This window comes from Butyrivibrio hungatei DSM 14810 (genome assembly GCF_900143205.1).
Classification (GTDB): domain Bacteria; phylum Bacillota; class Clostridia; order Lachnospirales; family Lachnospiraceae; genus Butyrivibrio; species Butyrivibrio hungatei.
In genome coordinates this window covers 320,004-541,152 of record NZ_FRDH01000004.1, presented here as the reverse complement: position 1 = coordinate 541,152, position 221,149 = coordinate 320,004, and the positions used below count along the sequence as shown (strand labels likewise).

Here is a 221,149-nt window from a genome sequence, read left to right as displayed (position 1 = left end):
TTATGCGGTATTAACAGTCGTTTCCAGCTGTTATCCCCCAGTATGAGGCAGGTTGCCCACGCGTTACTCACCCGTCCGCCACTAAGATTTAACAAGAATCCGCCGAAGCCTCATCAGCGTTAAATCTCCGTTCGACTTGCATGTGTTAGGCACGCCGCCAGCGTTCATCCTGAGCCAGGATCGAACTCTCACGTTTAAAAGTTTGATCTGACAAAGAACTAAAGCTTGGCTTTTCGTTCTGTCCGTTATTTACTAAATCTTTGTTCTGAATAATTCTCTTGGAATTTTTCAGGGTTGCATTACTGTTTATTTGTCAATGTACAATGAGCTTCAAAACCGCTCTGTTACTGCATTTGCTGTGTTTCTTGTCTGCATCAGCAACGAATATAACTATATCACTGCATATATTTAATGTCAACAACATTTTTCAAATTTTTTTGGTAAATTTTTATAACGTACTTTTTTGAGTTTTATTATATAAAAAAGCCCGCTATAAAAGCGGGCTTTAAATCCTATTAAACGCCAGTGTTCATGCGTTATTTAAGGTTAATCTTCTGTTCTTTTCCATCCTGTGTAACAATAAGGCCTAAATTTTGTATATTTGAGGTATCTTTTTCATTTATCTGTGTCAAAACTACAAGACTTTCATGTGCTTTTGACTCTATACTGCCAATATAAGAAGCAAGGTCATTAGGCAGGAATGTAACTGATGAATACCCTAGATTCTTGCCATTTAACTTGATCTGGAACAGCAGCTTTAGATTGATCATATTTACTTCCTTAGTTGAAGATGAAGCATTATACAGATCAAATCTAAGTACTAAGAGCTTTTTACCCTTGTCAGCGTTAACAACATAGCTCTTGGAACTCTCCGGGTAGGTGCTTGAAATAGAATATCCCTGATATGAAAGGAATATATCCGGCATGATCTCCTGAGAGTCTTCTGAAGATAATGTGATTGCAGATGGATCATAGCCTGCAGATTCTGAACCAGAACCAGATGAAGCTGGTTCTTCATTATCACTTCCAGTGCTCGCATCCTCTGATGAAGTTTCTGCAACCATCTCCTCACCATCATCAATATCATCTGTACTATCAAATGCATCAGGTTCTTCTGTATCTGAAGCTACAGGAGGCGTATATGTCTGCTGCTGATTCTTCTCTTCTTCAGCTTTTTTCTTTTCTTCTCTTTCCTTCTTCCTGGCTTCTCTGTCTCTTTGATCCTGTTCTTCCTTGGCATCAACGTAGGTGATCTTTGCCTGTCCATTATTGGAATACTTCATAAGCAGACCAACAGCATATTCAACAGTCTGATTATACTGTTCCTCTGTAAGGTCAGGAAATTTCTCACCACAGCCAGTGAGCGCTAATACTGTGCTTAATGCAATTATGATTCCAGGTAATCTCTTGCCCCTCATAAATACCTCTTTTATTTTGTCTCTAATTCGAAATAGAATTCTACTCCATTATCGTAGTTTTTAACTCCGTATGCTTGGTGCATGCCTTCCATGATAGCCTTGACAATAGAAAGACCTACGCCACTTCCACCATATTCTCTGGTTCTGGCTTTATCAACTTTATAAAACTTCTCCCAGATATGATCTAAGCTTTCTTCTGGAATAGGCTTACCTGTATTAAATACAGATACTCTCACATGATTGTCTTCCTGAATAAGCTTGATCTCTATGATCTTGTCACCATCTATATGATTAAGAGCATTGCTATAGAAGTTCTGGAGGACTTCTTCAATCTTGAATTCGTCTCCCCATACAAATATCGGCTCATAATCTTCAAATTTTATAGTTACATCCTTTTGTTTTGCCAAAAGTTCCGCTGATTTGATGTAGTTGCGGATCATATCCACAATATCAAAGCGGTCCATGTTAGTACTGTCATTGCCAAATTCAAGCTGGTTCAATGTCAGGAGCTTTTTTACCATGATATTCATCTTGGACGCTTCATCCATGATGACTTCGCAGTAGAAGTTACGGCTCTCCTCGTCGTCATTGATACCTTCCTTGAGGCCTTCTGCATATCCCTGAATGAGAGCTATAGGAGTCTTGAGTTCGTGAGATACATTTGAAAGGAACTCTTTTCTCATCTCATCGATCTCTTCCTTACGCGCGATATCATGCTTCAGGGCTATATTAGCTTTTTTGAGCTCCTTGATGGTACTTTCAAGGGTTTCAGACAGTTCATTCATATTCTGACCAAGTACATCGATCTCGTTAGAATAGGACTCGAGATTCTCATACTTAGCTTCAAAATTAAGTTTTTTCATCTGATCAGAGATAAGATAAAGTCTCTTGATCGGTTCAGTAACCTTTTTGGAAATATACAAGATAAATATAGAACCAACTACAATGGCTATAATACCTACGTAAGCCATGAATGTGTTAGATATGATAACGTTATCCTTGATACTCTCCATTGTCGATCTTACAAGTACCAGGTTACCGCTACCTACAACACCCCACATATCAAGATATTTTCTGCCAGTAGCTCTATCTATATCCATCTGAAGAGTATAGCCGTCACCATAATCGAGGATCTCTCTTGTCTCGAACTCACCAGTAGTATTGGATGATGATGTGAGCATATTCTCCCAAAGGAGCTTGGCCAGAAACTCTACATTACTGGTAGATGACTTAACAGTCTTGGAGTCTGCATCCAAAACAATCATCTCAATATTGTAGCGCTCACAGATATGGCTGATTTCCTGATCAAAATTCTCAGACGCAATATCACCATCAGTTATAGCCTGTGCAATACTCCTATAAGCCTGTATGATAGCCTCTCTCTTGTTCTGCACATAGAACTTTTCCATGAAAAAGAGATTTATCAAAAGGATAAGTCCAAATGTAAGGAACATGATAGATATGAATGTAGCACTTATCTCAAATCTTATGGAATGTGTCTTTTTTATATTTGTAGAATTATCATCAAGCTTCTTCAAATTTGTATCCCATGCCCCAGATTGTCTTGATCATGTCGCCTTTTGAACCAAGCTTACCACGAAGCTTCTTAACGTGAGTATCAATGGTTCTGGCATCACCAAAATAATCATAGTTCCATACGTTATTAAGAATTTTCTCTCTAGAAAGAGCTACACCCTTATTCTCAAAGAAGAATGAAAGGAGCTCAAACTCTTTGTAACTAAGTTCAATTTCCTTGCCATCAACCTGTACGCTGTGAGCAACCTTATTTACAACTATTCCGCCAGCTTCCATAACCTGATTATTTACATTCTGGTTAGTTCTGCGAAGAATAGCTGATACTCTTGCTGCAAGGATCTTTGGACTGAAAGGCTTTGAGATATACTCATCTACACCAAGTTCAAATCCAAGAAGCTCATCTCTCTCCTCACTCTTGGCTGTAAGCATAATGATCGGCACCTTAGAGTTATCCCTTATCTCTCGGCAAACTTCCCAGCCATCTCTCTTGGGCATCATTACATCCAAGATAACAAGTGAAATATCTTTATCATTATAAAATATATCAAGTGCCTGCTGACCATCTTCAGCTTCAAGTACTATATATCCATCTTTTGTCAAAAAATCTTTGACGAGTTTTCGCATTCTGCTCTCATCATCAACTACTAATATCTTAAGGTCTTCCATATAGTAATTCCTCCTATCTACTCATCGCCAATATCCTCATGATACCCCTCTGAGCTTTCGATGCCAAGTTTTTTTTCTGCTTCGCGAACAGCTTTTTCTCTCTCCTTAAGCTCTTCATCCCAGGTAGAATAACGGTTTGTCACGTTTCGCTTGTAATTAATTATGTTGTCATTCTCACTAGTAGCAGCGATGATAAACATCAGAATTACTAATATTACAAGAACTACATCTAATACAATAGGAAATATCCTTTTAAATTCCAGCTTTTCCTTTTCTTTTTCAGGTTTGATCCTCTGCTTTACTGTCAGATTTTCAAATGCTGAATGTCTGGTAAAAGAGACTTCTACAGGAATAGGGATAAGTTCCTCCTCAGAAAAGCCGCTCTCTAACAGTTTCTCTCTAAGATCGATCAGATATCTCCATCCGATTGGTGTCTTAAATATCTTATTTTCAATAGCCTTCTGATAAACAGCAAGCATATCCTTAGGGCGACTGACTTTTACACGGGACTCTAAGAGTTTTATCTTGGAAAGGTCCATATTGGCCTTGTTTGCATCTGTCTCAGATAAAAACTCATACCCACCAACAATATTGCTTTTTTCATTATTATCAATTGACGCCATATTCTGCTCCGTAAGATGCTATGAATACACTGACGCTTCTTGCTTTTAGTGTTCTGTTTCTCCAGGTAAGAGGAGTAGGCCTGTTGTAAAAATACTTGCCTGACTCATCACCTGTATCTACGCATAAAGCCCAATACGCATTTTCTGGAGGGTTTGGAAGCATGATCTGGATATCCTCCCAAAATACGTTTATTGCCAGATATACTATATCATCATGATTCTTTTTCTTGGAAAATCCTGCGTAGCGAACGCATATAACTTTTGAATCCTTAGTTATATTACCATTATCAGGGTTCTCTGTGTGAACTGAAATAAAAGGATAGCCGCACTGAGCAGGCAAAAGATCTGACCTGATGGCAGGATGCTTTCTTCTAAACTGTATCATGTTTCTATAGAAGTCAAAATAGCCTTTGTTCTTGTCTAGAAGATCCCAATTAAGCCAGGAAATCTCGTTATCCTGACAATATGCATTGTTATTGCCAAACTGTGTATTACCAAACTCATCACCAGCATAGACCATAGGTGTACCACGGCTACACATTAAAACAGTAATGGCATTTCTCATCATTCTAAATCTAAGGTCCAATACTGCTGGATCATTGGTTTCGCCTTCACATCCGCAGTTCCAGCTTCTGTTATCATTGGCACCATCTGTGTTGTTCCAGCCATTATCCTCATTATGCTTAACGTTATAGGCATACATATCATAGAGAGTAAAGCCATCGTGGCAGGTAATAAAGTTGACTGATGACTCATATCCAAGGTAAGAGCCGCTGTAAAGATCCATAGAGCCAGTTATTCTCTTAACTGCTTCTGGCGCAGCCCAAACATCGCCCTTTAGATAAGATCTGATATCATCTCTGTATTTACCATTCCACTCAGCCCATCTCTTCCAGGCTGGGAAGTTGCCAACCTGATACATTCCGCCTGCATCCCAGGCTTCAGCAATTAGCTTTGTATTTCCAAGGATAGGATCATACGCAAGTCTTTGGATGAGAGGAGGTCTTTCCATAGGTGATCCATCCTGATCTCGTCCCAAGATACTTGCAAGATCAAATCTAAATCCATCTACTCTATACTCTTCTACCCAGTATCTTAGGCACTCAACAATAAGTTCCTGAACTATAGGATGGTTGCAGTTCATAGTATTGCCACAGCCACTAAAGTTGTAGTACTGGCCATTAGGAGTTAAAAGATAGTAGATATTATTGTCAAATCCCTTAAATGAGATAAATGGTCCGTTTTCATTGCCCTCCGCTGTATGATTGAATACAACATCAAGGATAACCTCAATTCCGTTATCCTTAAGAGCTTTTATCATTCGTTTTAATTCTACGCCCTCAGTATTATGCTCCTTATGAGAGGCATAGCTTGTATTTGGAGCAAAAAAGCTGATGGTGTTATATCCCCAGTAATCTAAAAGAGTCTTGCCATTGACTTCTCTTTTATCTCTTGTTTCATCAAACTCAAAGATTGGCATAAGCTCAACGGCTGTGATGCCAAGTCTCTTTAAATAATCAACTTTTTCCATGATCCCTTCAAAGGTTCCTCTGAACTTAACGCCAGAAGACGGATCCATTGTAAAGCCTCTTACATGAAGCTCATAGATTACAAGATCACTCATAGGAAGTGTAGAGCTTGACGTATCATTCCACTCGAAATTATCTCTTACTACTCTTGCCCTGTAGGTTCCTGCGCCATTTGGACTCTGTCCCCAGATTCTCTGACCAGAAACTGCCTTAGCATATGGATCAAGGAGTTCGTGCTTTTTATCAAACAAAAGACCTTTTTCAGGATCCCATGGACCATCAACCCTGTAGCAATATTCAAGATTCTCAATATCAAGTCCAAATACGATCATAGAATAGACATTACCTATCCTATAACTTTCCGGGAAAGGAATCTCTGCAAAAGGCTTACTTTCCCCTCTGTTATAAAGAACCAAAGTAATAGATGTAGCGCCATTAGAATAAGCCGTAAAATTAACACCATCAGTGAGCATAGTTGCTCCATTCATGTTATAAAGGCCTGGTCTTATCCTAAATCCGTTGCACTCGTCTAAGGCCAGCATCTGTCTGCCAAGATCTTGTTTTCTAAGCTCTTTGACCTGACGCTCGCCCATCTCAACCATCTTTTTATTTGATCTATGTCTTCTATACTCATTCATAGATTAATTTTATCACATAATTGATTAATTTTCTGTGAAAAAGCCGGCTGTATCCTGTAATAATCCTAAAAAATAAAGAAACGTCCTTGTCTATAAAGACAAGAACGTTTCAATAATTTGTTCATGTATTAAACAGGATAAGCTCCGTTCTTTGTATCTGCTGCAGAAACATCAACTTTTTCCTGCTGTGCAAGACGATACTTGAAGAAGTCTGTAGCAACCTGTGGGAACAATGCATAAGAAAGAGTATCCTCATCCTGCTGCTTCCACTGTGAAACTTCCTTTTCGAACTTATCAAGACCTGGCTGTAACTTGTCAGCTGGTCTGCATGTGATAACTTCTCTATCACCGATGATCTTCTTCTGAACTTCTGGGTTGAAAGGCTTGATTGTCTTACCATACTCACCAGCAAGGAGGTCCTTAGTCTGGTCAGTAGCAACCTTGTATCTCTCGCCCATAAGAACGTTCATAACGGCCTGAGTACCAACGATCTGTGATGAAGGTGTAACAAGAGGTGGCTCACCGAAGTCCTTACGAACCTGTGGGATCTCCTCAAGAACTGTATCATACTTGTCGCTAGCATTCTGCTCCTTGAGCTGGCTAACCATGTTAGAAAGCATTCCGCCAGGAACCTGATACATAAGAGTCTTGATATTAACACCAAGAACCTTAGGATCCATAAGTCCGTTAGCAAGGCACTCTTCTCTATATGGTCTGAAATGATCTGCGATCTTAGCAAGAAGCTTCTGATCAAGACCAGTCTCGAAAGGCTGTCCCTTGAAGGCTTCTACCATAACCTCAGTTGCAGGCTGTGATGTACCAAGAGCAAATGGAGAAATTGCGCAGTCGATAATATCAACACCAGCCTCAGCTGCCTTCATGTATGTCATGCTGGCTACACCTGAAGTATAATGTGTGTGAAGATCGATAGGAAGGCTTGTAGCACTCTTAAGAGCCTTAACAAGCTTCTCTGCCTCGTAAGGAAGAAGAAGTCCAGCCATATCCTTGATACAGATTGAATCTGCACCCATTGACTCGATATCTTTAGCGATGTTCATCCAGTACTCTTCTGTATAAGCATCACCAAGTGTATATGCAAGAGCGATCTGAGCGTGTCCGCCCTCTTTCTTACATGCCTTAACTGAAGCCTCAAGGTTTCTAAGGTCGTTAAGACAGTCGAAAATTCTGATGATATCAATACCATTTGCGATTGACTTCTGAACAAAATACTCAACTACATCATCTGGATAGTGCTTGTATCCAAGGATGTTCTGTCCACGAAGGAGCATCTGAAGCTTTGTTTTCTTGAAGCCTGCACGGAGCTTACGAAGTCTCTCCCATGGATCCTCTTTAAGGAATCTCATGCAAGCATCAAATGTAGCACCGCCCCAGCACTCTACTGCGTTATATCCAACCTGATCCATTGTATCAATAATAGGCAACATAACCTCAGTAGGCATTCTTGTTGCGATAAGTGACTGATGAGCATCACGCAGAACAGTCTCATTGATACGAACTGGTTTTCTCTCTAATTCTGCCATATCTATTATTATCCTTTCTATTCTTAATTAAACTCCAAATACTGCCATGAATGTACCAGCAACTACGGCTGTACCAATAACTCCGGCAACATTAGGTCCCATAGCATGCATCAAAAGGAAGTTTGAAGGATCATACTCTGCACCAACCTTCTGAGATACTCTGGCTGCCATAGGAACGGCTGATACACCAGCTGAACCAATGAGCGGATTGATCTTGCCCTTAGTAACGAAGCAAAGGAGCTTACCAAGAAGACATCCAGAAGCTGTACCAAAAGCGAAAGCAATAAGACCAAGTACAACGATGATAAGAGTTGTCTTGTTGAGGAATGCCTCAGCACTTGTTGTAGCACCAACTGATGTACCAAGAAGGATAACTACGATATACATAAGTGCGTTAGAAGCTGTTTCCTGTAGCTGTCTAACAACGCCTGACTCTCTAAAGAGGTTACCAAGCATAAGCATACCGATAAGAGGAGCAGTTGTAGGAAGGATCATACTTACTACGATAGTAACGATAACTGGGAAAAGAATCTTCTCAACCTTAGAAACTTCTCTAAGCTGCTGCATTCTAATCTTTCTCTCTTTATCAGTTGTAAGAAGCTTCATAATAGGAGGCTGAATCATAGGAACCAGAGCCATGTATGAGTACGCAGCTACTGCGATAGGTCCCAAGATAGAAGTCTGATGAAGCTTACTAGCAAGGAAAATAGATGTAGGGCCATCTGCACCACCGATGATTGATACTGCTGCAGCCTGCTGATCATTAAAGCCAAAGAAAATGGCCATGAAATAAGCAGAGAAAATACCGAACTGAGCACCAGCACCCATCAGGAAGCTTATTGGGTTAGCAATAAGTGGTCCAAAGTCTGTCATAGCGCCAACTCCCAAGAAAATAAGTGAAGGGAGGATAGCATATTCATCCAGAATGTAGAAATAATGTAAAAGTCCACCTGCTGCTCCATTAACTGGTTCAGCCATAATATCTGGATAGATGTTTACAAGAAGCATACCAAAAGAAATTGGTACCAAAAGCAAAGGCTCAAATCCCTTGGCAATAGCAAGATACAAGAACACCAAAGCTACAACTACCATGATGTAGTTACCAGGTGTCATTGATGTAAATGCTGTTTGATCCCAGAGATTAGATAATGTCTGAATTATGTAATCCATTTTTTATCCTCATTTCTGTTTTTATAAAACAATATTATCTCTGACTACTATCAGTTAAGAGTAGCAAGAACTGTTCCAGCCTCAACTGAATCACCAGCAGCTACATCAACGCTTGCTACTGTTCCGTCAGCAGGAGCAACCATAGGGATCTCCATCTTCATTGACTCGATAGTTACTACTGTGTCGCCCTTCTTAACAGCCTGTCCAACGTTTGCGTTGATCTTAAGTACCTTACCAGCGGCACCAGCCTCAACCTTGATTGAACCTGCACCAGCGCTAGCCTTCTTAACAGGTGCTGTTGGAGCCTTAGCTACAGGTGCTGCAGCTGCTACAGGAGCGCCTGAACCTGCACCTTCTTCTACTGTTACATCATATACGTTTCCATTAACGGTTATTGTATAGTTCTTCATTGTTATACTCCTTTTATCTCTTCCAATTTTTGCTTACTTTTCTAATTGATCTAACCTGGAATCCATCAGTGCTAGCGCTGCCTTCATATGCTGCAATAGCTGCTGCAATAACTGCTACAAGCTCTGCATCACCAGAGAGGTCTTCCTGCTCTGCAATCTGATTGATTGTGTTGTCCATAGCCTTCTTAGTGATCTCTTTATCACTTTCTTTCTTTTTCTTCTTTCCACCAAAGAAGATTGGGAAAAGAGAAATAATAAGAGAAATGACAATAAGGATTGCGAATGCCATACCCATACCAAGAAGAGTATTAAGTCCGGCGTTCTCAAGTTTCTCACCAGTAGTCTTGTTGACCGTAACACCAATATCAGTTGGCTCAAACTCGTTATTCAGATAAATCTTCATGAGAGCTGAGTGCTTGGTACCCTGAATAGTAGCATCCACTACAAGCTTTCCATCTTTATCAAATGAATAACTTACTTCACTAATGCTTAAGTTATCTGCTAAGCTCTTAGAATCGCCGTAGCCAAGCTCATCAAGTGCCTTATACCAGCTTGTATATCCGCTCTTATAAACTAGATATTTAGACTCGTCAACACCTCTAAGATAATATGCCTGCTGAGCTTCATCTTTATCAATCTCCATAGCGAGTGAAACATAAAGCTCATCCTCAAAATTATCAGGTGTAATGCCTTCTGAATACCAGTTTTCAAAGTAGCCATCTTCTACTGCATTAGCATAATTCTCAATAGCAGTCTGATTGAAGAATCCTACTGGATATTTGCTGTTACTTGACGCATCTGACTGTGCCTCTGCTCCACAAGCACTAAGACTTAAAAGACAGCTAAGCATTACTCCCAAAACTAAAAATTTACGTTTCATTTTGAGTGCTCCCTTCTTTAAACTGTGCCGTGTTTTTTAGCAGGACGTTCATCCCTCTTTGTAAAAAGCATCTCGAAAGCGCCAATTACATATTTTCTAGTATCTGCAGGCTCGATGATCTCATCAACATATCCTCTAGCTGCAGCGCTCTTAACATTGTTCTGAAGCTGAGCATACTCTACTGCAGTCTTAGAAACTGTCTCTGCATCCTTGCCATCGCAGATGATCTTAGCTGCAAGGTTAGCATCCATTGTACCGATCTGAGCATCTGGCCAGCTGATAGTAACATCAGCACCAATTGCCTTAGAGTTCATAACGACGTATGCACTACCAAATGCCTTCTCAGTGATAAGGTTAACCTTAGGTACTGTAGCATTTGCAAGAGCAAATACAAGTCTTCCGGCTGCCTTAGCAACATGCTTCTCATCACACTTTGATGAACCAAAGCCTGTTGAATTTGTAAGTGTAAGAACTGGAAGATCAAAAGCATCGCAGAAGTTTACAAAATCTGCAGCCTTCTCACAAGCGTGAGCTGTAAGTCTGCCATCAAACTTCTCTGCCTCTTTTCCATTCTCATCAAAGATAGCTGTACGGTTTCCAACAAGGCCAACAGTTGCGCCGTTGAGCTTGATGAATCCTGTAACCATCTCTTTTGCGTAATCTCTCTTTGTCTCAAAGAAAAGACCATTATCAGAAATCTGAGCTGCAACGAGTGCTGGATCAGCTGCAGCGCCGTCAAGATTCTCACATGCTCTGTTAAGATCATCTGAGCATTCCTGATATGAATCTGAATCCTCATTATTAGAAGGAAGTATAGATACAAGTTCTCTGATCTGTGCATAGATTGAAGCCTCATCTGCTACAACATCTACGCTTCCAGTCTCAGAGCTCTGCCACTTCGCTGCTGAAGTGTCACATTTCTCCTTGTAATTACCCTCAAGAACGTTAGGTGAATTAACAAAAAGCTTAGCCTTCTGCTCTTCCATGAAAGTGAAGTCTGTGATTGAAGGAATAAGTGCAAGTCCACCACCACATGTACCAAAAATAGCTGTGATCTGTGGAACTACTCCAGAAGCCTCCACCTGCTTAAGATAAATCTCGCCAAATGCATTAAGTGCATCTGTAGCCTCCTGAAGACGAAGTCCAGCTGAATCGATAAGACCGATTACAGGTGAGCCAGTCTTGATTGCCAGTTCATACAGGCGGACAATCTTCTTAGCATGCATCTCGCCAATAGATCCGCCAAGTACTGACGCATCCTGACTATAAACATATACAAGATTGCCATTGATAACACCATATCCAGTAACAACGCCGTCTGATGGTGTTTCTTCCTGTTTCAGATTGAAATCTGTGTTTCTGGCTGTCACAAGGCCGCCGATTTCAACGAAACTGTTTTCGTCGAGCAAAGCATTAATTCTTTGACTCGCTTGTGAAGAACTACTCATTTCTTTACCTCCGATATATATAGTGTAAGTTTTGATGATACTACATAAAACCGCAACTTAAGTCAGAATATAGTATAGCATAAAAGAAGCTAAAAAAAAGGAAAAATACATAAAAAATATAGTATTTTCCCTAAATTTTAAGATTATATATCAAGTTTTACATTTATTTCCTGCTCTGCCTGCGCTTTAAACTCTTCAACCTGCACAGTTCCTATAGCTGGAAGATCTTCAAGTGATCTGACTCCAAAGCTTCGAAGGAACTCTTCTGTTGTTCCAAATAAAAGAGGTCTTCCCGGAGCATCAAGCCTTCCAAGTTCCTGGACCAGACCAAATTCCACAAGTCTGTTAACAGCGTGATCACTGTTTACTCCACGGATCTTTTCAACTTCAAGCCTTGTAATAGGCTGTTTGTAAGCAATTATAGAAAGAGTTTCCATTAGTGAATCGGTAAGTACTGCCTTTTTAGGAGCCTTGGCTATCTTCACAAGATACTCATACATTTCCTTTTTAGTACAGAGCTGAACTGCACTTTCAAGCTCTATAAGTCCGATACCGCTATCTTCTTTTGAATATTTTTCTTTAAGATATTCTATATACTTTTTAACTTCCTTTGACTCTGTCTCCATAGCCTTTGCAAGGGCACTTATCTCAACAGAATCTCCCATAGTAAAAAGAATTGCCTCTACTATGCCTGCGCCTTCTTCTCTTGTCATTATTTAACTTGCCTTTCTGGACGTAATAATAATGTCACCAAATGTAGTTTCCTGTTTGATCTCAATGTCGCCAAGTTTCATCTCTTCAAGGATAACCAAAAAGGTAACTATGATTTCAGTTTTACTGTGCTGCTTTTCAAGGAGCTGTCTGAAGCTAAACTTGGAATGCTCGCGGATATAAGCCTTAATATACAAGGTCTTGGCATCCATATCGATCTCTTCCTTCTCGATATTACCGAATTTGCTTCGGATAGGGTCGACCTTATCTTCCTGTCTTTTAAGAAGTTCCTGGAATATCTCATTAAGCTTGGTAAGCGTTGCATCTCCGAGCATTTCGGAAAAATCTATCGGTACTTCATAGTCCTTAACTTCCTTGGGAATGTTCTTTTCCCTGAACCACTGCATGTCCGCATCCATCTGCCTGTCCTTAAGTTCATAGGCCATGTACTTGTACATCTTATATTCAAGGAGCTTCTCAACAAGTTCTGCTCTAGGGTCCTCTTCCTCGCCGTCCTCATTGACTTCCTTAGGAAGGAGCATCTTGCACTTAATATCAATAAGAGTTGCTGCCATTACAAGGAATTCACTGGTAACTTCCATATCTTCCTTTTGCATGGCATTGATATACTCCATGTACTGCTCAGTAATGGTAACAATAGGAATATCATAAATATCTATCTGGTTTTTATCGATCAGATGCATCAAAAGGTCAAGTGGCCCCTCAAACACCTGAAGTTTTATCTCTAATGACATATCATGCCTTTCTGATCCTGATAACGCAGACTTCGCCAGGATTATAGAATCTCACGTGGATCGTGTGAGTTCCAAGGCCTCTGCTGAGGATCATGGTATTTCCTTCTTTTTCAAACTTTCCACCATCAAACCTTGGAAAAAGAGCTATGGCAGGCGAAATAACACCACCTATCAAAGGAAGTCTCACAATGCCGCCATGAACGTGACCTGAAACAGTAAGGTTGGCGCCCCACTCCGTATATTCATTAAAATACTGCGGATTATGAGCAATCAAAACATTAAATTTTTCTTTACTGCTATCACCAACCAGTCTGTTGATGTAGCCTTTATCCATTGATTTTTTTGTGATCTTTTTGAAATATTCAAGCCCAAGATCAAGGCCTGTTATCCTAATGTTGTCGTCTATTACAACAGAATCATTTTCAAGAAATACAATTCCTTTTTGAGTCAGCTTATTCCTATATCTGTCGTAGAAATTGCCGTACTCTTTGGTGAAAACCTTCATCTTGTGCTCGTGATTGCCGTTACCATAGTAGATCTTGTACTTGGAGGATAAGGAAGATAATAGTTCAAAGCCGGGTCTGTACTGAATCTCTCCCTTAATCTTTTCTGCAGTAAACATATCTCCAGAAACGAGGATAGCATCAGGCGAAACTTCATCTACAGCCTCATAAAGCTTCACATTATCCTTACCAAATTCATATCCATGAAGGTCTGATAAAAGAACAAAAGTATAGTCCCTTTCCACTTTATCAGATGGTACCTCATAGTTTCTCACAACAAAAGTATGCGTGTCATGATAGATCACAGCAACTACAAAGGCAAATATTAAGATCAGAATAATACAAATATATATCCACATAATCTCAACTCATTTTTGACGTAACAAATCTAATTTTAACATATCCCCTTGTCAAAATGAACTTCACTTTTCTAAAGCCTTTTAAGCGCTCTTTTTCTGAGAAAAGAGCTTGATTCCATAAATAGTGGCAACTGTCAAAACTATTCCAAGTGGAAGGCAGATAAGCCAGTTTCTAACAAAGCCGGTAATGATATAAACAACAAATGATAAAGCAGCTGCTGTCATCGCATATGGAAGCTGAGTTGATACATGGTCGATATGTTCACACTGCGCTCCTGCACTAGCCATGATAGTTGTATCAGAAATTGGTGAGCAGTGATCACCGCAAACAGCACCAGCCATACATGCAGAGATTGAAATGATCATAAGTTCATTATCAATGTTGCCACCAAATACGTTTACTACGATAGGAATAAGGATACCAAAGGTTCCCCATGAGGTTCCTGTTGCAAAAGCAAGGAATGTTCCAACCACAAATACAAGTGCTGGCAAGAAGCTCATAAGTCCGTCATGATGAGCGATGTTATCAACGATACCAGCTACGTAGGTTGCAGCGCCAAGTGAATCTGTCATAGACTTAAGTGTCCAGGCAAATGTAAGTACAAGTACTGCAGGAACCATGCTCTTAAAGCCTTCTGGTATTGCGTTCATACAGTCGCTAAAGCTAAGGACTCTTGTCAAAAGGAAAAATATAATAGTAATGATAAGTGCTACTACAGAGCCATAAGCAAGTCCTACAGAAGCATCTGAGTTAGAGAATGCATCAACAAAGCTCTCACCCTCAAAGAATCCGCCAGTATAGATCATGCCGATAACACAGCAGATAATAAGGCATACGATTGGAAGAACAAGATGAATAACTCTACCTCTGAGAGATGTTGGAGGAGTTGGCTGATCCTCTGCACCTGTGATACTTGGGTGAAGTTCATGTTTTGCCTTCTTTGAGCTTGACTTGATACTCTGCTCAGCATTTCTCATTGGCCCAAAGTCATATTTTGTCAATGTAAGTGTGATCATCATTGCAAAAGTTAAAAAGGCATAGAAATTATATGGAATAGCTTTTACAAAAAGGGAAAGACCATTTGCACCATCAACGAAGCCTGTTACTGCAGCTGCCCATGAAGAAATAGGAGCAATAATGCAGACAGGAGCTGCTGTTGCATCAATAAGATAAGCAAGCTTTTCTCTTGATATCTTGTGCTTATCTGTAACAGGTCTCATAACTGAGCCAACTGTAAGACAGTTAAAATAGTCATCTATAAAAATGAGGACACCTAAAAGGATTGTGGCAAACTGTGCACCAGTCTTGGTCTTAACATGATCAACTGCCCATCTTCCAAAAGCAGCAGATCCGCCAGCACGATTCATAAGCATTACCATACTTCCCAAAACTACAAGAAAGATAAGTATTCCCACATTCCATGAATCTGAAAGCTGAGCGATCATACCATCAACAAATACGTGCTCCATAGTTCCAGAAAAGCTAAATCCACTATATATAAGTCCACCAACAACAATACCTATAAATAATGAAGAATATACTTCCTTAGTGATAAGCGCCAATGCAATTGCAATGATTGGCGGTAATAATGACCAAATTGTTCCCACAAACATTCCTTTTATCCTCCCGGAAATTTATCTAGTTAATATATTAAATCGTTGCACTGTTATATTATCAATCGAAAATGCATAAGTCTAGACTTGAGCAGAAAAAAAGTTCTTGGATCACTCCAAGAACTTTTTAAAAAATTGATTTAGTTATATTTGCGCTTTCTTGCTGCTTCAGACTTCTTCTTGCGTCTTACGCTAGGCTTCTCGTAGTGCTCTCTCTTACGGATTTCCTGCTGGATACCAGCCTTTGCGCAACTTCTCTTAAAACGACGCAGTGCGCTATCCAAAGTCTCGTTTTCTTTTACTACTACTGTTGACATCTCTACTCTTACCCTCCCTTCAGTCCCTTCAAGTACATGACTGATTGGGTTATTTATTATGTTTTGAGCCTATATGCTCACATAACATTTACAATTGTAACATAAAATTTTAGTGTGTCAAGCATTATTTTATCTGATCTGCAAGAACTTTTGTAGCTTCAGCTAATGCATCCTGAATACCAGCTGGGTTCTTACCGCCTGCCTGTGCCATGTTAGGACGACCACCGCCGCCTCCACCTACCTTAGGTGCGATAGCTTTGACAAGGTTACCAGCGTGGGCACCCTTTGCAAGTGCTCCATCTGTTGCCATAACGATAAGGTTAACCTTACCATCTGCTTCAGAAATAAGAACTACAACACCTTCACCGATCTTAGCTTTCATCTGATCACCAAGATCACGAAGGCCATTCATATCTACGCCCTTAACAGATGTAGCAAGTACCTTAACACCGTTAACTTCCTGAACCTGATCCATTACATCGCCAAGAGCTGCCTGAGCCTCTTTGCTCTTAAGGGATTCGTTCTCGCTCTTAAGTGCCTTGAGTTCATCCTGAAGCTTCTTGATGTGATCAGCTATGTCTGCTGGTGTTGTCTTAAGTGCCTTAGCAGCATCATTAAGCTTTCCTTCAACGTTCTTGAAGTACTCTCTTGCATTGCTGCCTGTAAGAGCTTCGATACGACGAACACCTGCAGCAACACCGCTCTCAGATACGATCTTGAAAAGTCCGATGTGGCTTGTATTTGCAACATGAGTACCACCGCAAAGCTCGATTGAGTAGTCACCCATATTTACAACTCTTACAGTATCGCCATACTTCTCACCAAAGAGAGCCATAGCGCCTGTCTTCTTAGCATCTTCGATAGACATTTCCTTTGTAACAACTGGAAGTGCCTCTAAGATCTTGGCGTTAACAATATCTTCAACCTTCTGAAGTTCCTCAGCTGTCATAGCCTGATGATGTGAGAAGTCGAATCTTGTCTTGTCAGGATCCTGGTATGAACCAGCCTGCTCAACGTGATCTCCAAGAACTTCCTGAAGTGCCTTCTGAAGAAGGTGAGTTGCTGAGTGGTTACGACAAGTCTTGGCTCTGTTCTCAGCATCAACCTTAAGTGATACTGCATCAGAAGCCTTGAAGCTTCCCTTTACAACCTTACCAACATGAGCTGTTCTACCACCTGCTACATGAATAGTCTCAAGAACTTCAAACTCAGATCCGTTCTGTCCAAGAATCTTACCAATATCTCCAACCTGGCCACCCATTGTGCCATAGAAAGTAGTCTTATCTGTAATGATAGTACCCTGCTGACCTTCTGAAAGCTCATCTGTAAGAGCATCAGCACCTGCCATAGCAACTACCTTACCATCACATTCAAGTGCATCGTAGCCAAGGAACTCAGACTGAACTGACTCATCAAGGCCATCGAATACGCCTGCTCCAGTTGTGAGATTAGCAGAGAAGTTCTGATTGTCTCTAGCTTTCTGCTTCTGCTCTTCCATAGCTACCTTGAAGCCTTCCTCATCAACAGTAAGTCCCTCTTCTTCAGCAAGCTCTACAGTAAGCTCAACTGGGAATCCATATGTATCATAAAGGAAGAATGCATCCTTACCTTCGATCACTTTCTTGCCAGCTGCTGAAGTCTTATCAAGGATCTTCTTGAACTCCTTCATACCATTCTCAAGAGTTGACTCGAAACGGTTGATCTCTCTTTCAAGCTCTGTAAGAACAAACTTGCGGTTCTTTGCAAGATTCTCATAACTCTCAGCATACTCATCAATATAGATTGTTGCTACGCCAAGGATCTGCTCCTTGTTAAGGCCAAGAGTTCTGGCATGTCTAACAGCGCGGCGGATAAGTCTTCTAAGAATATAGCCTGCTCCTGTGTTAGAAGGAAGAAGCTTGGCCTCATCACCGATCAGCATAACTGAAGTACGTGTGTGGTCAGCAAGAATTCTCATTGATCTTGTAGTCTTCTCATCTGAGTCATACTTGATGCCGCTTTCTTTCTCAATGTATGCGATAACAGGTGCATGAAGATCGATCTTATAAACATCATCTACACCGTTAAGGAATGCAAGGATACGCTCAAGTCCCCAACCTGTATCTACGTTCTTCTGAGAAAGTGGTGTAAGAGAACCATCGTGATGCTTCTCATACTGCATGAATACGTCGTTACCAATTTCAGTGTACTTACCACAGTGACATCCAGGTCCGCAGTTTGGTCCGCAATCTGGAATATCTTTTACATAGAACATCTCACTGTCAGGACCACATGGACCATATTCAAGTCCCCACCAGTTATCCTCTGCTGGAAGGTAGAAGATATTCTCTGGCTTGAAGCCTGACTCGATACGATATTTAGCACCCTCTTCATCTCTTGGTGCATTCTCATCACCAGCAAATACAGTTGCTGCAAGGTGATCTGCATCAAATCCAAAAAGCTGTGTAAGAAGTTCGAAACTCCACTGGCAACGCTCTTTTTTGAAGTAATCGCCAAGTGACCAGCTTCCCATCATCTCAAAGAATGTTCCGTGGCTCTTATCACCTACAGAATCAATATCATTTGTACGAACGCATCCCTGAACGTTGCAAAGACGTGTTCCCTTTGGATGCTTCTTACCAAGAAGGTAAGGCATAAGTGGCTGCATACCTGCAACGTTGAACATAACACCTGTTGATCCATCAGATACAAGTGAAACAGCGCCGCAGTCAACGTGTCCGCGATCTATATAGAACTGCTTCCAAGCCTTACGCAGCTCGCTAGCTGTAAATTGTTTCATAATAAATCCTCCAAATAATCTATATCACTTAGAAAGTAAACTTGTCAGCGAAGTAAGCATCGAGTTCATCGATAGCGATTCTCTCCTGCTCCATGCTGTCTCTAAATCTAACTGTTACCTTGCCGTCTGTTTCTGAATCAAAGTCATATGTGATGCAGAAAGGAGTTCCGATCTCATCCTGACGACGATATCTCTTACCAATATTACCACGATCATCAAATTCACAGTTGTATTTCTTTGAAAGCTGAGCGTAGATCTTCTCTGCGCCTTCGTTGAGTTTCTTTGAAAGTGGAAGGATGCCGATCTTAACAGGTGCAAGTGCTGGATGGAAATGAAGTACTGTACGCATATCAGGATTCTCTTCTGTTCCAATGTTCTCCTCGTCATAAGCCTCGCAAAGGAATGCAAGAGTTACACGGTCAGCACCAAGTGATGGCTCAACAACGTAAGGAATGTACTTTTCCTTAGTCTCATCATCAAAGTAATCCATAGCCTGTCCAGATGTCTCCTGGTGTCTTGTAAGATCGTAATCTGTTCTTGAAGCAATGCCCCAAAGTTCTCCCCAATCTGTGAATGGGAATGCATATTCAATATCTGTTGTATGATCACTGTAGAATGAAAGCTCTTCTGGATCATGGTCACGAAGTCTTAAGTTCTCTTTCTTGATACCAAGTGAAAGAAGCCACTCATAGCATGTCTTTCTCCAGTACTCGAACCACTCAGTCTGTGTTCCAGGCTTGCAGAAGAACTCAAGTTCCATCTGCTCGAACTCTCTTGTACGGAATGTGAAGTTACCAGGTGTAATCTCGTTACGGAAACTCTTACCAATCTGGCAGATACCAAATGGAACCTTCTTACGAGATGTACGCTGAACGTTCTTGAAGTTTACGAAGATACCCTGAGCTGTCTCTGGGCGAAGGTAAACTGTATCCTTAGCATCCTCTGTTACGCCCTGGAATGTCTTGAACATCAGGTTGAACTCTCTGATGCTTGTGAAATCGTGCTTGCCGCATGATGGGCATGGAACGTTGTGCTCTTTGATGAAGTTCTCCATCTCCTCGTGAGACCATCCATCAACTGATGTCTCAAGAGTGATTCCGTTCTCAGCTGCAAAATCTTCAATGATCTTGTCAGCTCTGAATCTCTCATGGCACTCCTTACAATCCATAAGAGGATCTGAGAAGCCTCCTAAATGTCCTGACGCGATCCATGTCTGAGGGTTCATAAGAATAGCACAGTCAACACCAACGTTGTATGGATTCTCCTGTACAAACTTCTGCCACCAAGCCTTTTTAACATTATTCTTGAATTCAACACCCAAATTACCGTAGTCCCAAGTATTGGCAAGTCCACCATAGATTTCTGAACCAGGATATACAAATCCTCTCGCCTTAGCCAGAGCTACAATTTTTTCCATAGATTTTGCGTTCGCTTCCATAATCCTCCGTCCCACCTGCTGTCTATCCACAGATGAATTTCAAATATTTTTTTATTTTGAAAGAAGCAGCTGAATCACTTCAGAAGTAGCATCTGATGTGATCGCTTCCTTTTTTCCATTGAGTTTGACACCATTTGTATAATAATCAATCTTGTATGGTGTGATAAATACTGATCTGTCTTCAGTAATAATGATAGATCTTGAGAGATAATCTGAAAGTCCCTCTGATGATAAAACCTGTCCCTCAGGATTCATAAGCTCTGTAGAAATCTCATATCCTCTATCTATAGCATCCTGAACAGTTCCAAAATAAAGAGCTGTATCATTAAAACTTGCGTAGTCATTGGTACTGTTGAATTTAAGTACCATCTTTACAGTTTTTTCATCTTTTAACATTTCTACTGATTCTACAGCGATCCTCTCGCTAAGGCATTCAGAATTGTAAGCTGAAACCTCAGATGATGCTAATTCAGAAAGTTCATCGAGATTATAAAGACTCTGATCAAACTCTTCTATAATAGTGTTAGTAACAGCGCCATTTTTGTCTATTTCAACTGATGTGGCTAAAGACTTTTCCTTGCCACAACCGGCAAGCATGAAAGCCATCACTATCAAAGCGCCTAAAAAATAATACTTTTTTAAATAAATACTTTGCATAACATCCACCCTTTAAACAAACAAAGTAATTATATCCAAATCGTTTTTCTTTTTCAATACTATTAAAAAGCCTCTAGCATTTCGAGACTTTTTAATGGTCTATCGATAAATCTGTTCCTGTAAATATCAGCTACTTTGCAAAGCTGATCAAGTACCTCTTTAGTAACATTAAAGGAATATAGCTTTTCAAGGGGTGTTCTCACAATAAAATCAATGGCATACCTGGTTGAATCCATAAGTTCCATATTCTCAGGCACTCCAGGATATTCCCCTTCTATCTGAAGAGCTTTGATCTCATAGATACACTTAACAAGCTTGTTTGGTATGTTCTCATTTAAAAGAGCTTTAAGCGAGATATATAAAAGATTAAGAAGTTCCTTATCTTCTACATTTTCTCTTGTATAATATGAAGCAAGCTCAAGGAAAAAGGTGCCATAGCAGGCACCTTCCAGATCTTGTCTAAATCCTTCAAAATAATTTTCTATGTCCGCTTCTACTATCGTGTATGAGTTCTTACCAGCAAACAGCTTGAAGGTTCCAAAGCAAAAAGGTTCTACTGAGCCTGAAAGCTTGGCTGCAGGTTTCCTTGCGCCTCTTGCAAATGCTGTGATCTTCCCTCTGTCTGCTGTAAATATAGTAGCCACCCAGTCATAGTCCCCTGTACAGGAATGCTTGATAACCATGCCTCGAACAGTAACAAAATCTTCCATAAATGACCCTTATTTCTTAAAACTGTTTACATCATATCCAAAACTCTTAAGCTGAGCCTTGTCATCTCTCCAGTCTTTTCTGACCTTTACCCACAGCTGAAGATTAACCTGGCATCCAAGAAGCTCCTCTATATCAGTTCTTGCTGCAGAACCAATCTTTTTGAGCATCGCACCGCCCTTTCCGATAACAATGCCCTTATGGGAATCCTTCTCACAGATTATAGTTGCGTTGATATCCATGATGCCGTCTGGATCATACGAGCCATCCTTTGGTGGATGATAGTGACGCTTTTTCTTTTCACGCATTCTCATGGTCTCTATAGTAACAGCAATTCCATGAGGCACCTCATCCTGAAGGAGTCTAAGAGCCTTCTCTCTGATGATCTCAGCTGTGATCTGTCTTTCAGGCTGATCAGTAATTGTATCTTCATCATAGAATGGTGGTCCAAAAGGAAGGAATTCCTTAATGGCATCCATGACGCTTTCAATGTTTTTGCCCTTAAGGGCTGCCACATGAACGATCTTGTCAAAATCCATTTCCTTTTTGTAGGCATCTTCAAACTTTGAAAGATCATCCTCTGACACAGTATCAATCTTGTTGATAACAAGAATTACCGGCTTCTTACACTTTTTTAAGTCTTCTATTATAGACTTCTCGATTTCGCCAATATATGTACTAGGTTCCACCAGCAAAAGAACTACATCCACCTCGTCAATGGTGCTCTTTGCCGCTTTGCTCATGTAATCCCCAAGCTTATTCTTGGTATCGTTGATACCAGGAGTATCAAGGAATATCATCTGGCACTCATCATCAGTATAAACTGTCATGATCCTGTTTCTAGTGGTCTGAGGTTTGTTAGAAGTAATTGCGATCTTCTGACCTATCAGATGATTCATAAGCGTAGACTTACCTACGTTTGGGCGACCTAAAAAAGTTACAAAACCAGTTTTAAAATTATTTTCCATTCTTACCTTTTCTCTTTTAGCTTTGAACTAACTGCTCAACTGCTCCGAATAATTCTTTACTCTCCTCAATCTTGTCTGCTGTTCCAATTACGCAAACGCAGTTATCTTCCATAAATGCATCTACATAATCAGCAAGACCTCTGATAGTCTCCTTAGTTGTTCCAAGAAGCTGATCTCTGTTCTTTTGGATGTTCTCCATCTTGGCCCTGCAAAGATAAGCAGTAAGACCGTAAGAGCCCTTTCCAGAAGGAGTCTTGGGTGTATCAAGATCTGAAATAGCACCGATAATATACTGAAGGATGACCCTGTCATCTGCATCAAAATTCCTAAGATAATCAGATGCCTTCTCAAATACATCAATACTGTTCTTAAGATTAGGATCTCTATATGTAACAAAGGCAGCATCACCATTCTTGGCGTAGCTACTCATGCATCCATATGCGCCGCCAAGGACTCTTATATTCCTCCAAAGGTAATCATAGCCCATCATTACCTTTAAAACTCTAAGAGCTCCGGTATACTTAAGTCCCTTATTTGCATAGTTACCAGCTCTGCAGACATACTGAACCTGTCCCGCAGTCACAAAAGCCTCGTTTTTCTTAACAGGAGTCATTTTGAACTGGCCCTTGTCATAGCTATCTGTGAAAAGAGCTTTAGCAAAGAGCTCACTTTCCTTAGGAACTCCCTGATACTCTTTTTCTGTACCAGTAATATCCACAAGGAGATTCTCTGGTCTAAAGATACTCTTGCAAAGTCTCTTTAAGTTGTCAACGATAACAGCTGCACCCTCATCAGTTCCAATGATGCTGATCATGTGCTCAAGCTGTCTAAAGTATCCGATTCCGCTTACACTGTCTGAAACAGAAGCTGCTGGTGACACATAAGACATTGCTCTGAGTGCTGCTGTCTGATGTCCTGCTGATGCAAGGTCTGACTGGAGTCTTGCATACTGCTCATCAAATATCTCTTTTATTCTCTTAACATCATCAAAGTTACTTGATGTTATGATCTCTTTTACCAGTCTGAACGCATCGCTTAAGTTTTCATGAAGAACCTTCACGCTGATCTCAAATGTAGTCTCAAACTTGGTAACATCTGCAGAATCTGTGTAAGTGCTGATAGAACCGCTAATGCCACCTGTCTTGATATTGATCTCATTATAAAGATCTCTGTAGGAATAATGCTCTGTATCCAACATTCCAAGAAGCTTTTTGAGAGTTGCCATGTATGGAAGCTCAGAAGCATCTATGTTCTTGATATCGAAAACAAAAGTAAGATAAGCAATTCCATTGGTAAAGATATCGTGGAAAAGGATTTTTACTCCATTTTCATTTCTCTCTTCATAAATGAATTTCTCAGCTTCCTTCTTTAAGTCTTCAAGCTTTAAAAGCGGAATCTTTCTAAGGTTCTCAGGATCATCAGGTTCCTCCTGGTATTCCCTAAGTTCCTTTGTTTCTTTTACGATCTTTTCAATTTCTTCTTTTGAAAGAGAATCTCTGTAAGCCTTTAATTTTTTTCTTAATTCTTCGTCCTTTTTCTCTGTAAGTCCCTGTTCAGGCTCCAGTAAAAGAACTGTTCTATGCGTATTATCAAGAAGATACTCAGTAATGATATTCTCAAAATATCCGGTATCAACTTCTTTTTTGAGCTCAGCAAAAGTATCATTGGCCTCGATATGGATCCATGGAAGCATATCGTCATAGAGCCAGCTGTCCAAAACCTGAAGACCGTACAAAAGTCCCTTAGGGAATCTTCCGAAATCAGCCTCTCTATATTTAAACTCGTCATAGCTAAGGCCTGCCAAAAGAGACTTTCTGTCGATTCCGTTCTTTACCTGATCTTCTAATACTTCTCTGATAGTCTTAACAAATTCATCCTTCTGAGAAGCATCTGCATTCTTGGCAACAATAGAAAAAATAGGCTGCTTGATGCCATTGTCATACTCACTATATACGTCCTGTCCGATTCCCTTATCGATAAGAGCCTTCTTGACAGGTGCTCCCGGAGCAGAACAAAGTGCATAGTTAAGCGTTCCAAGGGCGATATATATCTTTTTCTCAAGAGTTGATCCTACGCTGCAGTTATATGAAAGATATGTATTTTTTTCAAGACTGTCTGTAGAAAGTACAGGATAAGCCTTGTGGATCTCTTTTGGCTCAGAGAACTTCTCCTGGCTCTTAATCTCAGAGTCAACTTCAAGGTGATCGAACTTTGAAAGATACTCTCTGTCAATGTAATCAAGCTTCTCGGCCATATCCATATCACCATAGAGATAAATATAGCTGTTTGAAGGATGATAATACTTTCTGTGGAAATCAAGATAATCCTCATATGTAAGCTCAGGAATGACGTCAGGATCTCCACCAGACTCAATTCCATAAGTGATATCAGGATAAAGAGAATTCTGGATCTCTCTGGATAAAACATCATCTGCTGTAGAAAACGCACCCTTCATCTCGTTATAAACAACACCATTGATGGTAAGATCTGAAGATTCGTCTTCCATCTCATAGTGCCAACCTTCCTGCTTGAAAATCTTGTCAGTCTTGTAGATATTTGGATAAAATACTGCATCAAGATAAACGTGCATCAGATTCTGAAAATCAGTATCGTTACAGCTTGCAACAGGATATACCGTCTTGTCAGGGTATGTAATTGCATTTAAAAAGGTATTAAGGCTTCCCTTAACAAGCTCTACAAAAGGATCCTTAAGAGGGAAATCCTTGGAACCACAAAGAACAGTGTGCTCAATTATATGAGCTACACCAGTTGAATCCTTAGGTGGTGTCCTAAATCCGATATAAAACACTTTATTGTCATCATCGTTTGATAAAAGAGCTAATCTAGCTCCGGTTTTCTTATGTCTAACTATATAGCTGTCTGAATTAAGATCCTCGATTCTTCTTTTCTCCAAGATCTCATATGCGGCCAAATCCTCTAATCTCATTTAAAAAGTTTACCTTTCATTTTTTATATATCAAAATCGTCACCTGGCTCAAATGGAACATCAAAGTCATCCTTAGGTTCGACTTTCTTTTCAATTTCTTTTTCTTTGCGCTTGTCTTTTCTATCAAGAGAGATAGTGCCTTCAAACTTAGGCATTCTAGCAGTCATAGCGCCATCTCTTGGCACCATATCCACAAGCGTATCCTGAGGAACCACCATTCCTTCAGGCACATATCTAGGTTCTTCCACAGCTGCAACCTCCGGAGCACTCTCAGGTGCAGGTGTAGTTTCAGATTCTTTTATTTCTTCTTTCATAACAGGTTTACGTACTTCTTCTATCTCTTCATCCTCTGCAACTTTGGACTCGTAGACTCCATCGTCCTCAGAATGTGTTGTGATAAGACAAGCAAGGCAGGAAAGCATAAATCCAAAATAGATAGTAACAACTATCTGAGAGTTCATTCTCGTGGCACCCATAAATGGGATCGTCACATAGATAAGTAGCATTGAAAAAAGCCATGGAGATACAGCATCTATCTTTTTGCTCTTTAAAAATCCTATGCCGATTCCAGACATAGCTATAACAGTAACAAGATAAATGATCTTGTAGTTGGTATAAATGAGGAAAAAGCTAAAGGTATTAAGGTTATGAAAATAATAAGTTGCCCATTTTACCAATGTTGCAGAGGCATTCATCACTCCAGCTTCCTGAACTATCATTCCGCCAAATGTAAGCGCAGCGCCAAGTATCAGCACTAAAAACTTAAGCAGATCTCTTTTAAAGTCCCTTCCAGCAAGAAAAAGGATTGCAAAAAGAAATGGCATGACTGCAATAAGAGTTCCCGCATCCACATAGCACATGTATCCCACAAGAACACCTACCAGGATAAAGCTTATTGTTCCAAAAACGCTGTCAAGTTTTCCTTTATAGGTTCCTCTAAGAACCAGTGAAACTATGAAAAGCTCAAAGCCAAACATAGCAAGGAAAAGATTAACTGTGCTAAGTTCTGGAACATATACCTGATCAAGGAAAATAGGCATAAAGCCTGCAAAGAGCTCAAATACGATAGACGCAGCAAAGCCAAGAAATTTGTATACAGCAAGTCCTGCAAATATCATGAATAAAACAAAGAGCACTGCGTCAAATACAAGAGCTACAAATACATCATTTCCAGTAAATAGTAATATGAACTTAAGTATTGCTGAATAAACAATAGATAATAGATCAAACTCTGGCGTGATGTTCTCTGAACCAATGGCTGCGTTTTCATACAAAGACATCTTTCCCCCGACTTCAAAAACGCCAGTTGAAAGTACATATACTCTGTAAGCAAAGGCAGCAATAACAGTCAAAGAACCAGAAATTCCATAGATAACTCTGGCAGTCTTAGTCCTGGCCATAGCATCAGTCCCTACAACATCACAAATCTTCCATAACAGGAAGGTTACGATGCTCATGACAGTAATTCCAAGAACTGTCAAAAGAACTGTATATAAAAGCTTGTCCTTAGACGGAAAAAGCCCTAAAAAGAAGCTAGAACTTGCTACCATTACCACATCAAAAATAATAAATAATACCCAGATGCAATACGCTGGCCATTTTCGTTTTAGTTTCATTTTCAGGACTCCCCTCGTCTCTTATTATTATGTTTAGATTAGTTCTCGTCTGGCTCTTCCCAGTTGTGATACACAGCCTGTACGTCATCATCCTCATCAAGAAGATCAAGGATTCTCTGGATGTACTTAACTGTATCTGGATCAGTTACAGAAACATAATTCTGAGGAATCATTGTAACCTCAGCAGAAACTGTTTCAACGTTTTCCTTTGTAAGAGCCTCAACTACAGGCTGGAAATTCTCTGGAGCTGTGAGGATCTCATAGCTGTCATCCTCTTCGTTAAAATCATCAGCACCTGCATCAAGAACGAGCATCATAAGGTCATCAGATGAAACCTTGCACTCTTCCTTGTCGATGATGATCTGTCCCTTCTTGTCGAACATATATGATACGCATCCAGGAGTACCAACGTTACCATTTCCCTTTGTGAATGCGCTCTTTACATTTGAAGCTGTTCTGTTCTGATTATCTGTAAGTGCCTCTACGATGATAGCTGTTCCACCAGGGCCATATCCTTCGTATGTGATGTTCTTGTAGTCTACAGCGCCATCAGCACCTGAAGCCTTCTTGATACCACGCTCGATAGTATCGTTAGGCATGTTATTTGCCTTAGCCTTAGCAATTACCTGTGCAAGCTTGAAGTTGTTTGCTGGGTCTGGACCACCTTCCTTAACTGCAACGGCGATTTCTCTACCGATAATTGTAAAAATCTTGCCCTTTGCTGCATCATTTTTTTCTTTCTTGTGTTTGATGTTTGCAAACTTTGAATGTCCTGACATAAAAACTTCCTTTCACTTTACTTTAAATCTATTTTGCTATTTCTAATTCTTTTTCCTCAGTAGTCACAGTATCTTCAGGGAGTTTTGATACCAAAACACTCTGTATCATATGATTCTGCACAGAAAGAATTTTGAAACTATAGCCATGTTCATCTACGGCGAAATCCTCGTCGTCTTCAGGTATCCTATCAAGCTTGGAGATAAGATATCCATTAAGTGTCTCAAACTCTGAGTCATCAAAAGAAATATCGAATTTCTTTTCAAGTACCTCTAATGGTGTCATTCCTGAGGCCGTGTACTCATCCTGATTCCTTGTAGGCTTGATGTAATCCTCATCCTCATCATATTCATCAAGAATGTTGCCTACGATCTCTTCCAGGATATCTTCCATAGAAACAAGTCCTGCTGTCTGACCATACTCATCAATGATAATGACCATCTGAGTCTTGGTAAGCTGCATGCTATGGAACAGAGAATCTATCTTTCTGGTCTCTGGGACAAACTTAGGCTGACGAAGTAATCCCTTTATCTTACGTATAGGTAGATTCTCATCAGTCTCTTCAGATAACTTCTTCATAGCATCTCTGATATGCATGATTCCAATAATATGATCAATGTCATCCAGATAAACAGGGAAACGGCTGTTATTGGTTTCCATCATGAAATTAACAGCCTCTTTTAGAGTCATGTTGGCATCAATAGCCACCATAGTATTTCTGTTTGTCATGATGTCCTGAGCTTCCTTGTCAGAAAACTCGAAAATATTTGTGATCATGTCCGCTTCAGATTCCTGAATAACGCCATGCTCCTGACCTTCTGTAACAGCCTTTTTGATCTCCTCTTCAGTAACATCTGAAAAAGAATCCTTGTCTCTTACACCTGAAATGTAAAGAAACAACTTGGCCAGCCCATCTATAAGAACTGCTTCTATACTGCTGAACTTACCATTTAATAGCTTAATGGTCTTTTGAGCCTGAGCTTTATTTTCATCAGAATCTTTTTTGTCCTGATCTATTTCCTTTTTGTAATTGATAGCCTTGCAAAACGCATGAACAATTATATCGATCAAAAGAATCGCAAGAACAATGAGCAAAATAATGACAGAAGGCAAGCCTTCGTCCATAGTCGTTCCTCCTATTGAAACACAAAATGTACCCAAAATATCAAATTAAACTATACCACATTATATTAGACTCCGACAAGAGCGTCTATTTCAGCCTTTACCTTGCTGTCATAAATTCCATCCTTGGCCTTTTCTGAGTCTGACAGTTTCTCATATGGTACCAGCATATTGTGCTTCCTAAGAGTATTGTCCCTCTTTTCAGCATATGTCCAATGGTTGATGTAGTGGAATCTGCTCCATCTAATGTGCTCGATCCTAAGTGCATCCTCATCATCTTCATCCATTATGCCGTCTTCTTTAAGTCTTTTCTCGATCCAGTAGTGATCTGCTCTTGCGATACTGGAACTCTTTTTAAATCCATCAAGCTCCTTCCACTCAGCTTCAATTTCTGCTTCGTAGTCATCAGGAGCTTCTCTTTCTGAATATCTAAGACTGTAATCATAATTAAAGAGCTTACCAAGTCTATAAAGCTTCTCACTCTTAACATTATCCTCAGTAAGGATATCCTTCATATCGCCAAAGATAAGGATCTTCTCTGAGTCATAGATATCTTCATAGCTGATCTCATCTGTTGAATAACAATGGATCTCAGCCTCCGGATTAACATAGAGAACCTTCTGAATAAGCTCAATCTGTTTGTCAGTATCTGTATAGATGACTCTGTTCATCTTGGCCAGAACATCCATGTCTTTGTCCCAATATTCGTCATGGATAACAATTCGGTCACCATTCTCTGTAGGAAGATTCTTTAGGAAGTTAGCCTTTGAACCTTCGCATCCCCAGATATGATATTCGAAGTTCTGCTCTGTACTGTAGATGTTGTTGAGATAGCCATATTTAAATACAGCCTCTCCCACATCGCCATAGCCTATGATAGCTATAAAATAAGTATCCTTGCCATGCTCATAGAGATTGTTCTTTTTCCAGTAATCTCTCGCCATCATGTCATTTACATTGAAGAAATGAAGGTCAGCCTCTGAAGTGTCAGCTGCTTTTAATAGTGTAGAATCAAGACTATTCATCATCATATAAACATACTGGTCCTTGAGTCTTGACTCATTTCTACTATAGAAACTGATGCTCTCTGTATCGTCGGATAACATAACAATGTGATTCTTAACCTTCTGTGGCCTGTCAGTTTCTCTGACAACATAGCCATGTTTCAAAGTCTTGGCAAGATTTTCTCCAAGCTCATTGTCAGAGTAGACTACTGTCGCATCCTTAGAGAATCTGGCAAAGAAATACTCAAGCTTGACGAAAGCATATCTGATAACACTTAAGATAATTCCTGCAGTGACGATAACTGATGTGATCTCACCAAAAAGAATATACGGATTAACTATATCAGAAATCGGATTTACAAAATATATAGCAATAGCAGCATAAACTACTTCCCAAAAAGTAAACTCTCCTGTTATTGCATAACCATAGCAAGCAACTGCATAAGGTATAAGTGCTGCCACATATGTAAGCCATGGACATTTTTCCAGGATCTTTTTTATCATCTTCATATTTTTTCCCCTTTATAAAAGCCTATATATCAGATTATCACAAAAAACCATCAGTCTTCAAGGTATCGCCTCAATGTTCTCGACACTTTGGGTTTTTTCATATAAAATTTGTTTATTGAGTTTTGTTTGGGAGAGATTTGTATGATTTCGTTAATTTCACTGGCTGTAAATGCAATTGCCAATCTTATCATAACTATAGCAAAAGCAGTCTTTTCAATGCTTACCTGGTTTTTTAAGGCATTTTTCCATGTATTCAAGCTGTTTTTTTGCTTTCTCCCACTGACAAGCGTAACTTTCGCACTACTTTTGTGTGTAAATGTCTACATTCTTTTTTCTGCAAATGGAGGGCTCCTTGCTCTTGGAACAGGGGATATGACCCTTCCTACTGCAAGTGAGCATACTCTTGATATCCCGGTAGATGGCCTAGTCCATGAAACAAATAGTGCCATGTCCAAAAGTAACTATGTAATAATTAACATGTCACAAGAGCTTCGGAAATGGTGGATGAGTTCTGTTTACTCATATAAAGGTTCTTTAGTCTTTATCTTTCTTGTGATACTGACAATCCTCATGATTGTTCCTGTTGTTACTGTATTTCTTGCAATCGCTGTTTTTGCTTCATTTAATAAGCTCTTGTTCTATGCCGTTGTGGCAGATGCCGTTATCTACGTGCTTAGAGCTCTCCTCGGCACAGGTTTTGTAACTCAGGGGCTTAATAGGTACTATCGACTCTTTCCAGAAGCTGGCAAAAGACATTATGAAAAGAGCTATACAAAATTACTCAAGCAGCAAAGCGAAGAACTTAAAGAAGAGCTTCGCTCAAAGAAGGCCAAAAAAAATGACTTCTACGGCGATGAAGAATTTGAAGATGAATATGGCGAAGACTTTGATGAAGAGTATGACGAGGATTACGGCGAAGAATACGGCGAAGCCTACGATGAAGAATACGACGATGAATACGACGATGAATACGACGATGACTATGAAAACGAGTATGACGAAGAAGAAGATGAAGAATACTACGAGGACGATTACGAAGACCTTGAAAAAAATACTCATGACACAAGGTCATCATCCTTTGATTTCTTTGCCGGTTGTAATTCAAGAGAAAGCGTAGACAAAAAATATAAGACTTTAGTTAAGCTCTATCATCCGGATAACATGGACGGTGATACCGCTGCTCTTTCAGAAATAAATGTTCAGTATACAAATGCAAAAAAGCGTTTCCCATTATAAGGAAACGCTTTTATTTAATAGAAATTTCCTATCAAGAACAAAGCAAAATATCAAAATATCCTAGGCACTCTCTTACTGATATCGCAGGTAAGCTCATAGTTAAATCTTCCGCTCATGTTTCCTAAAAGCTCTGCGCTTATCTCTTCTCCTGAAGTCTTATCTTTACCCATGAGAACAACTTCATCTCCCTCACAAGCTCCAGGAATATCTGTCACATCGACCATGAACTGATCCATACAAACTCTTCCGAGGATATTAGCTCTTTTGCCACGGATAAGAACATAGCCCTTATTAGAAAGGCTTCTGGGATAGCCATCGCCGTAGCCTACAGGAATAGTTGCGATCTTAGTAAGCTTATCAGTTACAAAGGTTCCGCCATAACTAACCGGAGTTCCTGCAGGAACATCCTTGATCATTACGATATGGCTTATAATCTCCATTGTAGGCTTCAGGTCAACAATATCCTTTGGAACATCCTCTGATGGCCACATACCGTACATTGTAACACCTGCCCTTACCATATCCATTGAAGACTCCGGAACTGCAATTATGCTGGCGCTATTAGCACAGTGCCTGAATGGAATCTTGATATTGTTTTCGCTTTCAAGCCTGTCTACAAACTTACTAAATAAAGCTTCCTTTTCTTTTACATTAGAAAGATCTTTTTCATCAGCTCTTGCAAAGTGAGTAAATACGCCCTCAATCTGAAGATTGTCATACTTAAGAGCATCTCTTACAAACTCAGCACCTGCGTCATCAGGTGTAATACCTATTCTGGACATTCCAGTATCCACAGCAATATGAACAGGTGCCTTAGAGCTGAGCTCTCCTCTTGCAATAAGCTTGCCTGCACAGTCATTTAGCTCGTTTAACATATCTTTTCTAAATACTGTTGGTCTGATGCCCTCTATGAGCATCCTCTCATAGGCATATGGAAATGTGTAGCCAAGTATAAGTATTGGCTTTTTAACTGCATTATCTCTAAGTTCAAATGCCTCTTCCGCAGTAGCAACTGCGTAGCCCCAGATATAATCTACTTCTTCAAGTTCCTGCGCGATCCTGATTGCTCCGTGACCATAAGCATCTGTCTTGACTACAGCCATGATCTTGGTGTGATCAGGAATGTTCTTTTTCATAGACATAAGATTATATTTGATGGCCTCTATGTCTACCTTTGCATAAACTCTTGAATATTCTTCTAACATCATTTACCTCAAAATTTCTTCAAGCTCGGTTGCTATATCAGAAGCAACCATAGCGTATTTGCCATGTTTCCTGGCAGCACTGTCACCAGAAAGTCCATGAATATATGCACCAATGCAAGCTGTTTCAAAGCCTGTATCCATGCTGCAGCACACTGCCCCAAGGAGCCCTGCCAGAACGTCACCAGAACCAGCTGTTGCCATTCCATCATTGCCGCTCACATTAATATATATCTTTTTCTCATTGCTGTCACTTACAACGCTCCTTGCGTCCTTGCAGATAACAGTACAATGAAGCTCGTCTGCCAGAGTCTTAGGATATTCCAGTATGGCATCCTTGCATTCTTTTGTTGTCTTTTTGAAAAGACGTGCAAACTCCGCAAGATGAGGTGTCAGAATAAGCTTTCTTCCTGATACAGCATAGTTTGAAACCTTTATCCTAAGGTCGTCTCTTTGGGCTATGAGATTAAGAGCATCTGCATCAAGTACCAGATGCTTATCGCATGCATCTAAAGTGATATTAACAAGTTCAAATGCCACGTCATCAGTGCCAATGCCTGGTCCCAAAACTACAGCGTCAGCCCACTTAAAATCAATCATGAGCTTATCTTTTATCTCAGAGAGCTCATCATAGGTATCAATCAGCGCCTCTGGAATAGTTGTCTTAATGATATTGGCATTGCTACTTCTCGTAAACACCTTGACCATTCCGGCACCCGCCTTGATGCAGCCAAGAGTTGCAAGGCTACATGCTCCGCTTATAACATCAGATCCAGCGATTATAAGGACTTTGCCATTTGTTCCCTTATTGGAATCCTTTCTCCTTGCCGGAAGGAGCATTTCCGGAGTTTCATCATAGAAAAACGCCCTTGGAGGTCTTCCGCAAAAGCTCTCCTGTGTGATACCAGCATCCTCTACTACAAGCTCGCCAACATATTCACAGCCTGGATAAAGTATCTGTCCAAGCTTAATCTGATTGAAGGTAACTGTAACATCAGCTCTTACTGCTGTGCCCAGTATTTCTCCATTATCAGCATTTATTCCTGAAGGCATGTCTACAGATACAACAAGAAGATCATCTTTCTTTTCTTCCTTGCATCTTGAGATGTAATCTATCGCATCTAAAAAGCTTCCGGTTACAATGCGGGATAAACCAATACCAAATAATGCATCTACTATGATATCCCATTCAAAAATGCTTTTGTTGTCTCTTATATTGGAAAAAGTGGCAGTATCTATACCGTATTTTTCACAGATCTTGAGCTGAGAAAGTAAAAGATCGCTACACTTTGTAAGGTCGCCGATCACGCAAAGACTCACAAGATAGCCTCTTTGCTTTAATAATCTGGCAATAGCTGCTCCATCGCCGCCGTTATTCCCAACGCCAGCCATTACTAGAGCTCTGTACTTTCTCTTGCAATCCCTTGCCTTTATCCTTTCATCAATTACATCAGCTACCTTTAATGAAGCTCTTTCCATAAGGACCTGACTGGGAATTCCAAACACATCAGAGGTATTCCTGTCATAGATCTTCATTTCTCTGCTACTTACCGCATATTTCATACTGTCCCCCTTACCTGGTTAAGGTTCCTATGAAAAAAGAGTTGCAAAGCAACTCTTTTTAATTCTTATGATCTCATTCCACGTAATCTGATTCATTTCCTGCAAGTGGTCTACGAATAGGGTGTCTTCTATCAGGATCATATTTCATGTCAAAGATTTCGATAACTTCAGGTCCAAAGATCTGATGCATATAGGAATAGAGATTATAATTCTCCATCTCGGCTTCCTGAAGTTTAATAACGTTCTTTTTTAGCTCGACTCTGACCTGAGAGACCCACTCATCCATAGTCTTTATGTAATCAGTATTGTCATGAAGTGTCTCATAACAAACCTTCATGGTCTCCACCATAAGCTGATAATCTAGATCATAGATTTCTTTTGAAAGATCTAAAAGCTCATCCTCATGGGATGCGAGCTTATCATTGCACTCATTAATGAGCCTTGTTCTATCCTGAATTTCCTTCTCAATAGAAGCAGAGCCCCCAGATTTATTGGCCTGGTCCCTAAGAGGCATTATCTCACCAAGAAGCTTTTTCTTGATCTTCTTGATGTTCTTGGTCTCCGTCCTGATCTTGCCATCGCGCTCAACAAGTGCATTAAGCTCATCAGCCAGCTGCTCAATCTCTGGTGTCATCTCAGTCTGAGTAAAAAGCTGGTGCCACTTATTGTCCAATGTCAAAATAGGAATGCTCTTACCCTCCAGGGCTCTGGAGTAGACTTCATCATTCTTTGCCATTATTATCTCTCACCGTTTAATCGTTATTTTCGTACCTGTTTATATTATACGATAGTTTCATCAAACTGTCAGATAAATGTACATTTTCTACCTGAATATTGTTAGGAACATCCAGATCAACATGAGCAAAGTTCCATATTGCCTTAATGCCGCATTCTACAAGCTTGTGGGCCATAGGAACTGCCTGCTCCTTAGGAATAGTAAGAACTGCAATCTCAATCTTGTTCTTTTTAACAAAATCTTCCATCTCCTCAATAGGACGAACCTCTACATCTCTGATCATTGTGCCGTAGAGTTCTGGATTACAGTCGAACGCACCCTTAAATACAAATCCTCTTCTAGTAAAATTGGTATATCCTGCAATTGCCTTACCAAGATGACCAGTACCAATAATAACAAGACTATGCTGCTTGTCTATACCAAGGATCTTACTAATCTCATCGTACAGATAATTAACATTGTAGCCATAACCCTGCTGACCAAAACCACCAAAGTTATTAAAATCCTGTCTTATCTGAGAAGCAGTTACCTTCATGATGTCGCTAAGTTCCTGAGAAGAGATCCTTTCAACTCCTTTTTCCTTGAGATCTCCCAAGTATCTAAAATATCTAGGAAGTCTGCCAATGACTGCCTGAGAAATTTCTTTATCTGCCATACCCCGCTCCTTGAAAAGTTATATATTTAAAAAAATGTTTGTTAATTATTCAACAATACAATTATAATCACAGCTATAGGGCATGTCAATTGAAGCAGCGCTTGATTTTATCAATTTTTAAGCATTATTTTTTGGATAAAAGAAATGTCTATTTCTTGCTCTGGTTCAAACTCGTCTGATGAAATATATCTGTATATATTCATAAGCAGTGCCCTTGCCTCTGGATGTTCCAGCAAATTATGTAATCCCATAGAGGAAGCAAGCACCTTGCCCTTTAAGCATTTTGCTTCAAACAGCATACTCATAGGCCTTAAATACATATATGAATCCATCTCAGTTATGATGGAAGTGATATATTCCGGCATAATAAATGCTCTTTGGCTTGCCATAGGCCACCACTGCCACTGACTATAATTATTTGTCGGGAAGTCCTTAAATATCGGATGTTCCTTGTTTATCAGCTGACCCATGCTGCCTTCCTGCTCCTTGAACATGTCAGCGCACCAAAAATCCGGTGAAAACTGGCACTTAATGGATGAGGGAATGGCATCTGCGGTAGAATCCGGTGAAAGGTACACTATTCCGCCATTTTCAAGGACTTCTATTGCCTTGTCATCAAAAGCTCTGGTCTCATAAACATTTTCAGGGCTCTGAATGTCTTTTAGGAACTCTTTTTGATAAACCCAGATAGGATAAGTGTTTTCAATATCTGTGTTCTCTAAATATGCGATGATCAAAAGCTCCCTGGCTTTTTTATCTGATAATGATCCGGATAAAGGAAAATCGATCTTTCCAATCTCAGTAAGCTCTCCCACTTTGCAGCATGCATTTTCGCTTATCTTATATTCTTCGAGCACCTTATCATCAGCAGCATCCACAAGTTTTACCTTAAAGGTACCTTCAAGTGCCTTCTTGCCATAGTTTGCGACCTTTAATAGAGCTGTAACACTCTCATCATCTGTGTAGGTGTACTTTGGCAAAAGAACTAGCGGCAATGCCTCTCTATAGAATACCCTGAACTTCTCAGCCTTGGCAAAGTCATACTTTTTGGTTTCAAGATGAGAATTCATCATGCCAACAAGGGCTGTGCCCTGCCCTGGGAAGTCCTGAAGTCCAAGAAGTGATAAGCCTGACATATCTGGAGTTCTAAGAACAGACTCAACTTCTTCCCTATAGCAAAGTCTTGAAAGCTCGCCCGTAGCCTCTACATATTTGTCCCAATCCCTAAGGATTCCAACCTTATCAGCATGTTCCTTTACAAGCTTTAGATTTACAGGATCTGTAACCCCTTTAAAATCTTCAAGCTCATTAAAATCAGGTAAAACCTCGTACTGACCCACTTCAAAACCAAATATTGGCTTTTTATACTCATTTCTGATCTGGGCTGTCACCTTACTAAAATCATGAGAAGCTGATGGATACTCGTTATTTAAAAAGCCTATCATTCCGGGAGATGTGGCTCTTAACATATCCTTGTAATAGCCCATGGATGTATAGAAATCACTATCTTTGTTATAGCCCTTTTCTCCGTAAAAAACATTTGACCCCCAGGCAAAAAGTCTGGTATCATCAATGTCCTTTGCCATTTTTACCAGCTCGATCATAACCCTCGTGCCAGCTATATCAGAGCCAAGTTCATTTCCAAGAGTAAGCATCACAAAGGATGGATGATTTGCGTATTCTTTAATGATCTCTTTTAGCTCTTTTTCATAATATTCCCTGCTGTATTTCTCAACAAAAGCGTCATTAGGATTCCAATGTGAAAGTTCAGGCTGAACCATGATACCAAGCTTATCTGCAGCCACAAAAGCAGCTTCCACAGGGCAATGGGAGTGGAATCTTACGCAGTTGATGCCATAGGATTTATACTTTTCCATAACTTTAAGCCAGCTCTCTACATCCATTGGAGCATGGCCAGTTTCTGGAAACTCAGCGCAGTTAGCCTCTCCTCTTAAAAAGAATCTCCTGCCATTTATAGTAAGGCGACCTTCATTGTCGTAGCTAAAGTCACGTATTCCGAAGGTCTCTGTACTTTCATCAAGCTCTGTTCCATTGTTATCAAACAGGTTCCATTTGCAGCTATAGAGATTTCCTTCGTACTCATCCCACCTTCTTACATCTTTCTTAAGTGCCACTGTAGTCTTTACGGTAAAAGAGCCTTTTTCTGCAAGATCAAGCTCTATATGTACCTCATCTGCAAAGGCCTCAGAGTTAAGAGTGATTGTTCCATTAAAGGCTCTATCACTATTAACAACTGCCTCTATCTCTGCACTTCCAGCCTTAGGATAAATGCTAAGTCTTTCAACAAAAACACATTCCTTTGAAAAAAGGCTCATCTGACCTAAAAGGCCATTCCAGTTAGTCTGAGTTTCATCAGTAGCCGTAGATGAGTAGATTATTCCTGCTCTTGGCATGTTCTCATAGTCGTTATCACAAATAAACTCTATAGTAGAGTCTTTCTTCAAAAGCCCGGTAACTTCAAATAAATAATGAGTAGAAAGGCTTCCTCTAAGAGCCTTAACCTCCCTGTCATCAACCTTTAAGAAAAGGTTTCTGGAGCGCTCAACCTTAATAAACAAGCGCTTACTTAGTTCTTTTTCAAAGCCAGATAAAACATCACTTAGCTCACGCTTATAATAAGCCTTTCCATAATATGAAAACTTACGAGTAAGTCTGGTAGCTATCGGTCCTTCAGCCTTCTTCTGACCTTTACCCTGCTCAGTTATCAGAATATCATCCACTAAGCCGATCTTATTTTCATCAAGAGATCCTGGAAGCTTTGCTACAAACTCTTTTTCATAATCTGAATCTAAATAAATCTTGTATTCACCTGAAATATCAACCTTCATGTAGTTACCCCGCCAAAATATGCAATAAAATAAGCCTGGACGGTAAAAATACCATCCAGACTTAATTATACGATATTACGGACAATCAAGAATATCTCTATTATTGCCCAAAACTGTTACTATCTTGCTCTTTATCAGATCTTGAAATAGCTGATAACGTCTGTCATCTCTCCTGCAAGGTCCTGAAGTTTAGCTGCAGACTCAGTAATAAGTGAGAATGTAGCATTAAGCTCCTGCATAGAAGCATTTGTTTCCTCAGTTGAAGCAGCGTTCTCTTCTGAAATAGCTGAAAGATCAGCGATGATCTCAACAAGCTCATCCTTTGCAGTATTGAGCTTTTCAACGTGCTGTGAAATGTTACCTGTGCTGTTTGTAACATTATTTACGTTTTCTGCCATGCTCTGCATATTAGATTTGGTATCATCAAGATGTTCTGACTGCATTTCAAAGCTGCTGTTAAGTCTCTCAAGGACTTCTACAGATGCCGCAGAATCAGTCACAAGCCTTTCAACGATTTTCTTGATCTCTTCTGCAGAATTACTACTCTGAACAGCAAGCTTACCGATCTCAGATGCAACTACTGCAAAACCTTTTCCTGCTTCACCAGCTCTTGCTGCCTCAATAGAAGCATTAAGTGAAAGGAGGTTTGTCTGAGATGCAATCTCTGTAATTGCTTCAGAGAACTCTGAAATCTGTCTTGCTGACTCATTTGTTGACTGAATAGTATTGCCTATATCACTTACAGAATCTTTTACTTCGTTGCTCTGATCAATAAGCTTAATAAGTGATCCCATAGCTGCTTCACAGGTTGTTCTCATCTCGCCTGCATATTCATTGAGCTGCTCTACGTTCTGAGCTACTTCATCAATATCTTTTCCAATGGTCTGAGTGTTACCTGCAGCTGTCTCAATGCTCTCTGCCTGAGTTACAGCTCCCTTAGCAATATCATCTACAGCCTGACTAACCTGAGTTGATGCATTTGAAGCCTGATTAGCTGATGTTGAAAGCTCTGAACCTGAAGTCTTGAGCTCATTTGACATCTCTGTTGTCTGTCTGATGACATCGCCAAGCTTCTGACTAAGAGTCCTTGCTCCATCTGCAAGAAGTCCTATCTCATCATTTCTCTTAAGAGAAGTCTCATCTATATTAAGGGCAAGCTCGCCCTTTGAAAGATTTCCAAGCTCATTAGCGATCTCTTTCATCTTGACAGAAACCTTGTTAGTGCAAAGGATACCTACAAGTGAAAGAAGAATTGCAAGAACGATTGAAATAATGGACATCTGTGCAATGATGTCATTAATAGATAAATCAACACTCCTACTCTCTCTTGCTGCAAATACCATACCGATCACTGTTCCGTCATCATTCTTAAGTGGTGCATAGTAGCAATAATAGCTTGTTGAAGTGCCTGCTGGAACAGTTTTTAAATAATAATCCTGTTTATTCTTTACAACAGTGTCATATACCTTATCAGAAAGGCTCACTCCTGTTGCCTTACTTCCAGAAGAAGTTTTAAGAGTTGTGATCACCCTCTCTTTTCCATAAATAACAGAATACTCAACACCAGTCTTGCTCTTCATGTCATCCATGATAGTTTCATAGTCTAAAGTTACGTCCTGCTCCCCCTTATAGACAACTCCGTCTACATAGCTCCAATCGCCGTCCCATACCTGGTTCATCTCGCTTTCAAGCTGATTGACCGCAACCTTAAGCTCTTCCTGAAGCATGTCATCGTAAACATCCTTGGTCCTGATACCACTTATCACAGTCAGCACGATCGAGATGCCTATTACAGCTGCAACTGCCGCAATAACCAGCTTGACAACAACTTTCCCATTCCTTACTTTTTCATCCATGATAAAAATTCCGCCTCCTCATAGCGTAAAATTTATAAATTAATTCTTATTTTTATATCGGATAAATAAAATAATAAATTATAGTTATTTCCAAAATAATTTTTTCTCTGCACAGGTTTACACTAAAATAAAAATCATTTATCATAACTAGGTTCAATGATTCATGATTATAGAAAAGAGGTTTGAATATGTCTTATAAAGATTATATGGTCCGTGCAACTGCTGGAAATGCTCAGATAAGAGCCTTTGCAGCAACAACTAGAGACCTTTCAGAATATGCAAGAAAAGCCCACAACTTATCTCCTATTGCGGCAGCTGCACTTGGAAGACTCATGACAGGAACAGTTATGATGGGAACAATGATGGACAATGACGATGACCTTATCACAGTCAAAATGGACGGTGATGGTCCTTTAAAGGGAGTTCTCGCAACAGCAGACAGACACGGCAATGTTAAGGGATATGCTGTTAATCCTTACGTCATCATGGAGCCAAATGCCCAGGGACACCTTAATGTAGGCGGTGGCATCGGCGAAGGTACTCTTACTGTTATCCGTGATATGGGCATGAAAGAACCATATGTTGGTCAGGTTCCTTTATACTCAGGCGAAGTTGCCGAGGATCTTACATACTACTTTACCAAATCCGAGCAGACTCCTTCATCAGTAGGTCTTGGAGTTTTAGTTGAAAGAGAATCTCTCTCAGTTATAGCTGCCGGCGGATTTATCATTCAGCTTCTTCCTTTTGCTGACGAACAGACAATCACTCACCTTGAGTTCAATCTTCAGAAGTTCTCTTCTGTTACAGATATCTTAAAGGCTGGTAAGACTCCAGAAGAGCTTTTGAGCATCGTTTTAGACGGCTTTGATATTGAATTCACCGAAAAGACTGATCTTAATTTCTACTGCAACTGTGATAAGGACCGCGTAGAAAGAGCTCTTATGCTGATTGGCAAAAAAGACATTCAGGAAATGATAGATGATGGAAAAGAGATCGAAGTTTGCTGTCACTTCTGTAATAAAGCATATACTTTTTCAATTGATGAACTTAAAGCCATCAAAGAAAAGGCTAAATAATTATTTGGAAAAAGCGTTTTGTAGTTTATGATATATTATAACTCTCTTCTTGTTGTATTTATCTGCGAGATGTCCGCCAACCAGATTGGCAGGTAAAAACATTATTCCTGAAACAATTATGAATGTCGCCGTTTCTGCGGCATTTAAACCAAGCTTTTTATTTAGGATAAGCGTCATCATGGGCCAGATCATGGCTCCAAGATTTGTAACTATCCTCCCAAGAAAGAGAATATAATTCTCCTTCTTTAATCCTTTATATTGAGTAAAAATTTTCATTATTTATTTCCTTGTAGCAAAGTCAAAAATTCTTTTAGCAAAATGAATGATAAAAATGCATACCAGCATAAACAGGTTGGCATAAAAGATACCTACAATGTAGTAGTTTCTCTCAAGGAAATATCCAAGATGAAAACCAAGGCCTCCAAGAACAGCCGTTAGCGCAAGGCTTGTTAATAGATATGGAAGATTCAGGAATACTCTCTTGATGTTTTCAATAAAATCCTTGAAGGAAGCGTCAAAATATACAAATCTACCGATCATAAGGCCGAAATAATACATCATTACAGGACCATACTGACTGCCATCACCTATTGTATTTAAGAAGATCAGAAGAATGATCACATAGAACATGCCAAGCATCCTCATTGTAGCCTTCTCTTCACCTGTAAGAAGCTTTAAAGGGATGATGATAGCATCAAGAATAGAGTTGATGACGCAGGACAAACAGATAAGGAGAAGCAGCATAAAATCCTTACCATCAGCCCATGCCTGGATGAAAGTCGCCTCAGCCTCTGTCAGACCACCTATAACGCCTTTTTCATAAAGCGCATATACGTGATTAATGATGACATAAGCGCAGGAAAAAGACATTACCGAAGTTCCGGAAATGATCATCTCAAAGAGCTTATGAATTCTAACATCAAAATCTTCTCTTAGATACTCATCTCTATGTTTCTCATTGTATCTCTGAGCTATAGCTACTGAAATGCCATAGATTATAAGTACGCACAGTCCAATGGCTACAAATGTCATAAGCAAGAAAATAAGTTTTTTTACTAGTGTAAAATCAGGATTAAAATAAGCCTCAATGTTCATGTCTGATATTCCTTTTTACCTTCTAATAATTTTTCACTTAGTAATATCTGTATAGCATTCCGGTCTTCTGTCTCTAAAAAGTCCCCAGGAAGAACGGTTTCTTCTGATCTCATCGAAGTCGTACTCAGCATAGATTATCTCTTCTTGATCACGACTCGCTCTTGCAACAAGATCTCCTGTTTCATCAGTAAGGAAGCTGTTACCATAGAAAGTAAGACTGGATCTTTGTCCGCCATTTTCCTCACTTGGCTCAACATCTTCTCTTCCAATTCTGTTAGCTGCAGCAACTGGAATAATATTAGCAGCAGAATGTCCCTGCATTGTGCGCATCCAGTGTCCTGAAGAATCAACTTCAAGGATTGGCTCGGAGCCAATAGCTGTAGGATAAAGAATGATATCTGCGCCCTTAAGAGCAAGGCACCTTGCGGTCTCTGGGAACCACTGATCCCAGCAGATGCCTACACCAACTCTGCCATATTCTGTATCAAAGACCTTAAATCCAGTGTTGCCAGGTGTAAAATAAAACTTCTCCTGATAGTAGTGATCATCCGGAATATGTGTTTTTCTATAGGTTCCAAGGTTTGAGCCATCTGCGTCTATCATAGCTACAGAGTTATAGAAGGTGTTTCCATCCTTCTCATATACACTTATTGGCATTACAACCTTAAGCTCTTTACACACCTTCTGAAAGTGAAGTACTGCAGGATTTTCAGAAATTGGAAGCGCCAAATCATAGTAATCGTAGCGTCTCTCCTGACAGAAATACTTTCTCTCAAAGAGCTCTGATAAAAGAATGATCTTGGCTCCATTTGAAGCTGCCTTTCTAACAAGCTCTTCTGCCTTATTTATGCTGTTTTGAACCTGCTTGCTATCATTTGCAGCTACTTTGCCGCAAGCATACTGAATGCAGGCTACTTTAATTTTATTTGCCATATATTTTCCTCTTACAAATTATCCTGGAATCTGCTGTGTAATGCAGTGGATATTGCCCCCACCTAAAAGAATAGCTCTGGCAGGAATTCCAACAACCTCTCTATCCTTACACAGTTCCTTAAGTATTTCAATAGCTCTTTTATCACTATCTGAATTTTCTCCACCAAACTGGGGAACTAGCACAGCACCATTTACATAGTAAAAGTTAACATAGCTAGCTGCAAGGCGCTCGCCAGCTTCTCTCATATCTTCTCCCTCTTCAAACTCATAGTTTGAAAGATCCTTATCAGTTACGAGAACTGGATGATCAGGAATAGGAAGTTTATGTACCTTTATTTTTCTGCCTTTTGCATCAGTTTCATTTTCAAGATAATCAAGACATGCCTTAGATAGTTCATACTGAGGATCCTTCTCATCATCTGTCCAGGCAAGAACCGCCTCTGCAGGCGCTGTAAATGCGCAGACGTTATCCACATGTTCATTGGTCTCATCGTTATATATTCCACGAGGAAGCCACAAAACTTTTTTCACACAAAGATAATCTTTAAGCTTCTGTTCAATCTGTTCTTTGGTCATTGAAGGGTTTCTACCTGCACTTAAAAGGCAACTCTCAGTAACCATTGCTGTTCCTTCGCCGTCAACGTGAATTGAGCCGCCCTCTAATACAAATGGCGCCGCATCATACATATCTGTATCCAGAGCCTTGCAAAATCTCTCTGCGACCTTATCATCCTTATCCCAGGATGCATAAAGCCCATCCACTTCGCCGCCCCAGGCATTAAAACTCCAGTTGATACCGCGAAGACTACGCTTTATATCACATACAAAGGTTGGTCCCACATCCCTTGCCCAGGAATCATCTGATTCTATAGGAAGAACAACGCATCTGTCATCTAAAAGGTCTTCCAAAAGAACATCATCTTCGCTTACGTCCTTTGGCAAATCTGATTCTTTAAAAAGACGCTGGAACTCTTTTTCGTAGCCACCATTTTCCTTGAGTTCTTCGCAGTAATTCTTGGTCACATCGTAAAGGACCTTAACAGCATCTTCGTAGTGCCCCTCATCTGCAAGCAAAAAGAGTCTTTCTCTTTTTACGATTTCCAAAAAGATCTTAGAAAAGCTCTTTAGCGCGTCAGTTCTATCTTTTCCCCAGCTTCCCGGCCTTGTTGGATAGATCATCAATGTACCAAAATGCTTTGAAAATTCAGCAGGCATCATAAAACCGTCTTTTGACGGTGTAGTAGTAATTTTATTCATGTCTATGTCCTTGTCTTATTCTTAATATAGGTTAAAGTCTACACTTAAAATCCTGATATCCAAAAGTCTTTAGTACTTCTATGCTTCCATCCTCATGCATGATATCTATATCAGGAAGTGCCATACCATTGAAGGTATTGTTTTTGACCATACTGTAAATAGCCATATCTTCAAATACAAGCCTGTCGCCAATCTCTTTTTTATCATCAAAGCTAAAATCACCTATAACATCGCCTGCAAGGCAGGTTCTTGACGATAATCTGTAGGTATAAGTCTTTTCACCAGCTTCCCCAGAGTCTCTAAGAGGTGGTCTATAGGGCATCTCAAGTACATCTGGCATATGGCAGGCTGCAGATGTATCTAGTATGAGAACAGGATACTTCTCAGTTTCAACTATATCCATTACTGTAGTTACAAGATATCCAGCATCAAGAGCAATAGCTTCGCCTGGCTCAAGATAAACATCTATTCCATAGGTATCTCTTATTCTCTTAACAAGCTCTATGAGTCCCTCTACGTCATAGCCTTCTCTTGTAATATGATGCCCACCGCCAAGGTTGATCCATTTGATCTGTTTAAAGAACTTTGCAAAGTCCTTTTCAACTCTTTCCAAAGTCTCTTTTAACGGTTCAAATCCCTGTTCGCATAATGTATGGAAATGGATACCCTCTACGCCATCAGGAAGGACATCAGGCATATCTACTCTTCTGATACCCAGCCTTGACCCCGGTGCACAAGGGTCATATATCTCATGTCCATCCTGGGTACTATATTCAGGATTTATCCTAAGTCCAACAGATAATCTACCTTCTTCAACTTTCTTTTCCCACACTTTTCTATGATGCTCAAGCTGATTTAAAGAATTAAAGACAATGTGATCTACAATGCCCACAACCTCCTCGAACTCTTCATCCTTAAAGGCTGGCTCAAATACGTGATTTTCAAGCTTCTTGCCATTTGCGTCACATGGCATAAGTTCCTCATAAGCAAGCCTTGCCTCATATAATCCAGAAGCTGTTGCTCCTGTAAGATATTTAGCCACAAGTGGATATGTCTTATATGCAGAAAAAGCCTTCTGCGCAAGAAGTATCCTGGCTCCAGACTCATCCTGTACTTTCTTAAGTACCTCAAGATTTTCCCTTAACTTCTTTTCATCAATTACATATGCAGGTGTATTTATATTTTCTATCTTCATATTTTCCTCAAAAAAAAATAGTAGATGACCCGAAGATCATCTACTATAGTATAGCATAAATCATTTAGCTAGCTTTAAAACTAATGTATAACATACGCTTGTAAGAATACATTCAACAAGTATCAGGCAAATAGTAACTATGTTGGCATTTGTAACAGTTCCAAGCCATACCACAAGTACCATAAGTCCCATGGTAAAGAGCATATTTGTAAACATGTAGGAACAAACTGCTGCTCCCTGCTTGATGACCTCTATCTCATTCTCCCAATCAAGCCTCATGAACTTGATACCACATACACATCCGAATGTAGTGGAAAAAGCACATAGAACAAGTCCCAGTACCAAATAAAGAACTGCATTTATCAAAGGTACCTTAGCAGAAATGCAAAAGCAAAGAATTCCAAAGACTACAGCAGGAACTGTAAGGTACATGTTAAAAAGCATCTTGCCCTGATAGATAGTCTTCTTTTCAAGTGGAAGGCTCTGCACTATCCAGTAGTTCTTGCCTTCAAGAGATGGAGAACTAGCTACTGATGAGAGCATTCCCACTAGGAAATAAACAAACAAAGGAATCGCTGGGTGCAGGATGTCAGTAGGTATTGGAGCTCCTTTGGTGACAACATATACCACCTTGTCAAAGCCAACGATCAAAACTGCTATACCAGCAATCAGAGCCATTACAACGCCAACTCCTACGTTAACGCAGTAATTAGTTGAGCCCATGAATCTCCTAAACTCTTTATAAGCAAGAGTGTTCAGAACACTCTTTTTCTTTTGACCAGAGAGCTTGTAATCTTTCCTAGCCACATGACTCTTAAGGGCTGAATTGATCTTCCTGTAATTCTTACCAACTATGGCAAATACAGCCATCAGCAAAAGGACTGATACTGCCACAAATAATACTGCATATAAAAGGCCGGCTATCTTACACTCTCCAACAAGTGTAATCGCCTTTGAGAAAAGAGCTGCTGGAAAATAATATGCATCGACCTTTTTATTGAACTCATCAAAGGCTACTGCAATATCCACTCCAGAGTTATTCTTGGCAACTGCTTCGATTATGTATGAAAGTGAAAAGCAAAACATAACGAAGATAAGCGTAAGAACTGTTTGGATAGTATTCTTTTTCTCAAATCCAGAGCTGACCTTGGCTATAAGAAATCCAATAAATGAAGCAATAAGCATCGGAATGATCGGAATAAACAAAGCAAGGCAGATCCACAAAGGATATATCCAAAATGCAGCCTTTGAAAAGATACCATAGCAGACCATCATTGTAAGTGATACAACTGCGTACCAAGGAAGGCTCTTAACATACATGTAAAAGAATCTGCACATAGCAATGTCTTTTACCTTAAAAGGAAGAGCCATGAGCATATCGTACTCTTTAAAGTTAAAAAGATATCCATTGGTCTTAAAAAATGTAAATACAAAGGCAATAGATGAAACTGTTACAGCACATATTGTAGGAACAATGCTGATATATCCTGTGACGCCAAGGCCAATGCAGCCTAAGCTTGAGTAAATTATGAGCATAGCAAAAAGTATTAGCATTCCAAAAAATCCAGCTACGCTTCTGCCCTTCTTTTTCTTGTCAGTACTGTATTTACTGATATTGGATAGGCTGGTAGAAAGAAGAAGAGTCTTAAGTAATATAATGTTCTTACTTTTCATCCTCCACCTCCAGGAATACTGATTCCAAAGACTGGCCCTGTGTCAGTTCTTCCATTGTACCTTTTTCAATTATCTCGCCATTTTTGATGATAGCGATCTTGTTGCAAAGCTTTTCTGCAACATCAAGTACATGTGTTGAGAAAAAGACTGCTGCTCCATTTTCACACATATCATGCATGATCTGCTTGAGAGTAAATGAAGCTTTTGGGTCAAGGCCTACAAAAGGCTCATCCAGGACCATAAGCTTTGGCTCATGGATAAGCGCTGAGATAATAGCAACCTTCTGCTTCATTCCGTGTGAATATGAGCTAATGAGGTCTCCTAAGGAATCAGTTATCTCAAACATGTCAGCATACTTCTTTATGAGAGTCTGTCTCTTTTCCTCATCGATCTCAAAAACATCTGCAATAAAGTTCAAATACTGTATTCCCGTGAGATTCTCGTATAGATCTGGATTATCAGGAATATATGCTGTTAATTTCTTACATTCAAGTGGCTCATCTTTTACTGAATGACCATCAATAAAGATCTCTCCCTCATCAAAATCAAGAACTCCAACAACAGCTCTGATAGTTGTGGACTTACCTGCTCCATTATGTCCAATAAAGCCGTAAATATCTCCACTTTCTACAGTAAGGTTTATATCGTTTGCAGCTTTCTTAGAAGCTCCATACGATTTTGAATAATGCTTAATATCAAGTACTACATTCTGTCCCATAACATTATTTCCTCCTAGATTCCCCTATTATACGATCGAGTAGGCTGACTCCTACTCGATTTCGCACACGAACATTCCGCACTTAGTGCTCCATGTTCTTACGACCGGCAAATGAATTTGTATGCAAGCATCCATTCGCTTGCCGGTCTTGTGCAGCAAAAAAAGCCTTAGCTTGTAGGCTAAGGCTTAAATTATTAGTCAACTAATACTGGGTTTTCATCAACTACCCATGGAAGTCCGAACTCATTGAGCATCTCCATGTATGGATCTGGATCAAACTCATCTGTTGTGAATACACCTGGTTTCTTCCACTGTCCTGAAAGAACAAGTGCTGTACCGATCATAGCTGGAACACCTGTTGTGTAGCTGATAGCCTGGCTACCAAGCTCCTTGTAGCATTCCTGATGGTCGCAAACATTGTAGATGTAAAGAGTCTTCTCTTTGCCATCCTTCTTGCCACGGAAGATACAACCGATATTAGTCTTACCAACTGTTCTAGGTCCAAGGCTTGCTGGATCTGGTAAAAGAGCCTTAAGGAACTGAATAGGAACAATGTCATGACCTTCAAACTTGATAGGAGTTGTTGAAAGCATTCCAACATCCTCAAGACATCTCATGTGATCAAGATAGCTCTGACCAAATGTCATGAAGAATCTTATTCTCTTGATCTCTGGGAAATTACGTCCAAGAGCCTCGATCTCCTCGTGGTGAAGAAGGTACATATCCTTCTGACCTACCTGAGGGAAGTCATACTCTCTCTTGATCTCCATAGGCTTTGTCTCAACCCACTTTCCATTCTCCCAGTAGCTTCCATTTGCGCTTACTTCACGAAGGTTAATCTCTGGGTTAAAGTTTGTAGCAAATGCATATCCGTGGTCACCGCCGTTGCAGTCAAGGATATCTACAGACTCGATCTCATCGAAATAGTGCTTCTTTGCGTAAGCAACAAATACACTTGTAACACCTGGATCAAAACCTGTTCCAAGAAGACCTGTGATACCTGCCTCCTTGAACTTGTCCATGTATGCCCACTGATAGCTGTAATCAAAGTATGCTGTGAAGCCCTTCTCTTTACATCTCTTCTCGTAAGCTGCGCGCCATACAGGCTCATCTGTATCCTCTGGCTCGTAGTTTGCTGTATCGATATAATCAACCTTGCATTCAAGACAAGCATCCATGATAGCAAGATCTTGATATGGAAGAGCTACGTTAAGTACAGCATCTGGCTGGTACTCCTTGATAACTCTTACCACATCCTTAACATCATCAGCATTAACTGTTGCTGTTGTTATCTTAACTGGTGTGCCCTGTTTCTCAAGCTTATCCTTAAGGGCATCGCACTTAGAAACTGTTCTGCTTGCAAGACACATCTCTGTGAAAATCTTGCTGTTCTGTGCGCACTTCTGAATTGCAACCTGCGCAACACCGCCGCATCCAATAACTAATAATCTACTCATTTCAATCTCCTTTTATCTATATTCTTACTAGATAACACGGATTGTTACGTGCTTCGCACTTTCACAATCCTCAAAAGCATTCGTAAATCATGGGGCCCCTACCCCATTTTTTTACTCATGCTTTTTCAGGTCATGAATTGATACATCAATACGCAAGCAAGCTTGCATTGATGTATCAATTATGACCATGTTATCTAGACATATCCTCCTCCTCTTGAAGAAGATCCTCAACATACTTAGGTAGCATGAAAGCTCCCTTGTGAAGGTGAGTTGTATAATACCAGGTCTTAATACCTCTTTCATCCCATCTGTCAGGATTGAAATCCTTAAGTGGATGATATTTCTTACTTGCAAATCCAAAGAGCCAGTAACCTGCCGGGCATGTAGGAATATGTGCCTGATAAACTCTGTTTACAGGGAATACTCTGTATGCCTTTCTGTGCATTGCTCTGCAGCTCTCTTCATCCTCATCATAGAATGGACTGCCATGCTGATAGACCATGATTCCATCATCGTGAAGAGCCTTGTAGCAGCTACCATAGAACTCCTTTGTGAAAAGACCTGCTTCATGTCCTAAAGGTTCTGTAGCATCGTTGATGATAAGGTCGTACATATCTTCACACTTACGAAGGTACTTAAGTCCATCCTGATAATAGATATGAACTCTGTCATCCTCAAGTCCAACAGCATTGTCTGGGAAGAACTGCTTACATACATCCACAAACATATTGTCAGGCTCTACTACGTCGATGACCTTGATCTCGTCATAATGGCACAGCTCTCTGGCTACGCCGCCGTCTCCACCACCAAGTACCAAAACTCTCTGTACTTTAGGATGTACTGCCATAGGAACATGAACGATCATCTCGTCATATGTGAATTCATCTTTTTCTGAAAAGATAATATTTCCGTCTGAAGTTAAAAACTTTCCAAATTCAGGTGAATCGAAAACGTCTATTCTCTGAAATTCACTGCTTCCAGAAAATAACTGCTTGCTGATCCTAATACTGATCTTAACATTGCCAGTGTGCATATCACTGAACCAATAATCCATCTCAGCCATATTATCCTCCTCATTTTAGCACGAATAGTGCTGAAATATCTTCACTTTCAGGTCCCTGCATTGAGCAGCCTTTGACCATTGCTGTCTTGATGTAGTTAAGAATTTCCTCTGAAATAACTTCCCCAGGAGAAAGGATAGGAATTCCTGGTGGGTAACACATAACTGACTCAGCACTGATCCTTCCAACGCACTGATCAATTGGTAATTGCTCTTTTTCAGCATAGAAAGCTTCCTGAGGAGTAGCTTTCACAATAGGAGTGATATATTCTGCTGAAAAGAACTTCTGCTCTGGCTTGGAGTAAAGTCTCCTGATGTCTGCAAGGGCTCCAGCAAGACGCTCGATATCCTGAAGTCTGTCACCGATTGAAATATAAGCCATTACATTTGAGAGATCTCCAAATTCCATCTGAATGTCATATTCATCGCGGAGAAGGTCATATACTTCGATACCTGTAAGACCGATGCTCCTTGTATTAACTACGAGTTTAGTCTCATCGAAATCAAAGATGCTTCCGCCGTTTTTAAGCTCATTACCATAAGCGTAATAGCCGCCGATATCATTGATCTCTTCTCTGGCGTACTGTGCCATCTTGGTAACTTTCTCGAAGCTGTTATATCCGTTAAGTGCAAGGTTACGTCTGGAAATATCAAGGCTTCCAAGTAAGAGGTAACTAGCACTTGTAGTCTGAGTAAGGTTAACAATCCTGCTGATGTAACCGATATTAGCATCTGGTCCACACAGAAGGATTGAACTCTGAGTAAGACTTCCACCTGACTTGTGCATACTGATGGCTGCCATATCTGCTCCAGCTGCCATAGCATTAAGTGGAAGATGTGGGCCAAAGTAAAGGTGAGTACCGTGTGCTTCATCAACAAGAGCCTTCATGCCATGTTCATGAGCAAGCTCCACGATAGCCTTAAGATCTGAGCAAATACCGTAATATGAAGGGTTATTGATGAGAATAGCCTTAGCATCTGGGTTTTCTTCTACAGCTTTACGAACATCTGCTATCTCCATCCCAAGAGGAATCCCAAGCTTGGTATCAACCTTTGGATCAATATAAACAGGAACTGCACCGCAAAGAATTAGGGCATTGATAGCACTCTTATGGACGTTTCTAGGCATAATGATCTTTTCACCCATTTTCACATGAGAAAGAACCATTGCCTGTACAGCACTGGTGGTACCATTAACCATCATAAAAGCATGAGCTGCTCCAAAAGCATCAGCCATAAGCTCCTCTGCCTCTTTGATAACAGAAACAGGGTGACATAAGTTATCAAGTGGTTTCATAGAATTGACATCTATTCCCACGCATCTATCACCAAGAAAGCTCACAAGTTCAGCATTTCCGCGTCCTCTCTTGTGTCCAGGAACATCAAATGGTACTACTCGCTGCTTTCTAAATTTCTCTAAAGCCTCATAAATTGGCGCTCTTTTTTGTCTCTCAAGATCCAATTATTCATACCCTCCAAAATTACACTAAACATACGAAAAGGAGTAGCACGCCAATTGACGTGCAACCCCTTATAATATCTAATTTACACAGTAAGGTTATAATACTATAAAACTAAATAATATTAAAGAAGTTTTTTAGTTAATCTTCTTCAATTTCCGGCTCTTCCATTTCAAATTTATCTGGTGCCATTGCATCCTCTGAAGGCTCCTCAGAATCTCCCTCTTCTGGCTCTGGTTCCTGCTCAGGCTCTGGCTCTGGCTCCGGCTCAGGTTCTGCCTCAGGCTCTACTTCTGGTTCTGCCACAGGTGCTACTTCTTCTGGCTCTGCATTTCCACCTTCGCCGTCAAAAGATGCTGCGTCAGGATTTACTTCTTCATCAGAAGCTGTTTCATCATCTTCTGCCTCTTCATCAAGACTGGAGCTTTCAGTAGCTGCGTCTTCTACGTCTTCCTCAGAGATTGCCAAAACTGCTGCCTCGTCCTCTTCTACAATCTTATTCTCAGCTTCCCATTTTGCTATCTCTTCAGCTATTATCTCATGAACATCTACTGTTTCTACTTCGATAGATGTTTGATCCATATTTATGCTTCCATCAGGACCTACAGTAAATACAGCCTCTCCAGACATATTTTTTGCCACATATCCAGCAATATAATTCTCAGTGTAAACGATCACCTCCGGATACTTCTGAATCCTTCTTGCGCCCTGTACAGCTGGTTTTTCACCAGTTCCCTCTTCAGGTTCACCCTCTGTTTCATCATTAGCAGATTCAGTCTCTGCCTCTGGTTCAATTTCTTCAACTATTTCTTCTTCGCGCTCTAGGATCTCAATACTTGCTACCCTGCTGCCTACCACCGGCTCAAATGTCCATATAGCGGTAAAAGAGCTATTACCATCAGCATCGATCACTTCGTCATAAAGGCTCCAACTACGGACATCACCATCTGTATCAATAAATGGTATTGAGATAGATCCTGCTTCCTCAGTAAAGTCGCTATCAAGATAGATCCTGTTATCATCAGAATAGTAGTCAACTGATACTTCTTCATTTCCCCTATCTTCATCTGATACAAGATCATATCTGTCACTTCTCATTACCTGCATGTGCCTATAGTATCTGCCATAAATATCAAAAGTAAGGGTATTTTCAAATAAGGCAAGTATAGAATCATCTATCATAAGATTTCCATCTGCATCGCAAATTGGAAGATCCTCTTCTCCAAGATAAAAGCCCTTCAAATGGCCAGATTCTGTATCTCCAGTTATGACTTCATCAAGACCTTCATTTACGTTTGTGATCTCTTCTGTACCTTCATAATCTGCGTAGTAGGCATCATTTTTGAAAAAGACTGACCTGCTGCCCCTACCATTTACTATTATCTCTCTTGGAGTCATATCATAGTCAGCGTCAACATCAAGTCTCTCAACACCGCCTAGCATAAGTCCAAGAATACTGTATAAAGAGTTATCTCCGCCAATAACTTCTCCGTTTTCATCAGATAAATAGAGCTTTTCTTCCTCCATGTTTGCTACAAAGTCATAGGCACTTGTAAGACCATCAATTCGTCTACTTAGCTCATTTGCCCTATCAGAATCAGCAGATTCTCTCTCTGCTGACAGATTAGATATAGAGCTTCTGATCATCACAAGGAGAGTCTCTCTATCAATAGAAAAACCAGTAAAATCATAACCAAACTTATCCATTTCAGAAGAGCTAACTGGAAGGCTCGCCATGGATACTGTTTCATTGGCACTAACCCTCATGTAGCTTACTAGTGAAAAAAGAATGATCACAAATAATGAAGTTATCCTCAAAAATCTCTTTTTCATAGGCTTTACCCCGTTACTGGTTTGGTGTTGTTACTCCAATAAATTCAAGTGGGTCAATTTCCTCATCTGGTTGATAGAATCTCTTATTTGGTCTTACTACCTGGTCTATCTTGTTTGCTGCCTTAAGGGCGTTTATAGACTCATAAACTGTCTCGTCATAGAAGAGGAACCTTGTTGATGCATTAAGACTATCGCCGTCTTCCTTGCGTCCTACGATTTCACCTGCCATGGTCCTATATGGGATCAGGTCTACGTCAACATCATTTATGGTCTCTGTCATCATGAGAATGTGTCCCATGACCTTAGAATCATTCGATACACTTACTGATTCGCCATCGCTACAGCCGCCGCACATACCGCCTACATAATAGCCCTTAATGGAACTATTGACTGCTGTGCCGCCTGTTACATTGAGACTTCCATTTACGAAGCCTATAAGTCCGCCGCCATATCCATTAAAGCCAGTAGACTCTATTCTGATTCCTGTAGCTTCTGAGATATTTCCTTCACCAAAAGAAACATCGCAGTTATCAAAGGTCACATCACTTCCAGCGTAGCCCACAAGACCGCCTGAATAGCTAAATTCATTTAACTCAGACTCCCAGGTTGCTATAAGCTTTATATCCTGTGTTACATTATTTCCAAATACGTATTCATCGCCAATGGTAGATGCCTCTCCCTCTACGATCTCCCATCCTGTAAATACATAATCTTCCTTCTCAGGTTCTTTTGGCTCAGTAGCCTTTGTAGGAACTACTGATGAAACATGCTCAGCATAGTACCTTACTTCGTTCCTAATGTATGTAAAGAATACACTTTCAGGATGCGATGCGTCTTTTACCGTATCCTTCCATGTACCGCCATCAAGGTCGTATTCCACTATATAGTCACCTGCAAGCATTGCCTCGCAGTTATCTGTATAGAGCTTTACAAAGTACGAAGGCTTAGTAGGATCATTTGGCTCATATACATCTGATGAGAAAAAGAGATTTGGCTGCTTTGCTATGTTATTTCTAGTAGAAGCCGTTCCATCTTCGTTATTTACACTACTATCTGAGAAACCATATCCAGTTGTAAATCTTGTTCTAGACTCGTTCTCCTTTGGAGGCTTGGTCACACCGATATTTGGTCCCGATCCATTCAAAGAACCAGTGATCGTAATGTTGTACTTAGTAGAATCAGTATCCTGTGGAAGGTAAATGTTGCTTGTATAGGTGGTTGCACTTCCATCACTACTAGCTACGTTACCAAGTACATATGGGCTATCCTTCATGTTAAGAGTAGCTCCTGGCGAGAAGTAGATACCGCCGCCATTAGAAGAAGTGCCGCTAGTTGCTGTATTTCCGCTAATAGATGGAGAACCTGTAAGATTTAAAGTCGCTCCATTACCAATATAGATACCACCGCCATTTGAATCATAGGATCCAGTTGTGGTGTTACCTGTAACTGTTCCGCCACTCATATTGAGAGTTCCGGTATTGATCTGAATTCCGCCGCCGCCAAAGTATGAGCGGTTACCAATAATGTTTCCGCCAGAGATTGTGGCATTTCCGCTATAGCCTGTACCAAAGATTATGGCACCACCGCCTCTATCTGTAGCGTCCACGGATGTGGCAAGGTTATAGGAAATTGTCGTAGAATCTCCGCCTGAAACTGAAAGGTTAGCTGTCTGAGCAACAGATATTCCACCGCCCCAGGCTCCCTTATTATTTGATATAGTTCCGCCAATGATTCTTACATTGCCGCTTCCTCTAGCTCTAACAGCTCCGCCACCACAGTAGGAAGCTTCGTTAAACTTAAGAGCTCCGTCGTACATGTAGAAGGAAGCACTGCCAGTTACCAGAACAGCTCCGCCGCCGTTTGATGTAGAAAGAGCTTCTGTAGTCCTGTTACCTGCAATTGTTCCGTTATACATGTTGAAGGTACCGTTTTCTACATAGACGCATCCACCTTCGCTATTTCCTGTGATGATACCGCCTTCTACTGTATAGCTTGATCCATCTATTGGATTTGTTACGCTATAGGAGTGATTTTGATCATTTAAATTACAATCTGTAAGATATAGATTTCCTCCATCTGAAATAACTATCATTCTGGAACTTCCGCCATCCCAGGATATCTTGTGATTATTAAGACAAAGCCTTACTGTTCCTGTAATATGCCATGTTCCTGATATGGTAACGTTATTTACAAGGAAGTAATTGCCACCTTCTGTTGGAAGTGAGTCGGTACTTGCCCATCTCTTAAAAGATACATCCTCTGTAGAATGAACTCCGTGGAGGCAATGTACATGAGTAGGTGCTGCAAGGCTACCTTCACTACCATCTACAACTACTTCATAGTCGTCACTATCAGATATAAAGAATGCTGCTGGATCAACTCCCTTATTTTCACCATCTGTATATCCATAATTGGTAGTAAATACTCCAGCTGTTTCCATACTGATTCCAATTACTGTTCCAGAAGAAAGAGGATTTACTATGGCAAGCTTCTTGCCATTTTTAAGGTAAACATTACTCTTAGAACCGCCACTTGTATTGCCGGTTATCTTAACTATACCTTCTATCTCGCAGGTTCCGCCCTGAACATTTACGCCGCTTCCTCTGTTGGCTGTGATAGTACCGCCAAGGAGAGTTGCTGTTCCGCCCTGAAGATAGATACCTGCTCCTGAACTTGAATTAATGCTTCCGTTATAGATCTTGATAGTACCGGATGTCATCTTGATGGCATCACCAGTTGTTCCTGTAATAACACCGCCATCCATGATAAAAGAGCCACCGGTTATGCTGATACATCCAGCTTTGCCGCCAGTTATCTTGCCCTTGCCATTGCCACTAGCGTTACAGTCATCAAGTTCAAATGTAGCTCCGCCTCCTACGACTATAGGAGGGCTAGCTGCATCATTATGAACTGTAAGTGTGTAGCCATTTAGACAAAGAATTGTACCTCCAGAAACATTAAACTGCGCTGTAAATGTGGTATTTGCAGTAAGGTAGTACTTACCTGCAGCAAGTCCAGTAGGATCAAACTTACCCTCTGCATCAGGAACTATTGGTGTATAGCCTGTGTGGTCATGTCCTGTCCACTGAGCATAAAGAGTTGTATCTGTAGTGATAGTCTTGGTATCGCCATCTAGCCAGTCATCTCCAGTTCCGTCTGCCTTGGTATTCCACTTAGTAAATACATGGCCTGTATATACATAGGCATTTGGAGTAAGGGTAACTGAAGTTCCTGGAACTGCAGGGACGCTCACTATCATTGGCTTCATGGTTCCTGATACAGTTCCACGAGCCAGGTGCAGGTAATCCTCGTTTTTACTATAGGTTATCTTCTTACTTGTAGTTGCGTTATTGATTACAAAGATAGAAAAAGACGTAGCTTCAATAGTAGCCACAATATCATTTCCGTTAACTGATATTCCGCCTACGTTTTCAATGGCTTCATCAACTACTTCAGCCTTTTCATCAATTGAAGCTACTTTTTCAAGAGTAGTTCCGGCACTCTCATCAATGTGGTACACATCGATATAAAGATTATCACCGTTATCAGATGCCTCTTTTGCCTTGTCCTTCATGGTAATAGTAAGGCCTACAGCAACAAGGGGCTCGACTTCATTTCCTGATACATCCTTAAATCCAATATCAAGGTATTCAAGGTTATCATGTGGCATATCTATGCTGTTAACTGCTGCTCTCTGAGCAGATGTCAGATCGCTGCTTCCTACGCTCCTTGCATAGAAACCAACTCTCCTATCAAAGGCTCCTCTAGGAATATCTACAGTTACCTCATAAGCTGTTCCAGCTATGGATTTACTAACTGTCCAGTCACTAGATGGATACTCTATGCCTGTAGCCATATTTGGATTTTCATCAAGGAAGTTCGTTCCATCAAACCAGACAGTCCTGCTACCTTCTTCACCGTTATTAAGGTGAACCTCCATGACTTCAAGCTGGTCGAAGAACTCAAGGTCTTCACTGGCAAAAGACACAACTAAAGAAGACTCTGATGTGAGTAAGAAAATAAGTGATAAAGTAATAGAAATCAGAGATTTGAAGAAAATATGCTTTTTTATAGGCTTTTTATTATTCATATGCATTCCCCCTCATATGAATTGCCATCGGCATATTAGGGAATAACTATTTCTTTTTCTGTTACAGTTCTAATCCATCCAGTTGGAGCCTGATCATCTTCTCCTTCTAATATTTCCGTTCCTGTAATAACAATGTTGCAATTTTCTATCGTAACTTCATTTGTAGTAATACCGGCCAGTGCTCCTATTGATGAAACAAGATTGTCTGCCTCACCATCCGCTCCTACTTTTTGAAGTCCTGTTATCTGTGGATCTATTAAAGTTATATTTTTAATATCATCACCATAAAATATCCTAAATAATCCCGCACAATATCTGTAATATACTTCAGTTCCATTCACTGTTTTCTGATAATCTGTAACATTAAGAAATGTTCTCGGAACTGCCATTGTCTTTCCAGAATTAAGTGTCTTTACTGCACTTTTTTCTGGCATTGACTCATCTATTTTTAAATTTCTTATTTCAAAATACTTACCATCATCATTTTGTAAAACATCATAGCTTGTTATATATTTATTTAATATTGGAGTGAAATATGCAGGCTCACCTGACTCTAGTTTATATGAGTCAAACCAAAGACAAACTTTATCTGTTACTAGCTCTTCTCCATCAACTGCCTCTTTAAAATCAATATCCCTTGCCTGAAAAGCACTCACTGATATAACTGATGAATCATTCTCAATAGCTTTTTCAAAACCACTTGATTCATCAAGATTCTGAAGATGTCTGCCATATGATATAAATGCCTTATATTCTGTTCCATCTACCCCGCTTGCCACATTATCGCCTTCTGTGTATAACCCATTATCATAAGCAAATAAACTGTTATCTGATGCAGATGCTGTAGATGTTAATAAAGGTGATGTAAGAATATTCCCGTCAGTTGAAATATCACTTTGTTTTTCAAAACTAGCGACTGTAGCTTTTACAATTATGTTCTCCCCAGGAATGAGATAAACGTCATTATCACCTGATGTAGAATCTACACCACTATCGTCTACTCTTTTTGCTTTTCTTCCATATGGAGACCACTGAATAGAGTGTAATATTTCATCAGCTGTAGGAAATTTACCCTCTTTTGAAAACTGTCCAGCAAAGCTCTGGGTTCTTCCCGTCACCTCGCTGATACCAAATCCATCAATTACTAACGGAATATTCGTATAAGCCAATGTATCAAGATATGGCGACCACTCAGAAAAAACCATTGTATTCCCACTGGTTTCTCCCTCAATTTCAACGGTTATCATAACCCATCGATTTTTTAATTTATTAAAATAATTAGGACCTTCTGTAGGAAAAACTATCTCTATATTCGCTATCAGTTTATCGCTATTATAAAGTCGTTTTTCTCCATTTACGTATCTTCCAATCCTTACATTTATCTGATTTCTTATGTCATTTTCTATATATGCTTCTGCTTTATCTTCAATCTCGTAATATCCAACATAACCTTTGTAAGTATTTTTCCTATCAGTTGCATTTCTAATAGAGTTCATATGCCCATTATAGAGTTCCTCAATAGAATATTTACTTGTATCGCTTAAATATGTTACAGAATATACTCTACAGTTAACTGGATCATATTCTATTACTATCCCGTTTTGATAAAACTCTGATGCAAATATCTGACCATAATCTGTTATGCGCTCAATTGTATCATCAGAACATCCAAACAAAGCTAGTCCTTCCTGCATACCGATAGCGTAATATTGAACCTCTATTGTCATACTCTCACTATTATTCGTCTCGGTATTTATAGTAACTGTTCTATTACCTATAACTGCACTAGTAGATGCTGCCTTTAATTCATCCTCACTTATTTCTTCAAAAGCATATATTTCCTGAAGCCTATTTTGAAAAGCAAGAGCCAAACTTTCAGCCGCTTTATCAGCTGCAGCCTGCCTGTTATTTGTCAAAAAGTTATAGATAGCAAGCGCACCAACACCGGCCAAAATACCAATCAAAGCAATAGTGATCAATAATTCAGCTAGCGTAAAACCTTTATTATTTTTAAGTTGCATGCCACCTATCTTTTTATACATTTGCATCCCCTTAGTTATCAGCCCTTATAACCTCAAGTGGAACTACAATAAAATAATTTTCTGTTAATTTCTTTCCATCATCATCCTGAATCCATATATGTACTGAAAATGCATCCCTAACATAGTCAATACTCATTCCAGCATAAATTGAATGCTTATCACTAGTTTTTTTATATGCTCCGCTACCAGCTATATCATAATAATTTTTGTTATATAAAACTGAACTCTCAGATATCCTTCCAACCTTTTTTGATAAATTCCCTAGTTTTACTTTTTCGACTACATTTCCGTTTTCATCTGTAATAACGAAAAATGATCCCGGCCCAAAATTATGAGCTTCGCTTGAAAAAAGAAACTCTCCATTTGCTCCAGACCTAACACTTCCCAAACTATCGAGAGTTATAGTTGCATAGCTTAATTCTGCTTCCACATAAGTTGATAAAATAGCACATAAAGAAATCGCGCTTGATGATTGCTGCCCTCTATAATACTGTGACAAAGCAAGCGAAATAGTCACTGTAAGTATTGAAGTAGCAAACACCATTATTCCAGTAGCAAGTAATAGCTCAGCAAAAGAGAATCCTTTTTTATCTTTTAGTAAATCTCGTATCTTCTTCATCTCTATTCTCCAAATGCGTCACTCATCAGCAAAAACCGGAACGTAATAGTAATAATAGTCATCTCCATCTGTATATTTATAGACAGTCACACTAGTAGTTGTATTAAGTCCTGCTGCAATAGCGTCACTTGCAGTAAAAGAAATATTTTCTCCTTGAAATTTGATAGTAGCAGAAGTTTGGGCTATGCTTCCTGAAAGGTCTTCGTGACTAAAAAAATCAGTATTTGATTTTATCAGCACTTTACTTGATGCAATAATAGCACCTGCAAGTATCATCATTCCAAAAGATGCTATCACAAGAGAAATCAGGGTTTCTGCAAGACTTTCTCCCCTATTTTGTTTTATCTTGTTTACTATTCTTTCTTTTACTTGCATAAGCTATCCTTTATTCTCCTATCGCTGAATAGGACCAGGTGTAATCCTTTTTACTTGATAATATGCTACTGGTAGAAACAGTTACTACAAACAACATTGAAACTGTAGTATTACCATGCATGTCGCTTATTACTACTTTAATGTTATTATCGACATTTTCAGTATTCATCATTACTACGACCTTAACCTTAAGTGGGTCAGCGTCATTCTCAGTAATATCAGATGTCATGTACCATTCCAAAGTATTAGCTGATCTTCCATTTACAGAATTTTTAATAAAAGTTTTAAATTCATTCTGAGTAGCTACACTTAGTTTACCCATTTCACTTTCCGTTCCATCAGCCTGAGCATATTTAACTATATACTTGTAACTATCCCTCCCTGCACTTGTAGGAGCATAAGAATAGCTGCATCCGTCAAAAAGTCTTTTAACATATGATGCAGCTGAAGATACGGCCAGCTTAGCCTGCCTATTATCATTTTGTCTTGCGGCTGCTTTTGCACTATTTAAGGCAGCACCAACAATGCTAATGCTAAGAACAGTAGCCACTAGAAAAACAGCTATAGCAAAAATAATGGTCGCGCCATCTTTTTCAGCAATCCTATTTTTCATGTCATTCTCCTGTATCATCTGCTGCCTGTGATGACTGTGCTGAATCTTCGGGTAGTTCCGAATCTTCAACTGCGTCATACATAGTCTCATAGAAGGTAGCAACACAACTGATACCAACATATCCATCTATAACAGATTCTTCTGAAGAAGATACAGAAATATCACCTATTAAACACCTTATTTCACTAGCTTCTAATTCAGAAATAATTTTCTTTGCAACATCATATGATCTTGCAGTAAAACTAAGTGAAAAATGCCTTCTTATCTGATTTCCTGATCTTGTAATCTGATTAAAGTTTATTAGATAATCGTCAGCATTCGTTTCTAATACATCATGCAAATAGTCTATTTCAATGTTACTAGCGTTATAACTTGGCATGTATGTAAAGCTTCTGCCTGCTTGTTCGGAAGCCTCCATTTCATTTCTCATATTTACTATCTGGGCAGCCCTTGACTCAGCAATAAGAAGTTCATCCTGAAGAGACTGTTTAGCAAGCTCAGCCTGATGAATTTCACTTGTAACAGGTTCAAATACCATAAGATAATACAGTGCTCCTAACATGATGATAACCATCACAAGAAGTAATACTTTTTCTCTAACTGTAAACTCTCTTCCAAAAGTTTTCACTGTTCTTCACTCCTTGCACTTAGGCTCTTCATATAGATAACAACATGCGACTGTTTAATACTTTCACCTGACTCCAATGTAGTAACCTGCAAAGCACTAATATTCATGCTTTCAATATCAGGATTGTCAGAAAGTTTTTTACTTAGTTCCATCATTCGGTACTGACTATCCGTATAAACATCCATCAAAACGACATTATTCTGAATACTAAAGCTCTCAACATGAACTTCTGAATCAGAAATATCTTCTATAAGCTCAAAAATTTCAGTTCTTGGAATCCTGTCCTTTTCTTCACTATCCATGTCATACCAAGTATAATGATAAAAAACATCGTTAATATCATTAGATTCGCTAATAATCTTCAGGTCATTTTCTAATGACAATTGCATCTGTGCAACTTCACCCTTGAGTCTATCTGCCTTGGCATACATATCTACTACACAAAACTTTGCAAAGGCTCCAGCCAAAATCACAATCAAAATAACACCAGGAAAAAGCATCTTCCAGCTGGTTTCTTTTTTCTCTTCTAGCTCCACAAAGTTTATGTAGGTCTTTAGTGGTGCATCCATTTTCTTTTTAGCATTTACTTTTCCCATTTGTTCTCCTTGTAATTATCAGTTATCTAGCAGAACTCCTGTAGACGCAGCCATTACATTAAACATGCCATCTTTGTTAAACTGTGGGAAGGCTTCATTCATAGTGATAACATGCATTGATATTCTTTCTTTTAATAGTTCAACCAGTGGCTCTATCATTCCACCATTTCCATAAATAACGACTTCGTTAAGTCTTGAACTCATATCTGACATTTCATAATAATTAAATCCTTTTATTATTTCAGCTGAAATATCTCTATATGCGTTCATTGCCGCTTCTGATCTATCGCAATTTTCATATTTTGTATTGAGATAAGTCTTTGCGAGTTCAAAGTCAATATTCATATCATCGGCAATTGCACCCCTCACATGATTAATGCCTATATCAATAAGCTGTGCAAGCTTATATTTTCCGTCCTTAAATATCTGCAATCTAGTGGCACTATTGCCAATATCAAGGAAGCATCTCTCAATCTTTTGTTCTTCAGGAGTAGGGAATTCTTTTAACAATCTCTCTAGTACACATACTTCTGGTAATGCCTTTACCAGCTTTAGTCCTGCTTTCTGAACTATTTCTGAGACATTATCAAAATACTCAACAGGAACAGCAACAGCCAAAAGGTCAAGCGTCTGTTCATCACCTTCTGTATTCTTTTCAACCATAGGTGGTCTATACGCATAGTCATAAAGATAATCCTTTAATTCGCCTCTTATATAATCCCTGAACTCGAATGGAAGATTATATTTTACTTGCTCATCAGCCATTTTAGGAATCTTCACATTTCTTATAAAAACCTGATCTGCACCTATAACAAAAGAGGCTGTCTTAGCTCTAAAACCGTTAGCTTTAATTGTGTCCCTAATAAAAGTTGCATACAGATTCTTGGATATTATTTCGCCTCTACTTACAATATTTTCGGGGATATCAACAGAAACGCTTTTGAAATCTTTCCCCTTAATCATTGCAAGTGTAAGTCTTCCATGTGCAGTATAGATTCCTATATTTCCTGTTCTCTTGCTCATCAGTCATTACTCCCTATATGAATAAGCTAAAGTACCAATCAGTAACTATCTCTGAAAAGATAAGCATCAAGTATCCAGCTAGTGCAATTGATGGTGCAAAAGGAAATTCTTTAGCTTTTTCAGGAAAAAGTACTTTCCTGACTGCTACAAAGATAATTCCTATGATGCATGATAAAAGAACAACCTCATAGCTTCCTGCATATCCAAGATATAGGGCAAGTAAAGCATAAAGCTTTATATCTCCTCCACCCATTGCCTGCTTTTTTAAAACCCTTTCCATAATGACAACTATTAAGATAATGATCATCATGGTCAAAATAGCTGCCAAAATACGATGCCCTATCCACTTTATCCAATCTTCTTCACATATAAATGGTGTAGTTAATAAAAATGCCAAAACTCCAACAATAAGACATCCGTTTGGAACTTCCTGTATTTCAAGATCAACAAGCGCTATAACAAAAAGGGCTCCTGTCAAAACTATATTTCTAATAAACACCAAAAAAGAACCAAATAGAAGCTCATTGTTTCCACTAAAAGCTTTAGCAATTTCAGGAGCCATAACCGCCATGTACATAAAAAGTGAAAGAAATCCAAAAATGAGTTCTGTAAGCGGATATCTTATGGAGATTTTCTTTTTACAATATCTACATCTTCCACCTGTCTGTAGATAGCTTATTAGCGGTATTAGGTCTTTTGCTCCGAGATCATGTCCGCAATTAATGCAATGACTCCTTCCCTTTACCCAGTTTTCTTTTTTTACAATTCTCATAGCTGTACAATTTAGGAAGGATCCCAAAACAAGCCCAAAAATGAAAGTAATAAGCCCAAAATATGCAATCATAATCATCACATGTAGCTGTACATTGAGAACATTGCCATATAGATTGAAATAACAATGAATCCCGCTATACCAGCAAGGAAAACTAAAATTGTAGGTTCAAGTTTAGATATTGCTTTGGCAACTGCCTGTTCTAATTCGTTGTCATAATACTTAGCAACTGTATCAAGAGTTGTCTTCATTTCTCCTGTTTCTTCTCCAACCCCTACCATATCCGTCAAGATATCTGGATAGCAGGCAGCTTCTCTCATTGATTCAACAATCGTCTTTCCTTCTTCTATCCTGGTTACCATATTAGCTGTTCTTTCTGCAATAAATTCATTAGGCATGACTCTTGCAGTAATAGTTACTGCCTTAGTGACTGGAAGACCCGACTGGATCATTGTAGCCATTGTATTTGCAAAAAGGCTTGCACTATTTAAAACAACTATATTTCCAAGAACAGGTAGTTTTAGCTGAAGCTTTGCGATTAACATTGCTCCTTTTTCTGTTTTTTTATAAAACATAAATCCAATTACTAAAACTACAGATATGACAATGAAATATAGAAATGTCTTGCTAACAAAATCTGACATCATGATAAGAAGCTTAGTCATAAATGGGAGTTCTCCACCCATATCTTCAAACATCGCTGTAAAAGTCGGAACAACCTTTACCATAAGAACAATTACCACAACAATAGCTATAACAAATACAAATATAGGATAGCTCAGAGCACCTTTTACTTTTGAACTCATTTTTGTCTGTTTATCAAAGTGTTTGTATGTGGATTCAAAACTATCGGCAAGATTTCCAGATTCTTCACCTGCGCGAATAGTTTCACAGAATGTAGGTGGCAAAAATGCACTTCCATGATCATTAAATGCTGCTGAAAGCGATCTTCCAGCCTCTACATCCTCGCCTACTACTCTCAATAATTTTTTTAGCATCTTGTCAGGGGTCTTATCTGTTACTAGTTTCACAGCTCTTGCTATAGGAATTCCCGCCGAGAGAATAGTAGCAAACTGACTACACATAAGAGTAAACGCCTTCGGATTTAGCTTATTTCCACCAATATCGGCAGTCATGAGCTTTCCAAGAAAAGTATCTGATTCACCCTTAATCTGCTTAACAGACAATATTACATTATACTGATTGCGTATTCTGGCTGTGGCTTCAAGCTCGTCAATAGCTTCTATCATGCCACTTACTTCTTCACCAGCATTTCCAATAGCAGTATATTTGTAACTGTTCATAGTGCCCCCTTGTTACATCATATTTCTCGAAACAAATTCTTTATTTACTGCATAATGAAGTGCGTTATCTCTAGTAATAAGTCCTTTCCTTACAAGCATACACAACGCCTGGTCCATAGTCTGTCCACCAATCTCAGCACTTGTTGCTACTGCATTTGCTATCTGCGGTGTATTACCTGTTCTAATGAGATTTCTGATAGCATCTGTGACTATCATGTATTCAGCAGCAAGCGCTCTTCCTCCGCCTTTTTTTTGAATAAGCTGCTGAGTAAGTACTGCTTGTAGTACCATTGAAAGCTGAAGCCTTATCTGTTGTTGTGCGGCTTCTGGGAATACCTGAACCATACGATCAATGGAATCCGCTGCGCTTCCAGTATGAAGTGTTCCAAAAACAAGATGTCCTGTTTCAGCTGCAGTAATAGCAGTTTCTATAGTATCTCGATCTCTCATCTCACCAATAAGTATTACGTTTGGATCCTCACGGAGTGAAGCTCTTAGTCCCATAGCAAAACTTTGGGTATCTTTTCCCACCTCTCTTTGGTTAATAGCACAAAGATCCGGCTTATACATATACTCTACAGGATCTTCTAAGGTTACTATATGTCTCTTGTAATTGTGATTTATGTTGTCCATGATAGCTGCAAGAGTAGTAGATTTACCTGATCCTGTTTCACCTGTTACAAGAACTATTCCTTTATGGAGTTTTGGAAGATCCATAACCGCTGGTGGAAGTCCAAGTGTAGACAGATCTGGGATATTTTCTGATAGTATTCTAAGAGCCAATGATGGAACGCCCTGCTGTTTGAACAGATGAATACGACATCTGTTGCCTCCAAAAGAATCAGCTGCGTCAAGCTCACCTGTTGTCATCAATATATTGTAAGCCTCATCTGTCTTTGCTAGCTCTTTTGCCATATTAAAGCAGTCTTCTTTAGTTGCTGCCACCTCTTCCATGTTTTCAAGGTCCCCGCTTTTTCTATATTTTGCAGGAAGCCCACAAATAATATGTATATCAGATGCTCCATCTTCTTTTGCTTTTACAACCAGCTGTTCTATTGTCATCATAGGCATTTACCTCAATCACTCTCATTGGTGATGCGCATTACTTCATATACAGTAGTTATCCCTTCAAACACAAGCTTTGTAGCAGCTTCTTTCAAAGATACAAAGTTATTTTCAGGTTTTTTAAGTTCTGCTTCTATTTCACTTCTTCCAGCTTTTTTGTATATAAGATCTCTAATCACAGGTGTAATCATCATAATCTCAAATACAGCAATTCTTCCAGAATACCCAGTATTAAAACAATGCTGACAACCTTTTCCTACTTTAAACTTTTTTCCTGGTTGTATTTTTATTCCAAGTCTCTCTTCATCTTCATGAGTTGGAGTATAATCTTCCGCACAATATGGGCATATTCTCCTCACCAAACGCTGGGATATAACACCTCTAAGAGTTGCTGATACCAGATAAGGCTCTACTCCTATATCAACAAGTCGGTCTATTGCTCCAACCGCATCATTAGTATGAATTGTACTCATAACAAATCGTCCCGTAAGAGCTGCTCTCATGCATATTTCAGCAGTCTCACCATCTCGAATCTCACCAACAGATACAATATCTGGGTCCTGTCTGAGAATAGCTCTAAGACCATTTGCAAATGTCATATTTGTCTTGGGATTTATCTGAACCTGATTAAGACCATCAAGGTTATACTCTATAGGGTCTTCCAAAGTTACCAAATTCACATCCCTTGTATTTAGCTCATTCAACATGGCATACATTGTTGTGGTCTTACCTGATCCCGTAGGACCAACAAGAAGCATTACTCCATTTCTGTAGTGAATGAGTTTTTCATATTTTTCCATATCGTCAGGCCTTAAACCTAACATTTCTTTATCAATATTTGTATTAGATTTATCAAGAAGACGACAAACAATCTTCTCGCCCCAAGCAATTGGCAGTGTAGATACACGCATATCTATACTTTTATTTGAAACACTAACTGTGAATCGTCCATCTTGAGGTATTCTTTTTTCTGCTACATCCATACCCGACATTGTCTTAACGCGGGCAATTACAGCTGCGGTAACATCATTTGGAACTTTGAGGATGTCTCTCATAATTCCATCAATACGCATTCTAACATCCATATCATTCTCTCTAGGTTCAAAATGAATATCAGATGCTCTTTCTGTCACAGCTCTTTCTATAATGGAATTAACAAGTCTGATCGTTGGTGCACTATCAGTATCCCCAGTAAATGAACTACTGGAAATAATAAAATCATAATTGCCAACTCCGCCAATATCTTCTTTTTCTGTATTGTTACCGCTTTCTCTCTTATAATCTTCAATAGCTTGTCTTGCACCTTCGTTACCGTAGAGCGTATTAATTGCTCTTTCTACTGCAACATGCGTGGCAATAAGAGGTACAATTTTCAGGTTTGTTACTTTTCTAACTTCATCAAGGGCATAATAATTAAGCGGGTCATCCATTGCAACATACAAAGTATCTCCCCGCTTCTGAACAGGAACTAAATGATTTTTTTTGGCTGTATTTTTTTGAACAATATCCGCCAAATCAGATGCAAGTGTCATTTTGGCAAGATCAACATAGTCAACTTCAAGCTGTACAGCCAATGTTTTGGCCATATTTTCAGGACTAACTATGTTGTTGTTAACTAAAACTTCACCCAGCTTTTCCTTTGTCTGCTTCTGGGTATCAAGAGCAAACTGAAGCTCGCTTTCAGTAATAAGACCTCTTTCTATAAGAAGGTCACCAATACGCTTTTTTGGCATTTGTTTTCCCCCTTGATTCTTTCGACTAAAGATCAGTCATAGGGCGATACCCATTTAGAGGAGATGTTTCCTTCCGCATCGACTGTTACCAAGATATATTTCCCCGAATGCTCCTTACTATTTCCATAAGGAGTAACTGTTCTTTTGGCTACACTTGGATCTATAAACTTTTTATTTTGGGAATCAAAAACCAACTTGAATGCCTTAAGATCCTGCAGGTATAAAACTTTTGCCTGTTTTTCTGCCGCAACAACCATACTGTTATCCATGGCATTTAATTCTTCATTTGCGTCTCTACTTATTATGGGAGCCAAAATAACAATCAAAAGCGCAATTAGTATTATCAACAAGATAATAAAAATGCCCGATATTCCTTTCTTCCAATAAGTTTTGTTCATAATTTAATCCTCCAAAAATTAATATCTATCATTAATCTTGGGTGATTATTATAGATCCAGCAGGCACTTTCGTGCCTGCTGAATTAACATATTCTGTTAAGGCTTATTCGGCTGCTAATTCAACTTTGCCATCTGCCTTAATGGTTACTTTGATAGCTTTATCTGCATAAGGTGTAGTTGCATTATAAGTAAAGCCTTCTCCAATTGCTGTAGGAGCAGTTCCACCATCTGCAGCTGTTCCCTTTAATGCCTTTGAAGTAGATGATTCTAACATACCTGTCTGTACGTTATAATACTTCGCTGGTTGATCAGTGGTGTAATTATTTCCGAGATAATCAGCAACTCCAGCAGCATATGCTGCTCTTAAGTTTGCAAGATCTGTAGCCTCTCTTGCCTTCTCCAATCTACTTGTGAAAATAGGAATAGATACTGCAACAAGGACAGCAATAATTGCTACAACAATCAGCAGCTCAGCTAAAGTGAAGCCGTCTTTTCTATTCAATCTGTTCATCATCTTTTTCATAAACTTGATCTCCTTTTCTTTGACTTTTTTAGTTGCTACTCCCCTTTTCCCATTTTCTCTCCACTTTTCTCCCTTGCTATGAACAAAACCCCTACTTACAAATCATTTCTAATTTGTAATTTATGATTCGTAATCATATTATAAACCATAAATTGTATATAATAATTAGCAAAAACAGTAAATTTTCTAAAAATTAAATAAACGATTCTTCCAAAACTCCCCAAAGGTATTGAATAATCGCAAAAATCATGGTGCTAAATATAAATGGTGTCCAATCTAAATTTGCAGCAATAATCATGACAATCACCCATAAAATCGGAATCATAGATACAAATAAATAAGCCATGATATCTTTTACGACAATTTCCTTATATTTCTTTCTAATTACCAGCAAAACAAAGATAATTACAATCATAGCCCAAAATATATCTGCCTGAACCTTTTCAATATCAAATACTTCTTCTAATAATTCGCCTACTTTTATGAATCTATTCAAAATCCCTACGCCATGTTTTTTTCCTGTATACCAAATGAGTACTGTACTGGCGCCTTCAAGCTTCATAAAAAACTCATTTATGATAAATTTGGGAATACCTTCAACTGCATAACCCAAGAACCACATTAATGTCATCTTAAACGCTTCTAGAAGCTTATCAAAATCATTCCGTTTATTAAAAGCTAACATCATGATAATAGGAAATCCTATGGACATAGAAGGAAGATCACACAGAGCAAAATAAGCAGAGCAAAGTCCTGTAATAAACATGCAGGCATGGAAATAATCAAGTTCTTTTCCATTAATACAGCCATAAAGAATAAAGATGCATGGAATGAGCATCAAAAGGAAATTGATGGAAATCGCAATAGATAATGCTTCTAATTGATAATTGAAATAAACAATAGAAAAAAGAAAAGGTAAAAAGGCCCAGAATTTATCTGTTGCCTTATATATATAAATACAGATAAGTATCACTAAAATGAATACTAAAGAAGTTAATAACCACCTGATATCTGCTACAGAATAAAGGACCAATAATGGTCGTAGGAATATTCTATATCCATGCCAAGCATGGGAATGTTCATATATCTTTTGTGAATAATCATAAAAAGTCACATAGAGTCCCCTTACGCCTCTATTAGCACCAGATTCTTCATTGTAACAATAATTGTATGCATCAAGAGCATTTGTTAAAGGATTATAAGTACGCTGATTGTAGGCAACTGCAATATAGTCAGCATCACAAAAATTTTCAAGGAAAGCTCCTTTTAAATACAATGAAGGATAATCTTCCTGATAGTAAAGCTCCTGCGCAGATTTCATTACATTTTCAGTTAGCAACTCATTAGGAATGAGCATGGAAAAAACAAGTAAGACATAGCCTACCAGTATAAAGCCAAAAGAAATTGCAACATACTTTTTCATATTAAGCCCTCTTTCATTTATGAATCATAATGCTCCTGCAGGTATAATTCACAAACAGCCTGATACCTAAGATAAGGCATCAGGCTGTATACTAATTCAATATATAATTGTAAAAACTGCTAGTTATCAGCCACTATGACCGCCATGACCGCCTGATGGCTCCGGTTCTGCTTCATCTTCAAATGAATTGGTACCAAAACCAGTATTGACTTCGCGATTTTCTCCTGTTCCAGTCAAATATGGATTAGTCCTAACTGCCCCTGTTTCTAAGTTAATTTCAACAGCAACCTTTGTATATAACTTTCCGGATTTTGCAGATATTGATGGCGTTCTTGACGAATTTTCAACCAAAATATTTTTTTCTCCGTCATATACATATACTCTAACTCCACTGCCTTCGTAGCATAAGCTATTAGCTGCATATACCACCAAATCAAAAGTCAAAAGTTTCTTTGCGCTAGCAAGAAATGATTCCTCAAAATTATCTTCATCGATTTTAGCAGTATCCATCCAATCTGCAATTGCTGCCGCCTTAGCACTTCTTACATTAGCTTCTGTGGTAGCTATCCTTGCTTTTTCAAGTTTTCCTGTAAATATAGGAATTGATACTGCTACAAGTACTGCTATAATGGCTACGACAATAAGTAGTTCAGCTAAAGTAAAGCCTTTATTTTTCCTTATTTTCAATTTTCCTTTCATAGTTACCTCCTTACTAAATAACCACCCTATATATCAATTTCTTTTTCTACACTCTATACTTTCTTATCTTGATTTTAAAAAAAGAAAAGCGTAAATACAAACAAATAAATCGAAAAAATCATAAAAAAACAAGTAAAAATAATAAATCGTAGATAAAAATGCAGCCTAATACTCCCAAACGTACTAGGCTGCTATTATTACATATTATTTACTACCACCACCACTATGTGTAGGAACTGGAACTATAGGATAGGAACCTGAGCCACTTCCTGAATTGCCACCAGAACCACTTCCTGAACCGCTTCCACTACCAGAACCACTTCCTGAGCCCGTGTTACTTCCTGCACTAGTATTTGTAGCTGTATCAAATGAATTAATTTCAAATTTATCGTCAAGAACTTCTTTCTTCTCAGTTCCAGTGATATATGGATTTGTTTTTACTACACTTGTACCTGTATCAATCTGCACAGCAATTTGTGTGTACAAGTTGTTTGACTTCTTTACGCCTTGAGTTTTACCAGCTGAGCTATTATCAATCAAGGTATTTTTCTCTGCATCGTAAATATATACTACTGAAGAGCCCTTATCATAATACTTGATTGAATTATCAGCGTAAACAACCATACTTAAATTAAAGAAGTTCTTTACACTTGCAAGGAAACTCTCATCAAAGTTTTCTTCATCAATCTGTGCAACATCCATCCAATCAGCTAAAGCTGCCGCTTTTGCACTACGGATGTTTGCTTCAGTTGTTGCTATTCTTGCCTGCTCAAGCTTTCCTGTAAAAATAGGAATTGATACGGCTACAAGAACTGCAATAATGGCTACCACAATAAGTAGTTCAGCTAACGTGAACCCCTTTTTTCTTAAATACTTCACATATCTTTCTTTTACAGTTTTCATAATAAACCCCTTTCCTGGCAAAGCGATATATTCTCTTACCATCTCATAAAAAAATAAATCCAACTTATAGAATATCTCTGTATAGATATTCTATTGTTGGTATCATTGTAAATAATAGAAATCATGCTTTCAAACAAAAAAAGTCGAAAATTTGATAAAAAAAGCGAATGGTAATATAAAGCAAAACTTAAAATTATAAAGTTAATATTTTTGATACTAGAAGTTATAATTAAAAGCCACCAATGATTTTAGAGACTTATATAGCGAAATCACTTCGTGATTTCCCTATCAACCGTTGTCGTCAAGCTCAAAATGGCAATAAATGCGTGCTAACGCACTCTAAGTAATAGAAAAACCACGGATTACCAAGTAAACTTGGATCCGTGGTTTTATCTATTACTACCGCTTCGCGGCATTTATTGTCATTTTGAGTTTGACTCGTTATCGCTTACATCATTCCCATTCCAGGATTTCCAGCTGGCATTGGAGGAACTGGCTCTTTTACTGTTGCTACAGCAGCTTCTGTTGTAAGGAAGCTTGATGCAACAGATGTAGCGTTCTGAAGAGCTGATCTTGTAACCTTGGCTGGATCGATGATTCCATCCTTAACCATGTCTACATACTCTTCTGAGTAAGCATTGAAACCGATACCCTGCTTAGACTCTTTAACCTTGTTAACGATAACTGATCCGTCAAGACCTGCATTGTTTGCAATGTTCCATAAAGGAGCCTCAAGTGCCTTAAGAACTACCTTAGCACCTGTCTTCTCATCACCTTCAAGAGAATCAGCAAGCTTAGCAACTTCCTTAGATGCGTGGATATATGCGCTACCACCACCAAAGATGATACCTTCCTCAACTGCAGCTCTTGTAGCGTTGAGAGCGTCTTCCATTCTGTACTTAGCTTCCTTCATCTCTGTCTCTGTAGCGGCACCAACTCTGATTACTGCAACACCGCCAGCGAGCTTAGCAAGTCTCTCCTGGAGCTTCTCTTTATCAAAATCTGATGTTGTCTCTTCGATCTGCTTCTTGATCTGAGATACTCTAGCCTCGATCTCTTTCTTAGCGCCAAGTCCATCAACGATTGTTGTCTTTTCTTTCTCAACTTTGATGCTCTTAGCTCTTCCAAGATCATCCATTGTTGTATCCTTGAGTTCAAGACCAAGATCAGAAGAAATAACCTTACCACCTGTAAGGATTGCGATATCCTCAAGCATAGCCTTTCTGCGGTCACCATAACCAGGAGCCTTAACAGCTACTACATTGAATGTTCCACGGAGCTTGTTAACGATAAGAGTTGTAAGAGCCTCACCATCAACATCCTCAGCGATGATAAGAAGCTTAGAACCCGTCTTAACGATCTGCTCAAGAAGTGGAAGGATATCCTGAATGTTTGAAATCTTCTTGTCTGTGATAAGGATATATGGATCTTCAAGGTTAGCTTCCATCTTGTCCATATCTGTAGCCATGTATGCTGAAATGTATCCTCTATCGAACTGCATACCTTCTACAAGGTCAAGCTCTGTCTGCATTGTCTTGGACTCTTCGATTGTGATAACACCATCGTTAGAAACCTTCTCCATAGCATCAGCGATCATCTGACCAACTTCATCATCTCCTGATGAAACTGCTGCTACTCTCATGATCTGCTCTTTGCCCTTAACCTTTGTAGCCATCTTGCCGATTGATGCAACTGCTGCATCAGTAGCCTTCTTCATACCTTTTCTAAGTACGATTGGATTAGCACCTGCAGCGAGGTTCTTAACGCCTTCGTTGATCATAGCCTGTGCAAGAACTGTAGCTGTTGTTGTACCATCACCAGCAACATCGTTTGTCTTTGTAGCAACTTCTTTTACAAGCTGAGCGCCCATGTTCTCATAAGCATCCTCAAGCTCGATCTCTTTTGCAATAGTAACACCGTCGTTTGTGATTGTTGGAGCACCATAGCTCTTATCAAGAACTACGTTTCTACCCTTAGGTCCGATTGTTACTCTAACTGTATCTGCAAGTTTATTAACACCCTCTACCATAGCTGTGCGGGCATCAGCACCATACTTAATTGTCTTTGCCATTTTAATCGCCTCCGATAAAAATTTTAATGATTTTATGCAATCTCAAATATCATCACTTTATAATTGCAAGAATGTCGTTCTGCTTAACGATGATATATGTTGTATCCTCAAGCTTAACTTCTGTTCCAGCATATTTTGAATAGATAACATTATCACCCTTCTTAACCTGCATCTTAACTTCTTTACCATCAACAACTCCGCCAGGTCCTACTGCGATAACCTCTGCCTGCTGTGGCTTCTCCTTTTCTGCGCCTGGAAGAACGATACCTGATTTTGTAGTCTCTTCTGCCTCAAGCTGCTTAAGAACAACTCTGTCTGATAATGGTTCTAACTTCATTGTAATTGCCTCCTTATATAATCATTTGATGATGTACTTTTTTTATTTGTTAGCACTCATTTATGTTGAGTGCTAACCACTAGAACATATATTAGTTTTTTCTAGTATGATATGCAAGTTGTATATTTTTGTTTATTCTTATAAAATCATCGTTTTTCTACTTTTTTCTTTTATATACTCGTTTTTTCTATCTTTTAATAATAATATAGTTATATTTCCTACTATTTAAGCCATTTATCAAAATCATCCATCCCCCTTTTTCAGAAAAATTATTATTTTATAGATTTTTTATCTTCAAAAAATTGCAAAATCCAGGCTTTTTTGCCATAATATAAGAACCAAAAAATGTGAAGTTTTCCCCGTGACATGGAGGTCTATCGGGCTAATATCAAGGAGGTGAATGTTATGAGTGCCAATATCTTTAGCAGCCTTTCCGGATCATATAATTACGTCAATGATATGAGTAGTCTCATTGGTGATTATTCCACTATTAAGAGCGGAGCATATGGTTCACTGGTTAAGGCATATGTCAAAAAAGTTGGTAATCAGAATGCACTTAATGCTTATCGTGAGACCGGTTCTACAACCACTGCTGTTGAATCAGTAACTACCAAAAAAGCCACAGCTACAACCAAGAAATCAAACTTTGTAGACGGTCTTGGAAGAGCAGGTGTCGATAATACTACAAAAACTGATAATACTAAAAAGACTGATACATCAACTGTAACGGCTGACAAATACGCCAAGTACAAATCATCCTGGCTTGATGATCAGTTAAAGCAGTATGACAAAGATGCTAACAAGACAACAGCTGCTGATACTTCAGTTGCTCTTGATACTACAATTTAATGAGCAAAATTTAAGAGGATGCCATCAAGCATCCTCTTTTTTTAATATCGGAATTTCCTTTCCGTGAAGGTCTATATTATTTTCTTTTAAAGCAATAGCCCAGTATTTTTCAGGAATATCCGGCCATTTCACATAACCTCTTTCCTGCTCGCATAGTCTCATGGCTCTTAGTAGAACGGTCTGATTAAGATCCACTCCAGTTCTTATGGTATGCATAGTAACTGCTGCCCAGGCAGGGGCATAAGCACAAAGATCAGAAGCCTTAAACTCCCTTATGATCTCTTTTCTATTATATTCAAGCTGAACATACTCTTCTTCCCAAACCTTGCCATCTCCATGGATTATGCCAAACTGCGTCTTGCCACCATATCCCCAGGGAATACCGATTGATCCGGGATTCACAGCTTTTTTACCCCTGTATGTATATGAACCCTGAATGTGGTTGTGTCCATGAAGGAGCATACCAGTCTTAAGATGCGTAAGTACCTTCTTGGTATTTCTCTTTTCATTAAAGAGAAGCTCGGTAGTATTAGTTGGTGAACCATGGCAATATTCAAATCCGGGAAGGCCCTTTTTTTGAAATATTCCATAGTTTGGAAGCGATTCAAAAAAGTTAAAGTCTTTATCCGTAAGATTCTCATAGGTATAAAGAAGTGATCCGCTGGCGGAACCCTTTTTCCATCTTCCTTCACCTGTTTTTTTGTAGTTTAAAAGATATTCCTCCCTGTTTCCACGGATTATATAGGTGTTAAAGTACTGCTTGAGTACATATATCAGTTCCATGGTCTTTTGAGGATTGGGACAATCTGTTACATAATCACCCAATAAGACAAAATTAGTGATACCCTTTCCTACAGCATAATCTATTGATGCCTGTAGTGCTGAGTGATTTCCGTGAATATCACTAAATACTGCCACATCCATCATATTAAGTTACTCCCCTACAGCGGTATTAATGCTAATTTCAGCAAATTGTCTGGTAAAGAGTTCGTGATAATAGCCTTTAGCTTCCATGAGCTGTTTGTGTGTACCTCTTTCTATTATCTTACCATCCTGTACAACTAATATAATATCCGCATCTACGATAGTTGACAATCTATGAGCTATAACAAAAGATGTTCTGCCCTTAGTCACTGTAACTATAGCATCCTGAATAGCCTTTTCAGTCACAGTATCAATAGAAGCTGTAGCTTCATCAAGTACAAGGATCTTTGGATCGGCAAGAATTGCTCTTGCAAAGGAAAGAAGCTGCTTTTCACCAGTTGATAGCATATCTCCATCTTCTCCGACATCACTATCAAGGCCTTTTTCCATTCTCTTTACGATTCCGTCTGCTGATACCAGCTTAAGTGCTTTCCAGATCTCCTCTTCTGTGGCGTCAGGCTTTCCATATTTCAGGTTATCTCTGACTGTACCTGAGAAAAGATGTGGTGTCTGAAGGACGTATCCGATATTGCTGTGAAGCCATAGCTGAGATCTATCTGCAGCATCTCTGCCATCTATCAGGATCTTACCTGCAGTTGGCTTAAAGAATCTGCACACGAGATTTACAAGTGTGGACTTGCCGGCACCTGTCTCACCTACGATGGCTACGTTTGTGCCCTGAGGAACATCAAGGTTAAAGTGCTCAAGGACGTACTCATCGCCGTCTGGATACATAAAGGACACGTCTTCAAATTTGATATCACCGTGAAGTGGTTCCCAGTTCTCCTTTTTGGGATTAAAGGTATCACCGTATTTCTCAATAACTTCAGGCGTATCTGCAACGTCAGATTCTGTCTGAAGAAGTCTAAAGAATCTCTCTACATTGACCTGAACAGATATAAGCTCTGATATAGTCACGATAACGTTCTGAACAGGCTCCAAAAGTCCAAGGGCATAGGACAAGAACACTGAAAGAGTTCCTATCTCAATGATGCCTTCCTGCTTCATATTACCGCCTCGCCACAGCACTACTGCAAGGGCAATTGATGACATAAAGGTAATTGCAGAAGTAAAAAATGCCGAGTAGTGAGTTGCATGTACAGAGGTCTTGTACATCTTCGTTGTGTCTTTTTCAAAATCACCTTGTATCTTATCTTCTACCACCAAAGTCTTGATGGCCTTGGCACCTGTGATACCTTCATTGAAGTTACTTGTTATCTTGGAATTTATCTCTCTTATCTTTCTGTTTAAGACAACAAGCTTTTTCTGGAAGTAAGTTGTAAGAACCGCCGCAATAGGCACAAGCACTATAACAAATAGCGCAAGCTTAACGTTTAAGATGAGCATCATCAAAAGAACAAACACGATATATGAGCCGTTCCAAATAATATCCATCATTCTCCAGGACACCATTACGCCTATCTTACCTGTATCACTCATGACTCTGGCATGGATGTAACCTACATTATTCTGATTAAAATAAGCAAATGAAAGCTCCTGCAAATGGTTGAAGGATGCATTTCGAAGGTCTCTGTCCATTGACATCTCGACCTGACCGCACATATAACAAGCTGCGTAGTTATCAATAACCTGCAAAAGAAGTATCACAAGATAAAGGATCACAAAAACATTAAGTCCATCAAGTGTCCCTTTGCCAACAAAGTTATTTAAAGCATACCTGTTAAAGATCGGATATATTGAGTCAACTAATGAGCTTAATATTCCTAGGATCACCATCACTACTATCTTGGGTAAATACGGCTTTATGAAGGGATACAGTTTTGGTATCCCAAATAGTTTTAGTTTTATATTTTTCTCTGTATTCATGTTCCCTGCATCTGAATATCAAATATTCTCTTATAGATTCCATTGTTATTAAGTAACTCTTCATGGCTTCCTATCTCAGAAACCTTGCCATGATCAAGGACCAGGATATTATCAGCCTGCATAAGGGTCGTGATCCTGTGAGATATAAGAATCACAGTACTAGTTCCCTTATTTTCTGAAAGAGCCTTTCTGATCCTGGCATCTGTCTGGGTATCTACTGCTGAGAGTGAATCATCAAATACCATGATAGGAGGATCTGATACCAGCATCTGAGCAATGGCTGTTCTCTGCTTTTGTCCACCAGATAGTGTCACGCCTCTTTCTCCTACGTAAGTCTCATATCCCTGGCCAAAGCTTTCTATGGTCTCATCAAGAGCTGCAATCTTTGCTGCTTCACGTATCTCTTTTTCATTTTTCTCTTTCTGTGTAATACCAATGTTCTCAGAAAGAGTTCTTGAAAAGAGAAACGGCTCCTGAAGAACAAATCCAATATTTTCGCGAAGATGCGACCTTTTGATATCAATTATGTCTGTATCTCCAATAAGGATCCTACCGCCATCTTTTGGAAGGTCATAGAGCCTGTCCATCAGATACATGAGTGTAGATTTGCCTGATCCTGTTCCACCAAGGATTCCAAAGGTGGTGCCTGCTTTTATCTTGAAGCTTACGTTATCAAGAACATCCTCTGAACCGTTGCCATAGACAAAAGATACATTTTCAAAAGTAATGTCCTGATCCATAGGAGGTTTTTTGGCATTCTCTACGTCTTTTTCTTCTTCAGAATTCATAATGTATCTAAGCCTGTCAATAGATACACCCGCCTTACTCATCTCTGAAATGATCCTTCCAAGGGCTCTAACAGGCCATGTAAGCATAGAATTATAGAAAACAAAGGCAACGTACTCACCAACTGTGATACTACCATTTACGCAGTAAACTGCACCAAGAACAGTAATGAGCATAACCTGAAAGCCTGATATAAAATCATTGGATGCCCAGAAAGCAGCCAGTGTCTTCATAAGAGAAATCCAAAGATTCGTATACTCATAGTTTTGCTTTTCAAATTTTTCTCTCTCGTAGGCTTCTCTGCCAAAGGCTCTTACTACACGAACTCCAGTTAAGTTCTCCTGAGCCGTGGCGGAAAGTCTTCCCTCTTCATTATCAGCCTTCTCAAAGCCGGTACTGATCCTGTTGTGGAAAAAGCATGAATATAGCACGATTATTGGAATAAACACAGCTGAAGCTATTGTAAGCTCGCCATTTATCCTGATCATAAAATGCATTGCCACTGCGATCCTGATCATGATCCTAAATAGCGAAAGAAGCTGCTCTGAAATAAACATCTTGATGGTATCTACATCGGAAGTACACCTCTGAATAATATCACCCGTGTGGTTTTCACCATGCCAGGAAAATGGCAGATGCATGATATGCTCAAAGAGCTTATCCCTCATTCTTTTTATAAGTTTTTCAGCTGCAATTGAATTGATAACCCTGAACAGGTATCTGAATATGGCAGTTAAAACAGCTATAACAGCTACTAATTCTGCCACCAGATAAAGATGAGTGCCAAGATATTCCTTGCCCCCCAGCCTATCCATCAAAAACAAAATGTAATCAGGAACGCTGCCGCTATTTGTAGCGGCAGCTCCTGAAATACAATTATCAATGGTATACTGGACAATCTTGGGACCAATAAGCTCCAAAAATGTCACACAAAATGATACTAATATGGCTAGGACAAAAAATATTGCACTTCCCTTTAGAAAATATAAAACGATACTACTTTTATTTTTAAACCTAGTCTTTTTCATAACTACCCTTATGGTCAATCGGCCACTAGAAGGTTATGAAAAGGCATTACTTAACAACTTCTTTGATTGACTGTGCAAGACCAGCGATTCCCTGGATGTTTGAAGGAACGATAATCTTAGTAGCCTGTCCGTTAGACGCCTTCTCGAATGCTTCAAGGCTCTTAAGTGTAAGAACTGACTCGTCAGCTCCTGCCTCTTTGAGCATTTTGATACCTTCTGCATTAGCCTGCTGAATATTCTTGATAGCTTCAGCCTGACCTTCTGCCTCTCTTATTCTCTTTTCTCTTTCAGCTTCAGCTCTAAGTATTGTAGCCTGCTTGTCAGCTTCAGCCTGTAAGATCTTACTCTGCTTCTCACCTTCTGCAACAGTGATCTGTGACTGCTTCTCGCCTTCTGCAAAAAGGATCTTTTCTCTTTTTTCTCTTTCAGCCTTCATCTGCTTCTCCATAGCATCACGGATCTGCTCTGGAGGATTGATGTTCTTTAATTCTACTCTTGTGATCTTGATACCCCAAGGGTCTGTTGCAATGTCAAGTGCATCCTGCATCTGAGCATTGATCTGATCTCTTGATGTAAGAGTCTCATCAAGTGTAAGTGAACCAATAACATTACGAAGTGTTGTAGCTGTAAGATTCTCGATAGCTCCGATAGGATTTCTAACCCCATATGCATAAGCCATAGGATCAGAAATTCTAAAGAATACTATAGAGTCAATCTGCATAGTAACGTTATCCTGTGTGATAACAGGCTGAGGTGGGAAGTCGCAGTACTGCTCCTTAAGATCCACCTGTCTGGCTACTCTATCGATAAATGGAACTTTGAAATGAAGACCTACATCCCAAGTCTCCTTATAAGCTCCAAGTCTCTCTACTACATATGAATGTGCCTGTGGCACGATCTTAATATTAAACGCAAGTAATATCAATGCTAAAAATATTAAAACTAAAATTGCATAAGCTCCCATGATCATTCAGCCTCCCTTTCAACAACTAATTTTGCTCCATGTACCTCTTTAACAACAACTTCTTCTCCTTCTTTGATGATCTCATCAGATGCGGAAGTTGCAAGCCATGTTGAGCCGTCAAGCTCTACCTTTCCTGTACCATGGATGTTGTCAATATCTGTTTTTACAATAGTCTTCCTGCCAACAAGAGCATCTACATTAGTCTTTTTGATCTTGTTGTTAAGATGTGCTGCAGCCCAAGGTCTCACCACCAGCATTGCACAGACGGATACGATAAGGAATATCGCAAACTGAACAATGAATGGAACATCAAGGAAACTTATGAGCATAGCTACTATCGCGCCAACTGCAAACCATATTGTCAGTAGTCCCATGGTTGCAAGCTCAATTGCTGCTAAAACAATAGTAACAAAGAGCCAGAAAAACACATAACTGATTTCCATTTTCCCCTCCTTATAATAAGCGATATGATGCGCATTTTCCCACGTCATCATTAAGAGATATTATACAACAAGTCCAGATTTCTAGGAAGTATATACAACTAAGAAAAACAATAATTATTTAATACTATTTTCATAAAATACTAAACCATATACTGTATTTTTTTAAACTTAATATGATATTATAGAATAGTACAGATATAAATGTATAATCGCTAAAAAAGCATTGTCGGAGGCTTCTTTTATGGCAGATAAAACTTATGAACAATTCAAAGCGCTGGTGAATCTGTGCGATATGCCTTGTTGCGTTATGTCAGTCAAGAAAAATCCCGATGGAAGTTGTGGTGAGATCCACATGTTTGCCACCAATGAACAATTTAGCATGACCGGCGAAGATGTTGAAGGTAAGGAATACACTTACAAACTACCAAGAGATCCAAAAATGGAAAAGATCTGGTTCGATGCAGCCTGGAAGGGAAAAAGCTATCACGGCTACATTGATACGACAAGGTTATATGGTTTTTGGACAGATAACTACATTATTCCATTAATGCATGATGAAGATTCAGATACTGGCTACTGTCAGCTTCTATATACTCTTACAAAAGAGATGGATGCTGGTAAGTACTCTACTATTTCTCCTGAGGTAGCAAGCTTTGTTATCAGGACATGTTTGAACCTCAGAAAAGAGGAAGATTTCTATTCCAGCATGGATCTTGTAACAAGAGATCTTAGGAAATTTACAGGCTCATATTCGTCCTGTATTATGACCATTTCACCTGATATTTACAAATACGAGATCATCAGTGAGAGTGTCCAGAATAATGAAAAAAGCCTTCGCGATATATTCGCAATGATCCCATATGAAATAATAGATTGTTGGGAAGGACTGGTTGCTGAAACCGACTGCGTCATTATCACAAATGAAGAAGACATGAAATACTACGAAGAGAAAGCTCCTAAATGGGTCGTAACTCTTAGAGATAATGATGTTCACAGCCTATGCCTTGTTCCATTTATCCATCAAAACACGATCATAGGCTATTTATACATCACAAACTTCGATACTGATGAAACCGCAAAGTTAAAAGATACTATCGAGCTCGTCTCCTTCTTCTTATCCACAGAGGCAGCTCACCACCTTTTTGTAGACAGACTAAAAGACTTAAGCTCTATGGATACCAGAACCGGTGTACTTAACAGAAACGCAATGAACAACAAAGTCGATGAGCTTGCCGCTCAGTTGAGATATGAACCTGCACCATTTAGCGTAGCATTCTGCTATCTTAATACTTTAAAAACCATCAACGTAAACCAGGGACATGACGCAGGTAATAACCTGTTAAAAGACGCTGGCAAACTCCTAAAAGAAGTCTTTAAGGGCGATTTTATCTACAGATCATCCGGTGATGAGTTTGCTATCATCTCAATGAACTGTGATGCAAAAGAATTCAAAAACAAGATCGAGCTACTGAAATCTAAGGCCAATGACCCTAACTGGATATACTTCACTGTAGGTTATTACAGTGACGCATCTGAAGGCGAATTACATAGCGCTATGCATTTTGCAAATGAGTATGAACACGAATTCAATGAAGAATTTTACAATTCTTATCCTGATATGGTGAAGTGATTATGGCAAAGATTACTTATGAGTCAATGAAAATAATAGCAAATACCGCTAGCATCCCCTGTACTGTAATGTCAGTCGAAAAAAAGCCTGACGGAAGCTGTGGAGAAGTTAAGTTTTTTGCTATAAATGACATATTCAAAAAAAATTATTACGATCTTTTTGCTGAAAACGAATCTGGTGAAAAGCCTTCTTTTGATGACTTTGAAAAGCACATCGAAGGCCAGCCCTACACTGTTCATCTTCCAAAAGAGCCAAACTTTGAAAATGAGTGTTTTAAGGCAGCCTGGAACAAAGAGTACATAAACACTTATGTAGATACAACTAAAATGTATGGCTTTTGGACTCAGGATATTCTCCTTCCTGTATGCGGAGAATCTGATGATCCTAACATAGCTTATTGCCAGTTCCTGTACACCCTTAGTAAGGATATGGACAGTGGCAAATACGCTGCTGTTTCACCTGATATCGCAAGCTTTGTAATAAAGACCTGTCTCGAACTTAGAAATGAAAAAGAATTCAGATCAAGTCTTTTAACAGTAACAAAAGATATTCGTGAGTACACAAATGCCACAGCCGCAGCAGTCATGACAATTGACCAGGATATTAAGGAATATAAGATATTAAGTGATGATGCCATCGGAGATGCAACAGCTCCAGAAAAGGCATTCTCTACTATCTCATATGATATTGTAGCTAGTTGGAAGAATTTGTTAAAAGAGACTAACTCCATCATAATCAAAGATGAAAACGATATGGGTGAGATGGAAAAGAAAAACCCTGCCTGGGTTGCTACTCTTCATCAGTACAAGGTTACAAGTGTGTGCCTTGTTCCATTTATCCACCAGCAGGAAATAATCGGCTATCTTTTTATAACTAATTTTGATACCAAGAACATAATAAGGATAAAAGAAACAATAGAACTTGTTTCTTTCTTCCTTTCATCAGAAATAGCAAATTACTTATTCCTCCAGAGACTGGAATATTTGAGTAACGTCGACATGTTAACAGGCGTATATAACCGTAACTGCATGAACGTCAACGTCGATGAACTTGCTCTTAAGTTAGAGTTTGAACCAAGGCCATTTAGCGTTGCTTTCTGTGATCTTAATGGACTTAAGACTATAAATGATAATGGCGGCCACGATAAAGGTGATAGACTTCTTGTAAATGCTGCTGAGGTTCTAAAAGAAGTCTTTAAAGGTGACAAGATATACAGAGCTGGCGGCGATGAATTTACTATCATCTCCTTTAGCTCAGAAGATGAATTCAAGGAAAAGATAAAGCTCCTTAGAGAAAAGGCTTCTGATCCAGACTGGCTTCATTTCGCCATAGGTTATTATCATGATGCTAGTAATGGAAATCTAAGACTTGCCATGAGATATGCTGACGAAGAAATGTACAAGGATAAAGATAAGTTCTATCAGGAACATCCCGAAAAAAGAAGATAAAAAAGCGAGCGCCTAAGCGCTCGCTTTTGTTATATAACAGTAATATGGTCGTTCGACTCTCGCTAACGCTCGATCGAACGACCATGCTCACTAGACTCGAAAAAACCTCGTCAAGTGATCAAGGTCAAAATTTACCAGCCTTTGCAGCCTCCTCGATTGAAACGGCTGTTGAAACTGTCATACCAACCATAGGGTTGTTACCAGCTCCGATAAGTCCCATCATTTCTACGTGAGCAGGAACTGATGAAGAACCAGCGAACTGTGCATCTGAGTGCATACGTCCCATTGTATCTGTCATACCGTATGAAGCAGGACCAGCTGCCATGTTATCTGGGTGAAGTGTACGACCTGTACCACCACCTGAAGCAACTGAGAAGTACTTCTTACCAGCTTCAATACGCTCTTTCTTGTATGTACCTGCTACTGGGTGCTGGAATCTTGTAGGGTTAGTTGAGTTACCTGTGATAGATACGTCAACGTTCTCCTTCCACATGATTGCTACACCTTCCTGTACATCGTTAGCGCCGTAGCAGTTAACCTTTGCACGAGGTGAATTAGCATCCTTTGAGTAGCACTTTCTGAATACTTCCTTAACCTCACCTGTGTAGTAGTCATACTGAGTCTCTACATAAGTGAAACCGTTGATACGTGAAATGATCTGAGCAGCATCCTTACCAAGACCGTTAAGGATAACTCTAAGAGGTTTCTGACGAACCTTGTTTGCCTTCTCAGCGATACCGATAGCACCCTCAGCTGCAGCGAATGACTCGTGACCAGCAAGGAATGCGAAGCACTCTGTATCCTCTTCAAGAAGCATCTTTCCAAGGTTACCATGTCCGATACCAACCTTACGACGGTCAGCAACAGAACCTGGGATACAGAAAGCCTGAAGTCCGATACCGATTGCAGCAGCTGCGTCTGCAGCCTTTCTGCAACCCTTCTTGATTGCGATAGCAGCACCTACTGTGTAAGCCCACTTTGCGTTCTCAAAGCAGATTGGCTGGATGCCTTCGATAAGCTTGTAAACATCGATGCCAGCTGCCATTGTAATATCTCTACACTCTTCGATAGAAGAAATTCCATACTCCTTAAGGCAAGCCAGGATCTGGGGCTCTCTTCTTTCATATGATTCAAATAAAGCCATTGTATTTTTTCCTCCTTACCTATTACTCGTGTCTTGGGTCGATGCATCTAACTGCATCAGCAACACGTCCATACTGTCCCTTAGCCTTCTCAAGAGCTGTGTTCGCATCATCACCAGCCTTGATGAAGTCCATCATCTTACCAAAGTTAACATACTTGTATCCGATGATCTCATCATTCTCATCAAGAGCGATGTCTGTGATGTAACCATCTGTAAGCTCAAGGTAACGAGGTCCCTTCTCAAGTGTTCCGTATGTTGTACCAACCATTGAACGGTTACCCTTACCAAGATCCTCAAGACCTGCACCAATCTGAAGTCCATCCTCAGAGAATGCAGACTGTGTTCTACCATAAACGATCTGAAGGAAAAGCTCTCTCATAGCTGTGTTGATAGCGTCACAAACAAGGTCTGTGTTAAGAGCTTCGAGAACTGTAAGTCCTGGAAGAATTTCTGAAGCCATAGCTGCAGAATGTGTCATACCTGAACATCCGATAGTCTCTACAAGTGCCTCCTGAATGATACCATCCTTAACATTTAAGGAAAGTTTGCAGCAGCCCTGCTGAGGAGCACACCAGCCAATACCGTGTGTATATCCTGAAATATCCTTTATTTCTTTTGACTGAACCCATTTAGCTTCTTCTGGAATGGGAGCAGCGCCATGATGTACCCCCTGTGTTACAGGGCACATGTTTTTTACCTCTGTTGAGTAAATCATGTAAAAATCTCCTTTCGTATTTTAAAGTAATTTTCATTACTTACTACCTGATTTTCCTCGGCACTCACAGAGCACCATTTTTATTTTTGCACATCTTCCGCCATATTTCAATGGGGAATGACATATTTTTAACAGAACTTTTAGATTATCAGTCTTCTATCTTCTTAACAATGTGATCTTTGTCCTTGAAAATATGATGTGCAGGGATGCATCCTCTTACAGATGAAAGAGGATATACATTACACCATCTGCCGATCACTGTTCCTGGATTAAGAACTGAATTGCAGCCTACTTCTACGTTGTCGCCAAGCATTGCCCCCATCTTCTTAAGTCCTGTCTCAACCTGATCGTCAGCTCCATTTTTGACAACAACGAGCTTCTTGTCACTCTTTACATTTGAAGTGATAGAGCCAGCTCCCATGTGAGCCTTGAATCCAAGGATCGAATCTCCAACATAGTTGTAGTGAGGAACCTGAACCTTATTGAAAAGGATAACGTTCTTGAGCTCTGTAGAGTTACCTACTACTGCGCCCTTGCCAACAATGGCTGATCCCCTGATAAACGCACACTGTCTAACCTCTGCTTCTTCATCAATGATACATGGACCGCCGATATAGGCTGAATCAAAGACCTTTGCACTCTTTGCTACCCATACATTCTCACCGCGTTTTTCGTACTTGTCAGCTGGAAGGCTGTTACCAAGCTCGATGATGTAATCCTTGATGCCCGCAAGAAGTTCCCATGGATACTCCTTGGTCTTCATGTAGTCAGCAGCAATAGTCTCATTTAGATCATACATATTGCTAATCTTAAACTCTTCCATTTCTAAAACCTCCATTTATACAAAGCTATTTAGCTTTCTTTTACTTTCTTTTTTGATCCCTTCTTGGCAGTGTTTTTGGTCACTTCCTTATAATTGGATGAAACGTAATCAAATCTTGATCTTAAAAGACCTCTGTAGTCATTTTGTTTTACCAGATTGGTCCTCTTACTTACAAAGTCATCAAGCTTGGTCATATACTCATTTTCTGAGATCTCACCCTCTGCAACTCCTGTAAGTCCCTTCTCCCAGCTTGCTGTAAGAGCAGGGTTAAGCATAGGCTTCATAGAGCACGCTACAGTTTCGTAGACCATTTCTCCCATCTGAGTTGGGGTGATGATCTGAGTCTTTTTATTTAGATTAAGATATCCAATATTAACAAGCTTAGTAAGGATACCAGCTCTTGTGGCACTTGTTCCAATTCCGGAACCCTTTATCTGTGCTCGCAGTTCTTCATCCTCGATGAACTGTCCCGCATTTTCCATGGTCAAAATGATGGTTCCAGAGTTATATCTCTTTGGAGGAGAAGTCTCTCCTTCTTTGATTCCAAAGCTGTCAACCTTCAAAACATCATTTTTCTTGATCTTCTGAAGATATTCAAAGAGCTCTTCATCTGTAACTGTCTCTTCTGCGTCGTTATCTCCTTTGCCTTCAGCCTCTTCGTCTTTGGCCTTATTATCGTTCTTATTTTTGGCAAAAGAATAATCCATTACGTGGAGGTATCCCTTAGAAGCAAGGATCTTGAAGTTTGCAAAGAAATGCTCTTTTTTGCCTTCGTCTTCCTTGTTATTCATCGATATCTCAAGAGCTACCTTCTGATAATTGGCTGCCGGGTAAAAGACTGCCAAAAAACGCCTTACGATTATCTCATATACCTTAGCTGAAGTCGGGCTAAGGGAGGACAAAGCTGATAGGCCCTGACCTGTAGGAATGATCGCATAGTGGTCAGTAATAGCCTTATCATTTACATATCTGGTCTTTTCTATTCCCTTATAAGACTCATGCTGCAGTATTGCCTTAGCAAATACAGCGCATGGCTCGTAGGATGTAAGGCCTTTGATATTCTGGCTTATAACTTTAGCTATTGCTGATGACATTACTCTGGCATCAGTTCTAGGATAAGTTGTAAGCTTCTTTTCATAGAGCTCCTGAGCTACAGCCAGTGTCTCATCAGGGTTTATCTTAAAGAATCTTGAACAGTCATTTTGAAGCTCTGCGAGGTTATAAAGAAGCGGTGCATTCTTAACTTCTTTTTTCTTTTCACACTTCTCAACAACAGCATCTAAAGCTGTCTCCAGAACAATACTCTTGTCATCTGAATCATCAGATTTTTTAAGCTGTGCTCCATTCATACCTACAAGGGATGAAATAAGCCTGTTAGCACTTTCCTCAGTCTTGAAGCCTTTTTCACTATAAAGCTCTGGAGAGCCATCATAGTGAGAATCAGGTGTTACTCTCCACTCAGCATCCTTGACCTTGCCTCCAAGATCAATGCCAGCCATTACTCTATAGAAAGGTGTCTTTTCAAAGTTCCTGATCTCTCGCTCTCTATCTACTACTATTCCAAGAACGCAGGTCATAACTCGACCTACTGAAATAACACATTTATCGACGTTGAGATAATTCTTGATTGAATACGCATACTTAAGAGTAAGGGCTCTTGAGAAGTTGATACCCATAAGGTAATCCTCTTTAGCTCTTAGGAAAGCTGCGGCGCCAAGGTTATCATACTCGCTGTCATCCTTAGCTTCTCTGATGCCTCTTAGTATCTCATCCTCAGTCTGTGAATCTATCCACACACGCTTTCTCTTTTTGCCGGTAACACCAGCCTGCATATCAACAAGACGATAGATATACTCACCCTCACGTCCTGAGTCAGTACAAATATAGATCGTATCTACGTCTTCTCTTGTAAGTAATCCTTTTACTATCTTGAATTGTTTTGAGACATTTCCGATAACTTCATACTTGAAGTTTTGCGGAATAAATGGAAGGGTGTCAAGTGCCCACCTTTTATATTTTTCGTCATAGACCTCAGGATAACTCATGGTTACCAGATGTCCGACACACCACGTGACAATCGCTGTATCTGACTCCAGGTAACCATCTTTCCTGGTAAAATCGATTTTAAGTGCGCTGGCAAAAGCCTGAGCGACACTTGGTTTTTCTGCTATATATACGCTTTTAGACATTCGTTAATTCATCTATCCCGATCAGTCTGATCTTGCCATCTGACTTCGCAGCTGCATCTACGAGCCACTGATCAAAACCAGTCGTTGAAAAGAGATAGTAATAATCTCCCTCTAGTTTTGCTTTACTAGCGCAGGAAATTAGTTTTTCAAAATCGGCATGAGTTATCTGCTGTTGCCAGGAGCAAATTGCAAGAGCTGTATCCCCGGTATCGCTCTGCATGATAAGGTCGATCGTTCCGTCCTTACCGATCCATTCCCCATCGTCGCCTATTTCGAAGGGAAAAAGACCTTTTTCTTCCAGTTTAAAGATATATTCTCTGCAAACAGATTTAAAATACTCATTGGCGTATTTTTGAATTCCTGCAGATATAAATATATCATAAAATTTCTCTGCCGGCATTAAGGTTAAACTACTTTCATTATGGAAAATAAATCTAAAGTAGAAATCCAGCAGTGGATCAGCAATCTTGTACACTCCCTTAATAACATTTTCTCTTCCGGCGTTACCAAAAGAATACGCTTTATAGGCAAGATCATGATGAATAAGCGTTTTTAAATAAACTGATATCTTGGCTCTGGAAAATCCGGTAGCATGATAAAGATCATTTAGCTTATTAACACCTCTGGCCATCTGAGAAAGTATCGTATGATAAACCGCTGTTTCTCTTAGATTATACTCAGTAAGTCTATAGGGTTCCCCATGCAAAAAAGAAGCTTCATCAAGGATGTTTTTGCAGACATTTTCTTTAAAGGAATACTTGTCATCAAAGTATCTCCAAAGGCCTGTCTGACCACCCAGAATAGAATAAGTAAGAACTGCATCTCTATAGGACATATTAGGAAAATGTGCCCTAAGATCAGAAAATGGAAGGGGCTTTATCTTTCTAAATCCTGCTATCTTGGCAGAAAGATTTCCAAGGCTCGAAACCATGCTGTTTTCTACCCAATTGATATCCTGGCTCAATAAGATGACTAATATCTGCTTACTTCTGCCATTTTTGTCCACAAAAGAAGTAAGTTCTTCCATAAAGTTCCTGGAAGCTCTGACAGCGTACTCAAACGAGTCGATAACAAGGATAGTTGGAACCTTCACAGATGCTCCGATGCAGTTTTCAAGAATCTCAGTATAGGTTGGATATTCTGAAACCTCTATACTCTTCGCCTTAAGCTCATTGCCCCACAAAAAGAGCTGTTCCCTCTCTGATACGGAACGCGCACTAAAATAGAAGCTTCTTCTATTTTCCATAAATCTTAAAAGAAGCTCCTTATAAGCGGTATTCCTGTGGCCATAGACCACAAGAATATTTGTTAGACCGCTTTCATAATATCTGTTTAAAAATGCAAGATCTTCTAATCTTTTTTCTTCCATAAGTTCTTTTCCTAGGAACTGCTCCCGAAAAAATTACTTCTTGTTGATATATCCGCTAGCCTTGAGAAGTTCTGCACATTCTACTGCGCCGCCTGCTGCACCACGAAGAGTATTGTGTGAAAGACCTACAAACTTCCAATCATAGATTGTGTCTTCACGAAGTCTTCCGATGCTGACACCCATACCGTTCTCATAATTAACATCAAGAGTGATCTGAGGTCTGTTATCCTCCTGCATGTACTGAATAAACTGCTTAGGAGCGCTAGGAAGCTGGAGCTTCTGTGGAAGTCCTGCAAAGTTCTCAAGCTTTTCAATGAGCTGTTCCTTTGTAGGATTCTTCTTAAACTTAACAAATGCAGCAGCTGTATGACCATAAAGAACAGGAATTCTGATGCACTGGCATGTGATCTTAACATCATCAGCTGGAACGATCACGCCATTTTCAATCTTACCCCAGATTCTAAGTGGCTCTTTTTCTGACTTCTCTTCTTCACCTGAAATGAAAGGAATAACGTTTCCAACCATCTCCGGCCACTCTTCGAAGTTCTTGCCAGCACCTGAAATAGCCTGATATGTTGTAGCAACTACTTCGTATGGCTCAAACTCTTTCCAGGCTGTAAGAGCTGGTGTATAGCTCTGGATTGAGCAGTTAGGCTTAACAGCAATGAAGCCCTTCTGAGTACCAAGCCTCTTTTTCTGGAACTCGATAACATCCATGTGCTCAGGGTTGATCTCAGGAATGATCATAGGAACATCTGGTGTCCATCTGTGAGCACTGTTATTTGAAACTACTGGAGTTTCTGTCTTAGCGTACTCTTCTTCGATTGCCTTGATCTCGTCCTTAGACATATTTACAGCTGAAAGAACAAAGTCAACGTCCTCAGAAACGCCCTTAACATCAGTAACATCTTTGATAACAATATTCTTTACAGATTCAGGAATAGGGCCATCCATCTTCCATCTCTTACCAACAGCCTCTTCATAAGTCTGTCCTGCACTTCTAGGGCTAGCTGCGATAGTTGTAACTTCAAACCATGGATGATCCTTGATAATATCAATAAATCTCTGTCCAACCATTCCAGTTCCACCAAGAACCGCTACCTTCAACTTGTCACTCATAATAAAATACTCCTCCTTTAGATGGTGAATTATCATTTTCGAAGTATATAATGCCAAAACCTCCGATATTTTTCGTGTGGAAGGTCATAATAAACCGAAAGACATTAACACGAAAAATAAATCGGTTTTGTTCATTATATACTTCGAAAATGCTTATGTACGATGTTAAAAAATGATTATGATATAGAAAAAGATGCTAGAAAGTCGTTATTTAGTTTAATAACTTTTTCTATAGATGTGCTACTAGGCGCGCCGATAGTTAATCTCTTTTCAACGCAGGTCTTTAAACTGATCGCATCATATATATCTTCTTCAAAAAGATCTGAAAATGTCTTGAGCTGTTCAAGACCAAGGTCATCTATCGCGCAGTTTTTGTCGATGCAGGCAAGGACCAATCTGCCGATGACTGAATGAGCATCTCTAAATGGAAGACCTTTTTTAACAAGATAGTCTGCTGCGTCCGTTGCATTAGTAAAGCCCATCATAGCACTCTTTTCCATGTTATCTTTGTTGAACTTAAGAGTTCTTAACATATCAGTGAAAAGAGTAAGGCAGTTATCCACAGTATCTATGGCATCAAAGGCTGCCTCCTTGTCCTCCTGCATATCCTTGTTGTAAGCCAGAGGAATGCCCTTCATAGTTGTAAGCAGTGACATAAGGTCACCATAAACACGTCCTGTTTTGCCCCTTACAAGTTCCGCAATATCAGGATTCTTTTTCTGAGGCATAATGCTTGAACCTGTAGAATAAGCATCGTCTATAGTCACGAACCTGTATTCATTGGAATTCCAGATGATGATTTCTTCGCTAAACCTTGATAAGTGCATCATGATAGTAGAAAGAGCTGATAAATACTCGATGAGATAATCTCTATCTGATACGGAATCCATACTGTTAAGTGTTGGTCCGTAAAAATCAAGTAACTCTGCTGTATATTCTCTATCAAGCGGATAGGTTGTACCCGCCAGAGCTCCTGCTCCTAAAGGGCAATAGTTCATGCGGTTTCTGATATCCTTCATCCTTAAAAGATCTCTTTTGAACATCTCAAAATATGCTCCAACATGATGAGCCAATGTAACCGGCTGAGCCTTCTGAAGGTGTGTGAAGCCTGGCATATAGGTATCAATATTAGATTCCATGATACCGTTTAATACCTCTAATGCCTTTTTTAAAAGATCTGCTGTATGCTCGATCTCATTTCTGGCATAAAGTCTCATATCAAGAGCAACCTGATCATTTCTGCTGCGTCCTGTATGAACTTTCTTGCCGGCATCACCGATCCTGTCTATTAAATTAGCTTCAAGGAAACTGTGGATATCTTCGTATTTGGTAGTGATCTCAAGCTTTCCAGCCTTAACATCCTCCAGGATACTGTCCAGGCCTTTTACTATCTGATCCTTTTCATCTTCAGAGATAATGCCCTGTTTAGCAAGCATTGTAGCGTGGGCTTTGCTGCCTTTGACATCGACTTCCAAAAATCTCTTATCAAAAATAATTGATGCATTAAAATCCCAAGCAAGTTCATTTATACTTCCTGTAAATCTTCCGCCCCAAAGCTGTGCCATTTCTTCATCTCCGTACTGTAATTGTATAATAGATAATGATTAAATATTCACTTTGACAAATTAAAGTCTTAAAAAATTATAACCCAGATTTAACATATATTAAACCCCAAAATATCAGTTAATATTTAACAAATATTTTGGAGCTAAAGATTTATATTTGTATATAAAAGACAAATGTCCGCCAAAGGCGGACATTTTATGAATAATGCTTTTTTATATTATGCAATTTCGACGTTTCTGGTGGCAATAACATCAACACCTGTTCCGGCAACGTTTTGTACCAGAATATCTCCGATATGCGCTGGTGCAGCTACAACTGCTGCGTCGATATCCTTCATGACTTCAAAGATCTTATCCTTAGGGATATCGCTGGCCGTTTTTACTGATACTCTCTCTTTGTCTCCTCCTGTTATCCTGATAGTACTAGTAACTATCCTTGTAGGATTAACTACTTCTTTTCTTGCGTAGATATCGCCCTTCTGGCATGTGTTTCCTGTAACTTCAGTTACTTCGCCGTTCTCCATTGTTACTGTGAGCTGGCATCCCATAGGACATCCTATACAGGTTAATTCTCTTTTTTCCATAGCTTACCACCTCACTCTTTCTCTATCTTTACTGTAATCTTTTTAAGGTCTTTATGCTCTTCAAGCTGGCTCTTCCTTAAGATTATCTGCTCCATCTCGCCAGGAGCCATGATCCTCTTTTGATTATGGAATACTCTCTCATCATCAAAGTACACACTTACAAAAGAGTTCTTGTAAACATCACCAACTCTAAATCTAACTGTCAAAAGATCATCCATTCTGTTAAGGTCGATAGTGCTTGGAACTGTGTATCTGGCACCTTCTGTTGCAACTATTTCTATGGAAGGGCCACTTGCTCCTTCCTTGCAACCGCTGTTTATGTACTTAACAGCATTATGACCAGCTCTTTTTGCTTCCTCGGAAACATAGTCTACAAGGTCATGGACATGGAGTACATTTCCACATGCAAATACGCCAGGAATATTGGTTTCAAGAGATTCATTTACTATAGGTCCCGATGTTACAGGACTCATCTTAACTCCCGCTGATCTTGAAAGCTCATTTTCAGGAATAAGTCCGCAGGAAAGTAAAAGAGTGTCGCAGGTATATCTTTCCTCTGTTCCCGGGATAGGCTTTCTATCCGGACCAACTTCAGCTATAGTAACGGCTGTCACATGCTCTTTTCCCTCTATATCAACTACTGTATGGGAAAGCTTAAGCGGAATACCATAGTCATCAAGGCACTGAACGATATTTCTCTTAAGTCCTCCTGAATATGGCATAAGCTCTGCCACAACCTTTACTTTGGCGCCTTCAAGAGTCATTCTGCGTGCCATGATAAGACCGATATCACCTGATCCAAGGATAACTACTTCCCTTCCAGGCATGTAGCCTTCGATATTTACAAGTCTCTGAGCAGTACCAGCTGAAAAGATACCAGCAGGTCTATAGCCAGGGATATTCAAAGCTCCTCTTGGCCTTTCTCTGCAGCCCATAGCAAGGATCACTGCTTTGGCAGGAATCTGAAACATTCCATCTTCTCTGTTCATGGCTGTAACAGTCTTGTCAGCAGCAATGTCCATAACCATGGTATTAAGCTTGTACTCTATACCAAGATCAAGAACCTGCTTGATAAATCTATATGCATACTCAGGACCTGTAAGTTCTTCCTTGAAAGTATGAAGACCAAAACCATTGTGGATACATTGATTTAATATGCCACCAAGTTCGTGATCTCTTTCAAGGATCAAAATACTGTCATTTCCAGCCTCTTTAGCAGCTACTGCAGCTGCAAGTCCAGCGGGACCACCGCCTACTATTACGATATCGTATGTCTTCATGCTTCGCTTTCCTCCCCTTTTGTTCTCTCGATCACTATATTGGACTTTCCGCCGCTCTTTGTGATCTTTTCGTAAGGAAGATCAAGCTCCCTATGAAGTATCTCCATTGTCCTTGGGCTGCAAAATCCTGCCTGACATCTGCCCATTCCAGCTCTTGTTCTGCGTTTCACCCCATCAAGAGTTCTGGCGCCTAGTGGTCTGTGGATAGCATCTAATATCTCTCCTTCAGTTACCATCTCGCATCTGCAGATGATATTTCCATATGCAGGATTTTCTTTAATAAGAGCATTCATCTCTTCAATGGAAAGGTCTTTAGTGGACTTTATGCCTTTTCTGGTACTGATCCAGTTTTGTTTTTCTTTTAAGCCCATTTTTTCTTTCAGCATATTGCCAACCATCTTGCCAATGGCAGGTGAAGCAGAAAGACCTGGTGATTCAATTCCTGCTACATCGATAAAGCAAGGTGCATCTTTTACTTCTTCTATAACGAACTCGTGTCTCTCAAGATGGGCACGTAGTCCTGCAAAAGAAGTAATGACACTTCTCATAGGAAGATTTTTTACATTCTCAGAAGCCTTGGAAATAACTGCTTCAAGACCTTCCTGCGTTGTATTGTTTCCTTCTTTTTTCTCTATATCGATAGCTGTTGGTCCCACAAGAAGGTTTCCGTGAACAGTAGGTGTGACCAAAACTCCTTTTCCATACTTGGTAGGCTGTGGGAATATCGTGTGAGAAACGTAAGTACCAGCCTCTTTATCAAGAAGACAGTAATCACCTCTCCTTTCAATGATATGCATCTTGTCTGCACTTACCATGTTGTGGATCTTGTCAGCATAGACACCTGCTGCATTTACAATGTATCTAGCCTTGTACTCACCATTACAAGTTCTTACATGCCAGATTCCATCGCTATCTTTTTTAATATCCTCAACTTCTGTGTTGAATCTGAACTCTACGCCGTTTACATTGGCATTTTCTGCCATTGCAATATTTAGCTCAAATGGACAGATAATCCCACCAGTTGGAGCTAAAAGAGCTCCTTCCACATTTTCAGAAAGATTTGGCTCAAGCTCTAACGCTTCCTCTTTTGTCAAAAGCTTAAGGCCCTTAACACCGTTTTTTACGCCTCTTTCATACAAAACCTTAAGTCCATCAAGCTCTTCCTTGTGAATACAAACGACCATTGAGCCATTTCTCTTAAAAGGAATATCAAGATCTTTGGAAAGCTTGTCCATCATCTCATTTCCTTCTACATTGAGTCTGGCCATGAGTGAGCCTTCATCAGCATCAAAGCCAGCATGCACAATGGCTGAATTAGCCTTGGATGTTCCCTCACATACATCACTGCACTTTTCAAGGACGCAAACATTTATATCGTATCTGGAAAGTTCCCTAGCAACAGCACAGCCAGATACCCCCGCTCCTATAACTATTACGTCTAACATATCTATCCCCTACCTTTTTATCAGATTTCTTTAGCCCAGCCTCTAGTGGAAGCAACCGCCTGCTTCCAACCGCGAAGCTCTTTTTCTCTTTTATCTGGATCCATAGCGCTCTTAAACTCTTTGTCTACTGACCAATTGCTTAATACATCCTCTTTATTCTTCCAATAGCCAACCGCAAGTCCAGCAAGATACGCAGCTCCCATAGCTGTTGTTTCAACACAGGATGGTCTAATAACATCAGTATCGATGATATCTGACTGGAACTGCATCAGGAAATTGTTCTTGGAAGCTCCCCCATCTACTCTGAGGCTTGTAAGTTTTCTTCCTGTATCAAGCTCCATAGCCTTTAATACATCCGCTGTCTGGAATGCCAGAGACTCAAGCGTTGCTCTTATGATGTGATATTTATTAACACCTCTTGTAAGGCCTACGATGGCACCTCTTGCATATGGATCCCAATATGGAGCGCCAAGGCCAGTGAATGCAGGCACAACATAGCAACCATTGGTATCCTTTACCTGAGTCGCGAAATATTCTGAATCCGGAGAGGAATCAATAACTCTAAGTTCATCTCTAAGCCACTGTATTGCAGCTCCTGCCACATATACTGAGCCTTCGATTGCGTAGGTTACCTTTCCATCAATTCCCCATGCGATTGTTGTCAAAAGATCATTTTTAGAATAGATAGGCTTATCACCAGTATTCATCAGCATGAAACAACCTGTTCCATAGGTGTTCTTGGCGTCGCCTTCAGAAAAGCATGTCTGTCCAAACAAAGCAGACTGCTGATCTCCTGCAGCACCTGCTATCTTTACAGGTCCCCCAAAAAATTCAGGATCAGTCTCGCCATATACACAGCTTGATGGCTTAACTTCTGGAAGCATGCTCATTGGAATATCTAAAAGATCACAGAGCTCTTTATCCCATTCAAGAGTATTGATATTAAAGAGAAGTGTTCTTGAAGCATTAGAGTAATCTGTCACATGAACCTTTCCCTTTGTGAGTTTATAAATAAGCCAGGAATCCACAGTTCCAAAGCAAAGCTCGCCTCTCTCGGCTCTGGCTCTTGCTCCATCCACATTATCAAGTATCCATCTGATCTTGGTTCCTGAAAAATATGGATCAAACTTAAGTCCTGTCTTGCACTGGAATTTCTCTACAATTCCAGGAACTTCTTCTTTCATCTTTTCTGCAAAATCTGCAGTTCTGCGGCACTGCCATACAATAGCATGAGAAATAGGCTGTCCAGTCTTTTTATCCCATACGATAACAGTCTCACGTTGATTAGTAATACCAATAGCCGCTATATCCTCGAAGCTTGCATCGATCTTGTTCATGGCCTCGCGGGCTACAGACAGCTGTGTCTGCCAGATTTCGCTAGCATCGTGCTCAACCCAACCAGGCTGAGGAAAAAACTGTGTAAATTCCTTCTGGGCGCAAGAACAGATCTCCCCTTTTTGATCAAAGAGAATACATCTGTTGCTTGTTGTGCCTGAATCCAATGCCATTATGTACTTTGCCATTTTATAACTCCCTTACCATAACTAGTTTCTTTTAAGAAAAAAGAGCAAAGAAAAGAATCTTCTTTGCTCTTTAATAATATAGCTTTTTTGTGCATATTACAATAGTTTCACAAATATTTCGTTTGATTTTTGTGCATTATGCACAGCTTTCGTAGGTGCTTTTTGTTGGAAACTGATATAGAAATTTCAGTTTTCCTCTGATTGATATTTGTCTATGACTTCATATATCTTTTCATTAGGATCATCAACCATCTGAACATTATCCCCAAGCTCAAGAACTTTGGTCTGAGTATCAGTTCTCATCTCCCAGACAGGGAGCCCATCTCCATTTGGATCTCCGGTCTTTGCAAAGTTAGTCCAGTACCCCACCATCATTTCTGAGAGCTTATAGTCGTCATCATCATAGAGTCCAGGATGCCTGTAAAGATTACCATAAGCATATGGAAGTTCGCCTGCGTGGTAGTTGGTAAGGCTCTTATTTCTCTTAGTGAAATAATATTCATAGCTTGGTATTCCAAGACTTACTTCATATCTATTCCACACATGATGAGAATAGCTAAACCATAGCGCACTGTATACCGTATTAAGAGCTCCCTTAGCTTCACCAAGAGCATCAATTACTATATGGTCATCTCTTGGAGGCTGGTTCCATGGCACAACCTCTGCCATTTCCTTTGCATAATCTCCAATTTCCTCTGCTATGAGCTCTTCATAGTTATCCTGTGTTGCTTTGATATTTAACATAAACACATCTGCCTCTTTTGCATTGAAACCATGTAAAAGAGCTTTCTCATGATTATTACCCTTCTCATAAGTAAGGTAAGGCATCTCTGTTATAGCATAGCCATCAATAGTCATGGCTGTGTTCTTGGAAGATGTACTAAGAATCTTGTCAGCGCTTATGCTTCTAAGCTCAGCTGAAGATGTTACACCAAGCTCTTTTCTAAGGATATCTCCCTGTTCTATAGCCTCTTCATAGGTTCTAAAGGTATGGAAAGGCTTTTTGGCTACTACAGAGCTTGACTCAGCAATAGCATATCTAAATAAACCTTCAGTTAATGGTGATACACAAAGAGCGTTAACGCTTGATGAGCCTGCAGACTCTCCAGCTATAGTGATCTTATTTTTGTCACCGCCAAAGGCTTCGATGTTGTCGTAAACCCACTTAAGAGCTGCAATCTGATCTAGAAGTCCGTAGTTACCAGTTGTTCCATTTTCTGATTCATCTTTTAAGTCATCAGCTGCGTAATAACCAAAAGGTCCAAGGCGATATGCAAAGTTAACAAATACCACGTCCTCTTTTGCAAAGGTCTCGCCTCTGTATTCTGTATAGTAAGACTGGCCTGTATTTAATGAACCTCCGTGGATATAGAATACTACCGGCTTAAGTTCATCGCTTTTCTCAGGTGCGTAAACATTAAGATACAGACAGTCTTCACTCATAGGTTCTACATACTCATCACCTATCGTGATCCTATAATCATGAAATCCAATTATATGTGAAAGTGAATCATAAAGGACTGCGTTTCTTGGCTGCATCGCCATTGGTCCAAAGCTGTCACAGGCTAAAACTCCATCCCATGGCTTTTTTGCTACAGGCTCTCTAAACCTAAGCTCTCCAACAGGAGCTTCGGCATAAGGGATTCCAGCAAACACTCTTACTGAATGATCTTCATTGTAAACTCCTGTAATGTCTCCAGATGCTACATGAACAACTTCTGTCACATCAGGATTCTTATTATCAACAGCCGGAACCCTCTTTTCCTCAGGTCCTGTAAATAAATAGTTGATCATTAGATAAGAAATAAAAATAACCCACATTAAGGCCATTCGCTTTTTGTCATATTTGCCCTTTTTCATAAAATATGCTCTGCAAACAAACATAAGCACTATTCCAATAAGAGCAAGGCACCAGCCAATGATCATATTCTTAGATAATTCCAAAAGTGCCAAATATAGCAGTGATACTATTATTACACTAATCGTAAATCCCATATGCATATCCTCATTTCAAAACGCTTCAAAAAAAATCTGCGGATCGTTATAGCAAAAAGTGTATACCTATCCGCAGAAGAAATCAATGTATAAAATTAAATTGTGCTAAATATTTTTGAATACCTTATTTATTAAAGCTTACGTAACTTACTGTCCGTCAGGCTTCACTCCACTTTCCACCATCATATTAATGGCTTCCATAGCAACTTCATAAAGGGCCGCCATATCTCTCGCACCTTCGTCATCCTTGCTTGCAAGCTTTCTATACTGAGTTGTAAAGTACTGCTTTGCCTGATCAATAGTTACTTTGGTAATAACATGTCCATTGGTAAAAATAGTACCGCTGTCCACATTATATTTGCCAGAAGTATACTTAGACTTCTGTGCTTCCCCAACTCCCATAGATTTAGCAAGTGAATGTATAAGGTCCTCTCTACCTACTGTCATAGCGCCCTCCTAAAAAAATCTACCATCTCTAACTTCAATTATACCCCTATATCGCACCATAAATCCACGTCTTTTTCCCCTTAAGTTTTTCTTCCCCCGAAACATTCTTATTAAGCCTCCCCTTCCCCACCTTTTGGGGGCGCCACCCTGAGGCATATTATTTATGAGTCTCTGAAAATTTTATTTGTTCATGAGGGCCTGATCTAGCACTTAAAATTCTGTTTTTGAAACACTGTCTGAGTCTTTGATGCCATTTTTGCTGTAAAGTTTTGTTTTGCCCTCATCAAGAAAACGATACTTTTCTATATGCTCATGCAGTTTTTGTTTAATACGCATGCTCTTGCTACAGACTTGCAGGGCGGAATTTATAATAAGTGGTCATTAGAGCTTCGCTCTTATAACAGAAAAAGAGACGACTCTCCAAGCTAGCTTGAGAGATTGTCTCTTTGTTCTGTTAACAAAGCCCGCAAAAAGCGGGCGTGACCACTTATTATAAATTCTTACCGCCCTGCTTCAAACAACGCAAACCGCATGCGTGTCAAAAACTGCTTATGAGCATAAGAAAATGGCGTTTTCTTGACAATCGTTCAAACCCAAAACTTTACAGCCAAAAATGTGCTTCAAAGACGACGCCACATTCACTTAGCGAAGAATGAGCTTAGTGAATGACGCACAGAGTGTTTTGTTTCAAAGAATTTTAAGTGCTAGATCAGGCCCCATGAACATGGAAATTCGAAGGACGAATAAAAATATGCCTCAGGGTGGCGCCCCCAAAAGGTGTGGAAGGGGGACTCTGACATCGAAAGTCCCGGGGAAAGACAAACTAACGGGTTTCGACGGCTTCGTAGGCGGTATAGTAGGTTTCGATGCGGTCGAAACGGTAGTATGCGTCACCTTTGATTGTTGCTACTGAGCCTGGAGTGATGCATACTTCGTCTCTGTTGCTGGGGATGAGCCAGATGCAATCAACTAGTTCGTCTCCGTCAAAGAAAAGGACGTAGGCGTCAACTTTAACTTTGAGGGAGGTTGGGTTTTCGGCTGCAAGGATGACGGAATTACCATCAATTTTGGTGTAGACGTAGACGTCTTGGGTTACGTCCTTTTCGTAAGGGGTTCGCTTGCTGATAGTGAACTCATACATTGAAGGTAAGGTACCGCCTAGTTCTGATTTGTCAAAGCGCCCCTCTATAACGAATTTGGCTCCGTCAGGTACTACTTCTGATGTACGTTCAGATGTGGCGATCTCGTTTCCATCTTTGTCCCTGGCAGTGAACATACACTCATATCTACATAGATTTCCTGTCTTATTTTGAAGGACCAGCACTGGATTGCAGTTGTGATCATCTTCTCTAAAGTACTGAGCCACGATAAGAGTTCCAACTGGAAGGCCACCGTAAGATGGCATGTCATCGTCAGAAGCTCCTATCTCTGTACTTTTTGCAGTAGTTTCATATTCTTTTTCTATGTCTTCAAAGCTCTCGAATATCGATTCAGGGTATTTACTGTTATCAAGAGAAGACTCGCTACTATCAGCTTCTGTAGTTACAATCTCGTTATAACCTGCTTCTTCCTGTACTACTCCGTCACTTACATAGTAGATTCCATCGTCAGATGTAGCTGCAGTTGCAGCCACCTGCTCATCTATAGTCTTATAGTCTTTTACCATAAAAGACATATCAAAGCCGAAATTTGAATAGTTGTCATAAAGGATCTGCTTGAAAGTTCCATAACCTTCTCCCTTATCATAGGGAAGGTGAAGGCCAAAAGTATTTAGATACATTATTATTGGAACTAAAATGCCCACAAGGGACATCAAAAGAGCTCTGACTGTATTTATAGTCTTTTCCTTTGAAAGACAATAAATACTCAGGCAAAAAGAAATGATAGATGGAAAAATACCAATAAGTATGAATGAAGATAAAAGTCCACAGATAGATAGCACAATTGCCACTACAAGCATCTGCATAGAATTCCCCTCGTTTTCTGTGCATAATTTACAAAAACAATTCACTCTAAAATGTCAATACTTGTATCAATATTTTTTTATACTACAATATATTGTAGTTAAAGAATTATCTGTATTTAGTATTGAGGAGGGTGTGTATATGAACAGTGTTGCAAATTTGGAGGCTTCAGATCTACGAATCATCCGCAGCATTCTTCGTTCCATGGCTAATGAGCATTGGTCTGTTCAGGAAGCTCTTGATGAATATGATATTCCAGAGTTCCTTCGTGAAGACTACGAAGCGCAGATCGAAGCCTGTTTTGTAGATTAAGTATTAAAGCATTTCAAGCTTGAATACTACTGGCATATCACTTCTAAAGTCAGTCTTCATATGAAGGCCATCTTCCTTTCTTTCGAAAGCAACTGATGAGCCGTCAGCCAGTACACTAATATTCTTGATAATTCCTGAGAAGCCGTTTGAACTAGCGGCTTCTTTTTCAATTCCAAGAGATCTTACAACATATTCTCCACTCTCAGAGCATTTAAGCGCTGTCACATAGATATTACCCTTAGCCACAGTGAATCTAAAGTCTTCTGGTGTATACTCGATCTTTTTCTTGTCAGTAAACTGTCCGCCTGCTGCCTTTGTAGGTCCCTCTTCAGCAAATCTAAATGGCTTACTGTCATAGATAGCTTCGCCGTTCTTTGAAAGCCACTCACCAATTCCAAGAAGAGTCTTCTTGTCTTCTTCAGAAATTGTTCCATCAGACTTAGGTCCAACGTTAAGAAGCATGTTACCATTCTTGGCTACAGCGTCACAAAGATTGCAGATGATCTCCTCTGGTCCCTTATAATCATTGTCTTCAATATAGCACCAAGATTTTCTACCGATTGCAGTATCTGTCTGCCATACAAATGGCTGAGCAGTTGCAAGCTGACCTCTCTCAACATCAGGTACAGCAACGCCAAATGGGAATGCATCGTGCTTGTAGTTAATAACACCAACCTTGCCGATCTTCTCCATCTCGTTGTAGTAATAAGCTGCCATCTCTCTAAGATATGGCTTAAGACAAGCTTCCTGGATCCACCAGTCAAAATAAAGAACCTCAGGATGGTACTGATCAATGATCTCCTTTGTTCTATCAAGCCAGTCCTGCATAAACTCAGCAGTAGGTGTTGGCTCAGCATATAGATTGTAGTGATCTTCCGGCTCCTTCATTGCTGGATAGTAAAGGCTGTCCTTAGTAATGCTGTCATTGATATCACTCTCAAACTCGCGGCCCTTACTCATAAAGAACCAGTGCTCGATCCTGTGTGAAGAAGCACCAAAGTGCATGCCTCTCTTCTCAGCGCTCTTTTTGAGTTCTCCAAGGTAATCTACCTTTGGTCCCATCTCGTAAGCATTCCACTTAGAAAGCTTACTCTTATACATCTGGAATCCGTCATGGTGCTCTGCTACAGGCACTACATACTTGGCTCCAGCCTTAACAAAAAGATCTATCCACTCATCAGCATTGAATTTCTCCGCCTTGAACATAGGGATGAAATCCTTGTATCCAAAATCCTTGTGTGGACCATAAGTCTTGATATGATGCTCGTACTCTTTAGAATCCTTTATATACATATTTCTGGAATACCACTCATTTCCAAATGCTGGAACGCTGTAGATTCCAAAATGGATAAAGATTCCAAATCTTGATGATGAGTACCACTGTGGTACAGTGTACTTTGATAATGACTCCCAATCTGCTGTGTAACTCATAGTTTTCTTAAATTCCTTCTCTTTTTTGATTTATTTTTGTTATTGCTAAGAAGGTCCATTCCTACATCGTAAACCTTCCCATCAACCGCATCTGCCAGCCATTTCGCCATGGATATTCCGTCCTGGGTAAAGGCTGTAAAGTGAAGTTCTCTGACGCTGGTATGTACAGTGCCGCCCATGGTTATAAGCGGTATCTTCCAGTTATTTATAAATATGCCAAAAGCAGGAGTTATCTCTTTTAACTCATGCACCATATCTATCAACTGATTATAGTAATCCTCCTGAACATCCTGATCAGTTTCATACTTCTTGTTGATAATATCATTATAATAGGCACTTAATAAATAGTCCCTGTCTGAACTGGAATATAAATACCTGATTTTGTCTCCATATTTCCTAAAAAGTTCTTTGTACCAATCCAAAGTAATATTATCTGAGTGAATAGATTTCCAAATGCTGTCCTTTGAACGCCATATATTCTTGGCTGTTTTTCTCCAGTTTTTGTACAGAAGCTGTCCACTATCTGAAAATACTGTTATGCTTCTTGTATTTGGATAATAATCATCTATTATCTCACCAGCAAGAGCAGGAACAGCAAAGGCTCCTGCTGAGTTACCTGCTATAAGAAGCTTGTCAGGAGCAGGGATCAGCTCTTTTGCCACCTTCATACTCTCAAGGAAATTCACATAACCATGAAAGTGAAGGATGTCATCCCTGCCATCTTCAGTTTTGTAAGGATAATCGTTGTTGCCAACATGGAAATCTCCAGTGGCATAAGTGATGACCACAAAGCTCCAGTCCTTGAACGGATTCTTGTCCGAAGCAATATCAGTTATACCGATATTGATGTTCATGAGCTGGGTAAAGGGTCTTAGATTATTCCAATAGTAATTTGGAAGACCTGCTGCCACCTTGCCGCCTGTAACAGGCCTTGCAGCAGTATACTCATTCCAGGCAACACCGCCGCCTGAAAAGAAAATGCAAAGCTTTTTGGGATCAGCTTTTTTGACATAGATATAATACTCAGAACCGTCTCCGGATAAGCCCTTATCAAGAGATACCCTGTACCACTTCATGTTCTCAGGGTTTTCCGGAAGCTCATCTGCCAGCTTATTCTTGTCCTCCATTACTTTTCCAATGGAGTTTTCCACGAAATCTCCGACTTTGGAAGCAAATACGATTCCTCGTTTTAAGTTTTTTCTGTTTAATCTGTTTTTAAGACTCATAGTAACCGTCACATATTGAACATTTTTTCTGAGGCAACCTTAAGATCTCTAAACCTGAAGATCAAAACCCCAACAAATATAATAAGATAAACTACAATACTGATAGCTGCCGGCCATGGCTGAACGATCTTGCCATTTCTGATAAAGATGATCTGTAAAAGAGCCATGACAAGATCAAAGATGATATACAAAATATACTCATCAAGCCTAAGCTTCATGACCTTTGCAATTATTATAGTTGCAAAGGCAAGGCCTATAAGCGTAAGAGGAACCATCCAGGAAAGAGACCATCCTAAAAAGCCCGTCTTAACATCAATATAGATGTCAACGATTATAGCCACGATAACTTCCCATGTTATGACCTTAAGAAGGTTATTTCTAAGATACATTGTTGTAAGAAGCGTGATCCAGCCTGCTAATAAACCTAGCATGATAAGACCTATCGGTGCATATTCTCTTCTGGTCATGATGTTGATAGCAGCAAATATGATCTCCAAGGATGCAAAAATAAATGTACACATCTTGATAAAGGTGATATTACTGATCTTTTTCTTTTTCAGGGTAGGAAAAGATGCTCCTGCCTCGCCCTGTACATCCTTTAGCTGTCCCTGGCACAGTGGGCAACAGCTCTTTTTACCTCTTATATTAACTTTACATTTAGGACAAATCTGCATATTACTTATTCAATCTCCTCATCATAATCATTTGATCCAAGTTCAACCTCAATTCCCACTTCTGAAAGACATCTAAAGAAATTGAGCATTACTCTGTGAGTCTTGTATGGTGAAACTTCGCCAAAGGTCATCTTGTCTTTAAATGAGCAGACACAAACCTGCTGGGAAGCAGCTGTCATAAAGGCACTGAATCTGTCTATATATTCCTCTACCTCTTTTGGCATGCTGATCCTTCCAAGATTAGACATAGAAGTTGTAACGCCCTTCTTGGCCGCTCTGTCAAACCTTCCGATAGTGAAATCCTTGATAGGAAGTGGAACCATCTTGATAGCAAGGTTATGCTCAAGAGCTGAATATGAATTCATTGTCTTTTCAATGTTCTCTGAAGAGAGTTTCTCTTTAAAGTCTTTATCTACAGGATCTATGATACTCTTTAGATTTCCATCATAATCTGCAGGGTCATAATCGATATTTATTACGCCAAAAAAGTTTCTGGCTGTGCCGCTTTCATAGAACTGGCGCAGATTAACAGGTACACTAACCACAACATGTTTTTTTCTTTGGGTCCTGTTCATGGTCTGGATAACAGCCTTAATATATAGGGCAACACAAAGTACTCCTACCGTTGTGTCATACTCATGGGCAAGTCCAAGGAACTTGCTGCTTGAAACTGTACCCTCTAAAAGATGTGGTAAAAGGTTATCATCAAGCTCTCCTGTCAACTGATAAGCCTTAACAGATGACATTTCTTTTAACTGCTTTAACCCCTTTTCCTTACTGTAATTATCTGTAAAGGCGTCAACATTCTTTTCCTCGATAGAAAACTCATCTATTGGCTTTATATCTTCATTCAGGTTATGCACCTTCTGAAGATACCTGATCACAAGGCTCTTAAAAAACATGAATGCTCCGGTTCCATCAGCAAGAACATGGAACATCTCCAGATTGATCCTCTTTTCAAAATAGTTGACTCTGTACAAAAGGTTCTTGTGACCTGGAATGTACAAAGGAAGGCATGCTGGCGAATGTTCCTTCTCAACAACAGGCCTAAGATCACTATCCTCTAAGTAATACCAGAAGATTCCCCTGTGAAGAACACAGTTAAAGAAAGGAAATTCCTCTATTGTCTCATCTACAGCTGCCTGCAAAATATCCCCATCTACTTCCTCATTAAGCTCGCAGGTAAGTCTGAAGACTCTAGTGTTAGCTCCCTTTGCAGTAGATGGCACTATCTTGGCCGCATTATCCAGCTTATACCAATTCTTATTGTTACTCATACTATCTAATAAAACCTTATCCTTTATAAATGTTCAACTCTTTCAGTTACTACGTCCATAGACGTCTTACTGATCCTATAGATTACATCCTCAAGAGATATAAACTTCTTGCCCCTTATGAACTTGAGGTACTTAGGTGTAAATCTCATCTTGATGCCTCTTGGCTCAATTCCCAGATTGACCTTTTCCTGAATGGTATTACAAGTATCCCCTGGATCATGGGCAAGGCTCTTATTCAGGATACAGAGCAGTGTTCCGGCAGTTCTTACAAGTCCCTCTGTATTTGGATCAAAGCTCACATCAATTGACTGTAAAGCCCCAACAGACCACTTCTTTATATTGTGATATATACCATATTCACAGTCAAGCTCTACAAGCTTTTCATTCGTAGCATCATAGAGCCAAACTTCATTTCCCTTGACGAACATATCACTTACTATGAAAAGACCTCCATCAAACGGGAATTTGATTCCGGCATCTGAGCAGCCTGTCAGCATGACATTGGCATTTATTTCAGCCACATACTCTTCGTCACAAACCTGCTTATCTTCAATTCTTTCGCTCTCTTGGTGCTCAATTTTATAAGAATCTGAAGAAGGAGTCTGAACATTGAACCTATCTGTACCGCATTCTTCAAATGGTCCTGAAACAGGGTGTATTCCCCTCTTTCTGCCAAAGTAATCCACATCCAGCATGATATTGCTACCATCCGGATTTTCAAATCTCTGCTCAGGCTCAAATGCAGATCCTAAAAAGTCAGAATTAACAGGCATTGTGAAATTCCTTGGAAGGAACTCATAAAGATTTGTATGAAGAGTATAATTGCCTTCATTCTCATCAATATAAAGACTTATCTTGTGATCCTTATCAACATGAGAAGCTATCTCATGATCACAAGGTCTTGCACCGTTAAAATACGCATTTCCTCCAAGATATACAGGAAGGTGATCATAATACTGATCCCTATATGCCCTGCTCTTAGTTGTATTTTTGTTAAACTTTCCGAAGTACTCTGCTGGTCCCGGGAAGTTATTATATGGCAATGTACCGCAGATAAAATTGTTTTTATCTATAGTATCTATGCTCTTTCCTACACAGTACTCCATAAGGTCCTGCCTAACAGTTTTTTGTACAAAGACATTATTATAGAACCTTGCGTCCCCATGGAGTATAGTCATAAATCCAGCGATCATAGTAGAATGCGGAACATGATATGGCGTGTATCTGTCAGAAGCAAGCCTCATAGTTCCATTATCTGTTCCCTGTCCCACATAGGTAAAAGATCCGGCAATAAGATTATGTACAAATGCTATTCCCTGAGTACTGAGCCTTGCCGCAATATCAGATAAAAGAAGGTTATGATCAACAAGTGTTGGTCCGTGGGATACTTCGATAAAAATATCCTCTCCAAGTGAAAGATCAGAATCTATTATTGTTCCTACCGGAGGAACATTGTCATGAAGAAAATTCTGACTTACTCTTGTGCCCTGAGCCTCCCAATCAAGCCATATACCTCGCGTGCAGTGATCTATATGGTTTCTCTTTATCTGAGTATCTATAGCAGCATGAAGCTTGATACCAGCTATCTCAGCGCCTTCTATGTCATGCTTGTTATTGATCCTATGAATATGGTTATCTTCTATGACAGCAAAGGCTCCACCTAAATGTCCCACAATACCTGCCTGTCCGCAGTCGTGAATATCGCAGCGTCTGATGATATGTGATCCCACAGTTTCTTTATCCCAGCCGTCATTAACAGCCTGACATACGCATTCTCTCTGAGTCTGAGTGCCATCCTTCAGAAAATGTGTTGTCCACTTATTGTTGTTGCCACTCTGATAGTACTTACCAAGACTTATGCCACAGCACTTAGACTCGTATATCTCACAATCTTCGATTATCCAGCCTTTAGCCCAGCCCGGTCCTACCATGCCTTCCTGTCTGGCAGTAGGAGGCGCCCAGTTAGTGGCAGCGTTTCTAATGGTAAATCCACTTAACGTTATATTGTTTATTCCCATATCTGTAGGGAAAAAGCACGCTCTTCTGACACTAAGCTCTACATTTTCAGTATTTGGATCCTTTGAGCCGAAATTGGCATAGATTATGGTGCAGTTATCTTCCTGAGCCGTGAACCAGACATATTCCGTCATCTCAGGTTCCCAGGACCTCTTATCCCTGACTGGATGCATGCAAAGAGAAAGATCAAACACTTCATGCATTGATCTTCCGTTTAGATATAAATCTCCTGTGTGATGTGGATTTGCTTCTTCCTGATACCAGTCTCCTGATATTTCTGTGGTATATGGATTATATGAACCAAAGAAGCTATTTGGAATTCGAACACGCCAAACATTTTCAAAGGCTTCCCAGTCCCTTATCTCTTCTGAACCGGTAATAACAGCCTCTCCTTTGATGGTGCTCTTATAGACTATTCTATTGTCATCAAGCCCTGAGAACCTTGGCCTGACCCATTCTCTGTATACGCCAGGTGCTACGAGGACTACATCTCCCGCCTTAGCTATATCCGCTGCTTCAGAAATAGTTTTAAAAGGATGAGCAATGGAACCATCTCCACTTCTAAGTACATTTCCAGCAACATATATCTGCATACGCCCCTCCAATCTGCAAGTAACAACTACTGCAACATGCAAAAAACCTCTGTATACTATATAATTATATCATGTTTAAAGCATTAGAGATTGGAGATTACCATGGCACGAATGAAATTTATCTACGCTATAGCAATACTTTCCGCCTTTATTTTGGCAGGTATTTTGATCAACTTTATTTCCTCTTTGTTCTGATCAATATGCACCTGTTTTCTTTTGTTTGTACAGATCAGAATCTGCTCTCGCGATAAAGGCCTGAAGAGAAATAGGTGCCTGATAATCGTACTGAGCAATACCAACACTAACTGAAATGTCATAGGCAGTACCGAAGGTTTCTGACAGCCTCTGTACGTTATGCTTGATCTGATCAGCAAGCCAGGTTGCTTCTGCTCTATATGACATCTCTGCGATTATCACGAACTCATCTCCGCCATATCTGGATAAAAAAAATCTGCTACGTGGACCCTGGCAGGTCTCCTTGATCGCATTTGCAACTCTAACAAGCGCTCTGTCGCCTTCTAAATGTCCAAAGGTATCATTTATATTCTTGAGCTTATCAATATCAACCATTAAAAGAAATAGTGAAAGTCCAGGCTCTTCTGATCTCATCTTCTGAGCAAGATACTTATACATCTGATTCTTGTTATTGATCTGAGTAAGTGGATCAAGGGAGATCAGATTGTCTGTTGATGTGATATATACATAGAGTACTGCTGCTACTGCTCCGTAGCATAAAAGAGGTACTCTCCAGTATCTTGCCTGCAGTGCACCAAGCAAGATAGGGGTAATAGGAAATACTCCTATCATGAAATAGATACTCCTGTCGGTATATCTGTCGCGGTTAAAGGCTCTTACAAAAGCCTTTATTGAAGCAGCGATCATATAGCCAAAAGGAACCACGATAAGTATGAGATAGAGCTTGCCACCAACAAGCTTGTTGTTCTCATCAACATAAAATACAAGTCCAGTCTTGTAAGCAGTAAGACAAAGCGCTCCAGATATCCATACAGGAATGCTAAGAAGCACTCTGTTGACAAACTTCTCAACAAAAGTGTCCTGCTGAAGAGTTTCAGACAAAACAAACCATATATACGACGCCACACTTAGCAGCATATATGTAAATATGTTGGATAAATATAGAAGCGGTCTATTACTGGTGATCACTCCGCCATCAACGAGAGCCCAGAAAATCTCCGCAATAAAATAGAGCATCAAAACAAAAATGACGTCTCCAAGATATACTTGAGAAAGTTGTTTATTTACACCTTTTGCAATCTTATATAGTAATATTGTCAGCAAGAAAATGCAGGCAATATGAGCTTCTACATAATAAAAAACATACCCCAAAGTTTTAAAACCTCCCACCACCGGCATAGTATAAATTCTAACATAAAACGTTTAAGTTGTAATAAAAAAGCGGCAGTTTTTATACATTCTTAAGAATTTAAAAAGTGAAGTCCCAAGGACTTCACTTTTATACTCCATCTGCAATTGCTTTCAAAGCATCAAATTCTGATTCATATACACCCCCCATTGCCTCAAGATCTTCCCATGTATACCAGGCACCGCTAAGCTGCACTCCCCTGATTGAAATATCCGTCGCAATAACCATAAACGGTTTATGATTAACAACAATATATGCCGTTCGATTCAGGCCAAATGGAGTGACAAAAACGTGGCCAGTCTCTATTAAATGATTTATTTGATCTAAAGATAGATCTTTAGATAATGGCATTGTTCTCAAAATTCAACTCTCCATAAAATATTGCTATCCAATAAAAAAACACACCAGCAAGTATAAAATTATTATACTCTCTGGCGTGTTGCGTGTAAATTCGTTTATATTTATTTAAGATTTGGTATAATCTCTTTCTCCGAAGATACCTGTACCAACCCTTACAAATGTAGCGCCTTCCTCGATTGCCACCTGATAATCCCCTGTCATTCCCATGGAAAGAGTATCCATATTGACGCCAGGTATGTTCTCTGCGTTGATCTTATTCATAAGCTCTCTAAGTCCCTTAAAATATACCCTGTTACTCTCAGGATCTTCTGTATAAGGGGCGATAGTCATAAGTCCTCTGATACGAATATGCTCTCTATCGCTGATCTCACGGACAAAACCAAGTGCCTCATCTGGAGATAAGCCAAATTTGGTATCTTCATGAGCCATATTTACTTCGATCAGTATGTCTGCCACAAGATCATGCTTGGCAAACTGCTTCTCTATCTCGTCTGCAAGCTTCACATTATCAACTGAATGGATCATGCATACCTTTCCAGGAAGGTATTTAACCTTATTAGCCTGAAGATGGCCTATCATGTGCCAATTAAGTGGCTCAGTTATTTCTTCTGTCTTGTCTCTGATCTCCTGAACTTTGTTTTCTCCAAAGGTCTTTATACCATATGCCATAGCCTCTCTGATATCTGAAACAGGCTTCGTCTTACTAACTGCAATAAGTGTTACTTCGCTTCTATCTCTTCCTGCTCTTTCACAGGCCTTTCTAATGTTTTCTTCAACAAAATCTAGATTTTCTCGAATCATCTGCGCTCCCTAGCTGTCAAAAAGCTCTTTCTTTTTCTTTATTTTTTGTTTGGCTTATTATATCATATTTATTGAAAGAAAGTATCGGTATGAGGGGTTAGTATCATGAATGTCAATGACATTTCCAATGGCTCAATAGTCAAAATATATGCAGCCATAAATGGCCACAGCATTGTTATCATGACTGAGGCTATCTTTGGCGTCTCTGCAGGACTCATCGTTAAACCAATGGAATACTTTGGTAAATACATGCAGTTTTTGGAGCCTTCACAGGTTCAGATCCGCAATAAGAGAGACGGCCGTGTTTACAAGTTCATGTCCACTACTATTACCCCTGTAAAAACAAGATATGGTAACTTTCATCTCATAAGATGTTCATCCAAGCTAGAGCCGGAGAACTCCAGAAGAGCCGAAAGATTCTACATTGAAAAGCTAGGTCTTATGTCTGTAAACGGCAACAATTTGGACCTCAAGAACTGTATCGTTCATGACCTTTCCATGAGAGGCATTTCTCTTATCATTGACAAAAACACTACTCTTAAGCCTGGTGACAAACTGGCTGTAATGTTCAGATATGGTGCTTCTTTACACAACTACGAGATCAATACTGTTGTAGTCAGAAACTTTTTCCTTGATCAGAAAAAAGCTGTCGGATGCAGTATTTCCAATGTAAGCGTTGATCTTATTGGTCTTTTATCACAAAAGAAGCATGAAAAATACACTAAGCTTGATGAAGTACCTGCAACCGATCTCAACCCTGATATTTCAAAGCAGCAGCAGATCATGGAGGTTGAAGAGGACCTTGCCAAGAAGATGATCCCAGAAAAGAAATCATCTCTCAACATTTCTTCTCAAGGTACCAATCCACTAGATCCCGCAAATCTAGAGCACATCACAGACAAGACTCTTCGTCAAAAGAAACGTGAAGAGCGCATGGAGAAGCAGGCAAAAGAAATTGAAAATCTATTAGATCTTAGAGACGTATAAAAAGGGTTGTCGTAAAATACGACAACCCTTACTTTTTAATTTCTTTTATCAGAATCTGATCTGCTTTTCTACCATATGAACAAATTCAACGTTGTTTCTAGTCTTAGAGAAGAGGTTGATGCACTGATCAACTGCATCGTCTGCCTTCATACCATTGAAGCCCTTTCTCAAGCCGTTGATAGCTGAGAGCTCCTCTGGTGTAAGAAGAAGGTCTTCTCTTCTGGTGCTGGACTTTGGAATATTGATAGCAGGGAAGATTCTCTTTTCCTGAAGTTTTCTATCAAGAACCATTTCCATGTTACCTGTTCCCTTGAATTCCTCGTAGATAACGTCATCCATCTTGGAGCCTGTCTCAATAAGAGCAGTTGCAAGAACTGTAAGGCTTCCGCCCTCTCTCATATTTCTGGCAGCACCAAAAAATTTCTTTGGCATATGTAAAGCTGCCGGATCAAGACCACCTGAAAGAGTTCTTCCTGAAGGAGGAACTACTATGTTGTAAGCTCTTGTAAGTCTTGTGATGGAGTCAAGAAGGATAACAACATCCTGTCCGTGTTCAACAAGTCTCTTAGCTCTCTCCATAACCATTTCAGCTACTCTCTTATGATGCTCAGGAAGCTCATCGAATGTAGAGTAGATAACTTCTGCATTTGGTCCTTCTACTTCTTCTTTGATATCTGTTACTTCCTCTGGTCTTTCATCGATCAGGAGAATGATAAGATGCATATCTGAACTATACTTAAGGATTGACTTGGCAACCTCTTTAAGAAGTGTTGTCTTACCTGCCTTAGGAGGAGATACGATCATACCTCTTTGTCCCTTACCAATTGGGCTGATAAGATCCATGATCCTCATGGCTACTGATGAGCCAGGTTGCTCAAGCTTGATCCTTGAGTTAGGAAAGATAGGTGTCATCTTTTCAAAATCCCATCTGCCGCTTGCAACTTCTGGCTTATAACCATTTACTGTATCAAGTCTTGAAAGAGCTGCAAACTTATCTGTCTCTTTTTTGGCTCTGCATCTACCTCTTAAGATATCACCAGTCTTTAAATTAAACTTTCTGATGATACTAGGCGCGACATATACGTCATTCTCACCAGGAAGGTAGTTTTCACATCTGATAAAGCCGTATCCATCCTGCATAACCTCAAGGATACCATCAGCGCTATCGCCATCAGCCTCATCAAATTCTTCTTCTCTAGGCTCAGACTTCTCAACCTTTTCAGTTCTAGGTCTCTCTGCCTTGTCAGCATCTTCATCTCTTTTGATAGTCTTAACTACCAGATTCTTGTGACGAACAGGAGCTTTCTTTTCTTCTGATGCAGAAGCTTCAGTCTTTTTATCTGGCTCTTTTGCAGTGCTTGCAGCTTCCTTTTCATCCATCTCACACATAAGGTCAATTATCTCTGACTTCTTAAGTGTTGTTGCTCCTTTTATTCCCCTTCTCTTTGCAATCTCACGAAGGTCACTTAATTTTAAGGTCTCATACTTTTCTCTCAAATCAATCTCCAATCTACGGAAAAGCCCGTTAACAAAATCATTTTATCTACAATATTCACGCCATAATTTTTTCTGGGAAATATAAATGACTGCACCAAAAGATGCATTTAAATAAAACACTAGAAAAATATTAACTCTTTTTTATAGTAGTAAAATACAACATATAAATAAAAAAATCAACTATTTCATTTACTTTTTTTGATAAAGCAAAAAAATAAGAGGCTACAGAAAACTGTAACCTCTCTACTGTTCTGGGTTTTCAATCAATTAAAATTTCCATACAGAATTTTTGCCAGCTCTGAGTTTTTATCAAGAACTAATGTCTTCTCACCCACAAGAGATTTCTTTAGAGCATCAAGGCCTCTTATGTAACTGTAAAACTCTGCTTTATCTTCTGTGTCATATGCCTTTGACAATGTCTCCATGTATGCTGACTCACCTTCAGCTTCAAGAACTGCTGCATTCTTCTCAGCTTCAGCCTTGATGATTGCAACCTGTTTGTCTGTTTCATTGTGGATCTTCTGAGCTTCAGCATCACCCTGAGCGGTATAGGAAGCTGCGATATTATTTCTCTCTGAGATCATTCTCTCATATACAGCCTGCTTGTTGTCATCTGGAAGATCAAGAGCCTTGATCTGAGCCTGAACTACAGAGATTCCGTAGCCTTCCATATCTGAATTTGCTTCCTGGGTAATTAGCTGTGTAAGCTGCTCGCCCCTTGCCTCTATGACTTCGTCCTGAGACATGGATGAGATAGCATTCTTGGTAGCATTGTAAACAGATGCTTCAATTCTCTCTTCTGCTCTAGCCTCAATAGCATTAAGAGTCTGAACGTACTTAAGAGGATCTTCTACCTTCCAGATTACATATGTATCTGTGATCATGGACTTTTTGTCCTTGGTGATAACATCTGATGCTGGAATATCATAAAGTATCACCTTTGCTGTGATCGACTGTGTGCTGTCAATGAAAGGTGTCTTAAAATGAAGACCTGGCTCCTTGGCAATTGCAACGATCTTTCCAAATCTTCTGACTGTAACATACTCATTCTGATGAACGATGTATGTTGATGATCCAAGTATAATTGCAAAAACTATGAATAATCCGATTATTAGATAACTAACAAATCCGCCTTTTTTCTTTTCCATATTAACTCCTTAACCATTAAAGCTATCAAGTGGTAACATCTGCTGAGTAGTTCCATCAGTAATAATAACCTTGAGTTCTGGAAGAAGGTCTTCCATTGTCTCATAAAAGAGTCTCTTCTTGGTTATATATGGCTGAAGTTTGTACTGCTCATACATTTCATTAAATCTAGCTACCTGACCTTCAGCTTCTGCGATTCTGGCCTGCTTGGCTGCTTCCGCATCCTGAACAATCTTATCAGCAGCAGCTTCTGCCTTAGGAAGTTCCTCGTTCTGATATTTCTTGGCGTTATTTACTGCTGTTTCTTTGCCCTGCTTGGCTGTCTCAACTGACTTAAATGCCTGAACGATTTCTTCTGTTGGTGGCTCAGCATCCTGAACGGAAATGTTAACTACCATAAGTCCGATATTCTTGTCTGCAAGTTCCTTCTGAAGTGTCTCTTTGACCTCAGACTGAATCTGTCCCTTAGCTGTAGTAAGAACATCATCTACAGCATATTTGACTACTGTATTTCTGATGCAGGCAAGTGCCATGTTCTTCATGATGGTTTCTGGGTTCTCACTGTTGTAATATGATGCAACAGGATCACTTACTTTGTATTCAAGGTAAAAGTCTATATCAACAAAGTTGAAATCAGAAGTGATCATCACTCCCTCATCATCTACTGTTATATTCTGACCATCCTTGATAACATAGCCGATTCCAATACCATGAGTAGTCATATCAACAAGATGAACCTGCTGAATGAATGGAACTTTAAAATAAAGACCTGCGGTGTCTACTCTTACAACCTTACCAAACATAGTAAGGATAGCCTGTTCCTGCTCTTTTACAGAGTAGAAGCTTCCGCTAAAAAGGCTTATAGCAAAAATGATAGCGATTACTATTAGCACACTTTTAAAACTAAACTTCTTTTTTACTTCGTTAGCATAAAACTGCTTGTTTTTCTTATTCCCTAACATATAACCTCTTTTCTTTCATAAGAATATATTGTTACATAAAAACACTTTTTTAATTATACACAATCGCCCTATGGATAGTAAATATCCATAGGGCGATTGAAGTTATTATTCTCAGTTATCAAATTACTGGAAGTTTGTAATAAGAACAATGATTCTTGCTACGAAGAGTACAAATACTCCCCACATGATAGGACTAACATCCTTTGCCTTCTTTGTAGCAACCTTAAGAAGTACCCAAGCAAGTACTGCAAACATGATACCTGTAGCGATTGAATATGCAAGAGGCATCATAACTACTGCAAGGTAAGCACCAACTGCATCTGCAATATCTCCATCAAACTTAACCTTAGAGATACTCATAAGCATAAGCATACCAACATAGATAAGAGCTGGAGCTGTAGCAAATGAAGGAATTGCAAGGAAGATTGGGCTAAGCACGATTGAAACAAGGAACATGCAACCTGTTGTGAAAGCTGTAAGTCCTGTTCTACCACCTGCTGCAACACCTGCACTTGACTCTACGAAACTTGTTACTGTTGATGTACCAAGAAGCGCACCTACTGTTGTACCAACAGCATCTGCAATAAATACCTGACCAACTCTTGGAAGATTTCCATCTTTATCAAGAAGTCCAGCCTTATCAGCTACGCCTACAACAGTTCCAACTGTATCAAAGAGATCTACATACAGGAAGCTGAATGTGATAGCAATGAACTGAATAAGGTGTGAGAATGCCCATCCAAAGTTAAGCTTGAATGCTGTCTCAGTAATTCCACCTAGCTGAAGTCCATTTGAGAAATCTGGGAAAAGATTTGCTGCAGTGTATGCACCACATGCCTGAAGAATCATACCAATGATCCAGATGCTGATGATACCGATAAGAACACCACCAGTTACATTGTAGTGAACAAGAACAGCGATGATGATAAGTCCGATAAGTGCAAGGTCCATATCAAGATCTGAGAAACTGCCAAGTCCTACGATCGTAGCATCATTTGCTACGATAATGTGAGCATTCTGCATACCGATGAATGCAATGAAAAGACCGATACCAGCTGAGATACCATACTTAAGGTTCTGTGGAATGCTGTTAATGATCTGCTCACGGAACTTGAAGAATGAAAGAATAATGAAAATGATACCCTCTACAAATACTGCTGTAAGAGCGATTGTAAATGGATTTGCCTCATTTGCAAGCTCGCCAAGGCATACTGTGTATGCAAAGTAAGCGTTAAGTCCAAGGCCTGCTGAAAGACCGATAGGATAGTTTGCAAGAAAAGCCATTACGAAAGTTGCAATTGCTGATGCAAGGGCTGTAGCAACAAATACACCGCTTGCGTTCATTACTGTTCCCAGGATATTAGGGTTAACGGCAAGAATATAAGCCATTGTAAGGAATGTAGTAAGTCCCGCCAATACCTCCTGTTTAACAGTAGTCCCGTGTTCTTTGAGTTTGAAACACTTCTCCAACATCTTTTTTTCCTCTCCTTTGAAAAAAAACATTTATATTGTTATTAACACTAAAGACTTATCTGTTGAGGATACGTCCCACAGTGTACACAACCTCATATATATTGTCATAAAACTCAAACAACACATGTGCCATAACGGATATATAAATATTCTTGGTAGCAATGTACGCGATAGTCACCGGAAGAGCCATGATGACCCACTCTAAGATCCCCAAAGGGCCATGTGCTCTTGTGAGCGCGCATAATACCAGGCTGATAAGCGTAAATATAACTGTCTGTGACTTACTATCAAAAGAAATAAGAGCCTTTCTGAAGAAAAACTCTTCAGCTACAGGCTTCATAACTATCATCATAAGTGCATAAAAAAATGTAGGGATAAGATCGTTGTGAACAATAATACTAACTGTGCCCTCTTCCAGATAAAAGGAAAAGTTCATAGATAAATATTCTCTTAGCTGACTTGCAAGGAAAAGACCTGCCCAAGTAAGTATGACCGGAATCCAGAACTTAACTGGTCTCCCAAAATTCTTATATAATTTTCTGAATGAGAATTGTTTGTAAATGAAATAGAAATATATCAGTAGTCCTAAATAAAACCCAAAGAATAAGTGAAAGGCCTGTTTAGGCAGTATAAATGTCGCTATAACAAAAGCCAATTCCCAAATTAATGGTAAATATAAACGTTTCAAAGCACTCTCCTTTGTTTATTAAAGAAATACTTCATTTATTATAAATATATGCGTTATATAGGTCAATCCTCTTTTACATATTAAATGTATCATGCTAAAATGTTTTGTCAGACAAAGAAAAATGGAGTTAAATTATGATCTTATCAGTACATAATCTATGTAAATCATTCGATGGAAAAAACATTTTAAAGAATGCCTCTTTCCATATTGAAAATAACGAAAAAGCTGCAATAGTCGGTATCAACGGTGCAGGAAAGACTACACTTATCAAGATGATAATAGGTGAGCTATCTCCTGATGACGGAGAAGTTACCTTCTCAAAGGGCATCACCTGGGGGTATCTTGCTCAGAATCAGAATATCGATACTACAAACTCTATCATGGACGAGCTTACAGAGGTTAAAAGAGACATCATAGAGCTTGAAAAGAGTATCCGTGAAGCTGAAGAAACCATGAAACATGTATCAGGCGATGAGCTCACAGATCTCATGAACAGATATACCCAGATGAACGAGAAATTCCAGAGAGAATCCGGATATGCGTGGAAAAGTGAAGTTCTTGGAGTAGCTAAGGGTCTTGGCTTTACAGAAGAGGAATTTGACAAAAAGATAAGTAACCTCTCAGGTGGCCAGAAAACCAGAGTTTGTCTTGGTAAGCTTCTGCTACAAAAGCCTGACCTTATCATCCTTGATGAGCCTACAAACCACCTTGATATGAACTCTATCAGATGGCTTGAGAACTATCTTCTAAACTACAAAGGATCTGTTCTTATCGTATCTCACGACAGATACTTTCTTGATAAGATAGCTGGCAAGATCATTGAAGTTGAAAATAAAAATGTCAGTTCTTTTACCGGCAATTACAGTACCTATGCAGTAAAAAAAGAACAGGTACGCGCCACACAGTGGCACGCTTACATGAAACAGCAGCAGGAAATCAAGCATCAGGAAGAAGTTATTGCAAAGCTTAAGAGTTTCAACAGAGAAAAGTCCATTAAGCGTGCTGAGAGCCGCGAAAAGATGCTTGATAAGATAGAGGTTCTTGATAAGCCTATCACTATCGATGACAGGATGAAGATATCCTTAAAGCCAATCTGTGAAAGCGCAAATGATGTCCTTAGTGTAGAGGGCATCAGCAAATCCTTTGGTAATGAAAAACTCTTTTCTGATATAAGCTTCGAGATCAAAAAAGGTGAACATGTAGCCATCATAGGTGACAACGGAACCGGCAAGACTACAATGCTCAAGATGATAAATGGTGTAGAGTCCCTTGATGGAGGCAAGATTGAACTTGGCGTTAAGGTTCACATCGGCTACTACGATCAGGAGCATCATGTTCTCCATGATGAAAAAACTCTTTTTGAAGAAATTTCGGATGCCTATCCAACTCTTAACAACACAGAGATCAGAAATACTCTTGCTGCTTTCCTGTTTACAGGAGACGATGTGTTTAAGAGGATTGGTGATCTTTCAGGTGGAGAAAAAGGCAGAGTCAGCCTTGCCAAGCTCATGCTTTCAGATGCAAACTTCCTGATCCTCGATGAGCCTACAAACCACCTTGATATCACAAGTAAAGAGATCCTGGAAACAGCAATCTCCGGTTATGAGGGAACTGTCCTTTATGTAAGCCATGACAGATACTTTATAAACAAGACAGCCACAAGGATCCTGGATCTCACCCACGGAACTGTTGTAAACTATATCGGTAACTACGATTACTATATGGAGCACGCTGATGAGCAGAATAACAGGCTGTTTGGAGAAAGCGCAGATCTAAGCGGATCCTCTCTTGCATCTGGCAGCTTTAAGTATGAATCATCTAATATTGCAGCTACTCCTACCCCAGTAGCTGCTACTACAAATGCAGGTGCTGCTGACTGGAAAGCTCAAAAAGAAGAACAGGCAAAAAGACGTAAGCAGGAAGCTGCTCTTAAGAAATGTGAAGAAGAAATTGCAAAGCTTGAAGCTAGAGACTCAGAGATAAATGAACTTCTGGCAGATCCTTCAATCGGAACTGATCTGGCTAAGCTTCGTAAACTTTCAGATGAACAGGCAGAAATACAAGACAGATTATCAACTCTCTATGATGAGTGGGAAGCATTATCAATGTAAAAAAGAGTAGCCAATTGGCTACTCTTTTAATTTACTTATTAAACTCCTCGGCTATTGCATCCAGGAACTCTTCACTTCCAAGCTTGACCGGATCTGGCAGCGTTGTGATAAGAGCAAGATCTCCAGTCATACGTCCTGACTCGATAACTGATAATGTTGCCTTTTCCATCTTGTCAGCCCATGTACAAAGCTCTTTTATTCCATCAAGCTCTCCTCTCTTTCTAAGGGCTCCAGTCCAGGCAAAGATCGTAGCTACCGGATTGGTTGATGTTGGTTCTCCCTTAAGGTACTTGTAATAATGCCTCTGAACAGTACCATGAGCAGCTTCATACTCGTAAACGCCTGTTGGTGAAACAAGTACTGAAGTCATCATAGCAAGTGAACCAAAGGCTGATGATACCATATCACTCATAACATCACCATCATAGTTCTTGCAGGCCCAGATAAATCCGCCCTTTGACTTCATTACTCTTGCAACTGCGTCATCTATAAGTGTATAGAAGTATGTGATACCAGTCTTTTCAAATTCTTCTTTGAACTCTGTCTCAAATACTTCGTCAAAGATCTCTCTAAATCTTCTATCGTATGTCTTGCTGATAGTATCCTTTGTTCCAAGCCAAAGTTCTTTTTTCTCAGAAAGAGCATATTTGAAGCAGGCTCTTGCAAAGCTCTTTATTGATGAATCCTTGTTATGGATACCCTGAATGATACCAGGCTCATCAAATTCATGAATAGTCTCTCTAACTTCAGTTCCATCAGCTCCTGTAAATACTAGCTCTGCCTTACCAGGGCCTGGAACTCTGATCTCAACGTTCTTATAAACATCGCCATAAGCGTGACGTGCAAGTGTAATAGGGCTTGTCCATGTGCGAACATTTGGCTCTATTCCCTTTACCATGATAGGAGTACGAAAAACAGTTCCATCAAGAATAGCTCTGATAGTACCATTTGGACTCTTCCACATCTTCTTGAGTCCGTATTCCTTAACTCTCTCATTGTTAGGAGTTATGGTTGCGCACTTAACAGCAACTCCATATTTTAAAGTAGCATTGGCACTGTCTACAGTTACCTGATCATCAGTCTCATCTCTATGCTTGAGACCAAGATCATAATACTCACTCTTAAGGTCGATATATGGCAGGATAAGCTTATCTTTGATCATCTGCCATAAAACTCTGGTCATCTCATCGCCATCCATCTCGACGATAGGGGTTGTCATGTTGATCTTACTCATACTCCAAGGCTCCTTTGTAAATAATGATTAGTCGAACATTTCCAAGAGTCCCTTATCCACCATATTCTCATAGGCATTGATCATATGCTGATTAGCAAGTTCTTCTGCCTTATCCGGATTCTTTTCCTTGATTGCTTCCATGATGAATTTGTGCTCTACGTTGGAAACTGCTCCTCTACTGCTAGAAAGAGTCTTTTGTCTAACTCTCCAAACGTACTGATGATAATCCTTGAGAAGATGCTCAAGCATCTTGGAATTACATGATTCGTATAATATGTTGTGGAATCTGTTATCAAGCTCAGCCATCTGCTCCATATGTCCTCTGGCAGCATGGAACTCAGCAAGATAAATATTCTCTTCCATCTCCTCAAGTTGTTCCTCTGTAATGTTGTCGCAAGCCCATCTTGCGCAGAGACCTTCAAGCTTAGATCTGATCATATAGATATCTTCGATATCCTTGACCTTGATTCCAGTGACATAAGCTCCTCTGTTAGGAATTATCTGAATAAGGCCTTCAAGCTCAAGCTGTCTGAAAGCCTCTCTTACAGGAGTTCTGCTGACTCCAAGTTCCTGACCGATAGCTACTTCTTTGAGTTCTTCATGGTCCTTGTATTTGCCGTTTAATATGTCTTCTCTGATCCTGTGGAATACACGCCCTCTCAGAGAATACTTGTCTGTAACTTCCTGTTTTAAATCCTGATTTTCCATGTCTCTCCTTCAGTCTTTAAGAAACTGCTACAATCTCTCCCTCTTTGACAACAATTCCAAGCTCTTTGCTGACACTTTTTATCTCACTTACAAGCTCTTTATCAGTCATTACTGTGACTCTTCCATTAGCATACTCGTTATCAACCCACTCTTTTATCTTGGCTACAAGTGGTGATGACTTAGAAAGAGCATGCTCATCCTTGAGCCTGTAATGGATATTGATCCAATGAGCTATACCTGCAAGTCCAGATGTATTAGATACTGCACTTACTGGTGGTCTTCTAAGGAATTTGTCTGTATCAAAAATGTTATAAATCTCTTCATTTTTCAAAAGACCATCTGCATGAATTCCGGCTCTTGTAACATTGAAATTCTTGCCTACAAATGGTGTGTTAGCTGGTACTGTAAAGCCAATCTCTTTTTCGTAGTACTCTGCAAGATCTGTGATGACTGTAGTATCCATACCATCCAAAGTACCTTTTAATTGGGCATATTCAAATACCATAGCTTCAAGTGGCGTGTTACCTGTTCTCTCTCCGATACCAAACAATGAAGTATTAACGGAAGAACATCCATAAAGCCACGCTGTTGTCGAATTTGTAACAGCCTTATAAAAATCATTATGACCGTGCCATTCTATGAGTTCGCTTGGTACACCTGCGTTTGTGTTGATCGCATAGATGATACCCTGAACACTTCGTGGAATAACTGCACCTGAGAAGTTTACTCCATATCCCATAGTATCGCAAGCACGAATTTTGACCGGAATGCCATATTCATCCTTGAGCTTCATAAGTTCTACGCAAAATGGAACTACAAAGCCATAAATATCTGCTCTTGTAATATCTTCAAGATGACATCTTGGGCTGATTCCTTCCTCAAGGCAGGAACGTACAATACTAAGATAATGCTCAAGTGCCTGTTTTCTGGTCATCTTAAGTTTCAAGAAAATGTGATAATCAGAGCAGGATACCAGGATTCCTGTTTCCTTCATTCCAATCTCTTTTACCAGCTTGAAATCCTCTTCACTTGCGCGGATCCAACTGGTAACCTCAGGGAACTCATATCCCCTCTCCATGCATTTATAAACTGCATCTCTGTCGCTCTTACTATAAAGAAAGAACTCACTTTGCCTGATCATGCCATTTGGACCACCAAGCTTATGAAGCATATCAAAAATATCTACTATCTGTTTGGTAGTATATGGTGCTCTGGACTGCTGTCCATCTCTGAAAGTGGTATCTGTTATCCAGATATCCTTTGGCATGTTATGTGGAACGATTCTGTCGTTAAAAGGAATCTTAGGAACTTCCTCATAGGGAAACATATTTCTGAATACGTTAGGTTTTTTGACATCATCAAGAATATACATGTGCTCTTCGATCTGGAGCAGATTATTCTTGTTGTTCATGGTTACAGGTCGATTCTGAAATGCCGATACTTCGCTCATAATTATTTCCTCACCTATGATAACAATGACTTTGCGTATAATTGTATACAATCATACCAACAAAGTCAAGGAATAAAATTTAATAAGCTAATTGATTAAAGCGATAAAGAGTCAAGGACAAAAAAGAGTGAGTTTTATATGACTCACTCTTAAAAACTGCTTTTCCTTGTAAAATACTTCTTTATTTCTTCTATTGGCTCTGGTTTGGCATAATGATAACCCTGAACATACTCAAATCCATGATCAACACTATACTGATTCTGACATTCATCTTCTACACCTTCAACCAGCGTAACAAAGCCGTTCTTTTTGAAAACTTCTATCATATAAGTAACGATATCGTCCATCTTGTCATCATCTAGTGCCTTATACAAAAGAGTCTTATCAAACTTTATAGTCTTAAACGGACAGTTCATAACCCTTTCTAAAGATGAATAACCCGTTCCAAAATCGTCCAGATAGAACTGGATTCCCTGATTTGTAAGCTCCTGCATATTTCTGGTGGCAATATCGTAATCCTCAAACATTGCTGATTCAGTAACTTCCAGCCTTATATTTGATGGATCAAAATCGTACTGGCCGATGATCTCCATAAGGTCGTCAAACATGTTAGACTGAGACAGCTCTTTTGATGAAACATTTATAGAAATAGCATCAAAATCGTAGTAATCCTCAATTATGCTGATCTCCTTGCAGACCTTTGTAAGCATGATGCAGGTCAGAACATGTATAGCACCCATCTGCTCCGCGATAGATATAAAGCTGTCTGGATAAATTAGCCTATCTCCAATTTTAAGTCTCATAAGAGCCTCGGCAGCTCTAAAAGTTCCTGTTCCTACGCTGTAGATTGGCTGAGCATAGACAACAACTCTCTCATCATCCATATCCTGTCTTGCTTTGATATCCTTTAATACCTTAGATATCTCATAATGCTCTGCAAAATCATCATAGTCCTGAGGCTTAGTCACATAGAAATGACTGCTGTTCTGCTCTTCAAATCTGCGTCCTACAAATCCAAAGAACTGTCTGACCTTTAATACATTGTCTAATTCAGGTATTACCTTGCCTGAAACCAGAGAATAATTAAATGGAATATCCATATTGATCTTGGCTGCTTCAAATACGCCGCGAAGCCTGTCTATGTACTCAAGAGCAGTTTCGTCATCAACATCCTCGATGACATTTATATACTTCTCATCATCTATCTTGTAGATCCTTATCTTGTCACTGATGGCTTCGATATTTCTAAATATTGCCGTTCCTTTGTATATCATTCCATTATCAATATTGATGATGTTCTCAATATCAGGCATCTTCAGATATGCACATGCAACGTAGATATTCTTTTTTCCAAGATATTTATCCAAATGCACATCCAAAGCATACTTACTCTGACAGCCTGTGATCTCATCATATGGAATACAGTGGAACAGGAAAAATCCAATAGCCATCACCGGCACGTAAGTTGTTGATGAAAAGATAAAATGGCTGGTTCCTACTGTAATAAACTGAGTTATGAGGATTACCATGTCTAAAGGTACAAAAATACATACTGAATGCCAGATCAGTCTGCTGATATCCTTTTTGTTGTTGACTGTGGCAATAAAGCAGGCCACAGCACAGACCATACCAGCTGCAATGTAGTACCTTACAAAGTGAGTAATATCAATTCCATTTAATTCAAAGGAATACAGGCCACTTGCTGCCATCTCAAAAATAATACCAAGCACATAAATTATAGAAAGAACTATATAAAGAGTAATGAATTCTTTCCTCTGGCTGCGCCTCACAATAGACATCATATTCACATAAGCAAATATACAAAACAAAATACCATTATATGTGATCAAAAATGCAATAAGCAAAAACGCAAAAACATACTTATTATAGAAATCCTCCGGATTATTAGCTACCATCACGATGGTCATCTGAAGCATCGATGCAATTATAGCTAATATGGTACCGCCCAAAATATACCTATATCCGTAAGTCTTTTTGGGCTCCGTATAAAACATCACAAAAAGCAGGAGCTCCGCCATCAGGAGTCCTGCTACTTCACCTATATAGTTATATTGTAAAAATCCCTCGATCATATTTTTATATTAACACAAAAGGGTCAAGACCATACACAAAAATTTGTAAAACCCCTCCGTTTTACCGGAGGGGTTCCAATTATTCTTCGGCGTTTGCTGCCGCAACTTTTTCAGCTCTTTCTGTAACTTCTTTGTTCTGGACATCAGATGGTGCCTGCTCGTATCTTATAAATTCATACTCGTATTCACCGCTACCACCTGTCATGGAACGAAGCTGTGTGTTGTAACCGTAAAGCTCCATCATAGGAATTTCTGCTTCGATGACCTGCTTTCCTGTAAGGGAAGGATTCATTCCAAGAACTCGTCCTCTTCTCTTATTAAGATCACCCATTACATCACCAGTGTAGCTGTCCGGAACTGTGACTTTAAGTGAAGCTATAGGTTCAAGAAGTACTGGTGTTGCTTCCATGAAGCCCTTTTTGAAGGCATTGGACGCCGCAACCTTGAAGGCCATTTCTGAAGAATCAACTGGATGATATGATCCATCATAAAGAACTGCCTTAACACCAACTACAGGATAAGCTGCAAGAGGGCCTCTTAGAACTGACTCTGCAATACCCTTTTCTACAGCCGGGAAGAAGTTCTTTGGAACTGCTCCTCCTACTACTTCCTGATCAAATACGTAAGGAGTTGTAGGATCACCTGATGGTTCGAAACGCATCTTAACGTGTCCATACTGGCCATGTCCACCTGTCTGCTTCTTGTACTTGTATTCTACATCAGAGTTCTTTCTGATAGTCTCTCTGAATGCTACCTTTGGCTTAGTAAGATCGATTGCAACCTTGTATACGTTCTGAAGCTTACTCTGAACAATTTCAAGATGCATATCGCCCATACCATAAAGAAGTGTTTGACGGTTCTCAGAATCATTGACAACTCTTATGGTCTGATCCTCAGCAGCTATCTTGGCAAGTGACTGAGCGATCTTGTCGATATCACTCTTATTCTGTGCATGATATCTCATTGCTGTGTATGGCTGTGAGATATCCATCTTAGCGTACTGGATAGGTGTAGCCTTTGTTGAAAGAGTGTCACCTGTAGCAACATCAAGCTTCTGAAGAGCACCAAGGTCTCCGGCATGAAGCTCAGGAACTTCAGTTGTCTTGTTGCCCTGAAGAACATAAAGTTTACCGATCTTAACCTCCATGTCTTTTCCTGCAACAAACATCATATCATCTGGTTTTAAGACACCTGAACGAACCTTGATAAGTGAATACTTACCAATGAATGGATCGATCATTGTCTTAAATACGAAGGCTGTCTTTGGCTTTGAGAAATCAAAGTCAGCTTCGAAGATCTCATTAGTATTAGTATTGATACCAGCCATTTTACGATTTTCAGGGCTAGGCATATACTTAACGATATCATCAAGAAGTGTGTAAATACCCTGGCAAAGAGTACTTGAACCCATCTCGATAGGTACGATGGTTCCGTCACAAACATTACCACGTACAGCAGCTCTGATCTCAGCTTCTGAGAATGTATCACCATTAAAGTATCTGTCCATAAACTCTTCTGATGTCTCAGCAACTGATTCTAATAGAGTATCACGGAAAAGTTTAAGGTTTGCCTGGTTGTAATCAGGAACCTCACATTCCACAACCTCTTTTCCTTCCCACTTAAAGCCCTTTTCCTGGATAACATTTACATATCCAACAAACTTCTCATTCTCACGGATAGGCAAATTGAAAGGAGCCATCTTCTTTCCATACTTGTCGGTCATATCCTGTACAACCTGTCTGTATGAAACAGTATCAATATCCATATCAGAAACAAATACCATGCGAGGGATCTTATACTTTTCGCAAAGTTCCCATGCCTTCTCTGTTCCTACCTCGATACCAGCCTTACCTGAAACAACGATAATAGCTGCATCTGCAACACTTATTGCTTCTTCTACTTCACCAACAAAATCAAAGAATCCAGGAGTATCCAGAATATTGATCTTGTGACCATCCCACTCGAGAGGGATTGAAGAGGTGCTGATAGAAAACTGGCGCTTCTGCTCTTCTTTATCGAAGTCACTTATAGTGTTACCATCTTCTACCTTCCCCATTCTTGATGTAAGTCCGGCAAGATAAGCCATCGCCTCTGCTAATGTTGTCTTACCAGCGCCACCATGTCCAAGCAGTACCACGTTTCTAATCTTGTCAGTTGTGTAAACGTTCATATCTTGTCCTCCAGTCGCTTTAATTTGGGTAAAATGTATGAGATATGATACAGGTCCCCAAAAAACTTATAAGTACATTTTACTAAAATACGTGCATCAAAACAAGTATTGTAGTTTATTTTGCACAAACAATTGTGAATTCTTTGTTTCCTGCCTTAATATTGATTTTCGTACATTAAAGTGTTATAGTGAATATCTAGAACATAAGCTTTTTAGGGGGTTCTTCAAAAATGTCTTTTAAAAGATTTGGATTTATAGGCCTTGGACTGATCGGCGGCTCCATTGCAAGAGCTATAAAAGATACTCAGCCCGATTCCTATATCCTTGCATATACACCACATAAAGAGACTGTAGACACAGCTCATGAAGCAGGTATTGTAGATAAGCCTCTTTATGAAATTGGAAGTGACTTTAACAGCTGCGACATCATCTTTTTGTGCGCTCCTGTTGAGATCAACAATGAAAATCTCGAGAAGCTAAGGCCATTTTTAAGCGCAGATACTCTTATAACCGACATTGGCAGTGTAAAGAACGGTATCCATGAGAAGGTAAAAAAGCTGGGACTTGAAAAACAGTTCATCGGCGGACATCCAATGGCTGGAACAGAACGTATCGGCTTTAACAATTCAAAGGCCAGTCTCTTGGAAAATGCTTACTACATTCTCACAAAGACTGATGATACTGATGAAACCAAGCTTTTAGAATACAGAGACCTGGTCAAGAGTATTGGTGCGATTCCTATCATTGTTCCATTTTTGCAGCACGACTATATAACTGCAGCCATAAGCCACGTTCCTCACGTGATCTCAGCTTCACTTGTAAATCTGGTTCACGACAACGACTCAGAGGATCAGCTTATGAAAACTATTGCAGCAGGCGGTTTTAAAGACATTACCAGAATTTCCTCTTCTTCGCCTGTTATGTGGCAGCAGATCTGCACCACAAACTCTTTTAACATTTCAGAACTGCTTAGCAAATACATAGATTCGCTCTATGATATCAAACTTGCCATAGATGAACACGATGAAGAAAAGCTCCTTGAATTCTTTGGAAATGCCAGAAACTACCGTGAGTCCTTTGCAGAGACTTCAAGTGGTCCTATTCCTCAACAGTTCACAATTCATGTGGATATTGCGGACAAGCCTGGAAATCTCGCCAAGGTAGCAACTCTTTTATCAGATCATTCTATAAACATCAAGAACATTGGAATCGTACACAATCGTGAATATGAGCGAGGTACACTTCGCATAGAATTTCACAACAGTCAGGGCAAGACAGATGCTCATAAAGTACTGACAGACAACGGGTACACTATTCAAAACAGCTAATACCGGAGGATATCATGATCTCATTATTAAAAGCTCCTCACCCACTAAAGGGTAATGTTTATGTTCCAGGAGATAAGTCAATATCTCACAGAAGCATAATGTTTGGCGCTCTTGCCAAAGGCACAACAGAAATAACAGGCTTTCTTGAAAGTGCAGACTGTCTGTCCACAATTGACTGTTTTAGAAGGCTTGGTGTCCACATTGACCATACCATAAGGCCTACAAATGGCGTTCCCAAGATCACTGTTCACGGAAATGGTCTTCATGGCCTTACTGCTCCATCAAGAACTCTTTTTACCGGAAACAGCGGAACCACCACCAGGCTCATGTCAGGTATCCTGGCTGCACAGCCCTTTGACTGCAATATCACAGGTGATTCATCAATTGAGAAAAGACCTATGAAAAGAATCATCGAGCCCCTCACCCAGATGGGAGCTGATATCAGTTCCATCATGGGAAATGACTGTGCTCCTCTTCACATAAACGGTGGCAAGAAGCTCCACGGCATAACCTACAGAAGTAAAGTAGCTTCAGCTCAGGTTAAATCCTGTATTCTCCTTGCAGGTCTCTACGCCGAGGGAGATACAGTTGTATACGAACCAGCGCTTTCCAGAAATCACTCAGAGATCATGCTCTCTGCTTTTGGCGCAGATATTCACAACGAAATCGCAAGAGATGGCAGTGCAGCTGCTATCCTGCACCCTGGCACAGAGCTTAGAGGCATGAACATAAATGTCCCAGGCGACATCTCTTCTGCCGCCTTCTTCATTGCCGCTGCCCTTGTAGTTCCTGGATCAGAGCTTGTTATAAAGAACGTTGGAATAAATGAGACAAGAGCCGGCATCATCACTATCTTCAAACAGATGGGCGCCGATATTACTCTTGAGAACATCAAAAAAGACGGCGAGCCTACAGCAGACATCGTTGTAAAATACAGTGAGCTTCACGGAAATCAAAATGGAATCTTTGAGATTGGAGGCAAGGATATCCCTACTCTCATAGATGAGATTCCAGTAATTGCCGTAGTTGCCGCTACCGGTGACTTTGAGACCATTATCAAGGATGCTGGAGAGTTAAAAGTAAAAGAGTCTAACAGAATTGACTCAGTTGTAGAAAACTTAAAGGCTATGGGCTGCGATATCGAAGCAACTGACGACGGAATGGTGATCCACGGTGGCAAGCCTCTCCAGGGAGCTGATATAAACTCATATAATGATCATCGTCTTGCCATGAGTTTTGCTATTGCTTCACTTGCCGCAAATGGAACCACAAGGATCCTTGATGAAAGCTGCGTAAATATCTCATATCCTACTTTTTTTAACGACCTGCAAAGCCTTTTCTAAGCATTTTTTATATTGATAAATTTATTATTAAATTCCTTTTTTCGGCGACATTATTAATATTTTTTTGATAAAATATATTTGTCATTGAAAATACAAAAAGCAGAAAGAAGGGATGTATTAAATGGCTGATAGATCAGATTTAATTAACCAGCTTGCTGCATCTATGGGAGCAGGCGATTTTGCACAGACCAAATATGAGGAGTCTCGTTATGATCCGGAGACTGGTACCCTTTATTGCAAAGGAATGGCTATTTCAGGAAGTGTAGCCGAAAAGGCCATCAAGCATTTTGAAGTACTTGAAAAGAAATGCGATCTCGATGATCCTAATTCAAGACAGATGGCCATGATCTACAGATGCGCCTCTGAATCCATCAAGATGATGCAAAATCCAAGAGTTATGGAGGCTATCCGAAAGGAAGCTGAAAATAATACATTGTTTAACGATTAAAAATATGGACATGACCAACGGCCATGTCCTTTTATTTTGCTTAGTTTTATCCAATTTTTTCCCAGGTTATACCCTTTTGTTTGGTAAAAGCTCTGGTCTCATCCATGATCATCGGCTTTCCAAAGTAAAATCCCTGTGCTCTTTCGCATCCAGATCTTTTAAGGAACTCGTAGTGTTCCTCTGTTTCAACGCCCTCGCATAGAGGAGATACTCCAAGGGCCACCGCACCTTTAAAGATAAAGTTCATGAGCTGACCGGTTCTTGGGCTATTGTCATAGTTTCTAAGGAACACCAGATCAAGCTTTAATACATCAAACTCATAGTCTGCTATGGTATTAAGTGATGAATAGCCACTTCCAAAATCATCTATCCAGATATGATATCCCTTATCTCTTATTCTCTTACACTCATTCTTAACAAGTCCTGAATTATCGTTGAATGCACTCTCTGTGATCTCTATATCCAGCATATTTCTAGGCATTTCACATGGAATACGAGCTTGTTCAAGAGCTTCAAAAACATCGCATATCTCAAAATCAAGTCTAGAAACATTGATAGAAACAGGAACAATGCACTCTCCAGCTTCTTTAAGCTTCTTGTAATCCTCGCAGACCTTCTTCATAACAAAGGTATCTACAAGATGTATCAAATGAAACTGCTCTAAAGTTTCAATGAAATCTCCAGGATTTAACATTCCAATGTTTGGATCCATCCACCTTACAAGCGCTTCATATCCGCAGATCTCACCAGACTTAACTCTTATGACCGGCTGATAAAAGACCTTTATATATTCCTTCTGTATCGCTTCTTCGATGTGATCAACTACATACTGCTGCTTTCTTAATTTTTCTCTTAAAATGTCGTCGTATACACAGTAATAAAGGTCATGTCTTCCCTTTATGCTGTTGCAGGCAAGTCTAGCATGGTCACAGGCAAGCCCAACTTCCGCCCTGACATCATCAAGGAAATATATTCCCGCCTTGATCCTTACCTTCTTGTTAACATCCTCAGCAAGAAGCATCTTTTTAAATACTAATTCAACCTTTGAAAGTATCTCATCTCTGCTTCCTGTAGCGCAAACCATAAAGTGGTCATCTGAAAATCTGGCAACAGTAGCTCCGGTAAAGGTATCCTTAATTTTTTTTGCAAGATCGCATAACAGTTCATCGCCCATCTTAAATCCTAGGCGCTCATTATAAAGTTTGAAATTTGGAATATCAAAATAGATAAAGGATACGTCTTTTCTCCTTCCCTCTGGTGAAGTCAGCATATTCTGAACAATATGGTAAAAGAAGGACATGGTAAATAGACCGGTGAGCTTATCAGTCTCCTTATTTCTAGACAAAAGCTCAGCCTCAGCAAAAGAATTTCTACTATTGTTAAAGAATTCGTTCTGATCAACGTCTACTATAAAAACGAAAAAGTAGCTCTTTCCATTGATAGAATGAAGAAGGTGTCCAAAGTCTTCAATGAATCTAACGTCTCCTGTTTTTGTCTTGATTCTGTATCTTACGTAGTCATGTCTCTTTTCACCAAAGATAGTCTGAGCCTTGATAAGAGTCTCTATCTTCTGTAGGTCTTCATCCAGGACCATTCCTGTAAAAGAGCCGCCGGTATACTCGATAAATTCTTCAAAAGTATTGCACCCAAAAAGATCTATGACATTAAAATCTGCAAAGACGATATGTTCGTCTCCTTCAACCTCATAGACAAAAAAGCCGCCTGGCAAATTTGTTGGAAGTGAACCGCACACTTGTGTATCAAAGAATTCTTCTCTCATAGTTTTCCTCCTACGAGATAAACTCCATGCAATACTTCGTGAAACTATTTACATTATATCATATATTTTTGTGTGAACTTTTTGGTTATACTTTTTTAATAATCGTACCTTCGTACCCCTTTTCCTTGAAAAGAGTCATCATTTCATTGGTAAGGCTGTATTCAAGAGGCTGAAGTTCAATATCACAAGGGCTGACCCACTCTGCGTATTTAAGCTCAGACTCATCCATTGTAATAGTCTTGTTGCCTGTAACATCGCAGTAAAATCCAACCAGTATGTCACTGGCAATGCCCCAGGGCTGCGACTTATAGTATCTTACATTTGTAACCTCAAGACCTATTTCTTCCATTACTTCACGCTTAACAGTCTCTTCCAAAGTCTCACCTATCTCAGTAAAGCCTGCTACAAGGGCATTTAACGCAAAACCTCTTCTGTACTTAGTCAGAACTATCTTATTACTTTCTTTATCCGTAACTCCTATGATCACAGCCGGATTTATCCTTGGATAAATGATGTTTCCGCATTTTGGACAGATCCTTGCCCGTTCCTTCTGATGAAACTCGTTTTTACATCCGCACTTTCCACAAAAGGCAGTAACCTTGTACCACTCGTCAAGCTGAAAGGCTGTGAATACAGCATATACATAGTGCTTTGGTAAAAGATACTCTGTCCTTATATCCTTCATGTTATAAAAAGAAAAGCCAGAAGCCTTGACCTCTCCTTCTTCCTTCTGAAGGTATAAGTAAAAATCCTCATCAGCCACATTGAACAGATATATCAGTTTGTCTCTATCTATGGCCTCAAAGTCTTTTACCTTTGGAAAAGAAATGCATTTAGTATCTGCATTAAGTAATGCAAGTACCTCTTTTCCTTTTGCTACATCGTTATATATAAGTACAAGATCTTGGTCAGTAGCTCTTTTACCTGGTCTAAATTCGTTGTATAAGTGATATGGTCTGATATCCTGAAGCATAACTAATCTCCTGTCATGTATTTAATCTATAGTCTCTTGGACTCATGTGGTACAGTGCCCTAAAAGCCCTGTGAAAATAGCTTGTGTTCTCATATCCAATAGAATATGCAATATCCGTCACCGCAAGGCTCGTGTTCTTTAATAGGTAACATGCCTGACTTAGTTTCTTTTCTATTAAAAGCTCCTTAAAGTTTTTGCCGGTATTTCTCTTGATCATACGACTCATGGTGTAAATGTCAACATGATTTCTCTCAGCAAAATCAGATAATGAAGCCTCCTTGTACTCGGTCTCCATGTAATTAAGCAGCTGAATCATAAGGTTCTGCTCATAGGAGCTTCCCGAAACCTGGATCCTGTCTGTATAGTCCAAAAGATTCAGGAATAAGAGTTCCATAGTAGACTGGCTCAAGGTCCTCCTGTTATTTGGACCTGTGAGCATGATCCAGATCAAATTTTCCATAAGATTCTGAATAGGAATTACACTGGCCACATCAAAATACAGGTAATTACCGCCCATATCCTTGTCTGTAAGACAGCTGATGATAAAGTCTAAAAGCGCACTGGAGGTGCCCTCAAGCTTATTTAAGATGGAGTCAAAAAATTGAGGTAATATGATAAAATTGACTGCGATATCATCTTTATCCGCAGGGAGTATCTCCTGCCTTGCATGCTGGTTCATAAAAAGAAGATCCCCTTCATGCAAAGTAAGACGCTGACCATCTATGATGTGCTTGGTCGAGCCACTGCACATATATACAAATTCAACGAAGTTATGGGTGTGCTCAGGGAAATGGATGAACCTGGTATGAGGCCTTATATCAATGAGTTTGCCCCTTGCCAGAAGAAGTGACGCGTCTACCTCATTTTGTCTGGACATAGAACCTTCGCTCTTGTAATAAAGGCTTCTATTGATATCCTGACTTCCAGCCAGTATCTCTTTTTCCTCATCTGTAATTAAAGAAAGTTGTTTAAGTAATTTCTTATCCATGTTCCAATTCTATCATAGTTTCGCAAACAAGGACGTAAATTTTCTCAAATAGGGACCTATAACTGCAAATTAAGACACTTTACAATATCCCTATATTCAAAAGAAATATCTAATGAAATAAATAGGAGAAAAAGTATGAAGGTTTTAGATTCTGAGCTCTTAAAGGGCTATGCAAGAATGGCAATGGACGGCTTTAATCAGGGCTGGCATGAAAGAAACGGTGGAAATTTAAGCTATCGTTTAAAAGCTGAAGAAATCGATCTTTTAAAGGATGACTTTGATTTTTCTGGAGACTGGCAGGAAATCGGCTGGCAAAAAAACGATGAATCTGCTTTCCCAGGTCTTGCTGGCGAATTCTTTATGGTAAGTGGTTCAGGCAAGTATTTCAGAAACATTGAGCTTGATCCTGCAGCTAACGTTTGTATCATTCAGCTCAACGAGGAAGGTAACAGATTCAAAAAGGTTTGGGGCCTTGTAAATGGCGGACGCCCAACATCTGAGCTTCCAACTCACCTTGCAAATCTTGAAGTATTAAAGAATAGGGACGAGAACATCCGCGTAGTATATCACTGCCACCCTACTAATACAGTAGCTCTTACCTACGTTCTTCCACTTGATGAAAGAGTATTCACAAGAGAAATCTATGAGATGGCAACTGAGTGCCCTATCGTATTTCCTGAGGGAATCGGAATTGTGCCTTGGATGCTCTGCGGCGGCAAACTGATCGGTGATGCTACATCAGAGATCATGAAGACCAAGGATGTCGCAGTTTGGGCTCACCACGGTGCATTCTGCTGCGGCTATGACTTTGACCTCACATTCGGTCTCATGCACACAGTTGAAAAAGCAGCTGAGATTTTAGTAAAGGTCAGATCAATGACAGATACAAAGATTAATACAATAACTCCTGAGCAGTTCAGAGAACTCAACGCTCCATTTGGAGTAAACATCAACGAGAAGTTCCTTTATGAGAGACATACCTTCAAGATTGGCGAGATGCCACAGGACTAATACTTTTCAGGAGGACAAATAATAATGGAAAAAAGTTATTATCTGGCTGTTGATATTGGTGCTTCTTCTGGCCGTCATATCCTCTCACATATGGAAAACGGCAAGATCGTTTTAGAAGAGATCTACCGTTTCTCAAATGAAAATGACCTAAAGGATGGTCACCGCGTTTGGGATACAGAAAGACTCTTTAACGAAGTTGTAAAGGGCATGAAAAAATGCAGTGAGCTTGGCAAGATTCCTGTATCAATGGGTATAGATACCTGGGGCGTTGACTACGTTCTTCTTGATGAGAATGGCCAAAAGCTCGGTCCATGCTACGCCTACAGAGACTCAAGAACTGAAAAGATGGATGAAGAAGTATATAAGATCATCCCTCAAAATGAGCTCTATAGAAGGACCGGAATCCAGAAAGCCATATTCAATACTATTTATCAGCTCATGGCTATGAAGCTACAGGAGCCTGAAGTTCTTGATAAAGCCAAGACTCTTTTGATGGTGCCTGATTACCTGCACTATCTTCTTACAGGCAATATGCTTCAGGAATACACTAACGCTTCTACTACTCAGCTTGTAGATCCTGAAACAAACGAATGGGACTATGAACTTATTGAAAAGCTAGGCTTTCCTAAAAAGCTCTTTGATTCCCTTAATATGCCTGGCACGTTTGTAGGTGGTCTCCTTCCTGCCATCAAAAATCAGGTAGGTTTTGACACAAAAGTTGTTATGCCGGCAACCCACGATACAGGTTCAGCTGTAATGAGCGTTCCTTCAAATTCAGAGGACGTGCTTTATATCTCTTCCGGAACCTGGTCGCTTATGGGATGTGAGCTCTTAAAAGCAAATACAACCTCTGATGCAGAGAAAGCTAATTTCACAAATGAAGGCGGCTATGATCACCGCTACCGCTTCCTTAAAAACATCATGGGCCTTTGGATGATCCAATCTGTAAAAAAAGAATTAGAGGATGGCTATCAGTTTGCAGGAAGAGGAAGTGATGAAGACTTTAGCTTTGCTCACCTGTGTGAAAAAGCTTCTTTTGAAACAATCGATTCTCTGGTTGATGCCAACGATTTAAGATTCCTTGCCCCTGAGTCCATGATCAGAGAGATAAAGGATGCGTGCTGGGAAAAAAATCTTGAAGTTCCAGAAACCCCTTGGCAGATTGCAAGAGTCATATACAGATCTCTTGCTGAATGCTACAAAAACGCTGCTATCGAGATTGAGCAGTTAACCGACAAGCATTTTGATGCCATCAACATTGTTGGCGGAGGATCAAATGCCAAGTGGCTCAATGAATTAACTGCCGAAACAACTGGCAAGACAGTTCTTGCTGGTCCAGGAGAAGCTACTGCTATCGGTAATCTCGGAGCACAGATGATCGCAGCTGGTGAATTCAAGGATCTTAAAGCTTTCAGATCCTGTGTATTTGATTCTTTTGGGGTAAAGACATTTAAATAAAATCATTTCCGTCTAGAACGGAAGAAAGGACTACTTATGTTAGTAAATACAAAAGCTAAAGTTGGGGTATTTTCAATCGCACTTGGTGCATATCTCCCACAGTTTCCACAGTTAGTACCTGAGTTTAACGCTCAGTACGACGCTTTTAAAAAAACTCTTCCAGATACAGTAGAGATCATTGATGGAGGCCTTGTTACAACTAAGGAACAGGCTATGGCAGCTGGTGACAAGTTCAGAGCCGCTGACGTTGACCTCGTTTTCCTTCAGATGCTCACATACGCAACTTCCTACAACGTTCTCCCAGCTATCAGAGACCTTGATGTTCCTGTTGTAGTTATTAACGTTCAGAAAAAGCTTGCTCCAGATTATGAAAACACAGATATCGCTACATGGCTTGGCGAGCTCTATGCCTGCGGTGCTGTAGGTGAAGCCGTAGCAGACCTTGAGAGAGCCGGAAAAAGACATGCTGTTATAACAGGCGTTGTTGAAGGCGGCGATGAAGGCGTTGCCAGTGAAATTGAAGACTGGTGCAAAGCTGCACAGGTAAGAAGAAGATTCCGTCAGACAAACATCGCCCAGATTGGTCGTCCATACCCTGGAATGATGGATCTTTACATTGATGAGACTAATCTCTACAACAGAATGGGTCTTTACACCAAGCAGTTTGACTGGGAGGATATGTGGTGCATCGCTGATAACATCACTGATGAAGCTGCTATCAGAGCAAAAGCTCAGGATATCCTTGATACCTTCGAGATTGAAGGCGGCGGTTCTATCGAAGAAGTTTGGGAAATGGCCAAGTATGTACTTGCCTTTGAGCAGTGGGTAAAGGACGAGGATATCGCCCTTGTAGCTTCTCACTATGCTGGAAAAGCTCAGGGTCAGGCAGGAGTTCTTGATTCAATGCTTATCCCTGCATTCTCAATGCTCATCAAGCAGGGAACAGCTTGTGCTGTAGAGGGTGACATGAAGGTCGCTATGGCAATGTCTATCCTTAAGACAATCGCTGGAACAGGTCAGCTCTCAGAGATGTACTCAATCGACTTCAACGAAGATATCTGCATAATCGGTCATTCAGGATCAGGTGATGCTGACATCTCTCTTGCTCACAAGCCAACAATGAAGATAGTCAAGGTATTCCACGGCAAAGTTGGTGGTGGATATCTCACACAGTTCTACCCTCCTACAGGTGATATCACATACCTTGCTATCACACAGGACAAGGATGGAAACTTCAAATTTATCGTAGCTGAAGGTGAAAATCAGCCAGGTCCTATCTTTACTTTTGGAGACACAAACATGCGCACAAAGTTCTCTATCAGTGCTCGTGAATTTGTAAATCGCTGGAGTGAAGCTGGCCCAACACACCACATGGCAGCTGCAGTTGGACGCCACGCTGACACCATCCTTAAGGTAGCCAAAATCCTTGGCATCCCGGTAGAGGTTGTTTGTAGATAACCCGGAAGGTTGTGATACCGGACGTAAGATAAGTGAAAGGTTTCATTGTCGTTGAGATTTTGGGGTGTGAAGCTTTGTTTTGCCCTCATCAAAAAACGCTTCAAATGCTGCTAAAACGTATTTAATAGAGCGTTTTTTGAAATCGTGCAAATCCAAAACTTCACACTCCCAAAACCAGCATAGAATATGACTTTTCACTTATCTTACTGTTCTGGGATGATAATCTTTCTGATAAAGTAATAATTATTAATAAAGAAAATGCTTAGATTAGCTAAGATGATACTGTAAATAGAAAAAAAGGATGTCTTAGTCTAAATAACTAATTAAATAACTGCTATTGTTGAGTGATAAAAAATAAATAGTATAAAAGAATAAAACCGCCAATGTTTACTTGTCATTTAAGTAAGACAGAGGCGGTTCTTTTTCGTTTGAAAATGTTTTTTAAATAATTGTTTTTATAATATGTATTTTCTAGTTTTGATGTTTTTCCAGCAGGCACTGACTGGATACCAGTTGCAGTTGCCACATATTTCCTTCAGGCGCTCATCTTCTTTGCCGGAGGTTAGGTAGGTGTCGAGTTTGGAGATGAGTTCCTGATAGGAGTATGTGCCTTCTGTAAGATTAAGGGCATCGATGACACCTTGATCGAAATGAAGAACTTTGGAGTCAGATTCGCAGATGCCGTCGGAAAGTTTGGATGGACAGCTTTTGCAAAGGTTATCTGTAGTAAATACTATTTCTATCTGCTCATCCTTGTTAGTTCTAAGGCGCTCTACTACTTCGTTCATGTTTGATACGAAATTATCTGAATAGCCTTTTCCACTATAACCTTGAGTACATAAAAGGTGATGGGGACGAAGCCTTATCATATCTTTTCTCATAAAAGATTTGCCTTATGCATAGCTTTTTTGAGAGTATCTCCCAGAATTCCTGAAAGCACGAGCTTGATTACTGCTGTTGGAATAAATGGAAGAACGCATGCTCCCAAAGCAACTGCAAATGTTGAATCTGCAACGATCACAAACCATACAGTACCAACAATATAGTTGATGATAACGCCGCCAAGAAGTCCAAGCCAGTAGATAGGGCTCTTAACTCCTTTATCTGAAACAAGCCCTGAAATAAGAGCCATAATAGGAAATGAAAGAATAAATCCACCTGTCATTCCAAATACTACTCCAATACCGCCAGAAAGTCCTGCAAGAACTGGCACTCCTACCATTGCAAGAAGAATATATACAAGAGTTGATAGTGTTCCTCTCTTGGCACCGAGTATGATACCTGCAAGAGGTACAGCAAGTGTCTGAAGTGTCAGAGGTACTCCTCCTGGAAGTGGTATAGATATCTGCGCCATAATTGCTATGATAGCTGTAAAAATAGCAATATAGCAGATGTCTTTAACATTTGTTGTCTGTCTTGTTACTGTTTTTTCTTTTTCCATGTCTTATCTAGTCTCCTAAATTTTTATTAGTCTTGTATATTATTATCACCCCTGGCATGGATTGTCAACCAATTTTATTGATTGGTTGACATTAAAAAAGACAATAAAAAAGCCATAATTCATGAAACACGCATCTTTACTGAAAAAAATCAGTAATATACATGATCAGGATCATGACTTTAAATGATCGTATTAAGAATCTCTGCAACCAGCTGGTTCTTGGTTATGGAAGCTTTTCCCGTCTCAAACAGGGTCACCACCTTATCTTTTATATCATCTGGAAAGCATTCTATATCTGAGTCAAAGTTAATTCCTATTCCTACTACTATCCACTGAACAAGGCCAGTTTCAAACTCAGTTCCTGCCTCTGTCAGAATACCGCAGACTTTTTTATCCCCAATATAAAGATCATTTATAGGCTTAAGTCTGGGCCTGATATTGCATGTCTTCTCTATAGCGTCGCAGACTGAATTGCCAATAAATGTTGTGATCTCATCGGGATTCGTATATGGAATCTTATCAGGTGACAATATCACACTAAAGTACAGCCCTCCTTCCGGCGAAAAGAAGCTGTGGTCTCTTCTTCCTTTACCGCTGGTCTGCCTGGCAGAAACCACCACTGTTCCATGGGGATTACCTGCAATAGCCAGCTCTTTTGCTATTCTATTGGTAGACGTTGTGGTATCAAAGATATGGATCATATTGCTGACATCCTGATAGATAGTGGCAACATTTCCATCCAGATAAGACAAGATACCCCCTGCAGATAAAATATCCTTTTCAAGAGCAAGCTTGTATCCCTTGTTACTAACAGCTTCAATCTCATAACCGCACTTCCTAAGCTCGTTGATGGCTTTCCAGATAGCATTTCTAGAAATACCAAGGAGAGAGGCAATGCTCTCTCCTGATATATATCTGTCCTTATTCGAATTTAAGATTTCAAGAACTTTATCTTTAGAATTCATAGTAATTATTCGTTACCAAAAAGGTCTCTTGTATATACTTTATCTACGACATCCTGAAGTTCAGGTGTGAGGCGGTTTGCAATGATGTAATCGCACTCCTTCTTAAACTTTTCAATATCTCTTTCGACCTTAGAGTTAAAGAAAGCATCTTCCTTGAGGGTTGGCTCGTATACAACGCACTCAATTCCTCTTGATTTGATTCTCTTCATTATACCCTGAATAGCTGACTGTCTGAAATTATCTGAACCTGCCTTCATTGTAAGTCTGTAAACGCCGACTTTCTTTGGCTTAAGAGCCCAGATCCTGTCAGCGATGAAATCTTTTCTGGTCCTGTTAGCATCAACTATAGCTGTAATGAGGTTATTAGGAACATCCTCATAGTTTGCAAGAAGCTGCTTGGTATCCTTAGGAAGACAATATCCGCCATATCCAAAGGAAGGATTATTGTAAAAGTCACCAATTCGTGGATCAAGGCATACGCCTTCGATAATATTCTTGGTATTAAGACCTCTTACCTCGGCATAGGTATCAAGCTCGTTAAAGTATGAAACTCTAAGAGCAAGATATGTATTAGCAAAAAGCTTAACGCACTCAGCCTCTGTAGTATTCATGAAAAGAGTCTGAACATCTTCTTTCAGTGCTCCCTGCTTCAATAAACCTGCAAAAAGCTTGGCTTTCTCATTTGCCTCTTCACTATCTGTATCGTAACCAACGATGATCCTTGAAGGGTAAAGGTTATCATAAAGTGCATGTCCTTCTCTTAAGAACTCTGGTGAGAACATGATGTGGTCTGTATGATATTCTTCCATGAGCTCCTCTGTAAATCCTACAGGGATTGTTGACTTAATGACGATATAGGCATCAGGGTTTTCTTTTCTAACCTGATCTACAACACTAAGAACTGATGATGTATCAAAATAGTTGAGCTTCTCATCGTAATTTGTTGGAGTTGAAACGATAACAAAATCAGCATCAACATAGGCAGATGAAGCATCTGTCGTAGCATATAATCTGAGATTATCCTTTTTGAGGTACTCCTCTATCTCTTTGTCAACGATAGGGGAAATCTTGTTGTTGACCATGTCAACTTTCTCCTGAATTACATCAACTGCTGTAACATCGTTGAACTGTGATAACAATATTGAATTGGAAAGACCTACGTAGCCTGTTCCAACAACTGCAATTTTCATTTTATATACCTCTTGAAATCAAAATAATAAAGAAATTTTACCACAAAAAAGACTTCTATGCACTACCTTCATAAGCACATAGAAGCCCTTATAATCTAATTTTTTATCAACTCTGTTTTGCCTTTTCTTCTTCTACTGTTTCAAAGACTTTGATCCTTACTTTTACGTCTTCAGGCATACCGACAAACATAGCGCCATAGTGGAACCCGTCATCGCGCTTTTCAGCTCTGACTATCTGAACAATTACATGAAGAACTTCCTTGGTCCAGATTGTCAGATTAGCTTCGTAATTATCTCCAATAACGAGTTGTTTGTCAGAAACAAAACCAAGTCCAGCTGTAGAAGCATCTGTAATCTTGATATCTACAGTTTCTGCATCGCCACCAAGTTCTTTGATGATGATCTCACCTGATAGATCAAGTCTTCTTCCTTTTCTTCTTTCTTCCATACTATCCCCCGTATTCAATTATTTAATGTAGCCGTTCTGACGATAATAAATATCATCACCATGTTTAACACGGCGCTTTTCTTCGCCTCTGAGCAATTCCTGCATATAAGGATTGTCATTGGCTCCAGAAACAGAAATAGGTGTTGTTTCCTTGTTTACATAGATATCTTTTGATGATTTTCCAAACATAAAAAGCACCTCCTGATAAAAGCAAACACTCACTCTGTACATACATTATATCACGGTTTTTCATATAAAGAAAAAAATAGCACAGCGAAAAATTTAATCGCTGTGCTAAATAGTTCAAATTAATATCCAAATTCCTGAGCCCAATACCAGCTTCCATCACCAGTCTGGCAAATAGCGATACCTACTGTTCTGTATCCGCTATCCATAATGTTAGCTGCGTGTGTTGGAGAATTCATCCAAGCTGCATATACGCTGTCAGCTGACTGATACAACTTAGCAAGGTTCTCACCATACTGAACATTACTATCAACAGTCCAGAAAGCTGAACCATTAGGTCTTGTATGTGAGAATGAAGTTGTAATCTCATTTGCACGAACCTGAGCTGCGTTTGTAAGAGCATCGCTCCAAACTAAAGCAGAAAGCCCCTGAGCTGTTCTCTGCTGGTTCATAAGATTAAATACAGCAGTGCAGGCATCAAGACAAGCCTGGCTAGATGAAGCAGATCCTGCAAGAGCAATAGCCTCATCATCAATCCATATTTCGCCTTCACCTTCGTGAATGCCTCTTGTAGCAGCCTGATCATCGATTGCTCCGTCCTTAACGGCTCCGCAAGCTACAAATGTAAGAGCTAAAACGCTGGCAACCATAACAGCTACTAAACTCTTAAACTTTTTCATCTTTTATCTCTCCTGTTTAAGAAATGAACATAGTTCATCCGTTTATCCATATTTCTAGCTATATGTTACTTTAACCATTTTTTCTATGCAATAACGTAATCATTACTTTTTTATAAAAAACACTAATTTATTTCAACATCAAAACCCTTCATTGAAATTTTATTTTCACCCATTCATTTCCCAGGCTGAAACTTTTATTGTATGTACTACAAATCTCTTATTACTTCCTGCTGCTCCACTGCATGTTGAGAGTGTAAGAATACTGTTTCCCTGTGTCAGATCGATTCCATCAGGTATTGGATAAGAAGAGTGAGTCTTTACATAGTCGGTAAATGCCTTGTACTCTTCTGTGCTGTTAACTACTGAATATGCATCACTTCCAACACCAGTTATAGCATATGCAAATACTCTGTACTGATACACATAGTCTTTTGTATATACATATACATAAGGATCCTCTTCCAAAAGAGCTGCTCCATCCTTTTGATATAACTGCTTAAGTCTTCCAAACATAGAGCCATCTTTCATATTATGGCCAAAAACAATATCATGAAAGCCACAGAACTTAGCATCACTGAGCACATCTTCAAAAATACAGCCAGCTTTATTTTCATTTTTGTCAAATGTCAGATAGAGATATTCGTCTATCTCATTTTCTTTTACCACAGGATAACTGATATCAAGGCATGGAAAATATATCCAGGCAACGATATCACCATTGATCCTTGAAAGCTTGTCAAAATCTACATTAAGTAGAGGATAATCGATGATCTCTGGTGTATCTTCCTTTGGAACATAAGTAACTGCAATATTTTCGAGATCCTGATATTCATCAGCAGCCTCTTTATACTCCATTTTGTTGATACCGATCATGGCCACTTCATAAGCAATAACAACAAGACATATTACTATAATAATGTTACGAATCACTTTAAAATTCATAAATCCCCCTCCGAATGGCTTGTTTCCTTAATTATAATCTATTTACAAGGTTCAAACAAATGTATTATATTGTAAAGTGTTATGAAAAAAATTGGAGGTAGGTATATGCCAGAAAATCAGAATCCTAATATCTTACAGAAGATTCACAATGATAACTTTAAATGGAATGATATTTTTATCTTCCCAACACTTATTTCTCTTGTCCTTTTAATAATAGGTCAGCTGATAGGACAGTTTGGAACACTTATCTTTGCTCCTTTTATAACTAAAGAAAACTATGATTATATTATGATCACAGCTCAGTACTTCTCATTTTGGGGAATTTGGGCTGCATTCCTTCTTTATTTCTTGTGCAAATGGAACAGACCTATTTATAAGGCTCTTTGGAGAAAGTGCAAGGGAAACAATATTGTTCACCTTTTACTTGGTCTTTTGATCGGATTTGGAACAAACGCTCTCTGTATATTAGTAGCTGTACTTCATAAAGATATCTTCATCTATTATGATTCATTCCAGCCGCTTAGAGTTCTTCTTATCTTTGTATGCATCTTCATTCAGTCATCAGCCGAAGAGCTTATGTGCAGAGGATTCCTCTATCAGCGTCTTAGAAAGAGCTACAGACATCCTGCTGTTGCCATCATAGGAAATGCCGTTTTATTTGGTTTCCTTCATATCTTCAACAGTGGTGTTACTCCTCTTGCTATCACAAACATTGTATTAGTTGGAATCAGCTATGCGCTTTTTGTTTACTACTGCGACAGCATCTGGCTTCCAATGGCTGCACATGCTGCATGGAACTTTACACAGAACATTTTATTCGGGCTTCCAAACAGCGGAATCGTTTCACCATTTTCAATCTTCAAGCTTGACGCATCAACAGCTAAGGATAGCTTTGCATACAACGTAGGGTTCGGCGTTGAGTCAACAATCGTAGCTTGCGTAGTACTTATCATCTGCTGCGTACTCACAATCCTTTGGGGTGAGAAATACAAGAAAAAGCCTACAGATATCTGGGCAGAGTGAGTGGTTGGTTTCCCGGTAGGTTGAGTGGCTTGCCGGTCTTGTGCATCAAAAAAGACATCTTTCAGTATTTTTGAAAGGTGTCTTTTAAAATACATAATAATGCGTGGGATGTAATCTGAATTATAAGTTTACGTCTGTTTGCTAAATCTTCTAATTTATGGCGTATTTTCAAATATTCAATTACGTCTCTCTACCAATAACACACTATCCTGACGTAAAAAATGAAAATATATTACGTCTTTTCAGTAAAACAATCACTATAGACTTAAATCATCAAATTATTTTACGTCTCATCAGTAGAACAATCACTATAGACTTAAATCATCAAATTACTTTACGTCTTATCAAGAATAAGCTCGAATTAAGCGTAATCCCCCTCAAATACACTACGTCAATATCTAATAAACAAGTATTATAGACGTAAAATGCTACTCACAACTTTCCTATATTCCCTTGTGAATAGTATCTTTTCCGAAGGCATCATTTAACTTTCTTGTCATTTCATCAAGCTTCTTGCGCTTTTCATCGGAAATAGCTGGAGATTTGATTGCAGATGAAACATCTTTTATTTCTTTGAAGTCATCAAAGAGATTCATCTGACGGTAGGAGCCATCGTCAAGTTTAGTAACGCCTACTCCCACGAGGCGGACAGAATAGCCTTTGATAAAGAGGCCGTCATCACCAAGAAGAAGCTTGTCTGATAGTTCCTTGGCATAGCGAAGTATCTTGTCTGTATCGTTAATAGAGCTTTCTATCTGCATCTGACAGGAATGGCGCTTAAAATCTGTAGTCTTAACTGAAACAGTTACTGTTCTGCCATAGACCTCGTCTCTTTTCAGGCGATTAGATACACTTTCTGAAAGGCGCCTGAGTATAGGTATGATCTCTGAATCGTAGTTATCAGAGTTAAGATCAAAAGAAATTGTAGTCTCATTGGAATAGCTTTTGGCATCATCGTACTCCCCTGATACATTGGTACTACCGATGCCGTTGGCACTGGCGTAGATATAGGCTCCGCCATTTTCACCAAGGATATTTGTGATAAAAATCGGATCAGCGTTGGCGGCATCGCCAATTGACTTGATGCCCACACTTTTAAGTCTCTCTGCTGTGGCCTTACCGCAGCCAAAGAGATCTCCTATAGGAAGAGGCCACATCTTTTCAGGAATCTCTTCTGGAAAAAGAGTATGTATCCTGTCTGGCTTGGTAAAATCACTTGCCATCTTGGCAAGAAGCTTGTTGCAGGAAATGCCTACATTTACAGTAAAGCCAAGAGTATCTCTAATTTCATCCTTAAGCTGTCTGGCAACGCAGATAGGAAAAGGCTCTTCTGGTGTCTCAAGTTTTTTATACACAGACCTTGTACCCGTCATATCCATATATGCTTCATCTATAGATACCTGCTGGATAGTAGGTGCATATTTCCTAAGTATCTCAATAAAGGCATGTGAAAATCTACGATAAGTAGCAAAATCGCCTCTTACCATAACAAGCTTGGGGCACTTCTGAAGTGCCTTAACAACTGGCTCTCCTGTAACAATGCCGTACTTCTTGGCTGGAATAGACTTAGCTGTTATGATGCCGTGCCTAGTCTTAACATCTCCTCCAACAGCTGACGGAATAGTGCGCAGATCGACGCTTCCAGGCTCTTCCTCTAGCTTTTTAAGAGCAGACCAGGACAAAAACGCAGAATTTACATCCACGTGAAATATGATATTTTCGTACTTACTTGCATCAATTTGACTCATATAAACATAATACCGCAAACATTAGTTCGATACAAGCAGTATTACATCAGATAAATGTTCATCCATTTAACGCATTGCAAATATCTTCTGGAAGCTTAGCCTCAAAAGCCAAAGCTTCTCCTGTTATTGGCTGAAAAAATTCCAGATGCGCTGCATGAAGAGCTGCACGCTCCATTCCATGGTTATTAGATATTTCTTTTCCATAGAGGCTATCACCCAGAAGGGGATGGCCAAGAAATGACATATGAACTCTTATCTGATGGGTCCTTCCGGTATCAAGTACAAGTCGAACCATTGCAAAATCTTCAAACTGTTTTTCAACTTTATAATGAGTAATAGCTTCTTTCCCATCAGGTCTGACTTCTCTTATCATCTTCTCTTTTGGATTTTCCCAGATAGGCTCATTTACCGTACCTTCTTTTTCCTCGAACACTCCCTCACACAGAGCCACATATTCTTTTCTCCTTGACATGTTGAGACACTGATCAGATAAAAGAGCTGCACTATGCCTGTTCTTGGCAAATATAAGAAGGCCTGAGGTCTCTCTGTCAAGGCGGCCAATAACTCTCATGACATGATTCTGTCCTGTCTTTTTGTAATACCCTGCAAGGTAATTACTAAGAGAGTCAGTGTAGTGGCAATAAGAAGGATGAACCACCATATTTCCTGGCTTATTGATCACAATGAGGTCTTCATCTTCGTAAACAATATCAAGAGGATGATCGCTTGGAATGATCTCTGAGCCATTATCTATATCTTCATAGATCCGCACATATAGCGTATCACCCACCATGAGCTCATCTTTTAAAAAGATAGCTCTTTTCCCCAAAGGATCAGAATCTCCTGCATCATGGCACATAACGCCATCCTCAAAAAGCTTGCAGCGAGTTATCTCTCTACTTGATAGCTTCATCTTCTGCTTCATTATGTCCCGGGCTGACATAGTTCCATCTTCAGTTCTAACTGTATACTTAAGTTCTCTAAAATCGCTATTCATAAAACAAATAATAAATGATGATGATGAAAAAAGTCAAAAAAAGGACATGGTTCAAAGTCCATGCCCTTATTAAATGTTTATTCATTATTGATCTCGATCATATCGATTCTGTTAACTACACCGATGTCCTCCAGGACTCTGATCATCCTATAGACTGTGGCCATTCCAACAGTCTTGTCTTTGGCCATTACCTGATAATAAATATCCTTACAGGAGCTGTGGTCATTGCCCATGATCACATCAACTATAAGTCGTCGCTGCTTGGTGATGCGGCAGCCATTATCTTTAAGTCTGTCGATTACCTGTTCACTACTCATACTTTACTCCCCTTATCTGTGCTGCCAAAAATCAAATATGCCCTTCTTGTCATAAGGTATAGTCTCAGAATCCAGATAATGATAACCGGTTCTATCTATAGAATCTCCCAAAACACTTAAATCTATCACATCATCTGTAATAAAGGTTGCTTCCTTCTTTTTGCAACTAGCTGTAACCTTCTTTGCAGATGGAAATGTCTTTCTAATTGTTTCTTTGATATGTGTCTCACACATGGAGCACATCATGCCATCTATCTTAACTGTCGTCTTATACATAAGCTTTGTCCTTATACTTTTCCGAACTGTTTACTTCTTGGTTCTATGCTCTGTACCGCAACTACTACATCCTGAACAGTGACCATTGCATCCACCGGAACATCCTGCACATCCACCAGATTTGATCTGGTTTACTACGTTTCTTCCGCAAATATAAACCAGCACTCCAACTAATAATAGTGCTACTACATTTCCCAAAATCGTCGCCATATTCGCTCCTTTCTAGTACATCCTAGAGCTTTAAATATATTACACTTTCATTTCTTAATCTTGTTCTTTTTAAAGCTTATCATTTCTGCCTATTTTCTGGTTTTCATTATATATAAGCAGTAATTTTTATTAGCAAATCTAAGACTTATATACAATTTTGCAGGAATTACATATTTCACGAGGATGTGTTAAAAAACGTCGGCACTTAGGCACTGTTTTTTAGTGCCTTAGTGTCCGTTACGTTTTTTACCAAGCGAAAGCGTCATCCAAGTGGAATATGTATTCCTCAAAATTGCCCATAATCTTTATGCATTAGCCTTTACAGCCATTTCTCTGCCTTCGTTTTCTGAAGCTACGTAGCCCTTTCTGAAAAGGAGGTAAATAAGTGTTCCAAGAAGGATCACAGCTACGATAGTTCCAAATCCAAATGCAACTTCTCCAAGAATAAGTCCACCTAAATTATATACGATAAGTGCAAGTACATATGCCCAAACTGTCATATAACCAATAGCAGCCCATGTCCACTTTGCATTGTTCATCTCACGCTTGATAGCACCGATAGCTGCAAAACATGGTGCGCAAAGGAGGTTAAAGATCATGAATGAGAATGCTGCAATTGGTGTGTAATCTGCTGCAACTCTTGCCCAGATCTGCTCACCCTCTTCTCCAAGCTCCTCTTCTGTATCATCATATGCATAGAGAACACCAAATGTTCCAACAACTTCCTCTTTTGCTACAAGACCAGTAACTGTTGCTACTGTAGGCTTCCAGTTACCAAAACCAAGTGGCTTAAATACGAATGATACAGCATTACCAACACTTGCAAGAAGTGAAGCATCCATAGCGTTTACATCTTCCTCAGGGATATCCATCTTAGCTGCGAGCTCTGATACATATTCATCAGTAATAACTGTCTCATCCTCAAAGAGATTATCAACAAGTCCAAAATGTCCATTTACAGTTCCGAATGCTGAAAGGAACCAGATAATGATTGAAGAAATAACGATAACTGATCCAGCTCTCTTAATGAATGACCATCCACGCTCCCATGTAGCTCTAAGAACACCTACAAATGAAGGAACATGGTATGCTGGGAGCTCCATAACGAATGGTGCTGGCATTCCAGCAAATGCCTTGAACTTCTTTAAGATGATACCTGAAAGAATAATTGAACCAATACCGATGAAGTAAGCTGATGCAGCGATAAGTGGTGATCCACCAAATACAGCACCTGCAATAAGTCCGATAATAGGAAGCTTAGCTCCACAAGGCATGAATGTTGTTGTCATAAGAGTCATCTTACGATCACGCTCATTCTCGATTGTACGGCTGGCCATAACACCAGGAACACCACATCCTGTTGCAACAAGGCAAGGGATGAATGACTTACCTGAAAGACCAAACTGACGGAAGATACGGTCCATAACGAAAGCTACACGAGCCATATATCCAATATCCTCTAAGATTGAGAGGAGGAGGAAAAGAACCAGCATCTGTGGTACGAAACCGATGACAGCACCAACACCTGCTACGATACCGTCCTGAATAAGTCCATAAAGAACTGTTCCTTCTTCTACATGAAGTGCTGAAAGAATAGTATCAAAGAATCCTGGAACCCACTCACCAAAGATAACGTCATTTGTAAAATCAGTAGCTCTTGTACCAATTGATACGCTCCAACCACCCATTGCGATAGCGTAGATAAGGAACATAACAAGAGCAAAGATTGGAAGACCAAGGATTCTGTTAGTAACGATCTTGTCGATCTTATCTGATACTGAAAGCTCGCCCTTAGCACGTCCCTTTTTAACTACCTTTGATGTTACGCCTGTAATATATGTATATCTCTCATTTGTAATGATAGACTCTGAATCATCATCAAGTGACTTCTCGCAAGCCTTGATAATTTCCTCAATCTCAGACTTTCTAGTTGCAGAAAGCTCAAGTTTTTCCATAGCTTTCTCATCACGCTCAAAAGCCTTGATAGCATTCCATCTAAGGAAATTGTCATCAACTGATCCTTTTAATAACTCTTCGATCTTTTCAACGGCTGCTTTAGCTTCCCCAGTAATTACTTCCTTAGCTTCAGCCTTTTTCTTGTTCTTGGCAAGATCAACAGCTTTTTTTACAAGAGCATCTGTACCCTCGCTCTTAAGTGCTGAAAGCTCAACAACTTCACATCCAAGTGCATCTGAAAGAGCCTTTACATCGATCTTATCACCATTTTTACGAACAAGGTCCATCATGTTAAGAGCAACAATCATAGGGATGTTGAGCTCAAGAAGCTGTGTTGTAAGATAAAGGTTACGCTCGATATTAGTTCCATCAACGATATTGATGATAGCGTCTGGCTTCTCAGTTACGAGATATGTACGAGATACTACTTCTTCAAGTGTATAAGGTGAAAGAGAATAGATACCAGGAAGATCCTGAATAACTACATCCTTGTACTCTGCTCCCTTAAGCTTACCTTCCTTCTTTTCTACAGTAACGCCAGGCCAGTTACCAACATACTGCCTGCTACCTGTCAGATCATTAAACAAAGTGGTCTTACCACTGTTAGGATTACCCGCTAAAGCAATCTTGATTTCCATTTCTGCCTCCTAAAATAAACTTTTTCTTGTTAGTCAATGCTTACACATGTTCAAAAAAATTTCACTCAACCTCTACAAACTCAGCATCTGCTTTACGAACAGATAATTCGTAACCTCTTACTGTTAGTTCGATAGGATCTCCAAGTGGTGCAACCTTTCTCACATAAACTTCTGCGCCCTTAGTAAGACCCATATCCATGATACGGCGTCTTGTAGGTCCTTCCCCATGCAGCTTAACAACTGTAGCTGTTTTTCCAATTTCAACATCTTTTAATGTTTTCATTGAATCTCAATTCTCCCTTCAAATATTTATTTAGATAAAAATGCGGTTTGCAAGGCTCTTATCAAGAGCTATACGACTGTCTTTAACATTAACAATCATATTTCCACCATTCTTATTCACAACATTAACCTTCTCTCCAGCAACAAATCCAAGTACAGCAAGGTGCTGCTTGACCTCATCTGTTCCTGTGATCTTTTTGATAGTGACCAGTTGTCCAATATCAGCCATTGTTATAGGCATCATATTCACCCCTTTTCATATTCATAAGTTAGTCCTAGCTAACCCACATGTGTTAGTTATATCTAACTATATAGCGTAGTTAGTTTTAACTAACATTCGTATAAATTACCTTGTAGTCTATATTTGTTTGTTACCCTTTGCTAACTCATGTATAGAATATTCTTTTTGATAATAAATGTCAATTACATTTTTCTTAATATTTACAAAATAATGAGCCCTAGGGACGGAGGTTGTGGCTCACTTTTTTGGTATGGCATGGAGCATGCTGTTTTGGGGTGGGCGACCACAGGCCAGCCCAAAACAGCATTCTTCCTGCCACCAAAAAATGAGCCACTACCCCCGTCCCCATGGCTCAAAAATGGCTTACGCATTTTTCTGCGTAAGCCATTGATCTGCATATTGAATTAGAAATACTTCTTATCCTTCATCCTCTCGATAGCATCCATAGCAAGTCTGCTTCTCTCACACTCTGCAGCTGAAAGAGATATCTGCCATGCAAGCGGGCTGCCTTTCATATGCTCAGCGGCATAGGAAAGACCATTAGTCCTTTCGTCAAGAAATGGTCTATCTATCTGATTTGGATCACCAAGAAGGATGATCTTGGTATCCTTACCTGCTCTTGTAATGATACCCTTAGCTTGAGTAGGTGTCATGTTCTGAGCTTCATCAATTATGAGATAGGTTTTAAGGATTGACCTTCCTCGAATGAAGTTCAATGCTTCACACTGAACAATTCCTCTCTCAAAGACTTCGTCAGTCTTGTCCTGAAGCTCTTTTTCATCCTTGTAGCGCTCTTCTTCATTGGAATCTATGAGTTGCTCAAGGTTATCGATTATAGGCCTCATAAGAGGAGATATCTTTTCCTGTTCATCACCAGGAAGAAATCCGATGTCATCATCAAACTGGGAATTTGGTCTGCAGACCAGGATCCTTCTGTACTCTCCTGTAGGTCTGTTGATCATCTTCTCAAGACCAACTGCCAGAGAGTAGAACGTCTTGGCTGTACCTGCCATTCCCTTTACGATTACAAGCGGTGCCACATCAGCTGGCTGCATGAGTGCTTCCTGAAGGAAGTACTGACCTGCATTTCTAGGCTTAACGCCATAAGGCTGGCTTTTTTCAAACTCCAGTTTCTTGATAAAGCCTTTGCAGACGCGGCCCATCTGAGTCTTGTTGGTGGACTGATCCGCTCTTACTACCACAAATTCATTTTCATAAAGCTCAGGTGCGTACTGATTGCCGTTCTCATCACAGCAATACACCTTATCCACAGGAATTCCCTTTTTCTTGAAATCCTTGAAGACATCTTCAGGTGCGAAGACATCAATACGTCCACTGTACTGCTCACCGTGGTCTGCCACCTGTTCTGTGGTGAAATCTTCTGATCTGATATTAAGGAGCTGTGCCTTAATCCTCATCAGAATGTCCTTGGTAACAAGAATTACCTGTTCCTTGGACTTGTCACTAAGTCCCTTACACACTTTCAGGATACGATTGTCAGACTTATAGTCTGCCATATCCTTTGGAAGCTCCACATCCTTAAAGTTCTTTTCTACTCTAAGAAGTCCTCCATTGTCGAGCTTCACACCTGCAACCAGATCGCCTGCTCCCCTTAGTTGATCGAGGATTCTGATCGCCTCACGTACATTTGCTCCTCTCTCGCCCTCATCTCTCTTGTGGGCGTCCAACTCTTCCAAGACTACCAGCGGAAGAACGACCTCGTTATCATCAAAGCACTTCAAGGCGTGTGGTGCCTGAATCAAAACGTTGGTGTCCAGTACGTAGATCTTCTTCATGCGTAGGTCCCCCTCTATTTGTATGACTTGTTATCTTATTATACCACATATTGTGGTACGGCAATCAAAAATATTCAGTTTACCATTATCATTCACAGTTTCTCTTCCAGTGCACAATTTAAACTGTTTTAGTCTTTGACGCAAAGTTTTTTAACATTGAAAGACCATCAGGCGTCATTATTGATTCAGGATGAAACTGAAGTCCGTATATAGGATAATCCTTGTGTTCTACCGCCATGATCTCACCATCATCGGCAGTAGCTGTTACTTTGAGGCACTCTGGAAGGGTCTCTGGTAAAAGAGCCAGTGAATGATATCTTGCAACCTTTGCTCTCTTTGGAAGGTCCTTAAACATAACAGATTCTGTATCAAGCTCTGCCTCAGACTGCTTGCCATGCATAAGCTCTTTTGCATGATCAACTGTCCCTCCAAAGGCTTCGCAGATAGCCTGATGTCCAAGACAAACTCCAAGGATTGGTATCTCTTTTCCCAGCTCTTTTACTATATCCTCACAGATGCCCGCTTCAGAAGGCTTGCCTGGTCCTGGCGAAAGAACTATGGCACTTGGATCCATATCTCTTATCTCATCTACCGTATAAGCGTCGTTACGGACTGCCTTTATATCTGGAGTTATGGTTCCAATCAGCTGAAAAAGGTTGTATGTAAAACTATCGTAGTTATCAATTATCAAGATCATAGTCGCTTTCCCTTTCTTTAATCGCTACATTCGCAGGCATCTTTGATTGCATTGACTACTGCCTTTGCCTTGTTTACGCACTCTGTAAACTCTTTTTCCGGAACAGAATCTGCTACGATCCCTGCTCCGCTCCTTACAAAGACCTTGCCGTTTTTCTTGTAGGCAAGTCTGATGGCAATGCAGGTATCAAGGTTTCCTGTAAAGTCGACGTAACCAATGGCTCCGCCGTAGATTCCACGCTTAATACCCTCAAGTTCATCTATGATCTCGCAGGCTCTTATTTTAGGAGCTCCTGAAAGAGTTCCTGCCGGAAGCACGCTGTCTATTGCATCAATTGCAGTAAACTTATCTGAAAGCCTGCCCTTAACCGATGATCCAATATGCATGACATGTGAGTATCTCTCAATTTCCATGTACTTTTCCACTTCAACAGTTCCAAACTCACTAAGCTTTCCAAGATCATTTCTTCCCAGATCCACCAGCATGTTGTGTTCAGCTCTTTCTTTTTCGTCTGCAAGAAGCTCTTTTTCCAAGGCCTGGTCCTCTTCAAAGGTTGCTCCCCTTGGCCTTGTACCTGCAAGTGGGAACGTTCTGATAACGCCGTCTTCTACTTTAACCAGAGTCTCTGGTGATGCTCCTGCAATCTCAGTATCACCAGAAAAATAGAACATGTAAGGAGAAGGGTTTGTGGTCCTTAATATCCTATAGGTATCAAAAAGGCTTCCCTCAAAATCAGCCTCCATGGGATTTGATAAAACAAGCTGGAAAATATCACCTTCTATGATGTGCTCCTTTACCTTCTCCACCTTCTGACAATACTCTTCCTTTGAAAAGACATGCTTGATTTCTGAAAGAAGCTTTCCTTTTTCAACATCTTTCATCTCACCATGTAAAATAAGATCCTGCATTTCATCCAGCTTTTTAACTGCTCTGTCATAGGCTTCTTCAAATTCACAATTATCTGCTGATGGAACCTTCACATTGGCTATCAAAAGGATCTTTTGCTTAAAGTTGTCAAAACAGATAAGGCTATCAAAGAGCATCAGATCAAGATCATTATAGTCATAGTCATTTTGCGCCTTGAAATGAAGGGATTTCTCTGCATACTGCATGTAGTCGTAGGAAAAATAACCCACAAGACCACCTGTAAATGTAGGAGAATCCTTAAGCTTTGGAGCTTTGTTTTCTTCAACCAGCTTCCTGATATAGGAGCTTGGACTATCTGTATCCATGGAGGTCTGTACTCCATTTTCATCAGTTACCAATAGCTTTTTTCCCTTACATGAAATCTCTAATGTGGGATTGTAGCCAAGAAATGAATATCTGCCCCATTGTCTTGAATCCTCAACACTTTCAAGCAAAAACACATGGTCACTTACGTTCTTTAGCTTTCTAAGAACCTGCACAGGCGTTGCCACATCAGACAAGATCTCTCTGATGACCGGGATCAGTCTGTATTTGCCGTCTTTAGCTATTTTCTTTACTTCTTCTAGTGATGTCTGGATCATACATGCCTCCTTTTTTATGCATGGCTCTGCAATTTCCTTTGTTTTGCGTGCTATTGCAGACACAAAGAAAGCCCCCAGTAGAACAAAATGTTCTACTGAGGGCGAGTAATTAAAGTATACCCGTGGTGCCACCTCTATTTGTGTCATACACACGCTCTTAAGGATACCAACATATCCCCGGCTGGTAACGGCAGCCATACCGTCATAGGCTACTGGGTAAAAAACCTTTCGCTATGCCCTCAACGGACCATTTGCAAATCAGCGTTCTGCCCGGCTCGCACCTACCCGGACTCTCTGTGAGTGCCCCTTTCGCATCTTCCCGTCTCATCGGTTTTAGTCTTATATTAAATTGAATTATACAGACCACCACTTAGTAGTGTCAATCACTTTTTTATGATAAAGCAAAAAAGTATTAACTCTACCTACATACTTCCCACATAACTCCAAGATTAATATCACTTTATCATATATCCACGATTATCGTACCAATGTCTGCCATCAGTAAGTACGTAATCTTCATGGTTCTTGATCCTGTTCATATAATCTTCTATGGACCTAAGCGGTGTCCTAAATGCTGTACCTCCGCCAAATAGACTTGTGCTGTGCTGGTCAGATCCTGCAGTTCCAGGAAGATTATTGTCGTTAGCAAGTTTAACAGCCTTCTCATTCCAGATGCTGTGATCTGCTGCTCCCTCTCTGTGAGGAAGGTGCCCAGCATTAAACATCTCTATGCCATCTGCGTACTGTTCAAAAGTAAGCACTTCATCAATATAATCAGCTTCTCTATATGGATGAGCGTTTATCACCATTCCGCCAACTGAGTGAATAAGTTCATACTGCTCAGGAATTCCAGCCTCTCGAAGTTCTGGATGTTTTTTCATCCAATCAATAGTAAATCCATAAATAAGGAAATCATGACCACAGCCTTGCGTAGCCTCATATCCAAGAAATACAGGAAGTCCTATCCTATCGCCTTCCGCCTTGGCATTATGATATCCCATAAAGAACTTATCAAGCCACTCTTCCCAAGGAAGATTCCTGTCTACCGCAGTATTACCTCCCCAGTTATGGTCAGTAACCATAACTCCAGCATATCCTGCTTCCTTATATGCTCTTACCATTTCTTCTGCCGGACACATACCGCACTTACTGCCCTCTGAGGTATGCATATGTGTCTCATACAAGTAAGGATAATCCGAAAGTAACTCAATCTTATTCATGTCTGTTCCTCGCTGTCTATCCATATAAATTTAATAAAAAGATGGTTCATAAACGATAATAAACCATTTATGAACCATTTTCATCATATATATTGAGATTAAATCTCAGCTGCTCTCTTCAAAGCATCGTCGATGTGTGGCTGGAAGTTTTCACGGCCAACAAGGTCTACGAAACCATCTTTTTCCATGGTGTTCATAGGCTGCTCGTTTACATGAGAGAATACAAGCTGAACATTGTTCTTTTTGCACTTCTCGTAGAGCTGCTCAAATGAGTGCATAGCTGTTGCATCGATAGCTGGTACACCACGCATACGGATTACAAGAGCTCTTGTAAATTCTTTAAAGCTAATCTCTGCGATCTGCTCTGCATCACCAAAGAACATAGGTCCGCTAATCTCATAAACTCTTACATGCTTAGGAATATCCTTAAGTCCAAGTCCATCTGGATCATCTTCTGGATCATAATATTTCCAGCCGCGAACTCTTGACTCCTCGCTCATTCTCTTCATAAAGAGAAGGCAGGCAAGAACCATACCGATCTCGATAGCTACTACAAGATCAAATACGACTGTAAGAATAAATGTAGTTACAAGTACAATGATATCGCTCTTTGGTGCTGTCTTTACAAGATGAGTAAATACCTTATACTGGCACATGTTATATGCAACCATGAAAAGAATTGATGCAATAGTTGGCATAGGAATAAGTGCTGCAAAAGGCATAAGTACTACGAGCACAAGAACAAGGCAGATAGAGTGGATCATGCCTGCGACAGGAGTTCTACCGCCATTCTTGATGTTAGCTGCTGTACGTGCAATAGCGCCTGTAGCAGGAATACCACCAAACAACGCTGAACCAATATTACCAACGCCCTGAGCTACAAGCTCCATGTTTGATCTGTGCTTAGAATCGATCATGCTGTCTGCTACTACGCAAGACAAAAGAGATTCAATTGCAGCAAGGATAGCAATTGTAAAGCCATCACCTGCTACAGACTGGATAGTCTTAAAATCAAATGTTGGAATATGAGGAGTAGGAAGTTTTCCACTTATCTCATAAAGATCACCAATTGTATTCACATTAAGTCCAAGGAACTTAACCATAAGTATTCCAACGATTACCGCAATAAGTGAACCAGGGATCTTCTGGTTGATCTTTGGCCATACGATCTGGATTGCAAGACAAACAAGTCCAACAACTAAAGCCCAGATATTAAGTGTTCCAATATTTGAAACAATAGCCTTAACCTTATCTACTGTCTCGATTGTTGTAGTTCCAGCTGGGTATGTGAGACCAAGAAAGTCTTTTACCTGACCAATTGCAATAGTAACGGCAATACCTGCAGTAAAGCCGGTTGTAATTGTGTATGGGATGAACTTGATCAGTGAGCCAAGCTTGAACACGCCCATAAGTATCAGCAAAATGCCGGCAAATATAGTTGCAAGTGCAAGTCCTTCCATGCCCTTTGTAGCAACGATTCCTGCAACTATAGTTGCAAAAGCTGCTGTAGGACCTGCAATCTGTACTCTACTACCACCAAGGAAAGAGATGATAAATCCAGCAACAATTGCTGTGTAAAGACCTTCCTGTGGGCCAACGCCAGAAGCAAGGGCAAGGGCAATTGAAAGAGGTAGTGCAATGATCGCTACAATAATACCTGAGATCAGGTCAGTAACAAACTGCTTGCCTGTGTACCCTTTAAGTACAGTAAATAACATCGGTTTCAATCTTTCGTTTTCCATAATTTCCTCCACATAAAGCTTTTATATTAACCTATTCCATAGGTAGCTTTAAAATCCTCAGACATCTCAATACCATCAAGCATCTTACGTCCTCTCTCAATGAGTTCTTCAAGAGTATATCGCTTGAAACAGCCAAGATGCATCTCTCTATCTTCATCATTTGAGTATACAACAAAACTATCAGATCCTGCATGATAACCGATACTATATGGAATAGATCTGATTTTGATCCATTCAGTTGTATCAATTATGTCGGTCATATTTCTTGTAGTCACATATAAAGAGTTGTTTGCAGAATCAACATACCAGCTTGCTTTGTGCTTATCGTCAGAATAAATCGTTACTTCGTAGATCTTGTTATATCCAACATAACTACCATCTACATAGCTATATCTGTTAAGTTTGCCATCTGTAAAAGCTATTAAAAGATAAGCATCTTCTATATTTCCAGTAGGGTTATAAACGCAAGGGTCAAAGAATTTAACTTTTATTCCATCTATCACAAAAATGGTATTACCATCAAAATCTCTGACAAGTACTGTATCTTCATCTGAAGTAATAACTCTTTGGTTCTTGGAATCAATTACTATTCCGTCAGTTCCATCCCAGTTATCAGGTAAAGCTACTTCTCTAGCTTCCTTTGTTTCAAGATTTATTAGATAATCCTTAGTTCCTCCCATATATACATAGCCGCTTTCAGCATCATATCTAATGAGATTCTTTGAACTGAATCCTTTGCTTCCCTCCTCAACAAAAGGATATTCTCCAATGACATCACTTTGAGCAATGTCATATATATAGATTGTTTCTCCTGCGCTTATATAATAAACCGCAAGCTTTCCATCTGAATAAGATACAAGTGGCTCAGAATAAGAGCTGCCATCACTAATTAAAGTATTTCCAGTTACTTCACCAGTAATTACATTAACTGTATAAACATTATAATTGTGATCGATCCAGCTGCTAACATAAGCCTGATCACCTTTCAGGCCTAAAATATTTATATTATAGTACTGCGATTCATCCTTATTTACTTCAATCTCATTTACAAGCTTTTTATTATTTGGATCATATACCCTAAGATAGATTCCATTTTCTTTTACCAAACTTAGGATCTTGTCATCATATAAATAGTCCTGATGCGATCCAGATGTAACAGGCGCATCCTCATACATCTGCCAGTTATCATCACGCACATCTGATTCATAATAGATTATCTCGTTGCTGCTATACTGATTCAGATAAACTCCCCTGTTGAACACAGCTTTTTGGATATCATCTGCAAAATAGTACATTACCTGTACTACATCATTGCCTTGCGTATCATTTACATCTGTCATTCCACCATTAGCTGTAATACCAAAAGGATAAGTATCAGAACTTCTCATACAAACAAATGGCTCGTTAACATTGTGTGAAAAGAGTACTTCACCAGTATCAATATCCATGATATTGCAGACATTCCCTTCATAGTAAGCAACACCATGACAATACGGAACCTTAACAAAACCATCATCGATCACTAGATCAGAATACTCAAATTCATTTTTCCAAAGAAGTGTCATTTCTTTAGGATCAATGCAATACAAAATAGTGTGATTTATAGCATAAGTACGCATATTCAGATAACTTGAATTGGTGACCAAATCATCATATGTATCACAAGAAACGCATAAATGCTCATCATCTACCCAGTAGAGATTATCAAGATAATCGTCATCGTCAAAGGTATCAATTTCTGTCATATCAAAGACTGAGAATTCCTCATTTACATAGTCCCATATAACAATAACTCTTTTCTCATCTTCACCAATCTTAGAAAGAAACGCAATTCTATCCTTTGATGGTGATATGACCGCTCCTGTAAGTCCAGCAGTTTCTTGCTTTTCATTATCTACAAGAAGCTCATATGTTTTTTCAACCTGACCATTTGCAGTAGAAAGCTTATAAATTACATTTTTAAGATCCTGAATCATAAAGTATTCATCATCAATAGCAACAATCCTGCTTGTGATAATATCTTCACTTAGATCATCAACATACCAAAGTTCTTCTCCAGTCTTAGAATTGATGCATCTAAGATAATGTGATCCTCTTACGAGAAGCTTATTGTCAGCAATATACTCTATATCGCTAACCTCTGTTTCAAAATCATTGGATGCATAATCATAAACAAGCTCGTGATTATCCTTGTTCCATACCTTAACATTGTTTCTAAAATCTAGAGCAGCAAGCGAAGTGGAATCAGGATCCACAACAAACTTATCCACAGTATCCGGCATGTTATAAACCCAGTCTGAAAGAATATTTGAACTCATTCTTGGAAGGTACGCAATTGACGCATCACAAAGAGCACTTACAGCCTCAGGAATAACCGGTCTATCAGGATATTCTTCACTTGGAAGAGCCGCAAGAGCAAGCTGCAGAGCAGGGATTCTCTGTTCATCGTCTAAAAGAGATGCTGACTCCTTAGCAAGATATCTAGACTGATTGATAAGTGCCTGTCTGTAGTTCTCATTGATTCTCTGGTTGCTATATAACATATATCCGCCAAAGCCAAGAGAAAGCATCATAACAGCTGCTGCAGCCGCAGTCAGTCTCTTCATCTTGTACTGACGCTGTCTGTCCATAAGCTCGTTGTAATTACAACCGATCATGGCAGAAACAAGCCTTGGAACTTCAGTTGCCTTGACCTCTTTTCTGCTAAGTCTATAATCACAGGCAAGAGGCTCAACGTCCTCAATTACTGTCTCCATCTCGCCCTCAGTTGTAGTCCTTATGACTTCCCTTGTCTGCAATACCTTTGGCATTACATCATGAGGCTCACCATCTGCAATTACTGTAAATATCTGATCTCTCGTATGATTTCTTAAAAAGATATCTATCTCCCTCTCAACCCATGTTGAAAGATGTGTATTAGTCGAACACAAAACGATCAGATACTCTGAATTAGCTAATGCCTCCTCAATAGTACTACTAAGATCACTAGTGATGGGTAGCTCATCCGTATCCCTAAAGATTCTCTCAATCTTCTTATATCCCGTTTTTTTCTGTAATTTCTTCGGAATATGATAGCGCTCTAAATCCTTTTCAATAAGCGCTGCCACCTTATTATCCAGGGCCGCATGCTTATACGAAATAAACGCGTTATAATGTGTACTCATTAACTCTTCCCTTTTCCTATTATTAATACGTTTCCCCAAACGTTAAATAGTATATCACATACTTTCTTTATAATGGACTTAATTAAATCACATTTTTATCATTTTATTTAAAGTATTCAACACTCTCATTTTCGGTAAATGAAAACAGCGTAGCGTTTACTTTTTGAGATAATTTTTGTGAACGATTTAGATTTTGTAGTAGATACATGGCAATAATTAAAAGAGCTATGGTTTATGTTCTGAATAACATGAAATAAACCATAGCTCTTTTAATTATTGTCTTATGTATCACTACGAAATCTATCGGAGTGAACAAAAATCATCTCACAAGTAAACGCTACGCGTCCTCATTATTCTGCTACTGAGCAGTACATGAAATACTTGTATCCAAGTGGGCTTGAGAAGAAGCCTGATACCTTGTCAGAGATCATGTAAAGGTCTGTGTAGTAGTAGATTGGGCAGATGCAACCTGTTGACATAAGAAGGTCTTCTGCTCTATGCATAAGCTCATAACGTGTATTTGTATCTGTGCAAGTCTTGATGTCGCCGATAAGTACATCGTATGTCTCAGCCCATGTTCCATTCTCTACCTTTGTGTCATATCCAAGATCTGTAATATCAAGTGAGTATGCCTTAACATCTGCGTTGTCGCCCTTACCAAACTGTACATCGTTGTTACCTGATGCTGTTGTCCACATATCAAGGAATGAAATAGGATCATTGTAGTCACCAAGCCAACCGTTACGGGCGATTGAATAGTTACCGGCTTTTCTTGTATCAAGGAATGTAGCCCACTCCTGGTTCTCAAGGTTCATTGTGATACCGATACCAGCAAATGTTGACTGAATAGCCTCACCAATTGCCTTGTGTCCCTCTGATGTGTTGTAGAGGTATGTAAGAGTTGGGAAATCTGTAAACTGCTGTGTAGACTCATCAAATGTGTAGTACTTCTTAAGTGTTTCAAGAGCTGCTGTCCAGTTATCTTCGTAAGCAGCGTCTGTTACATCATAGTAACCTGTGATGCTCTTGTCAGGACCAGCATTCTGATAGAACTGTGATCCGTCAGCATCTGTAAGACCCATAGCTACGAATGAAGAAGCAGGAACCTGTCCACCCTGTGCAATATCGTTAACGATGTAATTTCTGTCGATAAGAAGTGCAAGTGCATTACGGATCTCGTTCTCAGCATTAGCCTTCTCAACACCTGTAAGTGTGCTTGATGAAGGAAGGATCTCTTCGTTGATGTTCCAGCATACATAGTATGTACCAAGCTGACCAGCTGTTACAAACTGTGTAGGATACTTGTCCTTAAGAGATGCGATCTCGTTTGTAGGAACGTCGTCGATGAACTCCCAGTCACCATTCTCGAAGTTAGCAAGCTGGTTGTTAGCATCGTCTGAAAGGTAGAAGTTGATCTCGTTCATTGTAACCTTGTCAGCATCAACGAACTTATCATTCTTTGTAAGAGTGATAACTGAGTTATGCTCCCAAGAAGACATTACATATGCACCGTTGTTAACATATGTTGAAGGATCTGTTGCCCATGACTCGTTAGAAACTACATCCTCACGAACTGGCATGTATGTAGGGAATGCAAGAAGCTCATTCCAATATGCAACCTGGTTAACAAGAGTAACTTCAAGAGTCTTGTCATCAATAGCCTTAACGTTAAGAGTCTCGTCGCCCTTAGCATCCTCAGCCCAGATATCAGCGTATCCGTCAACTACTTCGAACATGTAACCGTAGTCAGCTGCAAGAGCCTGTCCTGCTGCACGGTTCCATGCAAATACGAAATCACCTGCTGTTACAGGCTGTCCGTCTGACCATGTAAGGCCATCCTTAAGTGTATAAGTATAAGTAACTGTTCCGTCCTCATTCTCTACACCTTCTACAAGTTCCTCAGCGCAATCTGGCTGAAGCTCAAGATTACCATTTGCATCAAGTCCCCACTTAGCAAGACCTGAGAAAAGGTGGTTGATCATTGTAGCACCATCAACAGCTGAGTTAAGTGCTGGATCAAGAGTAGCTGGCTCAGAAGCAAGACAAACATTGATAACACCTGTGTTTGTTCCAGCTGCTGCGCTGTCTGTTGCAGTTTCATCAGATCCTGTTGAATCTGTTGAATCTGTTGTCTGCTGTGCATTATCTGTGCCGTTTGATGCAGGTGTCTCAGAAGAAGCACCGCATGCTGCAAGGCTTAAGACCATGCATGAAGCAAGTAATACTGATAATAACTTCTTTTTCATAATTATCCTCCTTATAAGATAATAAAGTGTTTTTTATAAAAAATGCTCTTGCATCTTTTAACGACTTAGTTGACATTTTCCATGTGATGACATGCTACAAAGTGTCCTTTTGACACCTCTTTAAACTCTGGCATTGAGCATGAGCACTGTTCATCTGCATATGGGCATCTTGTTCTGAATGGGCATCCAGATGGTGCATTTAAAGGACTTGGTATATCACCTGATAACACGATTCGCTTATTTGCTCTTGCAATCTTTGGATCAGGAACTGGAACTGCAGAGAGAAGCGATTTACTGTATGGGTGAAGTGGGTTTTTGTAAATCTCTTCTGCATCTGCGAGCTCTACCATTTTACCGAGGTACATAACAGCTATTCTGTCACTGATATGCCTCACCACCAAAAGATCATGAGCAATGAACAAATACGTAAGTCCAAGTTTGTCCTGAAGCTCATCAAACATATTGATAACCTGTGCCTGAATTGATACATCAAGAGCAGATACAGGCTCATCACACACAATAAACTCCGGATTTACTGCAAGAGATCTTGCAATTCCGATACGTTGCCTCTGTCCACCTGAGAATTCATGAGCATATCTTGAAGCATGCTCTGAGTTAAGTCCTACATAACTCATAAGTTCAAGAATGCGTTCTCTTCTCTCTTCCTTAGTCTTGTACATATTGTGGATATCGAGAGGTTCTCCTATGATATCCGATACAGTCATTCTAGGATTAAGTGAAGAATAAGGATCCTGGAAAACCATAGTAGCTTTCTTTCTAAATTCCTTGATATCTTCATTTGTCTTAATAAGCTTGCCGTCATACCAGATCTCACCAGCTGTTGGCTTGTAGAGATTAAGGATCGTACGTCCAACTGTTGTCTTACCACAGCCCGACTCTCCTACGAGTCCTAAGGTCTCACCTTTTTTGATGGAAAAAGAAACATCATCTACCGCTTTAAGTGGTCTGGTCTTAAAAAATCCAACATTTACATTGAAGTATTCCTTGAGATGCTTGATCTCAACAAGGTTCTTTTCGTTTGAATCACCCATTACTTTGCACCGCCTTCCATAAGCTTTTTAACATTCATCCAGCAGCCTGCAGCATGGAAATCATTGATCTGCATGCGCTCACATCTTTCTCTGAGGCATATCTTCATAGCTGCATCGCATCTAGGTGCAAAAGGGCATCCCTTTGGCATATTCAAAAGATCTATAGGTGTACCTGCGATAGGTTCGAGCTTCTTGCCCTCTTTTCCCTCAGTTGGGATAGAACGGAGAAGACCTTTTGTATACTCGTGGCAAGGATTGTAGAATATCTCATCTGCTGTTCCCTGCTCGCAGATTGAACCTGCGTACATAACAATAACTTCATCACACATCTGAGCTACAACGCCAAGATCATGTGTGATCATGATGATAGCCATTCCAAGTTCTTCCTGAAGTGACTTCATAAGGTCAAGGATCTGTGCCTGAATTGTAACGTCAAGAGCTGTTGTAGGCTCGTCAGCGATCAGGATATCCGGTTCGCAGGCAAGAGCCATAGCGATCATTACACGCTGTCTCATACCGCCTGAGAACTCGTATGGATACTGATTCATTCTCTTTTCAGGCTCATTTACATTAACAAGCTTAAGCATTTCGATTGCTCTTTCTCTAGCCTGTTCTTTATTTCTATCTGTATGGAGCAAGATTGCTTCCATAAGCTGATGTCCGATCGTATAAGTAGGATTGAGCGATGTCATAGGATCCTGGAAGATGATAGACACCTTATTGCCGCGAACTGTCTTCATAACCTTCTCGCCAGCTCCAACGAGTTCCTGTCCATCAAGCTTTATCGATCCTGATACGATCTTGCCTGCTCCAGCTAAAATCTGCATTATTGAATATGCAGTAACTGACTTACCAGAGCCAGACTCTCCTACTATTCCAAGTACTTTTCCCCTATCCAGGTCAAAAGATATTCCATTAACTGCCTTAACCTCTCCTGCATCAGTAAAGAATGAGGTATGCAGATCTCTTACTTCTAATAAATTCATCTTTTTTCTCCCATACATTCTTAATGAAGTTCTGCTCTCAAATTATGTATCCAGCTTTGGATCAAAGGCATCTCTAAGTCCGTCACCAAAAAGGTTAAGTGAAAGAACTATCAGTGAAATAACAAGTGCTGGAATAACCAGTCTGTATGGATATGATGAAATACCATTAAGTGCATCAGAAGCAAGTGAGCCAAGTGAAGGCATAGGAGCATTAACACCAAGTCCAAGGAATGAAAGGTAACTCTCAGTAAAGATCGCACTAGGAATCTGAAGTGCTGTTGAAATGATGATTACTGAGAAGCAGTTAGGAATAAGGTGCTTTAAGATGATCCATTTACCTTTAGCACCTGCAGCCTGAGAAGCAAGTACATATTCCTGTTCTCTAAGTGACAAGATCTGACCTCTTATAAGTCTTGCCATTGATACCCAGTACAGAACACCAAATACAATGAACAAACTGATGATATTTGATCCAATCTTGGCAAGGACAGTTCCGTCCAGTGCTCCCTCCATTACTACCTTAAGTACCGAAGATAAAAGAATAACCATCAGCATGTCAGGTAATGAATAGATGATATCTACGATTCTCATTATGATAAGGTCAACCTTGCCTCCCGCATAACCTGCGATAGAACCGATAGTCATACCTATAATGAGAACGATGATGCTGGCAAAGAAACCAACTGCCAGTGAAATACGTGTTCCGTACACTACTCTTATGAAGTAATCTCTACCCTGTGAGTCTGTTCCAAAGATATGAGGAATAACTGACTCTCCAGCTTCCATTCTTCTAATCTCTGATCTGCCATACTCAAAAGGCTTAAGATCATTGAATGAATTATCAACCGGTTTACCCGGTGTCATTCCAAGCATCTGATCATATGAATATGGCCAGAATATTGGAACCAAAATAGCTGCTAAAGTAATAAGTATTATGATAAAGAAGCAAACTGTTGCTACTTTATTTTTAAGAAGTCTTTTGACGCTGTCCTTAAAGAATGTAGATGAAGGACGCATCTGGACCATATATTCTTTTTCGTCTTCTGTAGCAGGATTAAAATCATCTAAATTAACCTGCGCGCTTAACTTTGTGATATCCATCTGTCATTTCTCCTTCATTATTCCAGTGTGATTCGTGGGTCAACAACCTTATACAAGATGTCTCCAACAAGATTCATGATTACGATAAGTGTTGCCAGTACGATAGTTGTGCCCATAACAAGTGGATAGTCACGTCCTGTGATACTGTTTACAAAAGCTCTTCCGATTCCGGGAACTGCAAAGATCTGTTCAACAACAAGTGATCCTGTTGTAATACCCGCTAACATCGGTCCAAAATATGTGATGACAGGAATAAGTGAATTCTTAAGAGCATGTCCGAAGATTATCTTCATTCCTGAAACACCCTTTGCCTTAGCTGTTCTGATATAGTCCTGACCCAAAACTTCAAGCATTGATGATCTGGTAAGTCTTGTGATATAAGCCATTGGATATAGTGAAAGTGTTATCACAGGAAGTACCAAACCGTTCCTGGCTGCTCCGTTAGCCGGGAAGATTCCAAGCTTGATGGCAAACAAAATCAGTAAAAGTGATCCCATGATAAATGATGGCATTGATACGAAAGCCGTTGTAATGATCATGATAATCCTGTCTATTAACTTGTTTCTGCGAAGTGCTGCAATAGAACCAAGGATTACACCGCAAGCAAGCGCGATGACCGCAGCAATAAGACCAATCCTAACAGATGTCTTCATACCATCAGCGATGATATCGTTGACTGTTCTGCCTCGTTGTTTTAATGATGGGCCAAATTCAAATTTGGTCACAACATCCTTTAGATAAGTCAGATACTGTACTCCAAGAGGTTTATCCAGACCGTACTTAGCTTCCATAGCTGCCTTAACGGACTCTGTGACTGCCTTCTCACCAGTGAATGGTCCTCCTGGTACAGCGTGCATTACAAAAAAGGTAACCGTGATGACTACCCAGATCGTAACTATTGCCAAAAAGATCCTTTTGACAATGTACATTAGTGTCTTTGTGTTCATACCCTAGTTTCTCCACCCATTTTTTTGATCTTTTTTGAACCATTGTCATGGTTCAAAGTTGCATAACTTCAACGCGCTAAACCCTATAAAAAAATTGCAATGACTGCCAGCAAATGTGCGTCATTGCACTAATAATTCAAGATTGTATACACGCATATAATCATGCAACAACACTAATGTTAACGAAATGATTACTTTATGTCAAGTATACGGGGTTAAAATCGCTCTATCTAATTAAAAAAGATCAAGATTCTTTGACTAAAATACATATGTCCGTCTGAGGCGTACATATTTCGTCGAATTGTTTTTTCGAACATTTAGACACATAAAAAAAGAATCTGCGAAAATTATATCATATTTTCGTAGATTCTTCTTATATTATAGTGTTCAGTTTTTTAGATTAAGCAAATACCATAAGTGACTGTCTTTCGTTGTTTTCCTGCTCTTTCTTCTGTAAAAGAGTCTGATAGGAATTTAGTGCCTGCTGAGTCTTAAGCTGCTGAAGAGCATTAGTTGCATTATCCTCTTCCTTGTCCATCTGGTATCCATTAAGTTCCATAGCTGCATGTGAATTGTAAGTAAGTGCATGCTCAACACCGTTTGTCTGTGCACCGGCGTTTGATCTATTGCCTGTTACCTTCTCAAGAGCTTTGTCGATGTCGTTTACATTGAAATCGCCTGTAACATTGTAATCTTCAATTCCAAGAGCCTTTAATGTTGTATTGTAAGTAGAAACAGTCTCTTCTGAACCATTGTTGTCTGTAGCTACTGACATATCCTGTGTCTTACCGTTTAACAGCTGCTTTTCATTGTATGTTGTGCCATTAGCGATGTCTTCAATTCCCTGCTTATACTGCTCTATCTGATCCTGAATGTACTGCTTGTCATCATCTGACATTGTTCCATTCATAGCTTTTACTGAAAGCTCTCTAATTGACTGCAGATAATCGGTAATACCATCGAGCGCGCCATCTTCAATATTAAGAACAGATTTTGCAGAAGTAAGATTTTCACTTCCTGCATCAAGTCCACGAACCTGAGACTCTGTCTTTTCCTGAATAGCAAGCTCTGAAGCACCCTGAGAAGCACTAGTGTATGTTCCGCCAGCTGCTATGGTGGAGTATGGTGAGTAACTAGAGTATCCACCAACTGATGAAATGCTGCTCATTTTGCCCTCCTTTTCTTAAAAACAAAACTACGCCTTATAAGTCATAATATCACTATAATTAAGAAGTGCTAGCCTCAAATTTATGTTTTTTAATCAATTTTGAAAGGAAATTACATTCGAATGAATACGATGAAGAAAAGAAATTATATTTATACTTTTTTTCCACATTTTTTTCACTTTTTGTACACATTTTCTGTTTATAGTATTAGACAAGGTTAGTGATGCAATACTTCTCTAAGCCGTTTAGAGATAATCACTATCTCCCCCTCATAAGAAAATCGCAGGCACTCACGTCCCCCCGTGGGTGTTTTTGCGTTATAGGATTATTTTTTATAATTATTCATTTTTCACGCTTTAGTCAGCGTATTTTCCGTAAATTTCCATAAGCTCCATTACTTCTTCTGGAGAAAGATTTTCTGAAGCGTATTCTATAAGCCCCTGCTGATCTCCATCAGTTACATATTCCATTACTTCAGAAACTGTTTCTGTATCCATATGCTCTGCTACTATCTCAGTAACAGTCTCTCTGTCCTCTTCAGACATATTCTCAAGAGTTTCAGTAAGTTTTTGAGCTTCCGGGCTATCACCAGCAATCTTCTCAATATTCTCACTTAGGATATCAACAGTTTTTTCTGCTGCAGCTTTCTTAAACTTCTCTTTTACGATAGGAAGAGCAACATTTATGAATAATAAAATTACGATTCCCAGAATTATCATTGCCAGCATAAAGCGGCCAAATGCTCCATTTGGATCGTATTTCTTCTTTTTCTTATTTACTTTTTTGCGATTATTTTTTGACATATTTTCTAATGCTCCAATTTTTATTTTAGAAATGATTATATTTCTTTTATAGTTCAGTCACAATTTTGCAACAGTTACATTGTAATATAGTACCTATCAGAAGGACAACTTCTGAACCCCCAACAATACTTTTTTTCATACACGGGTTGTCTGGTTCCCCACTGGACAACCCCTCCTCCCAAAAATACACCAGCTTCTATAATAATATAGAAGCTGGTTTTTTGTGTGAATTCATTATGATTTAAATAGTGTAGATAAAAGTCCTCTACCAAGACTTGCTCCAAGATTTCCGCCTAAAGTCTTACCAAACTTACCAAATTTACCGCCTACTGTCTTACCAACTTCGCGGCCCACAGTTCCTGCAACGGAGTTACCTACACTCTTCATTGCCTGCTTTTTCTTTCTTGCTTCAGCAGCTTCCTCTTTTTCTTTGGCCTTTAAAGCGGCAGCTTCTTCCTTTGCCTTAGCCTTGGCTGCAGCTTCTTCCTCTTTTGCCTTCTGTAAAGCTTCTGCATCAGCCAGGCCTTTTCTCTCAAGAAATTCATAAGCTGAATCAGGATCTTCGGGCTCGTAATACTTACTGTACATAACGCTTCCCTTTATCTCCTTGTCCCTTAGAGCTTCATCTATTCCGCCCATTTTTGACTGTGGAGGCAGGATGTATACTCGCTCGCAAACTGTAGGTGTTCCAGTCTCATCAAGGAATGAGCAAACAGCTTCACCTGTTCCAAGCTCCTGAATAACGTCTGCTGTCTTGAAGTCAGGATTTGTTCTAAAGGAATCAGCAGCTGCCTTAACAGCTTTCATATCTGAAGGAGTATATGCGTGAAGTGCGTGCTGAATCTTGTTTCCAAGCTGAGCAAGAACCCCATCTGGGATATCCCTTGGGTTCTGAGTCACAAAGTAAATTCCAACACCTTTAGATCTGATGAGCTTAACAACCTGCTCTATCTTGTCCATAAGGAGTTTTGGTGTATCGTCAAAAAGAAGATGTGCTTCATCAAAGAAAAATACCATCTTGGGCTTATCAAGATCTCCAACCTCAGGAAGTGTCTCAAAAAGCTCTGACATCATCCACAAAAGGAATGTGGCATAAAGAGTTCCATTGTTGATAAGACTTGTGCTATCAAGGATATTTATCATACCCTTTCCACCTTCGCCAGTTGTAAAAAAGTCTCTGATATTAAGAGCTGGCTCAAAGAAGAACTTATCTCCTCCTGCAATCTCAAGAGAAACGATAGCTCTTACGATAGCTGCTACTGATACAGGACTGATGTTTCCATAATCTGCTGCAAATTCATTTTTATTCTCGGAAATATAATTGAGCATAGCCTTTAAGTCCTTGGTATCAACCAGGAGAAGACTATTGTCATCTGCGATCTTGAATGCGATTGTAAGAATATCTCTTTGAAGGTCATTAAGACCAAGGATCCTGCTTAAAAGAAGCGGTCCCATCTCAGATACAGTTGTTCTGAGAGGTATACCATTTTTGCCAAATACATCCCAAAATGTTGCAGGATATTTCTGATATTTAAATCCAGCCTCCTCAAGGCCAAACTTCTGTATTCTCTTCTGCATATCTTCAGAATCAAGGCCTTCTGTAACCATACCAGAAAGATCCCCCTTAACATCTGCAAGAAATACAGGCACCCCCATGTCACTAAAACTCTCAGCCAGTACCTTAAGTGTTACAGTCTTACCAGTACCAGTTGCACCCGCTATAAGGCCATGACGATTTGCCATCTTAGGTAAAAGAAATACATTCTCACCCTTTTCGTTATTTGCTACCCAAACTTTACCGTCTTTAAGCATTTTGTCCTCCTCCAACACGAATACTAAAATCCCTTCAATTATTGTATCATAAATTCCCATGGGTAAAGAGAATTTGACATCTCGAACTTTTGTTCGATATAATTGAATCATGGCCGCAGAAAAAGAAAGAAATTACATATGCATAGATCTTAAGTCCTTCTACGCTTCTGTTGAATGCGTGGAAAGAGGCCTTGATGTTATGACTACCCGTCTTGTCGTAGCTGATCCTGAGAGATCCGACAAGACTATTTGTCTTGCTGTTTCTCCTGCTCTTAAGGCTCTTGGCATACCTGGAAGGTGCAGAGTCTTTGAGATTCCAAAGGGAATTGATTACATCATGGCTCCGCCCCGCATGCAAAAATACCTGGACTACTCAGCGGAAGTTTACGCCATTTACCTCAAATATATTTCCAAGGATGATATTCACGTCTACTCCGTAGATGAGGCCTTCATGGACGTAACAGAGTATCTTTCCTTGTATCACATGACTGCAAGGCAACTGGGTCAGACCATTATCGATGATATATTTGCAACCCTTGGACTTCGTGCCACATGTGGCATAGGCACCAATCTTTTCCTTACCAAGGTTGCCCTTGATATCACCGCCAAGCACTCTCCTGATTTCATTGGAGAGCTTGATGAAAAGAGCTACAGGGAGACCCTATGGGAACATCGCCCCCTTACTGATTTTTGGCGGGTTGGTCCCGGTATATCCAAGCGTCTTGCCACCTATGGCATGATGACTATGAAGGATATTGCCCATGGCAACGAGGATCTTCTCTATAAGCTATTTGGTGTAAATGCAGAGCTCCTGATTGATCACGCATGGGGCCGTGAATCTACTACTATTGCAGATATTAGGAACTATAGTTCACAATCCCGCTCCCTTACTCAAGGACAGGTCCTTATGAAGGACTATTCCTATGAAGAAGGCCTCGTTATTGCCAAGGAGATGATGGATGTTATGTGCCTTGATATGGTAGACAAGGAGCTTGTCAGCAAGTCTTTTACCCTGTCTGTAGGCTACGCCAAGAATACTCCTGTTCCGGGAGTTCACGGCTCTTTTTCACTGGATACTGAGACTAATGCATCATTTATCCTGATCCCTGAGATTGCTAAGCTATACAGTCAGCTTGTAAATAAGGACTACCTCATTAGGCGCATGTACATTGTCAGCAACAACGTGGTTCCTGAAGAGTTCATGCAGTACTCTTTCTTTGTATCTCCTGAAGAGATAGAAAGGGACAAAAAGGTTCAGAAGGCTGTTTTGGAGATAAAAAATAAATTCGGCAAAAATGCCATCTTGAAGGGACTCAACTTTGAACCTGGTGCCACCACCAGAGATAGAAATAATCAGATTGGAGGACATAAAGCGTAATATGCCTAGACAAAAAATGTCACCTGACAAAAGAGCTGCTCAGTTCCTCCCTTTCCAGGCTGTCAAAGGACTTGATGAGGCTCTGAGAGCCAAAGAAAAGATCACAGTACCAAAAATCGAGCTCTCCGAGGAAATGTTCGAAGAGCTCGATAAAAAAATGCACGATATCAAAAAAGGAAGTATCATCAGCTGCGTCTACTTTCACAAGGGCGAATATCTGAAAGTTACAGGTATGGTCGCAAGGCTTGATGAAGTAGCGAGGATACTTCAGATCGTTAACACCAAAATATCCTTCGATGATATATTAGACATTATTTTTGAATGATCAAATCTCTTTCACCCAAAGTCCGTGGAGATTGCAGTACTCGTATGCAGCAACTGCCTTCTCGCCGCTTGCAAGAACAAATTCTGCACAAGGCTTCTCGCCTGGCTTTAAGTTCTTTACCATACATCCCTTGTCTGTCTCAAGACACACAAACTGGATATAATGTTCTGGCATCATAGGATGCTCAACTTCGCCGACTTCCACGATTACTTTGCTGCCATCCACAGTAACCTTTGGAACGTGCTTCTCAAATGCACCATCAGTAGCGCCAGGAACAAGCTCCTTCATAGGCTCTCCACAGCAAACTACAGGAACACCTGAATCATTAAGCTTAGTAATAATATTGCCGCAATGCTCACATCTGTAAAATTTCATAGCGAAACCTCCTGAAATAAACCCGCGTTTGCCTGCAAAAAAATCGCAGTAAGTTCACCATTAATTTTATCATACGTGCGTGAATAATTATACTTAATAATATTACTTTTCAAAATAAGCCAAGGCAATCGCTCCAGGTCCTGTATAGGTGCCTATAGTAGCTCCCGCTACAGCATACTGGATTTTATCCTCTTGTCCTTCATACAACACCTTGGAATCTTCCACGTATTTTTTGAGAATTTCATCTGAAAAACCAGAATAAGCAAGGCATATTGGTTTATCAAAATCTATGCCTCCAGTTTTTTTGACAAATTCCATGAGCATATTGTGACCGTTCTTGGAACCTCTGGCCTTGCCAATTACTTTAACAACACCCTCTTCTATGGTTATGACCGGCTTGATCATAAGAATGTTGCCTGCAAAAGCCGCAGCAGATGATATTCTTCCGCCAAGCTTCAAGTATTCAAGAGTGTCAAATACTGCGATAACGTGAGCTTTTTGAAGCTCCGGTGTTATGGCATCTATGATTTCTTTAGCATTAAGTCCCTGATCTCGCAGCTGCACAGCCCTTTGAACTATTATATATTCCGAGATACAGAACTGCTTGGTATCAACGATGTTGATGTTGTCAGAAAAATCCTCCGCTGCTATGCATGCGCTCTGATATGATCCTGATACTCCTGAAGAAAGGCTAAAATATATTATTTCATCCCCTGCTTCATCCGCCTTTCTAAATTCCTCTGAATAATCATATGGAGATATCTGACTTGTCTTTGGTATCTCGTCCGTTTCCACGAGTTTTTTGTAAAAATCGGTGCTTGAAAGGGTTACCCCATCAAGGAACTCTTCATCTCCAAATCTTACTTTTAATGGAAGTACTGTTATCCCCCATTCTTTTGCCTTTTCCTGTGATATATCACTTGCTGAATCTGTAATTATCCTTACTGCCATTTTCCTACCTCTTCCCGGAAACAATCACATATAGTTTCCGTTACTATATGCATTTTTCTCATTTTATGACCATTAGTCACATTTGTAGTTTCCGTAAACATAAGTTGAAGAATAACATAAAAAAATAGGAGATGCAACTTTTTAGTTACAACTCCTACTAGGTGATATATATAGCTGTGGTTTTACATTAGCCTCTAGGAAAATCGTCGTGAATAAGTCCTAGATCATCATTGTTTATCATTTCATTTTCTTCATCTTCTGCCAGTTCTTTTGCAAATCTCTTGTCCACTAAGATATGTCTAAAAAGTCCATGGCATCCATCAGAGCAGTCTCTCCAGGTAGCATCAAAATTGCCTGTATACCAAGGATCTGCCACATCACCGTCTCTGTCGGTAAAGTCGAGCATCTTGAATACCTTGTGGTCTGGGTCTCCACTAAAGATACGATTAAGATCTCTGATATTAGCACTATCCATGCCAATGATGAAGTCAAACTTGTCATAATCAGTTCTAGAAGTAAGTCTTGCTCTTTTGTTTGCAACGCCTAGTTCATTGTCATCTGTGCCTATTCCGTGTTCACGAAGTTTAGCTCTAGCTGGAGGATATACCGGACTTCCAACTCCGTTCCAGATTTCATCTGTATGTGTGGCTGAGGATTCAATATGAAATTTGTCCCAAAGCCCTTGCTTGTTTACAATGTCCTTCATTATGAACTCCGCCATTGTTGAACGGCATATGTTGCCGTGGCAGATGAAAAGTATCTTTATCATTCCCTTAATACCCCGTATTTCCTTGGTTTTTTCGTATTTTCTTCTTCCTGTTTACCGGCATAAATCGGCATATATTTGCATATTTTTGCCGGCAAAAGGTATAAAATCCGGTATAAAATTTTAAGTTTTATACCTCGTTTTTTTGCGTATCTACACAGCCTCCGATATGCGCTTCACTTCTTCCCTGGCATCCTCATAGTTCACATGCGTATAGGTGTTAAGCGTAACTCCTATATCCGAATGTCCCATCAGATACTGCAGTGTCTTGGGATTCATCCCGGACTTCGCCATGTTGGAACAGTAGGTGTGACGGCATACATGCGGGGTAATCTTAGGAAGCTGAACCCGATAGATCCCGTTATACTTATTGAGGATGTGCTTGAAATAATGTTCCCAATGAAGCGAATACATGATACTGCCATCCTTATCAAAGTACAGAAACCCGCAATAGCCATCCACACTCGGCTCTATCCTGGGCGGTTTGCGATTCTTCACGATGTTCCGAAAACATTCTTCCACATCAGGTGTCATCGGTATCACTCTCGTTCCGCTGCTTGTCTTGGTCGCTTCGATATAATAGCCTGTCTTTGCTCTCTTCTGCAGCTGATGATCTATATTGATACTATGATCATTGAAATTCACATCCTTTAACGTCAGTCCACAGAACTCCGAAATACGCATTCCCGTCTTGAAAAGGATATAAATTCCTTCATAGTACCTTGAAAAGTGAGGATCTTCCTTCACAAACTTAAGGAACTTCCTTTCCTCCTCTCGCGTGATTGCTTCTCTCGTTACGCTGTCATTGACGATCACCTCAACAAGCTGGAAGCTGAATGGATTCTTACGGATCAGGTCATCATCAACGGCCAGTTGAAAAGCAGGTCTTAAAACTCCTCTGACCGAGTGGATAGAACTGTAGCTTTTCCCATCTTTTTCCTGAAGTTTTATCAACCAGCATTTTGCATCCGAGATCCTTACCGTATCGATCCGCTTATTTCCAAACGGATCTTTTTTCAGCAGGTTAATTACCGTACCATATCCTGCCTGCGTTGTCGGCCTAACTCCCGTTCGGGTTGATATATACTTCTCAGCAAGCTCAAGAACCGTCAGATTGCCACCATTAGATACAATATGGTCAAACTGATCCGCCTGGATCTGCTTCTCCATCTCACGCAGCGAAGCCGTCCTTTTCTTTCCCTCCGGCGCTCTGTCATTGTGGTCCAGGCGCCAACTGTAAACCACCCTTTCTTTGCCAAAACTGTCAATGTACTTAAAGCGATATCTTCCGTCACTCATCTGGAATTCGCCGTTGTGTAAAATACGTCCTCTGTTATCTCTCCTTTTTTCGCTCATATTGCGGTCTCCTTTCAAAAAAAGCGAGCAGGATCCCCTACTCGCACGCTAAAAAGAACCGCCTCACGCCCGATTATAGCGCAAAGTGGTCCTTGTTTCTATAACATTTGCCGTTTTTCTTCAAAAAAATGACACCTTCAAAGTGTTCGTCAGATTGTTCCGACACCATCCAGATACTGTTCAAAAAGCTTTCTCTTGATCCGTATCTGGCTGCCTACTTCCATAATAAAATTCTCACCTATATTATCTGCAGCGATCCTCCTCAATCGTTTCTCACCTATCCCAAAGTATTCCGCAGCCTCTTCTATAGTTAATAGATATTTTCTCCATAATGGATAGCGTGCTGCCGTTTCCCTGGTATAAGCTGCCGTTTCTTTTATTTTACAATCCAATCTGGCAATAGCCTCGTAGGCCAGTGGAACCATTGCAGGAACCGCTCCCGGTGAAGGTGTCAGCTCCTGCAGAATTGTGTATTGATCCATTTCTTATTTCCTCCAATTCTTCATAATAACCACATAAAGGCACTTGCTTAGGCATCAAGCAAATACCTTCAAAGCCTTATATTTACTGTCTTTAGGCATGTAGGCACCAAAAATCTGAAATCATTGTAAAAAAATAGTTGGCTCATAAAAAAATCGAACCAACTTCAAGATCAAGTGCCTACGCGCCTACATGCCTATGCCGCACCCACCGCATTATCAAAAGGACACGGTCCCGGATGCCTGCACACCCCGTGATATCCTCTTACCTTCTTTCCATTCCTAAGCTGAAGGTTCTTGTCATATACAAGCCCATATTTATCTGCGTTCTCTCTGAGGAACTTTGAGAAGGAGTTCAATACTCTCGGCTTCTCTCCGTTGTCCTCACACCATTCCATGTAGATATCATACAGATCCTTTGTAGGGATCTCTGCATCCTTCTGAAAGAGCAAATAGCCGTCCGAATCAAAGAAGTCCAAGATGTTATCATCCGCTCTCCTGGACTCTTCCAGATTCTTTTTCGCCCTTTCACTCTTGGTGATATGGAATCCGTTCTTTACCAGACGCAAAAGCCCTTCTAATGCCCACATCGCTATGGCTTCCTTTTCTCTTTTAAGCTTATCTATAAGTGATTTATCATCCACCCTGTCAGGATCCCTATCCCTTACTTTCAAGATAGTCTGTCTGCGATAGAAACCATCCGATCTGTCATAAAGTGAACTGAGCGTTCCGTTACCGAATGCCATGAGACGGACATAGAGATATCCCTGGTAGCTCTGTTTCCCCTTACGCTCCAGATCCATCTTGTCTTCCATCGTGACAACCGCCTTTAAAATATTGGTATCCGGCAAAGCCTCCATCTTCATATCATCATCAACCATGAGCAGCTTCCCCTCCTGGTCTGCAACACAAAACCTGTTCGTGGCAAGTTTTGCAACGGAGCCTATGTTCATATTGTCTCCCAGGATCTGTTTCATGATCAGACCGATCCTCGATTTACCTTCGCCCCCGCTACCGACCATGATCAGCATTTCCTGTACTTTTGTTGTCGGTATCATGCAATATCCCATAAACTCCTGGAGTGTCGGAATGTCTTCCTCATAAAGGAGCTGCGCGAGGAAACCAAGCCACTGCTTAGGCTCTTTGGCATCTGCCACATAATCAACCGGAAGCCTGTTGGCACAGAACTCTTTCTCCGGTATAAACCCTCCCTCCAGAAAATAGGTTCCGTTATGAAAATGGACCCGGTCCTCCTGCATAGGGAGGCTCTCTGCCATATTCTTTAACTTAAGCACGTCCACAAGCTTTCTGACGCGGTTTGAGAGGTTCGATTTGATGTAAGGCTCAATATCCTCAAGTATCTCCTTGGAGAGCCGCTCTTCGCTCAGAATACCATCTATATCAAAGAACTGTGAACCGACAAACATAAGCTCATGCTTATAAGCAAACCATTCACAAAACGCACTCTCATCAAGCTGCTTTCCATCCCACCATACAGGAAACTCATCTGCACCACTCTGATTCTTTTCCATTTCTTTTACCACCTTCATGACATTCTCTATCACTTCCGGCGGTATGTTCGTTAATTCTTCGTAATCGTTTTTCAATCTCTTGTACCTTCCTTCCATAATTTGATAATAAAAAAGCTCTGTCAGAAATATCTCCATCCAGCAAAGTATCAAGCAGATACTCAACATGGTCGATCTCCTGCAGAGCTTCTACGAAGTACGGATGAAATTCCTCATCCGGGGACTTCGGCGCATATTCAATTTTCCATTTCAACAACTTATCGTGATAATCACACAGGACAAAAAACACATATTTCTCAGCCTCTTTGAAAAGCTGTTCATCTGTCTTTTTCGTTTTTACGGGCTTTGCTCTGGGCGGAGAGCCTCTCCGATCCCGGTCATAAGCAAGGCCAAGATCCGCACAGATCTTTTCTGCTGCAGCCTTCGGTCTCAGGCCAAACATCCGGGCCACATAATCAACGGCATCTCCCTTTGCCAGGCATCCAAAACAATAATATCGCTTATCGATCTTCATGCTGGGTGTCCTGTCATCATGGAACGGACAGCAGGCCATTCCGTTCCGGTTCACTTTCAATCCGTAGTATTCTGCCACCTGTCTGGCGGTCACATTTTCCCTTACAACATCAAACGGACTCATGATCGCTCCCACCCCTTTCTTACATTCTGCTTAGGAACAGAGGACTCATTATGGAGCCTTGCCTCTTCCTTGTACTTTGCAAGCTTTTCAGCAATGGATACTCTTCCTCTTTCCTTGATCACACCAATGTTTCTTGCCTTGACCTCAGGATCCGAAAGAGTTTTCTTAATGGATCCCAGGATCTTTTCAGCAGCCTTGGCAAATACATCCTTTATTCCGGCAAAGATCTGCTTGGCAATATTCTTAACTGACGGAGTGTTATTGCTATTCATCACACGGGCTTCATACTCATCAATAAGCTTCACATCTGCTTTCTGAGTTTCCTTTCTCACGGTATCCGTCACAACATCACAGGCCTTCTCATAAGCCTCCGTAGCGACCTCATCCATGAGCTGTTCCACATCCGAGATCTTCATCACCAGATCATCCTTTTCGCTCTTTAGCTGAGCATTCTCTTCCGTGAGTTTTTCATTTTCTTCCCGGAGCTTCCGGACGATATAATCTTCTTTTTCAAGATAACTCTTTCCGCCGTAGATCGGTTCCATATCAATATCAAGTCCATGACTCTGAGCGATATCCATGAACATCTTTCGGCATGTGGCATCAAATACCATCTTTCGATTGTTATACTTTCCTTTCTTCTTTGCAGGATCGGGTAGTTCAAAACCAAGTTCTTCAAGAGCCTTATCCTGCTGTGGACTTAAATCTCCATATTGATCCAGGGCATCAAATACATGCCGTTCGTGAATATGAGGGGTAGCCTCATCCAGATGCAAAGCCCAATCCAAAATATGAACATGCGATCCGAACCTTTTTTCAAATTCTTCAAAGTATTCTGCAGAGATCTGAGCAAGAAGTGATCCTGGGACCGTTCCATCAACATTGCCAAGCTGCAGAACCGATTCCTCCGGGCAAGTGTTTTTATTCTTCAGAACATCATCGATCGTTCTGTTTCTTTCCTTATGTCGGGCCGCTTCATTTCTCGCATTCTGTGCTAACACATGATCTTCATAGTTTTCAAAATAAAATGCTCTCTCAACCTCGGAAAAAGTATATTTTCTTGGCTCATCCGATCCTGCAAAACAATATCCCTGGTAACAATCCCAGTAGACATTTTGTGCTACCCTCGCCTCGTCGATGTGCTCCGAATTCTTCACATCGAAATTTCTGTCATTGTGCTTTACATTGTAGGTTCCTTTCTGACCTGCTCTTCCATTGTGTCTTGTTGCTTTCATGATCATTTTCCTCCTCATCTTTTTTGATTTTTGGCAACAAAAAAAGGAATCGATCTGCCATCAATTCCTCTTCTGTGATCAGCTCATTTTGCTGAAAATATTCTGTTGTGTTTTTCGGCGAAGCCGTGGTTTTTCCTTGTGCTGTGCGTCAAGTAATACCCAGTACTGTATGTCGCAACGACATACAACTGGGCCAAGGCTGTCGCCCTGGACGGACCAAGGCGCTTCGCCCTTGACCAGACAAGGTTTCACCTTGACGGACACGGCATTTCATCCGTGACCCGACCGGACTTTGTCCTGGACCTACCAGGCTCTGCCTTGGATCCGGCGGAGTCTTACTCCTGCACCTTGCGTAAGGCTCTGCCTTTACAATCCGGCGGAGTCTTGCTCCTGCACCACGCGTAAGGCTCTGCCTTTACGATCCGCCAAAGGGTTGCCCCCTCTGTACTCCGGCCCGATAAAACATAAAAGGATTATTCTCTCCGCGGGAATAATCCTTTTATCTTTCATCGGTTTCGAACAAAATCCGAAACGCTCATTTCACATTTTGCAGAAATTGCATATTTTAATATTATCATCCGTCACAACTGCCTGCAATGGACAGATGGTGGACATTTGGTAGACAAATGGTGGACATTTCCTCTTCGTCCCAACTATAATGATACCTTATTCCCACTGAAGAGGAAAGTGCTAAAAGGTGGGGAAAAGGTGGTGCGAAGGTGGTGCGAAGGTAGGGAAAAGGTGGTGTTCAGGTGCGCCACCGTTCAACACAGCATAAGATGATGTAATCCTGTCTTTGTTCTACTCCGCAGCGAAGCGAAGGCAACTCCCCGGCTTCAGCCGGATCCCCGCTTCGCAGAACGCACTACATCCCAGGGGGATGTAGTGAAGTGTGTCCTTATTAAAATAAGGGATACTGTAAAACAGCTCCCTCATCACTTCCATCATAAATGTATCATGCTCCAAACCCACAGTAAAGGTGCATTTGCGGTCATCCGCGGTGAACTTTCGGTCATTTACGATCACTACCAATTCATCCACATATTAACTATATCATAATAGCCAAATAAAAAAAATACTCAAACGGTACTATTTCGGTACTATTCTCGTACTATTTTCGTACTTTCAATAAAACCTGCAGGCCATGAAAAAGGATCACCCCAAACATTTGGAATGATCCTCATCGTCAACTTCTGTCATTGTAACTCTATCATACTTTTTTGAAGAAAAGAATACTCAAAACCTACCACTTTCCTACCGAAAACCTACCGAAACTTTACCGATTGCGTTCTACACCCCAAAATTAATCTTTCCTCCGGCTCTTGGTTTTACTTCCTCTACAACCTTATCCCAGTCAACTTCCCGGATATTCTTGATCAGCTCATCAGCAGAACCCCCACGAACAACACTCCGTTTAACCTTGTCTTCCTGCTGTTGCTTTAGTTTTTTAGCCTTAGCCTCTTTTTCGTCTTCCTTCTTCCGAGCCTTTTTATCTTCTCTTGCCTGCTCGATCCGTTTTTTCTGATCAGCGCTGCTCTTTTCGAGCTCTGCAAAGAACGAAACACTTCCATCCGACTTCACGGAAAATCCAATATTTTTGATATCAGATTTCTTTACGCCATCTTCCGTATCATCCTGTTTGGCGATCTCATCCTTAACCTCAGATATTTTGTTCTTCGCGTCATCAATAATGCCAAGATACTTTTCTTTTACGCTTTCATCTGCCGCCATCTTTTCAAGAAGCTCCGGCTCGATCAGGACACTGTAATCCTTGCTGCCTCTGGAAAGATATCTCTGAGCCTCATCATCGGACGAATAATCCGCAACAAAGAAATCCATATCACCATATTTCTTCTGCATCTCATTCAACAGATCCTTGGCTCCCTGGCTAAGCTCGGGCTGTTTTGAAGTCAGCTGTTGAGCCGCACCATATTTTTCAACAGGCTTTTTATCCGTCCGCTTATTCTCAGACTTTGGCTTTTCATATATATTTTTCTGAAAACCTACATCAAACGATGTATATCCGCCAATCTTACTCATGGAATCGACCTCCTTATCAGAATTCCGCATCCGTGCGCATGAAAATATATCACACCTTCACATCAACATTTTTCCCTGCCGGTTCTGATACAGCTCCCGTACTCACAGTAATGCCGGAAGAAACAATATCGATCGATGCACCGTCAAGAACTGTACCTTCTGTAGATACCGACGCAGCCTCATCAGATACTTCACCGCTTTCAGAAGTAGATACTTTAGCCTTTTCGATTCTTTCTTCTGCGGCCTCTTTTTCGGCTTTCTTCTTCTCGGCAGCTTTCTCTGCTTTCTTCTTTTCAGCAGCTTTCTCTGCTCTCTGAGCCTCAAGATCTTCCTTAGTTGCTTTCTTCAAGTCTTCATTCGCAGTAGTCAGCGTGTTTATAGTTGTTTCAGCAAGTTCTGCCGATTTCTTTTGTGTTTCTTCAAGCTCTTCTTTCTTCTTGGTCACATCTACGCCACGTGAAGAATCCAGTTTTATTTCTGCATCAAGAACACCGGCATGACCATCCATCTGTTTCTTGGTAGCATGCTGAACATGCGCGATCTGCCTTGATGTATTCGCTGACAATAGTGCTCCTGTCATAATACTTGATAATGCCATTTTTATGCCCTCCTTTTGCTCGGCTGATAGGAAATCCATTTCCTATGGTTTATGCTTTCACATCAAATCCCCCCAGAGCCGACACCCCAGCCTGCATAGATAGCTTCATTGCAAACTGATTTGTCAGATCTGCCAAATCCTTTCCTTGCACTTCCAATTTATATGAGCCTTCCAACCTCTGGGATTCTACATTTTTCTGTTCAAGTCTCTTATCCGCAGCCTTCTGTTCGTCTCTTTTCTCTTTGATCTTTTCAAGCCACTTATCAATCTCGGGATCCGTTCCTCCCTCATCACCAAAAACACCAACCGTAGTCATAGTGCTGTACTCTTCACCGAATTCGATGGATACTGATTTAAGAGTTGATCCATGCGATATAGCCGCTTTTTGCGCCGCTTCTATATAATCAGTCGCTTTCCCCAGTTCTCTCTCCAACCATTCACCGGTTTTTTCGTCAGACATTGCTTTTCGCAATAAACCACCAGTAACAGAAACAGCCGCATTCTTTCCAGGAGTCAGGCATCCAAACTTTTGCGTCAGATATTTCTGATAATCTCTCACTGAAGTTGACTTTTTGCTTATAGTTTCTGTATTGTTCACAGAATATGAATTGTATGATCCACTTATTCTCATGTCCTCGTCCTCCTTTGACATTCAATCATGAAATCCATTTCATCTGATTATGACGGGATAGATATACTTATCTAATCTCATTTTCGGAAAAAGCAAATCACTTATAAACCCCTTATGTAGTAAACGGCAGGATTATTGATGTGAACGGTGAGTTTCAATCCGGAATCATCAGTAAAGCCGTAAAGATTACCATATCCTCACGCTGTTCAAGCTGTATGGTGCCGTAGTATTTCTCTGTGATCCGTTTCATGTTCATCAGCCCATATCCGTGGCTTTCCTTATCATCCTTTGATGTCTCTGGAAGTTCGGTCTGGGGATCCAGCATAAGTTTCCCGGCAAAACTGTTCTTTACCTGTATCAGATAGGCATTGTTATTCTTCCAGGCCTTCACTTCAACATACGGATCCTTGCTTCCTGATGCCGCCCTGATCGCATTAGACAGTGCATTATTCAAAATGATACCGATATCAATGGATTCCACCTTCCCGCTTGACGGATAATGGAAGTTCTGTTCGAACTCTACCCCTGCTTCCTCAGCCTCACGCATCTTCTCTGAAATAACAATATCCGTGACAGGATTTCCTGTCTTAGCGTTGATATCCGGCATGGGGAATCCGTTTTGCCACTCTTTAAGGTAATTTGCTGCCTCATCGGCCTCACCTTTATCAAGCAGGTTTCCCAGAACCATGATATGGTTATTGATATCATGTCTTATCCCGCGGATATCGGAATACAATGCTTCTATCGTATGCACATGTCCTGACAGTTCCTCCACTTGCTTTGATACAAGGGCATTCTGCAGCGCATCCTCCTGTGATTGTTTCATACGCTGATAAGAGTACATGACCGTAATAGCCGCCAGAAATGCTATCACTCCAAACAGTGCTCGGATCCCGTCATAGATAGGATAGTTATTCCAAACATACACGCCGGTATTTTTCACATATACATCTGAGAGAAATGAACTGATCCAATATCCGGCAATGACTGCCACATAGGGAGATGCAAGCAGAGTCAGCTCTCTCCACTCCATCCGCTCATTCTTCCTGGCGTATATCTTTTCCGAAATAAATATCTCCAAAAACAGCAGAGCGTTTTCTACCGCAACAAGCAGGACCAGGGCAACAATAAACCAGGCGAACTGCTTTCCGGGATCATCCGATAACTCTCTCATAAAGGTAAGAACACTTATCAGCTTCCAGGGCAGAGCCGCGATCACTTGAGATATCCACAGGAACATATATATCGTCATCGAAAGAAAAACCTTCTGCGGCAGGTTTCTTCTCTCACAAAGCAATGATGTAAGACAAACTGCTATGATCCCGATATTATATGCCACCACGCCTGACATAGAAAACGGAATCAGATAAAGAATCGTCATTACCGCAAAGAATACTGTCCCTGTCAGAACTGCTGACTTCTTTTTTATCATATAAGAGACATAGAACCTTGCTACAAGGATCGCGCTGACAAACAATCCTGCTATGGCGGATATCGTACTGGCAATATCCCACATTCTTTCCATATTCATGAATCAATCCTCCTACGGCTGTATTCCAGATAAGCTTTAAGGAATCCGTCATATTCCCTTCTTGATATAGGGATATTGTCTCCACCCGTGAGTGTTACTGACGTGCGGTCATATCTTTCCACATATTTCATATTCACAAGATACGACCTGTGGATACGGTAGAAATCCTTCCCGACAAGACTTTCAAGCGCAGATAACTGTCCGTAATACTCTATGCTCTCATTCTTCAGGTGAATGATGGTCTTTCGGTCATAAACCTCTGCATATAAAAGCAGGGATAGATTCACCTTGATATGCGATGTACCGGACTGGATTTCAATATATTTATCATGCTTACCGGATTCAGCCCCGAATCTCTCCAAGCCCTTCACTGCATTTTCAAGCACTTCCTTAAGTTTCTCATCAGCCACAGGCTTCACAAGGAAGTGAAAAGCCTGAAGATCAAATGAGTTGAATACTTGGTCTTCCTCACCTGTAATAAAGATCAGTATCTTTCTCCAATCCTTGTCCCGTAATGTCCTCGCCACATCCATACCGCTCATTCCCGGCATTTTGATATCAAGCAGCAGAATATCCGGCAATATATCCGCACCAAGTAATTCTTCCCCGGATGCATATGTCAGGATCTCTGCACCGGGGAAGATTTTCCCAACTTTCTCGGCAAGGCTGACGCATATTTTCTTTTCATCATCACAAATTGCTATTCGCATGGTTGTCTCCATTTCATTCCGCTCGGCGCAGAGCAGACCTCCACCGGATGTCTTGCGCCCTCCCGCAGGGTATACTATATAGATATTATCGGTTAGTGTGCTCCGTTTAATTTCCCCAATGTAGTGAACGGTCGATTTTTTGCAGTGAATGGTATATCCAAAACAAAAAGTGGTCATCCTTTCAGACAGCCACGATAAATACGACAATATAGTTTTGGATATATGTATTGATCTCAGATTTCGACGTTTTTTAGTAGTCTCGATGCCTCAATCAGGTATAGGTTATTACAACTTCCTATCACTACTCATCTGATAATCGAAATGCATCAAATCAGACCTATAAAAATGAAATCCTGCCATAAAAGCAGGATTTACAGATAATTTTGAGGCGGTTCTGAACAAAAGGTATAAATTCGGTATAAAACTATGGAAAGTATCTTTGAAACGCCCTATTTACAGAGGTTTGACGGCACCCGCATCTCTGTCTCGGATAATCCCCCAGCAGACGAACAGTACGCTTGTCATACTCTTCATCCATCCTTCCAATAGTTTCACATCGGGGTGATTTTTAAGGTATAAACGCGGCATAAAACAGTTCGCATATATCCTTGAAATCCAGTATTCATAAGGGTTTGCGGCACTATCTGTGTATCCTGCCGTGGCAGACGAATAAAATGCGAATGGTCCTAGGGGACGGGGTTAGTGGTCCATTTTTCAAATTCATATTGCAATTTCCTTTCAGTAAATATATACTTCTAAAGTCAATGATTTTGACAATCTATATTTTAATATCTAACAGGAGTTGTTTTATGCCTAGAAAACCCAGAATCCTGAGTTCAACTGGCATATATCATATCATACTTCGTTCTGTCAATCAGCACATCATATTCGAAGAAGATTCCGATTATCAAAAATTCCTTTTTATTTTATCAGATTGTAAAAAGAAATATGATATTGATATTTATGCCTATTGCCTAATGAATAATCATATCCACTTACCGATATCAGTAGCCTTTATACATCTATACGCATCAGGAAACTCGGTAACTAACGAGTCAAGTTTCCTTATAGTGGTTCTATCTCTGGTATAGACTACTGCCTCTTCCTCACCGGAATTGAAGTTGATAACTGTTTTCTGTTCTATTTTGGTTAATCGGCTCATTTCTTAGGTTCCTTTCCGACTGCCCCTCTTGGTCTGTTCTGTAGTTTGTGGCACGTACGAAAGCCAAAAGAAAAGCCGGATAGAATAAGATAGGATTAGATAAGTTAGTTAATAGGGTAAATTTTTATTTTCTTTTTCTTTGTTTCTTTTTTCTCTTCTTCCTAGGGGAAGAATGAAAAAAAGAAAGGAAGAGAAGGAAAACCATGCCTCGATAACTACCGCAACAATGCCAAAAAGCGTCAATGAATCAATCTCCATTAACACTTTTTTAAGTCCGATTCCACGGCAATTACTGTATAAAATTAAAAATAATATCTATTCTACCTAACCTTTACCTGCTATCTGGATTATGCTTTTCCTTTCATATTATTGTTTCATCGTTATAGGTATAACATGCTTCATTCCCTGTGACTTTGCTAATGTGCGATAAAGAAGTAATAGAAGTGTAAAAATTTTGCCGTTCCTATCCGGCACTTAGGGCTGTGTCGGATAGGTCAGGCGTTAGGCTTCCGGCAAGTCTATCTTGCCGACAAAGCTGTAATAAATCTCAATGTCCTGCCTGCGGGTGCCGTTCTCGTCATAGCTGCACTCATGCACGACGATTTTCTCAATCATTTCCCGCAAGAGGGTGGGGGTCAATTCTTCAAAAGCAAGGTGCTTTCTCACAATCCCCATGAATTTCTCGGCGTTGACGGTGGCGGCCTGCGACTTGGAAAGTTCCTCCTGCAAAGCGGCAGCCCGGTCTTTCAGTTCCCGCTGCTCCTGCTCATAGTCCGCCGACAGCTCCATGAAACGCTCGTCGCTGATTTTGCCGCTTACATTGTCCTCATACAGCCGCTTGATAATGCGGTTCACTTCGGCAATGCGTGTCTGGGCCTGTTCAAGCTGCTTCGTGGCTGCGGCGGTCTTTCTCTTGCCGCCGATTTCGTTCTGCTGGATGAGCAGCTTTACAAAGCGGCTCTCATGCCTGGCGGCGTATTCCGTCACTTGCCGGAGATTGGAAAGCACGCCCGCCGTCAAAAGGTCGGTGCGGATAAAGTGTGCCGTACAGTCACGGGTACGCTTCTTGTAGCTGCCGCAGATATAACAGTCCTGCTTGCGGTTCTTGTTCTGATACCGCTGCTGATACAGCACATGGCCGCAGTCGGCGCAGAACAGCATACCAGAGAACAGCCCCACTTCATCATAGCGGTTCGGGCGTTTTCGCTGCTTGCGTAACTCCTGCACACGCTCCCATGTTTCCGTGTCGATAATCGGCTCATGGTGATTTGGGAAGATAGCCTGCTTCTCGATGGGGTTCTCAACGCTGTGCTTGACCTTGTAAGAGGGCTTCTCCGTCTTGAAGTTTACCAGACAGCCAGTGTACTCCCGGTTTTCCAGCAGATGGACGACGGTGTTTGTCGCCCACTTGCACTCATAGCCGGGGTGGTAGCGTCGGGTGCTGCCCGTCCTGCGGTATTCCAGCGTCCCCGGCGTGGGGATTTGCTGCTCCGTCAGCATACGGGCAATCTTGGTCGGGCCATTTCCCGCAAGGCAAAGCTGGTAAATCTGCCGGACAACCGGGGCGGCTTCCTCGTCAACGATATAGTTCTCGTCCTTGTCCATGAGATAGCCATAGACTGGCTTGCTGGTTACAGGCTTGCCGCTCATGCCTTTTGCTTTCTTTACTGCCTTGATTTTCTTGCTCGTATCTCTCACCAGCCATTCGTTAAATAAGTTCCGCAGAGGGGTAAAATCATTGTCCATGCCGCCGTTTGCGCTGTCCACGTTGTCATTGACAGCGATAAAACGCACGCCCTTTTGAGGGAACAGCATTTCCGTGTAAAATCCCACCTGCAAGTAATTACGCCCCAGCCTGCTCATGTCCTTGACTATGACGGTGCCGACTTTCCCGGCTTCAATGTCTGCAAGCATGGCTTGAAATCCGGGCCGCTGGAAGTTCGCACCTGAGTAGCCGTCGTCGGTGTACCAGCGCAGATTGGTAAAGCCGTTCTGCTTGGCGTAGGCTTCCAAAATCCGTTTCTGGTTGGAAATGGAATTGCTCTCGCCTTGCAATTCGTCCTCATGGGACAATCTCGGATAAAGGGCGGTAATGAGGTTTTGGGTGGCTTGTCTTAACATAAAATCCTCCGTTTCCGACAGCCAGCCCCACTATTCCGTGGTTTCATTGTACCACGGAACAGGGGCGGCTGTACAGCGGTAAAAGTGATAAATCTGCTTCTTTACAGCTTGTCAAATCGCCTTTTTTTGTGTAGCAGCGGCTTCCGCTTCCAGTACCCTCGCCATCTTGTCGGCGGCGGTGCTGGTGGTGTCTTTCTTGAAAAAGCCGGACACGACAAGAACGGTATTCCCCATGCGGATTTCCGTCACGCAGTCGGGGCGGCGGGTGGTACGGTGGTCGTGCTGCTTGATATTCTCCATAGGCAATACTCCTTTCATTCAGCCAGCAGTTTCTTCATGGTTTCCATTTTCCGCTTTGCGGTTTCCTGCCGGAAGTTGACGCCAGTAAAGCGTATCGGGACGCACATGGACAGCAGTCGGTCATAAATCCGGGAATGGGCCGTGTCTGTCGGCTTTTTCAACTCGTCCAGCGGGCGGTTGGTGGTGGCGATCAGCGGCTTGTTGCTGCGGTATCGGGTATCAATCACATGGAATACCTGTTCCAGTCCATAGTCGGTGCCACGCTCCATGCCGAAGTCGTCAATGATAAGCAGCGGATAGCGGCAAAGGCGGGAAATATACTCATTCCGGCCTGTAAAGCCGGGAGAGAGGTCGCCCAGGATAACGGCGAAGTTCGTCATATATACGGGGACTTCTTTCTCCATGAGGGCGTTTGCGATACAGCCCGCAAGGTAGCTTTTCCCGTTGCCGACGTTCCCCCAGAACAGGCAGCCGATGTTTTCGGCCTGCATTTCTTCCCAATGCTCCGCATACCGCCGGGCAATCCCGGTCTGCGGGTTTCTGCCGTTGTCGTTCTCGAATGTCCATTGCTGCATGGCTGAGTCGGCAAAAGCCCTCTGTTTCAGATTTTCCACGGCTTCCACATGGCGGCGGTGTTCCTCGGCGGCCTGCCGCTGCTCACGGGCGGCTCTCTGGCAGTCGCACTCTGCCGGGTGGCGGTCACGGCCAAACAGCTCCTTACCCTCCGGGAAGTAGGCTTCTTTCGGCGTATGGCACTTTCCGCAGTAAAGCAGTCCGTCCTCGCCGATATAGTCCTCCATCTCCGGGGCGGCGGTTGTCATGTTCTCCAAAATATCTTTGATTTCACTTGTCATAAGCTTTCTCCCTCCATACAGGTATAGTCGGGGATGCCCTGTTTTACGGCTCCCTTTTTGTCATTGGCCGCCCATCTGTGCAAGGCGGCGGCATAATTCTGGTAGGCTTTCCCGCTGGCGGCAAGGTAATGGCTCATTTCCTCAATCAGCCGTTCCAGCCTGTCCGGGTATTCTGCCTGTAACTCGTCATATTCGTCCTTTGACAGAAAAATATTCTCATATCGGCCATAAGCTGTGGGCGGCTCCCCACTCGCTCTCATTGTTTGGTTCTCTATTAAGTTGTTTATATTAGTTTTGTTAGGGGTCGGTTTTCCGACCATCATAGGGTCGGTTTTCCGACCGTCATAAGGTCGCTTTTCCGACTGTATGAGGGTCGCTTTTCCGGCCATCAGTTGGTCGGAAAACCGTACCACTGGGACAGGCGGCACTTTCACATAAAGCCGATTGGGTGCGGAGAAGCCCCGCCGTTCCCGTTCTAAAAGCCCGGCTGCGTCCAGTTCTTTCAAGGCTCCCTTGATGGCGGTACAACCCTTGTCCAGCATTTCCGCTATCTCCGCAACGGGGTAGACAATGAATATCCTGCCCTCGCCGTCCTGCCAGCCGTTCTTCTGTGACAGGGTGGAGCGGTCTAATAAAAGCGCATACAGCAGCTTGGCGGTCTGTGAAATCTCCATTTTCAGCAGGAAACGGGGGTATGGAAGATAGGCGGGCAGCGTGGTGTCTGCCCTGATATAATCAGCGATAGTATCACCTCCCTCTGTGTTGTGTCGTTTTTGGGCTTTGTCACGCATTAGGACGGCATTTCCGGGGGGAAAGGATAAATGTATCGCATACCCTTTGACACCCACGAAAAAAGCCTTGATTTATGCGGGTTTGAAAGGCTCTAAAGCGTGACATTTCTGCCTTTGTTTCCGCTTTCTCTCGGCGGCTTTGCGTTTCTTCATGCACCCGGCGCAGCCGGGGCAGTATTTCCCCCGGTTGGATTTGGGGACAAAGGCCGCCCCGCAGACCGCGCAGCGTTTCCGGCTCCCCCGGTACAAGAGGGCTGCGGCCAGCTCCCCGTCAAGGGGCAGGACAGCCACACGGAACCAGCGGCACATGAGGGAATAGGAAATGCTCTGGACGCACACGCAAGGCTCCCCGTCGTCTAACAGCAGGCAGTTCCCCTCGTCGTAGTTACAGCACTCATGCACAAGGCGGCGGGCTGCCTGGTGCTGGCGGTAGTCCATGCGGGACGGCTTATCGTTCATGGCTCTGCTCCTTTCTGCGGTGCGGCTCTTCCCGGCGCAAAATCTGGTCGATGTTCCGCTTGACGGTCTGCAACTCCCTGAACCGCTGCTTCTGTTCGTGATAGGTGTTGTACAGGCCGTCTTTCTCGGAGATAAGCTGCTCGATCTCGGCCTGCAACGCTTTTCGGCCGGGCAGCTTGGTAAGCCCCTGTGCCTTGAAATACCGGGCGGCGGCTTCGGCTATGATAAAATCGCTCTCGTTTGCCTGGCGGTATGCGGCGCGGGCTTTCTCGGATTTCTGCGCTTTCAGCCCCTCGCGGATGGGCTTGGTCTTGGCATAGGCAAGTACCTGTTGCCGCAACTCCCTTTTCCCTTGCAGCTTCGTTTCCAGTGCTTTCAGTTCGCCGCTGGTCTGGCGCATTTCCTGATAGGCGGTAGCAACGGCGGCTTCAAGCTGTTCCGGGGAAGAAAAGCCGTACTGTTGGTAGATGGTCAGGGTCTTGGCGGCCTGTTTCAGATTGTGTATCTTCGCCCATCGTTCATAGCCTTTGCCCTTGCCCTCGGCCATCTTCTGCTCAATGTCCACAAGCCGCTGCACACTGTCCTGTCTGGGGTCGATTTTCCCTGTCTTTTCGCCCTGTAAGCGGCCTTTCCCGGCGTGTAGGTATTCGGGTATGGCTGCGGTCTGTTCGGCGGCTCTGGCGGCTTGGTGCTGCGGGGTGTAGCGAACCGTTACGCCCCTCTGGGCGTTCTGCTCCAAAACGGCAAGGACGGCGGTGCGGTCAAAGTCGCCGCCCAGCTTCCGGGCGGTGATAGGCTTCGTCCTGTCTGGCGTGAGGTAGGACAGCCGCCCCCGGCTCTCCTTGACGGTCACACCCTCCCGCAACAGCAGAGAGGAAAACTCGTCAAAGCTGGCAGCGGTGGCAAGGGCTTTCCGTAGGGTCTGCCGCAGCTTCTCCTTGTTCGTTTCAAACTTGGTCTGCCGGGGCGTGATACCGCCTGCAATCATGGGGGCGTTCTGCTTGTCCAGTGCGGCCTGTCCCTTTTTCTGCGCCCAATATTCCCGGTCTGTGACACGGTTCTTGCTGCCGTTCAAGAGGTCGATTTGGTAAAGTCCTTCCCGGTGGCACATCTCCATGACCTCGGACTTGAAGTAGCGTAGGGCTGCGTCGGTGCAGCGGTGCTTGCACCCGGCTTTCGTGTCCGCTGGCCTGTCCATGTAGGGCAGGAACGGCACTTCCTCAATCCGCAGGCTGTTTATGACGATATGCACATGAATGTTGCCGCTGTGGTTATGCCCGTCCGGGTGGGTGCAGACAAGGGCCTGGTGGCCGGGAAAATGCTCTTTACAGAATTGTTCTCCCAACGCCTGCGCCCGGTCTACGGTCAGGCCGTTGTCCGGCCCGTCCCGCGGGTCAAAGCTGATGATGTAGTGGTGGCTTTTCACATCTTCCCGCCGCTGGTTTTTCTGATAGCGGAGATTGGCCCGCATACACGCAACGGCAAAATCCTCCCCGTCGCAGTTCAGCGTGGACAGCCGGTAGTCCTCGCGGGGGATAAGCCTGCCGGTTTCATCAAGGACGGGCTTCATGGTAAACTCGTCATGCTCAAAGAGAAGATATTGCTCGGCGGCTCCGTAGTCGGCGTTTTTAGAGTTGATATGCTTGAGTGTTGCCAACCGCGTCACCTACTTTCTTGAGGACTTCATACTTGAGGACGGCAAGGTCGGATATGGCGGCGCGTACCTCGCCGGAAAGGGTGTTGTAGGGTACGCCGTATTCGTTCAGATACCGGGCAATCTGATTGAGGTTGCCGCCGATCCTGCCGTACTCGGCTGTCAGCTTCCCGACAGCGGAAAGCAACTCGTCATTGACCGACGACACATGGACAACCGGGCGTATGGTCGCCCGCCGTATCGCCTGCCGGAGAAATTCGGACTGGCTGATACCATAGGGCGCAAGCCGCGCTGTGAAGTCGGCATACTCATCTTCGGACAGCCGGGTTTTCACAACGCGGCTGCGGTGGGGCGTGTTGTATTTCTTTCGCATGGTGTGACCTCCTTTCTCGCCCGTAAGGGCACATGAGCAGGGTTTGGGGAAGGCACTCCCCAACAAGTTTCCCGCGAGGGGCAAAACTGCAGAATTGCGGATTTTGGCACCGTGGTAGAAACTTGCTCTCCGTGACTGCAAACTTTCTCTCACTTCCGTCCGCCACTTTTTTGGAAAACTGCAACCACAAAAGTTTGTTTCTCTTTTTCTGCTACTACTAATCCTGTAAAGGGCATTCCTGCCCGCTTTCGCTAAAATGACACCGGACGCAGTGGTTTCTACCCGGTGTTGGAGAAATCCTTTCTCTTTGCCCTCTACTACGGGTAAATGCTCCAAATGCCAAACACCAGGGCAGAAAAATTCCCTCCTCGCTTACTACTACAACCGGCAGGGGGCAAAATGGCCGGGAGCGGAGCCGGACAACAAAAAAAGCAGTAAATCTTTTTCAAGACTTACTGCTTTCGCTGGCCGCGTCGGTGGCGGCTGGTATTCAGTTTTTATGACTTGTCCGGTGGTTCGTCAAGCCGGAACTTGAATTGACAGTCAATTAACCGCTGCTTTACATAGTCCTCCACCTCGGCGTTGACCTGCCCGTTCACTTTTGAGAAATAGCGGATATATCCGGCGTAGTGGAGCAGGACAGCGTTCACGGCTTCTGGGTCGCCCTCACGGGCTTTGAGGATTGTTTCATAGGGGAGAAGTCTACTCATACCGGCTCACCCCCATTTCTTCGCGTAGCCGCTGCAAGGCAAGCTGGATATGCCGCCCCGCTGTGCTGCGTGACCGGCCAATACACGCGCCGATCACGCGCTGCGGCTGGCGCAGAAAGTAATAGCGCAGGATTTCTTCCCGCGTCTGCTCCGGCAAAACAGAGATCGCGTCGGCAAGGGCGGCGTTGCAGAGCAGGACGGTCTGACCGCAGACGGTAAATGGGTATTCCTCGTCCGGCTCCGACGCGGCAAACTGGACAAACTTCTCGTTCATCAGATAGTCAAGGGAAACTTGCCGTTCCCATTGCCGTTTAAGCTTCAAAATCTTGTCCAAGGCGGCACAGCGGATAACAGTCTTGCAAAAGGCGTTGTACCTGCGCTGGATATATTCTTGATAGGCTATCTGGTCGGTCATGGAAATTCCCCTTTCTGAATAATAGTGCGGGGCGGTGGCACTTCTTGCTGTCGCCCCTTGATTGCCTACCAGCAAAGGCGGGCGGGGCTGTCAACGGCTGCGCATATGCGCCGTTCATCTTGACCGTTGACTGGCTCGGCTGGGTTTGCTATTTACCCGACAAACTTGAATTTATTTTAAGCTATCACGTTTTACCTTCTTAAGCCTTACTATCATTACCATAGGAATTTCTTTGTTGGTTTTAAAACATTCTTCATAAAATCCATCAATGACAAATCCAGCTCTAAAACAAAGGTTAAAAATATCTTGTATGGAACGATGATAATAAATCTGCTCTTTCGGTTGCCCTTCAATCGCTATATCATAGTAACTGTGCGGTGTCATATATTTTTCAGTCAACGTGACAAAACAAGGGTGTTGCGTTGCAAAGACAAAAATTCCGCTTTCCTGCAACAGTTCATAAACAGCCATAAGAAGTGGTTCAATATCCGTAATATCCATAATTGCCATATTAGAAACTGCTTTCGTAAAGGCTCGATTTCTTTTTAATTCTAATATACTTTTTCTATCGGTCGCATCCGCCACACAAAATTCAATTTGTTTTGCATATTGTGATTGCCGTCTTTTAGCCAATTCTATCATTTTTTTGCTGTAATCAAAAGCGACAACCGAAGCGCCTCTTTGTGCAAGATACGAAGAATAATTTCCATTGCCACACGCAATATCCAAAATGTAATCCGCAGGATTAGGAGATAGAAGTTCCGTTACTTTGGGACGCACTACCTCTCTGTGAAATTCATTAGATTCGTCACCCATTGCATTATCCCAAAATTGTGCGTTCTCCTCCCAGATTTTTTTACTTTCCTCTGTTCCCATGTTCTCTCCCACTCCCCAAATTTGCTTTTTTGCTTCCATTAAATCTTCCTTACTATATTCCATTGTTACCCTCCATAACTTCTGATTGTTGCCGTCTTGACGATTATGTATCTTTACATTACCTTCTGAAACATATGGCGCACCTTGTCCAGGCGGCTGTTTGGACGGCGGGGCTGGATGACCGGCTGACCGACAGCGGCCTGATATCCTTTCAGCTCTGTAAGGCATACGCTCCGCCCGTTGGTGTAAAAGGCCAGATCAGTACGGTATGCCTGTATACAGCGGGCGGGAATCTCGCCAGTAAAGACAACTTCATCCTTTTTTACCTGGGCCGTTTCGATGGTGGCACAGTATTTCGGTGCATCATGATAAGCCCTGGAAAGGTATTCCTGGGGCGCATAGAGGATGAAGGAGAGATAAGGTTCCAGCAGCTGCGTCCCCGATTCCTTCAATGCCTGTTCCAATACAATCGGGGCCAATGAGCGGAAGTCCGCCGGCGTGCTGACCGGACTGTAATAAAGCCCGTATTCAAAGCAAATCTTACAGTCCGTTACGTTCCAGCCGAACAAGCCCTGCTCCAGCCCGTAACGGATACCATCCCTGACAGCGTTTTGAAAACTCTGGTTCAAGTATCCCAGCGAAACCCGGCTCTCGTATTGTACACCGGAGCCAAGCGAGAGTGGTGTAACAGACAGTCCTATGGATGCCCAAAACGGGTTGGGCGGCACCTCGATATGGATGGTGTGGCTGGCTGCTTTGAGCGGCCGCTCCATATAAATGACGGAGGGTTCCTTTACCACTGTTTCAAGCTTGTATTTTTCCGACAGCAAAGCGGAAACAACCTCCAACTGCACCCGGCCCAAAAAAGAAAGAATGATCTCATGGGTGATGGAATCCACTTCGCAACGCAAAAGCGGGTCAGTATCCGCAAGTTGCGTAAGAGCGTCCAGCAGCCGTTCTCTTTGCGCTGCCGTTTTCGGCGCAATCGTCGTCCGCAGCATGGGGAGGGGGTCCTCGCGCCACCTTTTACGAGGGAGCCGGGTTTGGTCCCCTAATACATCGTTTAACCTCACGCTGTCGCTGGGAAGGATAACAATTTCACCCTGATAAGCGGTGTCTGTCCGAACAATTTCCCCTTTGGATGGAATACGCATCTCTGTGATTTTCAGCTTTTCTCTCCCGGCCAGGGCCACCGTATCCCGCAGGCGCAGCGTTCCGCTGTATAACCGTAGATAGACACGCCGCTGGCCGCAATCGGTGTACTCAACCTTGAAAACGCTGCCGCATAGGGCGGCGCCCCCCTGTTCCCCAATCGGTTGGAACAGCCCTGTCACCGCATCCATCAACGGTTGAATGCCAAGGCCATTTTTGGCGCTGCCATGATAGACTGGGAACAGGGAGGCGTCTTGAACCCGCTGCTGTTCCTCCCGCGCAAGTTTTTCCCGGCTGATTGGTTCTCCTGCGATATACTTTTCCAATAATTCATCGTTATTTTCGATGACCGCATCCCATGCTTCTATGTCGGTATTTTCCTCCAGGACTATTTCCGGGGACAGCGACACCGTCTGCTTGATGATAATATCGGCGGAGAGCTTATCCCGAACAGACTGAACCACGCTCTGCAAATCAACGCCAGCCTGGTCGATCTTGTTGATAAAGATAACGGTGGGAATGTTCATTTTCCGCAGGGCATGGAACAGAATACGGGTCTGGGCCTGCACGCCATCTTTAGCGGAGATCACCAAGATGGCCCCATCTAAAACAGCCAAAGAGCGGTACACCTCCGCCAAAAAATCCATGTGGCCGGGCGTATCCACAATGTTGACTTTACATCTGTGCCACTGGAAGGAAGTGACTGCCGCTTGAATGGTAATCCCACGCTGCCGCTCCAAAAACATGGTGTCCGTCCTCGTTGTCCCTTTTTCGACGCTCCCCGGTTCTGAAATGGCTCCGCTGGCATATAGCAGGCTCTCCGTCAAGGTCGTCTTTCCAGCGTCTACATGGGCAAGAATTCCAATATTGATTATTTTCATGTGATTGTCCTCCCTTTACTGCCCCGAAGGGCATAAAAATCCCCAGCAGTAAAATACTTTTACCACTGGGGATGATAATTTGCGGACATACACATATACAGCATACACCTGTTTGTGAGTGCTGTTTTTGGGGATATGTCAAAATTGATAAGGCAAAAGTATTCTTAAATTGGGTACAAAAAACTAAGCCCCTACAAAAGGGACTATCATAATCCTTTGTTCCCACTATTTGATTATAGTTTTATTTAAGAATACCTTGCCGCATATTTTTTACTCCTTTTCTGGAATTGAATTATTATATCACATCAGTTTTAGGAAAACAAGTATCTAAAAGAAATTTTTCTTCCCCTTATATGTAACAATCATACCGGCTTCCTAACGTTCAGAATGGTTTCTACTGTCTGCTGCGGTGTTTGGTTGGAATTGTCCAGCCAAAAGCCGATCCGTGGTGTTGTCTGCATTTTACTAAATACAAATTCAATGTATACAGAAAGAAATATATAAGGAGTGGGAGGGATTCCGCCGTAGTCGGCATTGTAGGAAAATCCAAAAGTTTAGATTTTCTCAAAATGCTTATCTTTTGGTCTTTGGTTCGGAATAGTGTAGTGCTGGCGGTCTATCTATTGTTTTCGGTTGCTTGCTTCTTTACCGTACATGAGCATTAGCGCCCGGCTTATCATTACCATAACCTTCAAGAAGGTTGATAACGCTCCATACTCCACGATCAGTGTCGAGTGTAATTACAAGTGTCTCTGAGATTGTGATTGAACTCTTAAAAAATGCCATACCATTACCTGGTTCGGACTCCGCTATTTTCCTAAATACCTTCTTCAAACGTTCCTTTAACCATTTAAATACCTTCATAACGCATACCTTCATCCGGAAGCGGCGGCTCCCGAATTTTCCTTCCTTTGAAAATGTGCTTAGTAATTTCGTCTCATGTCGATTTCCTACGCTAAAAATGTGCATAATAATAGACCAATACGTACTGGGCGTCCCCAGCGGTACTGGCCTATGTAAAACTATCTTTGTTATTCCATATATTTTTGTTCTTACTTCTTTTTCTTATCTTTGTATTTAGATGATAGCTCCATCATCTTTTTCATATAAGTGGGTCCATCAATTTCTTCTTTGTCATACGCGCTCATCAACTTTTCAACGTTGCTTTTTATTTTCTCTCTCCTGTCCTCTTTTTTACCAAATAATCCCACTTGACATAACCTCCTTTTCACTAATTATTTTCTCTTAAATCACAATATATAATTGAACTACATAATAGCATCATAAATATATTCTTCAACTCATATTTTCTCTGCATAATTTGAAATACTACTTAAAAACTTAAGAGAAACAAAGTACGGATTATTATTATTGCCGATTAACTCAATTAGGCCTGCGTCACCATCCCGCTCAAGAACTTTGAACTCATCATTAGGTTTAAATAATAAACCTTCATTACTACGGCCTTCTTTATCAACCTTATAAACCACTGCCGCTTCAGAAGCCTTTTGCTTTTTATCAGTCTCACTCTTGATTTTATTTATAATAGCTTCGGTTCCCTTTGTGGCACCTACACCAAGCACAAGTCCACCGCCCAAAAGTAGCGCTAATAATTTTCCTGGTCCATGTACCTTTTTTGCCACAGTAGTTAAAACTTGATATCCACCTAAATTACTCATCTTCTATATTCTCCTTCTCACCTATAACTGATTCTAACGTATCACTTAATATATCTTCATGTTCGAGCAAGTATTTATACTGTTCAATCTTTTTGTTTAAATCTTCAATCTCTTTCTCAGTCTTCTTAATAAGTGCCTGCTTCTGTTCAGTTTTCTTCTTAAACTTTTTTATATTTTCTTTGAGATAGTTCTTAAAATCATCTGGTTTAACAGCAACTTCTGTTTGGTTCTTTTCATCACAGTACCCAAGCAAAGCACTCGCAACGACTCCACCAACAAGAGCTGCTAATCCAACTGCGCCTGTGACAGTTGCTACCCCCAACGAACTCGCAGTAAAGCTCGGCAAATACTTCGGCGTTGCATTAATAAACCTATGCAATTCATCTTCAGTAACAACATTGCCAGTCTTTTTAGAAATCTGTACAGCACTTAATTTATTATCTCGAATCCAACGTCTTACTGTCTCCGGATTAGTATCTAGCATTTCTGAAATTTGTTTAACACTATATGTTTTCATATTCGTTCAACCTCTGTAGCATTACGATAACACAAATATAGTATTAAATCAATATGATGTAGTATTAAATTGTGTCTTATACGTAAAAAGACCAGTACTACTTTTTTGCAGAGTACTGGTCTTTGTTTATTCCTTTTTTATTATCTAAAAATCTCATACATACTTAATCGATTTTCATCATTAAACAGATGATACTGAATCGCATCATACGGACTATTTATCCTTGCAGTTCTAGTATACAACTGCACTCTCGGCGAAGTATCAAATTCCAAGTCAACTTCCACTGTCAATGCATTATAATCCAGATCAAAATATTGTTTATAACTTTTACTTTTTAGATTAGGAAAATTATTGACTAATCGCTCATTGTAAATAGGCTTAAAATAATTGATTAGTGCCGCTTCAGTAATATTGATTACTTGCTTTTCTTTTGGCAAATCGCAGATTACCTCTTTTAAATGCTTATCCGTACTTTTGTCATCTTCTGTATACTCTTTTGCCCTACCATCAAACAAAAGATTTAATGACTCTGATATCTGTAGTAAGAGAATAAAAATATGCTTAGTTGGATAATTCAAATTTGCTTCTGAAAGTATTTTTTGCAACGTTGAATGTGAAGACAATCTCTGTATCGCTGTTCTATTTCCATCTGAGCCATATGCCTGACCTATGTATAAGACCTCATACTCAGTCTTATCTACAAACTGATTTGCAGAAAATTGAAATATATCCTCTGCGGTAACAGTAACCGGTTTATTTATTGGATTAGCATCTTTATTTAAATACTCTTCATCAATTAATGTAAAAGTAACAGTCTTATATGGATATACCATATCGACCTGTACTTTAGTATGATCCAATCCATTAGCAAGGCGAACTGGCTTTGTCTGATATTCCTTTCTACCGTTCTGATTTTCCGAAAAGATTGAAAAAGCTATGCCGTCTTTTGTTTGCTGAATTTTATCTCTTACAAAATAAAACTCATCAAATGCCAAAATAGCGTAAAGATGATATGGATGATTATCTATTTTACAAATATCTTCCAAATGTTCTATCGGCACCAATGTTTTATATGATACATACGTACCTAAACCTGCTTCTACTCCATATTTTCTTTTCTTTTGATTCATGGTTACATCACTTTCCTTATTTTAGTCATTCTATGCATGCTATTAAATAATGCACCTCTTCTATGATAGCATAATCATTATTAGATGAGGTGCCCAAATGATGCTAAACCTTCACCATATCAAACATTTTACCTTTCCTGACTTTAAGATTCTGATGCACATAGTTCTGAATATTCAGCTTATTCTTATCATCATACTCACCAGTCTCTTTGTAGAGTGGATGCTGGGTTGCATCGTATTTGTCCGACATGAAAGTTCGTACTCTGTGAAGCTTCAGAATGCACTTATCGCTGTCCATGACTGCAAGTTCATCAATGGTCATGAAATCTTTGCCGCTCTTTTGATATTTCATGGAGTAAGAAGGATTGTTGCCACGGCTCTCACCTGTGGAATACATGTCGATGGTTTCTTTTCCCAGAACCTGAGACAGGTCTTTTAATGTGGTTGGTTCTGTACTGCCAAGGAAGAGCTGAAAATCCATATTACCAATGATGGTATCTGCGTTGTCCTTATAGATTGCTTTAAGCTGGTACTTTACCTGAAGAAATAGGCAGACACTAATCTCACGACTTCGAATTGCAGCTACGAGCTTTTCCAGATTGGGGCTTTGACCGATGTTGGCCGTCTCATCGGTGAGACAGCGCACATGAACCGGAAGTCTTCCCTTATACACGTTATAAGCCTTGTCACAAAGGAGATTAAAGAGCTGACTGTAGATCATAGAAATAAGGAAGTTAAAGGTTGGATCTGTATCACTCATTGGTAGGAAGCTTGCAATCATCCTATCGCAAATGATGTCAAATTCTAACTCATCATACCAAATTAACTCTTACACCTATACAAATTAGAATAAAACAGCAAGATACCAGCAGAAATATTGTCATAGCAACTATCCTTAAAGCATAACTGATATAAAAAAGCTCTCAGTAATGAGAGCTATACTAACAAAAATCAACCACTAATTCTATATTTGCACATGTCCTCATTATGTCTTTCATACATCAATTCATAAATGACGCTTCTTTATTGTCTCTTTCTTACCCCCAAAATTTCTTTCATAAGTGCTCTTTCCATTTTTATTCCCTTTAAGCACATATCCAGGCGAGTTTTCTAACCCTCCATTTACATTTATCCTTGGACCATACATATTTAAGCTGTCCTGATATGAATTATGTTTTAATCCTCTTTCATAGTAGTCTGCGTCTGAATAGCGTATATTTCTTGCTCTACACTCTTCACATCTTCTAGGAAGCTGAAAACCTTTCTTTTTAAAGAATTCGACTTCTGAAGAACTCATCACAAAAACACGGTTACAAACTCTACAACGAATACGTATTCCATCTACCACCGTATTTTTTTCTACTTGCTTTTCTCGTTTTTCAGCTGTTTTATCATTACTATTTTTCTTAGATTTAGAAACATTTTTCTTGGGATTCAGAGCCTTGACAAGCTTCTCAACTAGCTCTTGATCAATCTCTGTGTCATCATCTTCAACTTGTCCAGTTTTTAATTCAGATACATCATGCTGCTCTACGTTTTTTACCTCAATTGTATCTTTACTCTTTTTTGAAACACAATCTTCTATATTAGTAACCGGATTCTCAATTTGTTCTTTTATCAGACCGGTTCCATCCTTTACTACGAGCTCTGTTAAATGACACTTTTTATCAACAATTATCGTTAATGCCTTGCATAACAAATCATCATTTCTAACTGGTGTATTCACCTTAACTCCATCAAACAAAGGTCGATCAACAACAAAAAATATCATGCAAGGCTTAGTAATATGACTTGTAACATCTAAAAGTCCATGAAACATTGCTCTCGTTGGGTCTTGTTCTATACCTTCGTGTTCAATTTTCAATGTATTATTATTTAACTGTAACATACATTTGGGGACATATTTCATCCCTGAAGCAACTTGAATTTCTTCATAAGATATCCACGCAATTACTTTTCCATCCAAATAGCGGAGTATTGCGGTTACTGTTTTCGGACAGTCCGCTCGCTTTCTTCTTATCCCCAGTACTTTATCATAGTCCTTCTTTTTCCAGTCTACTTGTACATGCCAAATTGGATCATATTTCTTTTTGGTGCTTATCGTTTTGGGTAACTTACTATCTTTAGCATAAACATAGCTAGAGCCACTGCTACCTGCATAAGAACTCCTACTGCGCATCGTCTTAGGCCAGTAATCCTTTCCTCCAGACGTTGGTATAGGTCTATAGAGTTCACATATTTCATGTCCTATACATTCGCCCTGCTTGTATTCCATGCAAGAACGGCAGCTATCATCACCCATTTGTAGCCCTCCCAAAGCAACTCTATTGCTATACAATTATTTCACATTTAAATACTAGTATTTTTGTAACAAAAAAGCCTGTTTCCTAGAAAACAAGCTTTTGAATTTTTTCAAACCAATCTGGAACTCTATGGGATTTCCTTACGAGCACACCATCCTTATAGATTGCAAATCTTCTGAACTCCTCAGTATTATCATAAAGAGCTACTAAATTACAGCTCGGAATAATCTTTAAAAGATTTTTGAAAGACTGTTCATATCTTCTTTCTACATCCGCATCACTTACTCCATGCCCGCCTTCAGAAACTCTTTTTGCAATTCTTTCTTTAGCCAAGTCTGCACTGGATAGTCCGATGTAATGTATCTCAATTAAATATCCCTTTTCTTTAGCCTTAGTTATATTATTAAGAATTGAATTTCCACAAAGTGTAGTTTCCTGATTAAAACTAACTCCATCCTCTATATACTTTTTAAGCCTCTCCACTGCAACCTTACCTGCATTCATAACATCAGCAGTATTTTTCCAATCGCCACCGGCTTCAACCAGTATCTCATCAGCGTTAACTCTATACTCTGATTTTTGAATCTGTTCTGCATCATAGAGAGTAGTTTTTCCTGCGCCATTAACACCAGCAACAATAGTGTACTTTTTCATATCAGTTTGCGTTCCTCTCAAGTACTTCTCGCTGCTTTTTCTGAAGAAGATAATCTCCTATCATTTCGTAGAAATCCTTCTCTTCTTCAGTCTCACTCTCAAGAACAAGCTGCAATGTATCTTGTGCATTTAACTTTAAAATTTCTTTATATATGTCACTATATTTCTTTACATCACACATAGCATTTACCTCGCATTTGCTATATTTTACCATAAATACTATTCATAATGTTGGAAACAATTTTTAATCAACCCAAGAGTAGTTTTTTATAGGGTCAAAAACTACTCGCGCCCCCATACGATTTTTTATCGAATCCCTTTAGTCTTTTATCATACATACATTCTTTATCCATTCAATACGCCTCTTCATACACTCATTAAGAATCGAACTTCTTGTTGCTACTTCAAATCCGTGGCATGTTCCATGGACGCTATAATACTCAGCATCTACACCCTCAGATATTAGAGTTTTAGCAAAGGCTATTCCTTCATCGTGAAGGCAATCAAATTCAGCCACTTCTACATATGTTTTCGGGAAGAAATCTAGATGGTCAATCTCTGACATCGATGAATACCTTGTACGAGACAAATCACACCCTTTCAAGTACATATCCCAAAACCGTTTATTGCACTTCGAATCCCATATCGGAGTATCTGTATACTTCATCATTGATTCAGTGGTCATTCTTTTATCCAAGACAGGATAAATAAGCATATTACCTTGAGGAATTGGCTGATTTCTGTCCTTCAGCATCACTGTCACAGCTACAGCAATGTTTCCTCCTGCACTATCCCCTATAAATATAGTTCTATCTTTGTTTATCCCAAGGCTTTCTGAATTCTCTAAAACCCAAAGATACGTGTTATAGCAATCCTCTATGGCAACAGGATAGCGATACTTGGGCAATAATCTATAATCCGGCATGATCACCTTACAGCATATCTTTCGGTTTATCTCTCAGAGAAAAACTCTATCTGTTCTCCTAGAGAACCAAAGCAAAATGCCATTCTAATAGGATATTCCGGAACAGACTTTATCACCTTATCATTTGGTTCTACAATCAATTTGTATCCGGCGTCTTTCACCTTTTCAGCTAATGAATCCACATCATCAGTAAGCAATGCAAAATGGCGAATCGAACCCAAACGATGCTCTCCATCAGCATTTGTAAAAATCTCAATATATCCGTTGCCAGTATCAATCATAAATCCATCTGGTCATTCGCGAACTATCCAATCCCCTATATACTTCGCCGATTATCCTGGAAGTTATTTTTTTCCTGTTCTGATAAAATCTATAAGTTCTTCCACATCGTTAAAATCATCATAATCGCCAACAATCCCCTCACGATGATAAACGACTCCAGCTTTCTCATTTCTTTCAAGACAATCTAAAAGATTTGGCTCCCCATATCTTTTGATATACATTGTAAAACCATATGGTTTAATTTTTGTAAGCATTCCTTTCTTACATTCTTCATTACATTCGTAACAATGGCCTATTCCTTTATCCATAGAACAAGATCTATTTTCACAAAATCCAGTTCCAGGACAATCTCCGGAATTGCATCCTCCGCAATGATCATTTTCGCTACATAAGCAACATGCTAATCCGCATCTTGCTATGCCTAATTCTCTCTTCATAATAGTTCCCTCCATACTACGTAAAACCGGAAGATATACCCCCGTCTTTTCTCTCCAAAATCCCTTCTGCAACCATATCCCTCCTGATAGTGCAAAAGTCATCATGGAAATCAGCGATAATCAGGTTTACTTCTTTCTCTGTATACTTTTTGCATAAGAAAATCAAGATTCATATTCTATAAATCGCCATAATCCCTTTTTTCATCATCAAAGAAAATTGTTTTAAATCCCATTTCAGACGGAATCTTCAAATTAGATTCAGTATTATCGATGAACACGCACTCTTCTGCCTTAAGTCCAGACTGCTTTAAAGCTTCCTCAAAAATTTTTCTTTCAGATTTTCTGCTATGAACATCTGCTGAAATTATAACAACATCAAACAAATCCTTAAGTACCGTGTTATTAACAATGGTATTTATTCTGTCAGCCTTGTTGTCAGTTATCATTCCAATGAGATAATCGCTATGCTTATCTTTTATATGATCAAGCATTTTCTCATCGAAAGTAACATTCATAAATGCCTTTTCAAGCATATGAAAATCTAATGTTTTTCCTATATCAGAACAAAACTGTTCCCACATATCTCTATGGGTAATATTGCCATAGAGCAAATCATCGTTATGCTTGTAATACGCATTTTCAACAACTTCAATTGGAATATTTGCCTCTTTTGAAATATAAGAAATTATCGTTGGTGAGCCCTGCTTTTCAATTGTGATGACACCATCAAAATCAAAAAACAAGCCTTTTATTTTATGCTGTTTATTCATATATTTACCCTTGCCATCGTTTCTTAATTATGAAGTTTATCACAAAAAGAATCTATCTTACCATCATTATCCGCATTAACCCTGGTCTTTGGATCGATGAGTATGAGCTCTGCTTCAAACTTTTCCACGCCAATCTGCTTTTTGATCCTGTCAAAAGCCTTTTCTGCGCCGTTTCCACTTTGGCAAGCAAACACTGCAATCTTCTTTTCTTTGAGCACATCTTTTTGTTCGTTTAAAAATGTCCAGATTGGAGGTGCAGGTCGGCTAGCCCAAACAGGAAAGCCAATAATGACTTTATCATACTTGGAGGCATCAAATTCGTAAGGCTTAAGTACTGGCATCTCGCCCATCACTGCACTTTTTCCGCCCCACAGGAATTTCTTTGCGCCCTTGTCAGGATAAGCCTTGTCAGGCTCAATTCGTATAACATCTGCGCCAAGCTTTTTGGCTATATGCTCAGCTACCATCTCACTATTTCCAAGCATTGAATAATAAACAACCGCTGTACTCATATCATTTCTCCTTCATGATCTTTTTGGCCTTATTGCACCATTTTAAATAGGCCTCATAAGTCTCAATTCCAAATAAAACTGTCAGATAGTAATGAACATGGTCCTCATTATCAAGAACCTTCTCCAGATTTCCCTTATAAAACTTAAGGACTTCCAGATTCTCTTTTACCTGCTGCTCAAAAATCTCAATATTTCGGATCGTCACGCTTCTATCTTGTATGCCGCCGAAATACATTTTTAAAAGAGTCTCGTATTTAAGGTCGTTTATAGCCTTCTCATCATTTAGCCACGCCTTGAGGGTCTCTTTTCCATCCTTGGTGATCTGATAAACTATTTTTTCGCGCCCACTACTCTTATCCGATTTCTTTCGCTTTACAAGTCCCTGTTTTTCCATTTCCCCAAGAGCTGGATAAATACTTCCAAAGCTCCCTTTCCAGAAAAAAGAAATTGCGCCATCGATCTGTTTTTTAATATCGTATCCAGTCAGATCCTCGTGTGCTAAAAGACCTAGGATTACAACGTCTATCTTTCTATCTTTTGCCATCTTTTCACCTTTTCCATGTCCATTTATACTTTAGAGCCTTTTTGGGGCATCCATCAACGCAGGCTCCGCACTGTATGCATTCCGTATTCTTTGAGATGCTGTTAGCTTGGACCATTTCTCTAACATCAAGTCCCATAGAACAAGCCTTATTGCAAAGGCCGCATTTGACACAGTTTTCTGTTTCTGCCTCTACATGCAGTTGAGGAAGGTGCAGCCACCTACCGACTGTACTTCCGATCACCATAAACGGTGCCATCCAGCAAATATAGTGGCAAGCCGCCCTTCGTCCATGAATAATTGATGGTATAACAAGCAGCATGATCACCGCGTAGTACACAACATAATTAGTTATGCCCGAAACAGAAATGCCATGATCTGTCATATAGAATGGATTAATTCTAACATCATTTTTCCCACAGATAAATGATGAGATCACTGCAATTATCCACACTGTCCAGATAACATATTTTATCTTGTCTCTATTTTTTTGCTTGGCTGGGTTGTCATTTACTCTCATGGCACATTCTTGAAGACCTCCAGCTGGACAAAAATATCCGCACCATGCCCTTCCAAAAAACATTGATAAAACAAGCATCAAGCAAAAAACAATAAAGCTACCATTTATGATATGCTCCATAGCTGCATTGATGATCAGATATGGAGAAAAATACCAAATGGTAATAGGAAATAACAGAAAAGAAATAAGTAATAGGCACTTTCTTACCTTTTGTCTCATGATTTTATACTCCTCTTGTCAAAGTAATATATCAAAATGATATATATCATTTTGATATATTATGAGACCTATTTCTTTTTCTGTCAACAAAGCAAAATAAAAAGACAGCACACTGCTGCCTTTTCATTAGTAACTAAACCCTTTATTTGCCTGAGCTATGATCTGCTCGAGAAGTTCTATTCTCTGCGTAAGCTCTTTGTCCATCATAGTCTTAGCTGTTTGAGTTCCTCTTTTAAGCGTCATCATCCATCTAGCTATCTCAATCTGCTTGTTACAGGATTCAATGATCTCAACATTTGTCTTTTCATGGACTGAGCTCCCCATAGCCATTGCAGTCCTTATTATATCAAATCTATCGATATCATCGCTATCTCTTATGGTCATCTGGAAAATGCTCATATCTTCAGGTAATTTATCGGTCAGATTATGCCTTGAAATTCCCTGCACGATTTCTTTTGCCATATCAGGATCATAGTCTATCCTAGCAAGGTACTCTCTTGCAATATCAGCACTCATCTGAGGGTGGCTAGGCCAGTCATCACCGCATTCTCTGTAACCAACATCATGTAAAAGACACGCAACAGCCATATCAGTAACAGGAAGCCCCTCCGAAGTTGCAATCACCTTTCCATTTTCAGCGACTCTTACTGAATGTTCGTAGCGATAGAGCATGTCTCCCCTATCAGGAGTTGGTTCAAGCATCTCATATACGAATTTCTTGGTAGTATCTATAACATCATCTGTTTTATTGTATCTAGCTATAATCTTAAGTGCTCTTTCTGATAAAGCCATTTATGTCTCTCCTTGTTCCAGTGGCCATGCCAGCAGCCATAGTTACTTCAAACGGTAGGATCTTCCTCGCCGCCACCTGAAACATCGTTTGCTTCTGTAACAGTATCATCGGCAATCTCGCTGTCATCATAAGTAAAGCCTGCTGCCTCTTCACTCCACTCACCATAAACTCTGTCTGCGCCAGTTCCCTTATAAGCTCTTACCTTGATAAGGAAATCCCAGTAATCCTGAGCTCCTAATGTATAGTTGCAATCAGTTGTCTCATAAACCTCTGCTGGCTCTGTGAATTCTGCTTCACCATAATACTTGTTGAGTACAGAAACCTCATATCCATCAGCACCATCAATTGCGTTCCATTCAAAATAAGTTTCTACGCAATCTTCTCCTGCCTGCATAACACCGTCTTTTACTACAGGAACCCCAAGAGTTGTGTCTTCCGCCTGCTCTGGAGCTGTTTCTTCAGTACTTAATGCTTCAGCAGATAATTCAGATGCTGATTCTCCAGTTCCAGAAGCACCTGTTCCGCATGCCATTAATGAAGCAGCCATAACTGTCGCAGCTAAGATAACACTATATTTTTTCATAACATTCTCCCTCCATGCCATAGATCATTTTCCGTCCTATTATAACAGAAGATTTTAGCATTTAATTAACATATTTATGCGGTCCCATGTTTCATCCCCGAAATTAACCGCTTCTTTTGTTACATTTTTCTCAACAAATCCAATCTTTTGATAGCATTTCCTTGCGGGTTCATTTACTGAAAAGACATTGAGCTGAACGGCTTGTACATTTTCATCAGCAAGTGCTGTCGCAACCACACGTCCTAGCATTTCTCTGGCAATGCCTTTACCTCTTTTATCTGGATCTACCACTACGAATTTCAGCATTCCTTCCTTTGTAGCTTCATTAACTGAGTATGCATAGAATCCCGCAGGTTTATCTGCATCATCCACAGCTACATATGGAATATCGCCATATTTATCAGAGATTTCTTTTAAAAAATCTTTAAATATAGTCTTACTCATCGGATACTGAATTCTATTGGCGCACCACAGCATGTTGGTTCTTTCGTCTGTGATCCAGTTCTTGATGATGGCAAAATCTTTATCCAGGTCAAATAGTCTTATATCCATCGTTTTTCAAAACTCCTTGCTTTAATGAGCTCTAGGGACGGAGGTTGGGGCTCATTTGTAGTAGCTTAGCAGTTCCTTCATCTCGTCAACCACTTGCTTTTTCTCGTCATCTATCTGTATTTTTTCTATAAGTACTCTCGTAAATTCCAGTAAAGATCTATAGAGTTCTTCGTCCTTTGATTCCTTGGCATAATCCAGTATTCCGCAATTAACCTTTAGATTTCTCATTCCCAGTATACTGTAGCATACGGCATATGGTGTCACTTCATTATCAAACTTAAGATTCTGAAGCATATCAATGAACACATTAAGATTATCTCTGGTATGATGCTCTCCTATGACCAGATTTGCAGAAGAAAAGTTATCCATTGTTTCCTTAACTGATATTTTGTCTATACAGCCTTTTAGATACTCTGTCGCCCACTCTTCAAGCTTTTCCTTTGGAATATGCATTTCCCTGAATTCTTCGTATCTATCTTCTCCTCGAGCCATGAAAAAAGCCGAGCAACCGTTTTTTAAGTATATTCTTTTGGCTTCTTCTTGTGTCATAGAGTTACTCCTTTTGAGCCCTAGGGACGGAGGTTAGGGCTCATTTTTGCAATAGTGAGCCTAAACCTCCGTCCCTAGGGCTCATTTTACATGGACAGCACTTTTTTTATCTGATTACTTGTTGCTATCGGATATATTTCCATAACGTGATCCATAATTTTTTTTGCTGACTCCTTTGGTGCTTCTTTATACGCTGAAGTCACATATTCATATCCCCACAGATGCTCCGGTGTACAGTACACTGCAACTGGCCAGCCATAGGCTTCACCTTTCTTGTTTCTGCGCTGACGGAAATCTCGAACGCATAGATATGTAAACATCTGCAAGTTGGTCATCACACCATCAAAGCCTTTTTCACCGCCCTTACCAAAGCCAGCATTCTTCTTCATTTCATTTGAAAAGATTTCTTCATCAATATGCTCTTCTGCAAATAAATCCATGATCTTCTTTTGTCTCATGGAAGCTTTGCCATCTTCCCAAAGAGCATCAAAATCATAGCCATCTCTTCTATAATTTACAAAGTAGGGAAGCCATTCTTTTGATATAAATCCAGCTTTTTTATCAAAAAACTTTCCATATGCGATCTCGCCGCGGCTAGCTATTATCTCTCTCCACTCCCATGGATCAACCTTAGGATCACCGCACCACCAATACTCCGGCACAGTCCTCTCTTCAAGTGAAAAACCAGGAATATCGTTCTTAAAAAGTGGCAGGAACCCCACTTCACTAATATATGCAATTGCATCATCCACAGTATGCAGGCATTCTGGATCTTCCCACGCTACTCCATACATTATCCATGTTCCGTTTTCGTTTGGCATAGGTTATTTCCCCTTTTCGAAAATGAGCCCTAGGGACGGAGGTTGGGGCTCATTTTTCAAATTCATATTGCATTTCTTTTTTGTTCCATATATAATTCAAAAGCTTAATTAAATACTTTTTCAATCTTATGTTCATAGGAGAATTATATGCCAAGAAAACCACGAATCATGAGTCCCACTGGCATATATCATGTTATACTTCGTTCTGTTAATCAGCATATCATTTTCGAAGATGAATCTGATTATCGCAAATTTATCTATATTTTATCAGATTGCAAAGAGAAATATAATATCGATATATATGCCTATTGCTTAATGGACAATCATGTACACCTACTACTTTATTCACAGCCGGACAAATTATCAGTTTTCTTTCAAAGTCTAGGCACAAGATTTGCCATCTGGTACAACAAAAAATATTCACGTAGCGGTCATTTATTTCAGGACCGTTTCTACAGCACAATAATAGAAAGTGATCAATATTTCCTTTCTGTGCTCGCCTATATCCACAACAATCCTGTTAATGCCAACGTCTGTCGACATCCATCCGAATATAGATGGAGTAGCTTCAACGCATATTATGATGCAAAAAATCCTTTGACCAACACATCTTTTGCATGCAATGTTGCTGGTTCAAAGGATTCTCTACACAAATTTTTTGCTAATGAAAATATCTCGTCTAGCAGCTATCTATTTGATGATATCGATGAAAAGAAAAAAAACTTCGTATCTGATAAAAAAGCTATAGAAATCTTTAAAGATGTCACTAATCTGTCTTCTATATCAGACGTTAACAAATTAAATAAGTTAGAAAGAAATGTCTATATTCGACTTCTCCGGGATAAAGGGCTCACGGTAAAACAAGTTTCACGAATAATGGACATTTCTCAAGCAACCGTAAAAAGGATCACTAGTTGGAACAGTAAAAAATGAGCCCTAACCTCCGTCCCTAGGGCTCAAAAAAAGCAAAAATGAGCCACAACCTCCGTCCCTAGGGCTCATTTCGGTGGCACTCATCCCCACACTTCTTCTGCAATTTCCTTTACAAGCTTTAGCTTGGCCCACTGTTCATCTTCGGTAAGCTTATTACCAATCTCACAGGACGCAAATCCACACTGTGGACTAAGGCAAAGTCTATCAAGGGGCACGTACTGGGCTGCTTCATGGATTCTTTCAATGACAGCCTTTTTGTCCTCGAGCTTAGGTGACTTGGTAGTTATAAGACCAAGTACAACCTTCTTATTATCAGACACTTTGTGAAGAGGAGCGAATCCGCCAGATCTCTCATCGTCATATTCAAGGAAAAGAGCATCTACATTTTCCTTGGCAAATACGTAGTCCGCAACTGTATCGTAAGGACCACTCGTAAAATATGTAGAATGGTAATTTCCTCTGCAGATGTGAGAAGTAATTACCATATCTGAAGGCTTACCTTCAAGAGCAAGGTTATTAACCTCAAGTAGCTGAGCCTTAACTTCTTCAATATCAATTCCAAGAGCCTGATAGCGCTGCTTGGCAGCATCACCAACAATAGCTCCCCAGGTACAATCATCAAACTGAAGATTACGGCAGCCCGCCTCATAAAACTGCTTAATAACATCCTGATAAGCTACTGCGATATCATGGATAAGCTCTTCATTTGTAGCATAAAACTTTCTGGTCCTGTCATAGTTTGCAGGAACGATCATCTGCTGGAATGTCTGAGCTGGTGCAGGAATTGTATACTTAGCAACTGTATTCTCATCTTCAAACTGCTTAAGGAACTTAAAGTATTCAACAAAAGGATGTTCCTTTGCCTTGATCTTGCCTACAAGGTAGGTATCATCAAGAACTGCGAGTTCTCCATTAAACTGAACGCCGTTTCCTGTTTCTTTGTGCTCAACGCCCTCAAATCCCCACATAAAGTCAAGATGCCAAAAGCTCCTTCTAAACTCTCCATCTGTGATCACATGAAAGCCAAGTTCTTTCTGCTTGGCAACAACCTTTCTGATCTCATCCTCTACAACAAGATCATACTGTTCCTTGCTGATCATTCCATTTTTATAGGCAACCTTCGCATCTTTAAGAGGCTGTGTTCTTAAAAAACTTCCAACGAAATCGAATCTCTGAGGTGAACTGACCTTTCCCATATGAATATCCTCCAAACAAAACTTTTTAGGATATTCTATCAACACCCCCTTGGGAAATATAATACATTTAACTCCTAAATCTCCATAGTTTTAACCTATAGACAAATGTTTATTCAAAGCTTCAATATATGTTTCACCATAGCGGCTTAATATCATATTTTTCTTGGTCACTATACCTATTCGCATCTGGGCATCCATCTTAAGAGGCCTTGCAATTATAGCCTTGCCATTTAATTTCTGATCTATTACACCGCTACTAACGGTAAATCCGTTTAGTCCGATCACTAAGTTAAAAAGAGTCGCTCTATCCCTGACCTGTATGTTTTTTGGAAAATCCAGCATGCTCACAAGTTCTTCTGCATAGTAAAAAGAGTTCTTTTCTCCCTGTTCAAAAACAAGATACGGATAAGGTTTAAGATCATCAAAAGTTACCAGCTCTTTTCCTGAAAGAGGGTGCTTATTACTGATAAATACGTGAGGTTTTGCAACTTTTAGTTCTTCAAATACGAGCCCACTCTTCTTAATTAATTTACTTAAAATATCTTCATTATTTTTAGAAAGATATATGACTCCCACTTCACTCTTGCCGCTGGCAACATCCTCTATGATCTCGCCGGTCTGAGTCTCTCTTATTATGAAGCTGTACTGATCAGCGTCGTATTTTTTGATAAGGTCAACAAAGGCATTAACAGCAAAAGAATAATGCTGACATGATACAGAAAACTTGGGTGTCCTGACATTATCAGCCCCGAAATGTTCCTTCATATTATCTGCCTGTTCAAGGAGCATTCTGGCAAAAGAAAGAAGTTCTTCCCCTTCTCTTGTAACTACAACGCCTTTATTAGAGCGCACAAAGGCCTTAACTCCCATCTCTTTTTCAAGGTTCTGTATTGCTGCACTAAGGCTTGGCTGTGATATAAAGAGTTTTTCTGCAGCGTCAGTAATATTCCCGCAATCCGCCACTGTAACTAAATATGTAAGTTGCTGTAATGTCATGTCTGCCTCTCCTTTTGAGCCCTAGGGACGGAGGTTGGAGCTAAGTGAGCCCTGGGGACGGAGGTTAGAGCTCATTTTTCGGGACATTGGGTTTTATCAGATGTCGAACACCAGAGCTTTCCCGAAAAATGAGCTCTAACCTCCGTCCCCAGGGCTCACTTAGCTCCAACCTCCGTCCCTAGGGCTCACCCATTGAAATAATAATACTAGATTCTGCCACAAAAGTGAAATAAAGAAATTCTTGACCTGGTGGTTACCACCGGGTTTATAAATGACGAGCATGCGTTTAAAAACTATTGAAAAAGAAACATGGATGTTAGAAAGGATTTTTTAAATGAAGAAAAGGAAGTTTTCAACTAATAGCGTAAAAACAAAGCTTATCGCTATCATGCTTTTAATTGCGATAATCCCATTAACAATTGCTGTAGTTATCAGTTATGTTAGTTCAACAAATAATGCCAAAGAGGATGCAAAAAGAAATCTCGACTGGCAGGCAAAATATATCGAGTCTGAAATCGACAAGATGTTTACAAAGAGTCAGACAGCCCTTACTAGCTTTGCTTCATCTCCTCAGACTATTGCTTTCCTTAAGGGAGAAATTACAGATCCATCTATCGTAAAGAATCAGATGGTCTCTATCAATGAGTCTTTTGGCGATGATAATACTATCGTAATGTCAAATGCTCAGGGAATGATGGTACTTCGTAGTGACGACGGTGCATTAAAGAGCATTGCTGAAAGAGACTATTTCCAGAATGCTATTCAGGGTAAGACATTTATTTCTTCTGTATTTGTAAGTTCAGTTACAAATTCAAGAAATATCTGTATCGCAGTTCCTGTTTTTGATACTGACAAAAAGACAGTTCTCGGAGTAGTTCACAAGACTTTTGATCCAAACGAGATTCATACTCTCCTTGCTGCAGAAGCTGATGAAGCTTTCCTTGTAGACCAGGAAGCAACAATGGTAGCACATTCACAGTTTGAGATAGCAGCAACCGATGAGCCGCAAAATTACTCCTCATCACCATATATGACATCAGGTGAAAAGACTGGTTTCTACATCAGTACTGCTAAGGGTTACCCAGTTTATGTCAGCTATGTAAAGAATCTTTCATCAGGATACACAGTATGCGCAGGTAAGGCAGAAACAGAAGTTATAGCTGAAGCAAGAAAAGGTGCAATGCTTATTGTTGGCGTAGGAGTTTTCCTTGTTGTCCTTGTTCTTGTTCTTTCACTTTTTGTAGCAAACAGCTTTACTAACCCACTCCTTGAAGTAAACAAATTATTATCTTCACTTGCTAATGGTGAATTTATTTCTATAGATAAGTACACAAAACGTACAGACGAATTTGGTCAGATGATCAATAACTCAAACTCAGTTGTTGAGAAGCTTAAGAGAATTGTTGGCAACATCAAAGAGTCTTCTAATACTGTTAACAACTCATCTGAAGAGCTTTCAGTCATGGCTAATCAGATTGCCGCAACTACTGAGAACGTAGCAGAGGCAGTTCAGGAAATCGCAACTGGTGCTTCTGAGCAGGCAAAAGAGGTACAGGATTCTGTAGAGAATGCTGGCCAGATCACAGTAGCTATCGAAGGCGTTCAGAGCTCAACAAACGACCTTAACGACCTTGCAAAACGCATGAAAGAAGCTTCAGAGTCATCAAGTGACTCTCTTACAAACTTCCACGATTCAAGTGCTGTTATGGCTACTAAGATTGAGGATATTGCAGAAAAGATCACAGCAACTCAAAGTGCTGTTGCAGAGATCAACGAGCGTGTTGAGGGTATATCTGGAATCGCAGCTCAGACAAACCTTCTTTCACTTAACGCTTCTATCGAGGCTGCAAGAGCCGGAGATGCAGGTAAGGGATTTGCCGTAGTTGCTGAAGAGATCAGAAAGCTTGCTGACGATTCAGAGTCACTTGCTAAGCAGATCCACGAAGTTATGGAGACTCTTTTAACAGAGTCACAGTCAGCAGTTAAGGCTGCCAACGAGATCATCGAAGACAACAAGAATCAGCAGCTTGCACTTGCTAAGACTATCGATTCAGTTAACGGAATGATTGGAGACATCGAAAAGACTGTAACTAGCGTAGAGAGAATCTCTGGTGAGACTGATACTTGCGTAACATCAAACAAGAACGTTTCTCACTCAATGTCTTCTCTTTCAGCTATATCTGAGGAGAATGCAGCAGCTACAGAAACTACAGGTGCTTCTGTAGAGGAGCTTTCAGCTACAGTTACAACACTTGCAGATTCAGCAACAAGCTTAAAAGAGATTGCAGAAAAGCTTAACGAAGAGATAGCATTCTTTAAATAATAAGACCCGAGGTATCATTAAAGCTTTGTAAAGACAAAAAAGTATTGATGATACCTCTTTTCTTCGTCATAAAACCTGGTTACCAAAATTGCATAGATGGTATCAAAAGTCCTGGAATACTTTCTGGAAATCTTCTTTCTGAAATCTTCAACAATAGTTTCATCTGCAGGATTTCTGCCAACTATATCGATCATCTGGCATACAGCCTTGAACTTTGGTATTATCACTCCATCGTGAAGCTTTAGGAAATCAGCATACTGCTTTTCAGTTATGAGAACGTAGCAGTCAAGATCATGATTGTCACCATTTATAACTAAAGCTGTTGTAAAGAACTGCAGATTATCAAATGCCTTCTGCATATGCATGAAATCTGGGTTTTTCGGATTGGTAGTATATGGAATATAGAACAATTCTTCTGTTTCTGCTTCGATGATCTCCCCAAGGTGATCCTGTGCATGACGAAAATAAGTTAAATCTCTTGTTGCCTTTTTTAGCAATAAGTCATATTGTATTAATTTGTTAGAATATATTTCTATATGGTCCTCAAGGCTTTCTTTGATCTGAGGATAGGTTAATTCAAAAATAGCATCTTTGGTATCAGATAGTGAATACCCAAGTGATCTGTACTTCAAGATGTCTATAAGGGAACATACATCCCAGTAACTATACTCCCTGTATCCATTGTCCGGGT

General features: G+C 40.4%; 199 protein-coding genes, 1 rRNA gene and 2 pseudogenes (1 of these 202 running past the window's edge). 20 read left to right on the top strand and 182 right to left on the bottom strand.

Annotated elements, in window-relative coordinates; translation table 11 throughout:
- The 26 genes from BUA02_RS06520 to BUA02_RS06395 form a co-directional block, all read right to left on the bottom strand.
- Window positions 1-196, bottom strand: a 16S ribosomal RNA gene (locus BUA02_RS06520); the annotation flags it as partial.
- A gap of 340 nt (window positions 197-536) precedes the next feature.
- Complete coding sequence (locus BUA02_RS06515) at window positions 537-1,418, bottom strand: hypothetical protein (protein WP_072701957.1); 882 nt, start codon at window positions 1,416-1,418, stop codon at window positions 537-539.
- A gap of 11 nt (window positions 1,419-1,429) precedes the next feature.
- Window positions 1,430-2,956, bottom strand: a complete 1,527-nt coding sequence (locus tag BUA02_RS06510) for a sensor histidine kinase (protein ID WP_330393329.1) — start codon at window positions 2,954-2,956, stop codon at window positions 1,430-1,432.
- On the bottom strand, window positions 2,943-3,620 hold the full coding sequence (locus tag BUA02_RS06505; RefSeq protein ID WP_072701955.1) for a response regulator transcription factor: 678 nt from the start codon (window positions 3,618-3,620) through the stop codon (window positions 2,943-2,945). Before BUA02_RS06505 ends, BUA02_RS06510 begins: the two co-directional genes overlap by 14 nt.
- Before the next feature lie 17 nt (window positions 3,621-3,637).
- Window positions 3,638-4,243 carry a hypothetical protein gene (locus BUA02_RS06500; RefSeq protein ID WP_072701953.1) on the bottom strand — a complete coding sequence of 202 codons (606 nt, stop codon included), beginning with the start codon at window positions 4,241-4,243 and terminating at the stop codon, window positions 3,638-3,640.
- A complete protein-coding gene (glgX, locus tag BUA02_RS06495) occupies window positions 4,230-6,365 on the bottom strand; it encodes a glycogen debranching protein GlgX (protein WP_072702008.1) in 2,136 nt (711 codons plus the stop codon). The genes BUA02_RS06500 and glgX overlap by 14 nt, the downstream gene beginning before the upstream one ends.
- A gap of 173 nt (window positions 6,366-6,538) precedes the next feature.
- A complete protein-coding gene (locus BUA02_RS06490; protein WP_072701951.1) occupies window positions 6,539-7,951 on the bottom strand; it encodes an oxaloacetate decarboxylase subunit alpha in 1,413 nt (470 codons plus the stop codon).
- Window positions 7,952-7,978: 27 nt separating this feature from the next.
- Window positions 7,979-9,121, bottom strand: coding sequence for a sodium ion-translocating decarboxylase subunit beta (locus tag BUA02_RS06485; RefSeq protein ID WP_072701949.1), 1,143 nt, complete (start codon window positions 9,119-9,121; stop codon window positions 7,979-7,981).
- A gap of 50 nt (window positions 9,122-9,171) precedes the next feature.
- A complete protein-coding gene (locus BUA02_RS06480; RefSeq protein WP_072701947.1) occupies window positions 9,172-9,531 on the bottom strand; it encodes a biotin/lipoyl-containing protein in 360 nt (119 codons plus the stop codon).
- 13 nt (window positions 9,532-9,544) lie between these two features.
- A complete protein-coding gene (locus BUA02_RS06475; RefSeq protein ID WP_072701945.1) occupies window positions 9,545-10,411 on the bottom strand; it encodes an OadG family transporter subunit in 867 nt (288 codons plus the stop codon).
- A gap of 17 nt (window positions 10,412-10,428) precedes the next feature.
- Window positions 10,429-11,859, bottom strand: coding sequence for an acyl-CoA carboxylase subunit beta (locus BUA02_RS06470; RefSeq protein WP_071175894.1), 1,431 nt, complete (start codon window positions 11,857-11,859; stop codon window positions 10,429-10,431).
- Window positions 11,860-12,002: 143 nt separating this feature from the next.
- A complete protein-coding gene (gene scpB / locus BUA02_RS06465) occupies window positions 12,003-12,572 on the bottom strand; it encodes an SMC-Scp complex subunit ScpB (protein WP_072701943.1) in 570 nt (189 codons plus the stop codon).
- Between the two features lie 3 nt (window positions 12,573-12,575).
- Window positions 12,576-13,325, bottom strand: a complete 750-nt coding sequence (locus BUA02_RS06460) for a segregation and condensation protein A (protein WP_072701942.1) — start codon at window positions 13,323-13,325, stop codon at window positions 12,576-12,578.
- Window position 13,326: 1 nt separating this feature from the next.
- The gene (locus BUA02_RS06455; RefSeq protein WP_072701940.1) at window positions 13,327-14,187 is read right to left on the bottom strand and encodes a metallophosphoesterase; all 861 of its coding nucleotides are present in this window, start codon (window positions 14,185-14,187) and stop codon (window positions 13,327-13,329) included.
- An 81-nt stretch (window positions 14,188-14,268) separates the two neighbouring features.
- The gene (locus BUA02_RS06450) at window positions 14,269-15,801 is read right to left on the bottom strand and encodes a Na+/H+ antiporter NhaC family protein (RefSeq protein WP_072701937.1); all 1,533 of its coding nucleotides are present in this window, start codon (window positions 15,799-15,801) and stop codon (window positions 14,269-14,271) included.
- Between the two features lie 140 nt (window positions 15,802-15,941).
- Window positions 15,942-16,118 carry a 30S ribosomal protein S21 gene (gene rpsU, locus BUA02_RS06445; protein WP_013280615.1) on the bottom strand — a complete coding sequence of 59 codons (177 nt, stop codon included), beginning with the start codon at window positions 16,116-16,118 and terminating at the stop codon, window positions 15,942-15,944.
- 124 nt (window positions 16,119-16,242) lie between these two features.
- Window positions 16,243-18,897, bottom strand: a complete 2,655-nt coding sequence (gene alaS, locus BUA02_RS06440) for an alanine--tRNA ligase (RefSeq protein ID WP_072701935.1) — start codon at window positions 18,895-18,897, stop codon at window positions 16,243-16,245.
- A 28-nt stretch (window positions 18,898-18,925) separates the two neighbouring features.
- Window positions 18,926-20,335 (bottom strand): glycine--tRNA ligase, encoded by a 1,410-nt coding sequence (locus tag BUA02_RS06435; protein ID WP_072701933.1) that lies wholly within the window; start codon window positions 20,333-20,335, stop codon window positions 18,926-18,928.
- A gap of 51 nt (window positions 20,336-20,386) precedes the next feature.
- Window positions 20,387-20,992: a hypothetical protein gene (locus tag BUA02_RS06430; RefSeq protein WP_072701931.1), complete on the bottom strand. Its 606-nt coding sequence runs from the start codon at window positions 20,990-20,992 to the stop codon at window positions 20,387-20,389.
- 62 nt (window positions 20,993-21,054) lie between these two features.
- Window positions 21,055-21,702 carry a DNA repair protein RecO gene (recO, locus tag BUA02_RS06425; RefSeq protein WP_072701929.1) on the bottom strand — a complete coding sequence of 216 codons (648 nt, stop codon included), beginning with the start codon at window positions 21,700-21,702 and terminating at the stop codon, window positions 21,055-21,057.
- A 9-nt stretch (window positions 21,703-21,711) separates the two neighbouring features.
- The gene (gene era, locus BUA02_RS06420) at window positions 21,712-22,668 is read right to left on the bottom strand and encodes a GTPase Era (RefSeq protein WP_072701927.1); all 957 of its coding nucleotides are present in this window, start codon (window positions 22,666-22,668) and stop codon (window positions 21,712-21,714) included.
- Between the two features lie 16 nt (window positions 22,669-22,684).
- On the bottom strand, window positions 22,685-25,615 hold the full coding sequence (locus BUA02_RS06415) for an insulinase family protein (protein ID WP_072701925.1): 2,931 nt from the start codon (window positions 25,613-25,615) through the stop codon (window positions 22,685-22,687).
- A gap of 23 nt (window positions 25,616-25,638) precedes the next feature.
- Entirely contained in the window at window positions 25,639-27,231 is a 1,593-nt protein-coding gene (locus BUA02_RS06410; RefSeq protein ID WP_072701923.1) for a hypothetical protein, read from the bottom strand.
- Between the two features lie 38 nt (window positions 27,232-27,269).
- On the bottom strand, window positions 27,270-28,010 hold the full coding sequence (locus tag BUA02_RS06405) for a YebC/PmpR family DNA-binding transcriptional regulator (protein WP_072701921.1): 741 nt from the start codon (window positions 28,008-28,010) through the stop codon (window positions 27,270-27,272).
- A gap of 28 nt (window positions 28,011-28,038) precedes the next feature.
- Window positions 28,039-29,133 (bottom strand): hemolysin family protein, encoded by a 1,095-nt coding sequence (locus tag BUA02_RS06400; RefSeq protein WP_083572676.1) that lies wholly within the window; start codon window positions 29,131-29,133, stop codon window positions 28,039-28,041.
- Between the two features lie 65 nt (window positions 29,134-29,198).
- Window positions 29,199-30,644: a RyR domain-containing protein gene (locus BUA02_RS06395; protein ID WP_072701919.1), complete on the bottom strand. Its 1,446-nt coding sequence runs from the start codon at window positions 30,642-30,644 to the stop codon at window positions 29,199-29,201.
- Between the two features lie 141 nt (window positions 30,645-30,785).
- Between BUA02_RS06395 and BUA02_RS06390 the strand changes: the two genes are divergently transcribed.
- Window positions 30,786-31,880 carry a hypothetical protein gene (locus BUA02_RS06390; protein WP_072701917.1) on the top strand — a complete coding sequence of 365 codons (1,095 nt, stop codon included), beginning with the start codon at window positions 30,786-30,788 and terminating at the stop codon, window positions 31,878-31,880.
- A 50-nt stretch (window positions 31,881-31,930) separates the two neighbouring features.
- Here BUA02_RS06390 and alr read toward each other — a convergent pair whose 3' ends face one another.
- The 6 genes from alr to BUA02_RS06360 form a co-directional block, all read right to left on the bottom strand.
- On the bottom strand, window positions 31,931-33,085 hold the full coding sequence (alr, locus tag BUA02_RS06385) for an alanine racemase (RefSeq protein ID WP_072701915.1): 1,155 nt from the start codon (window positions 33,083-33,085) through the stop codon (window positions 31,931-31,933).
- A gap of 3 nt (window positions 33,086-33,088) precedes the next feature.
- Window positions 33,089-34,645: a bifunctional ADP-dependent NAD(P)H-hydrate dehydratase/NAD(P)H-hydrate epimerase gene (locus BUA02_RS06380; protein WP_072701913.1), complete on the bottom strand. Its 1,557-nt coding sequence runs from the start codon at window positions 34,643-34,645 to the stop codon at window positions 33,089-33,091.
- Window positions 34,646-34,718: 73 nt separating this feature from the next.
- The gene (locus BUA02_RS06375; protein WP_071175877.1) at window positions 34,719-35,381 is read right to left on the bottom strand and encodes a hypothetical protein; all 663 of its coding nucleotides are present in this window, start codon (window positions 35,379-35,381) and stop codon (window positions 34,719-34,721) included.
- A 16-nt stretch (window positions 35,382-35,397) separates the two neighbouring features.
- Complete coding sequence (locus BUA02_RS06370) at window positions 35,398-36,036, bottom strand: redox-sensing transcriptional repressor Rex (RefSeq protein WP_071175876.1); 639 nt, start codon at window positions 36,034-36,036, stop codon at window positions 35,398-35,400.
- A 110-nt stretch (window positions 36,037-36,146) separates the two neighbouring features.
- Window positions 36,147-38,885, bottom strand: coding sequence for a glycoside hydrolase family 2 TIM barrel-domain containing protein (locus BUA02_RS06365; RefSeq protein ID WP_072701911.1), 2,739 nt, complete (start codon window positions 38,883-38,885; stop codon window positions 36,147-36,149).
- Between the two features lie 134 nt (window positions 38,886-39,019).
- Window positions 39,020-40,741 carry a methyl-accepting chemotaxis protein gene (locus BUA02_RS06360; RefSeq protein WP_072701909.1) on the bottom strand — a complete coding sequence of 574 codons (1,722 nt, stop codon included), beginning with the start codon at window positions 40,739-40,741 and terminating at the stop codon, window positions 39,020-39,022.
- 188 nt (window positions 40,742-40,929) lie between these two features.
- Here BUA02_RS06360 and hslO point away from each other — a divergent pair, with 188 nt between their 5' ends.
- Window positions 40,930-41,817 (top strand): Hsp33 family molecular chaperone HslO, encoded by an 888-nt coding sequence (hslO, locus tag BUA02_RS06355; protein ID WP_072701907.1) that lies wholly within the window; start codon window positions 40,930-40,932, stop codon window positions 41,815-41,817.
- On the opposite strand, the gene BUA02_RS06350 is transcribed toward hslO, so the two are convergent.
- From BUA02_RS06350 to BUA02_RS06205, 30 genes are all read right to left on the bottom strand, one after another.
- The gene (locus BUA02_RS06350) at window positions 41,818-42,093 is read right to left on the bottom strand and encodes a hypothetical protein (protein ID WP_072701905.1); all 276 of its coding nucleotides are present in this window, start codon (window positions 42,091-42,093) and stop codon (window positions 41,818-41,820) included.
- A gap of 3 nt (window positions 42,094-42,096) precedes the next feature.
- Window positions 42,097-42,912 carry a hypothetical protein gene (locus BUA02_RS06345; protein ID WP_072701903.1) on the bottom strand — a complete coding sequence of 272 codons (816 nt, stop codon included), beginning with the start codon at window positions 42,910-42,912 and terminating at the stop codon, window positions 42,097-42,099.
- 33 nt (window positions 42,913-42,945) lie between these two features.
- Window positions 42,946-43,845 carry an N-carbamoylputrescine amidase gene (gene aguB, locus BUA02_RS06340; protein ID WP_072701901.1) on the bottom strand — a complete coding sequence of 300 codons (900 nt, stop codon included), beginning with the start codon at window positions 43,843-43,845 and terminating at the stop codon, window positions 42,946-42,948.
- A gap of 18 nt (window positions 43,846-43,863) precedes the next feature.
- Entirely contained in the window at window positions 43,864-45,102 is a 1,239-nt protein-coding gene (aguA, locus tag BUA02_RS06335; RefSeq protein ID WP_072701899.1) for an agmatine deiminase, read from the bottom strand.
- Window positions 45,103-45,133: 31 nt separating this feature from the next.
- Entirely contained in the window at window positions 45,134-46,297 is a 1,164-nt protein-coding gene (nspC, locus tag BUA02_RS06330; protein WP_072701897.1) for a carboxynorspermidine decarboxylase, read from the bottom strand.
- A 60-nt stretch (window positions 46,298-46,357) separates the two neighbouring features.
- The gene (locus BUA02_RS06325; protein WP_072701895.1) at window positions 46,358-47,971 is read right to left on the bottom strand and encodes a putative ABC transporter permease subunit; all 1,614 of its coding nucleotides are present in this window, start codon (window positions 47,969-47,971) and stop codon (window positions 46,358-46,360) included.
- Window positions 47,961-48,689, bottom strand: coding sequence for an ABC transporter ATP-binding protein (locus BUA02_RS06320; RefSeq protein ID WP_071175866.1), 729 nt, complete (start codon window positions 48,687-48,689; stop codon window positions 47,961-47,963). Before BUA02_RS06320 ends, BUA02_RS06325 begins: the two co-directional genes overlap by 11 nt.
- A gap of 194 nt (window positions 48,690-48,883) precedes the next feature.
- A complete protein-coding gene (locus BUA02_RS06315; RefSeq protein ID WP_072701893.1) occupies window positions 48,884-50,146 on the bottom strand; it encodes a saccharopine dehydrogenase family protein in 1,263 nt (420 codons plus the stop codon).
- A gap of 190 nt (window positions 50,147-50,336) precedes the next feature.
- Entirely contained in the window at window positions 50,337-51,200 is an 864-nt protein-coding gene (gene speE, locus BUA02_RS06310; protein ID WP_071177448.1) for a polyamine aminopropyltransferase, read from the bottom strand.
- A gap of 19 nt (window positions 51,201-51,219) precedes the next feature.
- On the bottom strand, window positions 51,220-52,668 hold the full coding sequence (locus BUA02_RS06305) for an aminotransferase class I/II-fold pyridoxal phosphate-dependent enzyme (protein WP_072701891.1): 1,449 nt from the start codon (window positions 52,666-52,668) through the stop codon (window positions 51,220-51,222).
- A gap of 139 nt (window positions 52,669-52,807) precedes the next feature.
- Window positions 52,808-54,499: a hypothetical protein gene (locus BUA02_RS06300; protein ID WP_072701889.1), complete on the bottom strand. Its 1,692-nt coding sequence runs from the start codon at window positions 54,497-54,499 to the stop codon at window positions 52,808-52,810.
- A gap of 13 nt (window positions 54,500-54,512) precedes the next feature.
- Entirely contained in the window at window positions 54,513-58,589 is a 4,077-nt protein-coding gene (locus BUA02_RS06295; RefSeq protein WP_072701887.1) for a right-handed parallel beta-helix repeat-containing protein, read from the bottom strand.
- Between the two features lie 35 nt (window positions 58,590-58,624).
- Complete coding sequence (locus BUA02_RS06290) at window positions 58,625-60,631, bottom strand: pilus assembly FimT family protein (RefSeq protein ID WP_072701885.1); 2,007 nt, start codon at window positions 60,629-60,631, stop codon at window positions 58,625-58,627.
- A gap of 10 nt (window positions 60,632-60,641) precedes the next feature.
- Window positions 60,642-61,250 (bottom strand): hypothetical protein, encoded by a 609-nt coding sequence (locus tag BUA02_RS06285; RefSeq protein WP_072701883.1) that lies wholly within the window; start codon window positions 61,248-61,250, stop codon window positions 60,642-60,644.
- 18 nt (window positions 61,251-61,268) lie between these two features.
- Entirely contained in the window at window positions 61,269-61,625 is a 357-nt protein-coding gene (locus BUA02_RS06280) for a type IV pilus modification PilV family protein (protein WP_072701881.1), read from the bottom strand.
- Window positions 61,626-61,635: 10 nt separating this feature from the next.
- On the bottom strand, window positions 61,636-62,238 hold the full coding sequence (locus BUA02_RS06275) for a hypothetical protein (RefSeq protein ID WP_072701879.1): 603 nt from the start codon (window positions 62,236-62,238) through the stop codon (window positions 61,636-61,638).
- A gap of 1 nt (window position 62,239) precedes the next feature.
- Window positions 62,240-62,866 (bottom strand): type II secretion system protein GspM, encoded by a 627-nt coding sequence (gspM, locus tag BUA02_RS06270; protein WP_072701877.1) that lies wholly within the window; start codon window positions 62,864-62,866, stop codon window positions 62,240-62,242.
- Window positions 62,863-63,462, bottom strand: a complete 600-nt coding sequence (locus BUA02_RS06265) for a hypothetical protein (RefSeq protein ID WP_072701875.1) — start codon at window positions 63,460-63,462, stop codon at window positions 62,863-62,865. Before BUA02_RS06265 ends, gspM begins: the two co-directional genes overlap by 4 nt.
- 18 nt (window positions 63,463-63,480) lie before the next feature.
- A complete protein-coding gene (gene pilM / locus BUA02_RS06260; RefSeq protein ID WP_072701873.1) occupies window positions 63,481-64,485 on the bottom strand; it encodes a pilus assembly protein PilM in 1,005 nt (334 codons plus the stop codon).
- 13 nt (window positions 64,486-64,498) lie between these two features.
- Entirely contained in the window at window positions 64,499-65,329 is an 831-nt protein-coding gene (locus tag BUA02_RS06255) for a prepilin peptidase (protein ID WP_178297613.1), read from the bottom strand.
- A gap of 5 nt (window positions 65,330-65,334) precedes the next feature.
- The gene (locus BUA02_RS06250) at window positions 65,335-66,561 is read right to left on the bottom strand and encodes a type II secretion system F family protein (RefSeq protein ID WP_072701869.1); all 1,227 of its coding nucleotides are present in this window, start codon (window positions 66,559-66,561) and stop codon (window positions 65,335-65,337) included.
- Between the two features lie 12 nt (window positions 66,562-66,573).
- On the bottom strand, window positions 66,574-67,626 hold the full coding sequence (locus BUA02_RS06245; RefSeq protein WP_242946482.1) for a type IV pilus twitching motility protein PilT: 1,053 nt from the start codon (window positions 67,624-67,626) through the stop codon (window positions 66,574-66,576).
- An 11-nt stretch (window positions 67,627-67,637) separates the two neighbouring features.
- Complete coding sequence (locus BUA02_RS06240; RefSeq protein WP_072701867.1) at window positions 67,638-69,359, bottom strand: GspE/PulE family protein; 1,722 nt, start codon at window positions 69,357-69,359, stop codon at window positions 67,638-67,640.
- 32 nt (window positions 69,360-69,391) lie between these two features.
- Entirely contained in the window at window positions 69,392-69,757 is a 366-nt protein-coding gene (locus tag BUA02_RS06235; RefSeq protein WP_072701865.1) for a hypothetical protein, read from the bottom strand.
- Between the two features lie 103 nt (window positions 69,758-69,860).
- Window positions 69,861-70,280: a type II secretion system protein gene (locus tag BUA02_RS06230; RefSeq protein ID WP_072701863.1), complete on the bottom strand. Its 420-nt coding sequence runs from the start codon at window positions 70,278-70,280 to the stop codon at window positions 69,861-69,863.
- A gap of 193 nt (window positions 70,281-70,473) precedes the next feature.
- On the bottom strand, window positions 70,474-71,703 hold the full coding sequence (locus BUA02_RS06225) for a hypothetical protein (RefSeq protein WP_072701861.1): 1,230 nt from the start codon (window positions 71,701-71,703) through the stop codon (window positions 70,474-70,476).
- A 126-nt stretch (window positions 71,704-71,829) separates the two neighbouring features.
- Entirely contained in the window at window positions 71,830-72,402 is a 573-nt protein-coding gene (locus tag BUA02_RS06220) for a type II secretion system protein (protein ID WP_072701859.1), read from the bottom strand.
- Window positions 72,403-72,606: 204 nt separating this feature from the next.
- A complete protein-coding gene (locus BUA02_RS06215; RefSeq protein WP_207647707.1) occupies window positions 72,607-73,305 on the bottom strand; it encodes a type II secretion system protein in 699 nt (232 codons plus the stop codon).
- 448 nt (window positions 73,306-73,753) lie between these two features.
- Window positions 73,754-75,376 (bottom strand): chaperonin GroEL, encoded by a 1,623-nt coding sequence (gene groL / locus BUA02_RS06210; RefSeq protein WP_072701855.1) that lies wholly within the window; start codon window positions 75,374-75,376, stop codon window positions 73,754-73,756.
- A 52-nt stretch (window positions 75,377-75,428) separates the two neighbouring features.
- Window positions 75,429-75,713 carry a co-chaperone GroES gene (locus tag BUA02_RS06205; protein ID WP_071175861.1) on the bottom strand — a complete coding sequence of 95 codons (285 nt, stop codon included), beginning with the start codon at window positions 75,711-75,713 and terminating at the stop codon, window positions 75,429-75,431.
- 405 nt (window positions 75,714-76,118) lie between these two features.
- On the opposite strand from BUA02_RS06205, the gene BUA02_RS06200 reads away from it, so the two are divergent.
- Complete coding sequence (locus BUA02_RS06200; RefSeq protein WP_072701853.1) at window positions 76,119-76,562, top strand: hypothetical protein; 444 nt, start codon at window positions 76,119-76,121, stop codon at window positions 76,560-76,562.
- 24 nt (window positions 76,563-76,586) lie between these two features.
- Here BUA02_RS06200 and BUA02_RS06195 read toward each other — a convergent pair whose 3' ends face one another.
- The 5 genes from BUA02_RS06195 to BUA02_RS06175 are packed head-to-tail and all read right to left on the bottom strand — an operon-like array spanning window position 76,587 to window position 82,534.
- Entirely contained in the window at window positions 76,587-77,489 is a 903-nt protein-coding gene (locus BUA02_RS06195) for a metallophosphoesterase family protein (RefSeq protein ID WP_083385780.1), read from the bottom strand.
- Window positions 77,490-77,495: 6 nt separating this feature from the next.
- Window positions 77,496-79,313: an ABC transporter ATP-binding protein gene (locus tag BUA02_RS06190; RefSeq protein WP_072701851.1), complete on the bottom strand. Its 1,818-nt coding sequence runs from the start codon at window positions 79,311-79,313 to the stop codon at window positions 77,496-77,498.
- The gene (locus BUA02_RS06185; RefSeq protein WP_072701849.1) at window positions 79,310-81,127 is read right to left on the bottom strand and encodes an ABC transporter ATP-binding protein; all 1,818 of its coding nucleotides are present in this window, start codon (window positions 81,125-81,127) and stop codon (window positions 79,310-79,312) included. Before BUA02_RS06185 ends, BUA02_RS06190 begins: the two co-directional genes overlap by 4 nt.
- A 46-nt stretch (window positions 81,128-81,173) precedes the next feature.
- Window positions 81,174-82,091: an SPFH domain-containing protein gene (locus BUA02_RS06180; protein ID WP_071177446.1), complete on the bottom strand. Its 918-nt coding sequence runs from the start codon at window positions 82,089-82,091 to the stop codon at window positions 81,174-81,176.
- A gap of 2 nt (window positions 82,092-82,093) precedes the next feature.
- The gene (locus BUA02_RS06175; RefSeq protein ID WP_071175857.1) at window positions 82,094-82,534 is read right to left on the bottom strand and encodes an NfeD family protein; all 441 of its coding nucleotides are present in this window, start codon (window positions 82,532-82,534) and stop codon (window positions 82,094-82,096) included.
- A 241-nt stretch (window positions 82,535-82,775) separates the two neighbouring features.
- Between BUA02_RS06175 and BUA02_RS06170 the strand changes: the two genes are divergently transcribed.
- Window positions 82,776-84,164 (top strand): GGDEF domain-containing protein, encoded by a 1,389-nt coding sequence (locus BUA02_RS06170; protein WP_072701847.1) that lies wholly within the window; start codon window positions 82,776-82,778, stop codon window positions 84,162-84,164.
- A gap of 2 nt (window positions 84,165-84,166) precedes the next feature.
- Complete coding sequence (locus tag BUA02_RS06165; RefSeq protein ID WP_072701845.1) at window positions 84,167-85,612, top strand: sensor domain-containing diguanylate cyclase; 1,446 nt, start codon at window positions 84,167-84,169, stop codon at window positions 85,610-85,612.
- Window positions 85,613-85,736: 124 nt separating this feature from the next.
- Here BUA02_RS06165 and BUA02_RS06160 read toward each other — a convergent pair whose 3' ends face one another.
- The 14 genes from BUA02_RS06160 to BUA02_RS06095 all read right to left on the bottom strand — a co-directional run bounded on the left by BUA02_RS06160 (window position 85,737) and on the right by BUA02_RS06095 (window position 103,776).
- Window positions 85,737-86,756, bottom strand: coding sequence for a GGGtGRT protein (locus BUA02_RS06160; RefSeq protein ID WP_072701843.1), 1,020 nt, complete (start codon window positions 86,754-86,756; stop codon window positions 85,737-85,739).
- A gap of 22 nt (window positions 86,757-86,778) precedes the next feature.
- A complete protein-coding gene (locus BUA02_RS06155; protein ID WP_071175853.1) occupies window positions 86,779-87,471 on the bottom strand; it encodes an iron-sulfur cluster assembly scaffold protein in 693 nt (230 codons plus the stop codon).
- A gap of 148 nt (window positions 87,472-87,619) precedes the next feature.
- Window positions 87,620-88,294 (bottom strand): LbetaH domain-containing protein, encoded by a 675-nt coding sequence (locus tag BUA02_RS06150; RefSeq protein ID WP_071175852.1) that lies wholly within the window; start codon window positions 88,292-88,294, stop codon window positions 87,620-87,622.
- A 29-nt stretch (window positions 88,295-88,323) separates the two neighbouring features.
- Complete coding sequence (locus BUA02_RS06145; protein WP_072701841.1) at window positions 88,324-90,483, bottom strand: DNA topoisomerase; 2,160 nt, start codon at window positions 90,481-90,483, stop codon at window positions 88,324-88,326.
- Window positions 90,476-91,852, bottom strand: coding sequence for an ATP-binding protein (locus tag BUA02_RS06140; protein ID WP_072701839.1), 1,377 nt, complete (start codon window positions 91,850-91,852; stop codon window positions 90,476-90,478). Before BUA02_RS06140 ends, BUA02_RS06145 begins: the two co-directional genes overlap by 8 nt.
- A 33-nt stretch (window positions 91,853-91,885) precedes the next feature.
- Window positions 91,886-92,971, bottom strand: a complete 1,086-nt coding sequence (asd, locus tag BUA02_RS06135; protein WP_071175849.1) for an aspartate-semialdehyde dehydrogenase — start codon at window positions 92,969-92,971, stop codon at window positions 91,886-91,888.
- A 176-nt stretch (window positions 92,972-93,147) separates the two neighbouring features.
- A complete protein-coding gene (gene argH / locus BUA02_RS06130) occupies window positions 93,148-94,536 on the bottom strand; it encodes an argininosuccinate lyase (protein ID WP_072701837.1) in 1,389 nt (462 codons plus the stop codon).
- 218 nt (window positions 94,537-94,754) lie between these two features.
- Window positions 94,755-95,120, bottom strand: a complete 366-nt coding sequence (locus BUA02_RS06125) for a DUF1667 domain-containing protein (RefSeq protein ID WP_072701835.1) — start codon at window positions 95,118-95,120, stop codon at window positions 94,755-94,757.
- 11 nt (window positions 95,121-95,131) lie between these two features.
- Window positions 95,132-96,400: an NAD(P)/FAD-dependent oxidoreductase gene (locus BUA02_RS06120; RefSeq protein WP_072701833.1), complete on the bottom strand. Its 1,269-nt coding sequence runs from the start codon at window positions 96,398-96,400 to the stop codon at window positions 95,132-95,134.
- On the bottom strand, window positions 96,397-97,845 hold the full coding sequence (locus tag BUA02_RS06115; RefSeq protein WP_072701831.1) for an NAD(P)/FAD-dependent oxidoreductase: 1,449 nt from the start codon (window positions 97,843-97,845) through the stop codon (window positions 96,397-96,399). The genes BUA02_RS06120 and BUA02_RS06115 overlap by 4 nt, the downstream gene beginning before the upstream one ends.
- Before the next feature lie 20 nt (window positions 97,846-97,865).
- Window positions 97,866-99,368: a glycerol kinase GlpK gene (glpK, locus tag BUA02_RS06110; RefSeq protein WP_072701829.1), complete on the bottom strand. Its 1,503-nt coding sequence runs from the start codon at window positions 99,366-99,368 to the stop codon at window positions 97,866-97,868.
- Window positions 99,369-99,554: 186 nt separating this feature from the next.
- Window positions 99,555-101,363: a carboxylesterase/lipase family protein gene (locus tag BUA02_RS06105; protein WP_072701827.1), complete on the bottom strand. Its 1,809-nt coding sequence runs from the start codon at window positions 101,361-101,363 to the stop codon at window positions 99,555-99,557.
- A gap of 147 nt (window positions 101,364-101,510) precedes the next feature.
- Window positions 101,511-101,810: a hypothetical protein gene (locus BUA02_RS06100; RefSeq protein WP_071175842.1), complete on the bottom strand. Its 300-nt coding sequence runs from the start codon at window positions 101,808-101,810 to the stop codon at window positions 101,511-101,513.
- 823 nt (window positions 101,811-102,633) lie between these two features.
- The gene (locus tag BUA02_RS06095; RefSeq protein WP_072701825.1) at window positions 102,634-103,776 is read right to left on the bottom strand and encodes a hypothetical protein; all 1,143 of its coding nucleotides are present in this window, start codon (window positions 103,774-103,776) and stop codon (window positions 102,634-102,636) included.
- A 139-nt stretch (window positions 103,777-103,915) separates the two neighbouring features.
- On the opposite strand from BUA02_RS06095, the gene BUA02_RS15815 reads away from it, so the two are divergent.
- The gene (locus BUA02_RS15815; protein ID WP_161487302.1) at window positions 103,916-104,086 is read left to right on the top strand and encodes a hypothetical protein; all 171 of its coding nucleotides are present in this window, start codon (window positions 103,916-103,918) and stop codon (window positions 104,084-104,086) included.
- Window positions 104,087-104,089: 3 nt separating this feature from the next.
- Here BUA02_RS15815 and BUA02_RS06090 read toward each other — a convergent pair whose 3' ends face one another.
- The 8 genes from BUA02_RS06090 to BUA02_RS06055 form a co-directional block, all read right to left on the bottom strand.
- Complete coding sequence (locus tag BUA02_RS06090) at window positions 104,090-105,517, bottom strand: alpha-L-fucosidase (RefSeq protein WP_072701823.1); 1,428 nt, start codon at window positions 105,515-105,517, stop codon at window positions 104,090-104,092.
- The gene (locus BUA02_RS06085; RefSeq protein WP_072701821.1) at window positions 105,514-106,743 is read right to left on the bottom strand and encodes a pectin acetylesterase-family hydrolase; all 1,230 of its coding nucleotides are present in this window, start codon (window positions 106,741-106,743) and stop codon (window positions 105,514-105,516) included. The genes BUA02_RS06090 and BUA02_RS06085 overlap by 4 nt, the downstream gene beginning before the upstream one ends.
- An 8-nt stretch (window positions 106,744-106,751) precedes the next feature.
- Window positions 106,752-107,417, bottom strand: coding sequence for a DUF6320 domain-containing protein (locus tag BUA02_RS06080; RefSeq protein ID WP_071175838.1), 666 nt, complete (start codon window positions 107,415-107,417; stop codon window positions 106,752-106,754).
- 5 nt (window positions 107,418-107,422) lie between these two features.
- On the bottom strand, window positions 107,423-108,694 hold the full coding sequence (locus tag BUA02_RS06075; RefSeq protein WP_072701819.1) for a hypothetical protein: 1,272 nt from the start codon (window positions 108,692-108,694) through the stop codon (window positions 107,423-107,425).
- A 23-nt stretch (window positions 108,695-108,717) separates the two neighbouring features.
- Window positions 108,718-111,303 (bottom strand): right-handed parallel beta-helix repeat-containing protein, encoded by a 2,586-nt coding sequence (locus tag BUA02_RS06070; protein WP_072701817.1) that lies wholly within the window; start codon window positions 111,301-111,303, stop codon window positions 108,718-108,720.
- Window positions 111,304-111,498: 195 nt separating this feature from the next.
- On the bottom strand, window positions 111,499-112,650 hold the full coding sequence (locus BUA02_RS06065) for a GGDEF domain-containing protein (protein ID WP_072701815.1): 1,152 nt from the start codon (window positions 112,648-112,650) through the stop codon (window positions 111,499-111,501).
- 127 nt (window positions 112,651-112,777) lie between these two features.
- On the bottom strand, window positions 112,778-113,047 hold the full coding sequence (locus tag BUA02_RS06060; RefSeq protein WP_072701813.1) for a hypothetical protein: 270 nt from the start codon (window positions 113,045-113,047) through the stop codon (window positions 112,778-112,780).
- A gap of 105 nt (window positions 113,048-113,152) precedes the next feature.
- The gene (locus tag BUA02_RS06055; protein WP_072701810.1) at window positions 113,153-113,848 is read right to left on the bottom strand and encodes a YggS family pyridoxal phosphate-dependent enzyme; all 696 of its coding nucleotides are present in this window, start codon (window positions 113,846-113,848) and stop codon (window positions 113,153-113,155) included.
- A 105-nt stretch (window positions 113,849-113,953) separates the two neighbouring features.
- Between BUA02_RS06055 and BUA02_RS06050 the strand changes: the two genes are divergently transcribed.
- Window positions 113,954-114,835 carry a PilZ domain-containing protein gene (locus BUA02_RS06050; RefSeq protein WP_072701808.1) on the top strand — a complete coding sequence of 294 codons (882 nt, stop codon included), beginning with the start codon at window positions 113,954-113,956 and terminating at the stop codon, window positions 114,833-114,835.
- Window positions 114,836-114,883: 48 nt separating this feature from the next.
- Here BUA02_RS06050 and rho read toward each other — a convergent pair whose 3' ends face one another.
- The 5 genes from rho to BUA02_RS06025 form a co-directional block, all read right to left on the bottom strand.
- Window positions 114,884-116,332 (bottom strand): transcription termination factor Rho, encoded by a 1,449-nt coding sequence (gene rho, locus BUA02_RS06045; protein ID WP_072701806.1) that lies wholly within the window; start codon window positions 116,330-116,332, stop codon window positions 114,884-114,886.
- 263 nt (window positions 116,333-116,595) lie between these two features.
- Window positions 116,596-117,480 (bottom strand): protease modulator HflC, encoded by an 885-nt coding sequence (gene hflC, locus BUA02_RS06040; RefSeq protein ID WP_072701804.1) that lies wholly within the window; start codon window positions 117,478-117,480, stop codon window positions 116,596-116,598.
- A 9-nt stretch (window positions 117,481-117,489) separates the two neighbouring features.
- On the bottom strand, window positions 117,490-118,440 hold the full coding sequence (hflK, locus tag BUA02_RS06035) for an FtsH protease activity modulator HflK (RefSeq protein WP_071175829.1): 951 nt from the start codon (window positions 118,438-118,440) through the stop codon (window positions 117,490-117,492).
- 123 nt (window positions 118,441-118,563) lie between these two features.
- On the bottom strand, window positions 118,564-119,913 hold the full coding sequence (locus BUA02_RS06030) for an NCS2 family permease (RefSeq protein WP_207647706.1): 1,350 nt from the start codon (window positions 119,911-119,913) through the stop codon (window positions 118,564-118,566).
- Window positions 119,914-119,968: 55 nt separating this feature from the next.
- A complete protein-coding gene (locus BUA02_RS06025; RefSeq protein ID WP_071175828.1) occupies window positions 119,969-120,349 on the bottom strand; it encodes a CPBP family intramembrane glutamic endopeptidase in 381 nt (126 codons plus the stop codon).
- A 386-nt stretch (window positions 120,350-120,735) separates the two neighbouring features.
- Between BUA02_RS06025 and BUA02_RS06020 the strand changes: the two genes are divergently transcribed.
- On the top strand, window positions 120,736-122,712 hold the full coding sequence (locus BUA02_RS06020; protein ID WP_072701802.1) for an ABC-F family ATP-binding cassette domain-containing protein: 1,977 nt from the start codon (window positions 120,736-120,738) through the stop codon (window positions 122,710-122,712).
- Window positions 122,713-122,743: 31 nt separating this feature from the next.
- Here BUA02_RS06020 and BUA02_RS06015 read toward each other — a convergent pair whose 3' ends face one another.
- The 5 genes from BUA02_RS06015 to BUA02_RS05995 all read right to left on the bottom strand — a co-directional run bounded on the left by BUA02_RS06015 (window position 122,744) and on the right by BUA02_RS05995 (window position 130,367).
- Window positions 122,744-123,946 (bottom strand): NADP-dependent isocitrate dehydrogenase, encoded by a 1,203-nt coding sequence (locus BUA02_RS06015; RefSeq protein ID WP_071175826.1) that lies wholly within the window; start codon window positions 123,944-123,946, stop codon window positions 122,744-122,746.
- 27 nt (window positions 123,947-123,973) lie between these two features.
- Window positions 123,974-124,654 (bottom strand): GntR family transcriptional regulator, encoded by a 681-nt coding sequence (locus tag BUA02_RS06010; protein WP_071175825.1) that lies wholly within the window; start codon window positions 124,652-124,654, stop codon window positions 123,974-123,976.
- A gap of 16 nt (window positions 124,655-124,670) precedes the next feature.
- Window positions 124,671-126,104 (bottom strand): 2-isopropylmalate synthase, encoded by a 1,434-nt coding sequence (locus BUA02_RS06005; protein ID WP_072701800.1) that lies wholly within the window; start codon window positions 126,102-126,104, stop codon window positions 124,671-124,673.
- Between the two features lie 149 nt (window positions 126,105-126,253).
- The gene (locus tag BUA02_RS06000; protein WP_072701798.1) at window positions 126,254-128,143 is read right to left on the bottom strand and encodes an EAL domain-containing protein; all 1,890 of its coding nucleotides are present in this window, start codon (window positions 128,141-128,143) and stop codon (window positions 126,254-126,256) included.
- 133 nt (window positions 128,144-128,276) lie between these two features.
- A complete protein-coding gene (locus BUA02_RS05995; protein ID WP_072701796.1) occupies window positions 128,277-130,367 on the bottom strand; it encodes an elongation factor G in 2,091 nt (696 codons plus the stop codon).
- A 230-nt stretch (window positions 130,368-130,597) separates the two neighbouring features.
- On the opposite strand from BUA02_RS05995, the gene BUA02_RS05990 reads away from it, so the two are divergent.
- The 3 genes from BUA02_RS05990 (at window position 130,598) to BUA02_RS05980 (ending at window position 133,486) form a co-directional block, all read left to right on the top strand.
- The gene (locus tag BUA02_RS05990; protein ID WP_072701794.1) at window positions 130,598-131,695 is read left to right on the top strand and encodes a prephenate dehydrogenase; all 1,098 of its coding nucleotides are present in this window, start codon (window positions 130,598-130,600) and stop codon (window positions 131,693-131,695) included.
- Between the two features lie 14 nt (window positions 131,696-131,709).
- Window positions 131,710-133,038, top strand: a complete 1,329-nt coding sequence (aroA, locus tag BUA02_RS05985; protein ID WP_072701792.1) for a 3-phosphoshikimate 1-carboxyvinyltransferase — start codon at window positions 131,710-131,712, stop codon at window positions 133,036-133,038.
- A gap of 121 nt (window positions 133,039-133,159) precedes the next feature.
- Window positions 133,160-133,486 carry a hypothetical protein gene (locus tag BUA02_RS05980; RefSeq protein WP_072701790.1) on the top strand — a complete coding sequence of 109 codons (327 nt, stop codon included), beginning with the start codon at window positions 133,160-133,162 and terminating at the stop codon, window positions 133,484-133,486.
- Window positions 133,487-133,532: 46 nt separating this feature from the next.
- Here the strand turns inward: BUA02_RS05980 and BUA02_RS05975 are convergent, their stop codons facing one another.
- From BUA02_RS05975 to BUA02_RS05965, 3 genes are all read right to left on the bottom strand, one after another.
- Window positions 133,533-135,266 (bottom strand): GGDEF and EAL domain-containing protein, encoded by a 1,734-nt coding sequence (locus BUA02_RS05975; RefSeq protein WP_072701788.1) that lies wholly within the window; start codon window positions 135,264-135,266, stop codon window positions 133,533-133,535.
- Window positions 135,267-135,351: 85 nt separating this feature from the next.
- On the bottom strand, window positions 135,352-136,239 hold the full coding sequence (gene nudC, locus BUA02_RS05970; RefSeq protein WP_072701786.1) for an NAD(+) diphosphatase: 888 nt from the start codon (window positions 136,237-136,239) through the stop codon (window positions 135,352-135,354).
- Between the two features lie 13 nt (window positions 136,240-136,252).
- The gene (locus tag BUA02_RS05965; protein ID WP_072701784.1) at window positions 136,253-137,227 is read right to left on the bottom strand and encodes an AraC family transcriptional regulator; all 975 of its coding nucleotides are present in this window, start codon (window positions 137,225-137,227) and stop codon (window positions 136,253-136,255) included.
- A 135-nt stretch (window positions 137,228-137,362) separates the two neighbouring features.
- On the opposite strand from BUA02_RS05965, the gene rhaD reads away from it, so the two are divergent.
- Genes rhaD through BUA02_RS05950 form a run of 3 tightly spaced genes read left to right on the top strand, consistent with a single transcriptional unit; the run spans window position 137,363 to window position 141,154 of the window.
- A complete protein-coding gene (rhaD, locus tag BUA02_RS05960) occupies window positions 137,363-138,238 on the top strand; it encodes a rhamnulose-1-phosphate aldolase (RefSeq protein ID WP_072701782.1) in 876 nt (291 codons plus the stop codon).
- A 24-nt stretch (window positions 138,239-138,262) separates the two neighbouring features.
- On the top strand, window positions 138,263-139,696 hold the full coding sequence (gene rhaB / locus BUA02_RS05955; protein ID WP_072701780.1) for a rhamnulokinase: 1,434 nt from the start codon (window positions 138,263-138,265) through the stop codon (window positions 139,694-139,696).
- 36 nt (window positions 139,697-139,732) lie between these two features.
- On the top strand, window positions 139,733-141,154 hold the full coding sequence (locus tag BUA02_RS05950; protein ID WP_072701778.1) for an arabinose isomerase: 1,422 nt from the start codon (window positions 139,733-139,735) through the stop codon (window positions 141,152-141,154).
- 455 nt (window positions 141,155-141,609) lie between these two features.
- On the opposite strand, the gene BUA02_RS05945 is transcribed toward BUA02_RS05950, so the two are convergent.
- The 8 genes from BUA02_RS05945 to BUA02_RS05915 form a co-directional block, all read right to left on the bottom strand.
- On the bottom strand, window positions 141,610-142,035 hold the full coding sequence (locus BUA02_RS05945; protein WP_242946481.1) for a DUF1284 domain-containing protein: 426 nt from the start codon (window positions 142,033-142,035) through the stop codon (window positions 141,610-141,612).
- Complete coding sequence (locus tag BUA02_RS05940; RefSeq protein ID WP_071175811.1) at window positions 142,032-142,595, bottom strand: biotin transporter BioY; 564 nt, start codon at window positions 142,593-142,595, stop codon at window positions 142,032-142,034. The genes BUA02_RS05945 and BUA02_RS05940 overlap by 4 nt, the downstream gene beginning before the upstream one ends.
- A gap of 179 nt (window positions 142,596-142,774) precedes the next feature.
- Window positions 142,775-143,560, bottom strand: a complete 786-nt coding sequence (locus BUA02_RS05935) for a biotin--[acetyl-CoA-carboxylase] ligase (RefSeq protein ID WP_072701776.1) — start codon at window positions 143,558-143,560, stop codon at window positions 142,775-142,777.
- Window positions 143,561-143,565: 5 nt separating this feature from the next.
- Window positions 143,566-144,750: a nucleotide sugar dehydrogenase gene (locus BUA02_RS05930; protein ID WP_072701774.1), complete on the bottom strand. Its 1,185-nt coding sequence runs from the start codon at window positions 144,748-144,750 to the stop codon at window positions 143,566-143,568.
- A gap of 106 nt (window positions 144,751-144,856) precedes the next feature.
- Entirely contained in the window at window positions 144,857-145,198 is a 342-nt protein-coding gene (locus tag BUA02_RS05925) for a PilZ domain-containing protein (RefSeq protein ID WP_072701772.1), read from the bottom strand.
- A gap of 18 nt (window positions 145,199-145,216) precedes the next feature.
- Window positions 145,217-145,387 carry a hypothetical protein gene (locus BUA02_RS15810; protein ID WP_178297611.1) on the bottom strand — a complete coding sequence of 57 codons (171 nt, stop codon included), beginning with the start codon at window positions 145,385-145,387 and terminating at the stop codon, window positions 145,217-145,219.
- Window positions 145,388-145,506: 119 nt separating this feature from the next.
- On the bottom strand, window positions 145,507-146,064 hold the full coding sequence (locus BUA02_RS05920) for a CAP domain-containing protein (protein ID WP_072701770.1): 558 nt from the start codon (window positions 146,062-146,064) through the stop codon (window positions 145,507-145,509).
- 165 nt (window positions 146,065-146,229) lie between these two features.
- Window positions 146,230-147,006 (bottom strand): class B sortase, encoded by a 777-nt coding sequence (locus BUA02_RS05915; RefSeq protein ID WP_071175806.1) that lies wholly within the window; start codon window positions 147,004-147,006, stop codon window positions 146,230-146,232.
- Between the two features lie 105 nt (window positions 147,007-147,111).
- On the opposite strand from BUA02_RS05915, the gene BUA02_RS05910 reads away from it, so the two are divergent.
- Window positions 147,112-148,029: a CPBP family intramembrane glutamic endopeptidase gene (locus tag BUA02_RS05910; protein ID WP_072701768.1), complete on the top strand. Its 918-nt coding sequence runs from the start codon at window positions 147,112-147,114 to the stop codon at window positions 148,027-148,029.
- Between the two features lie 443 nt (window positions 148,030-148,472).
- Here BUA02_RS05910 and BUA02_RS05905 read toward each other — a convergent pair whose 3' ends face one another.
- The 22 genes from BUA02_RS05905 to BUA02_RS05800 form a co-directional block, all read right to left on the bottom strand.
- A complete protein-coding gene (locus BUA02_RS05905) occupies window positions 148,473-149,777 on the bottom strand; it encodes a DNA polymerase Y family protein (RefSeq protein WP_072701766.1) in 1,305 nt (434 codons plus the stop codon).
- A 58-nt stretch (window positions 149,778-149,835) separates the two neighbouring features.
- The gene (locus BUA02_RS05900; protein ID WP_072701764.1) at window positions 149,836-150,774 is read right to left on the bottom strand and encodes an RluA family pseudouridine synthase; all 939 of its coding nucleotides are present in this window, start codon (window positions 150,772-150,774) and stop codon (window positions 149,836-149,838) included.
- Window positions 150,775-150,851: 77 nt separating this feature from the next.
- Window positions 150,852-151,091: a Fur family transcriptional regulator gene (locus BUA02_RS05895; RefSeq protein ID WP_071175803.1), complete on the bottom strand. Its 240-nt coding sequence runs from the start codon at window positions 151,089-151,091 to the stop codon at window positions 150,852-150,854.
- A 12-nt stretch (window positions 151,092-151,103) separates the two neighbouring features.
- Window positions 151,104-151,367, bottom strand: a complete 264-nt coding sequence (locus BUA02_RS05890) for a heavy-metal-associated domain-containing protein (protein WP_072701762.1) — start codon at window positions 151,365-151,367, stop codon at window positions 151,104-151,106.
- 30 nt (window positions 151,368-151,397) lie between these two features.
- Window positions 151,398-151,577, bottom strand: a complete 180-nt coding sequence (locus BUA02_RS15680) for a FeoB-associated Cys-rich membrane protein (RefSeq protein ID WP_143147388.1) — start codon at window positions 151,575-151,577, stop codon at window positions 151,398-151,400.
- Between the two features lie 305 nt (window positions 151,578-151,882).
- Window positions 151,883-154,171: a ferrous iron transport protein B gene (feoB, locus tag BUA02_RS05885; protein WP_072701760.1), complete on the bottom strand. Its 2,289-nt coding sequence runs from the start codon at window positions 154,169-154,171 to the stop codon at window positions 151,883-151,885.
- A 61-nt stretch (window positions 154,172-154,232) separates the two neighbouring features.
- A complete protein-coding gene (locus BUA02_RS05880) occupies window positions 154,233-154,454 on the bottom strand; it encodes a FeoA family protein (protein WP_071175799.1) in 222 nt (73 codons plus the stop codon).
- Window positions 154,455-154,484: 30 nt separating this feature from the next.
- Window positions 154,485-154,697 carry a FeoA family protein gene (locus BUA02_RS05875; RefSeq protein WP_072701758.1) on the bottom strand — a complete coding sequence of 71 codons (213 nt, stop codon included), beginning with the start codon at window positions 154,695-154,697 and terminating at the stop codon, window positions 154,485-154,487.
- Window positions 154,698-155,098: 401 nt separating this feature from the next.
- Window positions 155,099-156,490, bottom strand: coding sequence for a PhoH family protein (locus BUA02_RS05865; protein WP_071175796.1), 1,392 nt, complete (start codon window positions 156,488-156,490; stop codon window positions 155,099-155,101).
- A gap of 118 nt (window positions 156,491-156,608) precedes the next feature.
- Window positions 156,609-157,187: an anthranilate synthase component II gene (locus BUA02_RS05860; protein WP_072701754.1), complete on the bottom strand. Its 579-nt coding sequence runs from the start codon at window positions 157,185-157,187 to the stop codon at window positions 156,609-156,611.
- A gap of 17 nt (window positions 157,188-157,204) precedes the next feature.
- Window positions 157,205-158,695, bottom strand: coding sequence for an anthranilate synthase component I (trpE, locus tag BUA02_RS05855; protein ID WP_072702000.1), 1,491 nt, complete (start codon window positions 158,693-158,695; stop codon window positions 157,205-157,207).
- Window positions 158,696-159,150: 455 nt separating this feature from the next.
- Window positions 159,151-159,915, bottom strand: a complete 765-nt coding sequence (locus BUA02_RS05850; protein ID WP_072701752.1) for a PHP domain-containing protein — start codon at window positions 159,913-159,915, stop codon at window positions 159,151-159,153.
- 98 nt (window positions 159,916-160,013) lie between these two features.
- Window positions 160,014-161,657: a SulP family inorganic anion transporter gene (locus BUA02_RS05845; RefSeq protein WP_072701750.1), complete on the bottom strand. Its 1,644-nt coding sequence runs from the start codon at window positions 161,655-161,657 to the stop codon at window positions 160,014-160,016.
- A 26-nt stretch (window positions 161,658-161,683) separates the two neighbouring features.
- Window positions 161,684-164,821 (bottom strand): toll/interleukin-1 receptor domain-containing protein, encoded by a 3,138-nt coding sequence (locus BUA02_RS05840; RefSeq protein ID WP_072701748.1) that lies wholly within the window; start codon window positions 164,819-164,821, stop codon window positions 161,684-161,686.
- A gap of 350 nt (window positions 164,822-165,171) precedes the next feature.
- The gene (locus tag BUA02_RS05835; RefSeq protein WP_072701746.1) at window positions 165,172-167,067 is read right to left on the bottom strand and encodes a peptide ABC transporter substrate-binding protein; all 1,896 of its coding nucleotides are present in this window, start codon (window positions 167,065-167,067) and stop codon (window positions 165,172-165,174) included.
- A gap of 65 nt (window positions 167,068-167,132) precedes the next feature.
- Window positions 167,133-168,119, bottom strand: coding sequence for an ABC transporter ATP-binding protein (locus BUA02_RS05830; RefSeq protein WP_072701744.1), 987 nt, complete (start codon window positions 168,117-168,119; stop codon window positions 167,133-167,135).
- The gene (locus BUA02_RS05825; RefSeq protein WP_071175781.1) at window positions 168,119-169,105 is read right to left on the bottom strand and encodes an ABC transporter ATP-binding protein; all 987 of its coding nucleotides are present in this window, start codon (window positions 169,103-169,105) and stop codon (window positions 168,119-168,121) included. Before BUA02_RS05825 ends, BUA02_RS05830 begins: the two co-directional genes overlap by 1 nt.
- A 42-nt stretch (window positions 169,106-169,147) precedes the next feature.
- Window positions 169,148-170,206, bottom strand: a complete 1,059-nt coding sequence (locus BUA02_RS05820; protein WP_072701742.1) for an ABC transporter permease — start codon at window positions 170,204-170,206, stop codon at window positions 169,148-169,150.
- A 17-nt stretch (window positions 170,207-170,223) separates the two neighbouring features.
- Complete coding sequence (locus BUA02_RS05815; RefSeq protein ID WP_072701740.1) at window positions 170,224-171,153, bottom strand: ABC transporter permease; 930 nt, start codon at window positions 171,151-171,153, stop codon at window positions 170,224-170,226.
- A 400-nt stretch (window positions 171,154-171,553) separates the two neighbouring features.
- Entirely contained in the window at window positions 171,554-172,321 is a 768-nt protein-coding gene (locus tag BUA02_RS05810; RefSeq protein ID WP_072701738.1) for a flagellin, read from the bottom strand.
- 354 nt (window positions 172,322-172,675) lie between these two features.
- Window positions 172,676-173,122, bottom strand: coding sequence for a hypothetical protein (locus tag BUA02_RS05805; RefSeq protein ID WP_071175778.1), 447 nt, complete (start codon window positions 173,120-173,122; stop codon window positions 172,676-172,678).
- A 234-nt stretch (window positions 173,123-173,356) separates the two neighbouring features.
- Entirely contained in the window at window positions 173,357-174,934 is a 1,578-nt protein-coding gene (locus BUA02_RS05800) for a helicase HerA-like domain-containing protein (protein ID WP_072701736.1), read from the bottom strand.
- 109 nt (window positions 174,935-175,043) lie between these two features.
- Between BUA02_RS05800 and BUA02_RS05795 the strand changes: the two genes are divergently transcribed.
- A complete protein-coding gene (locus BUA02_RS05795; RefSeq protein ID WP_072701734.1) occupies window positions 175,044-176,312 on the top strand; it encodes a Y-family DNA polymerase in 1,269 nt (422 codons plus the stop codon).
- Between the two features lies 1 nt (window position 176,313).
- Window positions 176,314-176,637, top strand: a complete 324-nt coding sequence (locus BUA02_RS05790; RefSeq protein WP_072701732.1) for a YolD-like family protein — start codon at window positions 176,314-176,316, stop codon at window positions 176,635-176,637.
- Here BUA02_RS05790 and BUA02_RS05785 read toward each other — a convergent pair whose 3' ends face one another.
- From BUA02_RS05785 to BUA02_RS05725, 13 genes are all read right to left on the bottom strand, one after another.
- Window positions 176,638-177,012, bottom strand: coding sequence for a desulfoferrodoxin family protein (locus BUA02_RS05785; RefSeq protein WP_071175774.1), 375 nt, complete (start codon window positions 177,010-177,012; stop codon window positions 176,638-176,640).
- 102 nt (window positions 177,013-177,114) lie between these two features.
- Window positions 177,115-177,963, bottom strand: coding sequence for a DegV family protein (locus BUA02_RS05780; RefSeq protein WP_072701730.1), 849 nt, complete (start codon window positions 177,961-177,963; stop codon window positions 177,115-177,117).
- Window positions 177,964-178,150: 187 nt separating this feature from the next.
- Entirely contained in the window at window positions 178,151-178,732 is a 582-nt protein-coding gene (locus BUA02_RS05775) for a low molecular weight protein-tyrosine-phosphatase (RefSeq protein WP_072701728.1), read from the bottom strand.
- A gap of 150 nt (window positions 178,733-178,882) precedes the next feature.
- Window positions 178,883-180,085, bottom strand: coding sequence for a site-specific integrase (locus BUA02_RS05770; RefSeq protein WP_072701726.1), 1,203 nt, complete (start codon window positions 180,083-180,085; stop codon window positions 178,883-178,885).
- Between the two features lie 149 nt (window positions 180,086-180,234).
- Window positions 180,235-180,567: an excisionase gene (locus BUA02_RS05765; protein ID WP_330393327.1), complete on the bottom strand. Its 333-nt coding sequence runs from the start codon at window positions 180,565-180,567 to the stop codon at window positions 180,235-180,237.
- A gap of 194 nt (window positions 180,568-180,761) precedes the next feature.
- A complete protein-coding gene (locus BUA02_RS05760; protein ID WP_072701996.1) occupies window positions 180,762-182,096 on the bottom strand; it encodes a DNA primase family protein in 1,335 nt (444 codons plus the stop codon).
- The gene (locus BUA02_RS05755; RefSeq protein ID WP_072701724.1) at window positions 182,068-182,730 is read right to left on the bottom strand and encodes a CHC2 zinc finger domain-containing protein; all 663 of its coding nucleotides are present in this window, start codon (window positions 182,728-182,730) and stop codon (window positions 182,068-182,070) included. The genes BUA02_RS05760 and BUA02_RS05755 overlap by 29 nt, the downstream gene beginning before the upstream one ends.
- Window positions 182,727-183,965, bottom strand: coding sequence for a plasmid recombination protein (locus BUA02_RS05750; RefSeq protein ID WP_072701722.1), 1,239 nt, complete (start codon window positions 183,963-183,965; stop codon window positions 182,727-182,729). Before BUA02_RS05750 ends, BUA02_RS05755 begins: the two co-directional genes overlap by 4 nt.
- A 1,290-nt stretch (window positions 183,966-185,255) precedes the next feature.
- Complete coding sequence (locus tag BUA02_RS05745) at window positions 185,256-186,005, bottom strand: DUF6033 family protein (protein ID WP_072701721.1); 750 nt, start codon at window positions 186,003-186,005, stop codon at window positions 185,256-185,258.
- A gap of 49 nt (window positions 186,006-186,054) precedes the next feature.
- Window positions 186,055-186,603, bottom strand: coding sequence for a hypothetical protein (locus BUA02_RS05740; protein ID WP_072701719.1), 549 nt, complete (start codon window positions 186,601-186,603; stop codon window positions 186,055-186,057).
- A gap of 49 nt (window positions 186,604-186,652) precedes the next feature.
- Window positions 186,653-187,234: a hypothetical protein gene (locus tag BUA02_RS05735; RefSeq protein ID WP_072701717.1), complete on the bottom strand. Its 582-nt coding sequence runs from the start codon at window positions 187,232-187,234 to the stop codon at window positions 186,653-186,655.
- A gap of 154 nt (window positions 187,235-187,388) precedes the next feature.
- Window positions 187,389-188,765 (bottom strand): sensor histidine kinase, encoded by a 1,377-nt coding sequence (locus BUA02_RS05730; RefSeq protein WP_072701716.1) that lies wholly within the window; start codon window positions 188,763-188,765, stop codon window positions 187,389-187,391.
- Window positions 188,762-189,475 (bottom strand): LytR/AlgR family response regulator transcription factor, encoded by a 714-nt coding sequence (locus BUA02_RS05725; RefSeq protein ID WP_072701994.1) that lies wholly within the window; start codon window positions 189,473-189,475, stop codon window positions 188,762-188,764. The genes BUA02_RS05730 and BUA02_RS05725 overlap by 4 nt, the downstream gene beginning before the upstream one ends.
- Before the next feature lie 674 nt (window positions 189,476-190,149).
- On the opposite strand from BUA02_RS05725, the pseudogene BUA02_RS16250 reads away from it, so the two are divergent.
- Window positions 190,150-190,425 (top strand): annotated as a pseudogene (locus BUA02_RS16250) (hypothetical protein); the annotation flags it as partial.
- 35 nt (window positions 190,426-190,460) lie between these two features.
- On the opposite strand, the gene BUA02_RS16070 reads toward BUA02_RS16250, so the two are convergent.
- The 34 genes and pseudogenes from BUA02_RS16070 to BUA02_RS05550 all read right to left on the bottom strand — a co-directional run bounded on the left by BUA02_RS16070 (window position 190,461) and on the right by BUA02_RS05550 (window position 215,010).
- Window positions 190,461-190,637 carry a hypothetical protein gene (locus BUA02_RS16070; protein WP_242946486.1) on the bottom strand — a complete coding sequence of 59 codons (177 nt, stop codon included), beginning with the start codon at window positions 190,635-190,637 and terminating at the stop codon, window positions 190,461-190,463.
- A gap of 501 nt (window positions 190,638-191,138) precedes the next feature.
- Window positions 191,139-192,758 carry a recombinase family protein gene (locus BUA02_RS05715; RefSeq protein WP_000945966.1) on the bottom strand — a complete coding sequence of 540 codons (1,620 nt, stop codon included), beginning with the start codon at window positions 192,756-192,758 and terminating at the stop codon, window positions 191,139-191,141.
- A 111-nt stretch (window positions 192,759-192,869) separates the two neighbouring features.
- Entirely contained in the window at window positions 192,870-193,058 is a 189-nt protein-coding gene (locus BUA02_RS05710; protein ID WP_000427739.1) for a transposon-encoded TnpW family protein, read from the bottom strand.
- A 14-nt stretch (window positions 193,059-193,072) separates the two neighbouring features.
- On the bottom strand, window positions 193,073-193,912 hold the full coding sequence (locus BUA02_RS05705; protein WP_000200031.1) for an ATP-binding protein: 840 nt from the start codon (window positions 193,910-193,912) through the stop codon (window positions 193,073-193,075).
- Entirely contained in the window at window positions 193,909-194,643 is a 735-nt protein-coding gene (locus BUA02_RS05700) for a replication initiator protein A (protein WP_432765087.1), read from the bottom strand. Before BUA02_RS05700 ends, BUA02_RS05705 begins: the two co-directional genes overlap by 4 nt.
- A 132-nt stretch (window positions 194,644-194,775) precedes the next feature.
- Complete coding sequence (locus BUA02_RS05695) at window positions 194,776-195,162, bottom strand: cysteine-rich VLP domain-containing protein (protein WP_000998386.1); 387 nt, start codon at window positions 195,160-195,162, stop codon at window positions 194,776-194,778.
- Window positions 195,152-196,819 carry a relaxase/mobilization nuclease domain-containing protein gene (locus BUA02_RS05690; protein ID WP_072701712.1) on the bottom strand — a complete coding sequence of 556 codons (1,668 nt, stop codon included), beginning with the start codon at window positions 196,817-196,819 and terminating at the stop codon, window positions 195,152-195,154. The genes BUA02_RS05695 and BUA02_RS05690 overlap by 11 nt, the downstream gene beginning before the upstream one ends.
- Window positions 196,791-197,189, bottom strand: a complete 399-nt coding sequence (locus BUA02_RS05685; RefSeq protein ID WP_002596229.1) for a plasmid mobilization protein — start codon at window positions 197,187-197,189, stop codon at window positions 196,791-196,793. The genes BUA02_RS05690 and BUA02_RS05685 overlap by 29 nt, the downstream gene beginning before the upstream one ends.
- Window positions 197,190-197,686: 497 nt before the next feature.
- Window positions 197,687-197,899, bottom strand: a complete 213-nt coding sequence (locus BUA02_RS05675; RefSeq protein ID WP_002586615.1) for a helix-turn-helix domain-containing protein — start codon at window positions 197,897-197,899, stop codon at window positions 197,687-197,689.
- Entirely contained in the window at window positions 197,892-198,314 is a 423-nt protein-coding gene (locus BUA02_RS05670; protein WP_002586616.1) for a sigma-70 RNA polymerase sigma factor region 4 domain-containing protein, read from the bottom strand. The genes BUA02_RS05675 and BUA02_RS05670 overlap by 8 nt, the downstream gene beginning before the upstream one ends.
- A gap of 171 nt (window positions 198,315-198,485) precedes the next feature.
- The gene (locus BUA02_RS05660) at window positions 198,486-199,253 is read right to left on the bottom strand and encodes a class I SAM-dependent methyltransferase (protein ID WP_002586626.1); all 768 of its coding nucleotides are present in this window, start codon (window positions 199,251-199,253) and stop codon (window positions 198,486-198,488) included.
- 50 nt (window positions 199,254-199,303) lie between these two features.
- The gene (gene tet(W) / locus BUA02_RS05655) at window positions 199,304-201,223 is read right to left on the bottom strand and encodes a tetracycline resistance ribosomal protection protein Tet(W) (protein WP_002586627.1); all 1,920 of its coding nucleotides are present in this window, start codon (window positions 201,221-201,223) and stop codon (window positions 199,304-199,306) included.
- Between the two features lie 645 nt (window positions 201,224-201,868).
- Window positions 201,869-202,102, bottom strand: coding sequence for a Maff2 family mobile element protein (locus BUA02_RS16260; RefSeq protein WP_465220289.1), 234 nt, complete (start codon window positions 202,100-202,102; stop codon window positions 201,869-201,871).
- Between the two features lie 173 nt (window positions 202,103-202,275).
- Window positions 202,276-202,434 carry a hypothetical protein gene (locus tag BUA02_RS15805; protein WP_178297602.1) on the bottom strand — a complete coding sequence of 53 codons (159 nt, stop codon included), beginning with the start codon at window positions 202,432-202,434 and terminating at the stop codon, window positions 202,276-202,278.
- Window positions 202,435-202,524: 90 nt separating this feature from the next.
- Window positions 202,525-202,902, bottom strand: coding sequence for a hypothetical protein (locus tag BUA02_RS05645; protein ID WP_072701710.1), 378 nt, complete (start codon window positions 202,900-202,902; stop codon window positions 202,525-202,527).
- Window positions 202,895-203,419, bottom strand: coding sequence for a helix-turn-helix domain-containing protein (locus BUA02_RS05640; RefSeq protein WP_072701708.1), 525 nt, complete (start codon window positions 203,417-203,419; stop codon window positions 202,895-202,897). The genes BUA02_RS05645 and BUA02_RS05640 overlap by 8 nt, the downstream gene beginning before the upstream one ends.
- Before the next feature lie 140 nt (window positions 203,420-203,559).
- On the bottom strand, window positions 203,560-204,549 hold the full coding sequence (locus BUA02_RS05635) for a hypothetical protein (protein ID WP_072701706.1): 990 nt from the start codon (window positions 204,547-204,549) through the stop codon (window positions 203,560-203,562).
- A gap of 103 nt (window positions 204,550-204,652) precedes the next feature.
- Window positions 204,653-205,378, bottom strand: a pseudogene (locus tag BUA02_RS05630) (type IV secretory system conjugative DNA transfer family protein); the annotation flags it as partial.
- Window positions 205,379-205,555: 177 nt separating this feature from the next.
- Window positions 205,556-206,851, bottom strand: coding sequence for a zinc-ribbon domain containing protein (locus tag BUA02_RS16065; RefSeq protein WP_072701702.1), 1,296 nt, complete (start codon window positions 206,849-206,851; stop codon window positions 205,556-205,558).
- A gap of 85 nt (window positions 206,852-206,936) precedes the next feature.
- Window positions 206,937-207,506 carry an ATPase gene (locus BUA02_RS05620; RefSeq protein ID WP_072701700.1) on the bottom strand — a complete coding sequence of 190 codons (570 nt, stop codon included), beginning with the start codon at window positions 207,504-207,506 and terminating at the stop codon, window positions 206,937-206,939.
- A 1-nt stretch (window position 207,507) separates the two neighbouring features.
- Window positions 207,508-207,687, bottom strand: coding sequence for a hypothetical protein (locus tag BUA02_RS05615; RefSeq protein WP_072701698.1), 180 nt, complete (start codon window positions 207,685-207,687; stop codon window positions 207,508-207,510).
- 138 nt (window positions 207,688-207,825) lie between these two features.
- Window positions 207,826-208,449, bottom strand: a complete 624-nt coding sequence (locus BUA02_RS05610) for an alpha/beta hydrolase (RefSeq protein ID WP_278300172.1) — start codon at window positions 208,447-208,449, stop codon at window positions 207,826-207,828.
- An 8-nt stretch (window positions 208,450-208,457) separates the two neighbouring features.
- Window positions 208,458-208,712, bottom strand: coding sequence for a VOC family protein (locus tag BUA02_RS05605; protein ID WP_072701694.1), 255 nt, complete (start codon window positions 208,710-208,712; stop codon window positions 208,458-208,460).
- 63 nt (window positions 208,713-208,775) lie between these two features.
- A complete protein-coding gene (locus BUA02_RS05600) occupies window positions 208,776-209,150 on the bottom strand; it encodes a hypothetical protein (RefSeq protein ID WP_072701692.1) in 375 nt (124 codons plus the stop codon).
- 16 nt (window positions 209,151-209,166) lie between these two features.
- The gene (locus BUA02_RS16225) at window positions 209,167-209,316 is read right to left on the bottom strand and encodes a DUF2087 domain-containing protein (RefSeq protein WP_242946479.1); all 150 of its coding nucleotides are present in this window, start codon (window positions 209,314-209,316) and stop codon (window positions 209,167-209,169) included.
- A 10-nt stretch (window positions 209,317-209,326) separates the two neighbouring features.
- Window positions 209,327-209,920 carry an HAD-IA family hydrolase gene (locus tag BUA02_RS05590; RefSeq protein ID WP_072701690.1) on the bottom strand — a complete coding sequence of 198 codons (594 nt, stop codon included), beginning with the start codon at window positions 209,918-209,920 and terminating at the stop codon, window positions 209,327-209,329.
- Between the two features lie 23 nt (window positions 209,921-209,943).
- Window positions 209,944-210,432: a flavodoxin family protein gene (locus tag BUA02_RS05585; RefSeq protein ID WP_072701688.1), complete on the bottom strand. Its 489-nt coding sequence runs from the start codon at window positions 210,430-210,432 to the stop codon at window positions 209,944-209,946.
- 1 nt (window position 210,433) lies between these two features.
- Window positions 210,434-210,976 carry a PadR family transcriptional regulator gene (locus tag BUA02_RS05580; RefSeq protein ID WP_072701686.1) on the bottom strand — a complete coding sequence of 181 codons (543 nt, stop codon included), beginning with the start codon at window positions 210,974-210,976 and terminating at the stop codon, window positions 210,434-210,436.
- 4 nt (window positions 210,977-210,980) lie between these two features.
- A complete protein-coding gene (locus tag BUA02_RS05575; RefSeq protein ID WP_072701684.1) occupies window positions 210,981-211,712 on the bottom strand; it encodes a 4Fe-4S binding protein in 732 nt (243 codons plus the stop codon).
- Between the two features lie 126 nt (window positions 211,713-211,838).
- The gene (locus BUA02_RS05570; protein ID WP_072701682.1) at window positions 211,839-212,504 is read right to left on the bottom strand and encodes an HD domain-containing protein; all 666 of its coding nucleotides are present in this window, start codon (window positions 212,502-212,504) and stop codon (window positions 211,839-211,841) included.
- A gap of 47 nt (window positions 212,505-212,551) precedes the next feature.
- Window positions 212,552-213,088: a hypothetical protein gene (locus tag BUA02_RS05565; protein WP_072701680.1), complete on the bottom strand. Its 537-nt coding sequence runs from the start codon at window positions 213,086-213,088 to the stop codon at window positions 212,552-212,554.
- Between the two features lie 54 nt (window positions 213,089-213,142).
- Complete coding sequence (locus BUA02_RS05560) at window positions 213,143-213,640, bottom strand: GNAT family N-acetyltransferase (protein WP_072701678.1); 498 nt, start codon at window positions 213,638-213,640, stop codon at window positions 213,143-213,145.
- Window positions 213,641-213,691: 51 nt separating this feature from the next.
- A complete protein-coding gene (locus BUA02_RS05555) occupies window positions 213,692-214,189 on the bottom strand; it encodes a hypothetical protein (protein ID WP_072701676.1) in 498 nt (165 codons plus the stop codon).
- Between the two features lie 86 nt (window positions 214,190-214,275).
- Window positions 214,276-215,010 carry an AlkZ-related protein gene (locus tag BUA02_RS05550; protein WP_072701674.1) on the bottom strand — a complete coding sequence of 245 codons (735 nt, stop codon included), beginning with the start codon at window positions 215,008-215,010 and terminating at the stop codon, window positions 214,276-214,278.
- A 147-nt stretch (window positions 215,011-215,157) separates the two neighbouring features.
- Between BUA02_RS05550 and BUA02_RS05545 the strand changes: the two genes are divergently transcribed.
- Entirely contained in the window at window positions 215,158-215,943 is a 786-nt protein-coding gene (locus tag BUA02_RS05545; protein ID WP_072701671.1) for a transposase, read from the top strand.
- An 80-nt stretch (window positions 215,944-216,023) separates the two neighbouring features.
- On the opposite strand, the gene BUA02_RS05540 is transcribed toward BUA02_RS05545, so the two are convergent.
- Window positions 216,024-217,139, bottom strand: a complete 1,116-nt coding sequence (locus tag BUA02_RS05540; RefSeq protein WP_072701669.1) for a 5-methyltetrahydropteroyltriglutamate--homocysteine S-methyltransferase — start codon at window positions 217,137-217,139, stop codon at window positions 216,024-216,026.
- 90 nt (window positions 217,140-217,229) lie between these two features.
- Window positions 217,230-218,135, bottom strand: a complete 906-nt coding sequence (locus BUA02_RS05535) for a LysR family transcriptional regulator (protein WP_072701667.1) — start codon at window positions 218,133-218,135, stop codon at window positions 217,230-217,232.
- 334 nt (window positions 218,136-218,469) lie between these two features.
- On the opposite strand from BUA02_RS05535, the gene BUA02_RS05530 reads away from it, so the two are divergent.
- Window positions 218,470-220,458 carry a methyl-accepting chemotaxis protein gene (locus BUA02_RS05530; protein WP_072701665.1) on the top strand — a complete coding sequence of 663 codons (1,989 nt, stop codon included), beginning with the start codon at window positions 218,470-218,472 and terminating at the stop codon, window positions 220,456-220,458.
- A 17-nt stretch (window positions 220,459-220,475) separates the two neighbouring features.
- Here the strand turns inward: BUA02_RS05530 and BUA02_RS05525 are convergent, their stop codons facing one another.
- On the bottom strand, window positions 220,476-221,149 hold the 3' portion of the coding sequence (locus tag BUA02_RS05525; RefSeq protein ID WP_072701663.1) for a MerR family DNA-binding transcriptional regulator. The gene runs 106 nt beyond the window's last position; 674 of the gene's 780 nt are visible here — the last part of the coding sequence; the start codon falls outside the window, past its right edge; its stop codon occupies window positions 220,476-220,478.

What these genes read in the sequence shown, in the direction of transcription:
- BUA02_RS05785 (WP_071175774.1), bottom strand. Translation starts at nt 177,012, where the DNA reads ATGAAATTTTACAGATGTGAGCATTGCGGCAATATTATTACTAAGCTT.
- BUA02_RS06070 (WP_072701817.1), bottom strand. Translation starts at nt 111,303, where the DNA reads ATGCAGATATATGTTGCTGGAAATGTACTTAGAAGTGGAGATGGTTCC.
- BUA02_RS06365 (WP_072701911.1), bottom strand. Translation starts at nt 38,885, where the DNA reads ATGAAGGTTGATATTTCAGGTGAATACAAGATTTATTTAGATTCAGAT.
- BUA02_RS06120 (WP_072701833.1), bottom strand. Translation starts at nt 96,400, where the DNA reads ATGAAGACATACGATATCGTAATAGTAGGCGGTGGTCCCGCTGGACTT.
- glgX (WP_072702008.1), bottom strand. Translation starts at nt 6,365, where the DNA reads ATGGGCGAGCGTCAGGTCAAAGAGCTTAGAAAACAAGATCTTGGCAGA.
- alr (WP_072701915.1), bottom strand. Translation starts at nt 33,085, where the DNA reads ATGTTAGAAGAATATTCAAGAGTTTATGCAAAGGTAGACATAGAGGCC.
- BUA02_RS06245 (WP_242946482.1), bottom strand. Translation starts at nt 67,626, where the DNA reads ATGATGACAATAGAACAGCTGGTTGTAAAAGCAAAAGAAGATGGAGCA.
- hflK (WP_071175829.1), bottom strand. Translation starts at nt 118,440, where the DNA reads ATGTTAGGGAATAAGAAAAACAAGCAGTTTTATGCTAACGAAGTAAAA.
- rhaB (WP_072701780.1), top strand. Translation starts at nt 138,263, where the DNA reads ATGGAAAAAAGTTATTATCTGGCTGTTGATATTGGTGCTTCTTCTGGC.
- BUA02_RS05820 (WP_072701742.1), bottom strand. Translation starts at nt 170,206, where the DNA reads ATGGATATCACAAAGTTAAGCGCGCAGGTTAATTTAGATGATTTTAAT.
- BUA02_RS06315 (WP_072701893.1), bottom strand. Translation starts at nt 50,146, where the DNA reads ATGAGTAGATTATTAGTTATTGGATGCGGCGGTGTTGCGCAGGTTGCA.
- BUA02_RS05965 (WP_072701784.1), bottom strand. Translation starts at nt 137,227, where the DNA reads ATGGATAAGAAATTACTTAAACAACTTTCTTTAATTACAGATGAGGAA.
- BUA02_RS05825 (WP_071175781.1), bottom strand. Translation starts at nt 169,105, where the DNA reads ATGAATTTATTAGAAGTAAGAGATCTGCATACCTCATTCTTTACTGAT.
- BUA02_RS06515 (WP_072701957.1), bottom strand. Translation starts at nt 1,418, where the DNA reads ATGAGGGGCAAGAGATTACCTGGAATCATAATTGCATTAAGCACAGTA.
- BUA02_RS05585 (WP_072701688.1), bottom strand. Translation starts at nt 210,432, where the DNA reads ATGAGTACAGCGGTTGTTTATTATTCAATGCTTGGAAATAGTGAGATG.
- BUA02_RS06285 (WP_072701883.1), bottom strand. Translation starts at nt 61,250, where the DNA reads ATGAAGAAGATACGAGATTTACTAAAAGATAAAAAAGGATTCTCTTTT.
- BUA02_RS06170 (WP_072701847.1), top strand. Translation starts at nt 82,776, where the DNA reads ATGGCAGATAAAACTTATGAACAATTCAAAGCGCTGGTGAATCTGTGC.
- BUA02_RS06475 (WP_072701945.1), bottom strand. Translation starts at nt 10,411, where the DNA reads ATGAAACGTAAATTTTTAGTTTTGGGAGTAATGCTTAGCTGTCTTTTA.
- BUA02_RS05840 (WP_072701748.1), bottom strand. Translation starts at nt 164,821, where the DNA reads ATGAGTACACATTATAACGCGTTTATTTCGTATAAGCATGCGGCCCTG.
- BUA02_RS06100 (WP_071175842.1), bottom strand. Translation starts at nt 101,810, where the DNA reads ATGACAGTAGGTAGAGAGGACCTTATACATTCACTTGCTAAATCTATG.
- BUA02_RS05880 (WP_071175799.1), bottom strand. Translation starts at nt 154,454, where the DNA reads ATGAAAACATTAAAAGATGTTGAAATTGGAAAAACAGCTACAGTTGTT.
- BUA02_RS05725 (WP_072701994.1), bottom strand. Translation starts at nt 189,475, where the DNA reads ATGCGAATAGCAATTTGTGATGATGAAAAGAAAATATGCGTCAGCCTT.
- pilM (WP_072701873.1), bottom strand. Translation starts at nt 64,485, where the DNA reads ATGAGCAAGAGAACAGGAAATATAGGAATCTATACTGCACATGGAAGA.
- BUA02_RS05990 (WP_072701794.1), top strand. Translation starts at nt 130,598, where the DNA reads ATGTCTTTTAAAAGATTTGGATTTATAGGCCTTGGACTGATCGGCGGC.
- BUA02_RS05810 (WP_072701738.1), bottom strand. Translation starts at nt 172,321, where the DNA reads ATGAGCAGCATTTCATCAGTTGGTGGATACTCTAGTTACTCACCATAC.
- BUA02_RS06050 (WP_072701808.1), top strand. Translation starts at nt 113,954, where the DNA reads ATGAATGTCAATGACATTTCCAATGGCTCAATAGTCAAAATATATGCA.
- BUA02_RS06235 (WP_072701865.1), bottom strand. Translation starts at nt 69,757, where the DNA reads ATGAACAAAACTTATTGGAAGAAAGGAATATCGGGCATTTTTATTATC.
- argH (WP_072701837.1), bottom strand. Translation starts at nt 94,536, where the DNA reads ATGGCACAGCTTTGGGGCGGAAGATTTACAGGAAGTATAAATGAACTT.
- BUA02_RS06325 (WP_072701895.1), bottom strand. Translation starts at nt 47,971, where the DNA reads ATGAAAAGTAAGAACATTATATTACTTAAGACTCTTCTTCTTTCTACC.
- BUA02_RS05535 (WP_072701667.1), bottom strand. Translation starts at nt 218,135, where the DNA reads ATGACATTACAGCAACTTACATATTTAGTTACAGTGGCGGATTGCGGG.
- BUA02_RS05800 (WP_072701736.1), bottom strand. Translation starts at nt 174,934, where the DNA reads ATGCTTAAAGACGGTAAAGTTTGGGTAGCAAATAACGAAAAGGGTGAG.
- BUA02_RS05995 (WP_072701796.1), bottom strand. Translation starts at nt 130,367, where the DNA reads ATGAACGTTTACACAACTGACAAGATTAGAAACGTGGTACTGCTTGGA.
- BUA02_RS06300 (WP_072701889.1), bottom strand. Translation starts at nt 54,499, where the DNA reads ATGAAAAAGAGATTTTTGAGGATAACTTCATTATTTGTGATCATTCTT.
- BUA02_RS06190 (WP_072701851.1), bottom strand. Translation starts at nt 79,313, where the DNA reads ATGAATACAGAGAAAAATATAAAACTAAAACTATTTGGGATACCAAAA.
- BUA02_RS06395 (WP_072701919.1), bottom strand. Translation starts at nt 30,644, where the DNA reads ATGAAGATGATAAAAAAGATCCTGGAAAAATGTCCATGGCTTACATAT.
- BUA02_RS05975 (WP_072701788.1), bottom strand. Translation starts at nt 135,266, where the DNA reads ATGAGAGAAGAATTCTTTGATACACAAGTGTGCGGTTCACTTCCAACA.
- BUA02_RS05705 (WP_000200031.1), bottom strand. Translation starts at nt 193,912, where the DNA reads ATGACAAGTGAAATCAAAGATATTTTGGAGAACATGACAACCGCCGCC.
- BUA02_RS06055 (WP_072701810.1), bottom strand. Translation starts at nt 113,848, where the DNA reads ATGATTCGAGAAAATCTAGATTTTGTTGAAGAAAACATTAGAAAGGCC.
- BUA02_RS05715 (WP_000945966.1), bottom strand. Translation starts at nt 192,758, where the DNA reads ATGTTAAGACAAGCCACCCAAAACCTCATTACCGCCCTTTATCCGAGA.
- BUA02_RS06115 (WP_072701831.1), bottom strand. Translation starts at nt 97,845, where the DNA reads ATGTTAGACGTAATAGTTATAGGAGCGGGGGTATCTGGCTGTGCTGTT.
- BUA02_RS15815 (WP_161487302.1), top strand. Translation starts at nt 103,916, where the DNA reads ATGAACAGTGTTGCAAATTTGGAGGCTTCAGATCTACGAATCATCCGC.
- BUA02_RS06390 (WP_072701917.1), top strand. Translation starts at nt 30,786, where the DNA reads ATGATTTCGTTAATTTCACTGGCTGTAAATGCAATTGCCAATCTTATC.
- aroA (WP_072701792.1), top strand. Translation starts at nt 131,710, where the DNA reads ATGATCTCATTATTAAAAGCTCCTCACCCACTAAAGGGTAATGTTTAT.
- scpB (WP_072701943.1), bottom strand. Translation starts at nt 12,572, where the DNA reads ATGACAAGAGAAGAAGGCGCAGGCATAGTAGAGGCAATTCTTTTTACT.
- BUA02_RS05910 (WP_072701768.1), top strand. Translation starts at nt 147,112, where the DNA reads ATGCCAGAAAATCAGAATCCTAATATCTTACAGAAGATTCACAATGAT.
- BUA02_RS06185 (WP_072701849.1), bottom strand. Translation starts at nt 81,127, where the DNA reads ATGAAAAAGACTAGGTTTAAAAATAAAAGTAGTATCGTTTTATATTTT.
- BUA02_RS16070 (WP_242946486.1), bottom strand. Translation starts at nt 190,637, where the DNA reads ATGAGCCGATTAACCAAAATAGAACAGAAAACAGTTATCAACTTCAAT.
- BUA02_RS06175 (WP_071175857.1), bottom strand. Translation starts at nt 82,534, where the DNA reads ATGGAAATCAGTTATGTGTTTTTCTGGCTCTTTGTTACTATTGTTTTA.
- BUA02_RS06290 (WP_072701885.1), bottom strand. Translation starts at nt 60,631, where the DNA reads ATGTATAAAAAGATAGGTGGCATGCAACTTAAAAATAATAAAGGTTTT.
- BUA02_RS05565 (WP_072701680.1), bottom strand. Translation starts at nt 213,088, where the DNA reads ATGAAAAAATATAGTGTTATCTTAGCTGCGACAGTTATGGCTGCTTCA.
- BUA02_RS06415 (WP_072701925.1), bottom strand. Translation starts at nt 25,615, where the DNA reads ATGAGATTAGAGGATTTGGCCGCATATGAGATCTTGGAGAAAAGAAGA.
- BUA02_RS05760 (WP_072701996.1), bottom strand. Translation starts at nt 182,096, where the DNA reads ATGGAAAAGAATCAGAGTGGTGCAGATGAGTTTCCTGTATGGTGGGAT.
- BUA02_RS05640 (WP_072701708.1), bottom strand. Translation starts at nt 203,419, where the DNA reads ATGAAAACATATAGTGTTAAACAAATTTCAGAAATGCTAGATACTAAT.
- BUA02_RS05765 (WP_330393327.1), bottom strand. Translation starts at nt 180,567, where the DNA reads ATGGATCAATACACAATTCTGCAGGAGCTGACACCTTCACCGGGAGCG.
- BUA02_RS05875 (WP_072701758.1), bottom strand. Translation starts at nt 154,697, where the DNA reads ATGATGCCTATAACAATGGCTGATATTGGACAACTGGTCACTATCAAA.
- BUA02_RS05685 (WP_002596229.1), bottom strand. Translation starts at nt 197,189, where the DNA reads ATGCGAAAGAAATACAACACGCCCCACCGCAGCCGCGTTGTGAAAACC.
- BUA02_RS16065 (WP_072701702.1), bottom strand. Translation starts at nt 206,851, where the DNA reads ATGGGTGATGATAGCTGCCGTTCTTGCATGGAATACAAGCAGGGCGAA.
- BUA02_RS06280 (WP_072701881.1), bottom strand. Translation starts at nt 61,625, where the DNA reads ATGCAAGTAAAAGAAAGAATAGTAAACAAGATAAAACAAAATAGGGGA.
- BUA02_RS05570 (WP_072701682.1), bottom strand. Translation starts at nt 212,504, where the DNA reads ATGGCTTTATCAGAAAGAGCACTTAAGATTATAGCTAGATACAATAAA.
- BUA02_RS06345 (WP_072701903.1), bottom strand. Translation starts at nt 42,912, where the DNA reads ATGAACATTGAGGCTTATTTTAATCCTGATTTTACACTAGTAAAAAAA.
- BUA02_RS15680 (WP_143147388.1), bottom strand. Translation starts at nt 151,577, where the DNA reads ATGGCGACGATTTTGGGAAATGTAGTAGCACTATTATTAGTTGGAGTG.
- BUA02_RS05555 (WP_072701676.1), bottom strand. Translation starts at nt 214,189, where the DNA reads ATGACACAAGAAGAAGCCAAAAGAATATACTTAAAAAACGGTTGCTCG.
- BUA02_RS05830 (WP_072701744.1), bottom strand. Translation starts at nt 168,119, where the DNA reads ATGGGTGATTCAAACGAAAAGAACCTTGTTGAGATCAAGCATCTCAAG.
- BUA02_RS06400 (WP_083572676.1), bottom strand. Translation starts at nt 29,133, where the DNA reads ATGGACGAAGGCTTGCCTTCTGTCATTATTTTGCTCATTGTTCTTGCG.
- BUA02_RS05780 (WP_072701730.1), bottom strand. Translation starts at nt 177,963, where the DNA reads ATGGCAGTAAGGATAATTACAGATTCAGCAAGTGATATATCACAGGAA.
- BUA02_RS06180 (WP_071177446.1), bottom strand. Translation starts at nt 82,091, where the DNA reads ATGGGAGCTTATGCAATTTTAGTTTTAATATTTTTAGCATTGATATTA.
- BUA02_RS06460 (WP_072701942.1), bottom strand. Translation starts at nt 13,325, where the DNA reads ATGTCATTAGAGATAAAACTTCAGGTGTTTGAGGGGCCACTTGACCTT.
- BUA02_RS06435 (WP_072701933.1), bottom strand. Translation starts at nt 20,335, where the DNA reads ATGGAAGCGAACGCAAAATCTATGGAAAAAATTGTAGCTCTGGCTAAG.
- BUA02_RS05695 (WP_000998386.1), bottom strand. Translation starts at nt 195,162, where the DNA reads ATGAACGATAAGCCGTCCCGCATGGACTACCGCCAGCACCAGGCAGCC.
- BUA02_RS06010 (WP_071175825.1), bottom strand. Translation starts at nt 124,654, where the DNA reads ATGGAAAATCAGGATTTAAAACAGGAAGTTACAGACAAGTATTCTCTG.
- BUA02_RS06240 (WP_072701867.1), bottom strand. Translation starts at nt 69,359, where the DNA reads ATGCCAAAAAAGCGTATTGGTGACCTTCTTATAGAAAGAGGTCTTATT.
- alaS (WP_072701935.1), bottom strand. Translation starts at nt 18,897, where the DNA reads ATGAAACAATTTACAGCTAGCGAGCTGCGTAAGGCTTGGAAGCAGTTC.
- BUA02_RS06025 (WP_071175828.1), bottom strand. Translation starts at nt 120,349, where the DNA reads ATGAACTTTTCCTTTTATCTGGAAGAGGGCACAGTTAGTATTATTGTT.
- BUA02_RS06485 (WP_072701949.1), bottom strand. Translation starts at nt 9,121, where the DNA reads ATGGATTACATAATTCAGACATTATCTAATCTCTGGGATCAAACAGCA.
- BUA02_RS05925 (WP_072701772.1), bottom strand. Translation starts at nt 145,198, where the DNA reads ATGGAAGAAAGAAGAAAAGGAAGAAGACTTGATCTATCAGGTGAGATC.
- BUA02_RS05795 (WP_072701734.1), top strand. Translation starts at nt 175,044, where the DNA reads ATGGCCGCAGAAAAAGAAAGAAATTACATATGCATAGATCTTAAGTCC.
- BUA02_RS05920 (WP_072701770.1), bottom strand. Translation starts at nt 146,064, where the DNA reads ATGAAAAAGTTTAAGAGTTTAGTAGCTGTTATGGTTGCCAGCGTTTTA.
- BUA02_RS06370 (WP_071175876.1), bottom strand. Translation starts at nt 36,036, where the DNA reads ATGGCAGATAAAGAAATTTCTCAGGCAGTCATTGGCAGACTTCCTAGA.
- BUA02_RS06450 (WP_072701937.1), bottom strand. Translation starts at nt 15,801, where the DNA reads ATGTTTGTGGGAACAATTTGGTCATTATTACCGCCAATCATTGCAATT.
- recO (WP_072701929.1), bottom strand. Translation starts at nt 21,702, where the DNA reads ATGGAAGATTTTGTTACTGTTCGAGGCATGGTTATCAAGCATTCCTGT.
- BUA02_RS05900 (WP_072701764.1), bottom strand. Translation starts at nt 150,774, where the DNA reads ATGAATAGCGATTTTAGAGAACTTAAGTATACAGTTAGAACTGAAGAT.
- BUA02_RS06215 (WP_207647707.1), bottom strand. Translation starts at nt 73,305, where the DNA reads ATGAAAACTGTAAAAGAAAGATATGTGAAGTATTTAAGAAAAAAGGGG.
- BUA02_RS06505 (WP_072701955.1), bottom strand. Translation starts at nt 3,620, where the DNA reads ATGGAAGACCTTAAGATATTAGTAGTTGATGATGAGAGCAGAATGCGA.
- BUA02_RS05845 (WP_072701750.1), bottom strand. Translation starts at nt 161,657, where the DNA reads ATGGAAAACGAAAGATTGAAACCGATGTTATTTACTGTACTTAAAGGG.
- nudC (WP_072701786.1), bottom strand. Translation starts at nt 136,239, where the DNA reads ATGCTTCAGGATATCAGACCATATCACTTATACAACGAATTTAGACCA.
- BUA02_RS06250 (WP_072701869.1), bottom strand. Translation starts at nt 66,561, where the DNA reads ATGAACAGTTACAAATATACTGCTATTGGAAATGCTGGTGAAGAAGTA.
- BUA02_RS05850 (WP_072701752.1), bottom strand. Translation starts at nt 159,915, where the DNA reads ATGAATAAGATTGAGTTACTTTCGGATTATCCTTACTTGTATGAGACA.
- BUA02_RS06490 (WP_072701951.1), bottom strand. Translation starts at nt 7,951, where the DNA reads ATGGCAGAATTAGAGAGAAAACCAGTTCGTATCAATGAGACTGTTCTG.
- BUA02_RS06375 (WP_071175877.1), bottom strand. Translation starts at nt 35,381, where the DNA reads ATGGCAAAGAATGATGAAGTCTACTCCAGAGCCCTGGAGGGTAAGAGC.
- BUA02_RS06005 (WP_072701800.1), bottom strand. Translation starts at nt 126,104, where the DNA reads ATGAGCGAAGTATCGGCATTTCAGAATCGACCTGTAACCATGAACAAC.
- hflC (WP_072701804.1), bottom strand. Translation starts at nt 117,480, where the DNA reads ATGGAAAAGAAAAAAGGCGGATTTGTTAGTTATCTAATAATCGGATTA.
- BUA02_RS05545 (WP_072701671.1), top strand. Translation starts at nt 215,158, where the DNA reads ATGCCAAGAAAACCACGAATCATGAGTCCCACTGGCATATATCATGTT.
- BUA02_RS06500 (WP_072701953.1), bottom strand. Translation starts at nt 4,243, where the DNA reads ATGGCGTCAATTGATAATAATGAAAAAAGCAATATTGTTGGTGGGTAT.
- BUA02_RS05980 (WP_072701790.1), top strand. Translation starts at nt 133,160, where the DNA reads ATGGCTGATAGATCAGATTTAATTAACCAGCTTGCTGCATCTATGGGA.
- BUA02_RS05580 (WP_072701686.1), bottom strand. Translation starts at nt 210,976, where the DNA reads ATGGCAAAAGATAGAAAGATAGACGTTGTAATCCTAGGTCTTTTAGCA.
- BUA02_RS05710 (WP_000427739.1), bottom strand. Translation starts at nt 193,058, where the DNA reads ATGGAGAATATCAAGCAGCACGACCACCGTACCACCCGCCGCCCCGAC.
- BUA02_RS06020 (WP_072701802.1), top strand. Translation starts at nt 120,736, where the DNA reads ATGATCTTATCAGTACATAATCTATGTAAATCATTCGATGGAAAAAAC.
- BUA02_RS06150 (WP_071175852.1), bottom strand. Translation starts at nt 88,294, where the DNA reads ATGGAAGAGTTTAAGATTAGCAATATGTATGATCTAAATGAGACTATT.
- aguB (WP_072701901.1), bottom strand. Translation starts at nt 43,845, where the DNA reads ATGGCAAATAAAATTAAAGTAGCCTGCATTCAGTATGCTTGCGGCAAA.
- BUA02_RS05935 (WP_072701776.1), bottom strand. Translation starts at nt 143,560, where the DNA reads ATGAATTCTAAAGATAAAGTTCTTGAAATCTTAAATTCGAATAAGGAC.
- BUA02_RS06480 (WP_072701947.1), bottom strand. Translation starts at nt 9,531, where the DNA reads ATGAAGAACTATACAATAACCGTTAATGGAAACGTATATGATGTAACA.
- BUA02_RS06165 (WP_072701845.1), top strand. Translation starts at nt 84,167, where the DNA reads ATGGCAAAGATTACTTATGAGTCAATGAAAATAATAGCAAATACCGCT.
- BUA02_RS06080 (WP_071175838.1), bottom strand. Translation starts at nt 107,417, where the DNA reads ATGCAGATTTGTCCTAAATGTAAAGTTAATATAAGAGGTAAAAAGAGC.
- BUA02_RS05605 (WP_072701694.1), bottom strand. Translation starts at nt 208,712, where the DNA reads ATGATTGATACTGGCAACGGATATATTGAGATTTTTACAAATGCTGAT.
- BUA02_RS06095 (WP_072701825.1), bottom strand. Translation starts at nt 103,776, where the DNA reads ATGCAGATGCTTGTAGTGGCAATTGTGCTATCTATCTGTGGACTTTTA.
- BUA02_RS06360 (WP_072701909.1), bottom strand. Translation starts at nt 40,741, where the DNA reads ATGGATGAAAAAGTAAGGAATGGGAAAGTTGTTGTCAAGCTGGTTATT.
- BUA02_RS05645 (WP_072701710.1), bottom strand. Translation starts at nt 202,902, where the DNA reads ATGAGTAATTTAGGTGGATATCAAGTTTTAACTACTGTGGCAAAAAAG.
- BUA02_RS06145 (WP_072701841.1), bottom strand. Translation starts at nt 90,483, where the DNA reads ATGTCTAAAAGCGTATATATAGCAGAAAAACCAAGTGTCGCTCAGGCT.
- BUA02_RS06125 (WP_072701835.1), bottom strand. Translation starts at nt 95,120, where the DNA reads ATGGAAAAAAGAGAATTAACCTGTATAGGATGTCCTATGGGATGCCAG.
- BUA02_RS05750 (WP_072701722.1), bottom strand. Translation starts at nt 183,965, where the DNA reads ATGAAAGCAACAAGACACAATGGAAGAGCAGGTCAGAAAGGAACCTAC.
- BUA02_RS05940 (WP_071175811.1), bottom strand. Translation starts at nt 142,595, where the DNA reads ATGGAAAAAGAAAAAACAGTAACAAGACAGACAACAAATGTTAAAGAC.
- BUA02_RS05745 (WP_072701721.1), bottom strand. Translation starts at nt 186,005, where the DNA reads ATGAGTAAGATTGGCGGATATACATCGTTTGATGTAGGTTTTCAGAAA.
- BUA02_RS06090 (WP_072701823.1), bottom strand. Translation starts at nt 105,517, where the DNA reads ATGAGTTACACAGCAGATTGGGAGTCATTATCAAAGTACACTGTACCA.
- BUA02_RS05860 (WP_072701754.1), bottom strand. Translation starts at nt 157,187, where the DNA reads ATGATCTTGATAATTGATAACTACGATAGTTTTACATACAACCTTTTT.
- era (WP_072701927.1), bottom strand. Translation starts at nt 22,668, where the DNA reads ATGGAAAATAATTTTAAAACTGGTTTTGTAACTTTTTTAGGTCGCCCA.
- BUA02_RS06075 (WP_072701819.1), bottom strand. Translation starts at nt 108,694, where the DNA reads ATGAGTAACAATAAGAATTGGTATAAGCTGGATAATGCGGCCAAGATA.
- speE (WP_071177448.1), bottom strand. Translation starts at nt 51,200, where the DNA reads ATGGATTATTGGTTCAGTGATATGCACACTGGCAATGTTAAGATCAGT.
- BUA02_RS05670 (WP_002586616.1), bottom strand. Translation starts at nt 198,314, where the DNA reads ATGACCGACCAGATAGCCTATCAAGAATATATCCAGCGCAGGTACAAC.
- BUA02_RS06405 (WP_072701921.1), bottom strand. Translation starts at nt 28,010, where the DNA reads ATGTCAGGACATTCAAAGTTTGCAAACATCAAACACAAGAAAGAAAAA.
- BUA02_RS06030 (WP_207647706.1), bottom strand. Translation starts at nt 119,913, where the DNA reads ATGTTGGAGAAGTGTTTCAAACTCAAAGAACACGGGACTACTGTTAAA.
- aguA (WP_072701899.1), bottom strand. Translation starts at nt 45,102, where the DNA reads ATGAATAAAATTACTACTACACCGTCAAAAGACGGTTTTATGATGCCT.
- BUA02_RS16260 (WP_465220289.1), bottom strand. Translation starts at nt 202,102, where the DNA reads ATGAAGGTATGCGTTATGAAGGTATTTAAATGGTTAAAGGAACGTTTG.
- BUA02_RS05660 (WP_002586626.1), bottom strand. Translation starts at nt 199,253, where the DNA reads ATGGAATATAGTAAGGAAGATTTAATGGAAGCAAAAAAGCAAATTTGG.
- BUA02_RS05805 (WP_071175778.1), bottom strand. Translation starts at nt 173,122, where the DNA reads ATGTCAAAAAATAATCGCAAAAAAGTAAATAAGAAAAAGAAGAAATAC.
- BUA02_RS06265 (WP_072701875.1), bottom strand. Translation starts at nt 63,462, where the DNA reads ATGGGAAAAGTAAATGCTAAAAAGAAAATGGATGCACCACTAAAGACC.
- BUA02_RS06430 (WP_072701931.1), bottom strand. Translation starts at nt 20,992, where the DNA reads ATGCAAAGTATTTATTTAAAAAAGTATTATTTTTTAGGCGCTTTGATA.
- BUA02_RS05560 (WP_072701678.1), bottom strand. Translation starts at nt 213,640, where the DNA reads ATGGATATAAGACTATTTGACCTGGATAAAGATTTTGCCATCATCAAG.
- BUA02_RS06015 (WP_071175826.1), bottom strand. Translation starts at nt 123,946, where the DNA reads ATGAGTAAGATCAACATGACAACCCCTATCGTCGAGATGGATGGCGAT.
- BUA02_RS06105 (WP_072701827.1), bottom strand. Translation starts at nt 101,363, where the DNA reads ATGGGATTTACGATTAGTGTAATAATAGTATCACTGCTATATTTGGCA.
- BUA02_RS06410 (WP_072701923.1), bottom strand. Translation starts at nt 27,231, where the DNA reads ATGAAACTAAAACGAAAATGGCCAGCGTATTGCATCTGGGTATTATTT.
- feoB (WP_072701760.1), bottom strand. Translation starts at nt 154,171, where the DNA reads ATGGAAATCAAGATTGCTTTAGCGGGTAATCCTAACAGTGGTAAGACC.
- BUA02_RS05675 (WP_002586615.1), bottom strand. Translation starts at nt 197,899, where the DNA reads ATGAGTAGACTTCTCCCCTATGAAACAATCCTCAAAGCCCGTGAGGGC.
- BUA02_RS05775 (WP_072701728.1), bottom strand. Translation starts at nt 178,732, where the DNA reads ATGATAAAGATACTTTTCATCTGCCACGGCAACATATGCCGTTCAACA.
- BUA02_RS05865 (WP_071175796.1), bottom strand. Translation starts at nt 156,490, where the DNA reads ATGAAGAAGATCTACGTACTGGACACCAACGTTTTGATTCAGGCACCA.
- BUA02_RS06225 (WP_072701861.1), bottom strand. Translation starts at nt 71,703, where the DNA reads ATGAAAAAGTATGTTGCAATTTCTTTTGGCTTTATACTGGTAGGCTAT.
- BUA02_RS05600 (WP_072701692.1), bottom strand. Translation starts at nt 209,150, where the DNA reads ATGAAGAGAGAATTAGGCATAGCAAGATGCGGATTAGCATGTTGCTTA.
- BUA02_RS06255 (WP_178297613.1), bottom strand. Translation starts at nt 65,329, where the DNA reads ATGATTGCATATTTTGGGCTTATTACTTTCATTTTTGGGCTTGTTTTG.
- hslO (WP_072701907.1), top strand. Translation starts at nt 40,930, where the DNA reads ATGTCTTATAAAGATTATATGGTCCGTGCAACTGCTGGAAATGCTCAG.
- BUA02_RS05835 (WP_072701746.1), bottom strand. Translation starts at nt 167,067, where the DNA reads ATGAAAAAGAAGTTATTATCAGTATTACTTGCTTCATGCATGGTCTTA.
- BUA02_RS06200 (WP_072701853.1), top strand. Translation starts at nt 76,119, where the DNA reads ATGAGTGCCAATATCTTTAGCAGCCTTTCCGGATCATATAATTACGTC.
- BUA02_RS06000 (WP_072701798.1), bottom strand. Translation starts at nt 128,143, where the DNA reads ATGGCGGAGCTCCTGCTTTTTGTGATGTTTTATACGGAGCCCAAAAAG.
- BUA02_RS05740 (WP_072701719.1), bottom strand. Translation starts at nt 186,603, where the DNA reads ATGGCATTATCAAGTATTATGACAGGAGCACTATTGTCAGCGAATACA.
- BUA02_RS06455 (WP_072701940.1), bottom strand. Translation starts at nt 14,187, where the DNA reads ATGTGGATATATATTTGTATTATTCTGATCTTAATATTTGCCTTTGTA.
- BUA02_RS05950 (WP_072701778.1), top strand. Translation starts at nt 139,733, where the DNA reads ATGTTAGTAAATACAAAAGCTAAAGTTGGGGTATTTTCAATCGCACTT.
- BUA02_RS05615 (WP_072701698.1), bottom strand. Translation starts at nt 207,687, where the DNA reads ATGTGTGATGTAAAGAAATATAGTGACATATATAAAGAAATTTTAAAG.
- BUA02_RS05575 (WP_072701684.1), bottom strand. Translation starts at nt 211,712, where the DNA reads ATGAGACAAAAGGTAAGAAAGTGCCTATTACTTATTTCTTTTCTGTTA.
- BUA02_RS05905 (WP_072701766.1), bottom strand. Translation starts at nt 149,777, where the DNA reads ATGAGTCAAATTGATGCAAGTAAGTACGAAAATATCATATTTCACGTG.
- nspC (WP_072701897.1), bottom strand. Translation starts at nt 46,297, where the DNA reads ATGAAGATAGAAAATATAAATACACCTGCATATGTAATTGATGAAAAG.
- BUA02_RS05540 (WP_072701669.1), bottom strand. Translation starts at nt 217,139, where the DNA reads ATGGGAAAGGTCAGTTCACCTCAGAGATTCGATTTCGTTGGAAGTTTT.
- BUA02_RS06220 (WP_072701859.1), bottom strand. Translation starts at nt 72,402, where the DNA reads ATGAAAGGAAAATTGAAAATAAGGAAAAATAAAGGCTTTACTTTAGCT.
- asd (WP_071175849.1), bottom strand. Translation starts at nt 92,971, where the DNA reads ATGAGTGACAAGTTGAAGGTAGCGGTTCTTGGTGGAACTGGAATGGTT.
- BUA02_RS05895 (WP_071175803.1), bottom strand. Translation starts at nt 151,091, where the DNA reads ATGAGTAGTGAACAGGTAATCGACAGACTTAAAGATAATGGCTGCCGC.
- BUA02_RS06205 (WP_071175861.1), bottom strand. Translation starts at nt 75,713, where the DNA reads ATGAAGTTAGAACCATTATCAGACAGAGTTGTTCTTAAGCAGCTTGAG.
- BUA02_RS06195 (WP_083385780.1), bottom strand. Translation starts at nt 77,489, where the DNA reads ATGATGGATGTGGCAGTATTTAGTGATATTCACGGAAATCACTCAGCA.
- trpE (WP_072702000.1), bottom strand. Translation starts at nt 158,695, where the DNA reads ATGATCCAGACATCACTAGAAGAAGTAAAGAAAATAGCTAAAGACGGC.
- rpsU (WP_013280615.1), bottom strand. Translation starts at nt 16,118, where the DNA reads ATGTCAACAGTAGTAGTAAAAGAAAACGAGACTTTGGATAGCGCACTG.
- BUA02_RS05590 (WP_072701690.1), bottom strand. Translation starts at nt 209,920, where the DNA reads ATGAATAAACAGCATAAAATAAAAGGCTTGTTTTTTGATTTTGATGGT.
- BUA02_RS05945 (WP_242946481.1), bottom strand. Translation starts at nt 142,035, where the DNA reads ATGAGAAAAGATATGATAAGGCTTCGTCCCCATCACCTTTTATGTACT.
- BUA02_RS06320 (WP_071175866.1), bottom strand. Translation starts at nt 48,689, where the DNA reads ATGGGACAGAATGTAGTACTTGATATTAAGCATTATTCAAAATCGTAT.
- BUA02_RS05530 (WP_072701665.1), top strand. Translation starts at nt 218,470, where the DNA reads ATGAAGAAAAGGAAGTTTTCAACTAATAGCGTAAAAACAAAGCTTATC.
- BUA02_RS06155 (WP_071175853.1), bottom strand. Translation starts at nt 87,471, where the DNA reads ATGATTTACTCAACAGAGGTAAAAAACATGTGCCCTGTAACACAGGGG.
- BUA02_RS06350 (WP_072701905.1), bottom strand. Translation starts at nt 42,093, where the DNA reads ATGAAAATTTTTACTCAATATAAAGGATTAAAGAAGGAGAATTATATT.
- BUA02_RS06380 (WP_072701913.1), bottom strand. Translation starts at nt 34,645, where the DNA reads ATGAAATATGCGGTAAGTAGCAGAGAAATGAAGATCTATGACAGGAAT.
- BUA02_RS06140 (WP_072701839.1), bottom strand. Translation starts at nt 91,852, where the DNA reads ATGGAAGAAAAAAGATTAGAAGATCTTGCATTTTTAAACAGATATTAT.
- BUA02_RS05890 (WP_072701762.1), bottom strand. Translation starts at nt 151,367, where the DNA reads ATGTATAAGACGACAGTTAAGATAGATGGCATGATGTGCTCCATGTGT.
- BUA02_RS05620 (WP_072701700.1), bottom strand. Translation starts at nt 207,506, where the DNA reads ATGAAAAAGTACACTATTGTTGCTGGTGTTAATGGCGCAGGAAAAACT.
- BUA02_RS05755 (WP_072701724.1), bottom strand. Translation starts at nt 182,730, where the DNA reads ATGAGTCCGTTTGATGTTGTAAGGGAAAATGTGACCGCCAGACAGGTG.
- BUA02_RS05550 (WP_072701674.1), bottom strand. Translation starts at nt 215,010, where the DNA reads ATGCCAAACGAAAACGGAACATGGATAATGTATGGAGTAGCGTGGGAA.
- glpK (WP_072701829.1), bottom strand. Translation starts at nt 99,368, where the DNA reads ATGGCAAAGTACATAATGGCATTGGATTCAGGCACAACAAGCAACAGA.
- BUA02_RS06470 (WP_071175894.1), bottom strand. Translation starts at nt 11,859, where the DNA reads ATGAGTAGTTCTTCACAAGCGAGTCAAAGAATTAATGCTTTGCTCGAC.
- BUA02_RS05915 (WP_071175806.1), bottom strand. Translation starts at nt 147,006, where the DNA reads ATGAATTTTAAAGTGATTCGTAACATTATTATAGTAATATGTCTTGTT.
- BUA02_RS06295 (WP_072701887.1), bottom strand. Translation starts at nt 58,589, where the DNA reads ATGAATAATAAAAAGCCTATAAAAAAGCATATTTTCTTCAAATCTCTG.
- BUA02_RS05635 (WP_072701706.1), bottom strand. Translation starts at nt 204,549, where the DNA reads ATGAATCAAAAGAAAAGAAAATATGGAGTAGAAGCAGGTTTAGGTACG.
- BUA02_RS05815 (WP_072701740.1), bottom strand. Translation starts at nt 171,153, where the DNA reads ATGAACACAAAGACACTAATGTACATTGTCAAAAGGATCTTTTTGGCA.
- BUA02_RS05930 (WP_072701774.1), bottom strand. Translation starts at nt 144,750, where the DNA reads ATGAAAATTGCAGTTGTTGGAACAGGCTACGTAGGTCTTTCCAATTCA.
- BUA02_RS05790 (WP_072701732.1), top strand. Translation starts at nt 176,314, where the DNA reads ATGCCTAGACAAAAAATGTCACCTGACAAAAGAGCTGCTCAGTTCCTC.
- BUA02_RS06230 (WP_072701863.1), bottom strand. Translation starts at nt 70,280, where the DNA reads ATGAAAAAGATGATGAACAGATTGAATAGAAAAGACGGCTTCACTTTA.
- BUA02_RS15810 (WP_178297611.1), bottom strand. Translation starts at nt 145,387, where the DNA reads ATGTTTGGAAAATCATCAAAAGATATCTATGTAAACAAGGAAACAACA.
- groL (WP_072701855.1), bottom strand. Translation starts at nt 75,376, where the DNA reads ATGGCAAAGACAATTAAGTATGGTGCTGATGCCCGCACAGCTATGGTA.
- BUA02_RS05770 (WP_072701726.1), bottom strand. Translation starts at nt 180,085, where the DNA reads ATGAGCGAAAAAAGGAGAGATAACAGAGGACGTATTTTACACAACGGC.
- BUA02_RS06085 (WP_072701821.1), bottom strand. Translation starts at nt 106,743, where the DNA reads ATGAGTCTTAAAAACAGATTAAACAGAAAAAACTTAAAACGAGGAATC.
- BUA02_RS05730 (WP_072701716.1), bottom strand. Translation starts at nt 188,765, where the DNA reads ATGAATATGGAAAGAATGTGGGATATTGCCAGTACGATATCCGCCATA.
- BUA02_RS05735 (WP_072701717.1), bottom strand. Translation starts at nt 187,234, where the DNA reads ATGAGAATAAGTGGATCATACAATTCATATTCTGTGAACAATACAGAA.
- BUA02_RS06275 (WP_072701879.1), bottom strand. Translation starts at nt 62,238, where the DNA reads ATGAAAAATAGGATTGCTGAAAAAGATGGCGCGACCATTATTTTTGCT.
- BUA02_RS06160 (WP_072701843.1), bottom strand. Translation starts at nt 86,756, where the DNA reads ATGGCTTTATTTGAATCATATGAAAGAAGAGAGCCCCAGATCCTGGCT.
- rhaD (WP_072701782.1), top strand. Translation starts at nt 137,363, where the DNA reads ATGAAGGTTTTAGATTCTGAGCTCTTAAAGGGCTATGCAAGAATGGCA.